The following is a 221,933-nucleotide window of genomic DNA, read 5'->3' on the forward strand; positions in this document are numbered from 1 at the left end:
TGCAGCGGATTGAGGGCGAGGCCCTCCGGTTCCGCGACGGCGGACGGCACGGCGAGCCCTGCGCCGACGCAGCGCCGCCCGGTCGCCCGCAGGAGTTCCGCGCCCGCCTCGACGACGGAGCCCAGCACCTTCGCCGGGTCGGCGTCGACGACCTCGCAGCCGGGCGCGGTGGCGACGATCCGGCCGCCGAGGCCGACCAGGGCCGCGCGGAAGCCGTCGGCGTGGATCTGGGCGGCGAGGGCGACGGGCCCGTCCTCCGCGACCGAGAGACGGTGCGAGGGGCGGCCCTGGGAACCGGCCGCCGCGCCGGGCCGGGCGTCCACCCGGATCAGACCGAGCGCCTCCAGCTCGGCGGCGACCGCCCCGGCCGTGGCCCGGGTCACGCCCAGTTCCGCGGTGAGGACGGCCCGGGTGGGGGCGCGTCCGGTGTGCACGAGCTCCAACGCGGGTCCGAGCGCACCGCGTCCCCGGTCCAGCCGCGTCCTCGAGGTGGTCCCTTCCCCCGCCGCCCGGGGGTCCGCCTTGCCGCTCATGAGGGGGAGTCTCCCATGATCCGCCCGTACGGGGTGCTCAGAGCCCACTGACCCGGAGCGTGATGTTCAGCCGCCCGGCGAGCCCCAACTCGGGCGGCGCGGTACCCGGGTGCACCCTCGGCACCCCGTGGTACGCGAGCCGGGAGGGGCCGCCGAAGACGAACAGGTCGCCGCTGCGCAGCTCGGTGTCCGTGTAGGGGCGGGTGCGGGTCTCGGGGTTGCCGAAGCGGAAGACGCAGGTGTCGCCGAGGCTGAGGGAGACCACGGGGGCGTCGGAGCGCTCGTCCGCGTCGCGGTGCATGCCCATGCGGGCGTCGCCGTCGTAGAAGTTGATCAGCGCGATGTCGTACGGCTCCCGTGCCACCGCCGCCGCTCCGAGCGCGTCGGTCACCGCGCGGCGGGCGAGGTCATCGAGCCAGGCCGGGAAGGGCTTGACCGGGGCGCCGTCGCCGTCGACGGCGGTGGGGGCGTAGCCGTACGGGTACCAGTGCCGGCCGAGGCAGACCTGCCGGGCGGTCATGGTGCCGCCGCCGGGGGTGCGCACCGTGCGGAGTCCGGCCGGGGGGCGGGCCCACGCGCGGCAGGCGGCCAGCAGCTCGCGCTGTCGCTCCGGGGCCAGCCAGTCCGGCACGTGGACGGCGCCGGGCGCGGTCTCGGCCCGGGTCCTGGGGAACAGCTCGGCGTCCATCCCCCCATCCTGCCTCCGCACCCCGCCTCCCCGGGCGCGACCGGCGCTGAGCTGCGGCTCGGCTAGCCTGGACCCACGATGAACGACCGCAGCACGAACGACCGCAGCGACCGCGACGCCCGCCTGGACGACCGCCTGACGACGCCCTGGGGCGAGCACACGCTGTCCCGCTTCCCCGAGGACCCGCGTGACCGGCTCCGTGCCTGGGACGCCTCCGACGAGTACCTGCTGGGGCACCTCGCGGAGCGGGAGGTCCCCCTGGACGGCACGGTCGTGGTCGTCGGCGACCGCTGGGGAGCGCTGGTAACGGCGCTGGCGGCGCACCGGCCGGTGCAGATCACCGACTCCCACCTCACGCGCGAGGCGACGCGGCTCAATCTGGAGCGCAGCGGTGCCGAACCGGGCTCCGTGCGCCTGCTCACCACGCAGGACCCGCCGCCGGACCGCGTCGACGTGCTCCTGGTGCGGGTGCCGAAGAGCCTGGCGCTGCTGGAGGACCAGCTGCTGCGGCTGGCGCCGTCGCTGCACGGGGGCACGGTCGTGGTCGGCACCGGGATGGTGAAGGAGATCCACACCTCGACGCTGCGGCTGTTCGAGCGGATCGTCGGCCCGACCCGGACCTCGCTGGCCGTGAAGAAGGCCCGGCTGATCTTCGCGGAGCCCGATCCCGCGCTGAAGCGGCCCGCCAACCCCTGGCCGCTCGGCTACCGGCTCCCCGACGACGTCGGACCGCTCCTCTCCGGCCGGCCGGTCGTCAACCACGCCGGGGTCTTCTGCGCCGACCGCCTCGACATCGGCACCCGCTTCTTCCTCCGGCACCTGCCGGGCCCCGGGAGCTTCAGGCGGGTGGTGGACCTGGGCTGCGGCAACGGTGTGGTCGGTACGGCGGTGGCGCTGGCCGATCCCGAAGCGGAGCTGCTGTTCACCGATGAGTCGTTCCAGGCCGTCGCCTCGGCCCGGGCGACGTACCGGGCGAACGAGGTGGCGGGCCGGGCGGAGTTCCGGGTCGGCGACGGGCTGGCCGGGGTGCCGGACGACAGTGTCGACCTGGTGCTCAACAACCCGCCGTTCCACTCCCACCAGGCGACGACCGACGCCACGGCGTGGCGGATGTTCACCGGAGCGCGGCGGGTGCTGCGCCCCGGCGGCGAACTGTGGGTGGTCGGCAACCGGCACCTGGGCTACCACGTGAAGCTGCGGCGCCTGTTCGGCAACAGCCGGCTGGTGGCGGGCGACCGGAAGTTCGTGGTGCTGAAGGCGGTCAAGGAGTAGCGGGAGCAGGGGGGACGGGCGCGGTCCGGGTGACCACCTCGATGAGCGTCGCCACCGTCCGGACCATGGCCTCCCGGCCCGCGGTGAGGTAGCCGCGCGAGTCGACCGCGTCGGGACGGGCGGCGAGGTGTTCCCTGATCGCGCCGGTCATGGCGATGTTGAGCGCGGTGCCGACGTTGACCTTGGCGATGCCGCCGGTGACGGCCGCGGCGAGTTCGGCGTCCGGGACGCCGGAGGAGCCGTGCAGGACGAGGGGCACGTCCAGGGCGCCGCTCAGTTCCCTCAGCAGGTCGTGGTCGAGGGCCGCGGTGCGGGTGATCATGGCGTGGGAGCTGCCGACGGCGACGGCCAGGGCGTCCACCCCGGAGTCAGCGACGAAGGCGCGCGCCTCGGCGGGGTCGGTGCGGGCACCGGGGGCGTGCGCGTCGAGCGGCGGCGCACCGTCCTTGCCGCCGACCTCCCCCAACTCGGCCTCGATCCAGAGACCTTGGGAGTGGGCCCAGTCGGCGGCGGCCCGGGTCGCCGCGAGGTTCTCGGCGTACGGCAGCCGGGCGGCGTCGTACATCACGGAGCTGAACCCGGCGTCCGCCGCCTGCCGCAGCAGGCCGTCGCTCTGCACGTGGTCGAGGTGCAGGGCGACGGGCACGGCGGCGGCCTCGGCGGCGGCGAGCGCCGCGCGGGCCAGGGGCAGCAGGCGGCCGTAGCGGTACTTCACGGCGTTCTCGCTGACCTGGAGGAGGACGGGCCCGCGCACGGACTCGGCGCCCGCGACGACGGCCTCGACGTGCTCCAGGGTGATGACGTTGAAGGCGGCGACGGCGGAGCGCTCGGCCGCGGCACGGCCGATCAGGTCGCCGGTGGTGGCGAGGGGCACGGTCTGTTCCTTACCGGGCGTCGGGGGGTGGGTGTCAGGGGGCGAGGACGACCGAGCGGGTCAGGTGGCGCGGGCGGTCCGGGTCGAGGCCGCGGGCGGCGGCGACGGCCACGGCGAGCCGCTGGGCGCGCACCAGTTCGGCCAGCGGGTCCAGCTCACCGGGCACCCACAGCGCGCCGGTGTCGCGGACCTGGTCGGCCAGGCCCGCGGGCGCCTCGCCGAACATCCAGGTCGCCGTGCCCGCGGTGCTGATGCTGATGGGGCCGTGCCGGTACTCCATCGCCGGGTAGGCCTCCGTCCAGGACAGGGATGCCTCGCGCATCTTCAGGCCCGCCTCGTTGGCCAGTCCGACGGTCCAGCCCCGGCCGAGGAAGGTGAACTGGGTGCACGCGGCGAGCCCTTCGGGCAGCTCGGCGGCGAGCGCGGCGCGGGCGTCGGCGACGACGGCGTCGGTGTGCAGGCCCAGGTGGGCGCGGAGCAGGGTGAGCGCGGTGGTCGCGAACCGCGTCTGGACGACGGACCGTTCGTCGGCGAAGTCGAGGACGACCACGTCGTCGGCGGCGGTCATGACGGGCGTCGCGGGGTCGGCGGTGAGGGCGACGGTGCGCGTGCGGTCCTTCAACTCGGTGAGCAGCGCCAGCACTTCGGTGGTGGTACCGGAGCGGGTGAGGGCCACGACCCGGTCGTACGCCCGTCCCCGCGGGAACTCGGAGGCGGCGAACGCGTCGGTCTCGCCCAGGCCCGCGTCCTCGCGCAGCGCCGCCGCCGACTGCGCCATGAAGTACGAGGTGCCGCATCCGACGATCGCCACCCGCTCCCCCGCCGCCGGCAGCGCCGCCGTGTGGCGTGCCGCCTCCTCGGCGGCGCGCGTCCAGCACTCGGGCTGGCTGCCGAGTTCGTCCTCGACATACGTCATGTCGCACACTCCCCGAAAAACTCGTTGATTGTTCCTGCAAGGTATAGCGATCTTTCGAGCACGATCAAGCAATCTGCCGAAGAGTGCGGTGCGCTAGGGTCGGCGGGATCGAGGGACGGAGGCGCGGATGTCGCGGGACGCCCGCTGGAAGGCGCTGCTGGAACTGCTCGTCGAGCGCGGCCGGCTGGACGTCGAGGAGGCGGCGACCGAGCTGGAGGTCTCGGCCGCGACGATCCGCCGCGACTTCGACCGGCTCGCCGAACAGCAGATGCTGGTGCGCACGCGTGGGGGCGCGGTCGTGCACGGGGTGTCGTACGAACTGCCGCTGCGCTACAAGACGGCCCGCCGCGCCTCGGAGAAGCAGCGCGTCGCGCAGGCGGTCGCCGCCCTGGTGGCGCCCGGCGAGGCGGTGGGGCTGACCGGGGGCACGACGACCACGGAAGTGGCGCGCGCCCTGGCCGTGCGCGCCGACCTGGCCTCCGGTGCGCCCGCGCTGACCGTGGTCACCAACGCGCTCAACATCGCCAACGAGCTGGCCGTCCGGCCGCAGTTCAAGATCGTGGTGACCGGCGGTGTGGCCCGGGCGCAGTCGTACGAGCTGATCGGGCCGCTCGCGGACGGGGTCCTGGGGCAGGTGACCCTCGACGTGGCGGTGCTGGGCGTCGTCGCCTTCGACGTCGCGCACGGCGCCGCGGCCCACGACGAGGCGGAGGCCGCGATCAACCGGCTGCTGTGCGAGCGCGCCGAGCGGGTGGTCGTGGCCGCCGACTCCAGCAAGCTGGGCCGGCGGGCGTTCGCCCGGATCTGCCCGACCGAGTCGGTGGACACGCTGGTGACGGACGGTGCGGCCGACCCGGAGCTGGTGCGCGGGTTCGAGGAGGCCGGGGTCCGGGTCGTCACGGCCTGAGGGGTCCCGGCGGGGTGCCGGTCAGTGCCCGTGGCCGTCGGAGTGCTCCGGCGGGGCGGTCGGGGCGGTCTCCGTCGCGTCCGGCGCCGACCCGGCGCGCACGGTGAACGCCGCGGTGTGGACCTCGTCCCCGTGCCGGAAGTCCAGGAACAGGCGGTAGGTGCCGTCGCTGGGCGCGGTGGCCGTGAAGGAGATCTCCGGGCCGGGCTCGGTGGTGCCGTCGCCGGGTGCGCCGTTCGGGTGGACGTGGAGGTAGGCGAGGTCGCCGGAGCGCAGGGCGACCAGGTGGCCGTAGGCACCGAGGTAGGGCTGGAGGTCGCTCACGGGTTCGCCGTCGCGGGACACCTTCAGCGTCAGCTCGCTCGCCGTGCCGGGGCGCAGGGAACCGGCGAGTTCGACCTCGTAACCGTCGGCCCGGGCGGTGCGGTCAGGGGCCGGCAGCCGCGCCGGTTCGTAGCGGCCGGAGGCGGCCAGGTCGGCGCCGAGGGTGAGGTTCTGCGCGTCCTTGCCCGCCGGGGTGAAGTCGGCGAAGACGCGGTAGCCGCCCGCCGCGGGCAGGTCGACGGGCGTGCTCCAGGTGCCGTCGGCGGCACGGGTGGGGTGCAGGTGGCGGTAGGTGACCAGGTCGCGTGAGGCCACGACGAGGTGGAGTTCCTTGTCGTGCTCCCGCCTGTACGCGGTGACCGCCTCGCCGCTCGCGTCCCGGACGGTGAAGCGCAGTTCGGTGCGCTGACCGGCGGTGACGCGCGGGGTGGCGAGGTCGAGGGTGTAGCCGCCCTCGGAGATCGCGAGGCCGCCGGCCGGGGCGCCCTCGCTCTCGTGTGCCCCGTGGCCGCCGCCCTCCTCCGGCCGCGAGGTCTCCTCGCCCGGGCCGCGCCGCTCGTCGTGCTCGTCGTGGGGCGCGGGTGCGCTGTCCGCGACGATCGGGTCCATTCCGGTGCCGACGCCGTAGGCGGTGCCGAAGGTCGCGGCCAGGGCGGCGGCGAAGGCGGTGATCCTCAGTCCGGTGTGCATGACGGTCGTCTCCTCGGCTTGCGGGCCTCCAGGTCGTCCCGGAGACCTCTCCATGCACGTCACCATACCCCCAGGGGGTACATAGTCAAGGCGTGACGACGCTTGCTTTACGTACCCCCCAGGGGTATACATGGAACCCGTCCGGCGGGTACCCCCGCCCCGTATCCACCTGCACGACCTCCGGAGGAAGCCATGTCGTCGAACGTCACCACGCCCGCCGTCACCCCCGTCAGCACCACCTACGCCGTCGCCGGCATGAGCTGCGGTCACTGCGTCGCGACGCTCACCCGGGTGATCGGCGAGCTGGACGGTGTCACCGGGGTCGATGTCCAGCTCGACACCGGCCGGGTCACCGTCACCGCCACCACCGGGCCGGACGACGCCGCGCTCGCCGAGGTGGTCGACGAGGCCGGCTACGAGCTGACCGGCCGCGTCTGACCGCCCCGCCCTCCCCCGCCGCACCGCCGGGACCCGCGACGCCGGGTCCCGGCCGACGACCCCGCATCAGGAGCAGCCATGACCACCAGTACGACCAGCGCACCAGCCGAGGTGGAACTCGCCATCGGCGGCATGACCTGTGCCTCGTGCGCCGCCCGGATCGAGAAGAAGCTCAACCGGATGGACGGGGTCACCGCGACCGTCAACTACGCGACGGAGAAGGCGAAGGTCAGCTACGCCGGTGACGTGTCCGTCCCGGAGCTGATCGCCACGGTCGAGGCGACCGGGTACACGGCCCGCGAACCCGAACCGGTGCGCACCGGCGCCGAGTCCGGGCCGGCGGGCGCCGAGACCGCCGACGAGCTGCGCCCCCTGCGGGAGCGGCTGGTGACGGCGGTGGTGCTGGCGGTCCCGGTCATCGCGATGGCGATGGTGCCGGCGCTGCAGTTCGCCAACTGGCAGTGGTTGTCGCTGACCCTGGCGGCGCCCGTGGTGACGTACGCGGCCTGGCCCTTCCACAAGGCCGCGTTCACCAACGCCCGGCACGGCGCGGCCACCATGGACACCCTGATCTCGGTGGGCACGTCGGCGGCGTTCCTGTGGTCGCTGTGGGCGCTGTTCCTCGGCACCGCGGGCACGCCCGGCATGACCCATCCCTTCGAGCTGACCATCGCCCGCGGCGACGGCTCCGGGAACATCTACCTGGAGGCGGCGGCCGGGGTGACCGCCTTCATCCTCGCCGGGCGCTACTTCGAGGCCCGCTCCAAGCGCAAGGCCGGCGCCGCGCTCAAGGCCCTGCTGGAACTGGGCGCCAAGGACGTCGCGGTCCTGCGGGGCGGCCGTGAGGAGCGGATCCCGGTCGGGGACCTCAAGCCCGGCGACCGTTTCGTGGTCCGCCCGGGCGAGAAGATCGCGACCGACGGCACGGTCGTCGAGGGCACCTCGGCCCTCGACGCGTCGATGCTCACCGGTGAGTCGGTGCCGGTCGAGGTCGGCGTGGGCGACGGGGTCACCGGAGCGACCGTGAACGCGGGCGGCCGGCTGGTGGTCGAGGCGACGCGGGTCGGCGCGGACACCCAACTGGCGCGGATGGCCAGGCTGGTCGAGGACGCCCAGAACGGCAAGGCCGCCGCCCAGCGGCTCGCCGACCGCATCTCCGGTGTCTTCGTCCCCGTCGTGATCGCCCTCGCGCTGGCCACCCTCGGCTTCTGGATCGGCAACGGCTCCGGACCGACCGCCGCGTTCACCGCCGCCGTCGCCGTCCTGATCATCGCCTGCCCCTGCGCCCTGGGGCTGGCCACCCCGACCGCGCTGATGGTCGGCACCGGGCGGGGCGCCCAGCTCGGCATCCTCATCAAGGGTCCCGAGGTCCTGGAGTCCACCCGCAAGGTCGACACCATCGTCCTGGACAAGACCGGCACCGTCACCACCGGCCGCATGACCCTGCTCGCCGTGCACACGGCGGAGGGGACCGAGGAGGCCGAAGTCCTGCGGTTGGCCGGGGCCCTGGAAGACGCCTCGGAGCACCCGATCGCCCGGGCGGTGGCCGCGGGTGCCGTCGAACGGGTCGGCGCCCTGCCCGCTCCCGAGGACTTCGCCAACGTGCCCGGGCTCGGCGTCCAGGGCGTCGTCGAGGGCCACGCCCTTCTGGTGGGCCGCGAGCAGTTGCTCGCCGAGTGGGCCATGGAGCTGCCCGCCGGGCTGGCCCGGAGCAAGGCCGAGGCGGAGCGGGCCGGCCGTACCGCGATCGCCGTGGCCTGGGACGGCGAGGCCAGGGCGGTCCTGGAGGTGGCCGACGCGGTCAAGGACACCAGCGCCGAGGCCGTCACCCGGCTCCGGGCGCTGGGCCTGACGCCGGTCCTCCTCACCGGCGACAACCGTGCCGTCGCCGAGGCGGTGGCCGCGGAGGTCGGCATCGCTCCCGAGCAGGTGATCGCCGAGGTCATGCCCGAGGACAAGGTCGCCGTCGTCAAGCGCCTCCAGAGCGAGGGGCGTTCGGTGGCCATGGTCGGTGACGGGGTCAACGACGCCGCCGCGCTGGCCCAGGCCGACCTGGGGCTCGCCATGGGCACCGGCACCGACGCCGCCATCGAGGCGGGCGACCTCACCCTCGTGCGCGGGGACCTGCGCGCCGCCGCCGACGCCATCCGGCTGGCCCGCAGGACGCTCGGCACCATCAAGTCCAACCTGTTCTGGGCCTTCGCCTACAACGTCGCCGCCCTGCCGCTCGCCGCCGCCGGACTCCTCAACCCGATGATCGCCGGGGCGGCCATGGCCTTCTCCTCCGTCTTCGTCGTCGGCAACAGCCTGCGCCTGCGGGGTTTCAAGGCCGCGGACTGACCCACCCGCCGCGCACCGGGCCGTCGGCCGGCTCCGCGAGGGCCGGCCGACGGCCCGCCGGTGCGTGGCCCCGGCCGGGCCGGCCCGCACCGCCCGGACCGGGCTCCGCTCCCTCCCGGCGTCCCCCGGACGGGCCCCGCCCACGCGCCGCCGGGCCCGCGGGCAACCAGCATGGTCCGGGTCCCCTCTCCCCGTGGAGCAGGAGCCCATGACCCACCCGACCCACGCCGACGGCGTCACCCGTGACCCGCTCGGGCCGCCTCCCGGTCCTCGGTCCGCGCCCCGGCGTGCCCTCGCGGCCGTGCTCGGAGAGCTGCGCGCCGTGGACGGCGCGCTGTACGCGGCGGTGGCCGCCACCTCCACGCCCGCGCTCGACCGGGCGCTGCGGCGGCTGTCCTACGCCGCGGACCATTCGAAGATCTCGCTGGGGATCGCCGCCGCGCTCGCGCTGGGCGGTGCGCGGGCGCGGCGGGCGGCCCTCGTCGGCGTGGGGGCGGTCGCCGTGGCGTCGGCCGCGACGAACCTGCTGGGCAAGCGGCTGGTGCACCGGGCGCGTCCGGACCGGGAGGCGGCGCGGGTGACGGTGGACCGGTATGTGCCCATGCCCGCGTCGGCGTCGTTCCCGTCGGGGCACACGGCCGCGGCGGTGGCCTTCGCCACGGCCGTCGGCGTCGTCCTGCCCGAGGCCGCCGTGCCGCTGGGCGCGCTGGCGAGCGCCGTCGGCTACTCCCGGGTCCACACCGGCGTGCATTATCCCGGTGATGTCGCCGCGGGCGCCGTCCTGGGCATCGCCAGTGCGGCGGCCGCGCTGGCGGCGGCGTCGGCTCGGGTGCCCGGCCGGGCTCGTCAGCCGAGCACCTTCACGGCCTGGTAGTACGTCCAGGCGGTGCTGTTGCAGGCGGTCTTGGTGGCGCCGCCGTAACCGGCGCAGACGCGCTTGAGGTCCTCGTAGAAGGCGCTGTCGATGCGGGACTTGTTGGCGCTGAAGGTGCCCGCCGCCTTGTAGTTGCGGTAGCCGAAGTCGTGCCGTGCGCAGGAGGTGCTGAAGGGGAAGCCGAACGGGTTGTCCGGCGAGGTGGAGCAGTAGTCGGTGGTCCAGTCGAAACCGTAGGCCGACCAGGCGGACGTGTTGGCCCGTGCCGCGGTCCAGGCGTTGTAGCTGGACGCGCTGGTCTGCGTCCAGCTCGCGAGTACCTGCGCCTTGTCGGCGGGAGCGGCGTCGGCGGCCGCGGCGGTGGTGACGACGGTGGTCACGGCCAGGGTCGCGGCGGCGAGTCCGGTGGCGAGTCTGCGGTGCATGCCCACACCTCCATGAGGAAGCGGCCCGGATCTCGGGCCGCAGGTTCATGTCAAGATGATGCGCAGGTGCACCCCCTGTTCACACCTCTTTCGATCCAACTCGCTGTGAACATCACGCCTTTGCGGCGTGTCGCGCCCGCCCTCCGGGGGCCCAGCCGGGGTGGTCGCCGTGCATCGCGCCGTAGAAGGGGTCCCCGGCGGTGATCTCGCCCGCCCGCACCGGACGTCCGGTGAACGCCGCCTTGTACAGGGCGGCGGCGAACTCCAGCGTGGTCCGGGCCTGCGGGCCGCTGCCGGGCGGGCGGACACCGGCGTCCCAGGCGTCCAGTACGGCGCCCAGCTGCGCCGTGTGCGAACTGGGCACGTCGGCGGCAGGGGTGCGCCAGGCGGCGGCGCGCGCGGGCGCGACGTGCCGGGCCGGGGTGTAGGTCCAGTCGTCGTTGCGATGCCCGTACAGGTGCGTCAACTCGACGGTAGCGTCGGCGCAGTCGACGCGTATCCGGCTCGTCTCGTCCGGGGAGAGCACGCTGTTGACGACGGTGGCGAGGGCGCCGCTCTCGAAGCGCACCAGGGCCGTGGAGACGTCCTCGCTCTCGGTGTCGTGCACCAGGCGCGAGGCCATGGCCCGTATCTCCGCCCAGGGGCCGAGCAGATGCAGCAGCAGGTCGTACTGGTGGATGCCGTGGCCCATGGTCGGGCCGCCGCCCTCGGTGGACCAGCGTCCGCGCCACGGCACCGCATAGTAGGCGGCGTCGCGGTGCCAGGTCGTCTGGCAGTGCGCGACCAGCGGGGCGCCCAGTTCGCCGCTCGCGATCAGTTGACGGGCGTGCGCGGCGCCGGAGCCGTACCGGTGCTGGAAGATCACGGACGCGTATGCCCCCGACGCCTCCTCGGCCGCCGCGATGTCGTCGTACTCGGCCAGGGAGAGGCACAGCGGCTTCTCGCACAGCACCCAGGCCCCCGCCCCGAGCGCGGCCACCGTCTGCTCCCGGTGCAGCGACGGCGGCGTACCGACCAGGACCAGATCGGGCCGTACGGCGTCCAGCATCGCGCCCGTCGACGAGTACCCGGCGACGTCGCCGGGCGCCTGCGCGCGGAAGGCGTCGAGCCGCGCGGGGTCCACGTCGACGGCGGCGACCAGTTCGGCGCGGTCGGCGTGGGCGGCGAGGGCGGGCAGGTGACTGCCGGTGACGATGGCACCGGTGCCGACCACGGCGACCCGGCGGCGGGCGGGACGTGGAGCCATGCGGTCCTCCTCGGACGGCGACGCGCGCGGCATGCGCACACCGGACAGAAAGCGCTTTCAGACTGGGCCGACCCTAAGCGGGGAGCGATGGTCCGGACAACCCCCACCGTTTGCGGGCCGGGCGTGCGGCTGGTCGACTGTCGCGGGGGGACCGGGACCGGCGGTATCGCGCCGGCCCACCCGTCAGTCCTCTCCGGAAGGAGTCCAGGCGTGAGTTCCCCGAAGCCGAAGTCCTCGTCGACCGCGGAGCACCGGTCGGACGGCAGCCAGCCCTGGCTGCACCAGAAGGGCCGGATCATTCAGGAGTTCGGCACCGTCAAGCAGTTCCCCGTGGCCCTGACCATGGAGACCCGGCTCTACTCCTGCCAGCGGCTCAACAAGGTCCTGGCGGACACCCGGATCCTGCACGATCTGTACAAGAAGTACCACTGGCTGATGCGCGGGGCGACGTTCTACCAACTGCACCTGCTGCTGGACAAGCACGCGGGTGAGCAGCTGGAACTGATCGACACCGTCGCCGAACGCGTCCAGACGCTCGGCGGCGTCGCGGTCGGCGACCCCCGGCACGTCGCCGAGATCACCACCGTGCCGCGCCCGCCGGACGGCGTGGAGGAGGTGCCGTCGATGCTCTCGCGGCTCCTGGAGGCGCACGAGCTGATCCTGACCGAGTGCCACGACGCGGCGGCCCGCACCCAGGAGTACGGGGACGACGGCACCAACGACCTGCTGGTCTCCGAGGTCGTGCGCACCAACGAACTCCAGGCGTGGTTCGTGGCGGAGCACCTCGTGGACACGCCGCTGGTCCACGCCTGACCCCGCCGGACATGGCACACACGTCACAGGACGCCGACGGCAGCCCGCCGGTGCGCGGGCGGTGGTCCGCGTTCCGGCAGTCGCCGTTCTGGCCCGCCACCGTGCTGGTGCTGATCCTCGCGGCCGCGGCGGGCCTCTTCGCGGGCTCGTACACCTACTCGATGGCGAACCCGACGCCGCGGCTGATCCCCACGGCCGTGGTCGGCTCCTACGACAAGGCGGGCGGCCGGGCCTTCCTGTACGGCCTGGAGAAGGCGCTGGACACCTCGGTGCGGGTGCATCCCTACAAGACGCGCGCCGCGGCCCGCCAGGCGATCGAACAGCAGGAGGTCTTCGCGGTCTTCGAGCTGCGCCACGACGGGCGGGACGCCGTCCTCGACGTGTCCGGGGCGTCCGGCGCGTCGGTCGCCGAGCTGCTGGAGCAGACGGCACCGGCCGTCGGGAAGAAGGCGGGCGTCCAGGTCACCGTCCGGGACGTCAATCCCCTTCAGCAGGGTGACCCGCGCGGGCTGGCGATCTTCTACATCTCCCTGGCCGCCGTGATCATCGGCTTCGTCGGGGCGATCCAGCTGAGCGTGCACGCGCGGGCGCTCACCCCGGTCGAACGCATCCTGTTCACCGCGGCCTACGCGCTGCTCGGCGGGTTCGTCATCGCGGCGGCGGTGGACTGGCTGCTGGGGGCGGTGGACCTGCCGTTCGCCGAGTCGTGGCTGATCCTGGCGCTCACGATGTTCGTGTCCGGCATGGTCTTCACCATGTTCAACACCCTGTTCGGCCGCTGGGCGATGCTGCCGACCTGGGGCCTGATGGTGATCATCGGCAATCCCTCCTCGGGCGGCGCGGTGTCCTGGCCGCTGCTGCCGTCGCCGCTGGGGGTGATCGGCCGGTGGCTGCCGCCCGGTGCCTCGGTCAACGCCCAGCACACCGCGGTGTACTTCCAGGGCCACCAGCACGCGTTCCCGTTCCTGGTGCTGGCCGGGTGGGCGCTGCTGTCCTGCGCGGTCTTCTGGATCTGGCGGCACCGGCATCCCGGGGGCCGGGAGAAGGAGCCGCCGGACGCCGAGCCGGAGGCCGCCGCGTCCTGACCGTCCGCCGGTGCCCAGGGGGAGGTCGGGGCACCGCAGGCCCTCTCGCGTGCGCGCTCGGGGCCGCTCAGCGGGGAGAGGAACGCGCCGCCGGTGCCGCGCGGCCCGGTCCGGCGCCGCGCGCTCACGGGGCGAACCGGCCCGATCCGATCCGGGGCTTCGCCCTTCCCGTCCTCGACGTGGACACCGGTGACCGGCGACCGGCGACCGCGGTCGGCTGATTCGACGCGCCCGCCGAGCAGACCCGGGCCGCGGTGGCGGCGCGGGAGGCGGACGTGACCGTGTCCGGCCGCTCCGGGATGCCGGGCGTGACCGCCGCCTCGCCGAACGCCTTGCCGCCGAGGGCCCCTTCGCTCCTGTCGTCGACCCCGCCGGGGCTGCGATCATGTGGCGGGAGTCGCAGACGCGGCTCGGGGTGCGGCCCGGCCGTACCGCCCGCCCGCCGCCGCGGCCGAAGGACCGCATCGCCCGACCTCCTCCCCCGTCCGGACCCACGACCCTGGAGTTGCACCATGGCCCTCGACGTCGCCGCGATCCGCGCGCACGTGCCCGCCCTGAAGTCCGGTACCGCGCGGTTCGACGCGCCGGGCGGTACGCAGACACCGCAGCCGGTGATCGACGCGATCGCGGCGGCGCTGACCGCCCCGCTCGCCAACCGGGGGCGCACCACGGAGGGTGAGCGCAACGCGGACCGGATCGTCGACGGGGCCCGGTCCGCCCTCGCCGACCTGCTCGGCACCACCCCGGGGACGGTCGTCTTCGGGCGCAGCGCCACCCAGCTCGCCTACGACCTGTCCCGCACCCTGGCCAAGGGCTGGGGACCGGGCGACGAGGTGGTGGTCACCCGGCTCGACCACGACTCGAACATCCGGCCGTGGACGCAGGCGGCCGAGGCGGCGGGGGCACGCGTGCGGTGGGCGGACTTCGACCCGGCCACGGGCGAGCTGCGCCCCGAGCACCTCGCGGCGGTGCTGGGCCCGCGCACCAGGCTGGTCGCGGTCACCGCCGCGTCGAACCTGATCGGGACGATGCCGGACCTCCCGGCGCTGGCGTCCCTCGTCCACGCGAGCGGGGCGCACTTCCACGTCGACGCGGTGCACTACGCCTCGCACGCCGTGGTGGACCTGGCGGCGACCGGCGCGGACACGCTGGTGTGCTCGCCGTACAAGTTCCTCGGCCCGCACCTGGGCGTGCTGACCGGCCGGGCCGAGCTGCTGGAGTCGCTGCGCCCGGACAAGCTGCTGCCGTCCGCCGACACCGTGCCCGAACGGTTCGAACTGGGCACGCTGCCCTACGAGTTGCTGGCCGGTGCGAGCGCGGCGGTGGACTTCCTGGCGGGGCTCGACCCGGAGGCCGGGGGCTCCCGCCGGGACCGGCTGGCCGCCTCCTTCGCGGCGCTGGAGGCGCACGAGGACGCGCTGCGCGAGCGGATCGAACGAGGGCTCGCCGACCTCGGCGGGATCACCGTGTACTCGCGGGCCGCACGGCGCACTCCGACGCTGCTGTTCACCGTGGCGGGCCTGCGCCCGGCCGACGTCTACCGGCAGCTCGCCGAGCGCGCGGTCGACGCGCCGGCCGGTTCCTTCTACGCCGTGGAGACCGCGCACCGCCTGGGCCTCGGCGACGAGGGCGGCGTGCGCGTCGGTCTCGCGCCCTACAGCAGCGCGGAGGACGTGGACCGGCTGCTGACGGCGCTCGGCGCCCTGGAGCGCTGAGGCACACCCCGCGGAACGCCCCGCGGAGCGAAGCGGCACTCCCCCGCGTGCCGCTTCGCCGTGTGGTCCACCCGCCGCGCCGGGGTCAGCCCAGGGGCACGGTGACCTCTCCCGCGCCCTCCGCGCTCGCGCCGCCCGCGACCCGGACGGTGAAGGGGCGGTCGGTGCCGCTCGCGGTGACCCGCAGGGCGTCCCCGTCGCGCCGCACGCGGAACGTCGCGGCCGGTGTGCCCAGCAGGTCGGGCACGGTGACCTCGGCCGCGTAGCCGGCGTCGGCGGACGGGTGGACCAGCAGGGTCGGCGCGTCCAGCCAGTCGCCGTCGGGCCGCCGGTCGTCCGAGGCCAGCGGCAGGACGGCACCCTCACGGACGTACAGGGGCAGGCTGTCGTAGCCGTGCCGTTCGGTGCGCCAGGCCGGGCCGGTGACGCGCTCGCCGCTCAGGAGGTGGGTCCAGGTGCCCTCGGGGAGGTAGACCTCGACCTCGCCGTCCTCGGTGAAGACCGGGGCGACCAGGACGTCGGAGCCGAGCATGTACTGGCGGTCCAGCGGACGGCACGCCGGGTCGTGCGGGAATTCCAGGACCATCGGCCGCATCATCGGCACGCCGGTGCGGTGGGCCTCGGCGGCGACGCCGTACAGGTAGGGCATCAGGCGGTGCTTGAGGAGGGTGAAGCTCCGGGCGACGTCGACGGCCTCCTCACCGAACTCCCACGGCACCCGGTACGACGAGGAGCCGTGCAGCCGGCTGTGCGAGGAGAGCAGGCCGAAGGCGAGCCAGCGCTTGAAGACCGCCGGGTCGGGGGTGCCCTCGAAGCCGCCGATGTCGTGGCTCCAGAAGCCGAAGCCGCTCAGGGACAGGGACAGGCCGCCCCGGAGCGACTCGGCCATCGCCTCGAAGGACGACCAGCAGTCGCCGCCCCAGTGCACGGGGTACTGCTGGCCGCCCGCGGTCGCCGAGCGGGCGAAGAGGACGGCCTCGCCCTGGCCGCGCTCCTTCTCCAGGAGTTCGAAGACGGTGCGGTTGAACAGGTGCGTGTAGTAGTTGTGCATGCGCTCCGGGTCGGAGCCGTCGTGCCAGACCACGTCGGTGGGGATGCGCTCGCCGAAGTCGGTCTTGAAGCAGTCCACGCCCTGGTCGAGCAGCGGCTTGAGCTTGCCGGCGTACCAGTCGCGGGCGGCGGGGCTGGTGAAGTCGACCAGGCCCATGCCGGCCTGCCACAGGTCCCACTGCCAGATGTCGCCGTCCGGCCTGCGCACCAGGTGCCCGAGGGCGGCGGCCTCGTCGAACAGCGGGGACTTCTGGGCGATGTAGGGGTTGATCCAGACGCTGACCCGCAACCCCTTGTCCTTGAGCCGGGCGAGCATGCCGTCCGGGTCCGGGAAGACGTCCGGGTCCCATGCGAAGTCGCACCACTGGTACTCGCGCATCCAGAAGCAGTCGAAGTGGAAGACGGAGAGCGGGATGCCGCGCTCGGCCATGCCGTCCACGAAGGACGTCACGGTCCGCTCGTCGTACGACGTGGTGAAGGACGTGGTGAGCCACAGGCCGAAGGACCAGGCCGGCGGCAGGGCGGGGCGGCCGGTGAGGGCGGTGTAGCGGGAGAGGACGTCCTTGGGGGTGGGTCCGGCGACGACGTAGTACTCCAGCGTCTGGTCCTCGACGCTGAACTGGACCTGGCCGACGGACTCGGAGCCGACCTCGAAGGAGACCGCGCCGGGGTGGTTGACGAAGACGCCGTAGCCGCGGGAGGAGAGGTAGAACGGGATGTTCTTGTAGGCCTGTTCGCTGCTGGTGCCGCCGTCGGCCTGCCAGATGTCGATGACCTGGCCGTTCTTGACGAACGGGGTGAAGCGCTCGCCGAGGCCGTAGATCTGCTCGCCGACGCCGAGGGCGAGGCGGCTGAGCATGTGGTGGGCGCCGTCGCCGGTGGTGGCGAAGGCGGTGCTCTTGGCGTCGGCGCGGGTCAGCTCGCGCCCGTCCGCGTCGTGGAAGGCGAGACCCCAGGGGCCCTCGCGGTCCAGGCGCAGGGTGAGCGGGCCGCTGGTCAGCTCGGTGACGGTGCCGTCCCGGCGTACCTCGCCGGCGCCGTCCGCCGTACCGGTGAGGGTGAAGTCGGGGCCCGGGCGGCGCTTGCCGGCGTGGTGGGTGACGCGGACGCCGATGACGCCCTCGGCGGGAGAGAAGCACTCGACCGTGAGGAGCGGCGCGTTGAGCGTGTCCCCCCTCCGCGTCACCTTCTTCACGGCGGCATGGGCGGTGAAGCGCTTCGATTCGTGGCGTACATCGCGTACCTCGGTGGCGTACGAGAGATGCACGCCCTCACGGATGAGCCAGAAGCCGTCGGTGAACTTCATGATCTTCCTTGGGTGCGGCGGGAGCTGTCGGGTGGGAGCACGGGGGCCGTCTCACAGCGTTTTGATCGTACACAAAACAAATCCCGGCGCCGAGGCGTTCACCTCGGTTCAAGCGCGCTGAGCTGGCATTATTACGCATCAGAACGACCTCTTCACCCGGCGGAGCGGAGAGAGCGGGGCCACTTTGCTCTAGCGCGGAAGCAGGTCGGTGACGTATTAGTCATCACATCAAACAAAACACGTCCGGCGAGGAAGCCGGACGGTACGACAGCAAGGGCCGCACCATGTCGAAGCGCTTCACCTCGCTCGCCTTGACAGCACACCCCCCGGCTGCCACGCGCCGCGGGCGAGGACGCTCACGCCGCGTCCTCGCCCCGTTCACGGCCGTGTCCGTGCTGGTCGCCGGAGCGGCGCTGGCCGGCTGCGGACAGCAGCGCGACGCCGACACGTACACCGTGATGAACTCCTCGACCGACGAGTCGTACCACCGCTGGGACGCGGAGGCGATGGCCCGCTGCGGCAAGGAGCTGGGCGTCACCATCGAGCAGCAGAGCGTCCCGGCGGCGCAGGTGATGACGAAGGCGCTGCGCATGGCCTCGTCCAAGTCGCTGCCCGACATCGTGCAGTTCGACGCGTCCGAGATGCCGACCTTCGCCGACGCGGGCGGCCTGGTCGACCTGAGGAGCATCGGGCTGAGCACCGACGGCATCCCCGACGGCATCGTCGACTTCGGCTCGTACAAGGGCACGTACTACGGCGCGGCCCGCTCCGTGAACACCCTCGCCCTCTTCTACAACAAGGACGTCCTCGACAAGGCGGGCGTGAAGGTGCCCACCACCTGGGCCGAGCTGCGCGAGACGGCGAAGAAGCTCACGCGGGGCAAGCAATACGGCCTGGCGCTCAGCGCGGGCGGCGCGGAGGACGGCGTCTTCCAGTTCACGCCGTTCATGTGGTCCAACGGCGGTGACGAGACCGACCTGGACGGCCCGAAGGTCGTCGAGGCGCTGGACTACTGGAAGAGCCTGCTGAAGGACCGTTCGCTCTCGAAGTCGACGGTCAACTGGACCCAGGCGGACGTCAACGACCAGTTCATGGCCGGGAACGCGGCGATGATGATCAACGGTCCGTGGCAGGTGGAGACCCTCAACAGCGACAAGTCGCTGCACTGGGGCATCGCGCCGATCCCGGTACCCGAGGCCGGGGACGACTCGGTGGGTCCGCTCGGCGGTGCCGTCCTCACCGTGCCCAACACCGGTGACGAGGCCCGGGAGAAGACGGCCGGGAAGATCGTCGCGTGTCTGGCGAGCGAGAAGGAGCAGCTGACCTACGCGCTCAACAGCTGGATGGTCCCGGCCAACGCCGAGGCCGCCGCCCGCTGGCGCGAGAAGGTTCCCGAGCTGGACTCCCTCGCCGACCAGGTGGCCGTCGCCCGGTCCCGCACGGCGAAGCTCGGCGCCGGCTGGTCGAGTGTGTCGCTCGCGCTGCAGAGCGCCTTCCAGTCGGCCCTGACCGGCCAGTCCAGCGAGACCGCCCTGAAGCGCGCCCAGCAGCGGGCCACGAGCGGGAACTGAGGTACGCCCCCATGACCACGCCCATGCCCACGTCCACCGCCGCCGCGCGGACTCCCGCCGAGGCGTCCGGGACCGCCGCCGCGCCGGACCCCGGCCGGATCGCGCGCCGCCGCAGGCTCACCCAGTGGGGGTTCGTAGCCCCCGCCGTCGTCTTCATGCTGCTGTTCTTCGGCTACCCGCTCGTGCGCAACGTCGTGATGAGCTTCCAGGACTACACGCCGAAGACCTTCTTCACCGGTGAGGCGCCCTTCAACGGCACCGACAACTGGTCCAACGTGTTCCAGGACGCCCTGTTCGGCAAGGCGCTGTGGCACACGCTCGTCTTCACCGCGGGCTCGCTGCTCGGCCAGTTCTCCATCGGCCTGGCGCTCGCGGTCTTCTTCAGCCGCCGCTTCCCGCTGAACGGGGTGCTGCGCTCGCTGATCCTGCTGCCCTGGCTGGTGCCCATGGTGGTGTCCGGCATCGTCTGGCGCCGCATCCTCGACCAGGACACCGGCGTGCTCAACTCCTTCCTGGACACCCTCGGGATCGGCGGCCACACCCCCTGGCTGACCAGCCCCGAGATGGCCCTGCTGTCGGTCATCCTGGTCAACATCTGGATCGGCATCCCGTTCAACATGGTCATCCTGTACGGCGGTCTCCAGGAGATCCCGAAGGAGCTGCACGAGGCGGCCGCGCTGGACGGCGCCTCGGCCTGGCGGACCTTCCGCTCGGTGACCCTGCCGATGCTCAAGCCCGTCGTCACGGTCGTGCTCGTGCTGGGCTTCATGTCGACGGTGAAGATCCTCGACCTGATCCTCGCCCTGACCGACGGCGGCCCGGCCGACGCCACCCAGACGCTCGGCACCCTGACCTACCAGAACTCGTTCGTCCAGCTGGACTTCGGCGCGGGCGCCGTGGTCGGCAACGTACTCATCCTGATCTCCGCCGTGTTCGCGGTGTTCTACCTGCGGGCCAACCGCACCGAGGGGAAGTGACGTCCATGGCCTCCCACACGCCCACCGCATCCCGGCGCCGCTGGGGCTCCACCGTCGCCGGCGTGGTCATCCTGTGCGTGATGCTGTTCCCGCTGTACTGGATGCTCAACACCGCGCTCCAGCCCGACTCGGGGCTGCTCCAGGTCGACCCGGTACCGGGCAGCCTGGACCTGTCCGGCTTCTCCAAGGCGATCAGCGACCAGGGCGGGCACCTGCTGACCTCGCTGGCGGTCTCGCTCGGCGCGGTCGCCATCTGCCTGGCCGTCTCGGCGCCCGCCGCCTACGGCCTCGCGCGGTTCGGGCTGCGCGGCTCGCGCACCATCGTGTTCGGCACACTGATCACCCAGATGGTGCCGGGCATCGTCATCGCCAACGCGCTCTACAACTCCTACGTCGACCTCGGGCTGGTCAACTCCTACTTCGGCCTGATGCTGGCGGACGCCTCGCTGGGCATCCCGTTCTCCATCGTGCTGATGCGCTCCTTCATGGTGTCCATCCCGGGCGAGGTGATCGAGGCCGCGCAGATCGACGGGGCGGGCCCGGTGCGGACGTTCATGCGGGTGGTGCTGCCGATGAGCCGCAACTCGCTGATCACCTCGGGCCTGTTCGCGTTCCTGTTCTCGTGGAGCGACTTCATGTTCGCGCTCACCCTGAACACGACCGACGACGTCAAGCCCATCACCCTGGGCATCTACCAGTACATCGGCGCGCACGTCGGCGACTGGGGTTCGGTGATGGCGGCCTCCGTGCTGTCGGCGGTGCCGGCGGCGGTCCTCCTCGTCCTCGCCCAGAAGTACATCGCCGCCGGCATCACCGGCGGCTCCGTCAAGTGACCCTCGCACCACCCCGAACGCACGGAGATGAGCAGCACAGCATGAGTGAGTACCCCGGCTTCCCGCCCGGCTTCGTCCTCGGCGCCGCGACCGCCTCGTACCAGATCGAGGGCGCGGCGACGGAGGACGGCCGCGGTCCGTCGATCTGGGACACCTACAGCCACACCCCCGGCCTGGTGGTGAACGGCGACACCGGGGACGTGGCCTGCGACCACTACCACCGCTACCCCGAGGACGTGGCCCTGCTGCGCGACCTGGGTGTGGACTCCTACCGCTTCTCGATCGCCTGGCCGCGCATCGTGCCGGACGGCTCGGGCGCGGTGAACCCCAAGGGCCTCGACTTCTACTCCCGCCTGGTGGACGAGCTGCTGGCGGCGGGCATCGAACCGGCCGCCACCCTCTACCACTGGGACCTGCCGCAGGCGCTGGAGGACCGGGGCGGCTGGCGGGTGCGCCGGACGGCGGAGCGGTTCGCCGAGTACACGGCGGTGGTCGCGGAGCACCTCGGCGACCGGGTGCCGCGCTGGATCACCCTCAACGAGCCGTGGTGCAGCTCCTTCCTCGGCTACTCCATCGGCCGGCACGCGCCCGGCGCCAAGGAGGGCCGGGGCGCGCTGGCCGCCGCCCACCACCTGCTGGTCGGGCACGGGCTGGCCGTGCAGGCGCTGCGCGCGGCCGGGGTGCGCGAGGTCGGCATCACGCTCAACCTGGACCGCAACCTGCCCGCCACCGACTCCCCGGCCGACCTGGCGGCGGTGGTCCGCGCGGACACCCAGCACAACCTGGTGTGGACCGAGCCGATCCTCGCGGGCCGCTACCCGGCCACCGAGGAGGAGACCTGGGGCGAGCTGATCACCGGGGCGGACTTCCGGCGCGACGGCGACCTGGAGCTGATCTCCCAGCCCCTGGACTTCCTCGGCGTCAACTACTACCGGCCGATCGTGGTCGCCGACGCCCCCTACCGCGAGAGCGACCCGGCGCGGCGGGTGGCGACGGACAACCGCTACGAGGAGGTTCGCCACCCCGGGGTGCGGCACACGGCGATGGACTGGCCGGTCGTCCCGGACAGCTTCACCGACCTGCTCGTCGCCCTGAAACAGCAGTACGGCGACGCGCTCCCGCCGGTCCACATCACGGAGAACGGCTCGGCGGAGGACGACGTGCCCGCCGCCGACGGCACGGTGCACGACACCGACCGGGTCGCCTATCTGCGCGACCACCTCACCGCGCTGCGGGCGGCGATGGACGCGGGCGTGGACGTGCGCGGGTACTACGTGTGGTCGCTGCTGGACAACTTCGAGTGGGCGTACGGCTACGACAAGCGCTTCGGCATCGTGCGGGTCGACTACGACACCCAGGAACGCACGCCGAAGGACAGCTACCGCTGGTACCGGGAGATGATCGCCGCGAACCGCGGGTGACCGGGGCGGGCCGACGCGGAGGGGCCGCCCTCCGCGTCAGCCCGCCTCTCTCTCCGCGTACGCCGCCGGGTCGGCCAGCACCTCGCGGACGATGACTCCGGCCGCGCCCCGGGCCGCGTCGCCGAGCGAGGACGCGGCCCGCAGCCGTTTGCCGTCCTCGCTCCACAGCCCGGACACCACGCGCAGGGCGAGTTCGCGCTCGACGGCGGGGGCGAGCCAGTCCATCAGCTCGCGGTAGACACCGCCGAGCATCACCGCCTCGGGGTCGAAGAGGTTCACCGCGCCCGAGACCACCACGCCCAGTTGCCGCCCGGCGCGTTCGATCGCCGACAGCGCGGACGGGTCGCCGCGCCGGGCCCGGCGTCCGAGTTCGGCGGCGCCCTGCGCACCACCCGTGTCCGCGTCGATGCCCGCGGCGCTGAGCAGCGCGGCCTGTCCGGCGTACTGCTCCAGGCAGCCGTGGGCGCCGCACCGGCACAGCGGGCCCTCCGGGTCGACGACCATGTGCCCGATCTCCCCGGCGAAGCCGTGCGCGCCGCGCAGCAGCTCACCGCCCAGCACGAGGGCGCCGCCGATGCCGATCTCGCCGGTCAGGTACAGGAAGCTGCGTACGCCCTCGGTGCCGGCGCCGAACCACAGCTCGGCGAGGGCGGCGGCGTTGGCCTCGTTGTCGGAGCTGACCGGCAGGGGGCGGTGGGCGGGGCGCAGGGCGAGGAGGGCCTGCGCGAACAGCCCCTCGACGGCGACCCGCCGCCAGCCCAGGTTGGGTGCCTGGCGCACGGTGCCGCCGGTCACCAGGCCCGGCAGCGCGACATGGGCGCCGACCGGTACGAGGTCCTGTTCCGCCGCCGAGCCGATGGCGCGGGCCGCCAGCCGGGCCGCGCGCGCCAGGACCTCGGAGGGCCGGACGCCGCGGTTGTCGGCGTGCTCCACGAGCCGCACCCGGTCGGTGCCGGCGAGGTCGACGACGCAGACCGCGATGTAGTCGATGTTGATCTCGACCCCGAGGCCCGCCGGGCCCGAGCGGGACACCTTCAGGACGGTGCCGGGCCGTCCCGCCTGCCCGCTGCTGGTCTTGCCCCATTCGGCGACGACGCCGTACTCCAGCAACTGCTCGACCAGGGAAGACACCGCCGCCCGGGTCAGTCCGACATGCGTGGCGACCCCGGCCCTGGTCGCCTCCCCCGCGTCGTGCACGGCCCTCAGGACCAGGCTGAGATTGTGCCGTCTGACCGTGGCCTTGTCGGCCTTCGGCTCCAAGGGGGTGAGGTTGTTCATCATGGTGCCGTCGAGCGTATGCGACACCCGGGGCCGTCGGCCCCGGGTGCTCCCGCGCTAGGCCGGCAGGTTCCACTTCTGGGTGCCGAGGCCGTTGCAGTCGTAGATCTGCACCTTGGTGCCGTTGGCGGTGCCGCCGGAGGAGATGTCCAGGCAGCGGCCGGACTGGGGGTTGAACAGCGAGCCGTCGCTCCGGTGGCGCCACTGCTGGCCGCCTACGCCCGGGGCGCAGTCCCACACCTGGACCTTGGTGAAGTTGGCCGTGCCGTTGCCGTCGATGTCCAGGCACTTGCCGAAGGCGCGCACCGTGCCGTCCGGCGCCACCGACCAGCGCTGTCCGGTGGCGGTGGAGCAGTCCCACAGCTGGGCGGCGTTGCCGTTGCGGCTGGTGTTGGTGTCGACGTCGAGGCACTTGCCCGCGACCCACGGCGTGGTGACCTGGCCGACCGGTCCGCCGAGGCCGCCGGTGCCGAAGCGGATCTGGCACTGGTTGCCGGTGCCGAGCCAGGTGGCGGTCAGGTAGAGGAAGGAGGTGCCGTCGGCGCGCGGCACGATCGGTGAGCTGTAGCCGGGGCAGGAGGGCTCGCCGGGGTTGTAGCCGCCGGTGGGGGCGGTCAGCACCGGGGCCTCGACCTCGGTCCACTCCCCCGCGCCGAGGCGGGTGTTGGCGAAGACCACGCTGCCGGACTCCGACAGGACGGTCTTGTTGCCGGTGGGTCCGCTCACCACGCGCTGGCCGGACATCAGCAGGGTGCCGTCGGGGCCGCCGCCCGGTACCCAGGCGAGGTAGGGGGTGTGCAGCAGCTCCCTGCCGTCGGCGGTGCGCACCAGGGTGCCGGGGTTGTCGGCGGGCGCCCAGTTCAGGCCATTGGGACTGGTCTTGGTGTACACCTCACAGGCGTGGTCGGCGTCGGTGGCGTCCCGGCACATCTCGTACGCCATCATGAACCGCCCGTCGGGCAGCGGGACGACGATCGACATGCCGGGGCGGGCGAGGTTGTCGGCGGGGAAGGCGACGTCCTGGGTGAGCGTGCCGCTCCAGGTACGGCCGCCGTCGGTGGAGGTGTAGTGGCCGATGACCTGGTTGTTGGTGGGGCTGTTCGCGGGCCGCTCGTCGGAGATGAAGCAGGCCAGGGTGTTGTCGGGGGCCAGCAGGAACCAGGGTTCCCAGATGCCGTGCCCGATGGTGTTCGGCAGGCCGCTGGTGCGGGTGCAGTCGGAGAGGTACTGCCAGCTCCGGCCGTGGTCGGTGCTCTTGAACACCTCGACGCGCTGCGTGGTGTAGTCACCGGCCTGCCAGGCGGTGCCGGCGGCGAGGAGGTCCCCCTGGTTCAGGCCGTTGGCGGTGCGCGGCACCTCGTACAGGACGGGTGCCTCGATGTCCCAGCCCGCCGTGTGCGAGGTGATGGTGGAGATCGGGGCGGTGCTCCAGGTGCGGCCGCCGTCGGTGCTGCGGTGGACGGGCAGGGTGTTGGTGGCGCCCTGCTCGCGCTGGGCGTAGGTGGCCAGCATGGTCTGGCCGGCCGAGCCGTCGTGGTCGAGGCGGACGGCGCGGGGGTAGCTGTTGTCGCCCTGCGGGTGGGCCGCGAGGTCGGGTGACGCCAGCACCTGCCCCGCGGGCGCCGCCGACGCGGGCTGCGCCCACAGCGACAGCAGGGCCGTGAGCAGGGCGAGGACGCCGAGCAGGGCCGGTGATCTTCTGCGGGTGGGTGAGAGGTTGCGCACGGATCGACTCCTTGGTGGTGGGGATGTCGGGTGGTGCGGGATCGGTGGGCGGGCGGGTGGTCGGGGCGGACGGCCGAGGCCGGCGCCAGTGGCGAGGCCGGTGGCCGGGGCCAGCCGGCGGCCGGTCCGGTCGGTGGGCCCGGCCGGCGGCCGGCCCCGTCGGTCGGGCCGGACGTCAGCCGGGCCCCGTCGGTGGGGCCTGGGTCAGGCGGCCGGGACTCGTCGGCGGGACCGGACGACAGCCAGGCCCCGTCGGTCGGGCCGGACGTCAGCCGGGCCCCGTCGGTGGGGCCTGGGTCAGGCGGCCGGGACTCGTCGGCCGGACCGGACGACAGCCAGGCCCCGTCGGTGGGGCCGGACGGCGGCAGGGACCGGTCCGTGGGCCCGGGGTCAGGCGGTCGGGAGGGCCTGGGGGTCGTCGCCGATGTACGGGGCGGTCCGGGTGTCCACGTCCAGCGCGGTCCGGGCGGTGACGGTGCCGTCCACGACCAGCGCCAGGTGCAGCCGGCCGCTGGTCCAGCCCTCGGGCAGCGTGGCGGGCACGGTGACGGCGGCGCCGAGGACGTGCGGCTTGGCCTCCGCGCGGCAGCCGGGGACGGCGTCGCCGGGCGCGTCGGGTGTCCTGGCGTACACCGGCGTCCAGGTGGTGTGCAGGGTGCCCGCGACCGGGTCGGCGCCGTGGTGGGAGACGTGCACGTCGACCGTGAAGTCGGGGCCGGTGGTGAGCAGGTCGCGGCCCGGCGCCACCGGCGTCACGTCCAGGACGAGGGTCGTCGGCGCGTTGGCGTGGGCCGGGTCGACACCCGCCAGGTCCTTCGTGCCGCGTCCGAAGTCCAGCAGCCCGGCGCTCTCGTGCTCGATGTCGTACAGCTCCGTGTACACGTACCCGGCGAGCCGGTCGTGGCGGCGCAGCTCCTGGGTCTGCCAGCGCAGGTGCCAGGCGCGGTCCAGCCCGGTGAAGCCGCCGCCGTACTCGCTGTTGAGGTTGGGCAGGCCGCGCAGCGGCTGACCGGGGACGGCGAGCTTCTTGTGGACGACGAAGTCGGGGCCGAGCTTGACGGGGAAGTCGTCGCGTTCGCCGGAGAGCAGGTCGGCGACGGTGGTGGCCCAGGAGGCGGCGCTCTCGTCGTAGTAGTGCCAGTCGAGCAGGTCGGTCTTGACGTGGGTCCAGCCGGAGTTGTCGACGACCGGGCGGGTGGGGTCGAGGGCCTTGAGGCGGTCGTAGGCGTCGGCGGTGGCGCGCTGCTTGGCCGGGTCGCCGGGGATGTCCCAGTCCAGGCCCCATTCCTCGTTGTACAGGCCCCAGATGACGATGGCGGGGCTGTTGCCGTCGCGTTCGACCATCGGCTCGATCTGCTCGGTGAAGGCGGTGACGGAGGCGGGCGAGAAGCGGCCGGGTGAGGCGGGTTCGGCCCACAGGAGCATGCCGAGGGTGTCGGCGTGGTGGGCGAAGCGGGGGTCCTCCAGCTTGAGGTGCTTGCGGACGAGGTTGTAGCCGGCCTCGGCCGCGAGTTCGAGGTCGCGGCGCAGCGCGGTGTCGTCGGGGGCGGTGATGCCGGTGTCGGGCCAGTAGCCCTGGTCGAGCACGCCGCGCACGAACAGCCGCCGCCCGTTGAGGTACAGGGCTTCGCCGTCGACGGCGATGGTGCGCAGTCCGGTGTAGGCGGCAACCCGGTCGGTGCCGTCGGCGGAGGTCAGTTCGGCGTCGACGTGGTAGAGGTGCGGGTCCTCGGGCGACCACAGTCTCGGTGCGGCGAGCGGGAGTTCGGTGCGGAGCCGTCCGCCCGGGTCCACGGTCGCCGTGACGGCGGTGTCCTCGTCGCGTATCCGCAGCCGGAGTTCGGCGCGGTCCGCCGCGGGCCCGTGCACGACGGCTTCGACGGTGATGCCGGTCAGGTCGTCGTTCGGGCGCAGCCGGAGCGCGGCGAGGTGGGTGGCCGGGCGGGCCTCCAGCCAGACGCTCTGCCAGATGCCGGAGGAGGGGGTGAAGCAGACGCCGTCGTAGTCGTCGCGGGGCATGCTGCGCTGCTTGCCGTGGGCGATGTCCCGCTTGTCCGCCGGGGCGTGGACCCGCACCGTGAGCAGGTGCTCTCCGTCGCCGAGCGCGTCGGTGACGTCGGCGGCGAAGGGGGTGTAGCCGCCCTCGTGGTGGGCGACCTCGGTGCCGTTCACCCAGACCGTTGCGGCGTGGTGCACGGCCCCGAAGTGCAGCACGACGCGCTGTCCGGCCCAGTCGGCGGGCACGGTGAACGTGCGCCGGTACCAGGCGGTCTGGAGCCAGTGCTCGGCGATGCCCGAGGCGGGTGTCTCCCAGGCGAAGGGCACGGTGATGGCGCGGTCGTACCCGTCGGCCGTGTCGGCGGAGTAACGCTCGGCGGCATCGGCGCGGAAGTCCCAGGTGCCGTTGAGGCTGAGCCAGGAGTGGGACCGGTCGAAGTGCGGGCGGGGGTATTCGGGGCGGGGGGTGGTCATGGGCGTGTGTGCTCCGATTCGGTGCGGCTGTGGGGCGGTCGGCGGTGTACGGGGGGGTCAGCCCTTGACGCTGCCCGCGAGGATCCCGTTGATGAAGTGGCGTTGCAGCAGGACGAACAGGGCGAGCACGGGCAGCATCGCGATGCTTCCGGCGGCGAGCAGTTCGCCCCAGACGGTGGCGAAGTCGGCGCCGACCCGGTTGCCGGTGACGTTCTGCGCGAGGGTGGACAGGACGACCTGGAGCGTCTGGTGGCCCTCGTCGTTGACGGCGACGACCGGCCAGACGAAGTCGTTGTAGATGTTCATGGCGGTCAGCACGCCGAGCGCGGCGATGCCCGGCCGGATGACCGGCACCACGATCCGGGCGAAGATGCCGAACTCGCTCGCCCCGTCCACGCGGCCGGCGTCGAGGAGTTCGTCGGGCACGGCGGCGATGGTCTGCCGCATCCAGAAGATGCTGAAGGCGTCGATGCTGCCGGGCAGGATCAGCGCCTGGTACGTGTTGACCCAGCCCAGTTCGCTCATCTCCAGGAGCAGCGGGATGACCAGGACGAGGGTCGGCAGCATCAGGGTGAGCATCAGCACACCGAACAGCAGGTTCTTGCCGGGGAAGCGGTACTTGGCGAAGGCGTAGCCGGCCAGCGGGCAGAAGAACATGGTCATCGCGCCCTTGACCGCCACAACGAGCACGGTGTTGACGAAGCCGGTGCCGATCGGCACGTCGTCGAACATGGCCCGGTAGTTGTCGAGCGTGGCCGAGCCGAGCGAGAAGGACAGGGGGTCGCGGACGATGTCGGCCGGCGGCTTCAGCGAGGAGCTGACGGCCCACCAGATGGGGTAGACGAACACGAGGGCGAGGAGGCCGAGCACGAGGTACTGGAGCGGCCCCGGCCGGGGCTGGGACAGGCTCCTGCTCGCCTTCTTGGTCTGGCTGGTCATGGTCACTCGTCTCGGGAGCGGAGCAGGCGCACGGACAGCAGGGACAGCGCGAACACCAGCAGCACGAGCAGGAAGGAGTTCGCGGCGCCGGTCCCGAGGTCGGACGCCAGGATGTGGTTGTAGAGATAGAGCCCGCCGGTGGTGGTCGAGCCGTACGGGCCGCCCTGGGTGACGACGAACGGCTCGGCGAACATCTGGAACACCGCGAGGGTCTGCACCACGACGAGGAAGGCGATGCTGCGCCGCACCAGGGGCAGGGTCAGCGACCAGAACTGCCGCTTGCGGGAGGCGCCGTCGAGGGCGGCGGCCTCATACACGTCGGCGGGCACGGCCTGGAGCCCGGCGAGCAGGATGATGATCGCGAACCCGGTGGTCTTCCACAGGAAGAGCAGCGCGAGCGTCGGTTTGGCCCAGGCGGTCGACTGGAGCCAGTCCACGTCGGGCAGGCCGACGAGGTCGAACAGGTGGTTGACCAGCCCGTAGTCGGTGTCGAAGGCGACGATCCACACCTGGGCCATCGCCACCAGCGGGGTGACGAAGGGGGCGATGAAGGCGACCCGGAACATGCCGCGCAGCCGCAGCCGCGCGTTGGCCAGCAGCACCGCCGCGGCCAGGCCGCCGACGATCTGGAGGGGCACGATCAGCAGCCACATCACCGCGCTGTTGCCCAGTGAGGACCAGAATTCCTCGCTGGTGAGCAGGTAGGTGTAGTTCTCCAGGCCGATGAAGTGCGCCTCGCCGGCGCCCTTCCAGTCGGTGAAGCTCAACTGGAGCGCGAAGACGAGGGGGTAGACGCCGAAGGCCGCGAAGACCAGGTAGAACGGCGCGACGAAGAGGTAGGGCGCGAGGAAGGGCTTGCGACGGGAGCGGCGGGCGGGGCGCGGCGCGTCCGGCGCCGCCTGCTCCTTGCGCGACGGGGTGAGGGTGCCGGGTGTCATGCGCGGTCCACCAGGTTGCGCTGGATCTTCTTGGTGGAGTCGTCGATGACGTCGTCGGGTGCCATCTTCCCCTCGATGAGCCGCTGGAGGTTGTTGCCGAGGTAGTCGACGGACTTGGCCCACCAGGCCGGGATCGGCGCGGCCGGCGGGATGGTGTCGGCGGCGCCCACGGCGACCTTCCACAGGTCCTGTCCGCCGAGCGCGGCCACCGGTTCGAACAGCGGCTTGTCGGGGCGGCGGGCCAGTCCGTAGCTCGGCACGGAGGTGGTCAGACCGTCCGGGTAGACCTCGCTGGGGCCGTAGACGGCGCTGTAGCCGGGCTCCTTGAAGCACAGGAACTCGTACAGCAGCCAGGCCAGTTCGGGGTTCTTCGCCTTCGCCGGGATGATGAAGCTGCTGCCGCCCATGGCGCCGCTGCGCGCCCCGCCCGGGGTCCAGGCCGGCAGGGGTGCGGCCCGCCACTTGCCCCGGCCCTTCTTCAGCAGCTGCTGGGGTGCGAAGGACCACCACACCGCCCACGGGACCAGGGCCTGCTGCCCGCTCTCCAGGGCGGCGAGGTCGGCCTGCTTGAGGTATTCGGCGTGGGTGACCAGGTCGTCGTCGACGGCGTCCCGGACCCAGTTGAGGATGGTGCGGTACTCCTTGGAGTCCAGCCGCACCCGACCTTCGGCGTCGGCGAGGCTGGTGCCCTGCTGCCCCGCGAGCATCTCCAGCCAGAGCTGGCCGAGGAAGGGGTCCTTCTCCATGTGGAGGGGGCGGGCCTTCGGGTTCTTCTCCCGCAGCGACCGGGCCGCCGCCAGCAGGTCGTCGTAGGTCTTCAGCCCGGCCGGGTCGACTCCGGCGTCCTCCAGCAGGTCCTCGCGGTACCAGAGCAGCCCGGGGTCGAGGTCCCAGGGCACGCCGTAGATCCGGCCGTCGACGGTGTTGACCGAGAGCTTGTACGCCGAGGTCTTGTCGCGGTAGGGCGCGATCAGGTCGGTCAGGTCGTACAGGTGCTCCGCCTGGCCGCCGATCTTGGCGTCGTCCCAGAAGCTGCCGTCCGGCAGGTCGGTGCCGCTGATCAGGGTGTTGGCGAGCTTGGCGTCGATGTCGACGGCCTGGTGGTTGACCTTGATGCCCGGATAGGCCTTGCGGAAGGCGTCGATCGCCGCGTCGAAGACCTTGAACAGGTCGCCCGAGCGGTTCCAGATGGTGATCTCGCCCTTGGCCGACGCGCTCGGCGTCCCGGTGAGCTTGCGCGGCTCGGACCCGGAGGACCCGGGGGCGCACGCCGCGAGGGGACCGGCGGCCGCGGCGAGCGCGCCGACGCCGAGCGCGCCGCGCAGAACGCTGCGCCGGGGGACGAATGATCTGGACATGAGCACGGCTCCTCGATCGGAATGCGGGCTGGGGTGCGTGGGAGGGACGGGGTGGCTGGGCAGGAGTGGACGTGGACGCGCGCAGGCGTCGTCGGCGGCACGGCGGCACGGACGTGGCCCGTACCGCCGCCGCGCTTTGCAACGATGCAGAGATGATGCTGCGCCTTTTGCAACGATGCAATAGCTGAGTAACATCAACATGCGTCAGCGCTGGTCCGCACCGGCGCGGACGCGAGATGCTGCCGACCGATGCCCCGCGGGGGCCGTGAGGGGGAACTGGATGGCCGGCTCCACACTCCGCGACGTCGCCCGACGCGCCGGAGTCTCGATCCGCACCGTGTCCAACGTGGTCAACGGTTCGGTGCCCGTCTCCGACGAGTTGCGGGTCCGGGTGCAGGCGGCGCTCGACGAACTCGACTACCGGCCGAACCTGGTGGCCCGCAATCTCCGCCGGGGCCGCAGCGGCATGATCGCCCTGGTCGTCCCCGAGCTGGACGTGCCGTACTTCGCCGAGCTGGCCCGCGAGGTGATCACCGCGGCCCGCACCCACGGGTACGTGGTGATGCTCGACCAGACCGACGGCGACGGCGACCGCGAGCGGGAGCTGCTGGGCCGCGAGTCCCGCGCCACGATGTTCGACGGCCTGCTGCTGAGCCCGCTGTCCATCTCCGCGGACGAGCTGCGCCGGCGTACCAACAGGGTGCCCGTCGTGCTGCTCGGCGAGCACATCTTCAACGGCAGCTTCCACCACGTGGCGATCGACAACATCGTCGCGGCCCGGGAGGCGACGGAGCATCTGCTCGGCCTCGGCCGCCGGCGCATCGCGGCCATCGGCGACCAGCCCTACAGCACCGGTGAGACCGCGCAGTTGCGGACCACGGGGTACCGCCAGGCACTGGAACGGGCCGGTCTCACCGTCGACGAGGAGCTGCTCGTCCCCACCCCGCGGTTCCACCGCCACCTCGGCGCTGAGGCCATGGAGCGCCTGCTCGCGCTGCCCGAGCCGCCCGACGCGGTCTTCTGCTACAACGACCTGCTGGCCATCGGCGCCATGCACACCCTGGCCCGGGCCGGCGTTCGGGTACCCGACGACATCGCTGTCGTGGGGGTCGACGGCATCCAGGAGGGCCGGTACAGCTCGCCGTCGCTGACCACCGTCGCCCCGGACAAGGCCGCGATCGCGCGCACGGCGGTGAGCACCCTGCTGGGCGTGATCGACGGTTCGGCGCCCGCGCCGACGGAGGCCAAGGCTCCGCACCGACTGCTGGTGCGGCAGAGCACGGTGGGGGCACCGGTCGGCTGACGGCCGCCCGACACCCCCTGCGCCCCGGCCCGTCCGACGCCCGGACGCCCCCGGGGCCCTTGCCGCGTACCCGCCCGGCACCTAGCCTGACTTTGTGCCGCAAATAAACAAAGCCCGATCGCACAACGCCGTGCCGGGCACCCGCGACGACCTCACCCGCCTCCGCATCGCCCTGACCGCCTTCTTCGCCCTCGACGGCTTCGTCTTCGCCGGCTGGGTGGTCCGGATCCCCGCCATCAAGGAGCAGACCGGCGCCTCCGCCAGCGCACTGGGACTCGCCCTGCTCGGTGTCTCGGCGGGCGCCGTCGTCACCATGACCCTCACCGGACGGCTCGTCCGCCGCTACGGCAGCCACCCCGTCACCGTCGCCTGCGCGGTCCTGCTCTGCCTCAGCATCGCCCTGCCCCCGCTCACCCACTCGGCGCTCGCCCTCGGCGCCGTCCTGCTGGTCTTCGGCAGCGCGTACGGCGGGATCAACGTCGCCTTCAACAGCGCCGCGGTCGATCTGGTGGCGGTCCTGGGGCGCCCGATCATGCCCAGCTTCCACGCGGCGTTCAGCCTCGGCGGCATGGTCGGCGCGGGGCTCGGCGGGCTGGTCGCCGGGTCGCTGTCGCCGACGCGGCACCTGCTCGCACTCACCGTGACCGGCCTGCTGGTCACCCTGTTCGCGGGCCGTGCCCTGCTGCGCTGCGAGCCCGCCGCGCCGCCGCAGCGCACGCCCGAGCAGGACGGCACCCCGCGCCGCCGGGACCGCCGTACCCGCCGCCTGGTCGTCACCTTCGGGCTGATCGCCCTGTGCACGGCGTACGGCGAGGGCGCGATGGCCGACTGGGGCGCCCTGCACCTGGAGCAGGACCTCGACGCCTCCCCGGGTCTGGCGGCGGCGGGTTACTCGTGTTTCGCGCTCGCCATGACCGTCGGCCGGCTGACCGGGACGGCGCTGCTGGAACGCCTGGGCCGCACGGCCACGGTGGTGGCCGGCGGCAGCACCGCGGTGGCCGGGATGCTGCTCGGCTCGCTGGCTCCCTCCGTGTGGGCGGCGCTGTTCGGCTTCGCGATCACCGGCCTGGGGCTCGCCAACATCTTCCCGGTCGCCATCGAGCGGGCCGGCGCGCTCGGCGGTCCCAGCGGGGTCGCGACCGCGTCCACCCTGGGCTACGGCGGCATGCTGCTCGGTCCGCCCGCGATCGGTTTCATGGCCGACTGGCTGTCCCTGTCCGCCGCCCTCACCAGCGTGGCCGCCCTCGCGGCGGTGGCGGTGCTGATCGCGGTCGCGACGCGACGCGCGGCGGTCACCGGCTGAGCCGGGCCGCGGCCCCTCGGGAATGTGCCGGGCAGGACTGCCCTGGAGTCCGCTCCATGCGGCACACTCCCTGCCATGAAGACCGCCGCGTACGTCGAGATCCTGGACCGTGAAGGCGCGTTGCTGGCCGAGGCCGCCGAGGCGGCGGGCAGTGACGCCGAGGTGCCGACCTGCCCCGGCTGGCGGGTGCGGGACCTGCTGCGGCACACCGGGACGGTGCACCGCTGGGCGACGGCGTTCGTCGCCGAGGGGCTCGCCGCTCCCCGGCCCGCCGACGACCCGCCCGGCCTCGACGGCGCCCCGCTCCTGACCTGGTTCCGAGAGGGGCACGGGCGGCTCGTCGACACCCTCGCGGACGCCGCGCCCGACGTGCGGTGCTGGCACTTCCTGCCCGCGCCGTCACCGCTGGCCTTCTGGGCCCGGCGACAGGCCCACGAGACGACCGTGCACCGGCTCGACGCCGAGTCGGCCCGGGGCGGTGAACCCACCGGCGTCGGCGCGGAGTTCGCGGTGGACGGCATCGACGAGCTGCTGTGCGGCTTCCACGCCCGCCCGAAGAGCGCCGTGCGCACCGAGGAGCCGCGCACGCTGCGGGTCCGGGCCACGGACGCGCCGGACGCCGTGTGGACCGTACGGCTGTCCGCGCAGCCGCCGGTGACCGTGCGGGAGGACGACGGGGACGCCGACTGCGAGCTGTCGGGCCCCGCCGCCCGGCTCTACCCGGCGCTGTGGAACCGTCGGCCGTTCCCCGAGGTGACCGGCGACGACTCGCTCGCCGCGCTGTGGCGCGAGCGGTCGGGCATCACCTGGAAGTGAGCCGGGCAGCCGTCCGGCCGCCGGTGCGGCATCGGGAGCGCCTCGCCGTGCCGGGCGCCCCCCTTCGGTGTGAGCGCCACCCGGTCGCCCCGCCGACCCTCGGGGCACATGGCGCGCTCGACGAGGCCGTCCCTCTCCTAGCCGTGACGTGCGGCGCACGGTCGAGTTCGCCGCCGTCCGCGCACCGTGGCAGAGCCCGTCGCGGCGGGTAGCGCGCTATTCAATCCCCGTTCCCCCCTGGGATACTTGGCGACATGGACACCTACGGGGGACGGCGTACGCAGGCCGAGCGCGACGCCGTCACGGTCGAGATCGGTTACGCGTTGTGCAGCGCGGCGTTCGCGGCGGCCGTGCTGTTCGGGGCGGTGGCGGGGCCCGCGTATCTCTTCGGCCTGACGGGCGGGGTGCGCGCCGCGCTCGTCGGGGCGGGTGCGGTGTCGGCCGTGGTGGTGTTCTCCGTGCGGGTGGTGAGCGTGCTGGTCCGGTTCGAGTCCGGTGGTCAGCCGAGCCAGCCCGGCCGCACCAGGCCCGACTCGTAGGCCAGGACGACCAGTTGCGCCCGGTCGCGGGCGCCCAGTTTCACCATGGTGCGGCTGACGTGGGTCTTGGCGGTCAGCGGGCTGACGACCAGCCGGCGGGCGATCTCCTCGTTGGACAGTCCGATGCCGACCAGCGCCATCACCTCGCGCTCCCGCTCGGTCAGCCGGGCCATCTCGCCGGCCGCCGCGGGCTCCTTGGAACGCGCCGCGAACTCGGCGATCAGCCGGCGCGTCACCCCCGGCGACAGCAGCGCGTCGCCGTCCACCACCGCCCGCACGGCGCGCAGGAGTTCCTCGGGTTCGGTGTCCTTGACCAGGAAGCCGGAGGCCCCGGAGCGGATCGCCTCGAAGACGTACTCGTCGAGTTCGAAGGTGGTGAGCATGACCACCTTCACGTCGTGCAGCCCTGGGTCGCCGGTGATCCGGCGGGTGGCGGCGAGGCCGTCGAGCCGCGGCATGCGGATGTCCATGAGGACGACGTCGGGACGCAGTTCGCGGATCGAGCGCACCGCCTCCTCACCGTCGGCGGCCTCGGCGACCACCTCGATGTCCGACTGCGCGTCCAGCAGTGCCCGGAAACCGGCCCGGACCAGTGACTGGTCGTCGGCGAGCAGCACACGGATCACCGGTCGTCCTCCTTCGACTGCGTCGTGCGGGTCACGTGGCCGCCTTCTTCACGTCGATCGGCAGGGATGCCAGCACCCGGAAGCCGCCGTCCGGACGCGGGCCCGCCTCGATGGTGCCACCCAGCGCCGCCGCGCGCTCCCGCATCCCGGCCAGCCCGTTGCCGCTGCCGCCCGCGTCGGCGCCCGTCGCGGGGCCGTCGTCGTCGACGCGCAGCAGCAGCGTGCCCCCGTCCCGGCCGAGGCGGACGCGCGCGTGCCGGGAGCCCGAGTGCCGTACGACGTTGGTGAGCGCCTCCTGCACGATGCGGAACGCGGCCAGGTCGGTACCGGGCGACAGGCGCGGCGGCTTCCCCTCCACCTCGACGGTGAGGCCCGCGCTCGCCGCCTGCTCCACGAGTTCGGGGAGCCGGTCGAGGCCGGGGGCCGGAGCGCGCGGCGCGTCCCCGGGCGTGCGCAGGGTGTCGAGTACCTGCCGTACCTCGCCGAGCGCCTCCTTGCTCTGCTCCTTGATGGTGCCGAGCGCGGCGCGGGCCTGCTCCGGGTCGGTGTCCAGGAGGGCCAGTCCGACGCCGGCCTGCACGTTGATGACGGAGATGCTGTGCGCGAGGACGTCGTGCAGTTCGCGGGCGATCCGCAGCCGCTCCTCGTCCGCGCGCCGCCGCGCCGCCTGGGCCCGCTCGGCCCGCTCCCGCGCCCACTGCTCGCGGCGGGCCCTGGCCAGCTCCGACAGGGCGGCGATGGCCACCACCCAGGTGGCGATGACGAGTTCCTGCCCCCAGGACGCGGCCGAGTCCCCGGGCGGCGGCAGCCACCGGTAGAGCCAGTGCGCCACGAGGGCGTGTCCGGCCCACAGGGTCCCCATCGCCGCCCACGCGGCCCTGCGGTGCCCGGCGACGACGGCACTGAAGCAGGCCACCGCGACGGCCACGAACACGGGGCCGTACGGGTATCCGGCGCCCAGGTAGACCAGGGTGGTGACCGCCGTGCCGAACACGACCGGCACCGGGTGGCGCTGCCGCCACAGCAGGGCGGCCCCCGTCACGAACAAGAGCGTGCGGGCGAAGGGGTCCAGGGCCGCCCGCTGTCCCTCCTGGGCGTGGGCGGCGAAGTTCGAGCCGAGCAGCACGAACGCGGTGACGAGCACGGTGGAGCGCCAGGGCCACCGAGGGCGCCGCTCCTCGTCGCCCCGCAGGGTCCACCACGGGGGGCCGTGCCGCCACCACTGCGGCGCCCGGCCCTCGCGCTCGCGCTGTCCGTCCATGTCCGCCACGCTAGACGCCGGGCACGCCGGGTGGCGTCACCCGCGCGTGGTGATCACACGTACTCCCGGCGAAGTACGCCCGCCGGCGGTCAGGCGCCGGTCTCCTCCCCCGCGGACGGCGCGGACGGCTCGGTCTGCGCGGACGGCGCGGACGGCGCGGGCCGCCGGTCCATCGCTCCCAGCGCCCGCTGCGCCAGCGGGTGGCTGCGGACCAGCTCGCCCAGCGAGGTCGAGCCCTGCGTGATGTCCTTGAACGCCTTCCAGGCCGGGCGGAAGCCGGTCAGGGCCGCGTGGAACAGGCCCGGCCGGCGCTCGAACACCGTCAGCATCCGCTTGCCGACGCTCATCTCGACGCCCAGACCGGCCTTGATGGCGAACGCGTAGTTCAGTGCCTGCTTGCGCGCGTCCACCGCGTCGTGCGCCTCGGAGACGCGCACCGCCCACTCCCCCGCGAGCCGGCCCGAGCGCAGCGCGAAGGAGATGCCCTCGCGGGTCCACGGCTCCAGGAGCCCGGCCGCGTCCCCGCAGACCAGGACCCGGCCGCGCGACAGCGGCGAGTCGTCCGCGCGGCAGCGCGTCAGATGGCCGGAGGAGATGCTGGGTTCGAATCCGGCCAGCCCGAGCCGGGCGACGAAGTCCTCCAGGTACCGCTTGGTCGCCGCGCCCTCGCCGCGCGCCGAGATGACCCCGACCGTCAGCGTGTCGCCCTTGGGGAAGACCCAGCCGTAGCTGCCGGGGATCGGGCCCCAGTCGATGAGCACCCGGCCCTTCCAGTCCTCGGCGACCGTCTCGGGCACCGGGATCTCCGCCTCCAGGCCGAGGTCGACCTGGTCGAGCTTCACCCCGACGTGCGCGCCTATCCGGCTGGCGCTGCCGTCCGCGCCGACGACGGCCCGGGCCAGGACCGTCTCGCCGCCCTGGAGGACGACGGCGACCGTGCGCCGGTCCGGCACCGCCGACCCGTGCTGCTCCACCCGGGTCACGGTCGCCCCGGTGCGCAGCTCGGCGCCCGCCTTCTGGGCGTACTCGACGAGCTGCAAGTCGAACTCGGGCCGGTTGATCAGCCCGAACAGCATCTGCCGGGAGCGCCGGGTCCGGGTGAAACGCCCGTTGTTCGAGAAGGTCACCGCGTGCACACGGTCCCGGAAGGGCAGCTCGAAGCCGGGTGGGAGGGAGTCGCGCGAGGGACCGATGATGCCGCCGCCACATGTCTTGTAGCGGGGCAGCTCCGCCTTCTCCAGCACCAGGACGCGCCGCCCCGCCACCGCCGCCGCGTAGGCGGCCGAGGCCCCCGCGGGTCCCGCGCCCACCACGACGACGTCCCAGACCTGACGCGCGTCGTCCGCCGAAGAGTTCTCGCTGCTCACGATGGTCTACTGCTCCGATCAAACCGCATGCCGCACCTGACCCCCGCATCCTACGGCGGGCATCGCCGCAGGCCACTGTGGGAGGATCGGCCCGTCATTCCAAGTACTCCTTGGTACAACGTCGCACCCACAAGGAGCGTGCCCATGTCGTCGAATCCGGTCGCCGAGACCGTCGCTTCGCTGATGCCCCGCGCGAAGGAGGAACTCGCCGCGCTGGTGGCCTTCGCGTCGGTGGCCGACTTCGACCAGTTCCCGCGCAGCGAGAGTGAGGGTGCCGCCAACTGGATAGCCGCGGCCCTGCGCGCCGAGGGCTTCCAGGACGTGGCGCTGCTGGACACGCCGGACGGCACCCAGTCGGTGTACGGGTACCTGCCGGGGCCCGAGGGCGCGAAGACGGTGCTGCTCTACGCCCACTACGACGTGCAGCCGCCGCTGGACGAGGCCGGCTGGGCCACTCCGCCGTTCGAGCTGACCGAGCGCGACGGCCGCTGGTACGGGCGGGGCGCCGCGGACTGCAAGGGCGGCGTGCTCATGCACCTGCTGGCGCTGCGCGCACTGAAGGCGAACGGGGGCGTGCCGGTGCACGTCAAGGTGATCGCCGAGGGGTCCGAGGAGCAGGGCACGGGCGGTCTGGAGCGGTACGCCGAGGCGCACCCGGAGCTGCTGGCCGCGGACGCCGTCGTCATCGGGGACGCGGGCAACTTCCGGGTCGGGCTGCCGACGGTCACCTCCACGCTGCGCGGCATGACGATGCTGCGCGTGCAGGTCGACACGCTCGAAGGCAACCTGCACTCCGGCCAGTTCGGCGGTGCGGCGCCCGACGCGCTGGGCGCCCTGATCCGCGTACTGGACTCGCTGCGGGCCGAGGACGGCTCGACGACCGTCGACGGTCTGGCGGCGGACAGCACGTGGGAGGGCCTGGCCTACGACGAGGAGCAGTTCCGCCGGGACGCGCGGGTGCTGGACGGCGTGCAGCTGATCGGTTCCGGCTCGGTCGCCGACCGGATCTGGGCGCGGCCGGCCATCACCGTGCTCGGCATCGACTGCCCGCCGGTCGTGGGCGCCACCCCGTCGGTGCAGGCGAGTGCGCGGGCGCTGCTGAGCCTACGGGTGCCGCCGGGCGTGGACGCCGCGGAGGCCACCAAGCTGCTCCGGGCCCACCTGGAGACGCGTACGCCGTGGGGCGCGCGGGTCGCCGTCGAGCAGATCGGCCAGGGCCAGCCGTTCCGCGCCGACACCACGAGCCCTGCGTACCGGGCCATGGCGGACGCGATGGCGGTGGCGTACCCGGGTGAGGAGATGCAGTACGCCGGTCAGGGCGGCTCCATCCCGCTGTGCAACACCCTGGCCGGCCTCTACCCGGAGGCGGAGATCCTGCTGATCGGCCTGAGCGAGCCGGAGGCCCAGATCCACGCCGTGAACGAGAGCGTGTCCCCCGAGGAGCTGGAGCGGCTGTCGGTGGCGGAGGCGCACTTCCTGCGCAACTACGCGGCGAGCTGAGCCGGGTCGCGTTCCGGGTTCTGCCGTCGGCAGAGGGGCCTCGCCACCGGGCGGGGCCCTGCCTACGGTCGTCCCATGGACGTCGTCGAACTGCTCCCGTGCCTGAGTCTGCTGCGTTTCCCGGTCGGTCAGGCGTACCTCTGGCGCGACGGGGACGAGGTGACACTGATCGACGCCGGACCGGCCGGGTCCGGTGCGCGCATCGCGGAGACCGCGCGGGCCGTGGGCCGGGTACGGCGTGTCGTGCTCACCCACTTCCACGAGGACCACGCGGGCGGGGCGCAGGAGGTCGCCGCGCTCACCGGGGCCGAGGTGGTGGCGCACGCCCTGGAGGCGCCCGTCGTGCGGGGCGAGGTGCCCGGTCCGCCGCCCGTGTTCGAGGACTGGGAGCGTCCGCTGCACGAGGACGCCGTGCGCCGGCTGCCGCGAGGTGACTTCGCCCGCCCGGCGCGGGTGGCCGAGGTGGTGGACGGTGACGTCCTGGACTTCGGTGGCGGGGCCCGGGTGGTGCACGCGCCGGGCCACACGGACGGGAGCATCGCGCTGCACCTCCCGGCCCACGGCGTGCTGTTCACGGGGGACGCGGTCGCCGCCTCGCCGGTCGACGGCGGTGTGCTGCTCGGCGTGTTCAACCTCGACCGGGACCGGGCCGTCGACTCCTTCGGGCGGCTGGCGGCCCTCGACACGGAGGTGGCCTGCTTCGGTCACGGGGATCCGGTGACGGCGCGGGCCGGGGACGTGCTGAGGGCTTCGGCGCGGACGTACGGGGCGGCGGTCTGACGTCAGCCGACCGGCGTGCCCGCCTCCAGGTAGTGGGCGGCGCCGCGCTCCCGGGCCCGCAGTGCCCAGCGCAGCCGCTCGTAGCGGACCGGGGGCAGCAGGGCGGCGGCCTCGTCCTCGGTGGCGAAGCGCCAGTCGCGCAGTTCGGGCCCCGGCAGCAGTACGCGGCCGGCGTCCGCCGTGTCGAGCCGGCCACCGTCGAAGAGCAGCCGCAGACCGCCGTAGGCGGGGGGTGCCGGCGGTTCCCAGTCGACGACCAGCAGGGACGGTACGTCGTCGAGGCTGAGCCCGGTCTCCTCGGTGACCTCGCGCATGCCGGCGCGGGCCGGTGCCTCGCCGGGTTCGACGACGCCGCCGGGGAACTCCCAGCCGGGTTTGTAGGTGGGGTCGACGAGCAGGACCCGGTCCCGCTCGTCGAAGAGCAGGACGCCGGCCGCGACGGTCTCGCCGGTGGGTTCCGGTGTCTGCACGATCTCGCAGGCCGGCACGGCGCCCGTGCCGACGGCCTCGGCGACCCGGACGGCGGCCTCGTACGGGGTGAGGGCGCCGGTGTCGACGGGGTGGGCGTCGGCGGTGAGCCAGGAGGCGAGGGCGGCGCGGTAGGGCTCGATGTGGTCGGAGGACCACTGCCGTAGCCGTGTCTCGCCGTCCGGCAGGTCGTCCGGTGCCTCGCGGCTGGCTATTCGCTCCCGCAGGATCGTTTCGGCCGGGGCCAGCAGGACGTGCCGGACCTCGATCCGGCGGGCGGCGAGCCCGCCGAAGATCTCGTCGCGGTGCTCCTGGCGCAGCAGGGTCATCGGGACCACGAGCGTTCCGCCGAGGTCGGCGAGGAGCGCGGCCGCCGTGTCGATCACCAGCCGGCGCCAGATCGGCAGGTCCTGGAAGTCGCCCACCTCGGCCAGGCGCTTGGGCGGCAGCAGGTGCGCGAGCGCTCCGCCGATGACCTCGGGGTCGAAGAGCGTGCTGTTCGGGATCAGTTCGATCAGTTCCCGTGCGGTGGTGGTCTTCCCCGCACCGAACGCGCCGTTGATCCAGACGACGGTCACAGGTCCCCCTCTTCTGTTGGCCCCCTGTGGCTTGCCCGCTTCACCCTGCCACGGAAACCAGTCCAGTTGAGGCCGGGGAAAAGGGCATATGACAGCGGCGCCGACGCCCTCTCCGGGCATCGGCGCCGCGTGGCGCGTGCCGGGCGCGCCGGCGCGGCCGAGGGTGTCAGCCCGGCTGTCCCAGGGCGTCGTCGTCGAGGGTCAGGCTCTCGGTGGCGACGGTGTCCTGGAGGGTGCTGACGGTGTCGTCCACCCCGATGCCGAGCGGGAGATCCCTCGGGGCGGCGTGGGACGGGGTGACGGCCGCGACGACGAAGCCGGTGGCGAGGGACGCGAGGGCGAGCATGCTGCGCCTCTTCATGCCCCGTTCAACTACGCCGCCGCGCGGGGGTCACGGGTGGAGCCGGGGAAGCCTCACCGGAACACGACGGCGTCCCGGCTCCCCGGGGGCTGGGGGGTGCCTCTGGATCGCGCCGGAGTCGCGGGGCCCGGCACGCACTCCCCCACTTCCTGAAGGGCGTGGGACAGGACCCATCCGGCGCTCCCGTCGGTTGCCGTTCTCGGGGGCCCCACCGGCCCCCGTTCGGATCAGCCCCAAGGCACTGTCGCCCGATCCGGGCGACACCCCTTAAACGTGCGCGGCGGTCGGCGTCGCCGTCCTCGACAGGGCCGCGGCGGCCGCGCCGACCAGCCCGGCGTCCGTCCCCATCTGCGCGGGGACGACCACCAGCCGCTGGACGAAGGAGAGCGTCGCGTAGTCGGTGAGGGCCTTGCGCAGGGGGGCGAACAGGACCTCTCCCGCCTTGCCCACTCCCCCGCCGACCACGGCGATGTCGATCTCGACGAGGGTCGCGGTGGCGGCGATACCGGCCGCCAGCGCCTGGGCGGCCCGTTCGAAGGAGGCGACGGCGACGGGGTCGCCGAGGCGGGCGGCGGCGGCGACCGCGGCGGCGGAGGTGTCGCCGTCCGGTCCGGGCAGCCAGCCGGCGTCGAGGGCGCGGCGGGCGATGTGGGGGCCGCTCGCTATCCGCTCCACGCAGCCGCGCGCGCCGCACGGGCAGGGGTCGCCGTCCAGGTCGACGCTGATGTGGCCGATGTGGCCGGCGTTCCCGGTCGGTCCGGGGTGCAGCCGGCCGCCCAGCACCAGACCGCCGCCGACACCGGTCGAGACCACCATGCACAGCGCGTTGTCGTGGCCGCGGGCGGCGCCCTGCCAGTGTTCGGCGGCCGTGATGGCCACGCCGTCCCCGATGAGTTCCACGGGCAGACCGCCGACGGCGTCGCGGACCCGCCGGACCAGCGGGTAGTCGCGCCAGCCGGGCACGTTCACCGGGCTGACCGTGCCGGCCGAGGCGTCCACCGGGCCCGCGCTGCCGATGCCGACGGCCGTGGCCCGACCCCACAGCGGCGACGCGGTCAGCTCCGCGAGGACGGCCTCGACGGCGCCCATCACGGTGTCACCGTCCTCCCGGGCGGGTGTCGCACGCTGCGCGCGCGCCTGGATGCGGCCGTGGCCGTCCACCAGCGCGCCGGCGATCTTGGTACCGCCGATGTCCAGCGCTGCCACGAGGTCGGTGTGCATCAGAGTCGGATCTCCCCGTCGGACCGAAAGCGAAAAAATGTCGTACCCAAGAGCGCGCAGCGACCGGTCCCGCAGTGGGGGCGAGGACCGGCAGAGTGCGATGGACAGTGTCTCCCGCATCTGACAACGTTGTCCAGGCTCTATGCTCGACGCCACATCCTCATACAAGCCCATGACCGACACATCCCCCCGGACAGCAGGAGCCGACGCAATCCCGTGGACGACAGGACAGGACACCGCATCGTGCCCGACACGACCCGCCGCGCAGACCGCCTCCCCGGGAACCGTTACGGCAACCGCCCGACCATGAAGGACGTCGCCGCCCGGGCCGGGGTCGGCCTGAAGACCGTCTCGCGGGTGGTCAACGGGGAGCCGGGCGTCACTCCGGAGACCGAGCGCCGCGTCCAGGAGGCCATCGACGCGCTGGGCTTCCGCCGCAACGACAGCGCGCGGGTGCTCCGCAAGGGCCGCACCGCGAGCATCGGCCTGGTCCTGGAGGATCTTGCCGACCCGTTCTACGGGCCGCTCAGCCGTGCCGTGGAGGAAGTGGCCCGCGCGCACGGCGCCCTGCTGATCAACGGGTCCAGCGCGGAGGACCCGGACCGCGAGCAGGAGCTGGTCCTGGCGCTGTGCGCGCGGCGCGTGGACGGGCTCGTGGTGATCCCCGCCGGGGACGACCACCGGTATCTGGAGCCCGAGCTGAGGGCGGGCGTCGCCACGGTGTTCGTGGACCGTCCGGCGGGCCGGATCGACGCGGACGTGGTGGTCTCGGACAACTTCGGCGGTGCCCGCGACGGCGTCGCCCACCTCATCGCGCACGGGCACCGCAGGATCGGTTTCATCGGCGACATGCCCCGCATCCACACGGCCGCCGAGCGGCTGCGCGGCTACCGGGCCGCCATGGAGGACGCCGGCATACCGGTCGAGGACGCGTGGATGTCCCTGGGCGTCACCGACCCCGTGCGGGTGCGCCGGGCGGCCGAGGAGATGCTCGCCGACCCGCGTCCGGTCACCGCGATCTTCACCGGCAACAACCGGGTGACGGTCACCGTGATCCGGGTTCTGGCCGAGTACACCCGGGGCGTCGCGCTGGTCGGTTTCGACGACATCGAGCTGGCCGACCTGCTCCAGCCCGGCGTCACCGTGGTCGCGCAGGACGCGGCGGCCCTCGGCCGCACCGCCGCCGAGCGGCTCTTCCGGCAGCTGGACGGCACCCTGCTCGCCCCCGATCGCATCGAACTGCCCACCAAGCTGGTCACCCGGGGTTCGGGCGAGCTGCCGCCGTCGGACTGATTCGCCGCGCCGGACCACCGCACGGGCCGGCGCCGCTCCGGCGTCCGAGCCTCCCCGGCCACCGCGCGGGCGGCTCGGACCGGCCGTCCCGCCCCGTCCGCCTTACCGCCGGGAGGAAACACACCGTGTCGCAACCACCGACCGAAGGCGATCGGTCCGCGCCACCGCTCGGCCGGGACCGCACGCTGGACGCGCTCGGGCTGGCCGGGGTGCCGCGCGAGGAGCCGCTGCTGTACCCGGGCGCGTGGCCCCGGGAGTCCGGGCTGCTGGACGGGGACCGGCTGCTGCCGCTGGACCGGGCGGTGTACGGGGAGGGGGACGGCCGGGTCCCGGTGCTGGCGATCGGGTCCAACGCGAGCCCCGGCCAGCTGCGGCACAAGATGGCCGAGTTCGGGATCGCCTCGCCGGTCCCGATGGTCAGGTCGCGCGTCACCGGGCTGGACATCGGCGTCTCCGCGCACGTGAGCCGCATGGGTTACGTGTCCGCCTCGCCGGTGGGCGCCCCCGGTGTCGTACGGGAGCTGTTCGTGCTGTGGCTCGACGCCGAGCAGCTCGCGGTGATCGACGCCAGCGAGGGCGTGCCGATGGCGGGCGGCAACTTCGACCGCGTCTGGCTGCCCGCGCCCGACGTGCGTGTCGAGCCGGGGGACGGCTCGGTGCTGCGCGGCGCGTACGCGTACGTCAACCGCCACGGCGTCCTGCACGACGGCACCGGGGCGCCGCGGCGCCACCCCGGGGCGCAGCGGCCCCTGATCACCGAACTGCTGCACGGGTCGGCGCGGCTGCGTGCGCTGTTCGGGCTGACGCCCGAGGAGTTCTGCGCGCGGGCGCGGGCGGACCGGCGGCTGTGCGACCGGGGGACGCGGCTGTTCGCCGAGGAGAAGCGGGTGACGGCGTCCGGCCTGGAGCGGTACGTGGGCTCCGCCCCGGACGATCCCTTCGCGGGGAGCCGGACGCCGTCGGTCGGGCCTAGTGCGCCGATGCCGTGAGGTCGCCGCGTCGCGGGCCGGAGAAGCCCTCCAGATCGGCGCGGGTCAGGCCGGACAGGCGGGCGACCTCGCCGATGTCGAGGGCACCGCAGTCCAGGCCGCGCAGCAGGTAGCCGCTGAGCGCCTTGGCGGTGGCGGGCTCGTCCATGACGTCGCCGCCGGCGTGGTTGGCGTAGCGGGCCAGGCGGGCGGCGGCCTGCTCGAAGCCCTCGCGGTAGAAGGCGAAGACGGCCGCGTACCGGGTGGGGATGTGGCCGGGGTGCATGTCCCAGCCCTGGTAGTAGGCGCGGGCCAGGGCGCGGCGGGTGAGGCCGTAGTGCAGCCGCCAGGCGTCGTGCACCTGCGCGGTGGGGCCGACGGGCAGGACGTTGGTCGAGCCGTCCGAGACGCGTACGCCGGTGCCGGCGGCGGCGACCTGCATGACCGCCTTGGCGTGGTCGGCGGCCGGGTGGTCGCTGGCCTGGTGGGCGGCGGAGACGCCGAGGCAGGCGCTGTAGTCGAAGGTGCCGTAGTGCAGGCCGGTGGCGCGGCCCTCGGCGGCCTGGATCATGCGGGCGACGGTGGCGGTGCCGTCGGCGGCGAGGATGGACTGGCTGGTCTCGATCTGGATCTCGAAGCCGATCCGGCCGGGCGTGAGGCCGCGCGCCTTCTCGAAGGCCTCCAGGAGCCGCACCATGGCGGTGACCTGCTCGGGGTAGGTCACCTTGGGCAGGGTGAGGACCAGCCCGTCGGGCAGGCCGCCGGCCTCCATCAGGCCGCTGAGGAAGACGTCGAGGGTGCGGATGCCCCGGGCGCGCACCGGGGCCTCCATGCACTTCATGCGGATGCCCATGTAGGGGGCGGCCGTGCCCCGCTCGTACGCCTCGGCGATCAGGCGGGCGGCGCGGGCGGCCGCCTCGTCCTCCTCGGCGTCCGCGCGGTTGCCGTAGCCGTCCTCGAAGTCGACGCGCAGGTCTTCGATGGGCTCCCGCTCCAGTTTGGCGCGCACGCGGGTGTACACGGGCTCGGCGAGGTCGTCGGAGAGACCCAGCACGGCGGCGAAGGCGGCGGCGTCCGGGGCGTGCTCGTCGAGCGCGGCGAGGGCCTTGTCGCCCCAGGAGCGGACGGTGTCGGCGGCGAAGGCGTCACCGGGGACGTAGACGGTGTGGACGGGCTGGCGGGTGCCCGGGTCTCCGGGGTAGCGGCGCTCCAGCTCCGCGTCGACCGGTGCAAGGGAGGCACTGATCTCCTCGCCGACGGCGCCCGCGAGGCTCGTTGCCACCTTCTCCTGCTGACCCATCCGACACCCTCCTGATGTTCATTTTTCCGCTGAACGGAATCATTTATCCGTAGAGTGAAGTTATCTGTCGGTCTCTCGCCGGTCAACACCCATCCTGTGCGCACGCCGAGGCCCCCGCGACGTCCGTGGACGTCACCGGGGGCCTCGGTGTGCGGTGCGACGGGGAGGTTCAGCCCTTGCGGGTCTTGACTTCCTCGGTGAGCTGCGGGACGACGTCGAAGAGGTCGCCGACGACGCCGTAGTCGACCAGCTCGAAGATCGGGGCCTCGGCGTCCTTGTTGATCGCCACGATCGTCTTCGAGGTCTGCATGCCGGCCCGGTGCTGAATCGCGCCCGAGATGCCGGAGGCGATGTACAGCTGCGGGGAGACGGACTTGCCGGTCTGGCCGACCTGGTTGGTGTGCGGGTACCAGCCCGCGTCCACCGCGGCGCGCGAGGCACCGACGGCCGCGCCGAGCGAGTCGGCGAGCGCCTCGATGATCGCGAAGTTCTCCGCGCCGTTGACGCCGCGGCCACCGGAGACCACGATCGCGGCCTCGGTCAGCTCCGGGCGGCCGCTCGACTCGCGCGGCGTGCGCGAGGTGACCTTCGTGCCGGTCGCGGCGTCCGAGAAGGTGACCGACAGGGCCTCGACGGCACCGGCGGCCGGGGCGGCCTCCACGGCGGCCGAGTTCGGCTTGACCGTGATGACCGGGGTGCCCTTGGAGACGCGGGACTTGGTGGTGAAGGCGGCGGCGAACACCGACTGGGTGGCCACCGGGCCCTCGTCGCCGGCCTCCAGGTCGACGGCGTCGGTGATGACGCCCGAGCCCAGGCGCAGCGCCAGACGGGCGGCGATCTCCTTGCCCTCTGCGGAGGACGGGACCAGCACGGCGGCCGGGGAGACGGCGGCGACGGCGGCCTGGAGGGCGTCGACCTTCGGTACGACCAGGTAGTCGGCGTACTCGGCGGCCTCACTGGTGAGGACCTTCACCGCGCCGTGCTCGGCGAGGGCGGCGGCGGTGTCACCGGCACCGTTGCCCAGCGCGACGGCGACGGGCTCGCCGACGCGGCGGGCCAGCGTCAGCAGCTCCAGGGTCGGCTTGCGGACGGCACCGTCCACGTGATCGACGTAGACGAGAACTTCAGCCATGGGACTTCTTCTCTCCTGCTTGCGAAAGATGAGGGGCGGTCAGCGGGGCCGGGCTCAGATGAACTTCTGGCCCGCGAGGAACTCGGCGAGCTGCTTGCCGCCCTCGCCCTCGTCCTTGACGATCGTGCCCGCGGTGCGCGCCGGGCGCTCGGCGGCCGACTCGACGACCGTGTAGGCGTTCTCCAGACCGACCTCGTCCTCGTCGATCTCGAGGTCGGAGAGGTCCCAGGACTCCACCGGCTTCTTCTTGGCCGCCATGATGCCCTTGAAGGACGGGTAACGCGCCTCGCCGGACTGGTCGGTGACCGACACGACCGCCGGCAGCGACGCCTCCAGCTGCTCCGTGGCCGAGTCGCCGTCACGGCGGCCCTTCACGACCCCGCCCTCGACCGAGACCTCGGACAGCAGCGTCACCTGCGGCACGCCCAGGCGCTCCGCGAGCAGCGCGGGAACGACGCCCATGGTTCCGTCGGTGGAGGCCATGCCGGAGACGACCAGGTCGTAGCCGGCCTTCTCGACCGCCTTGGCCAGCACCAGGGAGGTGCCGATGGCGTCGGTGCCGTGCAGGTCGTCGTCCTCGACGTGGATCGCCTTGTCCGCGCCCATGGACAGCGCCTTGCGCAGCGCGTCCTTGGCGTCCTCGGGGCCCACCGTCAGGACGGTGACCTCGACGTCGTCGTCCGAGTTCTCAGAGATCTGCAGCGCCTGCTCGACCGCGTACTCGTCCAGCTCGGAGAGCAGACCGTCCACGTCGTCCCGGTCGACGGTCAGGTCATCGGCGAAGTGCCGGTCGCCAGTGGCGTCGGGCACGTACTTCACAGTGACAACGATCCTCAAGCTCACGCCGGCTCTCCTACTGCGTCGACATTTCAGTGCTGCCTCTTGCAGGCAGCATAGGCGCCCCAAGCGGCGGATCCCGGTCGGGGCGACCTGCGCTCCGCCCGGAATATTACTCGTCAGTACATCCAGTTCTTTCCCGCTAAGCAAGCGCTTTGAACTGTGACCTTCGCAACGCAGCGTAACCGGAACCCGACGCCTCCGCAGAAGCCGTCGCGCCGACCGGTCAGTCGCGCAGACCCCGGTAACGCCCCTGGTGGTACAGGAGCGGCTCGCCGGCTCCGGCGGGGTCGCCGAGGAGGACTTCCGCCAGCACGATCCGATGGTCCCCCGCGGGCACCCGGCCCACCACACGGCACACGAGCCAGGCGAGCACGCCGTCGAGCACGGGCACCTCCTGCGGACCCTCCCGCCAGCGGGTGGGTGCCGCGAAGCGGTCGGCGCCGCTGCGGGCGAAGGTGGCCGCCAGCTCCTCCTGGTGCTCGCCGAGCACGTGGACGCCGACGTACTCCGCCTCGGACACCGCCGGCCAGCTCGAGGAACCGGTGCCGATGCCGAAGGAGAGCAGCGGCGGGCGGGCGGAGACGGAGGTGAGGGACGTGGCCGTGAAACCGACCGGACCGTGCGGCCCCCGCGCGGTGACCACCGCGACGCCCGCCGCGTGCCGCCGGAAGACGGACCGCAGCAGGTCGTCGGCGGCGGGCCGGGCCGCGGCGAGGTCGGGTGTGGCCGGCATACGGGATGGTCCTTCCGCGGTGCGCCGCGGCCCCGGAAACGGCGAGCGGGGCACGGGGGCAGGCTGACGACGGGTGGCACACACAGTCAATTACGCCCGGGGTTGCGGAGGCTGTGGAGAAGACCTCACCGGGCGCGTGGCGCTTGTCACACCGCCTCGCCCAGCGCGGCGATCACGTCCGCCCGGCGCGGCTGCCCGACGGCACGCCGGACGACGCGGCCGCCGGCGTCCAGGACCAGCACGGTGGGGGTCTTGAGCACGTCGAGCGCGCGGACGAGGTCCAGGTGGCCCTCGGCGTCGATCTCGACGTGGGCGACGCCGGGCACCAGGTCCGCCACCTCGCCCAGGACCCGCCGGGTGGCGCGGCAGGGCGCGCAGAAGGCGCTGGAGAACTGTACGAGCGTCGCGCGGGCGCCGAGTTCCGCCCCGAGGTCGGCCGCGTCCAGCCGTGGGGCGGCGGCAGCCGCCCGCCCGTCGTCGTCCTGGCCGCGCACCGGCGTGCCCCCGTTCCGCCGCCACCGCGGCACTCATGGGCGCGCGGACCCGCACGCCACCGGTTCGGTACTCCGACGGTGCAGCGCTCGCGGAGCGCCGGAGATTCCCGCTCACCGTCGCGTTTCGGCCACGGGAGGCCGGTCAAGTGATGAGGATCTCGCCGCACACGGGCACCAAGGCTGGTACACCGGCCGTTCTTCGGGCACGATCTGCGACAAGCCCGTAAACCTACGGGTGCGTAACTTTCGACTGGGAGCCCCCTTCCCAGGCTGACAAGGAAGGGTTCGACCCGCCCATGGCAGAACTCGTCTACCGCCCGGTGATCGGTCTCGCCCGCACCCTGTTCAAGGCGTGGGACCTCAAGATCGACTGCCAGGGATCGGAGAACATCCCGCGCTCGGGCGGCGCCGTGCTGGTGAGCAACCACATCAGCTACCTGGACTTCATCTTCGACGGCCTGGCCGCGCTGCCGCAGAAGCGGCTGGTGCGCTTCATGGCGAAGGAGTCGGTCTTCCGGCACCGGATCTCCGGTCCGCTGATGCGCGGGATGAAGCACATCCCGGTCGACCGCAAGCAGGGCGAGGCGGCCTACGCGCACGCCCTGGACTCGCTGAAGTCGGGGGAGATCGTCGGGGTCTTCCCCGAGGCGACGATCTCCGAGTCGTTCACCCTGAAGAGCTTCAAGTCGGGAGCCGCGCGGCTCGCGCAGGAGGCGGGCGTCCCCCTGGTCCCGGTGGCCCTGTGGGGCACCCAGCGCCTGTGGACCAAGGGACACCCGCGCAACTTCAAGCGCAGCCACACCCCCATCACCATCCGGGTCGGCGAGGCGATGGAGGCCTCCCGCGAGCAGTACGCGGGTGCCATCACCCGGCGGTTGCGCGAGCGGGTGCAGGAGCTGCTGGAGGCCGCGCAGCGCGCTTACCCGGTGCGTCCCAAGGGGGCCGACGACACCTGGTGGATGCCGGCCCACCTGGGCGGTACCGCCCCGACGCCCGAGCAGCTGCGCACGGCCCAGGCGCACTGAGCCGGGCGTCTCAGAGCGCCACCGGGAGGGTCCGCCACAGGTGCGGGCGGTCGGTGGCCGCCTTGAGGACGTCCAGCACCGCCGGGTGCGGCGCCGCGTACAGCTCCGAGTAGTCCGCCTCGCCCGCCGCGTGGTCCGGCGTGAAGGCCAGCCGCTCCCTGCCCAGGGAGAACTGCGCGTTCACGCCGGGCTTGTTCCCGCGCGGGTCCTGCCGGTGCCAGGCGCCGTCCAGGCGTACGGCGATCAGCCCGTGCACCACGTCGAACCGCTGGTAGCACAGCGCCGTGGGGATGTCCTCGGCCCGCAGCAGCGCGGCCAGCGCGTGGGCCTTGGCGTAGCAGATGCCGGTGCGCCGCTCCAGGACGTCGGAGGCCCGCCAGGTGACGCGCGGGTCCCCGGAGTCCTGTGAGTGCGGGATGGTGTCGCGCACGAACTCGAAGGCCAGCCGCGCATAGGCATACGAGTCCTCCGCCTCCTTCGCCAATCGGCCGGCCACCTCCCGGACGCGCGGGTGCTCGTGGTCGATGGCCTCGTCGGCAGCCAGATAGGCGGACAGGTCAGGGGTTTGCTGGATCAGCTCCATGCCCGCAGAGCATAGGAACGCGATCACCCGTCAGTCAATGACTTTTCAGGTGACCGCATACCTATGCATACTGGGGGCCCGCGTCAGCGTGCCGTCTCTTCCTTGAGGGCGGCCACGAACGCGTCGACGTCGTCCTCCGTGGTGTCGAAGGCGCACATCCAGCGCACGTCGCCGGCGGCCTCGTCCCAGAAGTAGAAGCGGAACCGCTTCTGCAAACGCTCGCTCACGTCGTGCGGCAGCCGGGCGAAGACCGCGTTGGCCTGCACCGGGTAGAGGATCTCGACCCCGTGCACGGCGCGCACTCCTTCGGCCAGGCGCTGGGCCATCTCGTTGGAGTGCCGGGCGTTGCGCAGCCACAGGTCCTTGGCCAGCAGCGCCTCCAGTTGCACGGACACGAAGCGCATCTTGGAGGCCAGTTGCATGGACAGCTTGCGCAGGTGCTTCATGTGGCGCACCGCGTCCTGGTTCAGCACCACGACCGCCTCGCCGAACAGGGCGCCGTTCTTGGTGCCGCCGAGCGAGAGGAGGTCGACGCCGACCGCGTTGGTGAACGTCCGCATGGGGACGTCCAGGGAGGCGGCGGCGTTGGCTATCCGGGAGCCGTCCAGGTGCACCTTCATACCGCGCGCGTGGGCGTGCTCGCAGATGGCGCGGATCTCGTCGGGCGTGTAGAGGGTGCCCAGCTCGGTGCTCTGGGTGATCGACACGACCTGCGGCATCGCCCGGTGCTCGTCGTCCCAGCCGTACGCCTGCCGGTCGATCAGCTCGGGCGTGAGCTTGCCGTCCGGGGTGGGGACGGTGAGCAGCTTGAGGCCGCCCATGCGCTCGGGGGCGCCGCCCTCGTCGACGTTGATGTGCGCGCTCTCGGCGCAGATCACCGCGCCCCAGCGGTCGGTGACCGCCTGGAGCGCGACGACGTTGGCGCCGGTGCCGTTGAAGACCGGGAACGCCTCGGCACCGGAGCCGAAGTGGCTGCGGATCACGCGCTGGAGGTTGTCGGTGTAGTCGTCCTCGCCGTACGCGACCTGGTGTCCGCCGTTGGCCAGTGCCAGGGCCGCGAGCACCTCCGGGTGGGCCCCGGCGTAGTTGTCACTGGCGAAACCGCGGACCTCGGGGTCGTGATGGCGACGCGCGTCGGTCTTCGGGGGGTTCACGGCTTCTCGGTCAGCCACAGACGGTTTCCGTTCACTTCCGCGGCGGGCTTGTCCCAGACACCGGCGACCGCCTCGGCGAGGTCACGCACGTCCGTGAAGCCCGCGAACTTCGCGTTGGGGCGCTCGGCGCGCATCGCGTCGTGCACCAACGCCTTGACCACCAGGATCGCAGCCGCCGACGTCGGCCCCTGCTCGCCCCCCGCCTTGCGGAAGTAGTCCGCCATGGCCAGCGTCCACGCCTCGGCGGCGGCCTTGGCGGCCGAGTACGCGGCGTTGCCCGCGGTCGGCTGCGACGCGCCCGCGGCGCTGATCAGGACGTAGCGGCCCCGGTCGCTGCGCTGGAGGGCCTCGTGGAAGGCGAGGGAGGTGTGCTGCACGGTGCGGACGAGCAGCTTCTCCAGGAGGTCCCAGTCGCCGAGTTCGGTCTTGGTGAAGGTCTTGCTGCCGCGCCAGCCGCCCACGAGGTGGACGACGCCGTCGACGCGGCCGAACTCCTCCTCGATGCGGTCGGCCCAGGCCCGGGTGGAGTCCAGGTCCAGCAGGTCGACGGTCTCGCCGGTGACGGTGGCGCCGCCGTGCGCGTAGCGTGCCGCGTCCACCGCCTCGGCCAGCCGCTCCGGGTCGTTGTCCGCGCCGACGACGGTCGCACCCGCCTCGGCGAGCCGCAGCAGCGCGGCCCGTCCGGCGGGTCCGCCCGCCCCGGCCACCGCGATCACCGCGCCGTCGAGCGCCCCGTTCCCCATGGTCCTCGCCTCCCGAGCCTGCTGAGCCTGTGTCTGCCGTGCCTGTTCGTGCGTACCGCCGCCGTCGCTCACGCGGCGGCCCGCTCGGCGCCGTCCGCGGCTCCGGTGATGCCCCGGGTGGCGGCGATCACCTTCTTGAGCTTCTTGGACAGGGCCTCGTAGAACATGCTCAGCGGAAACTCGTCCGGAAGCACGTCGTCGACGAGTTTGCGCGGCGGCAGGGACAGGTCCAGGGCGTCGGGGCCCTTGGCCCACTTCGAGCCCGGGTGCGGGGCGAGGTAGGTGGAGACCAGCTCGTAGCCGGCGAACCAGTGGACGATCTTCGGGCGGTCGATGCCGTCGCGGTAGAGCTTCTCGATCTCGGCGCACAGCTCGTTGGTGACCTGCGGGGCGCGCTGCCAGTCGATGAAGAGCTTGTTGTCGGTCCAGCGGACGACGTCGTGCTTGTGCAGGTAGGCGAAGAGGAGCTGGCCGCCGAGGCCGTCGTAGTTGCGCACGCGCTCGCCGGTGACCGGGAAGCGGAACATGCGGTCGAAGAGCACCGCGTACTGCACGTCGCGGGCCTGCGGAACGCCGTCCGCCTCCAGCTTCACGGCCTCCTTGAAGGCGGTGAGGTCGCAGCGCAGCTCCTCCAGGCCGTACATCCAGAACGGCTGGCGCTGCTTGATCATGAACGGGTCGAACGGCAGGTCGCCGTGGCTGTGGGTGCGGTCGTGGACCATGTCCCACAGGACGAACGCCTCTTCGCAGCGCTTCTGGTCGTGGACCATCGCGGCGACGTCCTCGGGCAGCTCCAGGCTCAGCAGGTCGACGGCGGCCTCGGTGACGCGGCGGAAGCGGGCGGCCTCGCGGTCGCAGAAGATGCCGCCCCAGGAGAAGCGCTCGGGGGCCTCGCGCACGGCGATGGTCTCCGGGAAGAGGACGGCCGAGTTGGTGTCGTAGCCGGCCGTGAAGTCCTCGAAGGTGATGCCGCAGAACAGCGGGTTGTCGTAGCGGGTGCGCTCCAGTTCGGCCAGCCAGTCGGGCCAGACCATGCGCAGCACGACCGCTTCGAGGTTGCGGTCCGGGTTGCCGTTCTGCGTGTACATCGGGAAGACGACCAGGTGCTGGAGGCCGTCCGCGCGATTCGCGGCGGGCTGGAAGGCCAGCAGGGAGTCGAGGAAGTCGGGCACCTCGAAGCCGCCGTCGGCCCAGCGGCCGAGGTCGGCCACCAGGGCGTCGTGGTAGGCGCGGTCGTGCGGCAGCAGCGGCGACAGCTCGCGCACGGCCTCGGTGACGCGGCGCACGGCGTCCTCGGCGGCGGCCCGCGCGGGGGCGCCCTCGGCGTCGAAGTCGATCGACCCGTCCTTCGACTGCCATGGCCGGATCTGCTCCACGGCATCCTTGAGCACGGGCCAGGCCGGGTGCTCCACCACCCTGCTCGCCGGAGGAACGTTCTCCTCCACACCCACCTGCACAAGAATTTCCGTCATGTCCCATCCTCCACGGGAGAAGCTTGCGTCAAGACACCGTAGACATACGACGTTTCTCCAATCAAGGGGAGGCCCCGTAAATTATCCTGCCCTACCCCCGCCCTCGCCGCATTTTTTCCTGTCGAGCGCCGGATTCGTATACCCGGCGCGGCACAGGGGAAACGGTGGGGGAAACGGTCCGGCATGGCCGTTAGGCTGCCGCCCTGCCCCACGCCGACGTCGACGGAAGCGAGTCGAGCCTTGAACTTCCTCACCATCGGTCACCGCGGAGCGATGGGTGTCGAACCCGAGAACACCCTGCGCTCCTTCGTCGCCGCCGAGCAGGCCGGCCTCGACGTCGTCGAACTGGACCTGCACCTGAGCAAGGACGGTGCGCTCGTCGTCATGCACGACGCCGACGTGGACCGCACCACCGACGGCACCGGTGCGATCGCCGACAAGACCCTCGAGGAGCTGCGCGCCCTGGACGCCGGCCGCGGGGAGCGGATCCCGGTCTTCGAGGAGGTGCTGGACGCCGTCTCGGTGCCGTTGCAGGCCGAGATCAAGGACGCGGCGGCCGCCCGGAGCCTCGCCGAGGTGATGCTCCGCCGGGACCTGGTGGACCGGGTGGAGGTGATCTCGTTCCACGACGAGGCCATCGTCGAGATCGCCCGGCTGGTGCCGGGGGTGCGGACCGCCCTGGTCGCCCAGTACTACGGCCCCGAGGTCGTGGACCGCGCGGTGGAGGCGGGCGCCCGGACCCTGTGCCTGGACATCAACAGGATCACGCTGGAGATCGTGCGAAAGGCCCGCAAGGCGGGGCTGCGGGTGTTCTGCTGGACCGTGAACACGCAGGACCATCTGCGGCTGGTGCGCGCCCTGGGCCTCGACGGCGCGACGACCGACTACCCGGAGATCAAACGCACCGGCCGCTTCACCGCCTGAGCGGTAGGGGCTGCCGGAGGCGCGTCACACCAGCGGCTTGACCAGCAGCTCGAACTGGAGGTCGTCGCGCTGCGGGATGCCGAAGCGCTCGTCGCCGTACGGGAAGGGGGTCATCTCTCCCGTACGGCGGTAGCCGCGCCGCTCGTACCAGGCGATGAGGTCCTCGCGCACGGAGATCACCGTCATGTGCATCTCGGTGACGCCCCACGTCGCGCGGGCCCGCCGTTCCGCCTCCGCGATGATCGTCTTGCCCAGTCCCTCGCCCTGGAGGGCCGGGCTGACGGCGAACATCCCGAAGTAGGCGTGCGTCCCCCGGTGCTCCAGCTGGCAGCAGGCCACGATCCGGCCGTCCCGCTCCACCGTCAGCAGGCGGCTGTCCGGCGCCTTAACGACCCCCCTCACGCCCTCCGGGTCGGTGCGCTGTCCCTGGAGGATGTCCGCCTCGGTGGTCCACCCGGCCCGGCTCGCGTCGCCCCGGTACGCGGACTCTATGAGCGCCACGAGCGCGTCGACGTCGGCGTCGGTGGCGTCGCGGTAGGTCAGCGGGCTGGCGGCGGTGTCCATGGGGCGTCTCCGGTTCGGTCTCGGGCACGGCGCGGGCACCGATGAGCGTAACGCCGTCGGTGGTCCCCTAGGGTCGGGAGGCATGGTGCACGTACTCAGCAGCCGGACCCTGCTCCGCCCCACCGACCCCGACCGCTCGCGCGCCTTCTACGGCGAGCAGCTCGGCCTCGCCGTCCACCGGGAGTTCGGCACCGGTCCGGAGCGGGGCACCGTCTACTTCCTCGGCGGTGGATTCCTGGAGGTCTCGGGACGCTCCGAGACCCCCCTCACCCCGGGGCTCGTCCTGTGGCTCCAGGTCGAGGACGCGGCGGCGGCCCACGAGGAACTGCGCGCCAAGGGGGTCGAGATCGTACGGCCGCCGGTCAAGGAGCCGTGGGGGCTGGTGGAGATGTGGATCGCGGACCCCGACGGCACCCGGATCGTGCTGGTGGAGGTGCCCGCGGAGCATCCGCTGCGCTACCGGCCCGGGATCTGAGCCGCCGGGGAGACACCGCTGCCGGGGCGCGTACGCGCCGGATGGCCGCGCCCCCGGACCGGGCTTAGCGTGCTGGAGGGGGACGGACGGTCTGCGGCCCCGGCGGAAGGACGCCAGCGCGATGAAGCTCCACGAACCGGTGACCGGCGGGCCCTGCTGGGCGGAGCTGGGGACCACCGATCTGGCAGCGGCCAAGCGGTTCTACACCAAGCTGTTCGGCTGGTATCCGGAGCCGGACCCGCGGCAGCAGGCGGGCGGCTACACGATCGCCCGACTCGACGACGCGGCGGTCGCCGCCCTGACGCCGCTGTACCAGCAGGGGCAGCCGGTCGCGTGGAACGTGTCGTTCGCCGTGCGCGACGCGGACACGGCCGTACGGCAGGTGACGGCGGCCGGCGGGGCGGTGCTCCAGGAGCCCACCGACGTCTTCGACGCGGGCCGGTTCGCGGTGGCCGCCGATCCGACCGGGGCGGTGTTCCAGGTGTGGCAGGCGCGCTCGTTCCCCGGTGCCGGGCTGTTCAACGCGCCGGGCTCGCTGGGCTGGGTGGAACTGCTGACCCGGGAGCCCGACCGGGCCGCCGACTTCTACACGACGGTGTTCGGCTGGAGCGTCGGCGCCTCGGACCGCTATCCGCAGTGGGGGATCGACGGGGCGGACTTCGGCGGCATGGTGGCCATGGACGACAAGTTCCCGCACGAGGTACCGGCGCACTGGCTGCCGTACTTCGCGGTGGCGGACGTGGACACCGCCGCGGTCGACACGACCGACGGCGGCGGCACCGTGCTCATGGAGCCGACCTCCGTGCCCGACGGACCGCGCATCGCGGTGCTGCGGGACCCGCAGGGCGCGATGTTCGGCGTGTACCGGGCGGGCGACGAACGCTGATCGGCCCGACGCGCGGGCGACGAGCGCTGATCCGCCCGGCGCTCGGGAGGCCCCCGCGGGCAGGCACAGGAGCCGGGGCGGCGCTCAGGCCCGCAGCGTGCACGGGGCGGCGCCTCTCGTAAGTGACCCAGCGGTCCGCGAGGAGTGCCGCCGGCTCGCTCGGCCGGGATGCGTCCCCTCCGGATCGGACCGGCAAGGGCCCGCGACCTTCGCCGATCGCCAGACGGCGCCAAGCGCAGCCCCACCCGCGCGCCGAGGAGCGCCGCCGGCTCGTCCTGCCGAGGGCCGTCCACGACCGGACAGGACCGGCAAGGCCCGCGACCTTCGCCGACCACCGGAGGGCGACAACCACTGCCCCGCCCACGCACGGCCGACCACCCCACGGGGGCCCACGGGGCGCTCAGGCCCGCAAGGCGTCCAGACGGCCCTCCAACTGCCCCAGCAGCCCGCCGAGGAGCGCCGCCAGCTCGTCCTGCCGGGGCGCGTCCACGCCGGACAGGACGGCCGACTCGTAGGCGAGCTGTTCGGGAAGGATGCCGTCGACGAGGTCGCGTCCGGCGTCCGTGAGGCGGACGTGGGCGACCCGGCGGTCGCGGGTGTCGCCGCGCCGCTCGACGAGGCCGCGCTCGGTGAGCTGCTTGAGGCGCTTGGTGACGGCGGCGCCGGAGGAGAAGGTCTCCCGGGCCAGCTCCCCGGGGGTCAGCTCGTGCCCGGTGCGGCGCAGCGCGCCCAGCAGGTCGAACTCGGCGCGGCTGAGGCCCGCCCGGCGCAGCGGGGCGTCCTCGGCCTGCTGGAGGAGGGCGGCGCAGCGGTTGATGCGCCCGATGATCTCCATCGGCCCGGTGTCGAGGTTCGGGTGCACGGCGCGCCACTGACGTACGACCGCGGCCACGGTGTCGCCGCCGGACCCCGTCCCGCCGTCACCGGCTCCTCCGCCGTGCGCTCCCCCGTCGGTTGCGGTCATGGCCGTACGTCCTCCGTTCTGGTGCCCGCGTCCCGGTCCGGACGCACTGCCTGGCGTCGCACCGCCTCGGCGAGCGTACGGTGTCCGGACCGCTCGGCGAGCACGACCCTCTCCTGGGGCAGCGCGCGCCCCCACCATTCACCGGCCGCCCCGTCGGCGGTGGCCCGCAGGTCGGTCAGCGCGGCGGCCAGGCCCCGGCGGGCGGCCTCCAGGGCGCCGGGGGCGGGGGCCGGTTCGGCGAGCAGGCGCGCGGCGCGCTCCCGGGCGCGGTCGGCCGCGGTCACCGCCTGTTCGACGCGGTTCCCGGCGCGCCGGTTGGTGACCACGACGGCGGCGAGGAAGCCGACCAGGGCCCCGACGAGGGTGTCCACGGCCCGCTCGGTCATGAGGTCCCCGGGAGCCTGGTAGCCGGCGAACTCGGTGACGAGCAGGGCCATCGGGGTGACGCAGACGCTGCCGAGCCAGTAGTTGCGGGTGATGAGGGCCTCGGCGCCGAAGTTGAGGGCGAGGCAGCACAGGACGAGCAGCGCCTGCCCGAGGTGCGCGAGCGGGGCTATGGCGGCGAACAGCAGCACCCCCGCGAGGTTGCCGACGACGCGCTGCACGGCCCGGGTCCAGGTCAGGGTCAGGTTCACCTGGTAGAGCGCGGCGGCGGTGACCAGGGCCCAGTAAGGGCGGCCGATGCCGAGGGCGAGGGAGGCGTACCCGGCCAGCGCGCAGCCGAGGGCGGTGCGTGCGGCGATCGGGGTCAGCGGGCCGAGCCGCTGCCACAGGGGCGCGGGGCGGGTGGCGAGTTCGGCGTCCACGCCGAGGAGTTCGTTCCGGTCCTCCGGGGCGTCGCCGGTGCGGGGGATGCGGCCGCCGCCGCGCAGGGCGTGGGCCCAGGCGCGCAGCAGCTCCGGGTCGGTGTCGGCGGGGGCGGCCAGCGCGACCTCGGCACGGACGACGAGGCGTTCCAGGGCGTGCCGGGTGGTGGCGCGGGCGCCCGTGGTCGGCAGGGCCAGCAGGGTCTGCCAGGCGGCCTGGACGGCGGCGTATCCGGCGGCGCGGGCGGGGGTGTGGTCCTCGCCGGTGCCGTGGGAGGCGGCGTACGCGGCGGCGGCGTTCAGGGCCTGGGCGGTGGCCCGGCGTTCCGGGCCGTGCGGGCGGACCGGGGCGGGTGCCATGCCGACGAGCCAGGCCCAGACGCCGGCTGCGGCGGCCAGCGCCAGGTGGCCGGGGACCTGGCCGAGGGTCTGCGGAATGAACAGGGCGGCGGAGCTGATGAAGGTCAGGACCACGTTGCCCGGCGGGCCGACGCGGGTGGCGTCGCACAGGGTCTTCTGCACGGCGGCCAGCAGCGCGCCGACGGTGACGAGGACGACGGCGTTCCGGGTGAGCGAGGCGGTGAGCAGGGCGACGGCGAGGCCGCCGATCATGCCGAGCACCACCCACGCCAGGGTGCGGGCGCGGGCGGCGTAGGGGCGGTTGTGGGCATAGAGCGCGCACAGGGACCCGGCCATCGTGTACATCGCCAGGTCGAGCCGGCCGAGCACCAGCAGGAGCAGGTTGGGAGGGGCGACGGCGGCGACCGAACTGAGGGCGGGTTTGAACCAGATCTCGGAGGGCCGGCGCAGGCGCAGCACGCCTGCCAGGGACAGACGTCGCACCGGTGAGGTGCCGGAGGTGGGGGTCGCACTGCTCATACGGGGGAGATTAACAAGTGTTTTACCAGTAAATCAAATCGAAGTGCGAGTGTGCTCCTCGTCACCGACCAGCGCCGATCCACCGCTCCAAGCGCGCACGCTCCCCCGGATGCCCCCGCGTACACCCTTGCGCTCGCGTGCGCGCCGCATGGTCCGGGCAGTCCTTGACAGACCGTGGACCGCCGAACGGGGAGGTGCGTGTGCACGGACCGGCGTCGCCCGGATGGCTGCTGGTCGCGCTGTGCGCGGCGACCGGCGCCTACTGCCTGCTGCGGATGCGCAGCAGCGTCGAGGAGCAGCGCCGCGCCGCGGGCGGCGAGGCGCTCATGGGGTTCGGCATGGCCGCCATGGCCGTGCCCGCCGCGGTGTTCACCCCACCGGCGTGGATCTGGCCCGCCTACGCGGTGGTGTTCGGGGCCGCCGGGCTGCGGGCGTTGTGGGCGGCCCGGACCGGGCGCCATCACCTGCACCACCTCGTGGGAGCCGCGGCCATGGTCTACATGGCGCTGGCGATGGCCGGCTCCCCCGCCCACGCGCACGGGCACGGCGCGTCCGGCACACCGGTGCTGACCGGGGCGCTCCTGCTCTACTTCACGGGCTACGTGCTGCTGACCGGCGTACGTCTGATACCCGTCGTGGCGGTGGCCGGCGGCAGCGCGGCGGCCGGGTGGGGCGACCGGCCGGAGCTGGCGCGGGCCTGCCGGCTCTCCATGGCGATCGGAATGCTGGCCATGCTGCTCCCCCTGTGACACCCGCGGCCGCCGCCCGGGCCGGGCCTGCCCAGGTCCCCCGCCGTGCGCGATCGTTGCCTGCGTCACTTTGCGCCTCGGGCCGTACTGCCGACGAGGTGGCGCTCATAGGCTGCCCCCATGATTCTCCCCGCGGCACTGCTGCTGCTCGGCGCGCTGACCGCCGTGCTCGCCCCCAGGCTGCTCGCCCGGGCCGACTGGCCGGACCGCGAACCGGTGGTCGCCCTGTGGGTCTGGCAGTGCGTGGTGGCGGCGGTGATCGTGTGCTGCGCGCTGTCGATGACGTTGAGCGCGGCGGCGGCCTGGCACGCGGTGGGCGGTCCCGTCTTCGCGACCGCTCCCGGACCGGTGGTCGAGGCCTACGCCCTGGGCACCTCCGGCCTCTGGGCGGACACCACCGCGGTCACGCTGGCCTGCGCTGGGCTGTGGAGCGCCGTGATGCTGACCCGGGAGGTCGTACGGGCCCGCTCCCGGCGCCGGCTGCGCCGGGCGGAGCTGCGGCTGCGCGCTCCGCTGCTGCCCGGCGAGGAGCCCGGCCCGGGGCGGCTCGTCGTCCTGGAGGGCGAGAGGCCGGACGCCTGGTGGCTGCCCGGCACTCCCCCTCAACTGGTGGTCACCACCGCCGCGCTGCGCCGCCTGAAGGGCCGTCAGCTGGACGCGGTGCTCGCCCATGAAAAGGGGCACGCGCAGGCGCGGCACGACTGGCTGCTGCACTGCTCCGCCGCGCTGGCCGACGGATTTCCGCAGGTTCCGGTCTTCGCCGCGTTCCGCGACGAGATGCACCGCCTGGTCGAACTCGCCGCCGACGACGTGGCCTCCCGCCGCTTCGGCCGGCTGACGACCGCCCTGGCGCTGGTCGAACTCAACGAGGACCGCGGGGTCTTCGGCCCGTGCCCGACCGCCCGGGCCGACGTCCCGAAGCGGGTCCATCGCCTGCTCACCCCGCCGAACCGACTGACGGCGGCCCGGAAACTGCGCCTGACGGCCGCGGGCGCACTGGTTCCGGCCGTCCCGGTCCTGCTGGCATTCGCACCGGGACTGCGGGCGTTGGGCTAGGGGGTGTCGTTCGGATCAGGCCGGCTCCCGGCGACGGCGCCTTGCCACCGACCCGAGCGGGGTCCGGTGCGTGCAGCTGCAAGGCGGAGGAGGGCGCCAGGGCGGAGCCCTGGCAACCGACGACAACGCCGCAGATGTGCGTGCCGGACCCCGCGACCCCGGCGAGATCCGAACGACACCCCCTAGGGGCTACCCCGCCGCGACAGTGGCCCCACAGGCGTCGGTTCGGCGAGGATCGCAGCATGCAGACGCCGCCGGTCGACTCCCCGCCCGCCCCGCCACAGCCACGCACCGCCCTCCGCGTCACCTGGGTACTGGCCGTGTGCTCCGTCCTCCTGCTCACCCTGGTGGCCGTCGAATGGCGCCCGTTGGTGCGGTTCGACGAGGACATCGGCGGCACGACCCACCGCTGGGCCGTCGAAGAGGGCGGCATCACCCACGCCATGCGCATCCTCACCGACTGGGTGTGGGACACCTGGACGATGCGCCTGCTGTGCGCGGTGGTGGTGCTGTGGCTGTGGTGGCGCCGGGCGGACCGGTGGACGGCCGTGTGGCTGGGGGCGACCTGTCTGCTGGGCAGCCTGCTGCAACAGGTCCTGAAGGCGGCGGTGGACCGCCCCCGCCCGGTCTGGCCTGATCCCGTGGACTCCGCGCACTACGCGGCCTTCCCCTCGGGGCACGCGATGACCGCGACGTTCGTGTGCGGCCTGCTGGTGTGGCTGCTCCACCACTACGGCGTCGGCCGCGACCTGCGCCGTACCGGCCTCGCCGTCGCCGTGGTCTCCGTCGTGGGGGTCGGCGTGACCCGGGTGTGGCTCGGCGTGCACTGGACCACGGACGTCCTCGGCGGCTGGCTCCTGGGCGCCCTGGTGGTGGCGCTCGCGGTACAGGTGCACCGGCGCCGGCATCCATGAGCACCCCCGGGATCGGCTGCGCACGGCACTCCACGGTGCCGGACCGGAGCTCGCCGCACCGGAGTCGGCGCGGGCCGCCGAGACGCTCCAGCGAGCGGGAGCGCTGGCCAACGGCGCGGTGCACTGCCGCTGCGGGTGCCGGACCCGCACGACGCGCTGCACGAGCGGCACGTGCCGCCGAGCGCGTGGCGCCCGTACGCCGACGCCGCCGAGGTGCTGAGCGCGAGGCTGCGGGACGCACTTCGTCGACCACTTGCCGGTGACGGAACGCCCGTAGCCCGAGGCAACCATCGGGTGGTCCCGTCCGTCTCGGACGATCCCCCGTGTCGCCCGAGACAGACGGTAGCCGGAACGGTCCCGGAGGACCGACCGCCTGCGCCGAGTATAGTTGGCTGCCAGCCAGTCAACGCAGGAGTACAGCATGTCCCCGCGCAGCGCCTCGGTCAATGAAGAATTGCGGCGGCGCTCGAAGGAGCGTCTCCTGCAGGCCGCCGTGGAGCTGGTGGGCGAGCGCGGGTACGAGGCGACCACGCTGGGCGACATCGCGGACCGTGCGGGCTCCGCGCGCGGGCTGGTGTCGTACTACTTCCCCGGCAAGCGCCAGTTGGTGCAGTCCGCCGTGCACCGGCTGATGCACCGCACCCTGGAGGAGGCCCTGGAGCGCGAGCCGCGCACCGGCGAGGGCCGCGAGCGGCTGGCGCGGGCCATCGACGCGATCCTGGGGCTCGCCCGGGACCGGCCGGTGCTCATGCGCCAGCACATGGCGGGCCTGCTCCAGGCGGAGGTGGGCTTCGTGCCGTGCCCGGAGCAGCGGCGGTTGGCTGAGCTGCTGAGGGACACGGTGGCCCGGCACGGCTCGCGGGACGTCGACCGCGACTACCCGATGCTGCGCGCGCAGCTGATGGGCGCCGTCTTCGCGGCTCTGGTGCCCGGGGTGCCGATGCCGGTGCCGGAGCTGCGCGCCGAGTTGTTCGAGCGCTACCGGCTGGACTGGAAGCTGGGGGTCCCGCCGGACGCCGAGGCGCCCGGCGGGACGACGTGCGACCCGGACCTGTCACGGTTCTTCGCGACCGGCGTGCTCGACCGGCCGGACCGGGTGGAGCCGCAGGACCGGACGGACCGGACGGACCGGACCGCTCAGTCGAAGTAGTCCGGCTGCGTCTGCGTGTTGAGCTCCGACAGGTGGACCCGCTTGGCCGGGTCGGTGCGCCGGTCGCTGAGCTTGAGCACGTCGAAGCCCTTGGCGATGTCGTTCGAGTAGATGTAGCCGTTGTAGTAGTACGCCGACCAGGAACCGCCGGTGGTCATCGTGTCGGTGGTCAGCGGACCCCGCTCGAAGTAGGCGATCTCCTTGGGCCGCGAGGAGTCGGTGAACTCCCAGACGGAGACGCCGCCCTGGTACCAGGCCTGGACCATGATGTCCTTGCCCTTGACCGGGATCAGCGAGCCGTTGTGGGCCACGCAGTTCTCGGTGTCCGCCTGGTGGCGCGGGATCTTGAAGTAGCTGCGGAAGACCAGCTTGCGGTGCTCGCCCCGGCCGACGATGTCGTAGATGCCGTCGGCGCCGCGGTTCGGGCCGATCTCCGCATTGCAGGTGGCGGCGCCGCCGCCGCCCAGCTCGTCGGTGAACACGACCTTGTCCGCCTTCTGGTTGAAGGTCGCCGAGTGCCAGAACGCGAAGTTCACGTTGTCCTGGACGCGGTCGATGACCTTCGGGCGCTCGGGGTCCTTGATGGAGAACAGGATGCCGTCGCCCATGCAGGCGCCCGCGGCGAGGTCCTCGGAGGGCAGGACGGTGATGTCGTGGCAGCCGGTGGTCTTGGAGACGCCCGGGTTGGTGGGCCCGCCCGGGTTGCCGCCGCCGTCGGGGCCCTCACCGGGGAACAGCACGGGGAAGCCCACGAGGGCGGCCCGCTCGGGTGCCTCGCGCGGCACCTTGATCACGGAGATCCCGTCGTGCGGCGGCTGGCAGTCGGGGTAGGCGGCGTTCGGCGAGTAGGAGGAGACGTAGATGTAGACGTTCTTCCGCTCCGGCACCAGCGTGTGGGTGTGCGAGCCGCAGGCGGTCTCGACGGCGGCGACGTACTTCGGGTTCCGCTTGTCGCTGATGTCGAAGACCTTCATGCCCTCCCAGGAGGACTTCTCGGTCGCGGGCTGCGTGGTGCTGTTGCAACTGCTGTCGCTGCGCGAGGAGTCGGTCGACAGGAACAGCAGATCCCCGGAGACGGAGATGTCGTTCTGCGAGCCCGGACACAGCACCTGGGCGACGGTTTTCGGCTTCTTCGGGTTCTTGATGTCGAAGATGCGGAAGCCGTCGTAGTTCCCGGCGAACGCGTACCGGCCCTGGAAGGCCAGGTCCGAGTTGGTGCCGGGCAGCGCGTCCTTGGGGATGTTGGTCAGGTGCTCGATGTTGTCCGAGTGGACGATCTCGTCCTGGCCGGGTATCTCACCGCTCTCGATGGCGTCGCGCACCTCGGCGCGCGCGCTCTTGGACACCTCCTTCGACGTGGCCGGACCGTCCCCGGGGTCGGGGGTGGCCACGGCAGGGCCGGCGGTGAGCAGCGCGGACAGGAGTCCGGCGGCGGCAGCCGCGACTCCGAGGCGTCTGCGCCGCGTTCGCGGGTCGCTCAACAGGGTCACTGTTTCCTCCCAACGTCCGTTCCCGGCGGAACGGTTCACGCACCACGCAGTATCGTCGTCGCCATGCTCATACCAACAGGGGGCAACAAACTCGCAATGAAGTTTTTTGATCAGTGACGAGCGGAAGCGTGCTAGGACGGTCATCGCACCCACAAGGTGCTCCGCATCCCTCCCTCGGAGGGGCTCCCCAGCCACAGGAGGTCGTTGTGTCCTTTCGCCCCGCGATGTCCAGCGCGTCACTCGTCACGGCCTCGCTGACCGCACTGGCCGTGCTCGGACTGGGGGCCTGCGACTCGGGTTCGGACAGCGGTTCGGCGGCCGCCGCCGGGCCCTCGGTGATCGCGCCGGGCAAGCCGGGCGAGGGCAACCGGACCCTGTCCGCAGAGGACGCCGGGAAGCAGCGCGCCGACGACGACACCCCCAACTCGGCGGACGTCTCCTACGCGCGGATGATGATTAAGCACCACGCCCAGGCGCTGAAGATGACCGAACTGGCGCCGGACCGGGCCGAGTCCGGCCAGGTCAAGAAGCTGGCGGAACGGATCTCGGCCGCGCAGGGGCCGGAGATCAAGGCGATGGAGGGCTGGCTCGGGACCCACGGCGAGAAGGTGGAGGGCGGCGGGCACGAGCACGCCGCGATGCCGGGCATGGCGACCGAGGCACAGCTGAAGAAGCTGCGCGCGGCCGAGGGCAAGGCCTTCGACCAGCTCTTCCTGACCCTGATGATCACCCACCACGAGGGCGCGATCAGCATGGCCACGGATGTGAAGTCCGAGGGCAACAACGTGCTGATCGAGGAGATGGCCGACGACGTGGTCGCCCAGCAGACGAGCGAGATCTCCCGCATGCGCGCGATGCTGTGACGGCGCGGCGGACCGGCGGCGGGACGGTCCCGCGGGCGGGTCTCAGCGGCGCGCGCGACGCGGCGTCAGGAACCCCTCGTCGCGGGCCTGGCCGATCAGCCTGAGCGACCTGCGTCTGCTGTGCCCGGTCGCGCGCATCACCGCGAGGACCGGGTCGCCACCCTCCTCCCGGGCCGTCCGGTACTCCTGGGCGACGAGCCTGCGTCCCTCCCGGCCTCGCGGCCACGCGGGCCGGGCCCGCCGCGACGCGGTCGGCGCGCGCCGGGCGGGGGCCGGGACACAGGCCTCGTACAGGGAGTCCTCCAGCCACTCCGCGAGCACGGCCAGGTCGTCGAGGGACAGCGGCGGCCGGGCCCGTACATCCTCGACCCGCACGTCCCCACCGCACAGCACGGCGAGCGCGTCCACCCGGGCGCCGTCGGCGAAGGCCAGCCGGACGTCGAACCACGACGTCGTGGTGGAGCCCTCGCTCACCACCCAGGCGTGCCGCACGGTCATCTCACCGTCGTCCGGACAGCGGTCGGAAAGCTGAAGAGAACGATCAACGAAGGATGCTTCGAGCACATACGCAACGTAACCGAATGATCACATTCCATACGAACGGAACACGCTTCGTTCACCGAGGGCGGCACCCTGTCAGCGGAGCGCACCCCGTCGAGGCACGGTGAACCCTGGGGGTCAGTCGCTCCCCACGACGGCGGCCTGGCGGGCGGCCGCGGCCAGCAGGGCGTCGAGCAGCCCGGGGAAGAGGGCGTCCAGGTCGTCCCTGCGCAGGCCGTTCATCTTGGCCGTGCCCCGGTAGGTCTGCCGGACCACCCCGCTCTCGCGCAGCACCCGGAAGTGGTGCGTGGTGGTGGACTTGGTGACCGGCAGGTCGAAGTGCGAGCAGGAGAAGAGCGCGCCGCTGTCGGCGGCGAGGTCGCGCACGATCCGCAGCCGCACCGGGTCGGAGAGCGCGTGCAGCACGCCCTCCAGCCGGATCTCGCCACGCGTCGGATGCGGCAGCTCGCGGGGGCCGGCGGTGGCGGCGGGGGTCACGGCGACTCCAGTTGGTCCAGGGGTCCCACCGGTCAGGAGGGGCTTCGGGGTTTCCCATTGTACGAAGGACGCCGTAGTTTGACACTCGACGTACTACGAGAGTTACCGTACTAGCCGTCCCGACCCGCCGCGTCCCAGGAGCAGCCCGCCATGAGTGCCCTTTTCGAGCCCCTCCGGCTCCGTGACACCACGATCCCCAACCGGATCTGGATGTCGCCGATGTGCCAGTACTCCGCCGCGCCGGAAGGCCCGTCGACGGGCGTGCCCGGCGACTGGCACTTCGCGCACTACGGCGCCCGCGCGGTGGGCGGCACCGGCCTGATCGTCGTGGAGGCCACCGGCGTGTCGCCCGAGGGGCGCATCTCCCCGCAGGATCTCGGGCTGTGGAACGACACGCAGGTCGAGGCGTTCCGCCGGATCACGGGATTCCTGCGTTCCCAGGGCACGGTTCCCGGGGTCCAGCTGGCTCACGCCGGGCGCAAAGGCTCCACCGCGCAGCCATGGAAGGGCGGTGGACCGGTGGGAGCCGACGCCCACGGCTGGCAGCCGCTGGCCCCCAGCGCGCTCGCGTTCGACGAGGGGCACCCGGTGCCGACCGAGCTGACGGTCCCGCAGATCCAGGAGGTCGTCGGCCGGTTCGCGGACGCCGCGCGCCGGGCACTGGCCGCCGGTTTCGAGGTCGCCGAGATCCACGGCGCCCACGGCTACCTGATCCACGAGTTCCTCTCGCCGCACTCCAACCACCGCACCGACGCCTACGGCGGGTCGTACGAGAACCGCACTCGGTTCGCCCTGGAGGTCGTCGACGCGGTACGGGAGGTCTGGCCCGACGGCAAGCCGCTGTTCTTCCGCGTCTCGGCGACCGACTGGCTGGAGGAGGGCGGCTGGACGCCGGACGACACCGTCCGCTTCGCCCGGGACCTCCAGGCCCGCGGCATCGACCTGCTCGACGTGTCCACCGGCGGCAACGTCCCGCGCGTCCGGATCCTGACCGGGCCCGGCTACCAGGTGCCGTTCGCCGCACGCGTGAAGGCCGCGACCACGCTGCCGGTCGCCGCCGTCGGCCTGATCACCGACGTCGCACAGGCCGAGAAGATCCTGGCCAACGGCGAGGCCGACGCGGTACTGCTGGGGCGCGAGCTGCTGCGCAATCCGTCCTGGGCCCAGCACGCGGCGCGGGAACTCGGCGTGGACGCCCGGATGCCGGACCAGTACGGCTGGGCCACGTGAGGCGGGGTTGTGCGCGAGGCGTTGACTAGAAAGCGCTTGCCCTCTACGGTCCGTTCATCAGCATGACCGTCACGAACGTGTGGGGCCCGACATTCCCCACCAGCGTGCCCCCACGTTCACGAAGTCGGTCATGGTGGAGCACAGCGTTCACGTACATGTTCCGTTCCACCCCCACTCCCTATGGAAGGGATCAGAACATGACCGCCTCGAAACCCCTTCGCGCACCGGGGCGCGCGGTGACCGGCGGGCTCGCCGCCCTCGGGCTCTCGGTTGGCATGCTCATGACCTCCGGAGCCTCTTCGGCGCACGCCGCCACCTGGCCGACCCCCAACGGCAGTGAAGGCGTCTCCGCCACCATCTCGGTGTCCGGCACCAAGGACTACGGGATGAAGCGCCTGTACGGCACCGGCGACCTGGGCTCCGGCGGCCAGGACGAGGACCAGGGTCCGATCCTGGAACTCGCCCCCGGCGCCGTCCTCAAGAACGTGATCATCGGTGCCCCGGCCGCGGACGGCGTCCACTGCAAGGGCAGTTGCACACTCCAGAACGTCTGGTGGGAGGACGTCGGCGAGGACGCGGCGACCTTCCGGGGCTCCTCGTCGTCGAACGTCTACACCGTCTCGGGCGGCGGCGCCAAGGAGGCCAGTGACAAGGTGTTCCAGTTCAACGGCGCCGGCACCCTGAACGTCTCCGGCTTCGCCGTCAAGAACTTCGGCACCTTCGTCCGCTCGTGCGGCAACTGCTCGACGCAGTACAAGCGGACGATCAACCTCAGCGGCATCGAGGTGACCTGGAAGGGCAGCAGGATCGCCGGCATCAACACCAACTACGGCGACAGCGCGACCCTGCGCAACATCACGATCGTCGGGGACAGCAGCAGGAAGATCGTCCCGTGCCAGAAGTACATCGGCAACGACGACGGCGACGAGCCGGACTCGAACGGCTCGGGCGCCGACGGCACGTACTGCAAGTACTCCTCGTCCGACATCACCTACAAGTGACGCGTCAGGTCCGGGTGCCGTGCGCCCGGACCTGTCCGGACTGCTCCCGCTGGTAGCGCGCGTAGGCGTCCCGCAGGTCCGTGCCCGGCCAGTCGGGCGGGAGCAGCTCCGCGGGCAGCACCGGGTCGGCGAGCAGGTGCCGCACGACGGCCGCGAAGGCCGTGAGACGGTCGGCCGGACGTCGGGCCCGGTCGACCTGGGCGAGCAGCGCCCGTGCCGTGTCCGCCCAGTCGCCTAGCGGCCACAGGCGCGCGGCCAGGTCGCGGGCCGGGGCCTCGGGGCGTGAGACGAGCCGCTCGGCCACCCCGTCGAGGCCTGCGGGCAGCGGGCGGTCGAGGTTGGCGGGGCGCAGCCAGACGCCCTCGCGGAGCTCGGCCAGGCGCAGGGCGGTCAGCCCGGTGCGCAGTTCGGCACGGGCGGCGGGACCGCGCCCCGTCGCGGTGATCACGAGGGTCTCCCAGTCGCCGTCCCACGCGCGCGTGTGCGGGCGCAGTGCCTCGTCCTGGCGCCGTTGACGCTCCAGCAGCCGCTCACTGAGCCGGTAGCCGGTGTCCGTGCGGCGCAGGTCCCCGGCGGCGGCCATCCGGCTCAGCGCCGCGCGGGCGGTGGAGGCGCCGACGTCGAACCTCTCCACGAGCCGTACCAGGTCCCGCGCCGGCAGTTCCGGGGGGTGCGCGCCGAGCAGCAGGCTCAGGACCACCGACCGCGCGGACAGCGGACGCAGGGTGAGGCCACCGGCGGCCCCGGAACCGCTCATCCGCGCGGGCACGTGTCGTTCGTCCACATGAGCACGTACTGTACGTGCGCCCACGATGTTGCACTATTGCTGCGGTCGCAGGGGGAGTGCAACACTCGATGCATGACGACACTCGCGCAGGAACCGCCGTACGAGTCCTACGAGCCGTCCGAGGAGCCCTGGGGCGGTCCGGAGGGCCACGCGACGCACGAGGTCACCAACCAGCCCCCTCCCCTGGCCCCCTACGACGCGTCCGACGACACGGCCCTGCTGGAGGGGGTGCGGCGGGAGGGCGCCGGGTGGGCCGAGGACGGTCTGCGGCGGCTGGGCCGCCGGGCGGGCAGCGCCGAGGCGCAGGACTGGGGCGACCTCGCGAACCGGCACGAGCCCGTGCTGCGCACGCACGACCGGTACGGCAACCGGGTCGACGAGGTCGAGTACCACCCGAGCTGGCACCACCTGATGCGGGTCGCGGTCGGCGAGGGCCTGGCCGGGGCCCCGTGGGCCGACGAACGGCCGGGCGCGCACGTCGCGCGGACCGCCGGCGGACTGGTCTGGGGCCATACGGAGGCGGGGCACGGGTGTCCGACCTCGATGACGTACGCGGCCGTCCCGGCCCTGCGCGCCCAGGCGGAGCTGGCGGAGGTCTACGAGCCGCTGCTGACCTCCCGGGAGTACGAACCGGGGCTGCGGACACCCACGGACAAGCGCGGTCTGCTGGCCGGCATGGGGATGACCGAGAAGCAGGGCGGCTCGGACGTCCGTACGAACACCACGACGGCCCGTCCGACCGCCGAGCCCGGGGTCTACACGCTGCGCGGGCACAAGTGGTTCACGTCGGCGCCGATGTGCGACGTGTTCCTGGTGCTGGCCCAGGCGGCCGGGGGCCTGTCCTGCTTCCTGGTGCCGCGTGTGCTGCCCGACGGCACCCGCAACACCTTCCGCGTCCAGCGCCTGAAGGACAAGCTCGGCAACCGGTCCAACGCCTCCTCGGAGCCCGAGTTCGACGGGACGGTGGCCTGGCTGGTCGGGCCCGAGGGGCAGGGCGTCAAGACGATCATCGAGATGGTCAACTGCACCCGGCTGGACTGCGTGATGGCCTCGGCGACGCTGATGCGCAAGACCCTCGTCGAGGCCGGTCACCACGTGCGGCACCGCAGCGCGTTCGGCGCCCGGCTGGTGGACCAGCCGTTGATGCGCAACGTCCTGGCCGACCTCGCGCTGGAGTCCGAGGCCGCGACGACGCTCACCCTGCGGCTGGCCGGCGCGGCCGACCGTGCCGTGCGCGGGGACGAGGGGGAGGCGGCGTTCCGGCGGATCGCCACCGCCGTCGGCAAGTACTGGGTGACCAAGCGGGGTCCGGCGTTCACCGCGGAGGCCCTGGAGTGCCTGGGCGGCAACGGCTACGTGGAGGAGTCGGGCATGCCGCGCCACTACCGCGAGGCGCCGCTGCTGTCGATCTGGGAGGGCTCGGGCAACGTCAACGCCCTCGATGTGCTGCGGGCGCTGGGCCGCTCCCCCGCCTGCGCACACGCGCTCTTCGAGGAACTGGCCCTGGCACGTGGGGCCGACGCCCGGCTGGACGCGGCGGTGGCCCGGCTCCGGGCGGGGCTCGGCGAGGCGTCCGAGACCGGTGCCCGCCGCCTGGTGGAGCTGATGGCCCTCACCCTCCAGGGCTCCCTCCTGGTCCGGCACGCCCCGCCGGCCGTCGCCGACGCCTTCTGCGCGAGCAGGCTCGGCGGCGACTGGGGGCACTCCTTCGGCACGCTGCCGGACACGGCCGGCCTCGACGGGATCCTGGACCGGGCCCTGCCGGGCGAGAGCTGAACGGCCGCCGCCCAGACACCTCCGAGCGGACCCGACACCACCACCTGACCTGGGGCGACACCCTTTCCAGGGGTGACTGTCAGTGGCTGGGTGCAGACTGGCCCGTGTCCGAGACGAAGGCGTCGACGAGGACGCCGCGGAGGTGATCGGCATGACCGAGGTACTGCTCGCCGTGGGCACCCGCAAGGGCCTGTTCATCGGGCGCCGGCGGGGTGGCACCTGGGAGTTCGACGAGAATCCCTACTTCAACGCACAGGCGGTCTACTCGGTCGCCCTCGACACCCGCGGCGACACCCCGCGGCTGCTGGCCGGCGGGGACAGCGCGCACTGGGGGCCGTCGGTGTTCCACTCCGACGACCTGGGCCGCACCTGGACCGAACCGGCCGCGCCCGCCGTCAAGTTCCCCAAGGACACCGGCGCCTCCCTGGAGCGGGTGTGGCAGCTGCACCCGGCGGCCGCCGAGCCGGACGTGGTGTACGCGGGCACGGAACCGGCGGCGCTGTACCGCTCGGAGGACCGCGGTGAGAGCTTCGAGCTCGTCCGCCCGCTGTGGGAGCACCCCACGCGGTCCAAGTGGGTGCCGGGCGGTGGCGGTGAGGGGCTGCACACCGTCCTCACCGACCGGCGCGACCCCGGGTCGGTGACGGTCGCCGTGTCGACCGCGGGCGTCTTCCGCACCGCCGACGGCGGCGCGAGCTGGGCGCCGTCGAACTCGGGCGTCTCCGCCGTCTTCCTGCCGGACCCCGACCCGGAGTTCGGCCAGTGCGTGCACAAGGTCGCGCGGGACGCGGCCACCCCGGACCGCCTGTACCTCCAGAACCACTGGGGGGTGTACCGCAGCGACGACGCGGGCGGCCACTGGACGGACATCGGCGAAGGCCTGCCCTCCACGTTCGGTTTCGCGGTCGCCGCCCACCCGCACCGCGGCGACACGGCGTACGTCTTCCCGATCAACGCCGACGCCGACCGGGTGCCCGCGGACCACCGGTGCCGGGTCTTCCGCACCTCGGACGCCGGCAAGAGCTGGGAGCCGCTCTCGGCGGGCCTGCCCCAGGAGGACCACTACGGCACAGTGCTGCGCGACGCGCTGTCCACCGACGACGCGGACCGGGCCGGCGTGTACTTCGGCAACCGCAACGGCGAGGTGTTCGCGTCGGCCGACGACGGCGACAGCTGGCGGCAGTTGGCCTCCCACCTGCCCGACGTGCTGTGCGTGCGGGCCGCGGTCGTCGGATGAACCGGACCGGGGGGACCGGCCTTGGCCACCGGTTGATCGGCGTCACCCGTACGGCAGTAGGGTGACGCCCGTGGCACCACGACCCTTGAACGAAATCGTCGAAGCGGGCTGGGCGAAGGCCCTGGAACCCGTCGCCGGGCGGATCACCGCGATGGGTGAGTTCCTGCGCGCGGAGATCGCCGCCGGACGCACCTACCTCCCGGCGGGGGCGAACGTCCTGCGGGCCTTCCAACAGCCCTTCGACGACGTACGGGTCCTGATCGTCGGACAGGATCCCTATCCCACGCCGGGGCACGCCGTCGGACTGTCGTTCTCCGTCGCGCCCGAGGTACGCCCGCTGCCCGGCAGCCTCGTCAACATCTTCCGCGAGCTGAGCCATGACCTGAATCTCCCGCAGCCCTCCAGCGGGGATCTGACGCCCTGGACGCAGCAGGGCGTGCTCCTGCTCAACAGGGCGCTCACCACGGCCCCGCGCAAGCCCGCGGCCCACCGCGGCAAGGGCTGGGAGGAGGTCACCGAGCAGGCGATCCGGGCGCTGGCGGCGCGCGGCAAGCCGATGGTGTCCATCCTCTGGGGCCGCGACGCCCGCAATGTGCGGCCGCTGCTCGGTGACCTGCCGGCCGTGGAGTCGGCGCATCCGTCGCCGATGTCGGCCGACCGGGGCTTCTTCGGTTCCCGTCCGTTCAGCCGGGCCAACGACCTGCTGATGCGCCTGGGAGGTCAGCCGGTCGACTGGCGCCTGCCGTGAGCACCGGCTTCCTGGCCGTGGACTCCGGCGGCTCGGGGCTGCGCGTCGCCGTCGGCGCCCTCGGAGCCGACGGCAACGGACCCGGCCCGCTCGGCCGGCGTGTCTCGCGGGAGCCCGTCCGCACCGGTGCGCGCGGGATCGACCCCGGGCATCTGATGGGGCAACTGCTGCCCATGGCCAGGGCGTTGGCCGCCGAGACCGGCGTCACCCGGCTCGGCACCGTCGTCCTCGGGGCCGCCGGGCTGGCCACGCTGGGCGACGCACTGCGCGCCGAACTGCCGGGCGCCCTGGCCCGGGAGCTGGGCGTGGGCACGGTCGCCCTGGCCGCCGACGCCGTGACCGCGTACGTGGGCGCGCTCGGTCCGCGGGCCGGGGCGGTGGTGGCCGCCGGTACCGGCCTGATCGCCGTCGGCACCGATCTGTCGCGCTGGCGGCGGGCGGACGGCTGGGGGCATTTGCTGGGCGACTGCGGCAGTGGCGCCTGGATCGGGCGGGCTGGCCTGGAGGCGGCGCTGCGCGCCCACGACGGGCGGGCGGGCGGCTCCGCACCGCTGCTGGCCCGCGCCGAGGAGCGGTTCGGCCCGGCGGCGGGACTGCCCGGGCAGGTGTATCCGCGGTCCGACCGTCCGGCCGTCCTGGCCTCCTTCGCGCCGGAGGTGGCGGCGTGTGCGGCCGCCGACCCGGTCGCGGCGGAGATCCTGCGGGCCGCCGCCCGGCACCTGGCCGAATCGGCCGCCGCGGTCTGCCCAGCCGAGGGTGAGCCCCTCGTCGCGGTCACCGGCGGGCTGCGGCGGCTCGGCGATCCGCTCCTCGCACCGCTGGCAGCGGAGCTGGCGAAGCGGCTGCCGCGGGCGCGGTGGACGACCGCGGAGGGCGATCCGCTGGACGGCGCGGTCCGGATCGCGACCGGCCTGGCGACCCGCTCACTCACCCTTCCGAGTGATGACGGAATGCTGTGGGTGACGACCGTGCCGGGCGGCTGAGAAGTGGTCCACCGGTGAGGTGAATCGTGCCGATGTCGGCCGATCCGTACATCACTCTTCAGACAAAACCGGACGGATACCGCTCACCCGCACCCTCCCCGAACAGGGAAACCCCGGAAACCAGTAACATGCGGCGCCATGAGCTCCCCCACTGGGCCCGCGTCCGGCCTGCCCGTACGAATGCCGCGCCCCCGCCAGCCCGGACGGCACCGCCGTCCCGAACCACTGGTGGCTCCCGAGGGCGCGCCGGCGCTCGTCCTCGCGGTGCCGGGGAGGCCCAGCAGCGCCACCCGAAGCCTCGCCGACGAGGTCATCAGCATCGCCCGTTCCGAGCTGCCCGGGCTCGACGCCCGGATCGGCCACCTCGACGGGGACGACGACGCCGAGTTCCCCTCCCTGACCACCGTGCTCGTCCGGGCCGCCGAGGAGCGCACCGCCCGCTTCGAGCAGGCGCGCGCCGCCGGCCTGGACGTGCAGGAGCCCGAGGGCCCCGTCGCGGTCGTCGTGCCGCTGCTGGCCGGGCCGGACAACGCGCTGCTGCGCCGGATCCGGCAGGCCGTGATGGACAGCAGGATCGCGGCCGAGCTGACCGATGTGCTCGGACCGCACCCGCTGCTGGCCGAGGCCCTGCACGTGCGGCTCTCGGAGGCCGGTCTCGCCCGTGCCGACCGTGCCCGCCTGTTCACCGTGGCGACCGCCGCGGACGGCATCATCCTCGCCTCCGTCGGTGGTGACGAGGCCGTCCAGGCGGCCGGGATCACCGGCATGCTGCTCGCCGCGCGCCTGGCCGTGCCGGTGATCGCGGCGGCGCTGGACGAGGAGGGCTCGATCGCGTCCGTGGCCGAGCAGCTGCGTTCCTCGGGCTCCCAGCAGCTGGCGCTGGCGCCGTACCTGATCGGTCCGGAGATCGAGGCTTCCGTGCTGGAGGAGGCGGCCAAGGAGGCGGGCTGCTCCACCGCCGAGCCGCTCGGTCCGTACCCGGCGATCGGCAAGCTGGCGCTGGCCAAGTACACGACGGCGCTGGGCATCTCGCCGCAGCAGGCGCAGGGGGCGCCGGTTCGGTGAGGGGCGCGTGCGCTTGCGCGTTTCGACCTGTGTGAAGGGGCCCGCTCCGGGTGAGGAGCGGGCCCCTTCGGCGTGGCCGGGTGCGGAGCTGTTGGCCGGCGTGACGGGGGTGCCGCCGCGCCCACCCGTGCCGCCCCGGCGGCACGACTGCCCGCGGCTCTGAGGCACGTCTGCGTTACGCCGGGGCGAAGATCACGCAGGAGGCTGCTGGGACCGCGAGGGAGCCGGTGCGGCGGGGGATGCCGGTGGTCGGGTCCAGGGCGAACCAGGTCACGTCTCCGGAGCGCTCGTTGGCCGCGTACAGGAAGCCGTCCGCCACGGTGATGTCGCGGGGCCAGTGTCCGCCGCAGGGCACGGTGGCGGACAGCCTCAGTCCGTCCGGCTCCACGACGAGCACGGACAGGACGTCCTCCCCGCGGGTGGCGGTCCACACGAAGCGGCCGTCGGGCGAGACGGCGACGCCGGACGGATAGGCGTCCCCCGCCGGGGCCCCCGGCAGCACCGGCACCTCGGTGAGGGGCTTGAGCGCGCCGTCGGCGGCGTCCCAGCGGCAGACGGTGACGGTGGGCGCCAGTTCGTTGAGGACGTAGGCGTGCGAGCCGTCCGGGTGGAAGGCCAGGTGCCGCGGCCCCGACCCGGGGCGCAGGGCGGTCTCCCGGTGCACGGCGGGGGCGCCGTCCGCGAGGGTGCAGACCCGCACGGAGTCGGTGCCGAGGTCCACGCTGACGGCCCACCGCCCGCTGGGATCGGGCCGCACCTGGTGGGCGTGCGGCCCCTGCTGCCGCTGGGCGTGCGGGCCGGAGCCGGTGTGCCGCAGGACGCCGGACGCGGAGCGGGCGAGGGTGCCGTCGGGGCGGAGCGGTACGGCGGTGACGGTGCCGGAGCCGTAGTTGGCGGTCAGCACGTGCCCGGCGTACAGGCTGAGGTGGGTCGGTCCGTCGCCCTCGACGGGTACCGGTCGCCCGGTGGGCTCGGGTCTGTCCCCGCTCACCCGGTAGGCGGCCACCGCGCCCTCGGTCGTCTCGCTGACGGCGTAGAGCGTGTCCCCGTCGGGTGCCAGGGCCAGGTAGGAGGGGTCGGCCAGCCCCGCCGTGCCGCTCACGACCGTGAGGGCGCCGCTGCCGGGGGCGACGGTCGCCGTCAGGATCCCGGGGCCGCCGGCCGCCGTGAACGACCCGATGTATGCCCGCCGCTGCCGCCTGCCGCCGTCCGTCACCGCTGCCCCTCTCGTCCCGCTTCGCCCTGCGTCGCCTGGAGCGCCGACCCTGATCGTCCGCCCCGGAGCGACGGTAGCAGTCGATCACTTGCGGTCTAGACCAAACGGGTGCCGCGGGAGCGGCCGGGCAGCGGGCCGGGTCAGGCGCCGGCCAGGCGTGAACCGGAGGGGTTGCGCAGCGGGGCGGCGAGTTCGGCGAGGGCGTGTTCCAGGTCGTGCAGGTGGGCCAGCGCGGGTTCGGCGGCACGCGGGCCGCCCGCGCGGGCCGGGACGTCGCCCCCGCCGGTGAGTGCCTCGACCGCGGCCTCGACCCGCCAGCACGCGGCGGCCAGCCGGGCGTCGTGCGAGGCTTCGGGGTCGGCGGCGACGGCGACCAGGCCGCGGATCTCCCGGGCGCAGTCGTCGAGCAGGTCGAGGACCCGGCGGGCCCGCCGCCTGCGCCCGGGCATGGGGCTCAGCGGGTGCACCAGCGGGGCGACCGACAGCCGCACCCGGCCCAGCAGCTGCTCGAGTTCCGCCACGCGCGGCGCCGGGTCGGCGCCCTCGGTCCCGGCGAGGCGGGCGGCGGCCTCCGCGGTGCAGGCGTGCACGCAGCGCAGCGCGCGCTGGATCCAGACGTCGGTGACGGCGTGGGTGGTGACGGGCAGGACGAAGAGCACGGCGAGCGCGGCGCCGAGCGCGCCCACGCCGGTCTCGGCGATCCGCAGGGCGAGCAGGCCGGGACTGAGGACGCCCAGGAGGCCGTACAGCAGCTCGGCGAGCAGGGTCACGCAGAGCATCATCCAGGTGTAGGAGACTGCGGCGGTGTAGAAGATGCCGAAGACGCAGGCGGCGGCCAGCACGGCGGTGGGCACCGAGGACCCGGCCACCGGCACGGCGATCAGGAAGCCCAGGCCGATGCCGACGACCGTGCCGAGGACCCGGCGGAAGCCGCGCACCAGCGTCTCGCCGCGCGAAGTGGTGTTGACGAACACCCACCAGGTCGCGCCGACGGCCCAGTACCAGCGGTCGCCGGACACCAGCTGGCCCACGACCAGGGCGAAACCGGCGCCCGCGGTGGCCTGCACGGCCTGCCGGGTGGTGATGCGGGCCAGCCCGGTGCCGGCGGGCGGCGCGGGCACGGCGGGCGCGGGCCGGCCGCGCTCGTAGCACCACAGCCCGAAGCGCACCGCCGCGGCGGCGGCCACCGACAGCAGGACGGCGGCGAACATCTCGGGCAGCCGGTCCGTGGTCGCGTGCAGGAACTGGGCGATGAAGAAGGTCATGAAGGCGAAGACGCCGAGGCTGTGCCCGCGCGGGCCCCAGCGGCGCGCGTACACGCCGGCTCCGACGACGGCGAGGAAGGTGAGGTCGCGGGCCACGGGGAAGTCGTGCAGCGCGGCGGCGGCGGTGAGCACGGGCAGCCCGGTGACCGGCAGCAGCGCGGTGGTGACGGCCTGGCCGCGCACGGTGGCGTCGGTGACGGTGAACAGCGCGAGCAGGGCGGCCAGGCCGCCGATGATCGCGCCGACCAGGGAGGTACCGGCCAGCCCGCACACCACGACGGCCAGCCCGATACCGAGGACGGCCCGGGCGGCGAACCGCAGTCGGGTCCGTCCCGGGTCCGGGCTCACGAACACCTTCTTCAGCACTGATTACCGCCCCCTCGCTCACTCGGGCCCACCGGCCGGGAAGTCCCCGCACGCAAAAGGCGCCGCGGGGTCCGCAGCGCCATCGACACCCCTATAGGAGCACCTCTGCCACCACTGGCTCAACAGGCCGCTACCGAAGTGGGCCATTGGTACAGTGATCAGGACTTGCCTGCGGCCACCGGAGAGCCAATGGCCGACGAGAGGGGGGCCGTACCCGCGATGGCCGTCGACGAACTCGACACCCGCATCCTGCGGCTGCTGCTCCGGCAGCCGGGCACCAGCGTGCGGGAGTACGCCCGCCTCCTCGGGATCGCCCGCGGCACCCTCCAGGCCCGGCTGGACCGCCTGGAGCGCGACGGCGTGATCACCGGTACCGCGCCGTCCCTCTCCCCCGCCGCGCTGGGCCACCCGGTGCTCGCCTTCGTGCACATCGAGGTCACCCAGGGCCATCTGGACGAGGTGGGCGAGGCGCTGGCGGCGGTGCCGGAGATCGTCGAGGCCTTCTCCATCACGGGTGGCGGGGACCTGCTGACCCGCGTCGTGGCCCGCGACAACGCGCACCTGGAGGACGTGGTGCAGAAGCTGATCAGCCTGCCGGGCGTGGTCCGCACCCGCAGCGAGGTGGCCTTGCGCGAGCGGGTGCCGCACCGGCTGCTCCCGCTCGTGGAGTCGATCGGGCGCTCGGCCCGCAGGTGATCCTTGGCATCCTGGACGCCATGAGCACCATGGGCCCGCTCGGCGGCATCTCGGTCATCTTCGATCTCGACGGAACACTCGTGGACAGCGAGCCGAACTATTACGAAGCGGGTCGGCGCACCCTCGCCGCGTACGGCGTCCCGGACTTCACCTGGGCCGACCACGAGGCGTACGTGGGCATCAGCACCCGGGAGACGGTGGCCGATTGGAAGCGGCGGTACGGGCTGCGGGCCACGGTCGAGGAGCTGCTCGCCGTCAAGAACCGCCACTACCTGGACCTCGCCGGCAGCTCCGCCCGCGCCTACCCCGAGATGCGGACGTTCGTCGAGCTGCTGGCGGGCGAGGGCGTACCGATGGCGGTGGCGTCGGGTTCGTCACCCGAGGCCATCGCGGCGATCCTGGGCCGCACCGGCCTGGACGCGCACCTGCGCACGGTCGTCTCGGCCGACGAGGTGGCGCGGGGCAAGCCCGCCCCCGACGTCTTCCTGGAGGCGGCCCGCCGGCTGGGCGCGGAACCGGCCCGCTGTGTGGTCCTGGAGGACGCGGCTCCCGGTGCCGCCGCCGCGTACGCCGCCGGGATGCGCTGCATCGCGATCCCGTACGTCGCGGCGCAGGCCGACGCCCCGGAGTTCGCCACCGCGGGGCTGCTGGTGCGCGGGGGTCAGGAGGAGTTCACCGCGCGGGCGGCGCACGACTGGCTCGTGCGGACGGCGCGCGCCTGGTGAGGTGAGATGAAGCACGCCTCGCGTCGCAGGTTTTGCCCGGCGCGGTGATCAGACCGCCTCGCGTATCCGTACCTCCTGGTGTCCGAGCCTGTTTTCGCCCCAGGAGGCACGATGCGCATCACGCGCACCACGGCAGGGACCGCCTTCGTGGCCGGTGCCCTGGTCCTCACCCTCACCGCGCTCGCCTACCCGACCATGCTCGGGGTGCGGAACGCGGGCAGTGACCCGGCCCGGGTCGTCACCAACACGCGGTACGGGCCGCTCACCGAGCAGGACCGGGACTTCGTGGTGAAGGTGCGTGCCGCGGGGCTGTGGGAGCACCCGCTGGGGCTGATGGCCATGGAGCGGGGGACGACACCGGAGATGCGGGAGGCCGGTGAGCACCTGGTCGTCGGCCACTCCCGGCTGGACGCCACCTGCCGCAGGATCGCGCCGGAGCTGGGCATCACCCTGCCCAACCTGGCCTCGCCGCAGCAGCAGCAGTTCGTGTCGACCGTGGACGGGACCACGGGCAAGCAGTTCGACACCACCGCGGTCAACATCATGCGGATCACCCACGGCCAGATCTTCCCCGCGGTCGCCAGCATCCGCGCCAACACCAAGAACTCCCTGGTGCGGCAGCTCGCCGACCAGGCCAACGACACCGTCCTGGACCACATCACGGTGCTGGAGAAGACCGGGCTGGTCAACTTCGACCAGGTCAACTTCCAGCAGACCGCCCCGCCGAACCTGCCCAAGGTGCAGCTCACACCGCCCGCTCCGCAGCCCGGCGAGCCGGTGCTCTCGCTCACCGCGCCGCCGGGCCTGGAGGTGAACACCTCCGCGCCGACGCCGAGCCCGACGGTCCGCTGACGGGTCGGGGTCCGGCGGGCCCGAGTCCGGTGGGGTCAGCGCTGACGCGGTCGGCCGCCGCGTCCGCCGCCCTTGCCCTTGCCGCCGCCGGCGCCCCGGTGGCCGCCACCGGTGCCGCGCCGGGCGCCTCCGGTCTGCTTCCCGCCGGTCCTGCCGCCCGTGGCGCCGCCCGGCCTGCCGCCCGTCTTCCCCGCCGCCGGTGTGCGACGGGCGGGGGCCGCCGCCTCGGCGCGGCCGTCCTTCGCGCGCGCCGCTTCGGGCTGCCTGCCCCGGGTGCTGTTGACGGTCCGGCCCCGGACGATGCCGATGAAGTCCTCGACGCGGTCCGTGTGCGCGTCCTCGGGCCAGGACAGGGCCACGCTCGACTCGGGGGCGTCCGTGACCGTGCGGTACGTGAGGTCCTTGCGGTGGTGCAGGCGGGCCAGCGACAGGGGCACGAGCAGCACGCCGATCCCGGCGGCCACCAGTTCGACGGCGTCCGCGGTGGTGGCGGGGCGCTCCAGGGCGGGCCTGCCCGGCAGCCGCTCCCAGTCGAGGACGTCGTCCAGGGGGTGCAGCACGATCTCGTCGGCGAGGTCCTCGACGGTCACCTCGTCGGCCGCGGTGACGAGATGGTCCCTGGGGATCAGCACGACCGTGGTCTCGGTGTAGAGGGGGATGGCGCTGAGCGCCGTACGGTCGACGGGCAGCCGTACCAGACCGGCGTCGGCGTCGCGGCCCAGCAGGACGCCGCCCGCTTCCGCGGCGGGCACCTGGGTCAGGGCGAGGGGGACGTCCGGCAGCCGCTCGTTCCAGATGCGCACCCATTTGTCGGGCGTCACCCCCGGGACATACGCGAGCCGGAACGAGGGGGAAGCTTCCGAGCCTGTCACTCGGCCAGGTTACCGGGCGTGGTCGGGAGCCACTCACACGATCGATACCCTTGACCGCATGACGTCGCACCAGAACACCCAGACCATGAAGCCCGCGACCGCGGCGAAGAAGCTGGGTGTGTACCTCGAGGCCACACCCGCCGAGTTCCGGGAGGGCGTCGTCACACGCGCCGAGCTGAACGCGCTCCAGACCGACCCGCCGGAGTGGCTGCGCGACCTGCGGCGCGACGGTCCGCACCCGCGGCCGGTGGTGGCGGCCAAGCTGGGCGTCTCCATCGCGGGCCTGCACCGGGGCGGCGTCACCGAGCCGCTCACCACGGAGCAGATCGACGCGCTGAAGCAGGAGCGCCCCGAGTGGCTGGAGCGGGAGCAGGCGGTCCAGGCCGACGTGCGCAAGGAGGCGGCCCGGGTGAAGAAGCTGCACGCCGAGCGGGCGGAGCGCGCCGAGCGCGACTGAGGCCCGACCGGTGGTCAGCCGGTCATTCCTCGGCCTTCTGCGCGGTCAGGCTCCACGCGTACTGGAGCCAGTCCGACACCACGACCGCGCTCAGGCCCGCGGACAGCAGCCGACCGGCGCGGGGCGCGACGGCGTAGGTGCCGACGAGTCCGCCGGCCACCCAGGCCGAGGTGCAGAACGGGCAGGAGAGCAGGTCACCGACGGCACGGCGCAGTCCGGTGCCGCGCCCGGCGTCCATCACCTCGTTGGCGTTGCCCTCACCCTCCCGGCGGGTGAACGGCGCCCGCAGGAAACTGGTGACCCTGTCCTTGGTCAGCAGGCGTGAGGCCTTGAACGTCGCCGTTCCCAGCAGGGCCACGTCCCAGGCCGGGACGGTGTCCGGGAGCCGGACCCCACGGCGCCGCGCCGTCACCGCGAACGCGGCGGCGGTGGCCGCGAAGGTCGTCGCGAGCGCCGCGTAGCCGCCCAGGGGTGTCTCCTCCCCGTCGGCGTAGCGCTGCTCAACGTCCGTCATGGGTGTCTCCTCGGTCGCGGTGGCCCGTCTTAGGGCGGTTTTCAGTGGGGTGCCGGACCGCCGAAGAGGTCGGCGCAGTCGGCGGGCAGGCAGGCCAGCAGTCGGTCGACGCGTTCGCGGGGCACCGCCTCGGCGAGGGTGGACAGCACGGCGCCGGCGTCCCATTCGGCGGTGCGCGGCCGGGCGCCGGTCTGCTGGGCCACCCGCCGCAGGAACTCCGCGCGGCCGAAGGTCTCGGGTCTCCCGCGTTCCAGGCGCAGCGCGTCGTCCAGGGGTGCGGGAAGCTCGCGGGCCAGGTCGGCGGCCTCCTCCGGCGGGATACGGGACGCGATCACCCACAGGACGGCCGTGGTGACCTGCTCGGCCTCGTCGTCGCCGTGGTATTCACCACGGTCGCGGACCCGGGTGAGGAATTCGTCGAGCCGCACGGCGTCGCCTCCTTGTGCCGGTTCGCGCTCCGGGGCGAGTGCCCTGGGACGGTCCGGGGAAACGGACGTGCGCTCGCGGCGCTCGCGAACCGCTCCCTCACCGCCGTGCGCCCGCGCGGGCGGCGTCGGCGGCAGCGGTCACCAGGGTCAGGGCGTCCGCGTGCTCGGTGAACAGCGCCCGTCCGGCGGCGGTCCGCCGCCGCCGGTCCCGGCCCGGTGCGGTGAGCCGCCGCAGCGCCTCCAGCAGCGCGGTCCCGTCCTCGGCGACCTCGGACACCCCGAGCGCGGCCATCCGCCGTACGCCGTCCGCGCCGTGGCCGGGCAGGGGGCGGTGGCCGACGACCGGCAGCCCGGCCGCGAGCGCCTGTACGGCGGTCTGGCCGGCCGCGTTGTCGATCAGGGCCCGGGCGGCGTGCAGCAGGCCCGGCATGTCCGTCACCCAGCCCAGGGCGAGGACGCCCGGTGTGCCGGACAGTGTGCGGCGCAGCCGCTGGTTGTCGCCGCAGAGCACGACCGGCAGGTAGCCGTGGTCGGCCAGGAGCCGGACGGTGGCGCCCAGGTACGAGCCGACGCCCCAGGCACCGGCGGACAGCACCACGGCGGGCCGCCCGGGGCCGAGCCGGTCGAAGGTCTCCCGCCACCGGGCCGCCCCCGGGACGTCGTCGGCCGAGAACTCCGGCGCCACGACGGGGCCGCACGTCGCCGCGGGCCCGCCGGTGCTCCCCCGCGCCTCGCGCGCCGCCTCCTCGGTGAGACACAGGCAGTGGTCGTTGCCGGGGTGCAGCCACTGCCGGTGCGGCTCGAAGTCGATCACGAGGACGACACTGGGCACGGACAGCAGCCCGCGCTCCCGGAGGTGGCCGGTCAGTTGGGCGCCCAGGTGGAAGACGGGCACGACCACGTCCGCGCCCGTGCGCTCCGCCAGCTCGCGCAGCCTGCTCCCGGCGAGCCGGGCCAGGGGCGTCCCGCTCGGTCGGCGTCCCGCGCCTGGCCGCAGGAAGAGGCGGTACAGGGCGGCGTACGCCCACGGGAAGTGCCGTACGGACCCGCGGTAGAAGCACCTGAGGGCCGTTCCCAGGCCGTACGGCAGGAGGGCGAGGACGTCGACGGCCTCGGCGGTGTCGCCGTTCTCTCGGGCCCGCCGAACCAGTTCGGTGGCGACCGTGTCGTGACCGGCGCCCATGCTCGCGCTGAGCACCAGCACACGTCGGCCGCCCCGCGGACCGCGCGGGGTTCCGGGGCGGCGGGGCGCTGATGAGCTGCGGGGATGCACGGCGGACCAAGTTGCCGGTACCGTCGCTTCCAAACCACCGCACAAGCGGGCGTTTCGGGCGTCTCCTGAGGGATACTCCGTGACCGCCCGTCCGGCCGGATGCCGGAGCCCGACCGTGCGGTCGGCCGCCTCCCGGTGCCCGCCCCGAGCCAAGGTGGTCCCCATGGTCCCTGCGTTCTCCCGTCCCCGGTCCGGTCCCGGACCGCAGGTCGTCGCACCCGACGCGGACCAGGCGAAGCCCCCGCGGCGGCCCGTCGGGGTCCGGGACCCCCGGACCCGCACGGCGCTCGTGACGGGGGCGTCCTCCGGCATCGGCGCGGCCGTGGCCCGCCGGCTGGGTGACGAGGACGGCTGGCGGCTGGTGCTCACCGGACGTGACCCGGTGCGGCTGCGCCAGGTCGCCGACGACACGTCGGCCACCGCGTTCGCCGCGGACCTCACCCTGCCCGGCGCCGGCCGACAGCTCACCGACTTCACGCTGGCCACGGCGGGCCCGGTGGACCTGCTGGTGGCCGGGGCCGGGGTGGGCTGGGCCGGGGAGTTCCTGGACATGCCGCCGCACACCATCGACGAGGTGCTCGACATCAACGTGCTGGCCACCCTGCGGCTGGTGCGGCTGCTGCTGCCGGGGATGGTGGCGGCGGGTTCGGGGCGGGTGGTGCTCATCGGATCGCTGGCGGGCTGTGTCGCGGTGCGCGACGAGGCCGTGTACTCCGCCGCCAAGGCCGCGATCGGCGCCTTCGCGGACTCGCTGCGCTACGAGTTGCGGGGCACGGGCGTGGGGGTCACCCACGTGGTGCCGGGCGTCGTCGACACTCCGTTCTTCGAGCGCCGGGGCGCTCCCTACCGGCGCTCCCGGCCGCGTCCGGTGCCTCCCGAGCGCGTGGCCGACGCGGTGCGGACCGCGGTGCTGCGGGGCCGGGACGAGGTGTACGTGCCCTCGTGGCTGCGTCTGCCGTGCCGGGTGCGGGGCGCGGCTCCGGGGCTGTACCGGCGGCTGGCCGCACGGTTCGGATGACCGGGAGCGCGCCGCGGTGAGTGTCCTCACCGTCGTCCTCGCCCTGTTCGCGGCGCTGTCCAACGCTGCGGCGTCGGTGTTGCAGCGCCGGGCCGCGGCACAGGACGAGGACCGGGCGGGGGCCCGGCACACGGTGGTGCGCTCGCTGCTGCGGCTGGTGCGGGACCGGTACTGGGTCGGCGGGGCGGCGCTGCTCGCGCTGACGACGGTGCTCCAGGCGGCCGCGCTCGCGGTGGGCAGTCTGGCCGTCGTCCAGCCGCTGATGGCCACCGAACTGCTGTTCACGCTGGTCGTCGGCAGCGCGGTCTTCCACCGGCGTCCGGACACGCGGACGTGGCTGGCGTTCGTCGCGCTGGCCGTGGGGCTCGCGCTGTTCCTGGGCTCCGCCGCTCCGTCGGCCGGTCACGACACCGCCACCGGGGGCCGGTGGGTCTGGGCGGGGCTGGCGCTGTTCGTCCTGATGACGGTCCTCGCCTCGGTCGGCAGCCTGGTGCGCGGCGCGCCCCGCGCGGCGCTGTTCGGATCGGCGTCCGCGGTGGGGTTCGGCGGTACGGCGGCGCTGCTCAAGGAACTGACCGGACGGCTCCCCCAGGGGGTGGGCGAGGTGCTGACCCAGTGGCCGCCGTACGCCACCGCGGTGGTGGGCGTGGCCAGTTTCCTGCTGTTGCAGAGCGCCCTGCGGGCGGGGACGCTGGCCGCCTCGCAGCCTGCCCTGACCCTCGGCGACGCGCTGACCAGCGTCGCCCTGGGCTGGGCCCTGTTCGGCGAGGAGATCCTGCTCGGGGTGCGGGTGCTGCCCGAACTGATCGGCGTGGCGCTGATCGGCCTCGGCAGCGTCGGGCTGGCCCGGGCCCCGTCGGTGCACGGCGCCTGGGACACGGCCCCGGCGGCACGGGACGGCCCCGGGCGGGCGGTCAAGCGGTGAGCGGTGAGCGGAACGGGCCAACGGCACGGGATCGGGTCCGCACGCCCCGGAACGGAACCCGGTCCGAACGACTCGGGACGAAACGCGGGGGAACAGACCGGAGGTACCACGGATGCGTCACGGATTTCCCGCCGGACGGGCGGTGTACGCCGTCGCTCCGGCCCTCGCCGCCGTGCTGGCCCACATCGGTCCGGCCGCGACCTGGCTGCCGGAGCTGCGCCGCCGCCGGTTCCCGGGTCTGGCGGGCCGGGGCAGCCCCGGCCACGTCGCGCTCACCTTCGACGACGGCCCCGATCCGGCGTCCACGCCGCGGTTCCTCGACGTACTGGACGGACTCGGGGTACGGGCCACGTTCTTCGTCCTGGGCGAGAACGCCGCGCGCCACCCCGCGCTGACCCGTGAGCTGGTCCGGCGCGGACACGAACTCGCCGTCCACGGATGGACGCACGACCGCCCCTGGTGGCCGTCGCCGGCGCGGGACGCGCGCGAACTGCGGCGTGCCGTCCGGGTGGTGGCCGAGGTGTCCGGAAGCGATCCGCGCTGGTACCGGCCGCCCTACGGCATCCTCACCTCCGGGCGCTGGGCGGCCGCCCGCCGGGCCGGGCTGCGGCCCGTGCTGTGGACCGCGTGGGGCAAGGACTGGCGGCACGACGCCACGCCCGCCTCGGTCCGCGCGACCGTGGCGGCGGACCTGCGCGGGGGTGGCACGATCCTCCTCCACGACACCGACCACGCCTCCGCCCCGGGCAGTTGGCGGGCAGCGCTCGGCGCGCTGCCGGACATCGTGCGCGACTGCCGCGAGGCGGGGCTGGCGGTGGGCCCGCTGGGTGAGCACGGGACCGACGGGGCCCCGGTGACCTCCGCGGCAGCGGTGACGGGAGTGCGTCCGGGGGCTGCCGGGGCTACCGGGACGGCGTCGTTTCGGTCACCGGCGCCGGGATAGCCGTAGCGGCATGAAGGACAGCGACGACCGGCGCGCGCCGGAACCGGACACGTCGTGCCCACCCTGGGCACTGCGCGAGTACGCGGTACTCGCCGACGGTGAGCGGGGGGCCGTCCTGGACCCCCGGGGCCGGATCGTGTGGCTGTGCGCACCTCGGTGGCACGACGCCGCCGTGTTCTCGGCGCTGATCGGCGGAGCCGGGCACTTCACCGTGGAGCCCGCGGACCCCTGGCACGTCTGGGGCGGCTCCTACGAGGAGGGCACGCTGATCCGGACCAGCCGGTGGGTGACCGCCGACTGCGTGATCGAGTGCCGGGAGGCCCTGGCCCTGCCGACCCGCACGGACCGGCTCGTGCTGCTGCGCCGCATGCGCGCGGAGCGGGGCGGGGCCCGGCTGCGCATGGACCTGGACCCGCGGCCCGGCTTCGGGGAGGCCCGGATGCGCGGCCCGCGGCAGGAAGGCGGCGTGTGGGCGGCCGGGACGGAGGGGCTGCGGATGCGGCTCGCGGGGGCACCGGACGCGGTGTGGCGGGACGGGGCGGGGCTGTGCGGTGAGTTCCGGCTGCGCGAGGGCGAGACGCACGACCTCGTGCTGGAACTGTCCGAGGGGCCGGAGTCCGGACCGCTGGACGCCGACGCGCTGTGGCGGGCGACGGAACGGGAGTGGGGGCGGGCCGTCCCGGACTGCTCGCGGCTGGTCGCGCCCCGCGACGCCCGGCACGCGTACGCCGTGCTGCGCGGCCTGACCAGCGTCTCCGGCGGGATGGTCGCCGCCGCGACCACGTCCCTGCCGGAACGGGCCAACAGCGGGCGCAACTACGACTACCGCTACGCCTGGCTGCGCGACCAGTGCTATGCCGGTCTCGCGGTCGCCGCGCACGGGCCGCACCCCTTGGCCGACGACGCCGTGCGCTTCGTCGCCGAGCGCATTCTCGCGGACGGCGACGGGGTACGCCCCGCCTACACGGTCGACGGGCGGCCGGTCGGTGAGGAACGCTCGCTGCGGCTGCCCGGCTACCCCGGTGGCAACGACCACGTCGGCAACGACGCGGGTGCGCAGTTCCAGCTGGACACCTTCGGCGAGGCGCTGCAACTGTTCGCCGCCGCCGCCCTGCACGACCGGCTGACCGACGAGGCGGAACGGGCCGCGGCCGTCGCCGTGGACGTCGTGGAGCGGCAGTGGCTGAAGCCGGAAGCCGGCCTGTGGGAGCTGGAGAACCGGTGGTGGACCCACTCCCGGCTGAGCGTGGTGTGCGGGCTGCGGCGGATGGCGGAGGTGCTGCCCGGGGCCGCGGCGCGCCGGTGCGCCGACCTCGCCGACACGGTGCTGCGGGAGACCCGGCGCCGCTGCCTGCGCCCCGACGGCCGCTGGCGGCGGGCCGAGGACGACGACGGGCCGGAGGCCGCGCTGCTGGTGCCGATGGCCCGCGGCTGCGCGTTCGGGGACGGCGACGGTGACGCCGCCACCCGCGCCTACGTGGAGTCCCGCCTGGCCGAGGACGGGTACCTGTACCGCTTCGAACACTCCGGGGTGCCGCTCGGCGAGGCCGAGGGGGCCTTCCTGCTCTGCGGCTTCACGATGGCGCTCGCCACGCACCGGGTCGGCGACCGGATCGGCGCGTTCCGTTGGTTCGAGCGCACCCGGGCGGCCTGCGGACCGCCCGGGCTGTTCGCCGAGGAGTACGACGTGCGCCAGCGCCAGCTCCGCGGCAACCTCCCGCAGGCGTTCGTGCACGCGATGATGCTGGAGTGCGCGGTCCGCCTGGCCGGTGAGTCGACCCTGCCCTGAGTCTCCGGGCGTCCGGCCGGCCCGTTCGGGGGTCGGGCGTCCCCGGCCCGGCAGCGGGTTCGCCCGCGTCCAGCGGTTTCGTCCGCGTCCCTCAGGCAGCCGCTCCCGTCACCTCCCGCTCCCGGTGGATCGGTGCCGAACCACCCGTCAGGGGCACGCCCGTTCCGCCGCGGCGGGCCGCGACGATCTCCGCCGCGATGGACAGGGCCGTCTCCTCCGGGGTGCGCGCGCCGAGGTCGAGGCCGATCGGTGAGCGCAGCCCGGACAGCTCGTCCTCGGTCAGGCCCGCTTCGCGCAGCCGGCGGTGGCGGTCCTCGTGGGTGCGGCGCGAGCCCATGGCGCCGACGAACGCGACCGGTCTGCGCAGGGCCTCGGTCAGCAGCGGCACGTCGAACTTGGCGTCGTGGGTGAGCACGCACAGCACCGTGCGTTCGTCGGTATCGGTCTGCCGCAGATAGCGGTGCGGCCAGTCGACGACGACCTCGTCGGCCTCCGGGAAGCGGGCCCGGGTGGCGAAGACCGGCCGGGCGTCGCACACGGTGACGCGATACCCGAGGAACTTCCCCGCCCGCACCAGCGCCGCGGCGAAATCGACCGCGCCGAAGACGATCATGCGGGGCGGCGGCACGCTGGACTCGACGAGGAGGGTGAGCCCGCCGGGGCAGTGCGAGCCGTCCTCCGAGAGTCCGACCGTGCCGGTGCGTCCGGCGTCCAGCAGGGCACCGGCCTCGGCGGCCGCGGTGCGGTCCAGACCGGGGTGCCCGCCGAGGCCGCCCTCGTGGGTGCCGTCGGGAAGGACCAGCAGGGCGCGGCCCAGGAGCTCGGAGGGGCCCCGGACTACCCGGGCGAGGGCCACGGTCCCGCCCCGGGCGGCGGTCGAGAGCGCCGCCCGGAACACCTCGCGCGACGGCGCGTCCGCGCCGACCGGCGTGACCAGCACGTCGATCACCCCGCCGCAGGTGAGGCCGACCGCGAAGGCGTCCTCGTCGCTGTAGCCGAACCGCCGGCGCACGCTCTCGCCGCTGTCCAGGGCCTCGGCGCACAGCTCGTACACCGCGCCCTCCACACAGCCGCCGGAGACCGAGCCGATCACCGTGCCGTCGCGGTCGACGGCGAGGGCCGCGCCGGGCCCGCGCGGTGCGCTGCCGCCGACGGAGACGACGCTGGCGACGGCGAACTCCCGCCCTTGCGCGAGCCAGCCGGTCAGCTCGTCGGCGATGTCAAGCATGCGGGCCGCCCCCTGCCGCGGACACCCCCGCCGACAGCACCCGGTCCGGCCGGATCGGCAGGTTGCGGTGGCGTACGCCGGTCGCGTGCCAGACGGCGTTGGCGACGGCCGCAGCGGCGCCCACGACGCCGATCTCGCCGACGCCCTTGATGCCCACCGGGTCGTCCGGGTCGGGGTCGTCCACCCAGTCGGCCTGGATGTCGCCCACGTCGGCGTTGGTGGCCACGTGGTACCCGGCGAGGTCGGGGGCGTAGAGGGCGCCGGTCGTCCGGTCCCGGGCCGCCTCCTCGTGCAGGGCCATGGAGATGCCCCAGACCATGCCGCCGACGAGCTGGTTGCGGGCGGTGAGCGGGTTGACGATCCGGCCGGCCGCGAAGATGCCGAGCATGCGGCGCACCCGCACCTCGCCGGTGGCGGTGTCCACGGCGACCTCGGCGAACTGCGCGCCGAAGGAGTGCCGTTCCTTCTGGGCGAGGGCGCCGAGGACCTCGGTGGTGTCGGACCGTACGGTGATGCCCTCCGGCGGGATCGTCGTGCCGAGGGCCAGCCGCTCCCGCAGTTCGCGGGCCGCCAGCCGGACCGCCCAGGCCCAGGAACGCGTGCCCATCGAGCCGCCCGCGATCGTCGCGGGGCCGAAGTCGCTGTCCCCGATCCGGACCCGGACCCGGTCGGGCGCGACCTCCAGGGCGTCGGCGGCGACGAGGGTGAGCGCCGTACGGGCGCCGGTGCCGATGTCGGCGGCGGCGATCCGCACGGTGAAGCCGCCGTCGGCCTGCGCGGTGACGGCGGCCGTGGAGGGACCGGCGCCCGCGTGGAAGGAGGCGGCGGCCGTGCCCGTGCCGAGGAGCCAGCGCCCGTCCCGGCGCGTCCCGGGGCGCGGGTCGCGCTCGGCCCAGCCGAACCGCCGGGCCCCTTCGCGGAAGCAGGCGTCCAGGTTGCGGCTGCTGAAGGGCAGACCGGAGACCGGGCCGACCTCGGGTTCGTTGCGCAGGCGCAGGGTGATGGGGTCGACGCCGCTGCGCTCGGCGAGTTCGTCGAGGGCCGACTCGATGGCGAAGGACCCCGGTGCCTCGCCCGGCGCGCGCATGAAGGTGGGCGACGGCACGTCGAGCGGCGCGACCTCGTTGGCCGTGTGGTGGGCGTCGGCGTCGTACATCACCCGGGCGACGCCCGCGCTGGGCTCGACGAACTCGTGGACCCTGGAGGTCTGGCTCAGCGAGCGGTGCTCCAGGGCGAGCAGCCGGCCGTCCGCGTCGGCGCCGAGCCGCACGCGCTGGAGGGTGGGGCTGCGGTAGCCGGCCAGCGAGAACATCTGCCGCCTCGTCATGACCACGCGCACCGGCCGCTGCAACTGGGTGGCGGCCATGACGGCGGCGACCTGGTGGGCGCGCAGCCCCTTGCTGCCGAAGCCGCCGCCGATGTGCTCGGAACGCACCCGTACCGCGGAGGCGTCGAGGGAGAACAGGTTCGCCAGTTCGCCCTGGATCCAGGTGGTGCCCTGGTTGGAGTCGACGACCTCCAGCCGGCCGCCGTCCCACAGGGCGGTGGCGGCGTGCGGCTCCATCATGCTGTGGTGCTCTTCGGGGGTGGTGTACTCCTCGTCCACCACGACGGCGGAGGCGGCGAGGCCGGCCTCCAGGTCGCCCTTGGCGGTCTCGCCGGGCATGACCCCGCCGGCCGGGTGGGCGCCCGGGTGATCGGCGGTGAGGGCGGTGTCGTGCGGTTCCTCGTCGTAGGCGACGACGAGGGCCTCGGCGGCCTCCCGGGCCTGCTCGGGCGTCTCGGCGACGACGAGGGCGACCGGCCAGCCCACGTGGTGCACCCGGTCCTGCTGGAAGACCGCGGCGGTGGGGTCCGGCGGGGCGCCCAGCAGGCCGATGTAGTCGGTGTCGACGCGCGGGGCGTTGCCGTGGTGCAGGACGGCCAGGACGCCGGGCATGGCGAGGACGGACTTGGTGTCGATCGTGCGGATGCGGCCGCGGGCGACGGTGGACAGCACCAGCCAGCCGTGCGCGAGGTCGGCGAAGGGGATCTCGCCCGCGTAGCGGGCCGCCCCGGTGACCTTGTCGCGGCCCTCGACTCGGGTGTGCGGGGTGCCGACGACGCCTTTGAGTGCCGTACGGCCGGTCGTGGCGGTGGTCATCGGGCGGTCTCCTCGGCGAGTTCGGTCAGGACGGCCACCACGAGGTTGCGCATGAGGGTCACCTTGTATCCGTTGTCGGGCAGCGGCCTGGCGGCCGCGAGTTCGGCGTCCGCGGCGGCGGCGAAGGTGTCGCCGTCGGCCGGTGCGCCGGTCAGCACGGACTCGGCCGCGTGGGCCCGCCAGGGCCGCGAGGCGACCGCGCCGAAGGCCAGCCGGGCCTCGCGCACGACGCCGTCCTCGACGTCGAGCGCGGCGGCGACCGAGCCGATCGCGAAGGCGTACGAGGCGCGCTCGCGCACCTTGCGGTAGCGGGAGCGGGCGGCGACCGGGGCGGGCGGCAGGGTGACGCCGGTGATCAGCGCGCCGGGCGGCAGGGCGGTCTCCCGGTGCGGGGTGTCCCCGACGGGGAGGTAGAAGTCGGCCAGCGGCAACCGGCCCGGCCCGTCGAGGGTTTCGTAGCCGACGACGGCGTCGAAGGCGGTGAGGGCCACGCCCATGTCGGAGGGGTGGACGGCCACGCAGTGGTCGGAGGCGCCCAGGACGGCGTGGTTGTGGTGCTCGCCCGTGATCGCGGAGCAACCGCTGCCCGGGGCCCGCTTGTTGCAGGGCCTGCTCAGGTCGGTGAAGTAGCCGCAGCGGGTGCGCTGGAGCAGATTGCCGCCGACGGTGGCCATGTTGCGCAGCTGGCCGGAGGCGCCGGCCAGGACCGCCTGCGCCAGGGCCGGGTAGCGGCGGCGCACTTCGGGGTGGGCGGCGAGGTCGCTGTTGGTGACGGTGGCGCCGATGCGCAGGCCGCCGTCCGCGGTCTCCTCGATGCCGTCCAGGGGGAGTTCGCGGACGTCGACGAGCCGGGCGGGGCGCTCGACGCCGCTCTTCATCAGGTCGACGAGATTGGTGCCGCCGCCGAGGAAGCGGGCGTCGGGGTCGGCGGCGAGCAGGGCCACGGCGCCGGAGACGTCGTCGGCGCGTTGGTAGGCGAACTCCCTCATGCGGCCGTCTCCTCGGTGGTCCCGGTCCGGTCGGCACGGTCGTCGTCGTGGGCCGCGGCCTCGTGTGCCTCGGCGGCGCGGGTGACCGCCTGGACGATGGAGACGTAGGCGCCGCAGCGGCACAGGTTGCCGCTCATCCGTTCGCGGATCTCGTCCGGCGTCAGCGGTGGCGGCCCGGCCTCGGGGCGTACGTCCTCGGTGGCGGCGCTGGGCCAGCCGGCCGCGTGCTCCTCGATGACGGCGATCGCCGAGCAGATCTGCCCGGGGGTGCAGTACCCGCACTGGTAGCCGTCGAGGTCGAGGAAGGCCTGCTGGACCGGGTGCAGCCGGTCGCCCTCGGCCATCCCCTCGATGGTGGTGATCTCGCGTCCCTCGGCGGCGACCGCGAGGTTCAGACAGGAGACGGCGCGACGCCCGTCGACCAGGACGGTACAGGCGCCGCACTGCCCCTGGTCGCAGCCCTTCTTGGTACCGGTGAGGTCGAGGCGCTCGCGCAGGGCGTCGAGCAGGGTGGTGCGGTGGTCGACGGTCAGCTGGTGCTTCTCGCCGTTGATGTTCAGGACGACGGCGCTGGACGTCGACGAGGGCGCTGGGGCCATGATCAGCCTTCTTTGGTGTCTGGTGACCGGGAAAACTGGCTGTAGGCAGTGGATTCACGGGTGGACGGGGCCATCGGGCGTCTTCCGCCGGTAGAGTGGGGCGGACAAACGGACAACTGTCCACTCACGGAAAACGTAGCGGACAGCTGTCCGCTTAGCAAGGTCGGGATTCGGCCACCCACCCGGAAGGAGGACGAGTGCCGCAGTCGGACAAGGACAAGCCGGACACTCCGCTGCGCTCGGACGCCCAGCGCAACCGCGAGCGCATCCTGGCCGTGGCCACGGAGGAGCTGACGCACTGCGCGAACGCGCCGTTGAGCACCATCGCCAAGAAGGCGGGGGTCGGGCAGGGCACCTTCTACCGCAATTTCCCGAACCGCGAGGCACTCGTCCTGGAGATCTACCGCTACGGGATGCAGCAGGTGGCCGAGGCCGCGCCCGCGATGCTGGCCACCCGGGAACCCGACCGGGCCCTGCGCGAGTGGATGGACCGCCTCGCCGAGTTCGCCATGACCAAGGCGGGGCTGGCGGACGCGATCCGGCTGGTCACCAGCGCGCCCGGGGCCCCCGAGAAGCCGCGCCCCACCCCGCTGGAGGAGGCGGCCGAACTCCTGCTCCGGGCCAACGTCGAGGCCGGCACGATCCGGTCCGGAGTGACCGGGGACGACTTCTTCCTCGTCCTCGGGGGTCTGTGGCTGATCGACCCCGGCGAGGACTGGCAGCCGAGGGTCACCCGGTTCCTGGACTTCATCATGGACGGCCTGCGGGCCGGAGCGCCGGGCCGGTGACCGCGCCCCGGAAACGGTAGCGGCGCTCGGGGCGGCCGGCCACCCCGTAGCGCAGGGAGACCTCCGCCGTGCCCACGGTGTGGAAGTACTCCAGGTAGCGGCGGGCGCTGACCCGGGAGATGCCGGTCAGCGCCGCGCACTCGCTGGCGGACAGGGTGCCGTCGGCCCCGCGGAGGGTCCGCTCGACGAGTCCGGCGGTCTCCACGCTCATCCCCTTGGGCAGCGCGGGGGCCGGTGCGGCCGGTGGAGCGGCCCCGGCCAGTACCCGGTCGACGTCGGCCTGGCTGCGCACCACCGTGCCCAGCAGCCGGCCGCGCTGAACGGCGTAGCGCTCCAGGCGGACCCGCAGGTCCTCGAACTCGAAGGGTTTGAGGAGGTAGTCGACCACGCCGTGCCGCACGGCGCCGCGTACCGCGTCCGCCTCCCGGGCCGCGCTGATGACCATGACGTCGCAGTCGTGGCCCGCGGCGCGCAACCGGGGGATGACGTCGAGGCCGAAGACGTCCGGCAGATACAGGTCGAGCAGGACCAGGTCGGGACTCAGGTCCGCGACGGCGGCCAGCGCCTGCTCCCCGGTGCCGGCGACGCCGACGACCCGGAACGGCTCGATCCGTTCGACGAACGCGCGGTGGACGCGGGCCACCATGAAGTCGTCGTCGACCACGAGCACGCCGATCGGGGCGGCGGCGCGGGGCGTCTTGGGGTTCGCGGCGCTCGGGGCGGTCGCGTCGGAAATGCCGCTCATAGCCGTCATGGTGCTGCTCCTTCCGCCACCGCGTCGGTGAGGTGGCTGACGGTCATGCGTGCGGTGAACACGGCCCCCTCGGGGGTGTTGGTCACCGAGATCTCACCGCCGTGACGTTCGCAGACCAGCCGGGTCAGCGCCAGGCCGATGCCCCGCTCGCCCTGCCGGGCCGCCTTGGTGGTGAAGCCGTGGGAGAAGACCTCCCGGGCAAGTTCGGGCGCCACGCCGGGGCCGGAGTCGCGGACCACGATCTCGACGCTGGCGGCGTCCTGCCGCAGCTCGACCTCGACCCAGGGCTCGTGGGCGCCGTCCAGGGCCGCGGCGGCGTCCACGGCGTTGTCGACGAGGTTGCCGACCACGGTCGCCACGTCGGCGGCGTCCGCCGGTTCCAGCCGGTCCAGCGCCGTACGGTCCGAGACGCGCAGGGCGACCCTGCGCTCGGCCGCGAGGGAGGACTTCGCCGTGATCAGCGCGGCCACGGCGGTGTCCCGGACCCGGCGGCTGAGGGTGACGTCCAGGGACTGGCGGCGCTGGTTGAGCCCGCGGATGTAGCGCACCACCTCCTCCTGCTCGCCGATCTGGATGAGCCCGGAGATGGTGTGCAGCTGGTTGGCGAACTCGTGGGCCTGGGCGCGCAGCAGCTCGGAGGTGCTGCGGAAGGAGCCGATCTCCCGCTCCAGGCGGGCCAGTTCGGTACGGTCGCGCAGGGTGGTGACCGAGCCGAGCGGGCGGCCGTCCTTGGTGACGGTCATGCGGTTCATGACCAGGACCCTGCCGTGGCGGACGACGACCTCGTCGCGCGGCTCGGCCGTTTCCGAGGTGGCGCCGGCGAGGACGTCGCGCAGCCGGCCGTCGATGCCGAGGCCGTCCAGGCTCTGGCCCACGCAGTCGGCGGGCAGGTCGAGCAGGCGCCGGCCCATCTCGTTGACCAGGGTGAGCCGGTGCTGCGGATCGAGGGCGACGACGCCCTCGGCGATGCCGTACAGCATGGCCTCCCGGTGCTCGGCGAGGCCGGCGATCTCGCGCGGCTCCAGGCCGAGGGTCTGCCGCTTGACGCGCCGGGCCAGCAGCCAGGAGCCGGCCACGCCGAGGCCGCTGGCGATGCCGAGGTAGGCGAGGAGGTAGGAGGAGGCACCGCTGAGGCGCTGCCACACCGTCGGGTCTGCCTCGCCGACCATCACCGTGCCGAGGTGGCGGCCGAGGGTCTGCCGGGTGGCGCCGAGCACCGGGACCTGGGCGACGAGTTCCCGGCTCCCCCGCACGGTCAGCGGCCCCGACCTGCCGCGCGACACACCGGCGCCCGCGCCGCGCGGCAGCCGGGCTCCGATCAGCGTGGGGTCGGTGGAACTGACGACGCGGCCGTCGGCGTCGGCCACCGTGACGGAGGTGACCCCGGACTGGGTCTGCGTGGAGTTGACCAGCGGGGCGAGGGCCTCCTGCGGCACCGGGCGCAGCAGTTGGCTGCGGACCAGCGGCGTGGCGGCCAGTTGCTCGGCCAGTGCGGTGACCCGGCGGCCTTCGACGCGGCTGAAGGTGGCCTTGGACTGGGCGAGCGAGACGGCGGCCACCGCGAGCAGGACGACCACGACGATGGCGAGCTGGAGGACCAGCATCTCGCCCGCGAGGGTCTGACGGCGGAAGGTGGGGGCCACGGCGGACTCGTTCTGGGCTCATGGAGGGGCGGGGGTGCCGGGTCGCCATCATGGCGCCCACCTGCGGCGAGGGAAAGGGATGTGCCTGGTTCGCAATGAACCGGCGATCCGACGGCGATGTCGGTCCGGCGGCCGCGGCGACCGCAATGAACACAACCTCCCTTGGTTCCGCAAGGAAGACAGGCGGCGGCCGCGCGGGCACCATGTGGCCCACGTCACCCTCCCCCACAGGGCTCCCGTACCCCTCCTACCCAACCGACAGGTGGTGTCATACGTGCGCCTGCGCACCCCCCTTGCCCTGCTCGGGGCCGCCGTGCTCGTGCTGGCGGGGCCGCCGTTGCTCTCCTCGGGCGACGACTCGGCCGCCGGCACCCGGATTCCGGGCCTGCGCTTCATGGTTCCCAACACGCCCGGCGGCGGCTACGACATCACCGCCCGCACGGCCGCGAAGAACGCCGAGGACGCCGGGCTCACGCACAACATCGAGGTGTTCAACCTGCCCGGCGCGGGCGGCACCGTGGGCCTGAGCCGGCTGGTGAGCGAGCACGGCAACGGCAAGCTCGCCATGTCCATGGGCCTCGGCGTCGTGGGCGCCGCCCGCTCCAACCACGCGCCCAAGACCCTTGCCGACGCCACGCCGATCGCGCGGCTCACCGAGGAGCAGGACGTCGTCGTGGTCGCCAAGGACTCGCCGTACCAGACGATCGACGAGCTGATCGGCGCCTGGAAGGAGGACCCGGGGAAGATCCCGGTGGGCGGCGGTTCGTCGCCGGGCGGGCCCGACCACCTCGCGCCGATGCTGATGGCGCAGGCCGCCGGTATCCAGCCGAAGGCGGTCAACTACATCCCCTTCGACGGCGGCGGGGAACTGCTCGCCTCCATCCTCGGCAACAAGGTCGGCTTCGGGGTCTCCGGCGTCGGCGAGTACCTGGACCAGATCAAGGCGGGCGAGCTGCGGGTGCTCGCGGTGACCGGCCCCGAGCGGGTGGACGACCTCGAGGACGCGCCCACCCTCAAGGAGTCCGGCTACGACGTGGACTTCACCAACTGGCGCGGCATCGTCGCCCCGCCCGGTCTGTCCGAGGCACAGCGCGACAAGCTGATCCGCCTGTTCGAGGAACTGCACGACTCGCCCGAGTGGAAGAAGTCCATGGACCAGAACGGCTGGGACGACGCGTTCCTGACCGGTGAGGAGTTCGGCGACTTCCTGGAGGCGCAGGACCAGCGTGTGGTGTCGGTGCTGAAGGAGCTGGGACTGTGACGACGCCGACCGGACTCCCCGAGAACCACGAGAAGGCGGCCGCCGGCCGGCCCTCGTGGCTGCGTGAGCACTCCGAACTGGGCGTGTGCGCCCTGCTGCTGGCGCTCGGCGTGCTCGTCCTGACCGACGCGCTCACCATGGACGTCGACATCGCCCAGCGCGGCCCGGTCGGCCCCAAGACCGTGCCGGTCGTGGTCGGCATCGGTCTGCTGGTGATCGCCGCGCTGCTCGCCGTCGACGTGCTGCGCGGCGGCCGGGGCGAGGCCGAGGGCGGCGAGGACATCGACCTGTCCGAACCGGCCGACTGGCGCACGGTGCTGCTGCTGTCCGGGATCTTCCTCGGCGCGGCCGCCCTCATCGAACCGGCCGGCTTCCCCGTCGCCGGTGCGCTGCTCTTCTGGGGCGCCGCCTTCGCGCTCGGCAGCCGCCGCGTGGACCGCGATCCGCTGATCGCCGCGGTGCTGTCCCTGATCACCTATGTCGTCTTCGACAAGCTGCTCGGCGTGCCGCTGCCCGGCGGTCCGCTGATGGGAGTGCTCTGACATGAACGCCCTCAACTCCCTCATGGACGGGTTCGGCACGGCCCTGACCCCGCTCAACCTGCTGTGGGCCGCGCTCGGTGTGCTGCTCGGCACGGCCATCGGCGTGCTGCCCGGCATCGGTCCGGCGATGGCGGTGGCACTGCTGCTGCCGGTCACGTACGGGCTGGACCCGGTCGCGGCGTTCATCATGTTCGCCGGCATCTACTACGGCGCGATGTTCGGCGGTTCGACCACCTCCATCCTGCTCAACACCCCCGGCGAGAGCGCCGCCGTGGTCGCGGCCATGGAGGGCAACCCCATGGCCAAGGCGGGGCGCGGCGCCCAGGCGCTGGCGGCCGCGGCCATCGGTCACTTCGCGGGCGGCATGATCGGCACGGTCCTGCTGGTGGCGCTCGCGCCGACGGTCGCCGACCTGGCGGTGGACATCGGCGCGCCGGACTACTTCGCCATCATGGTGCTGGCGTTCATCGCCGTGACGTCGGTGCTGGGCTCGTCGCGGATCAGGGGCCTGGCCTCACTGCTGATCGGTCTGACGATCGGCCTGGTGGGCCTGGACCAGATGACGGGCCAGCAGCGGCTGACCTTCGGCTCGCTGCAACTCGCCGACGGCGTGGACGTGGTGATCGTGGCGGTCGGTCTGTTCGCGATCGGCGAGGCGCTGTGGGTGGCGGCCCACCTGCGGCGCGGGGCGGCCGAACCGATCCCGGTGGGCCGCCCCTGGCTCGGCCGCGGCGACCTGAGGCGCACCTGGAAGTCCTGGCTGCGCGGCCCGTTCATCGGCTTTCCGTTCGGCGCGATACCGGCGGGCGGCGCGGAGATCCCCACCTTCCTGTCGTACGTCACGGAGAAGCGGCTGTCCAAGCACAAGGACGAGTGGGGCAAGGGCGCCATCGAGGGCGTGGCGGGTCCGGAGTCGGCGGCGTCGGCCTCGGCGGCGGGCACGCTGGTGTCCATGCTGACACTCGGCCTGCCGACCACCGCGGTCGCCGCGGTCATGCTGGCCGCCTTCCAGCAGTACGGCATCCAGCCGGGACCCCTGCTCTTCGAGCGCGAGCCCGAGCTGGTGTGGGGTCTGATCGCCTCCCTGTTCGTCGGCATGGTGCTGCTGCTCGCCCTGAACCTGCCGCTGGCGCCGGTGTGGGCCAAGCTGCTGCGGATCCCGCGGCCGTACCTGTACGCGGGGATCATGTTCTTCGCGGCGGTCGGCGCGTACGCGGTCGGCGGTGAGGTGGTCGACCTGGTGATCCTGCTGGTCATCGGTCTGATCGGGTTCGGCATGCGGCGCTACGGGCTGCCCGTCCTGCCCGCCGTGATCGGCGTCATCCTCGGCCCGAACGCCGAGCAGCAGCTGCGCCGCGCCCTGCAGATCAGCGACGGCAGCGTGACGGGTCTGGTCGACACGCCGTTCTCGGTGACGGTGTACGCGGTGATCGTGCTGCTGCTGGTCTGGCCCCTGGTCAAGCGGCTGGTGGTCCGGGGACGGACCCGCGCGGACGCCTGATCCCCGGACCGGTATGTCACGACTTCATCGGTAACCTCGTCGGCAGCTACGCCCTCCGGGCCCCGCACACACAGAAGGCGAACCGAACCCATGATCTTCATTACGGCGAAGTTCCAGGTGCTCCCCGAGCACGCCGACCAGTGGCCGGAGATCGCCGGCGAGTTCACCCGGGCCACCCGGGCGGAACCCGGCTGCCTCTGGTTCGACTGGTCGCGCAGCGTCGACGACCCCACGGAGTACGTACTGGTCGAGGCGTTCCGCGACGACGAGGCGGGCGCCGCCCACGTCCGGTCCGCGCACTTCCGCGCCGCCCAGGAGAAGCTGCCGCGCCACCTGGCCCGCACTCCCCGCATCGTGAACGCGACGGTCGACCAGGAGGGCTGGTCGGAACTGGGCGAGATGGCGGTGGAGTAGGACGCCGGAGCCCTGCGGACGGCTGCCGTCAGCCGAGGAAGCTCAGCCGGACCCGGCGGTCGGGGTTGTCCCGGTTGGTGTCCACCAGGCACACCGACTGCCAGGTGCCGAGCTCCAGGCGGCCGCCGATCACCGGCAGCGTCGCGTGCGGGGGCACGAACGCGGGCAGGACGTGGTCGCGGCCGTGCCCCGGGCTGCCGTGGCGGTGCTGCCAGCGGTCGTCGGCGGGGAGCAGGGTGTGGAGGGCGGACAGCAGGTCGTCGTCGCTGCCGGCGCCGGTCTCGATGATCGCGATCCCGGCGGTGGCGTGCGGGACGAAGACGTTGAGGAGGCCGTCGCGACCGGACGCCGCCTCGCGCAGGAAGGACTCGCAGTCACCGGTGATGTCGGCGACCCGCTCCGCCGAGCCGGTGGCGAGGTTGAGGACTCGGGTGGTGAAGGCATCTGGCATGCCCCCATCCTGACACCGGGGGAAGACCGGGGCCCGCCACACAGTTGGTAGAAGCGTGAACAACACACGCGAGGTCGAGGTCGTCGTCATCGGTGCCGGTCAGGCCGGGCTCGCCGCCGCCTATCACCTGCGGCGCACGGGGTTCGAGCCCGAGCGCGACTTCGTGGTGCTCGACCACTCCCCCGGGCCCGGCGGCGCCTGGCAGTTCCGCTGGCCGTCCCTGACCTACGGCAAGGTGCACGGCATGCACGCCCTGCCGGGGATGGAGCTGACCGGCGCGGATCCGGCGCGGCCGTCCGCCGAGGTGGTGAGCGGGTACTTCGCTGACTACGAGCGGACCTTCGACCTGCGGGTGCTGCGGCCGGTGGACGTGCGGACGGTGCGCGAGGGGACGGCCGGACGGCTGCTCGTCGAGACGTCGGCCGGGTCCTGGTCGACGCGTGCGCTGATCAACGCGACCGGCACCTGGGACCGGCCCTTCTGGCCGCGCTATCCGGGGCAGGAGACCTTCCGGGGACGGCAGCTGCACACCGCGCAGTACGCCGGGCCGCAGGAGTTCGCCGGGCGGCGCGTGATCGTGGTCGGCGGCGGCGCCTCGGGCACGCAGCACCTGCTGGAGATCGCCCCGTACGCGGCGGCCACCACATGGGTGACCAGGAGGCCCCCCGTCTTCCGCGAGGGTCCCTTCGACGAGGACGCGGGCCGGGCCGCGGTGGCGCTCGTGGAGGAACGGGTGCGGCAGGGGCTGCCGCCGAAGAGTGTGGTGTCGGTGACCGGGCTGCCGCTGAACGAGGCGGTCCGGGCCGGACTGGAGTCGGGTGTGCTCGACCGGCAGCCCATGTTCGACCGGATCACGCCCGAGGGGGTGGAGTGGAGCGACGGGCGGCGGGTGGCCGCGGACGTCATCCTGTGGGCGACCGGGTTCCGGGCCGCCATCGACCATCTGAGGCCGCTGCGGCTGCGGGAGGCGGGCGGCGGCATCCGCGTCGAGGAGACGCGCGCGGTCGCCGATCCGCGGGTCCATCTCGTCGGCTACGGGCCCTCCGCCAGCACCATCGGCGCCAACCGGGCGGGACGCGCGGCCGTGCGGGACATCAGGCGGCTGCTGGCCGAGGAGGAGCCGGTGGCCGCGTGACGCCCCGGCCGGTCACGTGGCGGCCTCGCCCTCGGCCTGCTTCGAGGCGCTCCGCTGGAGGCGGTTGAACTCGGCCACGTTGCGCTGGTGTTCGGCGTAGTCGGCGGTGAAGCGCGTGTCGCCCGGCTTGACCGTGACGAAGTAGAGCCAGTCACCGGGGGTCGGGTTGATGGCGGCGGTCATCGCCTCGTCGCCCGGATTGGCGATGGGGGTGGGCGGCAGTCCCATGCGCTGGTACGAGTTGTAAGGACTGTCGATCTTCGTGTCCTTGTCGGTGGTCTTCAGGGTGGAACGGCCCAGGGCGTAGTTGATGGTGGAGTCCATCTGGAGCGGCATGCCGCGCTCCAGCCGGTTGAAGATCACCCGGGCGACCTTGCCCATGTCCTCCTTGGCGGCGGCCTCCGCCTGCACGATGCTGGCGATGGTGACCGCCTGGTAGACGTTCAGCGCGTTGCGCTGGGCGCCCGCGGCGACCGGCGCGCCGGTGAACTTCTTGTTCGCCGTGTCGACCATGGCCGTCAGCAGCTTCTCCGGGGTCGGGTTCTCGCCCAGCGGGTAGGTCGCGGGGAAGAGATAGCCCTCGGGGTTGCCCTCGGCGTCGTTCGGCAGCTTGAGGTCGGCCTTGGCCAGCGACTTCTTGGTGGTGCCCGCGGGCAGGGCGAGGGCCTTGTCGACGGCCCCGTAGACCTGGGTCGCGCGCCGGCCCTCCGGGATCACCAGGGAGGTGGGACGGGACTCGCCCTCCTCGTCCGTCGTCAGCAGCGGCACCGCCACTGCGGTACCGGCGACGACGGCGCCGGCCGCGATCAGGGCGATACGGCCCCGGCGCGTCAGCCGGATCGTTCTCCTGGGACTTCTGGGGCGCCTGGGACCCCTGAGTCCGGTGGAGCCTCTGAGGCTGCCTCTGGGGCCTCTGGCGCTCCTCGCACTTCTCACGCTTCTCGCGCTCCGTGGCGGAGTGTTCATCTGCATGCGGGCACGGTAACCCCCATAGAGGCACAAACCCGGCATATCGTCATCTTGTCGGCTCCAGTCGGGCGTCCCGGCGGACCAGCGCGGCATACCTCCCGTCCTGCGCCAGGAGTGCCTCGTGCGTGCCCTGTTCGGCCAGGCGGCCGGAGTCGAGGACCACGATCCGGTCGGCGCCCTGGACCGTGGAGAGGCGGTGCGCGATGGTGATCGTGGTGCGGTTGGCGGACAGGGCGTCGATGGCGCCCTGCACCGCGGCCTCGGTACGGGTGTCCAGGGCACTGGTCGCCTCGTCCAGGACGAGGACGGGCGGGTCGCGCAGGATGGTGCGGGCGATGGCCAGGCGCTGCTTCTCGCCGCCGGAGAAGCGGTGGCCGCGCTCGCCGACCACGGTGTCGTAGCCGTCGGGCAGGGCGGCGATGTGGTCGTGGATCTGGGCCGCCCTCGCCGCCGCCTCCAGCTCCGCGTCCGTGGCGTCCGGCTTGGCGAAGCGCAGGTTCTCGGCGACGGAGGCGTGGAAGAGGTACGTCTCCTGCGAGACGACGCCGACCGCGCGGGCGAGGGTGTCGAAGTCGAGGTCGCGCACGTCGACCCCGTCGAGGGTGACCCGGCCGCCCGTCACGTCGTACAGCCTCGGCACCAGGTGGCCGAGCGTGGACTTGCCCGCGCCGGTGGGGCCGACGACGGCGAGACTGCTGCCGGCGGGGACGGTGATGTCGATGCCGTCGAGCACCGGGCCGCCCTTGCCGTCGTAGCCGAACTCGACGTTCTCGAAGCGGACCTCGCCCTTGATGTGGTCGAGGTGGACGGGGTTCTCCCGCTCGGTGATGTCGATCGGCAGGTCGAGGTACTCGAAGATGCGCTGGAAGAGTGCGAGCGAGGTCTGGATCTGCACGCCGGTCGACAGCAGGCTCACGGCCGGGCGGAACAGCCCCTGCTGGAGCGAGACGAAGGCGACGATCGTGCCGAGGGAGACGTCGGGGCCGCCGAGTCGCAGGGCGATGCCCGCGGTCCAGTAGATGACGGCCGGCATGGCGGCCATGACGATCGTGATGACCGCCATCCGCCAGCGGCCCGCCATGTTCGACCGCACTTCCAGGTCGACCAGGCTCTCGGACTCGTCCGCGAAGGCGCGGGTGAGCGAGTCGGAACGGCCCATGGTGCGGCCGAGCAGGATGCCGCTGACGGAGAGCGACTCGGTGACCGTGGCGGCCATCGCGGCCATCTGCTTCTGGCGCCGGGTGGTGATCTTCCGGCGTTCCCTGCCGACGCGGCGGCTGATCCACACGAACACCGGCAGGAGGAGCAGCGAGACGACGGTCAGGCGCCAGTCGAGGACGACCATGGCGACGATCGTGGCGACCACGCTGGTGAGGTTGGACACCAGCGAGGTCGCCGTGGAGGTGACGGTGGCCTGCATGCCGCCGATGTCGTTGGCGATGCGGGACTGGACCTCGCCGGTGCGGGTGCGGGTGAAGAAGGCGAGGGACATCTGCTGGAGCCGTCCGTAGACGGCGGTGCGCAGGTCGTGCATGACGCGCTGGCCCACGGTCGTGGAGATCAGGGTCTGCAGCACGCCGAAGACGCTGGTGAGCACGGCGCCGAAGATCATGCCGAGGGCGAGCAGGCTCAGCAGGCCCGTGCGCCCCTCGGGGATGGCGACGTCGAGGATCTCCTTGAGCAGGAAGGGCGTGGCGACCGACACCAGGGACGCGGCGCCGACCAGCAGGCCGACGACCGCGAGGCGGCCTCGGTAGGGACGGAACAGCTTGAGGATGCGGCGCACCTGCCGGGGCTGTTCCTCGGCGTCGGCGGGTGCGGTCCAGGCGGAGTCGCGATCGGGGTGCATGGGCTCCTTCGGAGGCGGCGAGGGGAGGCCCGCGGAGCCGTCGGGTGGCAGACCTCGGGGGCCTGCCACGGGCCTGCGCGGACCTTACGGATCATAGGTCATTGTTACCTATACTCACAATGAACATCATCCTGATATTGTTCCCCCATGACCGCCCCCGATCCCGACGGCCTGCTCGCCGAGCAGTTGCTGCGGCTCACCCGCCGGGTGCAGCGCATCCAGAAGCGCCATCTCGAGCACCGCGACCTCGGCATCACCCCGGCCCAGTCCCGGCTGCTGCGCACGCTGGCGCACTACGGCTCGCCCCCGCGCATGGCGGACCTCGCCGAGCGCCTGGAGGTCGTGCCCCGGGCGGTGACGACGCTGGTCGACGGGCTGGAAGCGGCCGGGAAGGTGTGCCGCGTCCCGGACCCCGCCAACCGCCGGGTCATCCGGATCGAGCTGACCGACGACGGACGTGCGGCCCTCAGCGAACTGCGCGGTGCCCGCCGGTCCGCCGCCGAGGAGATCCTGGCCCCGCTGACGGGCGAGCAGCGCGCGGTGCTGGGCGGACTGCTGGACACCCTGGTCGACGGGCCGGACGGGGGCGAGTGCCGCCGGACGGCGTGATCCGGGCAGTCCGTGTGGTCCCCGGGTGGTCCCGGCGGGCCGGGTCCCGGAAGGCCCGCGCTCAGGCTTTCAGGTGTGCCCTGTCCCCCATCACCACCACGGGGTGCCGGTCCGGGTCCAACGTGCGCAGCAGGTACTCCATCGCCGGCTTGGGCAGGCTGACGCAGGCCGACGTACCACTGCCGTGGTCCATGTGCAGCCAGATCGACCCGCCCTTCGACGTCCCCTCGGGGCGGGTCGGGTCGTTCGGCGGGGTGCCCTTGACCCGGTTGTAGTCGATGGCGATGACGTAGTCGAAGTCGTGCCAGTACGACTTCGCCCACCATCGCGGTGCCGCGAAGCTCGCGGACCTGCTGTACGGCAGCCCCGTGCCGGGGGCCGGATCCGGGTCCGGGAGCACCCCGCCCGCGTCGCTGAGCGTGAACACGCCGACGGGGCTGCGCTTGTCGTTCTCGTGGTGGTCGGTCGTCCACCCCTTGGTGCCGTTGTGCGCCGCCCAACTGCGGGCGCGGTGCCAGGCGGAGCCCTGCTTCGTGTAGAGCACGACCGTGGCGTCGGCGGAATCCCTGCCGTCTCCGTACACCGCGACGACCTGGCGCGAGTCGCTGGGGATGCGCTTCTGGAGCCGGTCGCCGACGCCGGGGATCCTCGTCGGGTCGGCCGCCGCACTGCTGCGGCCGCCTCCGCCCGGGGATCCGCTCGCCCGGGAGTCCGCGCCGTCCCCGGTCGGGCCGCCGCAGGCGGACAGCGCCGTCATCGTCAGCAAGGAACCAAGGGCCGCCGCCACGACCGCCGTACGCCGTCCACCACCACGTGCCATCCGTCCATCGTCGCATCCTCGGCGGGCATGCCGTCAGGAGGGCGGCGGACGGGGGCGGATGGACCGCTGCCGAGGCGGGCGGACGGCACGCGGCGATCGGCAGCCGGATTCGTATCCCGCCGCGGAAAACCAGTTGATTTTGGGCACGTGGCGACGCGAACCTTTCACGGTTTGCAGCCTCTCGATGCCGGATGGCAACGGCACCTCCTGACACGAGCCACTGGGACGTCATGCAGATCCAAGACCTTCCGTATCCCGACCCGGGTGTGCCGGACGCACGCTCGGGCCCCCGATTCCTGTGGTGGCTGTTCCGCAACCAGCTCGGTGGCCAACTCACGTCACTGGCCTGGGGCCTGCTGCACTTCGCCTCCGTCTCCGCCCTGCCCTTCTGTGTCGGGCTCGCCGTCCAGGCGGTCGTCGACCGCTCCGGCGGCCGGCTCGCCCTCGCGGGCGGCGTCATGGTCCTGTGCTGCGTCGGCAACGCGCTCGGCGACACCTTCCTGCACCGCGCCGCCATCACCAACTGGATCACCGCCGCGGCCCGCGTCCAGCAACTGCTGGCCCGCAAGACAGCGCTGCTGGGCTCGGCACTGACCCGGCGCGTGGCGGCCGGCGAGGTCGTGGCCGTGTCCACCGGGGACGTCGAGAAGATCGGCTGGTTCGTGGAGGCCGTCTCCCGCTTCACCGCGGCGGCCCTGACCATCGTCCTGGTCTGTGTGGCCCTGGTCGTCTACGAACCGGCCCTCGGCGTCGTGGTGATCCTGGGCCTGCCCGTGCCGGCCCTCGCGGTGCTGCCGCTGCTGCCCCGCGCCACCCGGCGGGCCGACGTCCAGCGCGACAAGGCCGGCCGCGCCACCGAACTCGCCTCGGACACCGTCGCCGGACTGCGCGTGCTGCGCGGCATCGGTGGCGAGGAACTCTTCCTCGACCGCTACCGCAGCGCCTCCCAGGAGGTGCGCCACGCGGCCGTGCGCAGCGCCCGCATGTGGTCCCTGATCTCCGCGATCCAGGTGCTGCTGCCGGGGCTGCTGCTGATCGCGGTGGTCTGGCACGGCGTCCACCTGGCCCGCGAGGGCCGCATCGGCGTCGGCGAACTCGTCACCGTCTACAGCTCCGTCATGATCCTCACCTACCCGCTGCGGCACTTCGAGGAGATCGCCATGGCGTACTCCTTCTCCCGGCCCTCGGCCAAGCGGGCCGCACGGGTTCTGGCCCTGGAACGCGCCACGGACACCGGGGGTTCGCGCGCCGCCGAGATCCCCACCGGGGACCTGTACGACCCGACCAGCGGTCTGCTGGCTCCGGCGGGCCGGCTCACCGCCGTGGTGTGCGGTGACCCGGACGCGGCAGGGCGGCTGGCGGAACGGCTCGGCGGGCACCCCCCGGAGCAGGGCGCGTCGGCCCTGCTGGGCGGGGTGCCCCTGGACGAACTGCCCCTGAAGTCCGCGCGCACCGCGGTCCTGGTGCAGGACAAGGACCCGGTGCTGCTGTCCGGAACGCTCCGCGAGCTGCTGGACGTGCCCGCGTCCGGTGCCGTCGCCGCCGAGGACGCGCTCGCCGCCGCCCAGTGCGGTGACGTGCTGACGGCACTCGCGCAGGGCTCGCTCGGCGCCGACGACCCGATGGACGCCCGCATCACCGAGCGGGGCCGGTCGCTGTCCGGCGGCCAGCGCCAGCGGCTGGCACTGGCCCGGTCCCTGATCACGGACCCGGAGGCGCTGGTCCTGGACGAACCGACCTCGGCCGTCGACTCGCACACCGAGGCGCGGATCGCGGAAGGCGTACGGGCACTGCGCGCGGGGCGCACCACGGTGGTGTTCACCTCGTCGCCGCTGCTGCTGGACCGCGCGGACCGGATCGTGTTCCTGCACGACGGCGAGGTCGCCGCGGTCGGCACCCACCGGGAACTGCTGCACACCGAGCCCCGGTACCGGGCGGTGGTGACCCGCGAGACCGACGAGGCCGCGGCGCACCCGGACGCCGTACCGGCCGGCGGGAAGCCGGAGCGGCCCCTGACCGACGACGACCGCGTCGACGACCGTGACGGCGCCCTCGGCGACGACGACGTACTGCACCGACTGGAAGAGATCGAGGAGACGGCATGATCGGCGTCGCGCCACCGTCCTACGACCCGGCGGCCCCCACGACGGCCGGCACCCTGCCCGTCGGCGCCCGTCCGACCATGCGTGCCTACGTCGGGGAACTGCTGCGCCGGCACCGTCGGGCGTTCTGCCTCCTCGTCACCGTCAACACCGTCGCCGTGATCGCCTCGATGGCGGGCCCCTACCTGCTGGGCGGGCTCGTGGAGCGGGTCTCGGACGACACGCGCGAGCTGCGTCTCGGCGTCACGGCGACGTTCTTCGTGCTCGCCCTCGTGGTGCAGGCGGCCTTCGTGCGCGAGGTACGGCTGCGGGGGGCCGTGCTCGGCGAGCGGATGCTGGCCGATCTGCGCGAGGACTTCCTCGTGCGGTCGGTCGGGCTGCCGCCCGGCGTGCTGGAACGGGCCGGCACGGGCGACCTGCTCTCCCGGATCACCACGGACATCGACCGGCTCGCCAACGCCATGCGGGAGGCCGTGCCCCAGCTCGCGATCGGTGCCGTGTGGGTGGTGCTGCTGCTCGGTGGCCTGGTGGTCACGGCGCCGCCCCTGGCGCCCGCGGTGCTGATCGCGGTGCCGCTGCTGGTGATCGGCTGCCGCTGGTATTTCCGCCGGGCGCCCGCCGCCTACCGCTCGGAGGCCGCCGGGTACGCCGCGGTGGCCGCCGCGCTCGCCGAGACGGTGGACGCCGGGCGCACCGTCGAGTCGCACCGGCTCGACGCCCGTCGCATCGAGCTGTCGGAGCGCCGGATCAAGGAGTGGACGGCTTGGGAGCGCTACACCCTCTGGCTGCGGTCGGTGCTCTTCCCCGTCATCAACGTCACCCATGTGACCGTGCTCGCCTCCGTCCTGCTCATCGGTGGTGTCTTCGTCCTCCAGGGCTGGATCGGGGTCGGTCAGCTGACCACGGCCGCCCTGATCGCGCAGATGCTCGTCGACCCGGTCGGTCTCATCCTGCGCTGGTACGACGAGTTGCAGGTGGCCCAGGTCTCCCTGGCCCGGCTGGTGGGCGTCCGGGACATCGAGCCGGACGCCGGTGACGCCACGCTGGCCCCCGACGGACGGCACGTGCACGCCGACCGTGTGCACTTCGGCTATCTGGAGGGGGTGGACGTGCTGCGCAAGGTGTCGCTGGAGGTCGCTCCCGGGACCCGGCTGGCCCTGGTCGGCCCCTCGGGCGCCGGCAAGTCCACCCTGGGCCGGCTGCTCGCGGGCATCTACGGTCCGCGCGAGGGCCGGATCACTCTGGGCGGCGCGGAACTGTCCCGGATGTCCGCGGAACGGGTCCGCGCGCACGTCGCCCTCGTCAACCAGGAGCACCACGTCTTCGTGGGCTCCCTGCGCGACAATCTCCGGCTCGCCAGGACCGGCGCCACCGACGCCGAGCTGTGGGCGGCGCTGGGCGCGGTCGACGCGGACGACTGGTCCCGTGGGCTGGACGAGGGACTGGACACCGAGGTCGGCTCGGGCGGCTTCGCGCTCACCCCGGCGCAGGCCCAGCAGATCGCCCTGGCCCGCCTGGTGCTGGCCGACCCGCACACCCTGGTGCTGGACGAGGCGACGTCCCTGCTCGATCCGCGGGCCGCACGCCATCTCGAACGGTCCCTGGCCAGGGTCCTGGACGGACGCACGGTGATCGCGATCGCCCATCGCCTGCACACGGCCCACGACGCGGACGTCATCGCCGTGGTCGAGAACGGCCGGATCAGTGAGCTGGGCAGCCACGACGAACTCGTCGCGGCGGACGGTGCCTACGCGGCGCTGTGGCGGTCCTGGCACGGGTAGCCACGTCGCGCGCCTTCGGGGCGGACCGGCTTCGGACGAGGTGGCTCCGGACGGGGCGGCCCTGGCCGGCGCAGGCCGGGGCCGGCCGGGTGCGGTCCCGTCCGGAGCCGGCCTGCCCGGGCCGGGACGAGCGCGGGACGGCGCCGCCGGACGGATCGACCCGGTCGGACGGGTCGGCCCGGTCGGACGGGGCATCCCTGGGAGGCGGCCGGGCGGTGGGGCGGGGGCGGACGCGTCGCCGGTGCCGGGGCCGTGGGCGTGGGTCGGCCTGCCCGGCGGAGCCGCGGGGAGGGGCCCGGCGCGTACCCCGGCGGGGTCCGTGCCGTTGCGCGGTCCCGAACGGGAGTGGAAGGCTGGAAGCAGGCACCGGCTCGAGGCAGGCCCGGGAACCGCGCGGTTCCGCGACGGACGAGGCCCGTGCCCCGTGCAGCGGCGGCCCGCCGCGGTCCACGGTGAGAAGGGGCCGGTCCCCACCCCCTGGAGGTGTCCGTGAACAGCGTCGACGGATGGGGAGATGACGTCTACCAGCCCGACGGATCCGAGCAGAGGGAGGACACCGGGCTCCTCGACGGTGAGGACACCCTCGAGGAGGACGGCGTCGCCGATCCCCTCGACCGGGGCTGGTCCCCGCCCGAGCGCCCCTGGGCGGTGGAGCACACCGGCGTGACCGCCGCCGAACGTCGCCGCGGCGAAACGCTGGACCAGCGACTCGCCGAGGAGCGGCCGGACGAGCTCGCGCCCGACGGCGACGGGCTGGGCGACGTGGCCGGCACCGACGGGGAACTGCTGGACAACGAGGTCGGCGCGGACCGCTCCGGCCGGCTCGTGGCACCCGACGAAGGGGCTCACGAGGACGAGGAGCCGGCGCTGGTCGCCATGGACGTGGGCATCGACGGCGCCGCCGCCTCCGCCGAGGAGGCAGCGATGCACGTGGTCGACGAGGACTCCCTGCCCGGCTGACACCACCCGCGGCGGCAGCCCCGTGCCGTCGCTCCCATGAACCGTGCGGTACGAGGAGCAGCCATGCAGCAGGACAAGCACCCCGACTACCGGCCCGTCGTCTTCCGTGACCGCAGTGCCGGATACGCCTTCCTGACCCGGTCCACCGCGACCAGCGACCAGACCATCGCGTGGGACGACGGCCAGACCTACCCGGTGGTGGACGTGGAGATCTCCTCGGAGAGCCACCCCTTCTACACCGGCAAGGCGCGAACGGTGGACTCGGAGGGGCGCGTCGCCCGCTTCGAGCGGCGTTACGGCGCGGGCGAGGGGCAGGACACCGGCGAAACCGGCTAAGCCGGCCGGGCCCGCGACGCTCAGATGAAGTTGAGCGCCGCCGCGCCGCCCACTCCCCCGAGCAGCATGAACATCGGCATCAGTACCTTCAGCTCCACCCAGCTGCCCGCTCGGAACCGCATGGGCTTCGGCGGGCCGAGGGGGTACCACCGCTTGCGGCCCACCGGTATCGGCCAGAGTATCGGGCAGCCCGAAACGGTCAGCGCGTCCCCGATGTCGTGCACCAGCGCGCCGAGCACGATCGGCAGGCCCAGCCACAGGTACTCCTGGCCCGGCGCCGTGAACAGCCAGTCCGCGCCGGCGTCCGGCTTGTCCAGGATGCCGGCGATGATCCACGCGCTGGTCCCCGCCAGCAGCCAGACCAGCACGTCGCTGCTGGAGCCGCGGGTGGCCCGCCACAGCAGCCCCTCGATGGCCAGCACCATGTGCACGAAGAGGATCGCCAGCACCGCCCAGCGGCCGCCGGTGATGGCCAGGACCGACGCGCCGCCGCCTGTCAGGACCGCCCACAGCCAGGTGTGCGTCAGCGTGCGGTGCCCGCCGGAGCGCCGCGGGTCGCCGGGCTTCTTCGTCGCCTTGTAGACGGCGTACGACAGCTTGTCGACGATCTCGCACACCCCCCGTGAGAGCGGTCCGAAGGCCCGGGAGATGGTGGCCGCCTTGTGGTCGAGGTCCGGGGCGAGCGCCGCTCCGGCGCAGATCAGGGCTCCGGCCAGCAGCACGGGCCAGGGCATCGGCTGTCCCGCGGCGGCGGTCGCCGCCCCGACGCCGAGCCACGCCGCGGCGCCCGAGAGTGAGTGTGCTGGTCCCATCATCGCCGTTGCCCGCCCCATTCCTCGTGTGCCGCTGTGCAGTTGTCCGGGTCCGCTGCTGCCGCGTCGGCGACCCAGCGTAGCGTTCGTGATCTTCACACGGACAGCCGATTCCCCCCTCGCGGCCCGGGGCAGGCAAGATGGGGACGTGACCCTCATCGATCAGCTGCCGCGGACCGCCGACCCCGATGCCTTGTACGAAGCCTTCGAGGCGTGGGCCCAGGAGCGCGGTCTCACCCTCTACCCCCACCAGGAGGAGGCGCTGATCGAGGTGGTCTCCGGCGCGAACGTGATCGTGTCGACGCCCACCGGCTCCGGCAAGAGCATGATCGCGGCGGGCGCGCACTTCGCCGCCCTGGCCCGGGACGAGGTCACCTTCTACACGGCACCGATCAAGGCACTGGTGTCGGAGAAGTTCTTCGAGCTGTGCAAGATCTTCGGCACCGAGAACGTGGGCATGCTGACCGGCGACGCCTCCGTGAACTCCGACGCCCCCGTCATCTGCTGCACGGCCGAGGTCCTGGCGTCCATCGCGCTGCGTGACGGCAAGCACGCGGACATCGGCCAGGTCGTCATGGACGAGTTCCACTTCTACGCGGAGCCGGACCGCGGCTGGGCCTGGCAGATTCCCTTGCTGGAGCTGCCGCAGGCCCAGTTCGTCCTGATGTCGGCGACGCTCGGTGACGTCTCCTTCTTCGAGAAGGACCTCGCGCGCCGTACCGGCCGTCCCACCTCGGTGGTCCGCTCGGCCACCCGGCCGGTGCCGCTCTCCTACGAGTTCCGCTACACACCGCTCACCGAGACGCTCACCGATCTTCTGGCCGCCCGGCAGGCCCCCGTGTACATCGTGCACTTCACCCAGGCGCAGGCCGTGGAGCGGGCACAGGCGCTGATGAGCATCAACATGTGCACGCGCGAGGAGAAGGAGCGGATCGCCGACCTCATCGGCAACTTCCGTTTCACCACGAAGTTCGGCCGCAATCTCTCCCGCTACGTGCGGCACGGCATCGGGGTCCACCACGCCGGCATGCTGCCCAAGTACCGGCGGCTGGTGGAGAAGCTCGCGCAAGCCGGCCTGTTGAAGGTGATCTGCGGAACGGACACGCTCGGCGTGGGCGTCAACGTCCCGATCCGTACCGTGCTGTTCACGGCGCTGACCAAGTACGACGGCACCCGGGTCCGCACGCTGAGGGCCCGGGAGTTCCACCAGATCGCGGGGCGGGCCGGTCGGGCCGGGTTCGACACGGAGGGGTTCGTGGTCGCCCAGGCGCCGGAGCACGTCGTCGAGAACGAGAAGGCGCTCGCCAAGGCCGGTGACGACCCGAAGAAGCGGCGGAAGGTCGTCCGGAAGAAGGCCCCCGAGGGGTTCGTCGCCTGGTCGGAGAGCACGTTCGACAAGCTCATCGGCTCGGAGCCGGAGCCGCTGACGTCCCGTTTCCGGGTCACCCACACCATGCTGCTGTCGGTGATCGCCCGCCCCGGCGACGCCTTCTCCGCGATGCGGCACTTGCTGGAGGACAACCACGAGCCGCGCAGGCAGCAGCTCAGGCACATCCGGCGGGCCATCGCCATCTACCGTTCGCTGTTGGACGGCGGCATCGTGGAGAAGCTCGACCAGCCGGACGCGGAGGGGCGCACGGTGCGTCTCACGGTGGACCTCCAGCAGGACTTCGCGCTGAACCAGCCGCTGTCCACGTTCGCCCTGGCCGCCTTCGAACTGCTGGATCCGGAGTCGCCGTCGTACGCGCTGGACATGGTGTCGGTCGTGGAGTCCACGCTGGACGACCCGCGGCAGATCCTCGCCGCCCAGCAGAACAAGGCGCGTGGTGAGGCCGTGGCCGCGATGAAGACGGACGGCGTCGAGTACGAGGAGCGCATGGAGCGCCTCCAGGACATCACGTACCCCAAGCCCTTGGAGGAGCTGCTCTTCCACGCCTACGACACGTACCGCAGGAGCCACCCCTGGGTCGGCGACCACCCGCTGTCCCCGAAGTCGGTCATCCGTGACATGTACGAACGGGCACTGACCTTCACGGAGCTGGTCTCCCACTACGAACTGGCCCGCACCGAGGGCATCGTGCTGCGCTACCTGGCGAGCGCCTACAAGGCCCTCGACCACACCGTGCCGGACGATCTGAAGTCCGAGGACCTCCAGGACCTGATCGAGTGGCTTGGCGAGATGGTGCGCCAGGTCGACTCCAGTCTCCTGGACGAGTGGGAGCAGCTCGCCAACCCGGAGGAGATGACCGCCGAGGAGGCCCAGGAGAAGGCCGATCAGGTGCGGCCGGTCACCGCCAACGCGCGCGCCTTCCGCGTACTGGTCCGCAACGCCATGTTCCGCCGTGTCGAGCTCGCCGCCCTCGACCAGGTCGGTGAGCTGGGCGAGATGGACGCCGACGCGGGCTGGGACGCCGACGCGTGGGGCGAGGCCATGGACAAGTACTGGGACGAGTACGACGACCTCGGCACCGGTCCGGACGCCCGGGGTCCGAAGCTGCTGATCATCGAGGAGGAGCCGCAGAACGGGCTGTGGCGCGTGCGGCAGATCTTCGACGACCCGAACGACGACCACGACTGGGGCATCAGTGCGGAGGTCGACCTCACCGCCTCCGACGCGGAGGGCCGTGCGATCGTCCGTGTCTCCGATGTCGGCCAGCTGTGAGCACAGGAGAACCCCACCCATGACGAACCCGGCCGAAAGCCTCGTCGCCCTGCTCGACCTGGAGCAGATCGAGGTCAACATCTTCCGTGGCCGCAGCCCCGAGGAGTCGCTGCAACGGGTCTTCGGCGGACAGGTGGCCGGCCAGGCGCTGGTCGCCGCGGGCCGGACCACCGACGGCGACCGCCCGGTGCACTCGCTGCACGCGTACTTCCTGCGTCCGGGACGCCCCGGCGTGCCGATCGTGTACCAGGTCGAACGGGACCGGGACGGACGGTCGTTCACCACCCGCCGGGTCACCGCGGTGCAGCAGGGCCGCACGATCTTCACGCTCACCGCCTCCTTTCACAAGCCTGAGCAGGGGAGTTTCGAGCACCAGTTGCCGCCGGCCCGCAAGGTCCCCGATCCGGAGTCCCTGCCGACGGTCGCCGACGAGGTGCGGGAGCACCTGGGTGCGCTGCCGGAGCAGTTGGAGCGAATGGCCCGCCGTCAGCCCTTCGACATCCGCTATGTCGACCGGCTGCGCTGGAGTGCCGAGGAGGTCGAGGGCGCCGAGCCGCGCAGCGCCGTGTGGATGCGCGCGGTCGGACCGCTCGGCGACGATCCGCTCGTGCACACCTGCGCCCTGACCTACGCCAGCGACATGACGCTCCTGGACGCCGTGCGCATCCCGGTGGAGCCGTTGTGGGGTCCCCGGGGGTTCGACATGGCGTCGCTGGACCACGCCATGTGGTTCCACCAGCCGTTCCGGGCCGACGAGTGGTTCCTGTACGACCAGGAGTCGCCGATCGCGACCGGCGGGCGTGGGCTGGCCCGTGGGCGGATCTATGACAGGGAAGGACGCATGCTGGTGTCCGTGGTGCAGGAAGGGCTCTTCCGGGCCCTGTAGGTCAGGAGTCTCTGCGCCAGAGCCTGCCGAACAGGCCGCTCAGCCGTCGAGGTCGTTCCGCCTCGGGCGGCGCGGGGTGCTCCGCCTCGGCCCGCACCGGTTCCGCCGTCCCGTCCCGTACGGAGTGCGGACCGGGCGGGGTCGGCACGGAGTGCGGACCGGCGGGGGCAGGCACGGCGTGCGGGGTCGGGCGAGGGGCCGGGCGATGTCGGCGGGCCGTGTCCACGGCCGCCGCCAGGTCCGAGCGGAGCCAGTCGACCTCGTCCGGGTCGCCGGCCGTGGCGATCTCCTCGGCGAGCTGCGCGGCCGGGGAGCCGGGCGACCCGTGCGTGGCGAGTGCGGGGCGGAACCGGCGCAGATGGGAGCGCTCGTAGGGATCGGTGACGACGTCCGAGATCTCGGCGGCGTCGAGCAGCGACGCAACCGCCGCGGCCCGGGCCCACGGGTCGTCCGCCTGCCGGAGCAGGAATCCCAGGTGCCGCCCCCGCCAGTTGCGGGGACGCAGGTCGAGCCCCTCCCCCAACTGGTCCCGCAGTCCTTCGGGTGTGCGGCCCTTCAGCAGTGCGGTGTTGCGCTCGTCGGCCCTGAACTGCCGCAGCTCCTCCGCCAGATACAGCCAGACGACGGCTCGGTACCGGTTGACGTAGAACTTCACGGGCACCAGCAGCCCCAGCCGGGCGAGACGGGTGAACCGGGCCGTGGTCACGTCCATGAGGGCCGCGCCCTCCGTGGTCCCGACGGCCCGGACAGCGGCTCGGAGCGCCTCGGGGAAACCGACCGCCGCCCGGATTCGGTCGATCTCGTCGCGAGGGACGCGCCGCCCGCCTCCCCCGCCGTCGGGCACCGTGCGGACCCGGCCGAGCTGCACGGCGAGGTCGAACTCGCTTCGCCTGAGACCCAGTTCCCGCGCCGCGCGATGGTATGTGACCGAGGCGCCCCGGGTGGTGCCGGTCCGCTCGCCGGCCGCTGCGATGTTGTGCGTGATGGTGTTGCCGGACATGGTTCGTCTCCCCCGTGGAGTGTGTGGCCGGCGCCGTCCGCGCCCGCCGACACAAAAAACCGTAGCCGCAACCGCGGCATCCGCGGCGAGCCTGTGGATAACTCTGCGACCGACCCGCGGGGACGCCGAAAAGCGCAGGTCAGGGCTCGGTGGGTGTTATTCGTCCCGGCTGCCGAGCGTCGACGTCGAGGTGCTCGCCCACCCGGTTCACCAGCAGCGTCATCTCGTACGCGATCTGCCCGATGTCGGCCTCCGCCCCGCTGAGCACGCACAGGCAACTGCCCGAACCCGCAGCGGTGACGAACAGCACGGCGTCGTCGAACTCGACCATCGTCTGCTGTACCTGACCGGCGCCGAAGTGCCGGCCCGAGCCCTTGGCCAGGCTGTGCAGTCCGGACGAGACGGCGGCGAGGTGCTCGGCGTCCTCGCGTCGCAGGCCCGTACTCGCCCCGGTCACCAACCCGTCGTTGGACAGGACCAACGCGTGCCGTACGTGTTCGACGCGCGCGGTCAGGTCGTCGAGCAACCAGCCCAGTCCCTGGTTCTGCACCATGATCGGATCTCCCCGTGTCTCCCCGTACGCGTTGCCTCCCCCTGGCCGGGGGATCCGTCCGCCAGCCTTCACCACGCCCGTGCTCCGGGCAAGGAGGATGGGGGCATGGCACAGAAGATGACCGATGAGGAATGGCGGGCGTTCGTCTCGGACGGCACCCGCACCGGAAAGCTCTCGACCGTCCGGGCCGACGGCAGCCCGCACGTGGCACCGATCTGGTTCCTGCTGGACGGGGACGACCTGGTGTTCAACACCGGCAAGGACACCGTGAAGGGGCGCAATCTGATCCGTGACGGCCGCATCGCCCTGTGCGTGGACGACGACCGGCCACCGTTCGACTTCGTCGTGCTGCAGGGGCGTGCGCGAATCTCCGAGGACCTCGGCGAACTGCGGCACTGGGCCGCGCGCATCGCCGCCCGTTACATGGGCGAGGAACGGGCCGAGGAGTTCGGGGCGCGCAACGGCGTCCCGGGCGAGCTCCTCGTCCGTGTCACCGTGGACAAGGTCCTGGCCCAGAAGTCGGTGGCGGACTGAGGGCCTCCCCGTCGGGGGTCGCCGGTCCGGTCAGTGGACGGAGTCGAGAAGCCGGGCGGTGTGCACCCGCCCGGCGTACTCGACGAGCCGGATCAGCACCTCCTTCCCCGAGTCGCGGTCCCGGGGCCCCGGGACGCTGGTCCCGAAAGGGGCGCACAACGGGGGTGCATTTCGTAAGGCGTTGCTGTCCGACGCAGAGGGGCACTGGAACGATCGCGTCGCGCTCGAACATGTGTGCTGCGGCATCTTGCGTGCTCTTGGGGAATCATGCGGAGCATGAGCGACGACCACACGCACGTGCAGGAGTTCTTCGGCTCCCGGGCCGCCGACTGGGACCGCCGGTTCCCCGACGACGGCCCGGCCTACGCGGCCGCGGTCGCCGAGCTGGGGCTGCGCGAAGGTGATCGTGTGCTGGACGCGGGGTGCGGCACCGGCCGGGCCCTGCCCCCGTTGCGTACGGCCGTGGGGCCGACGGGGCTGGTCGTCGGGGCCGATCTGACGCCTGCCATGCTCCAGGCCGCCGTACGGGCCGGCAGGGACCGTGACGGGCGCCTGCTGCTGACCGACGTGGCCGCGCTGCCCCTGCGGCCCCGGGCGCTCGACGCGGTGTTCGCTGCGGGTCTCGTCGCGCACCTGCCCGATCCCGCCGGGAATCTGCGGGAGTTGGCACGCGTCGTGCGCCCCGGTGGTGTGCTGGCGCTGTTCCACCCGATCGGCCGGGCGGCGCTCGCGGCCCGGCAGGGGCGGCAGCTCACGCCGGACGATTTGCGCGCCGAGCGCAACCTCCGTCCGCTGCTGGCCGGTTCCGGATGGGACTTGACGGCGTACGTCGACGAGGACGCCCGGTTCCTGGCCCTGGCGGTCCGCGCGGGCTGAGTCAGCCCCGTCCGGCGACCGCCGCCACGAACGCGTCGGGGCGGTCGAGCATGACGTTGTGCCCGGCTCCCGCCACGGTCGTCACCCGCACGCCCGCGGCCTCAAGGGACTCCCGGCCTTCCAGTTCGCCGCTGAGTCCGCCCTGGAGGTACACGCGCTCGACCGTGAGCCCTTCGAGAAGGGTGCGCATCACGGGATCCGATCCCCGGCACAGCCCGACGGCGGAGCGGTGCAGGGCGCGTGGATCCGTCAGCCGCATCGTCGCCGCCCACTGGGGGCCGACGGTCTCCAGTACGCGCGCGTGGCCGCCGTGGACGAAATCGTCCTCCTGGTAGGAGGCGATGATGCTGCTGCCCGCGGTCGGCGGCGGGGCGGCGTCGAGGTTGGCCTCCGTGAGGACCAGCCGGGAGACCAGTTCCGGCCTCCGGTGGGCGAGGACGACGGCGACGGCACCACCCATGCTGTGCGCGACCAGTTCGGCCCCGGCCAGTCCCGCCTCGTCCAGAACGGCGGCCAGCGCGTCGGCGTGGTCGACGAGCGTGTACCCGAAGTGCTCCGGTCGGTCACTGATGCCGTGGCCCGGCAGGTCGACGAAGAGGCTGCGCCGGCCCGCCAGTTCCGCGCGCGCCGCGATGTGGGCGTGGTACACGGAGGAGACCGAGCCGAGCCCGTGCACGTACACGCGCGCGGGCTCCTCGCCGGGCGTCTCCGTCCAGCGAATGCGACTCCCCTTGTCGTCGAACCGTGCCTCGTTCAAACCGTTCCCCCTGTGGAGTGCCGCTTCTCTCTTGCCTTCCAGGACTATACATCGGTGACGATGTATAGCGTCTTCGATGTACACCGACCGCGAAAGCCGCGAGCGCCGTGGGAGATAATGCGGGCATGCTGGAGTTCGCCGTCCTCGGTTTCCTCTACGACGCCCCGCTGCACGGCTACGAGCTGCGCAAGCGCATCACCGCGCTGACGGGGCACGTGCGGCCGGTCGCCGAGAGCACGCTCTACCCCGCGATCAAGCGTCTGGAGAAGGCGGGTCTCCTCGCACGCGCCACAGAGCCCGGTTCCGTGGCCGCGCCGCGTCATGTGCTGACCCTCACCGAGGAGGGGCGAGGGGAGCTGCGCCGGCGGCTCGCCGAGCCCGCTCGGCGCGACGTCACGGACGAGAACCGCTGGTTCACGGTGCTCGCCTTCCTCCGGCACCTGGACGACGCCCCCGCCCAGGCCGCCGTACTGCGCCGCCGGCTCGCCTTCCTGGAGGAACCCGCGAGCTTCTTCTACGACGGTGACCGCCCACTGGGCGCCGAGGAGTTGGACGACCCCTTCCGGCGTGGCGTACTCATCGTCGCGAGGGCCACCTCGCGGGCCGAACTCGGCTGGCTGCGGGAGACGATCGCCTCACTCGGCGGCTGACGAGCCGATGTGGCGGACCGGGCACCCGCGAACGCCGGGAACCGGGCGGGTGCCCAGATCGGCCAGCCGGTAGCCGTTCGGGTAGCCCTTGATCTCCCGGTTCTGACGGGCGTGGTGCGGGGCACGTCTCGGCGGCAGCAGACGGACCACGCGTCCGCGCAGCCTGACGGCGTGGCGTACGGCCGCGCGGGTGGCGGGCCGCGGCGGGGTGTAGCCGAAGGCGCGCAGCAGGGGCTCGTCGAGCAGGGCGAGGGTCCCGGCGCGCAGGAGGGGCGTGAGAGGGCGCGGATACCAGGAGGCCATGAGGTCGAGCGTGGCGTCGGAGACGCGGCGCCCGCCCTCGTCCCAGGCGAAGTGGGCCTCCTCGTAGGCGTCGAGACAGGCTTCGAACTCCTCGTAGGAACCGGGAATGTCCCTGATGCCCATGTGCCGTCCCAGCGTGCGGTAGTGGACGGCGGAGGCGACGGTCTCGTGGCGCGACATCCTGCGCCACCCGTAGGTGTCGATCCAGCGCTTGGGAGTCACGACGAACGTGCACAGGACGTACCGCATGTCGTCGTTGGTGATGTCGTAGCTGCGGTGCATCCGGTTGATGCGCCGGATGGCCGTCCGGCCCTGCTCGCTGTCGAAGCCGTGCTCGACCACGCCGTCGAGCAGCAGCGCCGTGTCGTCGTACCGCTTCTGGGGCCGGTCGGTGAACTCCGCCGTCTCGGCGAGCAGCCGGCCGATGCTCGGCACGGCGTAGGTGCGGTAGAGCGCCAGCTCCAGGGCACGGGCGAAGTCCCAGGGGAACTCGTAGGCCGAGGACAGCCGATAGATCTCCGAGGCGTCCTCGTAGGGATCCATGCGCCGGATCCGTGCCAGTCGTTCGAACCGCCGCACCCTGACCGCCCCCTTCTGCCGCCGAGGCTTCAACTCTACGTTGAGCAGCAGGAGACGCACGCTCGGTCAGGGCGATCGCACGGGAGGGTGGTCCACTTGTTCGGCAGGATCCGCGAGGCTTGGGACAGATCCCGCACCGCTCGGCGCACGGAGCAGAACGAGGAGGGGAACGCGGGAGGCGGGTCCCGCTCGCACAATCTCTTCGAGGCCGCGGCCGCCTACGTCTCGGCGTGTGTGGACGACGATCAGGACCGGATCGACGAGGCGGCGGGCCGCGTGTCGCCGGAGGCCCTGTCGTTCGGGGTCAACGAACTGGCGTGCCGAGCCGTGATCGCCCTCGCGCGGGAACGGGACGAGCCGCCGCGGGAGGTGGCCCGCGCACTCCTCGGGCTGCCCGCGAACTGAGCGCCGCACCCCGGGTGCCGCGTGGTCGATTCGCCCCCGTCCAACCGGAAAGCTGCAGCTCGGGTGCGTCTGGGAGTCGTGACAAGGGCTTCCCGGGCACACTAGGGTGCCCGCCATTGGACGAACCGATGGGGAGGCTGGGATGGCCGGGACGGACGAGGACGCCGTCGCCGCCGCGGACGATGCGCTCTATGTGCTCACGGCGGTGCTGCTGACGCCGGCGAAGTTTCCGAGTGTGCTGGGCGACGACTACCCGGAGGCGTGCGCCGCGCTCGGTCTCCCACCGCTGGCCGACGGCTACGGGCTGGTGCTCGGCCAGGACGGCGACGGCGCCCGGTGGACCGTCGTCGTCGACGACGTCTCGCTGGTCGCGGTCGCCGTGGCGTCCTGGGACTGCGGCATGGAGTACGACCTGTCGCCGGACGAGCGGACGGTCGTCACCGCGCTGCCCGGCTGGCCCCTCGCGGTCGCCGTGGCGGCACCCGGTGTGCCCGTGCCGCACGACCCGGGCCCCGAGTCCACCGACCAGCCCGCGCTGTGCCCACCCGACACCAGCGTCTGGGGTCCGGCGCAGCGCCGTCTGGGGGCCGACGAGATCGCCCTGCAATGGGCCCAGTGGCGGGAGCAGATCGACGACGCGGAGTTCCCGGCATCCGGTGGCGACCCCGCGGGCGAGGCCGTCGCCGCGGACGACCGGAGCGGCGCCGAAACCTTCCGGCACGGGGGTGTCCGGCGGGTCCTCGCGGAAGCCCGCGCCTACATCGACACGCCGCCGCCGCTCGGCCGGGTCCGGTCCTCGTTCGCGCCGGGAGACGCGCGGACGCTGCGTGCGGACGGCCCCGGCTGGTCGCTCGTCGCCAGGACCGACGACATTGCGTTCGTCCTGCTCGACGAGGAGCCCGGTGAGGTTTTGCCGGTGGGGCGGGGACCGTCGCTGCCCGGACTCCTGGAGGGCCTCGACAAGATGGCCGTACGGCCGAGCTGATCCGGGACACGGAAGGCGTCCCACCGCTCGGGGCCGGGGAAGCACAGGTCCCCGACTGTCTTCAACCGCCATGGCCCGCTCTGCGCACATGTGGCTCCAGCCCATGGAGCAGGTCGTGGCGGACCCGCACGATGGGGCAGCCCTCGGCTCCACTCCCCCGTCGCTCGGAGGACCAGATGCGTCTGCCCCGTGGTGTCCCGCTCCTCGCCGCCGTCCTGACCGCCGTCACGCTCACCGGACCGTCGCCCACCGCCGCGGCCGCCGACGCCGGCGCACACTGCGCCCGGAGGGAGCACGTGCGGGTGCCGGGCGCGGCCGTGCAGCGCAGCACCTGCCTGACCGACCTGACGACCACGGGACTGGCGGGCACCCCGTACACCGACCTCGCGGACCAGGCCGGGCTGACGGCGAGTGGGACGAGGACGCCGTCCGGGGTTCCCGGCCTCCAGGTCGACGGGTATTTCCCTGACTCCTCGCGCTTCAACTCCACGCACGGCTGGCGGCACGACGCCCAGTTCGTGATCCGGCTGCCGGACCACTGGAACGGCGGCCTCGTCGTGACGGGCGCACCGGGCACCCGCAAGCAGTACGCCACGGACAAGGCGATCTCCGACCGCGTACTGGCGCAGGGGTACGCGTACGCCGCGACCGACAAGGGCAACAACGGCACGGACTTCTACCGGGACGGCAAGCGGCCCGGAGACGCGGTCGCGGAGTGGAACGCACGGACCACCCAGCTCACCCGGGCCGCCCGGCAGGCCGCCGCCCGGCGCTATGGACAGGCACCGCGGCGCACGTACATCGCCGGTATCTCCAACGGCGGCTATCTCACCCGCTGGCAGTTGGAGAACCACCCCGGGCTCTACGACGGCGGCGTGGACTGGGAGGGGGCGCTGTGGGCCGAGGACGGCCCCGGACTGCTCACCTCCCTTCCGGCGACGGTGGCCCGGACGCTGGGCACGGCCCGGGACGAGGACCTGTACGCGGTGGGGTTCGCGCGCGGTTCGGAGTTTCTGTGGCCGTACCACGAGAAGGCCTACTGGGGCGTGACGCAGAAGATCTACCGAGCCGAGTTCGACCCGGCCTACGACCCCCACTGTCCCGGGCCCGGCGCCGGGTCGTCCCCCGCGGAGATACTGGCGCCGTGCCCGTCCGACGCGGCGTACGACTACGCGGCACGCCCTGCCTCCGTCCACCGCGCGGTGGCACGGGTGGCCCTGACCGGACGCATCGGGAAGCCGTTGATCACCCTGCACGGCGATCTGGACGCGCTGCTTCCCCAGGCCGCCGACTCCGACGTGTACGCACGGATGATCGACGCGAGCGGGCGCGGCCGGCTGCACCGCTATTACACGATCCGGGGCGGAACCCACGTCGACGGGCTGTACGACACGTATCCCGACAGGCTGCGGCCGATCCTCCCCTGCTTCCGGTCCGCGTTCGACGCGCTGACCGGGTGGGTGGAGCGGGGCACCCCGCCACCGGCGGACCGCACGGTCGGTGAGCCCTCGGACGGCGACGTTCTGAACTCCTGCGCCCTGACCGAGCCGGCCACGACACGGCACTAACGCCTCAACGGCCTATCTCCTTGCGGGAGACACGGCGCAGCCTGCGCCGCTGTGACGGATCGAGCGTGAGGTAAGCGGCGGCCGGGACTCCCAGAACTATCAGCAGGGCGGCCCACCAGGGCAGCCAGATCAGCAGAATGAGCCCGACCGCCACACCCCCCGCTGCGACCTTGGCGTTCTTCGACATGATGTCGCCTCCTTCGCGGCCACTGCCGCTCTCTGTCTTGAAAACGGCCCCGCGCTCCCGGCGGTTCCGCGGCGCGACCCTGAGAACTCCCTGAGGACCGACCCTGACAAGCCCTGAGAGCCCGTCGGCGACTGAGTCCGGAGTCCGGGGGCTCCGGAAGAACCTCCCCCTCTGAAGAGTGAGCCATACCACAAAGTAATCGCAGCCTATGGCATCGCCGATCGCATATACTCGGCCGCCGCATCCCAGCTAGTCAAATTTGAGGAATACGTCATCGCTGCGCAGAACGCTCTTCCGACTCCCTCCGAGATCTCCGCACTCGCCGACTGCTGCGCCGTCTTCCTGCCCGGCGATCCGGCCCGCACCAGCACGGTCGCCTTCTGGCGGCCCGACGGCGAAGCACCCGGCGCCGTCCCGACGGGGACCGCGGGAAGCCTGACGGTCGTACTGCCCGACGACGACGGGGTGGAAGCGGTGAGCGTGCCGGCGGTGCTGCTCCCGGTACGGGCCGCCCTGGCGGTGCTCACGCGCGCGCGTGCCCGTGCGGACGGGCATCGGGCGTCGGTGTTCTGGGGAGCGGTCGCGGTCGAGGCCCTGCACCTCGTGGCGCGCGGGCTGCTGCTGCCCGGCCTGTCCGCGGCCGGGCACGACGCCTGGCGCGCGGGTCCGCTGGACGCGCAGGAGACCGAGCGGGTCCGCCATCTCGCCGCCGCCATGCCGCCCGAGGCGTACGCGGTCCCGGTCGACGACGCCACCGGTCCCCTGCGCCTGCCCGAGCCGGAACACCTGGTGCGCTCCTTCCTTGACGCCGTCGCGGACACGCTGCCCCGCTCCCCCGCCGCCGAACTCCTGACAGCCGGCCCCGCCTACGCCTCGCGGGAGCCCCGGCTCTCGCCCGAGCTGCGCGAATGGGCCCTGGACGTCGCCGCGGGGCACGACATGGGCGTACGGCTGTCACTGCGGATCGAGGTGCGGGGCCTGTCGGCCGCCGCCCCTCAGGACGCCCGGCCGACGTTCCGGGCGGTGCCCCAGGTGCACAGCGTCAGTGATCCCGCGCTCGTCGCCGACACCGCTCAGGTGTGGGCCGGCACCGTGGGCGCCGCGTTCGGCACGCGCGCGCGGATGGACGCCCTGCTCGCCCTGCGCCGGGCGGCACGGGCCTGGCCCTCGCTCACGCCTCTGCTGTCGGCGGCCGTACCGGACGCGGTCGAACTCACCGACGAAGAGGTCGCCGAGCTGCTCGGACCCGGCTCCCGTGCGCTCGCCGGCGCCGGAGTCGACGTGCACTGGCCGAGGGAGCTGGCCCGCGGCCTGACCGAGCACGCCGAGGTGGGACCCCCCGACGGCGCTCCGGTGCCGCGGAGCGCTCCGTCCGAGACCGGCGCGTCGTTCCTGTCCGCCGACGCACTGCTCGCCTTCAACTGGACGTTCGCCCTGGGCGGCAAGGGCCTCACGCGCGAGGAGCTCGACCTGCTCGCCGAGGCCAACCGCCCCGTCGTGCGCCTGCGCGACCAGTGGGTGCTCGTCGCCCCCGAGGAGGCCCACCGCGCCCGTGCCCGGCAGGACCGCAAGGTCACGCCGGTCGACGCGCTCTCCGCCGCCCTGACGGGCTCGACGGAGGTCGACGGGCGCCGCGTGGAGGTGCGTCCCACGGGGTGGCTGGTGACCCTGCGGGAGCGCCTCGCCGACCCCGAGGCTCAGGAGGCCGTGGCACAGCCCGCCGCCCTGGCGGCCACGCTGCGCGACTACCAGCGCCGAGGCCTCAACTGGCTGGTCCACATGACGTCGTTGGGCCTCGGCTGCTGTCTCGCCGACGACATGGGGCTCGGGAAGACCATCACACTGATCGCCCTGCATCTGCACCGGCAGACGGACGCGGACGCCGCGGGTCCCACCCTGGTGGTCTGCCCGACCTCCCTGATGGGCAACTGGCAGCGGGAGATCGAGCGGTTCGCGCCCGGCACGCCCGTACGCCGCTTCCACGGCACCCGCCGCGACCTCGACTCCCTCGCGGACGGCGAGTTCGTGCTGACCACCTACGGCACCATGCGCCTGGACACCGACCGGCTCTCCGCCGTGCCGTGGGGCATGGTCGTGGCGGACGAGGCGCAGCACGTGAAGAACCCGTACTCCGAGACCGCGCGGCGACTTCGCTCCATCGGCGCCCGCGCGCGCGTGGCGCTCACCGGCACCCCGGTGGAGAACAACCTCTCGGAACTGTGGGCCGTCCTCGACTGGACCACACCCGGGCTGCTGGGCCGGCTCGGCAGCTTCCGCCGGCACTACGCCCAGGCCGTCGAGAGCGGACAGGACCCGGCGGCGGCGGAGCGACTGGCCCGGCTCGTGCGGCCCTTCCTGCTGCGGCGCCGCAAGTCGGACCCCGGGATCGCCCCGGAACTGCCGCCGAAGACCGAGACGGACCATCCCGTGTCGCTGACGGCGGAACAGACCGGCCTGTACGAGGCGGTGGTGCGCGAGGCGCTCGCGGAGATCGCCGGGGCCGACCACATGGCACGGCGCGGCCTGATCGTGAAGCTGCTGACGAGCCTCAAGCAGATCTGCAACCACCCGGCACAGTTCCTCAAGGAGGACCGGCCGAAGATCACCGGTCGCTCCGGGAAGCTGGAGCTGCTGGACGAACTGCTCGACACGATCCTCGCCGAGCAGGCGAGCGTGCTGGTGTTCACGCAGTACGTGCAGATGGCACGGCTCCTGGAACAGCACCTGGCCGCGCGCGGCGTGTCGTCGATGTTCCTGCACGGCGGCACGTCCGTCACCGCGCGGGAGACGCTGGTGCGGCGGTTCCAGGACGGCGAGGTCCCGGTCTTCCTGCTGTCGCTGAAGGCGGCGGGCACCGGACTGAACCTCACGCGCGCGGAGCACGTCGTCCACTACGACCGCTGGTGGAACCCGGCCGTCGAGGCACAGGCCACCGACCGTGCCTACCGCATCGGTCAGACCCGCCCCGTGCAGGTGCACCGGCTGATCGCGGAGGGGACCGTCGAGGACCGCATCGCCGCCCTGCTGAACCGCAAGAGGGAACTCGCCGACGCCGTTCTGGGCGCGGGCGACGCGGCGCTCACCGAACTGACGGACGCGGAACTGGCCGACCTGGTCGAACTGCGAGGGGGTACGCGATGACTCGGTACGACGACGAGGCGGAACGGACGTTCGTCGCGTTGCCGCCCGCGCAGGGGCGGGGCTTCGCGCAGACCTGGTGGGGCCGCGCCTGGCTGAAGTCGCTGGAGGACGCGGCGATGGACGCGGCGCAGGTGAAGACGGGGCGCAGGCTCGCGCGCGCAGGAGCGGTCGGCGCGGTGTCGGTGCGGCCGGGGCGCATCACGGCGGTCGTCCAGGACCGGGACCGCACGGCGCACCGGGCCGACGTCCTGCTGGAACGGCTCTCCGACGCGCAGTGGGATCGCTTCGTCGACATGGCGATCGAGCGTTCCGGACATGTCGCGGCGCTGCTGGACCGCGACATGCCGCCGCACCTCGTGGAGGACGCCGCGGCGGCCGGTATCGACCTGCTGCCGGGCATGGGCGACCTGGAACCGGAGTGCGACTGCGGTGCCTGGGACCACTGCGGGCACACCGCGGCGCTCTGCTACCAGGTGGCCAGGCTGCTGGACCAGGACCCCTTCGTCCTGCTGCTGATGCGGGGCCGCGCGGAGGACGCCGTACTGGAGGCCCTCCAGACCCACGGCTCGGCACCCGCGGAGGAGGCCGCTTCCCGGCCGGCGGGGGTGGACGCCGCCGAGGCGTACGCGGCGGGGCAGCTGCTGCCTCCGCTGCCCGCGCCGCCCGGCCTCGGGGACGGCCCGGGGGTTCCGCCGTCCCTGGACACGGAGGCGGCCTGCCCACCGGGCGTCGCCCCTTCCGGCCTGTTCTTCCTGGCCTCCCGGACGGCGGCGGAGGCCCACCGCCTGCTCGCCGAGGCCCTGCGCGGCGGGCACGACCGACGGCCCGTGGGCGCGGAGCCGAGCTTGGCGCAGGATGCGGTGCGCCTGGCCGCGGGGGGTCCCGGACCGGATGCGCTGGACCGTCTCGGTGCCGGTTCGGGGCGCACGCGAGAGGCGATGGCCGTGGCCGTACGCGCCTGGCGGCTCGGCGGTGCGGCCGCCCTGTCCGTGCTCGAGGAGGAGTGGGCGGTGGAGGGCGACACGCTCGCCCGCGCGCGTGCGGCACTGGAGTCGGCGTGGGAGGAGGACGAGCGGCCGTCGTTGCGGGCGCGGGCCAACCGGTGGACGGTTGTCGGCGCACCGCACCAGCTCCGTCTGGACCGCGAGGGGCGTTGGTGGCCGTACCGCAGGGAGCACGGCCGATGGGTCCCGGTGGGCGGTGCCTGCCAGGACCCGGCGACAGCCCTGTCGTCGGCGGCCCTCGCGACGGGGGACGAGCCCTGATACCGAGTCCGGCCCGGTCCAGCGCCGCCCGGCCCGGACCTGTGCCGTGTCTTCGCCCTCCGGTCCGGCGCGCGGGGATCCCGCGCTGTTGACGTCCCGTACGGGCTCCGGCCCCGTCCGCGAGGGAGGGGGCCGGAGCACGCACACGGGGGCCGGATCGATCAGCGGGCGCCGAGGAGGTGGTCCATGGCGAGCTGGTCGAGGTGCTCGAAGGCCATGCCGCGCGCGGCGGCCGCGTCCACGTCGAAGGTGTCGTAGGCGCTCTTGTCGGCCAGCAGCGCGGCCAGACCGTCCTCGGCGGTCGGGCGGGCCAGCTCGTCGAGCCGGGCCGCGGTCAGCGCCTCCTGCACCTGCGGGTCGGCGCGGAAGGCCGCGGCCCGGTCCTTGAGCATCAGGTAGTTGCGCATGCAGCCGGCCGCCGACGCCCACACTCCGTCGAAGTCCTCGGTCCGCGGCGGCTTGAAGTCGAAGTGCCGCGGACCCGCGTACCCGGCCCGCTCCAGCAGGTCGACCAGCCAGAAGGCGGCCCGCAGGTCTCCCGCGCCGAACCGCAGGTCCTGGTCGTACTTGATGCCCGACTGGCCGTTGAGGTCGATGTGGAAGAGCTTGCCCGCCCACAGCGCCTGGGCGATTCCGTGGGGGAAGTTCAGACCGGCCATCTGCTCGTGGCCGACCTCCGGGTTCACGCCGTACAGCTCCGGCCGCTCGAGACGCTCGATGAAGGCCAGGGCGTGCCCGACCGTCGGGAGCAGGATGTCACCGCGCGGCTCGTTCGGCTTCGGCTCGATCGCGAACTTCAGGTCGTAGCCCTGCTCGGTGACGTACTCGCCCAGCAGGTCGAAGGCCTCCTTCATCCGGTCCAGGGCGTCCCGCACGTCCTTGGCCGCGCCGGACTCCGCGCCCTCCCGGCCGCCCCAGGCCACGTAGACGCTCGCGCCCAGCTCGACCGCGAGGTCGATGTTGCGGATCGTCTTGCGCAGCGCGTACCGGCGCACGTCCCGGTCGTTGGCCGTGAAGGCGCCGTCCTTGAACACGGGGTGCGTGAACAGGTTCGTCGTCGCCATCGGCACCTTCATGCCGGTCGCGTCCAGGGCCTGCCGGAACCGCTTGATGTGCGACTCTCGCTCGGTGTCGCTCGACCCGAACGGAATCAGGTCGTCGTCGTGGAACGTGACGCCGTACGCGCCGAGCTCCGACAGACGCCGCACGGACTCCGCCGGGTCCAGGGCGGACCGGGTGGCGTCACCGAACGGGTCACGGCCCTGCCAGCCGACCGTCCACAAACCGAACGTGAACCTGTCCTCGGGAGTGGGCTGGTAGTTCATTCCGCGGCTCCTCACTCGCTGCCGATCAATCGCTGCCGACTATTTCGTCATGGCGCTTTACAAATTAGTATGCACACACGGTCCTGGGAAGGGACAAGGTGTCCCCGAAGGAGTGAAGGCCGGGTCCCAGCACCCGCGGAAGAGGGAGAAACCCGATGTCAGCTGCCGAGGGTCCGCTCGTCGTCGGCGTGGACACGTCCACCCAGTCCACCAAGGCACTGGTCGTCGACGCGGCCACCGGCCGGGTCGTCGCGAGTGGCCAGGCGCCCCACACCGTGTCCTCCGGGGCCGGCCGGGAGAGCGATCCCCGCCAGTGGTGGGACGCGCTGGGCGAGGCCCTGACCCAGTGCGGCGATGCCGCCCGCGAGGCCGCCGCGGTCTCCATCGGCGGGCAGCAGCACGGCTTGGTCACGCTGGACGCGCAGGGCGAGCCGGTGCGCCCCGCCCTGCTGTGGAACGACGTGCGCTCGGCCCCGCAGGCCCGCCGCCTGATCGACGAGCTGGGCGGGGCCAAGGCCTGGGCGGAGCGCACGGGAAGCGTCCCCAGCGCCTCCTTCACGGTCACCAAGTGGGCCTGGCTGGCCGAGCGGGAACCGGACGCGGCCCGCGCGGTGAAGGCCGTACGGCTCCCCCACGACTACCTCACCGAGCGCCTCACGGGCGAAGGGACCACCGACCGCGGCGACGCGTCCGGCACCGGCTGGTGGGCGTCCGGCACGGAGGCGTACGACGAGGACATCCTCGCGCGCGTGGGACTCGATCCGGCGTTGCTGCCCCGGGTCGTGCGGCCCGGCGAGGTGGCCGGCACGGTACGCGACGGCCACGGCCTGCCGTTCTCCAAGGGCACCCTGGTCGCCGCCGGCACCGGCGACAACGCGGCCGCCGCGCTGGGCCTCGGACTGCGCCCCGGAGTCCCGGTGATGAGCCTCGGCACGTCGGGCACGGTGTACGCCGTGTCCCAGCGCCGGCCCGCCGACCCGACCGGCACGGTGGCGGGCTTCGCCGACGCGCGCGGCGACTGGCTTCCGCTGGCCTGCACCCTCAACTGCACGCTCGCCGTCGACCGCGTCGCGTCCCTGCTGGGCCTGGACCGGGAAGCCGTCGAGCCGGGCACCGACGCCACGCTCCTGCCCTTCCTGGACGGCGAGCGCACCCCGAACCTCCCGCATTCCTCCGGCCTTCTGTACGGGCTGCGGCACGACACGAGCGCCGGCCAGCTGCTCCAGGCCGCGTACGACGGCGCCGTCCACTCGCTGCTCGGCGCGCTCGACCTCGTCCTGGACGCCGACGCGGACCCGTCCGCGCCACTGCTGCTGATCGGCGGCGGCGCCCGGGGTACGGCCTGGCAGCAGACGGTACGGCGGCTGTCGGGCCGCCCGGTCCAGATCCCGGAGGCCAGGGAGCTGGTCGCGCTCGGCGCCGCGGCGCAGGCGGCCGGCCTGCTGACCGGCGAGGACGCGGCCGCCGTCGCCCGGCGCTGGAACACGGCCGCGGGGCCAGTGCTCGACGCCGTGGAGCGGGACCAGGCGACGCTGGACAGGATCACCGGGGTACTCTCCGACGCGGCACCGCTGCTGGAACGGGACGCGGCCTCCCACTGAGGACGCGCTCGCGCGGGCGGCCACCGGCGCACGGTTGCGGGACACGCCGCAGAGGGGCGGCGCGGCTGACCGGGGCGTGTCGGAGGCACCCGGCCCGGCGGGTCCGGCATCGAGCAGCACACGCGTGCACCGCGACCAGCGGCCGGAGGCCGGATCGAGTGACGACGGAACGAGGACTGACGGAGGCATGACCGCACCGCCGCACGAAGCCCACCCGGCCCGTCCCGGGCGCGCGCTGCCGGACACCCAGCAGGGCATGCGCCGCCGCAATCTCGCGCGGGTGATGCACACCGTCAGCGCCGAGGGCCCCCTGTCCCGGGCCGCGGTCGCCTCGCGGATCGGGCTGACGCGAGCGGCGGTGTCGACCCTCGTGGACGAACTCGTCCGCGCGGGCCTGCTGGAGGAACTGGGCCCCGAGCGCCCCGGCCGCGTGGGCCGGCCCGGGTCCGCGCTCGCCGTCAGCGCGCAGGGCCCGGCCGGCATCGGGGCGGAGGTCGGCGTCGACCATCTCGCGGTCTGCGCGGTCGACCTGCGCGGCCGGGTACGCGCGCGTGCCGTGCGGTACGGCAGCAATCGAGGCCGTTCGCCGGAGCCGGTGCTCGCGCACCTCACCGGGCTGGTGCGGCAGGTCGTGTCGGAGGCCGAGGCCGAGGGACTGTGGCCGGCGGGGCTCGCGGTGGCGGTGCCGGGTCTCGTGGCCCGGGACGGCCGGACCGTGGTACGTGCCCCGAACCTGGACTGGCACGACGCGGATCTCGCCGCGCTGCTGCCCGCGGATCTGCCGCCGACGGTGGACAACGAGGCCAACTTCGGCGCGCTCGCCGAACTCTGGCTCGGTGACGGCACTCCCCGGGACTTCCTGCACGTCTCGGCCGAGATCGGCATCGGTGCGGCCGTCGTGTTCGACGGTCGGCTGCTGCGCGGTACCCGCGGATTCGCCGGTGAGCTGGGGCATGTGCCGGTCCATCCCGACGGGCCCGAGTGCGCCTGCGGCGGGCGCGGGTGCCTGGAGCAGTACGCCGGCGAGAAGGCGGTACTGCGGGCGGCGGGCGTGGAGCCCGGGGAAGACCGGGTCGGGCTGCTCGCCGGACGTGCGGCGGAGGGCGACGAGGACGTACGGCGCGCCCTGCGCGAGGCGGGCACGGCACTCGGTATCGCCCTGACCGGGGCGGTGAACCTGCTGGACCCCGAGGGTGTGGTGCTGGGCGGTGCCCTGGCCGGTCTGGCGCCCTGGCTGCTGCCGTCGCTGCGTGAGGAACTGGCCCGGCGCACGGCCGGCCCCGCCTGCCCGGTCGCGGTCTCGGAGCTGGGTCCGCAGGGACCGCTGCTCGGCGCCGCGCACTCCGTGGTGCGGGCCGTCCTGGACGACCCGGGCGCCCTGGCGGAGCGGGCCTGACGGCTGCCCGACCGTGGGTTCGCCGACGGCCCGCCCGGTCGCTCCCGTTCACTCGATCGAGTGAGCGCGGTGTCCACAAGGCGGTGGCTGTCCACGGAACGGCGCGGCGCTCTACTGCGCAATCCCCGCTCCCCGTACGGTGATTCACGCGGACGCACCTCGCCCCGGGGCGGTCGGACGTCCGCCTCGGCGTTGCGCTCCGCGGTCCATGCCGCACCGTCATGTCGCACGGCCGAGCAGCCACCCCCACCGGGCCCAGGGCCCCTCCGACGAAAGGGCAATCCCATGGAAAGGGAAAGGACAGCACCCGCTCCGACCAGGCGGCGGCTCCTCAAGGGTGCCGCGCTGGCCACCGTCCCGTACACCCTGCTCTCCGGTACCCAGGCCACCGCGCGAGCCCGCGCCGTCGACTACCCCTCCGCGGAGTGGCTGCCGGCGAACACGGCGAACTACAGCCGGTCGAGCCGCCCCACCTCCTATCCCGTCGACTACGTGGTCGTCCACGTCACGCAGGAGACGTACGCCGACACCCTGTCCATCTTCCGCGATCCCGAGCGGCAGGTGTCCGCGCACTACGTCGTCCGGTCCTCCGACGGGCACGTCGCGCAGTGTGTCCGGGAGGCGGACATCGCCTGGCACGCGGGCAACTGGGACTACAACACCCGCAGCATCGGGATCGAACACGAGGGGTGGGTGGACCGTCCCGAGTACTTCACCGACGCCCTCTACGAGCAGTCGGCCCGGCTCACCGCGGCGATCTGCACCGCCTACGGGATTCCCAAGGACCGCGCGCACATCATCGCGCACCACGAGGTGCCCGGCAGCGACCACACGGACCCGGGGCCCTTCTGGGACTGGACCCGCTACATCAGACTGGTCAACTTCTCCTGACCGAATCTCCTGACCCCTCGCCCGGCCGGTGCACCCGGTCCGCTCGGAACGCCACCTTCGAGTGATCCGGCTGGTCGAAGTGGTTGTCCGCGCGTGGCAGCGGAGTGACGATGTCCCCCACCGCAACACCGTCCGGGGAGGCCGAGTTGACTGATTCATGGCTGGCTCTGGAACCGGGAGCCGACCCCGCCGAGCGCGCGCGGACCCTGCGGCGGGCCCACGAGACCTTCACCGAAGGGGGGACGGTGCCGCGGCCCGTGCGCGCCGTGGTGGCGGAGTCGTGGCGGCGGTCGGTCCGGGCGGGTGTGGGCCCGGACGGTACCGCGAGCGTGGAGCTGATGGACGGTGACCTGGGCGCCTATCGGGCGGAACACCCGCTGTCCCGGGTGATGCCGCTGGTCCGGGAGCTGCTGGGGGCGTTCGCTTCCGACGGGGAGCATCTGCTCGCGGTGTGCGACGCGCACGGCAGGCTGCTGTGGGTCGAGGGGGACGCGGCCACCCGGCGCCGGGCGGGCCGGATGAACTTCGTGCCCGGGGCCCGCTGGTCGGAGTCGGCCGTCGGGACGAACGCGCCGGGCACGGCGGTGGCCGTCGGCCGCCCGGTGCAGGTCTTCGCGGCCGAGCACTTCATACGCCGGGTCCAGCCCTGGACCTGCGCCGCCGCTCCGGTGCACGATCCCCGTACCGGTCGGGTGCTCGGCGCCGTGGACATCACGGGCGGGGACGGTCTGGCGCATCCGCACAGTCTGGGCTTCGTACAGGCGGTGGCGCGTGCCGCGGAGTCGCAGCTGGCGCTGCTCACGCCTGAGCGGTCCGGTCCGGAGGCGGCCGAGCTGACCGCGCTGGGCCGTGACGAGGCCCTGCTGAGCGCGGCCGGCCGCAGGGTCCGGCTGAGCCGGCGGCACAGTGAGATCGTCGTGCTGCTGGCCCACCATCCGGAGGGTCTGACGGGCGACGAGTTGCTGTGCGCGCTGTACGAGGACGAGACGGTGCCGCCGGTGACGCTGCGGGCGGAACTGGCCCGCCTGCGCGGCATCCTGGGGCCCGGCCGGCTGGCCTCCCGGCCGTACCGGCTCACGCTGCCCGTCGACTCCGACGCGGGCGTGGTCGAACGCCGGCTGCGGGCCGGGGCGGTGACGGCGGCGGCGACGAGGTACGCGGGTCCGCTGCTGCCCGGCTCCCAGGCCCCGGCGGTCGTACGGCTCAGGCGCCGGCTCGCCGACGGCCTGCGCGCAGCGCTGATCGCCTGCGGTGATCCCGACCTGCTGGCCGACTGGGCCCACGCACCGTGGGGGGAGGACGATCTCGACGTGTGGCGCGCGCTCGCGGCGGTCCGGCCCACGGCGGCGACACGCTCCCGGCTCGCGGCGCTGGAGTCGGAGCTGGCGGCGCCGAACGCGAGATGAGCGGCCGCCGGTCGGCGGCTCCGCAAGAGCACGCGTCGGCGGGCGGCGCGCGCAACGTCCCCGCAACGTCCCGCTTCCTAGCCTCACGCGCAGAGCTGTCCAACGGCGGGCAGCGCTCGATGAGGGAGGCACGGAGGATGACCCGATACGCGGCGCCCGGCACCGAGGGCGCGATCGTCTCCTATCAGTCGCGCTACGACCACTTCATCGGCGGTGAGTACGTGCCGCCGGCACGCGGACAGTACTTCGAGAACCCGTCCCCGGTGAACGGCCTGCCGTTCACCGAGATCGCGCGGGGCACGGCGGACGACGTGGAGCTGGCGCTCGACGCCGCGCACGAGGCCGCTCCGGGCTGGGGCCGTACGTCGGTGACCGAGCGCTCCGACGTCCTGCTGAAGATCGCCGACCGCATGGAGGCGAACCTGGAGCGCCTGGCGGTCGCCGAGAGCTGGGAGAACGGCAAGCCGGTGCGCGAGACGCTGGCGGCCGACATCCCGCTCGCCATCGACCACTTCCGCTACTTCGCGGGCGCGATCCGCGCCCAGGAGGGCTCGCTCGGCGAGGTCGACGACGACACCGTGGCCTACCACTTCCACGAGCCCCTGGGAGTCGTCGCGCAGATCATCCCGTGGAACTTCCCGATCCTGATGGCGGCCTGGAAGCTCGCGCCCGCCCTCGCCGCCGGAAACGCGGTGGTCCTGAAGCCCGCGGAGCAGACCCCGGCCTCGATCCACTACTGGCTGAGCCTGGTGGCGGACCTGCTGCCGCCCGGCGTCCTGAACGTCGTCAACGGCTTCGGCGTGGAGGCGGGCAAACCGCTGGCGTCGAGCCCCCGGGTGGCGAAGGTGGCGTTCACCGGCGAGACCACCACCGGGCGGCTGATCATGCAGTACGCCTCGGAGAACATCAAACCGGTCACGCTGGAGCTGGGCGGCAAGTCGCCGAACATCTTCTTCGACGACGTCTGGGCGCGGGACGACGACTTCCGCGACAAGGCACTCGAGGGCTTCACGATGTTCGCGCTCAACCAGGGCGAGGTCTGCACCTGCCCGTCCCGGGCGCTCGTCCAGCGCGGCAGCTACGCCGAGTTCATGGAGGCCGCCGTCGCCCGCACCGAGCTGATCAAGCCGGGCCATCCGCTGGACACCGACACGATGATCGGCGCGCAGGCCTCCAACGACCAGTTGGAGAAGATCCTCTCCTACCTGGACATCGGCCGCCAGGAGGGCGCCAAGGTACTCACCGGCGGTGAGCGGATCGAGCACGACGGGGAGTTGAAGGGCGGCTACTACGTCCAGCCGACGATCTTCGAGGGTCACAACCGCATGCGGATCTTCCAGGAGGAGATCTTCGGCCCGGTCGTGTCGGTGACGTCCTTCGACGACTTCGACGACGCGATCAAAACCGCCAACGACACCCTGTACGGCCTCGGCGCCGGTGTGTGGACCCGCGACATGAACACCGCCTACCGCGCCGGCCGCGCGATCCAGGCGGGACGCGTGTGGACGAACTGCTACCACGCCTACCCGGCGCACGCCGCCTTCGGCGGCTACAAGCAGTCGGGCATCGGCCGGGAGAACCACAAGATGATGCTGGAGCACTACCAGCAGACCAAGAACATCCTCTGCTCCTACAGCCCTCGGAAGCTCGGGTTCTTCTAGCGCTCGGGTCGACCACCGGGGGCCCAGTCGCCCCCGGTGGCACGGGGAAGTCCGGTGACCGTCTCAGGGGCGTGGGACGTTCCGCAGGTTGGCGCGGGCCAGGTCGAGCATCTTGCCGACGCCCCCGTCGAGCACGGTGCGGCCGGCTGCGAAGGCGAAACCCTTGATCTGGGCGGCCGAGATGTGCGGCGGGATGGACAGCGCGTTGGCGTCGGTCACCAGGTCGACCAGGAACGGTCCGTCGTGAGCGAGCGCCCGCTTGAGTCCTTCGGCGACCTCCCCGGGGTGCTCGATGCGGATCGCCTCGATGCCCGCGCTGCGGGCGATCGCCGCGTAGTCCACCGCCTCGTGGTCGGTCTCGTGCTCGGGCAGCCCCTCGACCAGCATCTCCAACTTGACCATGCCCAGGGAGGAGTTGTTGAAGACGATCGTCTTCACCGGCAGGTCGTGCAGCTTCACGGTGAGCAACTCGCCCATCAGCATGCCCAGTCCACCGTCGCCCGACATCGAGATCACCTGGCGGCCCGGGTAGGCGAACTGCGCGCCGATCGCGTGCGGCAGCGCGTTGGCCATCGTGCCGTGCAGGAACGAGCCGATCACCCGGCGCCGTCCGTTGGGGGTCAGGTAGCGCGCCGCCCACACGTTGGACATGCCGGTGTCCACGGTGAACACCGCGTCGTCGTCGGCGAGTTCGTCCAGGACCGCGGCCGCGTACTCGGGGTGGATCGGGGTGTGCAGTTCGACGTCGTGGGTGTAGGCGGAGACCACCCTCTCCAGGGACTTGGCGTGCTTGTGCAGCATCCGGTCCAGGAAGGTACGGTCCCGTTTCGCCTCGACCAGCGGCAGCACAGCCCGGAGCGTCTCCCGGACATCGCCGTGGACCCCGAGTTCCAGCACGGTGCGACGGCCGAGGCGGCCCGCATCGTGGTCGACCTGCACGGTGTGCGCCTGCGGCAGGAAGTCGTTGTACGGGAAGTCGGTGCCGAGCAGGACGACCAGGTCGGCCTCGTGCATCGCGTCGAAGCAGGCGCCGTAGCCCAGGAGGCCGCTCATGCCCACGTCGTACGGGTTGTCGAACTGGATCCACTCCTTGCCCCGCAGGGTGTGCCCGACGGGGGCGGCGGACTTCTCGGCGAGCGTCATGACCTCGGCGTGCGCGTCCCGCACTCCCGCGCCGCAGAACAGCATCACCTTCCGCGCCGCGTTCAGCCTCTCGGCCAGCGCCCGAACCTGGGTGTCCGGCGCGACGACGCGGCCCCGCTCGGTGACCAGGTCGCTGTTTCCCGTCGGGTGGGCCGCCTCGTCGTGCGCGACGTCGCCCGGTATGACCAGGACGGACACGGCGCTGTTGCCAAGGGCCCGCTGCATGGCGATCCGCAGCACCCGGGGCATCTGCTCGGGAGTGCCGATCATCTCGCAGTAGTCGCTGCACTCGGTGAACAGGCGTTCCGGGTGCGTCTCCTGGAAGAAGCCGGTACCGATCTGGTGGGACGGGATGTGCGAGGCGAGGGCCAGCACGGGCGCTCCGGAGCGGTGCGCGTCGTACAGTCCCTGGATCAGATGCGTGTTTCCGGGGCCACAGCTTCCGGCGCACACCGCGAGCCTGCCGGTCAGCTGTGCCTCTGCCGCCGCGGCGAAGGCGGCGGCCTCCTCGTTCCGTACATGTACCCACTCGATGCCGTCGGTACGGCGCACCGCGTCGACCACCGAGTTCAGGCTGTCCCCCACCACTCCGTAGATCCGCTGCACGCCCGCCTGGCGCAGGACGTCGACCATCTGCTGAGCCACGGTCAGATTCCGCATCGCCGGTTTTCTCCCCCCTCAAGTCTCAAGACAGTTGTCTCATCCACTTATGCTGCCTGCTCAGTCAAGCTGCGCCTTCAGCCACCGCAGGATGTCAGGGGTGACCGGGTCGGTGATGTCGGCGAACTCGTCGTGCCGCTTGAGGAACTTGGCGACGTAGGGGCAGACGGGGACGATCCGCAGTCCGGACGCGCGCACGTCGACGAGTGCCTGCTGGACGAGTTGCGGGGCCAGCCCCTGGCCGGCGAAGGCCTCGTCGACCTCCGTGTGGAAGAAGACGCGCTGCCGGCCCAGGTCACGGTAGGCGGTCAGACCGGCACGTCGGCCGTCGACCAGGATCTCGTACCGGTGATCGGCGTCTGCGCGCTCGACGACGATGGTGGTGGGAGAGGAGGAGGTCTCGCTCATGGTGCGCCTTTCGTACGGGGGTCAGCGGGTCGGTGGGTTCCGGCGCGGTGTGATGACGGCGTTCGGCAGGGCCGGTGCGGGGAGGCGGCGACTGGGAGAGTCCTCGATGACGCCGAAGCGTTGGGAGGACGCTTCCCAGTCCTCGCGGGCCTTCACGATGTCCGCGTGGCTGCGTCCGATGAAGTTCCACCACATGACGATCTCCTCCCCGAAGGGCGGTCCTCCGAGGAGGATGGCCCGCGCCGGGGCGTCGGTCTCGTTCACCATCGTCAGGGTGTCCGCGCCGCGGGGGACGTAGCCGAGTTCGGCAGGCCGCAGCACCGTGTCGGTCAGGCGGATGTCCCCGCTGTCCACGAGAAGGCCGTGTTCGAAATCGGCGTCCACGGCGAGTGAGAGTTCCGCGTGGGGTTCGAGGACGATCTCGGCGCCGAGCAGTGGCGTGAAGACCCGGACCGGGGAGGTCCGCCCGGCGAGCGACCCCAGGAAGACCCGGATCTCCGCCCCGTCGAGCTGTGCGGGTTCGGGCACGTGGTGCTGGAAGTCCCGGGCGGCGTCGCGGTGTTCCTCGGGCAGCGCGACCCACAGCTGGACGCCGTGGATGACCCGGGTGTCCGGCGTGGAGATCTCCGAGTGGGCGATGCCGTACCCGCCGGTCATGAGGTTCACCTCGCCGGGCCGGACCAGGGAGTGGGTGCCCAGGGTGTCGCGATGCTCGACCTCTCCGCTGAACAGCCAGGTCACCGTCTGCAGCCCGGCGTGCGGATGCGGGGGCATGGTCATGCCGCCCGACTCGGCGACCTGGTGCGGGCCGTAGTGGTCGGCGAAGCACCAGGCGCCGATGAGGGTGCGCGCCCGCTGGGGCAGCGTCCGCCGCACCCGCATCGCACGCGGACCGCCGAGGGGGACTTCACGCGCCGACAGGACATCGACCCGGGGGGCCTCGGCCGGCCGGTCGCCTTCGACGAGCGCACCGCAGCGCAGCGCCTCGGCATCGTCTTCCGGGTTGCTCACGGAGAGCGCCTCCTCAACAGTCTGGTCGTCACATCGGCCGCCGCCCGCCCCGTCCGGGAATCCGGGCCGCCTCGTCCGATCGCCGGTCGGTGACCGGCGACTCCTGCGGAAGCGTCACCGGCCGCAGGGCCCCGCGTGGTCGCAGTACGGCTGGAGGCGGCTCTGTCCGCAGCCGCACAGAATGGCCCTGGTCTCGGCACGCACACCGTGCGGCGTGTCCACACTCAGCTCCCCGCGCACGGTCAGCTGCCCGGTGGCACCGCGGGTGATCCTGGTGGGCCGGTCGGGGGCTTCCGGCCCGCCGTCCACGAGTGCGTACTGGAGGGCGCCCGAGGGGCAGCGTCGCACGACCTCCGCCAGGCGCTCGGCCGTGGTCCGGTCCGGCTGGACCCACGGCCGCTTCGCCGGGTCGAACACCTCGGGCAGGCCATCGACGCATGCGGCGGCGTGGAGACAGCGCCCTGCCTCGAAGGTCACCGTGATCGACTCCGTCCGGTACGCCCTTCGCTCGGATTCGCCGCTCATGCCCGCCTCCGTCGCTCCCGTACTCGGCTTCTCAGTCACTGACTTGGCTGCGGGACTGGTACAGCAGGTCCTGGTACTCGGGGTGCCGGCTGATCCAGCCCGCGAAGAAGGGGCAGGTGGCCAGCACCCGGAGATCCGCGGCCCGCGCCTCGTCCAGGGCTGTGCGTACCAGCGCCGACCCGACGCCCCTGCCCTCGTACTCCGCCCCGACCTCGGTGTGCACGAACGCCACGAGTTCCGTCGTACGGATGTATTCCGCGACGCCCGCCACCTTGGACTCTCCGTCCACACGGGCCTCGTAGCGCTTCGCCTCGGGCACGTCGCTCACTTCGACCGTCATCTGTCCTCCTCGTGGGGCCCGGTCCCGCTCCATTCGGCAGGGTCCCGGCAGCCAGGACATCACCCTAACCCGACACGGTTGATGCATCAACATACCTGGTCACGGCCCGCGCGCGGCCGATCAAAGGGGCGCGTCGCGGCCGCAGCCGGTAGATGAGCTGTCAACGATTTCGCTAGACTGCCGCCATGGACGCACAGCCGCGCTGGCTCGACCCGGAGCAGAAGGCCGCCTGGGAGAGCTTCATCCGCATGCAGGAGACACTCATCGGACGACTGTCCCGACGCGTCCACGTCGACTCCGGACTGTCGGCGGCCGACTACACCGTGCTCGTCAGCCTCACCGAAAGAGGCAACGGGCGGATGCGCTTCCTGGATCTGGCCAAGCTCGTGGAGTGGGAGAAGAGCCGGATGTCCCACCAGGTCACGCGGATGGCGAAACGCGGGCTCGTAGCCAGGGAGGAGTGCCCCGACGACGGTCGCGGCGCATTCATCGTCGCCACCCCGGCCGGCTACAAGGCGATCGAGGAGGCCGCGCCCCAGCACGTCGAGCACGTCCGCCGCCTCTTCATCGACGCCCTGACCCCGAACCAGCTCACCACACTCGGCCGCCTCTCCCAGCGCGTCCTGGACCACATGGAGAAGCAGCCGGACTGACCCCCGTCAACCTCCCCCCTGGACCCTAGGCCAGCATGGTTGACCCGTCAACCTTCCAGCCCCACGGCGCGACGCCGATGGGGCTGTCGTCGCGGACGGGGCCCCCACGGCTCGATCTAGTTGACATGTAAACCACACGGTGTCATGGTTCACATGTCAACTAGATCGGCGGGGGTGACGGACGCCCCGCCCGGTCGACACGAACCACGCATCGCCACACCCCGACCCAACGAAAGCGTTGAGCGAGTGAACACGATGGATGTGTCGAAAATCGAGTTCGGTATCGACAGCTTCGGAGACCGGCCCCGAAACGACCAAGGCGTGATCGTCTCGCACGCGCAGGCGATCCGCGCCGCGGTGACCGAAGCGGTCCTCGCCGACCAAGTCGGTATCGACGTTGTCGCGTTGGGCGAGCACCACCGGCCCGAGTACGCGATCTCCAGCCCTGAGACGGTGCTGGCGGGCATCGCGACGGCCACGAAGCGCATCCGGCTCGCGTCGGGCGTGACCGTGCTGTCCTCGGACGACCCGGTGCGCGTGTTCCAGCGGTTCGCCACGGTCGACGCGCTCTCCCACGGCCGCGCCGAGGTGATCCTCGGACGCGGTTCCTTCACCGAGTCGTTCCCCCTGTTCGGGTACGACCTCAAGGACTACGAGGTGCTGTTCGAGGAGAAGATCGACCTTTTCCACCGGCTCCTGGACGAGAAGCCGGTCACCTGGGAGGGCACCACGCGTGCCGCCCTGCACGAGGCGGACGTGTACCCGAAGACGGATTCGGGACGCCTCAACACCTGGGTGGGGGTGGGCGGGACACCGCAGTCCGTGCTCCGCACCGCGCGGTACGGCTTCCGGCTCATGCTCGCCGTCATCGGCGGCGCTCCCGACCGGTTCGCTCCGTACGTGGATCTGTACCGGCGTGCCAGTGACGAGTTCGGCACGACCGCGCAGCCGGTCGGCACGCACTCGCCCGGCTTCGTCGCCGCCACCGACGACGAGGCCAAGGAGCTGTTCTACCCCGGGTACAAGGAGATCCGCGACCGGATCGGGAGGCAGCGCGGCTGGCCGCCGCTCCGGCGGGAGGAGTTCGACGCCGAGGTGTCCCGCGGGTCGCTGTACGTCGGCTCGGTCGAGACGGTCGCGGCCAGGATCGCCCATGCCGTCCGGGTCCTGGACGCGGGCCGGTTCGACATGATCTACTCCGCCGCCGGCACCGTTTCGGCCTCCGCACGTCTGCGTTCGGTCGAGCTTTACGGCACCCGGGTCATCCCCCGGATCCGCGAACTGCTGGCCGAGCGGCCCGCGGCCACGGCGGGAGCGGCGCGATGACCAACCCCGTCACCACCCTCGGGATCCTGGGAGCCGGGAAGGTCGGCACCGTCCTGGCGCGCCTGGCGGTCGCCGCCGGGTATCGGGTCCTGATCTCCGGGTCCGGTGACCCCTCCGGGATCGCGCTCACCGCCAGAATCCTCACCCCCGGAGCGACCGCCGTGTGGCCGGCGCAGGCCGCGGACGCCGCCGAGGTGGTGGTCCTGGCTCTTCCGCTCGGCAAACACCGCGACCTCCCGGTACCGCAGTTGGAGGGAAAGCTGGTCGTCGACGCGATGAACCACTGGTGGGAGGTCGATGGTCCCCGCGAGGCGATCCTTCCGCCCGACACCTCGTCGAGCGAAGTCGTTCAGCGCTTCCTGACGGGCGCGCATGTCGTGAAGGCCCTCAACCACATGGGCTACCACGACCTCGAGGACGGGGCTCGTCCAGCCGGCGACCTCGAACGCAAAGCCATCGCGATCGCCGGTGACTCGTCCAAGGATCTCGCCGTCGTCGCCGCGCTGATCGACACCCTCGGATTCGACCCGCTCACCATCGGCGACCTCTCGGCGGGCATCCGGCTCGAACCCGGAACCCCCGCCTTCGGCGCCAACGTCGACGTCGAACGGCTTCGCGTGCTGACCGCCGCACCCGCTCCGGAAAGACTTCTCGAGCACTCGTAAGAGGGGCCGCCCCCTTCCCGGTTGCATTCTCACCGCGCGAGCAGCGCACGTGTTCATGGAGGACGAATGCGGCCCATCATTCCGGACTATCTGGCCGAGGCACTGAGGGATGTGGAGGCGGACACGTCCGGAGAACCGGCGGGATACATTCCAGAGCTGGCGGCAGCAAACCCCGAGCGTCTCGGCGCGGCCTACGACGCCGCTGGTGACTGGACGACCCAGGCCGGCATTCCATGTCGTCGGCAGCGGAGCGAACGCGCTCCGGGTCCTGCGACTGCAAGGTGGCATCGGCTTCGCCGGAGCCGAGAAAGTTGTTCAGGAGGCCATGGCCATTTCACCTTCGGAGGTCAGGGTGGCTCTGGACCTGACCAGGGTCCATTCGATCGACGACGTGGCACGGCGCGTGCTGTTGGAGGTCGCACGCCGGCTGACGCTGAGTGGTCACGAGGTCTGCCTCGTCGACCCGGAATGCGTCATGCCGGATCCCGATCCCGGCGATGGCGGCCGAGTCACCGTCGCGGACACCATCGATCCGTCGGCCGGAGACGGAACGGAGAAGCCCCCGGCCCGCGTTCAATAACACGAGTTCTCACCCAGCGAGTTCTCACACAGATACAGATATACGGGCCGCCGTTCGTCTCGTCGGCCGGAGGGGAAAGAAATCATGGGTTACATCACCGTCGGCACGGAGAACAGCACGCCGGTCGAGCTCTACTACGAGGACCACGGTTCCGGGCAGCCGGTCGTCCTGATCCACGGCTATCCGCTGAACGGACACAGCTGGGAACGTCAGACACGCGAACTGCTGGCGCAGGGCTATCGGGTCATCACCTACGACCGCCGCGGCTTCGGCCAGTCGTCGAAGGTGAACTCCGGCTACGACTACGACACCTTCGCCGCCGACCTGGACACGGTCCTGGAGACCCTCGACCTGCGGGACGTCGTCCTGGTCGGCTTCTCGATGGGCACCGGGGAACTCGCCCGGTACGTGAGCCGCCACGGTCATGAGCGTGTCGCCAAGCTCGCCTTCCTCGCCTCGCTCGAGCCGTTTCTCGTCGCCCGCGACGACAACCCCGAGGGGGTGCCGCAGGAGGTCTTCGACGGCATCGCCGCGACCGCGAAGGCGGACCGGTACGCCTGGTACAAGCAGTTCTACGCGGACTTCTACAACCTCGACGAGAACCTCGGCACCCGGATCAGCGAGGAGGCCGTGGCCGCCAGTTGGAACGTCGCGATCCGCAGCGCTCCGGTGGCCGCGTACGCCGTTGTCCCGGCGTGGATCGAGGACTTCCGCGCCGATGTCGAGGCGGTCCGCGCGAGCGGGAAGCCCGCGCTGATCCTGCACGGCACGAAGGACAACATCCTGCCGATCGACGCCACGGGGCGCCGCTTCCACAAGGCTCTGCCCGAGGCCGACTACGTCGAGGTCGAGGGAGCGCCGCACGGCCTGCTCTGGACCCACGCCGACGAGGTGAACACCGCGCTGCGCGACTTCCTCTCGAAGTAGCGCTCGGAGCAGCGGTGGAGTGACCGGCCGGGCCGAGGGGCCCATGCCGCGCCGACCCGACAGGGACATGGCGCCGCATGGGCCCCTCGGCCCGGCCGCTGGAGCGCGTCCGGCCGGACGTGGTGAGAACGAAGGGTGCGCGCGGCCCAGGGACGCGGTGCCGTCAGGCTTCGTCTCCGGTGGGCGTGGCTAGGAGCCGTGGGCCTCCCTCGAGACACCGCCCGACGCGTCGGTGACGGCGAAGACCTCGAACCCCTCCCCCGCCGCCTGTATCGCCGGCATGGCCACGCGGATCTCCGTCCAGAGGCCGGCGATGATCAGCTTCTTGCGTCCCGTCGCCTTGACGGCGTCAACGACCCGCTCGTCCTGCCAGGTGTTGATGAAGGTCCTGTTGATCGGCTTCTGCTCCGGGAACACCTCTTGCAGACCACGAAACTCCCCTTCTGGAACTTCGCGCCCGCGGATCTTCGCAGTGCACCGGCCTCTCGATGCCGCCCAGTCGGGCAGACGCGAGACGGTTCGTCTTGTTACAGTGAGGCCATGGCTTCCCTCTTCTTCTTCGTCTGAGTCCGGGCACGGCCGATGCCGCCGTTTCTGCTGCCCGTAGACCCTTCGTATGCCCGGGGAAAGCCCTATGCGCGACCGCGCCCGTACCACCGTGCCCACCCACGCCCCCACTGCCGTGGCCCAGTTGTCCGTCAAGTCCGTCACCAAGTCGTACGGCGCCCGGACCGTCCTCGACCAGGTCTCCTTCACCGTCCGGCCGGGCGAGAAGGTCGCCGTCATCGGTGAGAACGGTTCCGGCAAGTCCACCTTGCTGCGGCTGCTGGCCGCGGCCGAGACCCCGGACGCCGGGGAGATCACCGTCCGCTTCCCCGGCGGCACCGGCCACCTCGCCCAGACGCTGGACCTCGCCGCGGACTCCACCGTCCAGGACGCCGTCGACCTCGCCCTGTCCGAGCTGCGCGGGATGGAGCGCAGGCTCCGTGCGGCGGAGGAGTCCCTCGCCGACGCCTCGGACGAGGAACTCGCCTCGTACGGCGCGCTGCTGACCGCTTACGAGGAACGCGGTGGATACGCGGCGGACGCCCGTGTGGACGCCGCCCTGCACGGACTCGGGCTGGCCCGGATCACGCGGGAGCGCCCGCTGGGCTCCCTGTCCGGCGGCGAGCAGTCCCGCCTCGCGCTCGCCTGTGTCCTGGCCGCCGACCCCGAACTGCTGCTCCTGGACGAACCGACGAACCACCTCGACGGGACGGCCGTGCGCTGGCTGGAGGAGCGCCTGCGCGCACACCGCGGCACCGTCGTCGCGGTCACCCATGACCGCGGCTTCCTGGAGCGCCTCGCCACCACGATCCTCGAGGTCGACCGGGACGAGCGCACCGTGCACCGGTATGGCGACGGCTGGGCCGGCTACCGCGCCGCGAAGGCCGCCGCCCGGCGCGGAGCGGAGCAGCGGTACGCGGACTGGGTCGAGGAGGTGAACCGCATGGAGGAACTGCTGGAGGCCGCGGGCAGACGCCTCGCCACCACCGGCCGCGACCCGAAGCAGGGCTTCGGCAAGCACCGCCGGTCCAGCGAGGCGAAGCTCGGCGGGCAGGTGCGCACCGTGCGGGAGCGCCTGGCCCAGCTGCGGCGCGACCCGGTGGCGGCGCCGCCGGAACCGCTCCGGTTCACGACACCCCTGTTGCCGGCCGACGGCGCCCCGCCCCGGGGCCCGCTCGCCGAGCTGGACCACGTACGGGTTGGGGAACGGCTGCGTCTGGACGGGCTCCTGGCGATCGAGCCCGGAGCGCGCCTCCTCGTCACGGGCGAGAACGGCGCCGGCAAGACGACGCTGCTCCGCGTCCTCGCCGGTGATCTGCGTCCCGATGCGGGCACCGCGCGCCCCTCCGCCCGGACCGGCTACCTGCCCCAGGAACTGCCCGGGCAGACCACGCGGCTGCCGCTGCTGGCCGCGTTCGCCGCCGGGCGGCCCGGGTTGCCGGACGAGTACGCCGAACAGCTCCTGTCCCTGGGCCTGTTCCGCGAGGAGGATCTGCGGGTGCCGGTCGCGGCGCTGTCCAAGGGGCAGCAGCGGCGGTTGCAGATCGCGACCCTGGTGACCCGGCCCGCGGACCTGCTGGTCCTCGACGAACCGACCAACCACATCGCTCTCGACCTGGTCGAGGACCTCCAGGCGGCGCTCGCGGCGTACCCGGGGGCGGTGGTCGCGGTCTCGCACGACCGGGGTTTTCGCGCGGACTTCGAAGCCGAACGGCTGGAACTGCTCGACGGCCGTGTCGACGTGGCGTAGCCGTCCCGCCTCGGGTCAAGGGCCGGCCGGTACGGCGGTGACCGGCCGGGCGGGGCGGCCGAGGCGGACCGGGACCCCGGGTGAGTAGAGGATGCTGACCGGGTCGGCCGTCGGCGCGGGTATGCCGGCACTCGCGACCAGGTCCTCGTCGCAGGAGAGCAGTTGGGCGCGGTGCAGGGGCCAGCGGGGGTGGTGGTTGGGCAGATAGGCCGCCCCGCCGAAGAACATGTTGTGCATGCCCCAGCGGGCGGTGAGGAAGTGCTCCAGGGGCGTGGGCTCCTGGATGCGCTCACCGGTCCGCAGGGTGATGCGGCTGTGGGCGCCGCGCGGTCCCGGCCAGCGGCGTGAACTGGTGTAGGTCACGGTGTCGCCCGCGGAGCGGACGGTCATGCGGGACCACAGGTAGGGCAGCCGGAAGCCGATCCGCCCCATCAGCACCGGTAGCAGCCGCGAGGCGTCCATCGACCGGAAGACCACGCCGCGCCGCCCGTGCGCGTCCACGCTGTACAGCCGCACGTTGGTCTCCGGGAACGAGCCGAAGTAGGGGACCCCGGGCAGCCGGAACCACCCGACCCGGTGCATGCGGAACGCGACGAGCCCGACGTACGTGAGCCCGTCGTGGGTGTCCGGCACGGTGCCCCGCGGCATCAGCCCCGCCACGGCGGCCGGCTCGACGGCCCAGTGGACGAAGGCGAGGTCGAGCCACTCCTGGGTGAGGAGCGGCAGCCGTATCGGTGCGGGGGCGTCCGGGGTGACGGCGCTGGGCTTGTGCACGGCGCAAGAATGGCAGACGGACGGGCCGTGCCGAACGGCCGGCCGCCACCGCGGGAACCGTCCCGTGATTGACCCTCGACCTGGTCGAGGGATCAGAGTTCGGGACGTGGAGAGCGAGATGCGCAGCATCGGGGAGATGGCCCGCGACAGCGGACTGGGCGTGAGCGCCCTGCGGTTCTACGACCGGGCCGGTGTGCTGGTACCCGCCTGGGTCGATCCGGCCAGTGGCTACCGCTGGTACGCCCCCGAGCAGCTCGACGAGGCCAGGCTGCTGGTCCGGCTGCGGCGGGCCGGCCTGCCGTTGGCGGACATCCGGCTGGTACTGGCCGGCTGGTCCGGAGCCGACACGGACCTGGTGCGCAGGCTTCTCCGGGCGCACCTGCGCCGTCTCGAACTGGGGCTGGCCGAGGCCCGCAGCGAGTTCTCCACGCTCCGAGCGCTACTCGATCACCGGGAGAGCCCCATGACCGCCTGGCCGCGTACCCGCACCGTCCGCCTGTCCCTTCCCTCCTCCGCACTGGCGGCCGCGCTCGACGCGGTCCGGTTCGCCGTCGGCAAGGACCCGGAGCTGCCGATGCTCGGCGGCGTCCTGTTCGACGTCGAGGGCGACGTGCTCCACCTCGTGGCCACCGATCGCTACCGGATGGCCGTAGCGCGCACGGACGCCGCCGGACACGGGGGATCGCGCGAACACGTCGTCGTGCCCGCGCCGCTCATCGACGCGATGCGCGCGCTGCTGGCCGACGACGAGCCCGCCCGCTTCGCCATGGAGGGTGACCGGGTGACCCTGGAGGCAGGCGAGCGTCAGGCGTCCGGGCAGTGCCTGGCCCACGACTTCCCCGACTACCGCCGTCTCGTCCAGTTGCCGGCCGGGCGGCGGGCCGTCGTCGACGTGCCCGCGTTCCGGAAGGCGTTGGAGTCCGGTCCCGTCCGGCCGGCCGAGGAGCGCGAGCCCGGCCGGTCCGCGCGTGACGTGAGCGTGCTGGCGACGGTCGGTGACGGCACGCCGATCGTCTGCGGGGAGGGCGACGAGGGCGCGGACGGGAGCGGGGACAGGGTCGGCGTCGACCGCGGGTTCCTGCTGGACGCGCTCGCCGCCGCGGGCCGGGACCGGCTCGTGCTGGAGTTCGGCGCCGCCCCCACGGCACCGCTGGCGATCCGCCGGCCGGACGACGAGAGCACGTTCTCGCTGCTGATGCCGGTCCGCCTGGACGACTGACGGGGGCCGAGGGCTCCGCGATCCTTCCCCGGCCCGTCCTCCGCGCTCGGTCCGCTGCGCCCACGGCGTGGTCAGGGGGCCTCGCCCCACTCCGAGGCCGCGCCCGTGTCGGCGCGTTCTCGGCACCGCCGGTGAGCTGCTGACCGCGCCGCGCGCCACGGCCGCGCAACGGGCGCGCGGCCCTTTCGGCTGCCTGCTCCCGGCCGGGCGCTTCGCCACGGCAGGGCCCGCGCCGCCGTCTCCGCGGCGGCGGCCGACCGCGCCCTGTACGCCACCGCGCGGGGCGCGAGTCACCCCGGCCCCGCGTCTCGGTGACCTCGCCGTTCCGGCGCTCACCAGGGGACGGACCGCTCCGCCGACCGCACCCTCGGAATCGGCCCGCCGAGCCCGGGCGGCTCACCGTAGTATCGGATGATCTCGTGGGGGAAGGCGGGCCGACATGGGCAGGCAGCGTCCGGGGACGCCGACGCTGGAGGAGGTGGCCGCCCTCGCAGGCGTGGGCCGGGGCACCGTCTCGAGGGTGATCAACAACGCGACCGGCGTGCGGGACTCGACGCGCCGCGCCGTGCAGCGGGCCATCGCCGAGCTGGGGTACGTGCCGAATCTGGCGGCCCGTTCGCTGGCGGGGCACCGTGCCGACGCCGTCGCGCTGGTGATGACGGAGCCGGACTGGCGGCTGTTCGGTGAGCCGTTCTTCACCGAGATCGTCCACGCCGTCGGCGACGCCCTCACCGACACCTCGTTGCAGCTGCTGCTCACCCTGGTCCGCACGGACACCGAGCGGCGGCGTTTCGTGGAGTACGCGCGCGGTGGCCGGGTCGACGGGGTGCTGCTGATGTCCGTGCACGCCGAGGACCCGCTGCCGGACATGCTCGCCAAGGCGGGACTGCCCACCGTGATGCTGGGGCGGCGTTCCGGCGAGGAGAGCGTCACCTACGTCGACGCCGACAACGCGGGCGGTGCGCGCGGCGCGGTCACGCATCTGCTGGACGCCGGGCGCCGCACGATCGGGGCGATCAGCGGACCGCTCGACATGTACGTCGCCCAGTGCCGCCTGCGCGGGTACCGGGAGGCCCTGGAGTCGGCGGGCGTGTCGGCCGGGGCGTCGCTGGTCGTCGAGGGGGTCGACTTCACCGAGGAGAGCGGACAGCGGGCGATGACCGAGCTGCTCGCCCGGCACCCGGACCTGGACGCGGTCTTCGCCGCCTCGGACACGCTGGCCGCCGGGGCGCTCAACGCGCTGCGCGCCGCGGGCCGGCGGGTGCCGCGGGATGTCGCCGTGATCGGCTTCGACGACTTCCACCCGGCCCGTCCCACGGACCCGCCGCTGACGACGGTCCGACAGCCGCTGGAGGAGATCGGCCGCACGATGGTGCGGCTGCTGCGGGAGGAGATGGAGGACCCCGCCGCCGCCTGGCGGCACGTCATCCTCCGCACGGAACTGGTGCTCCGGGATTCCGCCTGAGCGAAGTGGCCGCCGGGAGCGCTCCCGGCGGGACCCGTTTCACCTGCGGCGTCGAAATTCGTTCGACAACTCTGGCGCGCACAGTCTTGTCAGGAACATGAACCGCTTCTACAGTCCCCATCAACCGGTAAGTGGGAGCGCTCCCATCAGTGGGGAGTTGGGAGCGCTCCCGCACCGGCCCCTCTTTCCTTCACCCCCTCCCGGAGAGGCCCCCATGCGAACGCTACGGCCCCAAGCCCGCCCCCCTCGCGGCGTCTTAGGCGCCCTGGGCGCGGCCTTGGCGATCTTCACCCTCGTCGCGTCACTCATGACCGGCGCGGCGCCGGCCCAGGCGGACACCACCCTCTGCGAACCGTTCGGGACGACGACGATCCAGGGACGGTACGTCGTCCAGAACAACCGCTGGGGTTCCAGCGCCACCCAGTGCGTCACCGCCACCGGCACCGGCTTCCGGGTCACGCAGGCCGACGGCTCGGTGCCGACCAACGGGGCACCGAAGTCGTACCCGTCGGTCTTCAACGGCTGTCACTACACGAACTGTTCGCCGGGCACCAACCTCCCGGCCCGGCTCGACACCGTCTCCCGGGCGCCGTCCAGCATCTCGTACGGCTTCGTCGACGGCGCGGTCTACAACGCCTCGTACGACATCTGGCTGGACCCGACGGCCCGGACCGACGGGGTCAACCGGACCGAGATCATGATCTGGTTCAACAGGGTGGGCCCGATCCAGCCCATCGGCTCACCGGTGGGCACGGCCAGCGTCGGCGGACGGACCTGGGAGGTCTGGAGCGGCGGCAACGGCTCCAACGACGTGCTGTCGTTCGTGGCACCGTCGGCGCTCACCGGCTGGAGCTTCGACGTCATGGACTTCGTCCGGGCGACCGTCGCACGCGGACTCGCCGAGAACGACTGGTATCTGACGAGCGTTCAGGCCGGGTTCGAGCCCTGGCAGAACGGCGCCGGACTGGCCGTGAACTCGTTCTCCTCCACCGTCGAGACCGGCGGCACCCCCGGCGGCCCGGACCCGGGTGGCACGGCGGCGTGCGCGGTGTCGTACGGCACGAACGCCTGGCAGGACGGCTTCACCGCGGACGTCACGGTCACCAACACCGGTACGGCTCCCGTCGACGGCTGGCGGCTCGCTTTCACCCTGCCCTCCGGCCAGCGGATCACCAACGCCTGGAACGCGTCCGTGACGCCGTCCACGGGCGCCGTCACGGCGACCGGCGCGAGCCACAACGCCCGCATCGCACCCGGCGGCAGCCTGTCGTTCGGCTTCCAGGGCACCTACGGCGGCGCGTTCGCCGAGCCGGCCGCCTTCCGCCTCAACGACACCGCCTGCGCCACGACGTAACGGCCCCCACCGCCTCCCCCGCCCGTCCGGTCGAAGCGCCCACCCCGGACGGGCGGGGGTTCCATCTCGATCTTGTCATGAACGGATCACCTACAGCGCACGGGCCACAGCTCACAGCTCACCTACGGACCGGAACCAGGAGACCCCTATGGTTCGACGCACCAGATTCCTCACCCTGGCGGCGGTACTGGCCACTCTGCTCGGCTCGCTCGGCGTGACCCTCCTGTTCGGGCAGGGGCGGGCCGAGGCGCACGGCGTGGCGATGATGCCGGGCTCCCGCACCTACCTGTGCCAGCTGGACGCCAAGACCGGCACCGGTGCCCTCGACCCGACCAACCCGGCGTGCCAGGCCGCGCTCGACCAGAGCGGTGCGACGGCCCTGTACAACTGGTTCGCCGTGCTCGACTCCAACGCGGGTGGCCGCGGCGCCGGTTACGTGCCGGACGGCACTTTGTGCAGCGCCGGTGACCGTTCCCCGTACGACTTCTCCGCCTACAACGCCGCCCGCTCGGACTGGCCCCGCACGCACCTGACGTCGGGTGCGACGATCCCGGTGCGGTACAGCAACTGGGCGGCCCACCCGGGTGACTTCCGGGTGTACCTGACCAAGCCGGGCTGGTCGCCCACGTCCGAGCTGGGCTGGGACGACCTGGAGCTGATCCAGACGGTGACCAACCCGCCCCAGCAGGGCTCGGCGGGCACCGACGGGGGCCACTACTCCTGGGATCTCGCGCTGCCCTCGGGCCGCTCGGGTGACGCGCTGATCTTCATGCAGTGGGTGCGTTCGGACAGCCAGGAGAACTTCTTCTCCTGCTCGGACGTCGTCTTCGACGGCGGCAACGGAGAGGTCACCGGCATCCGCGGTTCGGGCAGCACACCGACACCGACCCCGACGGGCCCGACCACTCCGCCGCCCACGCACTCCGGTTCCTGCATGGCCGTGTACTCCGTGGAGAACTCCTGGAGCGGTGGCTTCCAGGGTTCGGTCGAGGTGATGAACCACGGCACCGCGCCGCTCAACGGCTGGGCCGTGCAGTGGAAGCCGGGCAGCGGGACCACGCTCGGCGGGGTGTGGAACGGATCGCTGTCCAAGGGCTCGGACGGTACGGTCACGGTCCGGAACGTGGACCACAACCGCGTCGTACCACCGGACGGGAGCGTGACCTTCGGCTTCACCGCCACCTCGACGGGCCATGACTTCCCGGTCGACTCGATCGGCTGCGTGACGTCCTGACGCACGCCCGACACGCGTCGGGACACGGTCGGCGGGACCCGGCAGGCTCCCGCCGACCTCACATGCCGGTGACGAATCGCTCAACCTCTGGTTGCGAGGCGGTGATCGCGCGACGATAGGGCCATGACTCCGGCCCAGCGCGCCTTCGAGCGGCTGCAAGCCTGGCCCGACCTCTCGGCGGGCCGGGCCAGTTGCGGAACCGGACGGGCACTGTGCTCCGTCCGCGACGAGATCGTCCACTTCCACTCGGACCGGGACGTGGACCTCCACCTCACCCACCGGGCCATCCAGCGCTTCCGGTACGACCTCGGCGGCTCCACCGCCATCCACCTGGTGCCCGGCTCCCGTTGGGTGACCGTGCACCTGGACTGCGACGCGGACGTCGACCTGCTGCTGAGCCTGGTGAGCATCGCGCTCAAGGCCCATCAGTCGCAGCCCCCGGCCGACCGCGCTCCGGGCCCGGCGGGGCCGACGGCTCTCGCGGCGCCCCGGGGGTGCAACTACCGCCGGGTCACGGTGCTTCCGCGCGCCGGGGCCGGGGAGCCCTGAGCCCGGCCGCCGCGAGGGCCGCGCCGAGCACGCAGAGGACGCCCGTGACAACCACGGCCGTGTGGACGCCGTTCATGAACGCCTGCCCGCTGCCCTCCACCACGGCGGCCCGCAGCCCGGCCGGCATGTCGCCGGAGACGGGCGCCACGCCCATCGCCACCGCGTCCTCGGCCTCCTGGAGGCCGCCCGCCACGGCCGGGGGCACGCCCGCGCCGGTCAGCTCACCGGTGAGGGTGCTGCCCACCTCGGCGCTGATCAGGGAGACCAGCACGGACGTGCCGAGCGCGCCGCCGATCTGGAGGGTCGTCGCCTGGAGACCTCCCGCCACACCGCCGTCCCGGACGGGGGCGTTGCCCACGATGGCGTCGGAGGAGGCGGACATCACCATGCCGACGCCGAGACCGAGCGCGATGAACGGCGGCCACATCGTGGCGTAGGAGGAGTCGGTCTGCCAGGTGAGCATGCCGAAGCAGGAGGCCGCCTGGAGCAGCATGCCGAGCGGCATGGTCAGCCGGGGCCCGAAGCGCTGGGTCAGGGCCGCGCCCAGGGGCGAGGCGACCAGCGAGGCGAGGCTGAGCGGGAGCGTCCGCACACCCGCCTCGACCGGCGTGAAGCCGCGCACGTTCTGCAAGTACAGCATGACGAAGAAGATCACGCCGAGCATGACGAAGAAGTTCAGCGCGGTGATGACCGCGCCGATGGTCAGCGCGCGGCTGCGGAACAGGCGCATCGGCAGCAGCGGGTGCTCCACGCGGGTCTCGTACCGGCCGAACACCAGCAGCAGCACCAGGCCGGCGGCGACGGCACCCAGGGTGCCGGCGGAGGTCCAGCCCCAGGACTCGCCCTTGACGACGCCGAAGACGACGGCCAGGAGGCCGAGGGCGAGCAGGACCAGGCCGGGTATGTCGAAGCGCTCGCGGCCCCCGGCGTTGCGGCTCTCCGGGAGGACGAGGGCGCCGAAGAGGATGGCGAGGACCCCGATGGGGGCGTTGACGTAGAAGACCGACTCCCAGTCGACGTGCTCCACGAGGAGCCCGCCGACGATGGGCCCGAGGGCCGTGGCGACGGCGGAGACCATGGCCCAGATGCCGACGGCCATGCCGAACTTCTTGGGCGGGAAGACGGCGCGGAGCAGTCCGAGGGTGTTGGGCACCAGCAGTCCGCCGAAGGCGCCTTGGAGGGCGCGGAAGGCGACGACTCCCTCGATCGAACCGGACAGGCCGATGGCGACGGAGGCGAGGGTGAAGCCGGCGACGCCCACCAGGTAGTAGGTGCGGCGGCCGAAGCGGTCGCCGAGCTTGCCGCCGAGGATGAGGGTGGCGGCGAGGGCGAGCAGGTAGGCGTTGGTCACCCACTGGAGCTGGGCGGTGGACGCGTGCAGGTCGCTGCCGATCTCGGGGTTGGCGATGGCGACGACGGACCCGTCGAGCTGGACCATGAACAGGCCGAACGCGACGGCGAGCAGGGTCAGCCACGGGTTGGACCGCAGGCGGCCGGCCGCCCGTGGGACGGGGGCGTTCTCGGCCGCGGGCAGGGCGGAGTGATCCACGGACGTGGAGGGCATGGCGAAGTCTTCGCTTCCGGATTCAGGGGTGGTGCGGGAAGGGAACGGCGCGCCGAGAGGGCGGGCACGTGGGTCAGCGGACGCCGGGGTGGAGGTGCCGCGTCAACGCTTCGAGGGCTCCCAGGGCGGAGCCGAGCGCGCCCCGCTGGCCCTCGGTGAGGGAGGTCAGGGCGTGGCGGATGAACGCGGTCTCCAGTTCCCGCACCTCGGACACCCGCGCACGGGCCGTGGCCGTGAGGTGGAGGTGGGCGACCCGCTTGTCGGCGCTGTCCCGCCGGCGCTCCAGGTCGCCCTGCTCGGTGAGCTGGGAGACCAGGGCGCTGACGTTGTTCGGCTTCATCAGCAGGGCCTCGGCGGCCTCGCGCACCGTGGCGCCCTCGTGCTGCGCGACGTACCGCAGCAGGGCGAGCTGCCCCTCGGGGGGCTTGGGGTGCGGGTACCGGGCGGTGACCTGTCGGTCCAGCGCCCTGTGCAGCGCGGGGAGGCACGCCGCGAGCCCGGAGGCCACGTGGTCGGTGTCCCGGCGAAGGGGGCTGGAGTCGGTCACCCGCGAACAATAGATATGACCAGATAGGTATGTCAAAAGAGATACCCGGGATGGCGACCCGCGGGGGCCCGTCCCCCGGACCCGCGCAACGCGCTCGCAACCTTCGCCGTGGTGGCATGCGTGGCATGGGCGACACATACGAGGAGACCCCGCGCGTCGAGCTGACCCCCGAGGCGTCCGTACTGCTGCGGCGACTCCGCGAGGCGCACGGCCCGCTGATGTTCCACCAGTCCGGCGGCTGCTGCGACGGCAGCGCCCCCATGTGCTACCCGGCCGGCGAGTTCCGTACCGGCGCGTCGGACGTGCTGCTCGGCGAACTGGCCGTCGACGGCGTGGCGGAGCCGGTGGAGTTCTGGATGTCGCGGAGCCAGTACGAGGCATGGAGCCACACCCGCCTGATCGTGGACGTCGTCCCGGGGCGTGGCAGCGGCTTCTCGCTGGAGGCACCCGAGGGGGTGCGCTTCCTCATCCGCTCCCGGCTCGTGGACGCCTAGGCAGGCCCCTCCCGCCTCGGCCGTCAGCTGACCAGGGGCAGGAAGACCGTGTCGACGATCTCCTCGACGACGTCGTCGGGGACCGGCGCGAGGGTCACCAGGATTTCCTGGCGCAGCAGGTCGAAGGGGAGCGATCGGACGCGCTCGGTGAGCCGTTCCGGCCGGGCCTCGCCGCGGGCGACGGCCCGGTCGTAGACCTCGGCGAGCGCGTCCGCGGACTTCCCGCGCGCCGCGTCGAGCAGGTCGCCGGGGTTGGTGCCGGTCTCCTGGTAGTACCCGGCCAGGTGCGCGTACATCAGGATGACCAGCCGGGCGTTGGCGGTGCCGATCTCCCGCATGAGAGCGAGGACGTCCCCCCGCAGACTGCCCGTGTCGGGGGTGTCGACGCGCGCCTCCTCCAGGGCGTGGGTGACGGCCGCCCGGGCCAGCTCGTCGCGGTGCGACCAGCGGCGGTACAGCACCGGCGGGCTGGTGCCCGCGCGCTTGACGACGGCATCCATGGTGAACCTGGCGTAGCCGCGCTCGGCCAGTTCCTCCCAGGCCGCGTCCAGGAGCGCCTTCTCCAGTGCCGCTCCGCGGCGCCGCTGAGCCATCCACGCCTCCTCGGCCGATAGGGAAAGAGTTGCCTTTCTTATCCTAGCGGTCCTACTCTGGCAAGCGTAAGAAAGGTTGCTCTATCTTAAGGAGGTGGGGGCTTGTGACCACCCCCCACGGGACCGCGCCCGCGGCAGCGGATGCCGATCGCATCGATCCCGCCGTGTGGCGCATCGGGGCCACCCTCGTCGTGGGCGCGCTCGCCGTCGTCTTCGACACCACCGTCGTCAGCGTCGCGCTGGGTGACCTGGCGAAGGCGTTCGACGCCCCGCTGGCCACCGTCCAGTGGGTGAGCACCGGCTACCTGCTGGCGGTGTTCGTGACCATCCCGCTCGCCGTGTGGGCCCAGTCGCGCTTCGGCGGCCGGCGGCTGTGGATCGCGGCGCTGGGCGGATTCCTGCTCGGCTCGGTCCTGAGCGCGCTGGCGTGGAACGCCGTGAGCCTGATCGCCTTCCGCGTCGTGCAGGGCCTGGCGGGCGGCGTCATGATGCCGCTCATGGCCACGCTGCTCATGCAGGCGGCCAAGGGCCGCCACCCGGGCAAGGTCATGGCGATCATCACGGTGCCCACCGCGCTCGGCCCGATCCTGGGCCCGGTGCTGGGCGGCCTCATCCTACATCTGGCCGACTGGCGCTGGATGTTCTTCGTCAACATCCCCCTCTGCGTCGCCGGCGGGTGGCTGGCCCTGCGGAACCTCCCCGACGACCGGCCGGAGCCCGGCGGCCCCCCGGTCCGCCTGGACGTCGTCGGCCTGCTCCTGCTCTGCCCGGGCGTCACCGCCCTGGTCTACGGCCTGTCCCGGGTCGAGGGCAGCGCGGGCTTCACCGGCGCCGAGGTCCTGGTGCCGCTGCTCAGCGGTCTCGCCCTCGTCGGCGGCTTCGCCGTCCGGTCACTGACCCGCCCCGGCGGTGCCCTGGTCGATCTGCGGCTGTTCCGCCACCGCGCGGTGGCCTCGTCCGGCACCCTGCTCTTCCTGGGCGGTATCGCCCTGTACGGGCCGATGATGCTGCTGCCCCTGTACTTCCAGCAGGTGCGCGGCGAGGACGCCCTCGGCGCCGGGCTCCTGCTCATCCCCCAGGGGGCCGGGGCGCTCCTCGCGCGCGGCCTGGCGGGCCGGTACCTGGACCGCGTCGGTCCCCGCCCGGTCGCCGTGACCGCCTTCGCCTTCGTCGCCGTGGCCACGGTGCCGTTCGCCTTCGTCACCGCCGACACCGGCAAACTCCTGCTCATGGCGGCGCTGTTCGTGCGCGGCGTCGCGCTCGGTGCCGCCATGATCGCGCCGATGGGCGCCGCCTATGTCGGGCTGCGGCACCAGGAGATCCCCGACGCCGGTGTCATCACCCGCATCGCCCAGCAGGTCGGCGGCTCGGTGGGGATCGCCGTACTCGCCGTCGTGTTGCAGCACGCCTCCCTCGGCGCCCGCGGACCGAGCGCCCTGGCCGACGCGTTCGACCGGGCCTTCTGGTGGTCGGTGGTCCTCACCGCCCTCGCCGTCCCGCTCTGTCTGCTGCTGCCCGGCCGGCCGGGCCCCCGGCCCTCCCCCGAGGAGGCGCGGACCGGCACGGCGGTCGACGCCTGACCGGCGCCGCGGTCCGCCTCGGTGGCAGCCTAGTCAACTCTCTTACGGTCTGAGGCTGCTCACTCCTAGGGTCTGAGGCTGCTCACGATGTCCGCCGTCGCGGTCAGTCCGCTGTTGATGGTCGGGGCGATGCTCGTGCTCGCCAGGTAGAAGCCGAGCAGCAGGCACACCAGGGCGTGCGAGACCTTCAGTCCGCCGTTGCGCAGGAAGAGCACCGCCAGGATGGACAGCAAGAGCACCACAGAGATGGAAACGGCCATCGTCAACCTCCTCCGCCACGTCCACTTCGCGGCGTTCGGCCGTAAGTGTGGCGTAGCGGAGGGTTCGTCCGGGCGGCTGACCTGTCCTCCGAACGAGTGGAGTTGTGGCGCCGGCCTACGCGTCCCGGTGGGCGTCGAGGAAGGCCTCGAGGCCCGCGAGGTCGTCGGTGTTGAGATGGTCGACCCCGGCGGCGAGCAGTTCGGCCCAGACGGCGTCCCGCGCGGGCCCCGCCACGTCGGGCGTGGCCCAGAAGCGCACCCGCTGCCCGCGGGCGTGGGCCGCGCCCACGATGTCCCGCAGTCTGCGCCGCTCGGCCGCCGGGAAGGCGCCCACGCCCTGCCAGGTGAAGTTGAGCGTCCAGTTGTCGCTGATCAGCGGGACGAACGAGGCCGGTGCGGTGGTGCCGAGGTCGGTGAGGCGCCCGTCGTAGAAGGCCCGGCGGGTGCGCTGGGCCGCCATGGGCGCGCGGGCGGCCCGGTCGCCGGAGACCACCGCGGTGACCGCGCCCGGGAACACCCGTCCGTGGGCGTAGGAGGTGAACAGGTGCGGGTAGCGGCGCAGTCGGCGGTCGAGTTCGAGGTATGTCGCCTCGCCCTCGGTCTTGATGTCGATCAGGAGTTGCAGGGCGCCGCGGTCCCGCCGGTAGACCCGGCCGTGGTGCGCGCGGACGCGGGCGGCGAGCGGGTCGAGGTAGAGCGACTCCAGGGTGCGGGACGGGTCCAGGTCCTCGGGGTCGTGGGCGACCAGGAGCCGGCCGTCGACCAGGTAGATGTCGGCCTCGACGCTGCCGAAGCGGTGGTCGAGGGCGTCCAGGAGGGGCCGGGGGTGCTCGTAGTCGTTGTGGGCGTGCGCGCGCCACAGCGGGCGCGGTCCGTGCCTGCCTTCGGACGCCAGCGCGGTGCCGGCGGGCAGGGCGACCGCGCCCGCGAGGGCGGCGCCGAGGGTGGTGAGGGCTCTGCGTCGGGTGGTGAGGGCCATGCTCTGCCTCCCTGGAGGTGCCGTGCGGGACCCCAGTGAGTATGGGGTCCCGTGGCCCTCAGGGAGCAGAGCCGTGCGGGGAGTTGGCCGGACCGCCGCCGGTCGTTCACTTCACCGGCGCGGTCCCGGACCGGACGCACCCGCCTGCGCGGGCGGGTGGGTCAGGGTGCCCGCAGGTCGACCAGTTCGGCCAGCGCCGCGCGGTGGGTGCCCGCCGCGCCGTAGGCGATCGAGTCGGCCTTGGCCCGCTTGAGGTAGAGGTGGACCGGGTGTTCCCACGTCATGCCGATGCCGCCGTGCAGTTGCAGTGCCTCCTCGGCGGCGTGGACCGCGACCTGGGCCGCGTACGCCTGGGCCACGGCGACGGCCACCTCGCTGTCCGTACCGGTCGCCAGGGCGTCGGCCGCGTTGCGGGCGGCGGCGCGCAGGCCGGCCACCTCCAGCCACAGTCGGGCGAGCCGGTGCTTGAGCGCCTGGAAGCCGCCGACCTGGCGGTTGAACTGCTTGCGTTCCTTGAGGTAGCGGACCGTCTCGGTCAGCAGCCAGTCGGCGAGGCCCAGTTGTTCGGAGGCGAGCAGTCCGGCACCGGTCCGCAGGGCCCGGCGCACGGCGGGCTCCGCGTCACCGAGGCGACGCGCCGGGGCGCCGTCGAGGGTCACGCGCGCCAGCGGCCGGGTGGAATCGAGCGAGACCTGTGGGGTCACCGTCGTGTCGGCGGCACGGACCGCGTACAGGCCCCCGTTGTCGCCGGGCACCAGCAGCACGTCGGCGACGGAGGCGTCCGCGATGCCGGTCAGCTCACCGTGCAGCGCCCCGTTCTCCAGCCGCACGCCCGGGACGGCGCCGCCCGCCGCGACGTGCAGCCCGACGGCCAGTACCGCGACGGTCGTGGCGGACGCCAGCTCGCCGAGCAGGTCGTCGGCCCCGCAGGCCAGCAGCGCCTCGGTGGCGACGACGGCGCTCGTCAGATAGGGCACCGGTGCGACCGCGCGGCCCAACTCCTCCAGGACGACGGCCGCTTCCCGGTGCGTGGCGCCCTGGCCGCCCCGTTCCTCCGGGATCAGCAGGCCCGCGAGGCCCATCGAGCCGGCGAGGGACTTCCACAGCGGCACGTCGTGCGGGGCGGCCGTCTCGGTGCGGGTGATGACGCCCGCCGGGTCGCAGTGGTCGGTGAGCAGGTCCCGGACGGCGGCGCGCAGCGCCTCTTCCTCCTCCGAGTGGAGCAGGGCGGGTTCCGGCTGTGCGCTCATCGGGCGAGGTCCTTCCATGCGACGTCCTTGTCGGTGCGCGGCTCGGCGGGCAGGCCCAGGACGCGCTCGGCGACGATGTTCAGCAGGACCTCGCTGGTCCCGCCCTCAATGCTGTTGCCCTTGGACCGCAGGTAGCGGTATCCGGCGTCGCGGCCGGTGAAGTCGACCAGTTCGGGGCGGCGCATGGTCCAGTCGTCGTAGAGCAGGCCCTCCTCGCCGAGGAGTTCGACCTCCAGGCCGCTGATCTCCTGGTTGAGCCGGGCGAAGTTCAGCTTCATGCCGGCGCCCTCGGGGCCGGGCTGGCCGGCCGCCAGTTGCTGGCGCAGGCGGACACCGGTGAGGCGGGCGACCTCGGCCTCGACCCACAGGCCGAGAAGCCGCTGGTGCAGGTCGTGGGTGCGCAGTTCGGGACGCTCCCGCCAGGTCGCGGCGATCTTGCCGATCATGCCGCCCTCGCGGGGGATCGGCGTGCCGCCGATGGCGACGCGTTCGTTGTTCAGCGTGGTCTGCGCGACCCGCCAGCCGTCGCCGATCTCGCCGAGGCGGCGGGAGTCGGGAATGCGGACGTCGGTGAGGAACACCTCGTTGAACTCGGCCTCGCCGGTGATCTGGCGCAGCGGCCGCACCTCGACACCGGGGTCGGTCATGTCGCACACGAAGTAGGTGATGCCCCGGTGCTTGGGCACGTCCGGGTCGGTGCGGGCGATGAGGATGGCCCAGCGGGCGAGGTGGGCGCTGGAGGTCCACACCTTCTGGCCGTTCACGACCCAGTCCTCGCCGTCCCGGACGGCGCGCGTGCCGAGGGCGGCCAGGTCGGACCCGGCGCCCGGCTCGCTGAAGAGCTGGCACCAGACCTCCTCGCCGGTCCACAGCGGGCGCAGCAGCCGGCGCTTCTGCTCGTCGGTGCCGTACTGGAGGATGGTCGGGGCGGCCATGCCGAGGCCGATGCCGATGCGCCGGGGGTCGTTGTCGGGGGCGCCCGCGGCCGCCAACTCGGCGTCCACGACGGCCTGGAGGGCGCGCGGGGCGCCGAGGCCGCCGAGCCCCTGCGGGTAGTGCACCCAGGCGAGTCCGGCGTCGAAGCGGGCCCGGAGGAAGTCCAGGCGGTCCGTGCCGGCCGGTGGGTGCGCGGCGAGCAACTCGCGGGTACGGTGGCGCAGTTCCGCTGCGTCGGTCATGCGGCGGCTCCCTTGTCCAGGTTCTCCGGTACGACGGCCAGGCGGCCGGTCGTCCTGCCGTCGGCGACGCGCTGCACGGCGTCGGCGGCGTCGGCGAGCGGCACCCGCTCGCTCACCAGCGGCTTGATCGCGCCCCGCGCGGCCAGGCCGGTGAGCTGTTCGTGGCAGTGCCGGACCAGCTCGGGGTTCTTGGTGTTGTACAGGCCCCAGTGCAGGCCGAGGATCGCGTAGTTCTTCACCAGCGCGTGGTTCAGCGCGGGGCTGGGGATCGTGCCGCTCGCGAAGCCGACGACGACGATCCGGCCCTCGAAGGCGACGACCTTGGCGGACTGGGCGTACGCCTGCCCGCCGACGGGGTCGTAGATCACGTCGGCGCCCCGGCCGCCGGTGGCCTCCTTCACGGCGGCGACGACGTCCTCGGTGTGCCGGTCGACGACCGCGTCGCAGCCCAGCTCGCGGGCGACGGCCGCCTTCTCCGGCCCGCCGACGACGCCGATGACGGTGGCACCGGCCGCCTTGCCGAGCTGTACGGCGGCGCTCCCGACCCCGCCCGCGGCGGCGTGGACCAGCAGGGTCTCGCCTGCTTCCAGCCGGGCCCGGCGGTGCAGGCCGAACCAGCCGGTCTGGTACCCGATGTGCAGGGCGGCGGCCTCGGCGTCGTCGAGGGCGTCCGGCGCGGGCAGCAGGGCCCGCGCGTCCGCGAGGGCGTACTCGGCGAAGCCGCCGTGCGGCAGTGCCGGGTTGGCGATGACGCGGCGCCCGTCCTCGGTCTCGCCGCAGATCTCCACGCCCGGCGTGAACGGCAGCGGCGGCCGGACCTGGTACTGGCCCCGGCACAGCAGGGCGTCCGGGAAGTTGATGTTCGCGGCGCGGACCCGCAGCAGGACCTGGCCCTCGCCCGGCGTCGGCGGCGGCACGTCCGCGAGGCGCATCACCTCGCCCGGCTCGCCGTTCTCGTGCACCTGCCATGCCTGCATGCGGGGCCTCCACCGACTGCGTCGTCCGACCGGGTCCCTCGCATACTAAGCGGTCGCTTGCCGATCAGGGAACAGGTTGCGGCGTCACGTCCGCGCGGGCCGCGCCCGTACGTGCATCCGCTCGCCCTGCGCCCCGAAGAGGCTGAGGAACTCGGCCGGCCCCTCCCCCGTCGACCCGAACCAGTGCGGCACCCGGGTGTCGAACTCGGCGGCCTCCCCCGCCGCCAGCACCACGTCGTGCTCGCCCAGCACGAGCCGCAGCCGGCCGGAGAGGACGTAGAGCCACTCGTACCCCTCGTGGCTGCGCGGGTCCGGCTCCTCGCTGCGCCTGGGCTCCAGCACCTTGAACGCCTGGAGGCCGCCCGCCTGGCGGGTCAGCGGCCAGTAGGTGCGGCCGTGCCGCACGATGGGCTTGGCGCGCACCCGGGGGTCGCCGACCTGCGGGGCGCCGACCAGCTCGTCCAGCGGCACCCGGTGGGCCTGGGCGATCGGGAGCAGCAGTTCGAGGCTCGGCTTGCGCAGGCCCGACTCCAGCCGCGACAGGGTGCTCACCGAGATGCCGGTCGACTCGGACAGCGCCGCCAGGGTCACCTCACGCTCCTTGCGCACCTGGCGGAGCCGCGGCCCGACACCGGCGAGGACATCGTCTGCGGTCGTCATGGGTTTATTGCAGTTCCGGCAAACTTGTTTGTCAATACCGCGCCGTCCGAGCGACCTTCTACGTGGAGGTGGTCACCATGACCCAGAACAAGGACGTCACCCGGAACAGGGACCTGACCGGCACGTACGACGTGGTGGTGGTCGGCGGCGGCGCGGCCGGGCTGTCCGCCGCGCTGGTCCTGGGCCGCTCGCGGCTGCGCACGCTGGTGGTCGACGCCGGGGAGCCGCGCAACGCGCCCTCGGACCACATGCAGGGCTATCTGACCCGGGACGGCATGTCCCCCGCCGAGTTCCTGGCGCTCGGCCGGGAGGAGATCGCGCGCTACGGAGTGGAGCTGGTCCGCGACCGCGCCGTGGACGTGTCCCGGGACGAGGACTTCGCGGTGCGGCTGGCCGGCGGGGAGACCGTGCGCGCCCGGCGGCTGATCGTCACCACCGGGCTCAGGGACGAGCTGCCGGACGTGCCCGGGGTCGCCGAGCGGTACGGCCGGGACGTGCTGCACTGCCCGTTCTGCCACGGCTGGGAGGTGCGGGACGAACGCTTCGGCGTCCTGGCCACCAGCCCGCTCAGCGTGCACCAGGCGCTGATGGTGTCGGGCTGGTCGGACGACGTGACGCTCTTCCTGCACACGGTCGCCGAGCCGGAGCTGTCCGACGACGACCTGCGGCGGCTCGCCGCGGCCGGGGTCAAGGTGGTGCCCGGCAAGGTCGCCGCCCTGCGGGTCGAGGACGACCGGCTCACCGGGGTACGGCTGGCGGACGGCACGGCGCACGACCGCACGGTGGTGTTCGTCGCCCCGAAGGCGGTCCCGCAGACCGGCCTGATGGAGCGGCTGGGGGCGGAGATGCAGGAGACGCCGTTCGGCGCCTACCCCGTGGTGGACCCGACCGGCCGCACCAGCGTGCCGGGCGTGTGGACCGCCGGCAACGCGATGGGCTTCGCCGAGCAGGTTGTTCACGCGGCGAGCGGCGGCTACCGCGCGGCGGCGGCGGTCGTCGGCGACCTGATCATGTCGGACCTGGACGCGGCCGTCGCCGGGTGAGGACACCCCGGAGCACCCGGACCGGGCGCGCGCCGGTACGCGGCGCCCGCGGGAACGCGCGGGCGCGGCGGGGTGTGCGCCGGCCCGCTCCGGTGCACCATGACTGCATGCTGCTTGCCCGGTTGGCCCAGGTGTCCCGGGAGGTCGCCGCCACGTCGGCGCGGTCCCGGAAGACCGTCCTGCTCGCGGAGCTGTTCCGCGAGGCGGAGGCGGCGGACGTGCCGGTCGTCATCCCGTACCTGGCGGGACGGCTCCCGCAGGGCCGGATCGGCGTCGGCTGGAAGGTGCTGAGCCGCCCGGTCCCGCCGGCCGACGCGCCGAGCCTGACGGTGCGGGACGTGGACGCCCGGCTCACCCGGCTCGGCGCGGTCTCCGGCGCCGGGTCGCAGGCCGAGCGGGCCCGGCTGGTCGGCGAGCTGATGGGCGCGGCCACCGAGGACGAGCAGCGCTTCTTGACCGGGCTGCTCACCGGTGAGGTCCGCCAGGGCGCCCTGGACGCGGCCGCCGTCGAGGGCCTGGCCGCGGCGACGGACGCTCCCCCGGCGGACGTACGGCGCGCGGTGATGCTCGCGGGGTCGCTCCAGACGGTGGCCGAGGCCCTGCTGGCCGACGGGCCCGGCGCCCTGGACCGGTTCCGGCTCACCGTCGGACGGCCCGTGCTGCCGATGCTGGCGCACAGCGCGTCCTCGGTCGCCGAGGCGGTCGGCAAGCTGGGCGCCGCGGCCGTGGAGGAGAAGCTGGACGGCATCCGCGTCCAGGTGCACCGGGACGGCGGCACCGTACGGCTCTACACCCGCACCCTGGACGACATCACCGACCGGCTCCCCGAGATCACCGAGGCGGCCCTGGCGCTGCCCGGCGAGCGGTTCGTCCTGGACGGCGAGGCCATCTCCCTCGACGCGAGCGGGCGCCCCCGCTCCTTCCAGGAGACCGCGGGGCGGGTGGGTTCCCGTACCGACGTGGCCACGGCGGCGCGGGCGGTCCCCGTCTCGGTGGTGTTCTTCGACGCGCTGTCCGTGGACGGCCGCGACCTGCTCGACCTGCCGCTGACCGAACGGCACGCGGAGCTGGCCCGGCTGGTCCCCGAACCGCTGCGGGTACGGCGCACGCTGGTGCACGGACCCGAGGAGACCGAGGCCGCGGAGGAGTTCCTCGCCGAGACCCTGGAGCGCGGGCACGAGGGCGTCGTGGTCAAGGGGCTCGACGCCGCCTACAGCGCGGGACGGCGCGGCGCGTCCTGGCTGAAGGTCAAGCCCGTCCACACGCTCGACCTGGTGGTGCTGGCCGCCGAGTGGGGCCACGGCCGCCGCACCGGCAGGCTCTCCAACCTGCACCTGGGCGCCCGCACCGCCGACGGCTCCTTCGCGATGCTCGGCAAGACCTTCAAGGGCATGACCGACGCGCTGCTGGCCTGGCAGACCGAGCGCCTGAAGGAACTGGCCGTCGAGGAGCACGGCTGGGGAGTGACCGTACGCCCCGAACTCGTCGTCGAGATCGCCTACGACGGCCTCCAGCGCTCTACCCGTTACCCGGCCGGCGTCACCCTGCGCTTCGCCCGCGTGGTCCGCTACCGCGAGGACAAGCGCCCCGAGGACGCGGACACCGTGGACACCCTGCTCGCCGCCCACCCCGGGGTGGCCCCGTGAGGCGCAGCGCCGGGCTGCTGCTGCACCGGCGCGGACCGGGCGGGGAGCTTCAGGTGCTCCTCGGCCACATGGGCGGCCCGTTCTACACCCGCCGGGACGCCGGGGCGTGGACCGTCCCCAAGGGTGAGTACGACCCGGCGGAACCCGCGTGGGAGGCGGCCCGGCGCGAGTTCCAGGAGGAGCTGGGGCTGCCCCCGCCCGGGGGCGAGGCGGTCCCGCTCGGCGAGGTGCGGCAGGCGGGCGGGAAGGTCGTCACGGTCTGGGCCGTGGCGGCCGACCTCGATCCGGCCGCGGTCGTCCCCGGCACCTTCCGCATGGAGTGGCCGCCCAGGTCGGGGCGGACCGAGGAGTTCCCCGAGCTGGACCGGGTGGCGTGGTTCACGCTGGACCGGGCCCGCGAGGTGATCGTGAAGGCGCAGTCCGCGTTTCTCGACCGGCTGGCTGAGCACTCGCACTGACAAGACGCCAAGAGGAACGACGCGACCCATCCGCGTTGCGGTGCCCCGCGCCGCGCGCCAAGGTCGAAGCACGCATGCACCCAGGGAGGTCGGCCATGCCCATCGCGACGGTGAACCCGGCGAACGGCGAGACGCTCAGGACGTACGAGGCCATGGGCGAGGAGGAGATCGAGCGCCGGATCGAACTCGCGGAGGCCACCTTCCGCACCTACCGGACCACGGGGTTCTACGAGCGGGCCGGGCTGATGCGCCGGGCCGCCGACCTCCTGGAGGCGGACCAGAAGGAGATCGGCAAGGTCATCACCACCGAGATGGGCAAGCCGGTCAAGCAGGCCCGCGCGGAGGCGGCCAAGTGCGCCAAGACGATGCGCTGGTACGCCGACCACGCCGCCGAGCTGCTGGCCGACGAGGAGCCCGCCGAGGCCGACGTGAAGGACTCCGGCGCCTCCCGGGCCCTGGTCCGCTACCGGCCGCTCGGCCCGGTGCTCGCGGTGATGCCGTGGAACTTCCCGCTCTGGCAGGTGATCAGGTTCGCGGCGCCCGCGCTGATGGCGGGCAACGTCGGGCTGCTCAAGCACGCCTCGAACGTGCCGCAGACCGCCCTGTACCTGGAGGACCTGTTCCACCGGGCGGGCTTCCCCGAGGGCTGCTTCCAGACCCTGCTCATCGGTTCCGCCCAGGTCGACGACATCCTGCGCGACGAGCGGGTGCGGGCCGCCACCCTCACCGGCAGCGAGCCCGCGGGCCGCGCGGTGGCCTCCACCGCCGGGGAGATGATCAAGAAGACGGTGCTCGAGCTGGGCGGCAGCGACCCGTTCGTCGTCATGCCGTCCGCCGACGTCGAGCGGGCCGCCGAGGTGGCGGTGACCGCGCGCACCCAGAACGCCGGGCAGTCGTGCATCGCCGCCAAGCGGTTCATCGTGCACACGGACGTGTACGACGCCTTCGCCGAGCGCTTCACCGAGGGCATGAAGGCGCTGAAGGTCGGCGACCCCATGGAGGAGGAGACCGAGGTCGGCCCCCTCTCCAGCGAGCAGGGCCGCGACGACCTGGTGGAGCTGGTCGACGACGCGGTGCGCGGCGGCGCCACGGTGCTGTGCGGCGGCGAACGCCCGGACGGTCCCGGCTGGTACTACCCGCCGACCGTCCTCGCGGACGTCACCCGCGAGATGCGCATCCACCGCGAGGAGGCGTTCGGACCGGTCGCCACGCTCTACCGGGCGGCCGACCTGGACGAGGCGGTGCTGATCGCCAACGACACGGACTTCGGACTCAGTTCGAACGTGTGGACGCGCGACGACGCGGACGTGGACCGTTTCGTCCGGGATCTGGAGGCGGGCGGTGTGTACGTCAACGGGATGACGGCGTCCCACCCGGCGTTCCCGTTCGGCGGGGTCAAGCGGTCGGGCTACGGGCGTGAGCTGTCCGGGCATGGAATCCGCGAGTTCTGCAACATCACCACCGTATGGCACGGAGCGTGAGCCTTCCGCGACTACGATCCCCTTTGTGAACCGCGAAGTGACCCTGCCCCTGATCGTCGACGACCGCGGCACGCTCCAGGTCGCCGCGTCCGACGTGAGCAAGCTGCTGCGCACGGTCGGCGGACGGTGGCTGCGGCTGGTGGAGACCGGCGAGGAGAGCCTGGACGAGGACACCGTCGCGGCCCTCACCATCGAGCTGGCCAAGCTGGCCGACCGGATCGACGTGGCGTGCATCGCCCACAGCAGCGGCCGCTCCTCCTGACGACGCCGCTCCCCGCCGCCGACACCGCCCCCGCCGTCCCCGAGACGGAGTAACCCGGCGCGAGATCACCGCCCCGGTGAGTGATCGTGGACGGGCACCCCTGAAAAGGTGCACCACTTTCCGGCCGGGGGGCGCAGGCCTTCCGCGAGGCGAAAGCAGGCACGGTTCATGGCGACATTGTGCAGACCCTCGGTGTCCGTCCCGGAGCACGTGATCACGATGGAGGAGACGCTGGAGCTGGCGCGCGAGCGCCACGCCGACCATCCTCAACTGCCGCTCGCGCTCCGGCTGATAGAGAACACCGGGGTCCGCACCCGGCACATCGTGCAGCCCATCGAGGAGACGCTGAGGCACCCCGGCTTCGAGGACCGCAACAAGGTCTACGAGCGGGAGGCCAAGTCCCGTGTCCCGGCCGTCGTCCAGCGGGCCCTGGACGACGCGGAGCTGCTCACCACCGACATCGACGTGATCATCTACGTCTCGTGCACGGGCTTCATGATGCCCTCCCTCACGGCGTGGCTGATCAACGAGATGGGCTTCGACAGCACCACGCGCCAGATACCGATCGCCCAGCTGGGCTGTGCGGCCGGCGGCGCGGCGGTCAACCGGGCCCACGACTTCTGCACCGCCTACCCCGAGGCCAACGCGCTCGTCGTGGCCTGCGAGTTCTGCTCGCTGTGCTACCAGCCCACCGACCTCGGCGTGGGGTCCCTGCTCTCCAACGGCCTGTTCGGCGACGGCATCGCCGCCGCGGTGGTCCGCGGACGGGGCGGCACCGGAGTGCGCCTGGAGCGCAACGGCTCGTACCTGATCCCCAAGACCGAGGAGTGGATCATGTACGACGTGAAGGCGACCGGTTTCCACTTCCTGCTGGACAAGCGGGTGCCGGCCACCATGGAACCGCTCGCGCCGGCGCTCAAGGACCTGGCGCGCGAGCACGGTTGGGACGCCGCCGACCTGGACTTCTACATCGTGCACGCGGGCGGCCCCCGGATCCTCGACGACCTCAGCACCTTCCTCCAGGTGGACCCGCACGCGTTCCGCTTCAGCCGGGCGACGCTCACCGAGTACGGCAACATCGCCAGCGCCGTCGTCCTGGACGCGTTGCGCCGGCTCTTCGACGAGGGCGGCGTCGCCGACGGGGCACGCGGGCTGCTGGCCGGTTTCGGCCCCGGGATCACCGCCGAGATGTCCCTGGGCTGCTGGCAGACCGCGGACGTGCGGCGGGGCGTACGGCAGGACGTGACGCGGACCGCGGCACGGGGTGTGTCGCGGAGTGTGAGGCAGCCATGAGTGAAGAGACGATGTCCCCGACCGTGCCGCCCGTCCGGGAGTGGCCGGCCGTCGACCTGCCGGGCAGCGACTTCGACCCGGTGCTGACCGAGCTGATGCGCGAGGGTCCCGTCACCCGGATCTCGCTGCCCAACGGCGAGGGCTGGGCCTGGCTGGTGACCCGCCACGACGACGTCCGCCTGGTCACCAACGACCCCCGGTTCGGCCGCGAGGCCGTGATGGACCGGCAGGTCACCCGGCTGGCCCCGCACTTCATCCCAGCCCGCGGCGCGGTCGGCTTCCTGGACCCGCCCGACCACACCCGGCTGCGCCGCTCGGTGGCCGCGGCCTTCACGGCGCGGGGCGTGGAGCGGGTGCGCGAGCGGTCCCGCGGCATGCTGGACGAACTGGTCGACGCCATGCTGAAGGCCGGGCCGCCCGCCGACCTCACCGAGGCGGTGCTCAGTCCCTTCCCCATCGCGGTGATCTGCGAGCTGATGGGGGTGCCGGCCACCGACCGGCACGCCCTGCACACCTGGACCCAGCTGATCCTGTCCTCCTCGCACGGCGCCGAGGTCAGCGAGCGGGCCAAGAACGAGATGAACGCCTACTTCTCGGATCTCATCGGTCTCCGGTCGGACAGCACCGGCGAGGACGTCACCTCGCTGCTGGGTGCCGCCGTGGGGCGGGACGAGATCACGCTCACGGAGGCCGTCGGGCTCGCGGTGCTGCTCCAGATCGGTGGCGAGGCGGTCACCAACAACAGCGGGCAGATGTTCCACCTGCTGCTGACCCGCCCGGAGCTGGCCGAACGCCTGCGCTCCGAACCGGCGCTCCGTCCCCGGGCCATCGACGAACTGCTGCGCTGGATTCCCCACCGCAACGCCGTGGGGCTGTCCCGGATCGCCCTGGAGGACGTGGAGATCAAGGGCGTGCGAATCCGCGCGGGCGACGCGGTCTACGTGTCGTACCTGGCGGCCAACCGCGACCCGGAGGTCTTCCCCGACCCGGACACGATCGACTTCGACCGCTCCCCCAACCCGCACGTGTCCTTCGGCTTCGGCCCGCACTACTGTCCCGGGGGCATGCTGGCCCGGCTGGAGTCGGAGCTGCTCGTCGACGCGGTCCTGGACCGGGTGCCCGGGCTGAAGCTCGCGGTGGCGCCCGAGGACGTGCCCTTCAAGAAGGGTGCGCTGATCCGCGGGCCCGAGGCCCTTCCGGTGACCTGGTGAGCGGCCTGGTGGCGGCGGCCGAGGGCCTGCTGGTGCCGCCCGGTCAGGGCAGGGTGGTGCAGGCACCGGCCCAGCACGTGACCTTCAAGGTGACCGGTTCGCACTCGCGCATGGCGTCCACCTTCGAGGTGATCGTGCCGCCCGGGTTCGACGTCGGCGCCCATGTGCACACCCGCAGCGAGGAGTTGTTCTACGTGCTGGAGGGCGAGCTGGACGTGCTCGCCTTCGAACCGAGGGTCCGCACGCCGGACAGCTGGCGGAAGTGGGAGTCGCGTTCGGGCAACCGGGTGGTGCGCGCCACCCCCGGCACGGTCATCGTCGTACCTCCCGGCTGCCCGCACGCCTTCGCCAACCCGACGGGCGAGCCGGCCAAGATGTTCTTCCAGGCCAGCCCGCCCCCGGACCACGAGCGCTATTTCGAGGAACTCCTGGAGATCCTGGGCGACGGGGGTCCCCCGGACCACGAGGCCATCGAGGCGCTACGGGCGAAGTACGACATCGAGCAACTCACACCTTTGAAACACGGGTGAGTACGCCAACCCCAGGGGCGCGAGGAACTGCGCGACCAGCCACGACGAACCGGCACCCGACATCACACAGAACCCCCAACGGCGCTCAACGAATCGGCATCCCCGCCAACGTCCGCGCAATAACCAGCCGCTGGATCTCACTGGTGCCCTCGAAGATCGTGTAGATCGCGGAGTCGCGGTGCATCCGCTCCACCGGGTACTCCCGCGTGTAGCCGTTGCCGCCCAGGATCTGGACCGCCTGGGCGGTCACCTTCTTCGCGGTCTCGCTCGCGAACAGCTTGGACATCGAGCCCTCGGCCGCCGTGAACGGCTTGCCGTTGATCGCCATCCACGAGGCCCGCCACACCAGCAGCCGGGACGCGTCGATGGACGTCCGCATGTCGGCGAGCTGGAAGGCGACGCCCTGGTTGTCGATGATGGGGCGCCCGAACTGCTCCCGGGTCTGCGCGTACTCCAGCGCCACCTCGTACGCGGCACGGGCCGTGCCCACCGCCATCGCGCCGACCGCGGGGCGGGACGCCTCGAAGGTGGCCATCGCCGCGTTCTTCACGCGCTCGCCGCCCTTCTTGGCCTTCTCCCGGGCCCGGGCGAGGCGGGCGTCCAGCTTCTCCTTGCCGCCGAGCAGGCAGGAGCCGGGGACGCGCACGTTGTCGAGGACGACCTCGGCGGTGTGCGAGGCGCGGATGCCGTGCTTCTTGAACTTCTGGCCCTGGGACAGCCCCGGCGTGTTCGGCGGGACGATGAAGGAGGCGTGGCCCTTGGAGCCCAGGTCCGGGTCGACGACCGCGACGACGACGTGGACGTTGGCGATGCCGCCGTTGGTCGCCCAGGTCTTGGTGCCGTTGAGCACCCACTCGTCCTTGGCCTCGTCGTACACGGCGCGGGTGCGCATGGAGGCGACGTCGGAGCCGGCGTCGGGCTCGGAGGAGCAGAAGGCGGCGACCTTGACGTCGTTGGCGTCGCCGTACATCTGGGGGATCCAGGTGCCGATCTGCTCCTCGGTGCCGTTGGCGAGGACGCCGACGGCGGCGAGGCCGGTGCCGACGATCGACAGCGCGATGCCCGCGTCGCCCCAGAACAGCTCCTCCATCGCCATGGGGATGCCGAGCCCGGTGGAGTCGAAGTACTGCTGGGCGTAGAAGTCCAGGGAGTAGATGCCGACCTTGGCGGCCTCCTGGATGACCGGCCAGGGAGTCTCCTCGCGCTCGTCCCATTCGGCGGCCGCGGGGCGGATGACGTCGGCCGCGAAGCCGTGCAGCCAGTCCCGGACCTCCTTCTGTTCGTCGCTCAGCTCCATGGTGAACTCGGCCATGTCCCCTCCAGTGACGCCCGTGCATGTTACTTGCGGTAACACCGAGTGTGTTACCCACGGGTAGGAAAAGTCAACTCCCGGGGCACCCTCGCCCTCCCGTTCGATGGCCCGCGTCCCCTGAGTGTTAGTTTGCGCAGGCGTCACCGAAACAGCACGGGTGGGGAGAGCACATGAACACCACGCAGCGGACCGACCAGCAGACCTCCGCCGACCGCAGACGGCGCGAGCTGCTCGAGGCCGCCGACCGGGTGGTGCTGCGCGACGGTCCGCACGCCTCGATGAACGCCATCGCCGCCGAGGCGGGCATCACCAAGCCGATTCTGTACCGCCACTTCGGCGACAAGGGCGGACTCTACGCCGCCCTCGCCGTCCGGCACACGGATGCCCTCCTCGCCTCGCTGCGGGCCGCCCTGGACGCCCCGGCGGAGCGGCGGCAGCGCGTCGAGGCCACCCTGGACACCTATCTGGCGGCCATCGAGGCACGCCCGCAGGTGTACCGGTTCCTGATGCACCCGGCGGAGAGCGCCGGCGCCCCGGGCGACCAGTCCGAGGGCTTCGACGTCGGCAAGCACTCGGCGCCGCTGCTGCGCCGCATGGGCGAGGAGCTGGCCCAGGTCATCGAGGAACGGCTCGACGTCGGGCCGGGCACCCAGCAGCTGGCCCGGGTCTGGGGGCACGGGATCGTCGGCATGATGCACGCCGCCGGGGACTGGTGGCTGGGCGAACGCCCCTGCCCCCGGGAGGAATTGGTCCGCACCCTGGCCGACCTGCTGTGGGGGCGCCTCGCCGAGGCCGGCGACAAGGCGGGCGGCCCGGGGTTCTGAGCCCCTGGTTCTGAGCCCCGGGTTCCGGCCCCCGGCCGCCGCGCGCCCCGGTTCTCGCCGGTGCGGGCGCTCAGCGGTGCCAGGACGCCCGCGCCACCTGGCGCATCAGCTTCCGGTGGCGCCGGCCGGTCAGGCGATCGGCGTAGACCCGCCCCTCCAGATGGTCGCACTCGTGCTGGAGGCACCGGGCGAAGAACCCCGTGCCGCGTACGGTGACGGGCTCCCCGGTCATCGTGAAGCCGGTCACCACCGCCTCGTCGTGCCGCTCGGTCCCCGCCTCCAGACCCGGCAGCGACAGACAGCCCTCCGGACCCCGCACCACCACCCCGCCGGTCTCCACCAGCCGGGGGTTCACCACGTGCCCGAGGTGCCGCTCGTCCTCGTCGTCCGGGCAGTCGTACACGAAGACGCGCAGCGCCTCGCCGATCTGGTTCGCGGCCAGGCCCACGCCGTGGGCGGCGTACATGGTGGCGAACAAGTCCTCCACGAGCGCCGCGAGTTCCGGACCGAAGTCCGTCACCTCCGCGCAGGGGGCGTGCAGGACGGGGTCGCCGAGGAGACCGAGGGAACGGACGCGCCCGTGGGCGCCCGGGATGGAGCCGTGTCGCATGGCGGTCAGAGTAAGGTCCCAGTGTCCCCCGGCGGCGCGCGCCCACCGCCGGAACCCGGTGGCCGGTGCCGCGATTCGGGAGTGCGAATGGATCTCGATAGGCTGAGGTCCACACCACGTGGCCGTCAGGCTTCACAGGCTTCAGGCGCGGCGCGTACGGCAAGGAGGATCGAGAACTGATGGCAGGCAACTCGGACCCGCTCACGCCGCGGGCCAAGATCGCCGTGACCGCGGGCAAGGCGGTCGCGGCGGCATCGCGCGCCGCGGGGCGCGGCAGCGGTTCGGTGATCGGCGGCCGGGTGGCGCTGAAACTCGACCCCGACCTCCTCCACCGGCTCGCCGGGCACCTGGACGTGACCCTGGTCTCGGCGACCAACGGCAAGACCACCACCACCCGGCTCATCGCCGAGGCGCTCAAGGCGGCCGGGCCGGTCGTCTCCAACGCGCTCGGCGCCAACATGCCGGCCGGCATCACCTCGGCGCTCGCGGGCGGCGCGGACTCCCGGTACGGGGTGATCGAGGTCGACGAGAAGTACCTCGTCGGCGTCGCCCAGGCCACCGAGCCGAAGTGCATCGCGCTGCTCAACCTCTCCCGCGACCAGCTCGACCGCGCCGCCGAGACCCGGATGCTCGCCGAGGCCTGGCGCGAGGGCCTGGCCGGCTCGAAGGCCGTGGTCGTCGCCAACGCCGACGACCCGCTCGTGGTGTGGGCCGCCTCCTCCTCCCCCAACGTGATCTGGGTCGCCGCGGGTCAGATGTGGAAGGACGACGCCTGGTCCTGCCCGTCCTGCGGCGGTGTGATGCAGCGCCCCGGCGACGACTGGTTCTGCGGCGAGTGCGGCTTCCGGCGCCCGACGCCGAGCTGGGCCCTGTCCGGCGACCACGTCCTCGACCCGCACGGCTCCGCCTGGCCCATCCACCTCCAGCTGCCGGGCCGCGCCAACAAGGCCAACGCCGCCTCCTCGGCCGCCGTCGCCGCCGTCTTCGGGGTGCCGCCGCAGGTCGCCCTGGAGCGCATGTACCAGGTGCAGGCGGTCGCCGGGCGCTACGACGTCGTCCAGTTCCAGGGGCGCGACCTGCGCCTGCTGCTCGCCAAGAACCCGGCGGGCTGGCTGGAGACCTTCTCCCTGATCGACCCGCCGCCGGCCCCGGTGATCCTCTCGGTGAACGCACGCGGCGCCGACGGCACCGACACCTCCTGGCTGTGGGACGTGGACTACACCCGGCTGTCCGGACACCCGATCTGCGTGGTCGGCGACCGGAAGCTGGACCTCGCGGTGCGCCTGGAGGTCGCGAACCAGCAGTTCCAGGTGTGCGAGGACCTCGACCAGGCGGTGCAGCTGTGCCCGCCGGGTCGCATCGAGGTCATCGCGAACTACACCGCCTTCCAGGACCTGCGCCGCCGCGTCGGCAACTGACCGCGAGACTTCAGGGGATTTTCGTGAGCGACAACCAACTGCGGATCGTCTGGATCTACCCGGACCTCCTCAGCACCTACGGCGACCAGGGCAACGCCCTGGTCGTGGAGCGCCGGGCCCGCCAGCGCGGCCTCGACGTGGCCCGGCTCGACGTGCGCAGCGACCAGCCGATCCCGACCTCCGGCGACATCTACCTGATCGGCGGCGGCGAGGACCGGCCGCAGCGGCTCGCGGCCGAGCGGCTGCGCCGCGACGGCGGCCTGTACCGGGCGGTGGAGAACGGCGCGATCGTCTTCTCGGTCTGCGCCGGCTACCAGATCCTGGGCCACGAGTTCATCAACGACCTCGGCCAGCGCGAGGCGGGCCTCGGCCTGCTCGACGTGGTCTCCACCCGCGGCGAGGGCGCGCGGTGCGTCGGCGACGTGCTCGGCGACATCGACCCGCGCCTCGGCCTGCCCCCGCTGACCGGTTTCGAGAACCACCAGGGCGTCACCCACGTCGGGCCCCACGCCCGTCCGCTCGCCCAGGTCCGCTTCGGCAACGGCAACGGCACGGGGGACGGCACCGAGGGCGCGTACAACGACACGGTCTTCGGCACGTACATGCACGGTCCGGTGCTGGCGCGCAACCCGCAGATCGCGGACCTGCTGCTCAAGCTGGCCCTCGACGTGAACGCGCTGCCGCCGACCGACGACCGCTGGTACGAGGCGCTCCGCAACGAGCGCATCGCGGCCGCGCAGCAGCCCGCGTGACCCGGGCGGACGGGCCCGTCTGATGCCCCGTCCGCACAGGTGAGCGAGCTCGTCCAGCAGGCGGACGCACGGTTCGGTCCCGCCCCCCGATGCCGCTAGGGTGGCGGGGATCGAGCCGGACAGCGCGGTCCGGACCCGTGCCACGTTGAGAAGGTATTTCGGGCTATGCGCATTGGTGTCCTCACCTCCGGCGGCGACTGCCCCGGCCTGAACGCCGTCATCCGGTCCGTCGTGCACCGAGCCGTCGTCGACCACGGCGACGAGGTCATCGGTTTCCGGGACGGCTGGAAGGGCCTCCTGGAGTGCGACTACCTCAAGCTCGACCTGGACGCGGTCGGCGGCATCCTGGCGCGCGGCGGCACCATCCTTGGCTCCTCCCGGGTCCGTCCCGAGCACCTGCGGGACGGCGTCGAGCGGGCCCGGGGACACGTCGAGGAACTCGGCCTCGACGCGATCATCCCGATCGGCGGCGAGGGCACGCTGAAGGCGGCCCGGCTGCTGTCCGACAACGGTCTGCCGATCGTGGGCGTGCCGAAGACCATCGACAACGACATAGCGGTCACCGACGTCACCTTCGGCTTCGACACCGCGGTGACCGTCGCCACCGAGGCCCTGGACCGGCTGAAGACCACCGCCGAGTCGCACCAGCGGGTGCTGATCGTCGAGGTCATGGGCCGGCACACCGGCTGGATCGCGCTGCACTCGGGCATGGCGGCCGGCGCGCACGCCGTCGTCGTCCCGGAGCGGCCCTTCGACATCGACGAGCTGGCCGCGAAGGTCGGCGCGCGCTTCTCCGCGGGCAAGCGGTTCGCGATCGTGGTGGCCGCGGAGGGTGCCAAGCCGAAGGCCGGGACCATGGACTTCGACGAGGGCGGCAAGGACGTCTACGGCCACGAACGCTTCGCGGGGATCGCCCGGCAGCTCTCGATCGAGCTGGAGGAACGGCTCGGCAAGGAGGCCCGGCCGGTGATACTCGGTCACGTCCAGCGCGGGGGGACGCCGACGGCGTACGACCGGGTGCTGGCGACGCGGTTCGGGTGGCACGCGGTGGAGGCGGTGCATCGTGGGGAGTTCGGGATGATGACCGCTCTGCGGGGGACGAACATCGAGATGGTGTCGCTCGCCGAGGCGGTGGAGTCGTTGAAGACGGTGCCGGATGCGCGGTACGCGGAGGCGGAGTGTGTTCTCTGAGGTTGCTTCAGTACTCCGTCCGCGGGTGAATCGTGGTTGCTCGCGCAGTTCCCCGCGCCCCTGACAGGGCGCCGTACCGCCCCCGGTGACAGAAGTCGCCGGGGGCGGTTCTACGCTTGCTTCGGACAAGCGGCGTGCAAATGCGCTCAACCCCCACGAAACAGGAGCGGGCGGATGGATCACAGCGGGCACGGCATGACGATGGATCTGCCGCCGTTCACGCTGGGGCGGGGCCTCGCCTGGTCGGCGGACCCCTTCTTCCTGATCGCCTGCCTCCTGGGGCTGGCGCTGTACGGGTGGGGCGTCGTCCGTCTGGTGCGGCGCGGTGACAAGTGGCCCGTCGGCCGGACCGTGGCCTTCGTGGCCGGTGTGCTGAGCGTCGCCCTGATGATGTGCACCAAGCTGAACGACTACGGCATGGTCATGTTCAGCGTGCACATGGTCCAGCACATGGTGATCAGCATGGTGTCGCCGATCCTGCTGCTGCTCGGCGCCCCGATCACGCTGGCCCTGCGCGCGCTGCCCCCGGCGGGCCGCGGCCGCAAGGGGCCCCGCGAGCTGCTGCTGATGCTGCTGCACAGCCGCTACATGCGGATCATCACGCATCCGGCGTTCACCATCCCGCTGTTCATCGCGAGCCTCTACGCGCTGTACTTCACCCCGCTCTTCGACACCCTGATGGGCTCCCAGGCCGGGCACATCGCGATGATGGTGCACTTCCTCGCCGTCGGTGTGGTGTTCTTCTGGCCGATCATGGGTGTGGACCCGGGCCCGCACCGGCCGGGCTACCTGATGCGGATGCTGGAGCTGTTCGCGGGCATGCCGTTCCACGCGTTCTTCGGCATCGCGCTGATGATGGCCTCCTCCCCCATGGTCTCGACGTTCGAGAACCCGCCCGCCTCGCTCGGCATCGACGCGCTCTCCGACCAGAACGCGGCCGGTGGCATCGCCTGGGCCTTCAGCGAGGTCCCCTCCGTGCTGGTGCTGCTCGCGCTGCTCTTCCAGTGGTACGCCTCGGAGGAGCGCCAGGCCCGGCGCAGCGACCGGGCCGCCGACCGCGACGGCGACAAGGAGCTGGCGGCGTACAACGCCTACCTGGCCTCGCTGAACACACGCGGCGGCTGAACGCAAACGGGCCGCTTCTCGTCGTCCGCACCCCTCCGGAGCCGGAACCGGGGCACCATAGGGGGGAGCGAACCACGAGGAGGGTGTTGCGATGCCCGGTTCCACGGACAGTTCGACGAAGACGATGGGGGCGCTCACCATCGGCGGCCTCGTCGCGGTGACGGCCTACACGGTGGCACTCGGCAGCAACGGCTGGCTGTGGTTCGGCTGGGTCGTGCTGGGTCTCATCACCCTGGGACTGGTGGCCACGCGGAGCGCCTGAGCCGGCCCGCCGAGTGCACGCCCGGCTGGTACTTCGGCAGCCGGACCGTGATCTTCATGCCCGCGCCGACGGCCGTCTCGATCACGAGGCCGTGGTCGTCTCCGTAGACCTGGCGGAGGCGGTCGTCGACGTTGGACAGCCCGATGCCGCCCGACGGGCTCACCTCGCGCGCGAGGATGCGGCGCAGCAGCTCCGGGTCCATGCCGGCGCCGTCGTCCTCGATGACGACCAGCGCCTCGGCGCCCGCGTCCTGGGCGGTGATCTGGATGCGGCACCGGTCGGCCTTGCCCTCCAGGCCGTGCTTGACGGCGTTCTCGACGAGCGGCTGGAGGCACAGGAAGGGCAGGGCGACCGGCAGCACCTCCGGGGCGACCTGGAGGGTGACGGCGAGGCGGTCGCCGAAGCGGGCCCGCACCAGCGCCAGGTAGTGGTCGATGGCGTGCAGCTCGTCGGCGAGGGTGGTGAAGTCGCCGTGCCGGCGGAACGAGTAGCGGGTGAAGTCGGCGAACTCCAGGAGCAGCTCGCGGGCGCGCTCGGGGTCGGTGCGCACGAAGGACGCGATCACCGCCAGCGAGTTGAAGATGAAGTGCGGGGAGATCTGGGCGCGCAGCGCCTTGACCTCGGCCTCGATGAGCCGGGTGCGGGACTGGTCGAGGTCGGCCAGCTCCAGCTGGACGGAGACCCAGCGGGCCACCTCCCCGGCGGCCCGGACCAGGACGGCGGACTCGCGGGGGGCGCAGGCGACCAGGGCGCCGTGCACCCGGTCGTCCACGGTCAGCGGGGCGACGACGGCCCAGCGCACCGTGCAGTCCGGGGTGTCGCAGGTGAGCCGGAAGGCCTCCCCGCGGCCGGTCTCCAGCGGTCCGGCGAGGCGTTCCATGATCTCGGCGCGGTGGTGGGTGCCCACGCCGTCCCAGACCAGGACCTCCTTGAGGTCGGTCAGGCACAGGGCGTCCGTGCCCAGCAGGGAGCGCAGCTTGCGGGCCGACTTCCCGGCGGTCTCCTCGGTCAGGCCCGCGCGCAGCGGAGGCGCGGCCAGGGAGGCGGTGTGCAGGGTCTGGAAGGTGGCGTGTTCGACTGGGGTGCCCAGGCCGCCGAGGTGCCGCGGCCGGGCCGTGCGCCGCCCCAGCCAGAAACCGGCGGCCAGCAGCGGGAGCAGGGCGACGGCCAGGCCCGCCAGGAAACCGCCCGCGGAGCCGCTCACCGCGTCGTCTCCTCGCGCGGGCCGCCCGCCGCCTCCAGGCCGTCCGCGCGCGGTGGGCCCGTGCGCGGTGGGTCCGTACGCAGTGGGTCCGTACGCGGTACGTCTGTGCGCGGTACGTCTGTGCGCGGTACGTCTGTGCGCGGTACGTCTGTGCGCGGTACGTCTGTGCGCAGCGCGTCCGCGGGCAGTTCCTCCGTGCCCAGCTCCTCCGGCAGGTGGAAGCGGGCCAGGATCGCCGCCGTCCCGGCCGGCACCCGGCCCGGGGTGGCCAGGGAGACCAGCACCATGGTCAGGAAGCCCAGCGGCACCGACCACAGGGCGGGCCAGGCCAGCAGCGCGTGCAGCGACCCGCCGCCGCCCGGGAAGCCGCCCATGGTGGCCGCGACGGCGAGCAGGGCCGAGCCGCCGCCCACCAGCATCCCGGCGGCCGCGCCGGGCGGGGTCAGCCGCCGCCACCAGATGCCGAGCACGAGCAGCGGGCAGAAGGAGGAGGCGGAGACGGCGAAGGCGAGTCCGACGGCGTCGGCCACCGGCAGCCCGCCGACCAGCGCGCTCGCCGCCAGCGGCACGGCCATGGCGAGCAGGGTGCCGAGCCGGAAGTGCGGCACGGCGCGGGACGGCAGCACGTCCTGGGTGAGGACGCCGGCCACGGCCATGGTGAGCCCCGACGCGGTGGACAGGAACGCGGCGAAGGCACCGCCCGCGACCAGCGCGCCCAGCAGGTCGCCGCCCACTCCCCCGATCACCCGGTCGGGCAGCAGCAGGACCGCGGCGTCGGCGTCGCCGGTGAGGGTCAGCTCGGGGGCGTAGAGGCGGCCGAGGGCGCCGTAAAGGGGCGGCAGCAGGTAGAAGGCGCCGATCAGGCCGAGCACGGCGACGGTGGTGCGGCGGGCGGCGACGCCGTGCGGGCTGGTGTAGAAGCGGACCACGACGTGCGGCAGGCCCATGGTGCCCAGGAAGGTGGCGAGGATCAGGCCGTAGGTGGCGTACAGCGGGCGTTCCGTGCGGCTCTCGGCCCGGGACGGGGACAGGGCGTCGTCGGCGCCGTGCCCGGCGGCCGGTACGGGGGTGTCCGCGGCGAAGGTGAGGCGGGCGCCGGCCTCGATGCGGTGGCTGCCGGCGGGCAGGGCGACGCGGTCGCCGTCGTGGGCGCGGCCGTCCACGGTGCCGTCGACGGAGACGGTCAACGGCTCCTCCAGCTTGAGGGTGAGGCCGGCGTCGACCCGGACGGAGCGCTGCTCGCGGAAGGTGGCGGGTTCGTCGAAGGGGCGGCCGGGGGCGCCGTCGGCCTGCCAGGCCAGCACCAGGAAGAAGGCGGGGACGAGCAGGGCGGTGAGTTTGAGCCAGAACTGGAAGGCCTGGACGAAGGTGATGCTGCGCATGCCGCCGGCCGCGACGATGGCCGCGACCACGACGGCGACGATCACCCCGCCCAGCCGGTCGGGCGCCCCGCTGAGCACGTTCAGCGTCAGCCCGGCGCCCTGGAGCTGGGGCAGCAGGTACAGCCAGCCGACCCCGACCACGAAGGCCCCGGCGAGCCGCCGCACCCCCTGCGAGGCGAGCCGGGCCTCGGCGAAGTCGGGCAGCGTGTAGGCGCCCGAGCGGCGCAGCGGGGCGGCGACGAACAGGAGCAGGACGAGGTAGCCGGCGGTGTAGCCGACCGGGTACCAGAGCATGTCGGGGCCCTGGACGAGGACCAGTCCCGCGATGCCGAGGAAGGACGCGGCGGAGAGGTACTCGCCGCTGATGGCGGCCGCGTTGAGGCGGGGGCCGACGGTGCGGGAGGCGACGTAGAAGTCGGAGGTGGTGCGGGAGATGCGCAGGCCGAATGCGCCGACGAGGACGGTGGCCACGACGACGAGGGCGACGGCGGATATGGCGTAGCTGGAGTTCATGGCGCCTTCACGGCCTCGTCCGGCATGGTCACCGGTCCTCGACGAGCCGCACGAAGTCGCGTTCGTTGCGCTCGGCGCGGCGCACGTACCAGCGGGCGAGGAGGACCAGCGGGGCGTACAGGCCGAAGCCGAGGACGGCCCACTCCAGACGGCGGGCGTCGGGCATCGCGGCGAACAGCAGCGGGAGCGGTCCGACGAGGAGGCCGAGGACGGCGAGGGCGGTGAGACCGGCGCGCAGCTGGCTGCGCATCAGGGAGCGGACGTAGGTGTGGCCGAGGGTGGTCTGCTCGTCGATCTCGGTGCGCGGGCGGTAGTGCCCGGAGGTCCGGCCGGTGCGCCTGGGCGGGCCGGTGACGGTGACGCGGCGCTCGGTGGGGTCCTGGGGCACGGCTCACGGCCTCCGCATGAGCAGGTCCCGCAGTTCACGGGCGTGGCGCCGGCTGACCTGGAGCTCCTCGGCGCCGACCAGGACGCTGACGGTGCCGGCGTCGAGGCGGAGTTCGCCGATGTGGCGCAGGGCGACCAGGTGGCGGCGGTGGATGCGGACGAAGCCGCGGGCGCGCCAGCGCTCCTCCAGGGTGGACAGCGGGATGCGGACGAGGTGGCTGCCCCGCTCGGTGTGCAGGCGGGCGTAGTCGCCCTGGGCCTCGACGTGGGTGATGTCGTCGACGGGGACGAAGCGGGCGACGCCGCCGAGTTCCACGGTGATGTGGTCGGGGTCGGGTTCGTGCACGGGGATGCGCGGCGCGGGCACGGCGGCGGGGCCGCGCTGTTCGGCGGCCCGGCGCACCGCTTCCGCCAGCCGTTCCCTGCGCACCGGTTTGAGCACGTAGTCGACGGCCTCCAGGTCGAAGGCCTGGACGGCGAAGTCCTCGTGCGCGGTGACGAACACGACCAGCGGCGGCCGGGCGAAGCCGGTGAGCAGCCGGGCGAGGTCCAGCCCGTCGAGGCCGGGCATCTGGATGTCGAGGAAGACGACGTCGATGGCGTCCGGTCCGTCGGGGCCCGACTCCAGGGCCCGGTTGATGCGGCGCAGCGCCTCGGTCGCGTCGCCCGCTCCCTCCGCCGTGCCGATGCGGGGGTCGGCGTTCAGCAGGTACACGAGTTCCTCGAGCGTGGGGCGTTCGTCGTCGACAGCCAGGGCGCGCAGCATGAAGGTGGAGTGTAGGGGCGATCCGCGCGCCTGCCCACGCCTGCGACGTGCCGGTATCCGCTGGATACAGTGCCCGCATGAACAGCAGGCCCGCTTCGTTCGACGAACTCGACCGGAAGATCGTCACCGCCCTGATGGAGAACGCCCGGACCTCCTTCGCCGAGATCGGCGCGGAGATCGGACTGTCCTCGACGGCGGTCAAGCGCCGGGTGGACCGGCTGCGCGAGACCGACGTGATCACCGGTTTCACGGCGACGGTGCGGCCCTCCGCGCTGGGGTGGCGCACGGAGGCGTACGTGGAGGTGTACTGCGAGGGTGCGGCGCCGCCCCGGCGGCTGGCGGAGGTGGTGCGGGGCTATCCGGAGATCACCGCGGCGATGACGGTGACCGGCGGCGCGGACGCGCTGCTGCATGTGCGGGCGCGGGACGTGGAGCACTTCGAGGAGGTGCTGGAGCGGATTCGTGCGGAGCCGTTCATCCGGAAGACGATCAGTGTGATGGTGCTGTCCCACCTGATCCCGGACAGTCCCGAGGCGGGAGCCGCCCTGCTCGCCCCGGACGGCGCAGCGGACGTGCGCTGACCGGGCGGAGAACGCAGCGATCCTGCGGGAACACGCAGCTTTCGTCGCTTGTCGGGCTCGGGCGACCTTTTCTACCGTGGTGTCAACACCCCGTCACACACCGTGAAAAGCGGAGGTACCCCTCTGTGACCGAGCCCCGTGTGCCGCGCCGGCGGCGCTTCCTGGTCTGCGAACCCAGACACTTCGCCGTGCAGTACGCGATCAACCCGTGGATGAGCACCGGCCGACCGGTCGACGTCATCCGCGCCCTCGACCAGTGGCAGGCGCTGGTCGACACCTACCGTGCCCACGGCCACACCGTGGACACCGTGACGCCGGTCCCCGGCCTGCCCGACATGGTCTTCGCCGCGAACTGCGCGGTCGTGGTCGAGGGCCGGGTGTTCGGCTCCCTCTTCCACGCGCCCGAGCGGCGGCCCGAGTCCGTGCCCTTCGAGGCGTGGTTCAAGACGGAGGGCTTCGAGGTCCACCATCCCGAGTCGGTCTGCGAGGGCGAGGGCGACCTGGTCCCGGCCGGCCGCTGGATCCTGGCCGGCACGGGGTTCCGCACCACCCCTGCGGCCCATCGCGAGGTGCAGGAGTTCTTCGGCGTGCCGGTGATCTCGCTGACCCTGGTGGACCCGTACTTCTACCACCTGGACACGGCGCTGTTCGTGCTCGACGACGGGACCGGCCCGGACGGCGGCAACGGCGGCAACATCGCGTATTACCCCGGCGCCTTCTCGCCGGGCAGCCGCGAGGTGCTGGAGCGGCTCTACCCGGACGCGGTGATCGCCACCCGCGAGGACGCGCTGGCGTTCGGGCTGAACTCGGTGTCCGACGGGCGGCACGTGTTCATCGCTCCGGAGGCCAGGGGGCTGGCCGAGCGACTCGCTGGCCTCGGCTACGTGCCGGTCCCCGTCGACCTGTCCGAGTTCCACAAGGCCGGTGGCGGCATCAAGTGCTGCACCCAGGAGATCCGGGAGACCCGCTCATGACCGCACCCGCCCGCACCGCCCGCGGCTCCGAGGAACTGATCCGCGCGGAGGAGCCCGTCCTCGCGCACAACTACCACCCGCTGCCCGTCGTGGTGGCCCGCGCCGAGGGCGCCTGGGTCGAGGACGTCGAGGGCCGCCGCTACCTGGACATGCTGGCCGGGTACTCGGCGCTCAACTTCGGCCACCGCCACCCGGCGCTGGTCGAGGCCGCCCACCGGCAGCTGGACCGGCTCACGCTCACCTCGCGCGCCTTCCACAACGACCGGCTCGCGGGTTTCGCCGAGCGGCTGGCCGCCCTGACCGGCACGGACATGGTGCTGCCCATGAACACCGGCGCGGAGGCGGTGGAGAGCGGCATCAAGGTGGCCCGCAAGTGGGCCTACGACGTCAAGGGCGTCCCGGCCGACCGGGCGACGATCGTGGTGGCGGCGGACAACTTCCACGGCCGTACGACGACGATCGTGAGCTTCTCCACCGACGAGACGGCCCGCTCCGGCTTCGGCCCCTTCACCCCGGGCTTCCGGATCGTTCCGTACAACGACCTGGCCGCGCTGGAGGCGGCGGTGGACGAGACGACGGCGGCCGTACTGATCGAGCCGATCCAGGGCGAGGCGGGGGTGCTGATCCCGGACGACGGCTATCTGGCCGGGGTGCGGGAGCTGACCCGGCGCAAGGGCTGCCTGTTCGTCGCGGACGAGATCCAGTCGGGTCTGGGCCGCACGGGCCACACCCTGGCCGTCGACCACGAGTCGGTGGTGCCGGACGTGGTGCTGCTCGGCAAGGCGCTGGGCGGCGGCATCGTCCCGGTGTCGGCGGTGGTCGGCAGCCGTGAGGTGCTGGGGGTGCTGCACCCGGGCGAGCACGGTTCGACGTTCGGCGGCAATCCGCTGGCCGCCGCGGTGGGCACGGCGGTGGTGGAGCTGCTGGAGACCGGCGCGTTCCAGCGCCGGGCGGCCGAGCTGGGCGCGGTGCTGCGCGAGGGTCTGGCCGCCCTGGTCGGCAGGGGCGTCGTCGGCTTCCGGGCGCGGGGGCTGTGGGCGGGCGTGGACGTGGACCCGGCGCTGGGCGGCGGACGCGAGATCAGTGAGCGGCTGATGCGCGAGGGCATCCTCGTCAAGGACACCCACGGCTCCACGATCCGGCTGGCTCCGCCGCTGACGGTCACGGCCGAGGAGCTGACGGGCGCCCTCGGGACGCTGGAGAAGGTCCTGACCTCCTGAGCCGCCGGGCAGGGTTCACCGAGCGGCTCGGCCCCGGTCGAGCCGCTCGACGTGCGTGACGTTGTCCCGGTCCTCGGCGTCCTCGCTCGGCCCGCCCGCGAACCAGGCGTCGAGGATCTCCCGCAGCAGCGGCCCGGACGTCAGCCGCAGGCTCAGGGCGAGCACGTTGGCGTCGTTCCAGCGGCGGGCCCCGTCGGCGGTGTACGCGTCGGCGCACAGGGCCGCGCGGACGCCCGGCACCTTGTTGGCGGCGATGGACGCGCCGGTGCCGGTCCAGCAGCACACCACGGCCTGGTCGGCCCGCCCCTCGGCGACCTCGCGCGCCGCCTGCTCGGAGCAGGCCGCCCACCGCGGGTCCGCGCCGGGGCTCAGCGCGCCGTGCGCGCGCACCTCGTGGCCGCGGGCGCGCAGTTCCTCGACGAGGAGCCGGGCCACGGGTTCGTCCATGTCGGAGGAGACGGAGATACGCATGTGCGAAGCGTACTCACCGGCCGCTCACCTCATCGGCGCAATCACATGACCGAGGTCACGACCATACCCAGCATGATCGAGGGAACGGGTACGAGCTGGAAGACGTACGACCGAGCAGGACTCCGCACGGAGTGTCTGCGTGTGGAAAGGGAGGCCGCCACGTCCCCCACCGAGAACGGCCCGGAGACCGACGCCGCGGCGGTCCGCCGCCACCCCGCCCTGTTCCGGGCGATCAAGCGCCGGAAGAACCCCCGACTGCGCCGGTCGGACATCACCGTGACGGACGAGGCCGCGGTCAAGAGAGCCGTGAAAGCCGCCTCTCTCGGCAATGCCATGGAGTGGTTCGACTTCGGCATCTACGCCTACCTCGCGGGCACCATCGGCCGGGTGTTCTTCCCGTCCGGGAGTGACACCGCGCAGTTGCTGTCCTCGTTCGCCACGTTCGCCGTGGCGTTCCTGGTGCGGCCCATCGGCGGCATGGTCTTCGGCCCGATGGGCGACAAGATCGGCCGCAAGAAGGTGCTCGCGCTCACGATGATCCTCATGGCGATCGGCACGGCCGCCATCGGGCTCATCCCCAGTTACGACGCGATCGGCTTCTGGTCGCCGCTGCTGCTGATCGTGTTCCGCCTGCTCCAGGGCTTCTCCACCGGAGGCGAGTACGGCGGCGCGTCCACCTTCATCGCCGAGTACGCGCCCGACAAGCGGCGCGGGTTCTTCGGCAGCTTCCTGGAGCTGGGGACGCTGGCCGGGTACACCGGTGCGGCCGGCCTCGTCACCGCGCTGACGGCGTGGCTGGGCAGCGACACGATGGACGCCTGGGGCTGGCGCATCCCGTTCCTCGTGGCGGCGCCGCTCGGCATCGTCGGTATCTATCTGCGGCTGAAGCTGGACGACACGCCCGCCTTCCTGCAACTCCAGGACTCCAACGTCCACATCTCGGAGGCGGCGAACGCGGTGGAGACCACCGCGCGGGGCGACCTCGCAAAGATCTTCCGCACCCACTGGCGGGCGCTGATCCTGTGCATCGCGCTCGTCGGCGCGTACAACGTCACGGACTACATGCTGCTGTCGTACATGCCGACCTACCTGTCGGACGAGCTGGACTACAGCGAGAGCCACGGTCTGATGATCCTGGTGGCGACGATGGTGCTGTTGATGCTGATCATCAACCAGGTCGGCCGGCTGTCCGACCGCTTCGGCCGCAAGCCCCTCCTGATGACCGGCATGATCGGCTTCTTCGTCCTGTCCGCCCCGGCGTTCCTGCTGGTGCAGGACGGCAGTCTGCTCGCGGTCTCGGCCGGCATGCTGATGCTCGGCCTGTCGCTGGTCTGCCTCCTGGGCACGATGTCGGCGGCGCTCCCGGCGATGTTCCCGACCAACGTCCGCTACGGGTCCCTGTCGGTCGGCTACAACCTGTCGACGTCCCTCTTCGGCGGTACCACACCGCTGGTGATCACCGCGCTGATCAGCGTGACCGGCTCCGACATGATGCCCGCCTACTACGCGATGGCGGCGGCCCTGATCGGTGTGGTGGCCGTCGCCTGCATGAAGGAGACGGCCCAGCAGCCGCTCGCGGGCTCCCCGCCGGCGGTGGGGACCGAGGAGGAGGCCGCGGAGCTGGTCGAGGCGCAGGCGCCGACGCCGAAGTTCTGACGCCACCTCGTCACACGCGCCGACGGGCGGTGGGGATCACCGTGATCCCCACCGCCCGTCGGCGTGTCAGGCGTTTCTCACCCTCGTGTCACAGGCGCTGCCACAGGGCGGGGACGTGGGGCGGTTCCCAGCCGGGGTAGGCGGTGTGGCCCTGGACGCACCGGTAGCGCACGCCGTCGTAGCTCACCACGTCACCGGCCGCGTAGGTGGCTCCCAGCTGCCAGGTGGTCTCGCCGTCGCCGGACACGGTGAGGGTGTACGTGGTGGTGTGCGTGGCGGTGCCCGTGCCCGTGAGGGTCAAGGTGTAGGTGCCGGGGGCCGTGCCCGCGGCGACCTGGACCGTGGCGGTCGAGGACTGGCCGGAGGTGACCGAGGCCGGGCTGAAGCCGACGCTCACTCCGGTCGGCTCGCCGGACGCCGACAGCCGCACGGTCTGGGCGTCACCGCTGGTCGTCGCGGTGTTCACGGTGACCTGCGCGGAGCTGCCCGGCTGCACGGTGCCCGAGGACGGGGTCGCGGTGAGCGAGAAGTCGTCCCGCGGGTTCGGCGCGTCGCCGACGGCGGTCTTCCAGATCGTGTACGCGATGCCGTCGGCGCTGCGGTTCAGCGCGGTGGCGTTGATGTTGGAGGTGGTGTCGCAGGCGGAGTGGTAGCACGGGTCGTAGGAGCGGCCCGCGGTGCCGCCCCACTTGGCGGCCTCCGCCGTCGACTTGGTCGCGGAGGCGCCGGTGGCGTAGCCCGAGGTGGGGATGCCGACCTGCTGGAACGAGGAGTCGTCGGAGCGGCCCTGGCCCTCGACGTTCTCCTGCGGGGCGAGTCCGAGGGAGGTCCAGTACTCCCGCATCGGGGCGGCGGCCGAGGAGGTCAGGTTGTTGATGAAGTAGCCGCCGTTGACGGAGGCGACCATGTCGAAGTTGTAGTACGCCTTGATCCTGGCGCGGTCGGCCGAGGAGAGGGTGCGGGCGTAGAAGTCGGAGCCGTTCAGGCCCTGTTCCTCGTCGGTCCACCAGGCGAAGCGGACGCGGTTCTTCATGGTCGGGTTCTGCTCGGCCAGGGTGAGCGCCGTCTGGAGGAGCGCGGCGGAACCGGAGCCGTTGTCGTTGATGCCGGGCCCTGCCGAGACCCCGTCGAGGTGGGCGCCGTACAGGTAGACGCTGTTGGCGTCGCCCTTCGGCCACTCGGCGACCAGGTTGTTGCCCGCGCCGGCGGAGCAGCCGGAGGCGCAGGTCTGCTCGGTGACGGTGTACCCGGCCGCCTGGAGCCTGCCCTTGACGTACGCGAGGGAGGCGTCGTAACCGGCGCCGGTGGAGCGGCGGTTGCCGCCGTTCTGCGCGGCGATGGAGCCGAACTGCGCGAGGTGGGCCTGCACCTGGGCGACGTCGACGTCGGGCGGCGTGCCCGGGTTGGTGCCGCCGCCGACGGTGAGGGTGTACTGGGCGGTGTGGCTCTTGCCGCCCGCCGTGCCCTTGACGGTGATCGAGTAGGTGCCCGCGGCGGTGCCGGCCGTGGTGGAGATCCGCATGGCCGAGCTGGAGCCGGAGGTCACGGTCGCGGGGCTGAAGGTGACGCTCACGCCGGGCGGGGTGCCGGTGGCCGTCAGCGACACCTGCTGGGCGCTGCCGGTGACGGTGGTGGTGTCGACCGTGGCGTTGACCGCGGAGCCGGCCTCGACGTCGCCGCTCGCCGGGTTCAGGGCCAGCGAGAAGTCGGTCTGCTGCCCGGTGCAGGTCGGGTCGCCGCTCTGGGCCGGGATGTCGATCGCGTTCCAGGCCGCCTTGGTCGCGTCGAACAGGCCGCAGGACGCGTCCAGGTTCCTGGCCGCGGTGAGGGTGGCGGTGCGGTACCGCTTGTAGGTCATGCCGCTGGTCTTGAGCAGCATCCCGCCGTAGAAGATCTTCCCGGCGTTCTGGATGCCGATGCCGGTCACCTGGCTGCCGTCGCAGGTGGGGCTGGAGGGCTTGCCGCCGCCGGGGCTGGAGCCCTCGGCGAGGAGGTAGAACCAGTGGTTCATGGGCCCGGCGGCCGCGTGCTCCTCGGTGTTCGGTATGGCGGCGGAGTAGCAGTTGGGGTCGTTGTTGACCAGCCGGGGGTTGTACATGTTGCGGATGGGGCCGCGGCCCTGGAGGTCGATCTCCTCGCCGACGGTGTAGTCGGGGGTGTCGTGGGGAGCCGGCTGGTTCGCGTACGCCTCGGTCAGGGCGCCCATGATGTCGCCGGTGGCCTCGCCCAGGCCGCTCTCGTGGTTGGCGCCGCCGGGGGTGTAGCTGTCGAGGCCGTGGCCGAACTCGTGGCCCACCACGTCCATGCCGGCGATCCACTTGCCGGCGCTGTTGTGGCCGATGGTGACGCGTGAGCCGTCCCAGTAGGCGTTGAGCTGGTTGAGACCGACGAGGACCGGCCAGCTGCCGCCGTTGCCGTTGTGGCCGTTGCGGCCGAGCCAGTCGCGGAGCATGTCCGACTCCTTCTGCGCCGCGTACATGACGTCGACGCAGCCGGTCTCCTTGCTGGAGGCGTTGCCGGTGCCCCAGTCGTCGTCCGGTCCGGTGAACAGGCCGCCGTTGTAGTCCGAGCACTGCAGGCCGGGCCGGGTGGTGTCGCGCAGGGCGTACTGGCTGCCGGAGCGGGAGGTGTCGATGGTCAGCGGGTCGGGGCCGTTCCACTCGCTGTGGCCGGTGCCGGCCTTCACGTCGTCATAGCTGTCGACGACCTTGCCGGTGCGGGCGTCGACGAAGACGTGCAGCCTGCTCGGCACGCGCTTTTCGGTGGTGCCGACGAGCACGGTCTCCCAGGCGAGGGTCTGGACGTCGTCCTCGACCCGCACCACCAGGCGCCTGGAGTCCACCTTGTCGACCTTCGCGAGCCGCTCGCGGCTGGTCCGCACCGCCTGCTCGGCCGTGACCGCGGCCTCGGTGGGTACCGCGATCGCGGCCTCGGTGGCGGACTGGACGGCGCGGACCCTGCCCTTGCCGTCGGCGAGGACGACGGCGTCGCCGCCGACCACCGGCAGACCGTGGTAGGTGCGCTCGTAGGCGACGGAGAACAGGTCCTGGTCCCAGGGGGTGACCTGGTGGCGGTCGTACCGCTCGTCGGGACCGCCGGCGACGAGGGCGTCCAGACCGCTGCGGACGGCCTGGTCGGCCGCGGTGACGGCCCTCTCTACGGGGGTGGGTTCCGCCGCGGAGGGCGCGGACCGCTCCGAGGCCGAGGCGAGGGAGGTCGGTACCACCGCCCCCGCGAGTGTCATGGCCAGGACTGTCCCGGCCACCGCGGTCTGTCTGAGCATCGTGGCTCCTTGTGAGAGTGGGGGGCTCCTTGCGGGCCGGCCCGGCCAGGACATGCCGGACGCGCGGCCTGGGGTGCGGAGGCGCGTCCCGCGGGTGTCGGTTGCATGTCATGTCGCGGGCTGGCGGAACCCTCACACCCCGCCGCACCGGATTCAACGGCTCCGCGGGCGCGGTACGGTCCTGTCAAAATCCGGCAAGTGCGGGTGCGCCCCGGGAGCGGGCGCGCCCGGTGGAACCGGAGCCCCGCCTCTCACTCCCCCGCGTCCAGCAGCCGCTCCCGGTACGCCCTGACCTCCGGCAGGTCGGCCCACCGGCCGGTGAGCCGGGTGTGCAGGCCGCGCAGTTCGGCGGTGACCATCGACTCGCGCGAACGCACCGCCTCCGCCAGGACCTCGGAGGCGAGGGCGACGGCCGCGCCGGGATCGCCGGCACACGCCCAGCTGTCCGCCAGACGCAGGGTGAGCAGCAGCCGTGCGCCCCGCATCTCGGGCGGCACCTGCGCGCGCGAGCGGGCGGTGGCGTCCACCGCGCGCCGGGCCGCCGCCCGGTCCCCGGTCGCCACGGCGAGGTCGCGCAGGGCGCCGCCGATCGCCGAGTCGACCCGCATCGCGCCCTCGGCCCCGGCCATCCAGGGCGCCTCCAGGTGGTCCCGCGGGCCGAGGCGGGCGAACCCCCGCCGGGCCAGGGAGATGTGACGCCGGCACTCCGCCGCGTCGCCCGCCAGGGCGTGGCCGCGCGCCTGGTACAGGCCGGACAGGGTGGCCATCCACCGGCGTCTCGCGTCCACCGCGCCGATGCCCCGGGCGTACCCGAGCATCAACGAGGGGTCCCCGTCGAGCCGTACCAGGGTGCACATGTCGCTGAGCAGGGTCGCGCGGGCCGAGGCGTCCCGGACGGCGTCCGCCCAGCGCAGTCCGTGGCCGAACCAGGCCATCGCCACGCCGATCTGCCCGCGCTCCATCCGCAGCCGCCCGGCGACCTGGGCGTACTGCGCGGCGAGCCGCAACTGCCCGTACGGCAGCCGCCCGGCGGAGTTGACCTCGCCGGCCCAGCGGGCCAGGGCCCGCAGCAGGCCCTCGACGGCCGTCACCCGACCCTCGCGCCGGAACGCCTCGCGGATCAGACAGGCCAGGACGGCGGTGAGGCCGTGCAGCACCTCCGCCTCGGCGACCGCCGCCGTACCGCCCGCGCCCCACGCCGGGCCCGGACCGCCCGCCGGGCCCGGCCCGTCGAGCAGCGCCGCCACTTCAACGGGGTCGGGCACCGCGCATCCCGTGGTGCCGTGCAGCGGGCACGCCAGCCCCTCGGCGGGCAGCCGCGCGGGCCACATCCGGGCGTCCGGCGCGTCCTGCCCCGCGGGGGCGTCCGCACCGGGCAGCGGGGCGAACAGGGCCGGGTCGGCCGGGGACCGGTCCGGGCGCCCCGGCGCCTCGCGCGGCGCGGCGACGATCGCGGCCAGCTCCCCGCCCGTCTCCAGCATCGCGTCGAGCCTGCGCACCAGCCCCACGGGCGGCTCGCGCAGGCCCGCTTCGAGCTTGCTCACGGCGGAGTGGTGGTAGCCCACCCGCAGGCCGAGCTGCACCTGGGTGAGCCCGGCCGCCCGGCGCAGGGAGCGCAACTGCCGCCCGAACTCCGCCCACGGGGCCCCGGCCGCCCCAGCCGGTCCGGCCGCCCCCGCCGATCCACCGGTCATCCGCCCTCCCCCGGTCGCGCCCCCGCCGCGGGCCGTGCGCCACCCGGGCTCCGCGCCTTCCGCCACCGGACAGCACAGAGGAGGGTGCCGTGTCACGTCAATCAAGTTGACCGAAGAGCGGCCGAACCGGTCCCGTCCGGTTTCGGCGCGGTCGGGCTACGATCGATCACCGGTCGCGGACGGCCGGCCGAGAGCCCGGAGAACTGGGAGAGACACCGTGTTCTACTACGTGCTCAAGTACGTACTGCTGGGCCCGCTGCTGAGGGTCGCCTTCCGCCCCCGGATCGAGGGCCTGGACCAGGTGCCGGATGCGGGGGCGGCCATCATCGCGGGCAACCACCTCTCCTTCTCGGACCACTTCCTCATGCCCGCGGTGCTCAAGCGCCGCATCACCTTCCTCGCCAAGGCCGAGTACTTCACCGGTCCCGGTCTCAAGGGCAGGCTGACCGCGTTCTTCTTCCGCAGCGCGGGGCAGATCCCCGTGGACCGCTCCGGCAAGGAGGCCGGGCAGGCCGCGATCCGCGAGGGGCTCGGCGTGCTGGCCAAGGGCGAGTTGCTCGGCATCTATCCGGAGGGCACCCGCTCGCACGACGGCCGGCTCTACAAGGGCAAGGTCGGCGTCGCGGTCATGGCGCTCAGGGCCGGGGTGCCGGTCGTGCCCTGCGCGATGATCGGCACCTTCGAGGCGCAGCCGCCCGGCCGGAAGATCCCGAAGCTGCACCCGGTGGTCATCCGCTTCGGCGAGCCCCTCGACTTCTCCCGCTACGCGGGCATGGAGGGCGAGAAGGCCGTGCTGCGCGCCGTCACCGACGAGATCATCTACGCGATCCTCGCCTTGTCCGGCCAGGAGTACGTGGACCGGTACGCGGCCGACGTGAAGGCCGAGGAGGCCCGGAAGGCGGCCCAGGGCCGGAAGTTCCCCCGCCTGCCGCACCGCTAGCCGGGGCCCTCGGGTTCCGTCGTCTGCCGTCGGCAGAAGAGCGAGACCGGCCCGCGACGGGGCGCCTACCGTCGCCGTATGACACATGCAGTGGTGATCGGGGCGACGGGACAGATCGGACGGGCGGCGGTCGACGCGCTGGCCCGGGACGGCTGGGAGGTGACGGCCGTCTCGCGGGGCGGCGACCGGGACGCGCGGTGGCCGCGGGACGTACGGGTGACGCGGGCCGACCGGGAGGACGAGGCGGCGCTGTCGGCGGCGGTGGGCGAGGGCTGCGACGTCCTGGTGGACATGGTGTCCTTCGGGGAGCGGGACGCGCGGCAGTTGGTGTCGCTGGCCGGGCGGGTAGGCTCGGCGGTGGTGATCTCCAGCGTCTCGGTCTACGAGGACGACAAGGGCCGCAACTTCGACACGCAGGCCGAGCCCGACGGCTTCCCCGCGTACCCGGTGCCGATCCCGGAGACGCAGCGCACCGTCCGCCCGGGCGACGGCACGTACAGCACCGGCAAGGCGGCGCTGGAGCGGGAACTCCTCGCGGCGGGCGACCGGTTGCCGGTGACGCTGCTGCGGGCGGGCGCGATCCACGGCCCGTACTGCCGGACGCCGCGCGAGCTGTACTTCGTCAAGCGCAACCTCGACGGCAGGCGCCGGCGCGTGCTCGCGTACGGCGGTACCAGCCGCTTCCACCCGGCGGGGGTGCGCAACATCGCGGAGCTGATCCGGCTGGCCGCCGCGCGGCCGGGCACCCGCGTCCTGAACGCGGTGGACCCCGACGCCCCGACGGTGGCTCAGATCGCGGTGGCGATCGACGCGGTGATGGGCGTCGAGACGGAGGACGTGCTGCTCGACGGCCCGCCGGTGGACGGCGTGGGCGACACCCCGTGGAGCGTGCCCGCGCCGGTGGTGTGCGACATGAGCGCGGCACAGGAGCAGTTGGGCTATCGCCCGGTGGCCCGGTACGCCGACACCCTGCCGGAGACGGTGGCCTTCATCGAGGAGCGGCTGGCGGGCCGGGACTGGCGGGAGGCGTACCCGAAGATGCTCCGGGCGTACGGCGACCTCTTCGACTACGCGGCGGAGGACGCCTGGGCCGACGGACGGTAGCAACACGGCGGGAGGGGGCGACCGGTCGGGCCGGTCGCCCCCTCCCGCCGTGTCCGTCCGCCGGGTTACGGCTTGGGCGTGGCGTGCGGCGCGCAGGTCACGTCGCGGGCGTCCACCGTGCCGGTGAGCAGGTAGGTGTCGACCCGGTCGTTCACGCACGGGTTGACCAGCCCGGTGACGCCGTGCGAACCGGCGTCCCGCTCGGTGATGAGCCGGGAGCCCTCGAACCGCTGGTGCAGCTCGACGGCGCCCTCGTACGGGGTGGCCGCGTCGCGCTCGGACTGGACGATCAGCACCGGCGGGAGTCCCTTGCCGGTCTTGACGTTCAGCGGGGTCTGCTGCTTGGCCGGCCAGGTGGCGCAGGGCAGGTTCATCCAGGCGTTGGCCCAGGTCATGAACGGGTGGTCGCGGTGCAGCCGGGTGTTGTCCCGGTCCCAGGTGTTCCAGTCGGTGGGCCACTTGGCGTCGGCGCACTCGACGGCCGTGTAGACGGCGTTGCCGTTCTCCGCGGAGGCGTTGCCCGCGGTGTCGGACAGGTCGGGCGCGGCGGCGTCGACGAGGGCCTGGGTGTCACCGGCGACGTACTTGCCGAAGACCTCGGCGGTCGGCGCCCAGGCGGAGTCGTAGTACGGGGCGCTCTGGAAGAAGGAGATCAGCTCGGCCGGTCCGACGACGCCGCCCAGCGGCTCCTTCGCGGCGGTGGCGCGCAGCTTCAGCCACTGCTCCTGGACCTCGGCGCGGGTGTCGCCGAGATGGTAGGCGGCGTCGTTCGCGGCCACCCAGTCCTGCCAGTCCTTCCAGCGGCCCTCGAAGGCGACGTCCTGGTCCAGGTTGGCCTGGTACCAGATCTTGTCGCGGGACGGGTTGACGACGCTGTCGACGACCATGCGGCGCACGTGGCCGGGGAAGAGGGTGCCGTAGACCGCGCCGAGGTAGGTGCCGTAGGAGACACCGAGGTAGTTGAGCTTCTTCTCGCCGAGCGCGGCGCGGATGACGTCGAGGTCACGCGCGGTGTTCGGCGTGGTCATGTGCGGGAGCATCTCGCCGCTGCGTTCGAGGCAGCCCTCGGCGTACTCGCGGGCGAGCTTGCGCTGGGCGAGCTTGTCCGCCTCCGAGCCGGGCACGGGGTCGGCCTTGGGCGCCTTGACGAACTCCTGCGGGTCGACGCAGGAGATGGGCGCGGAGTGGCCGACACCGCGCGGGTCGAAGCCGACGAAGTCGTAGGCCCTGGCCGTCTTGGCCCACACCGCGCTCTTGTTCGTGACGCGGGCCGGGAAGCGCAGGCCGGAGCCGCCGGGGCCGCCGGGGTTGTAGAGGAGCGCACCCTGGCGCTCGCTTGGGGAGCCCGTGTTGCCGATCCGGTCGACGGCGAGCTTGATCTGCTTGCCGTACGGCTTGGCGTAGTCCAGCGGCACCGTGACGTAGCCGCACTGGATGGGCTTCGGCAGGTTCCAGTCGGCTGCGCAGTCCTGCCAGTCGATGCCCGCCCGGGAGGCGCGGGCGGCGGCGACGGCGGCACCGCGCGCCTCCTTGTCCCAGCCCTGCGCGTGCCCGTGCCCGTGGCCGTCGGCCGGGGCGGCGCTCGCGGCGGGCGCCGAGACGGCGCCGGCTATCAGCGTGGCGGTGACCAGCGCTCCGGCCGTGCCGAACGCGGTTGTCCTCCGCCGCATGCTGCTCGTGCTCAAGTGGCCCTCCCCGTACGTGTTCGCGACAAGTACGGGGATCCTCGCGGCTGTGGGATTCCCGAGAACAGAGCCAGTGCCACTTCTTTGCCAATCCGATAAACGGAGAAAGGCGTTCGATCGGCGGACCCGTCGGCCGAATCGCCCCGACTCGCCGACGAAACCTCAGTCCAGCGAGGCCAGCGCCCCGTCCAGCAGGCGCCGCAGCCGCAGCGCGTCCGGTGCCACGGCGGTCACCAGCGCGGCCGGCCCGGCGAGCGGCAGCACGGCCGCCCCCTCCTCGAACACGCGGGCCGTCGGCGGTTCGGTGGCGAACCCGGGCCGTACGACGACCAGCTGGCCGACCGCACGGTGCCCAGCCAGCCCGGCGGGCCCGTCCCAGCCGCCCGGCGCCCCGGGCCCGCACGCCAGTTCCTGGTCGAGCACGCACCGCCCGTCGATCCGTACCGTCAGACGGCTGGTGAGCCGCCCGGGTTCCTCCCCGGCCCGCCCGAGCACCTGCTCCTCGCGCAGCAGCAGCCGCGCCCCGGCGGCGAGGTCGACGGAGGTGGTGACGTTCAGGTCGCTGCCCCCGGCGGAGATCAACTGCTCCGGCAGCCAGCTCAGTTCGGCATCGTCGTCGACGGTGAGGCGGACCTCGTAGCGGGCCCCGGCCTTGTCCTGCCCCGGCAGCGCGAGGGTGGCGGCGGCCGAGCCGACCGTCAGGCGGGCGCCGCCCGCAGCGTGGGCCGCCACCGTGAAGTGGTCGCCACCGAGGGGCCCGCTCATCGCGCCGACCAGCATCACCCGGGCCTCGGCACCGCTCCCCCGGGTGCGCCGCACGGCGAGCGGTCCCTCGCCCTCCAGCACCGGCAGGACCGTCCCGCCGCGCCCGTCGCCGCGGGCGAGCACGCGGGCGCTCGCCCGGACGCCGCCCGCGGTGGTGGTCACGCGGTCCACGCGGCGACCCGCTCCCGCACCCAGTCGGCGACCTCCCGGACCCCGCCCTCGCTCCGGAGCGACTGGAGGACGACGGGCAGTTCGCCGCGCGCCGCCTTGGCGTCGGCGGCCATGCGCGCGAGGTCGGAGCCGACGTACGGCGCGAGGTCGGTCTTGTTGACGATCAGCAGGTCGGCGGTGGCGACGCCGGGCCCGCCCTTGCGCGGGATGTCGTCGCCGCCCGCCACGTCGATCACGAACACCTGCGCGTCGACGAGCCCGCGGGAGAAGGTGGCGGTGAGGTTGTCCCCGCCGGACTCCACCAGGACCAGGTCGAGCGGCCCGACCTCGTCCTCCAGGTCCTCGACCGCCTCCAGGTTGGCGGAGATGTCGTCCCTGATCGCGGTGTGCGGGCAGGCGCCGGTCTCCACGGCACTGATCCGCTCGGGCGGCAGCACCGCCTCCCGGAGCAGGAACTCGGCGTCCTCCCGGGTGTAGATGTCGTTGGTCACCACGGCGAGGGACAACTCCTCCCGCAGCGCCCGGCACAGCGCGGCGACGGTGGCCGTCTTCCCGGACCCGACGGGCCCGCCGAGCCCGATCCGCAGCGCACGGCGGGTCCCGTCGGGCCGCCGGGCGTCGGCGGAGACGGCGGCGGGAGATGCGAGGTGATGGTCAAGATGCATACAACGGCTCCTGTCAAAGCTGGCGGTGGGAAAATCAGCCCGTCCGGCGTTTGAGGACGAGGCCGTCCAGGCCGAACGGGGGTCGAAGGGGCGGAGCCCCTGGGTTCGGGTCGGGAAGGGGCGGCGGGGGCGAACTGAACCCGCCTACGAGGCGAACAACCGCACAGCCCAAGCGGCATGCGCCTCCGCCCCGATCTCCAACAGCGGCGCCGACCGAGCGGGCAGCACCTCGACCCCGTCGGTGATCACGCGCTCCCCCACCTCCACCGCGTCCGCGGCCACCCGGTCCACCTCGCCCGCGAGCCGCGCCAGCACCCCCGTCGCGTCGAACGGATCGAGACCGAGCAGCCGCACGACCGCCGTCGCGGGCCCGCTCACCCCCTCGTAGAGGGAGCAGTAGGCCGCGTCGAGCGCCCCGAGGCCGGCCGCACGCGCGGCCAGTCCCAGCACGACGGGCTGATGGGCCCCCTTGGGGAACAGCGAGGCCAGGGCGTCGAGTTCGGGGCTCGGCCAGGTCGTCCGGGCGGCCCGCATCAGCTGCCGCCCCAGTCTGCGCGCCGCCACCCGCAGGGCGGGCGACGGGGTGCGGGCGTCGGCGGCCCGGTCCAGCTCCCCCGGGTCGGCACCGAGGGCGGCGGCCGCCGCGACGCACGCCGCGACGACCCCGCTGGTGTGCAACCGCCCCCGGCAGAACGCCTCCAGGCTCGCGGCATCCGTGATACGTCCCGCCCGGACGGCGGCCTCCGCCCCGCCGGAGTGGGCGTGCCCTCCGGCGGGAAAGCGGCCGTCCGCGAGGACGAGCAGAGCGGCGCGGCTCATCCCGGCGCTCAGAAGAGGAAGTACCGCTGGGCCAGCGGCAGTTCGGCGACGGGGGCGGGTTCGACGAGTTCTCCGTCGATGGTCACCGCGAAGGAGTCCGCGGCCACCTCCACCCGGGGCAGCGCGTCGTTCTGCCGCATGTCGGCCTTGGTACGGCCGCGCGTGGACCGGATGGGCACGAACGCGCGCCCGAGCCCGAGCCGTTGCGGCAACCCGTCCGCGACGGCCTGCTCGGAGACGAAGTTGACCGAGTTGCCGGCCGGGGCGGTCCCCAGGGCCCCGAACATCGGGCGCGGCAGGACGGGCTGCGGCGTCGGGATGGAGGCGTTCGCGTCGCCCATCTGCGCGTACGCGATCTGGCCGCCCTTGATGACGAGTTGCGGCTTCACGCCGAAGAAGCGGGGGTCCCAGAGCACCAGGTCGGCGAGCTTGCCGGTCTCCACGGACCCGACCTCGTGCTCGATGCCCTGGGCGACGGCGGGGTTGATGGTGTATTTGGCGACATAGCGACGGGCGCGCAGGTTGTCGGCGCGGGTGTCGCCGGGCAGGAGGCCGCGCCTGCGCTTCATCACGTGCGCGGTCTGCCAGGTCCGCAGGATCACCTCGCCGATGCGGCCCATGGCCTGGGCGTCCGAGGACATGATCGAGATCGCGCCCATGTCGTGCAGGATGTCCTCGGCCGCGATGGTGCTGGGCCGGATCCGGGACTCGGCGAAGGCCAGGTCCTCGGGGACGGCCGGGTTGAGGTGGTGGCAGACCATCAGCATGTCGAGGTGCTCCTCGACGGTGTTGACGGTGTGCGGCCGGGTCGGGTTGGTGGACGCGGGCAGCATGTTGGGCAGCGACACCGCGGTGATCATGTCGGGCGCGTGCCCGCCGCCGGCGCCCTCCACGTGGAAGGCGTGCAGGGTGCGGCCCGCGACCGCGTCGAAGGTGTCGCCGACGAAGCCGGCCTCGTTGAGGGTGTCGGAGTGGACGGCCAGCTGGACGCCGGACTCCTCGCACACGTCCAGGCAGGCGGAGATGACGGCGGGGGTCGCGCCCCAGTCCTCGTGGATCTTGAAGCCGAGGACGCCGGCGCGCAGCTGGTCGCGCATGGACTCCTTCGACATGGTGCTGCCCTTGCCGAGGAAGCCGATGTTGACCGGGCTGGACTCCAGGGCGGCGAACATCCGCGCGAGGTGCCAGGCGCCGGGCGTGACGGTGGTCGCCTTGCTGCCCTCGGCCGGTCCTGTGCCGCCGCCGATGAGGGTGGTGATGCCGGACGCCAGGGCCTCGTGGACGGCGTCGGGCGCGATGAAGTGCACGTGGGTGTCGATGCCGCCCGCGGTGACGATCTTGCCGTTGCCCGCGACGACCTCGGTCTCGGGGCCGATGACCAGGTCGGGGTGGACGCCGTCCATGGTGTCCGGGTTGCCGGACTTGCCGATGCCGGTGATCCGTCCGTCGCGGATGCCGATGTCGGCCTTGACCACGCCCCAGTGGTCGATGATCAGGGCGCCGGTGATCACGGTGTCGGGGGCGCCTTCGGCGCGGGTGGTGCGCGCCTGCCCCATGGACTCGCGCAGCACCTTCCCGCCGCCGAAGACGGCTTCGTCGCCGGAGCGGCCGGGGCCGCCGGAGAGGTCGTCCTCGATCTCGACGAGGAGGTCGGTGTCGGCGAGGCGGACGCGGTCGCCGGTGGTCGGGCCGAACAGGTCGGCGTAGGCGGTGCGGGACAGTTCAGGCATCGAGGGCACCTCCGGTCGCGCCGCGCAGTCCGACGACGACACGGGCGCCCGCGAGGGGGACCAGCCGGACGTCGACGGGGATGCCGGGCTCGAACCGGACGGCGGTGCCGGCGGCGATGTCCAGCCGCCTGCCGTGCGCCGCGGCGCGGTCGAACTCGAGGCCGGGGTTGGCCTCGGCGAAGTGGTAGTGGGAACCGACCTGGACGGGCCGGTCGGCGGTGTTGAGCACGGTCAGGCGGGTGACCTCGCGTCCTTCGTTGAAGGCGACCGGCTCGTCGGCGAAGAAGATCTCTCCGGGGATCACGACTGCCGCCCCCGTCAGACGATCGGCTCGTGGACGGTGACCAGCTTGGTGCCGTCGGGGAAGGTGGCTTCGACCTGCACGTCGTGGATCATTTCGGGGATGCCCTCCATGACCTCGTCCCGCTGGATCAGCTTGCGGCCGGAGGCCATGAGTTCGCCCACGCTGCGCCCGTCCCGGGCGCCTTCGAGGATGTGCGCGGTGATCAGCGCGACGACCTCGGGGTGGTTGAGCTTGACGCCTCGCGCGCGGCGCTTCTCCGCCACGTCCGCGGCCACATGGATGAGCAGTCTCTCCTGCTCGTGCGGGGTCAGTTGCATTTACCACCTCACAGGGGCATCACGCCAGGACCGGACGGTCCGGCTGCCGCGGCCACCGCGACGGCTCTAGATGTAACACACATGAAGCAGCCGGAAATGCACCCGCCGTTCATGAGAAACCGCAGGTGGATCGGGGTGCAGACTAGGGCTAGAGTGTTACGGCCACGTCACCCGGTTTTGACCGATTGATTACCGATGCCGCCGGTGGCCTCCCGCATGCCCGCGCCCGGACGCGTGGCCGCCCTAGGAGGGGTTCGGCCCCCGGTGCTCCGCGGCGATGCCGAAGCGGTGGTGCTCGCCGGGTGTCGCGGTGGCCGGATCGTGGACCGCGGCGACCGAGGTGATCACCTGGCCGCCCGGGGACCGCTGGGCCTCTTCCAGCCGCTCCAGGTCGGAGGCGGAGACGAGGGCGACGAGAGGCTTGCCGTGCCGCGTCACGACGACGCGCTCGCCGCCGTACACCACCCGGTTGATCAGGTCGGCGAGTTCAGCCCTGGCTTGCGTCACCGGAATCTCGTAGGCCATGACTCCAGCTTACGGTTTCGCCCGAATCCACTCCCAGAAAGCGTACGTCCTGTACATTTTTTACGGAGACAGCGCCGCCGGCTCTGCCACGAGGAGGGGTTCGTCATGACCCGACCGTCCGCCCGCCACGTCCTGCCCGAGTTCACCGAACGCACGAGTTCCGGGACCCGGACGTCGGACCCGTACTCCAGGCTGCTCCAGGAGCGGATCGTCTTCCTCGGGACACCGGTGGACGAGACCTCCGCGAACGACGTGATGGCGCAGTTCATGTACCTGGAGCACCAGGCGCCGGACCGGGACATCGAGCTCTACGTCAACTCGCCCGGCGGCTCCTTCACCGCCATGACGGCGATCTACGACACGATGCGCTACGTCGCCTGCGACGTGGCGACGACCTGCCTCGGGCAGGCCGGTTCGTCCGCCGCGGTGCTGCTGGCGGCGGGCACCCCCGGCAAGCGCTCCGTCCTGCCGGGCGCCCGAATGGTGCTCCACCAGCCGGCGCTCACCGAACCGGTGCAGGGGCAGGCGAGCGACCTGGCCGTCCACGCCGACGAGTTGGTCCGCGTCCGCGCCCGCCTGGAGGAGATCCTCGTACGGCACACGGGCCGCAGTCCCGAGCAGGTGAGCGCGGACCTCGAGCGGGAAACGGTCCTCGACGCCCGACAGGCGCTGGAGTACGGCCTGGTGGACCGGATCGTCCCCGGCCGCAGGACCCCGCCCGCCTCGCCCGGCGCGAGGTGATCCGCCGGTGCTGCCACCCGAGTTGCCCCCGCTGCCGGCCCTGACCCGCGCCGAGGCCGAGGTCGTCGACGGCTATCTGGACGTCGTCGATCTGCTCGGGCGCATCAACCCCGGGCGGGACGGCGACACCTACGGCGCCCTGCGCGCCGCCCAGGCACTGGTCGGCAAGGCGGTGGCGCTGCGTGACGCGCTGGCGCTGATGCACCGGCGCGGCGAGACGGAGGTGCACGCCGCCACCCTGGCCCGGGCGCTGCGGGTGCTGGACGGAGAGCGCCGGACGGCGCGGGTCGGCCTCCCGCCGCCTTCCGGGAAGTGAGAAAGCCCGGTCGGCTGCGGCCCGGCGCCGGGTCGATGCGGCAGCGGGCCGAAACGGACCAAACGGCGTACCCCCTTTCGGCGTAGGGACACCGCCGATTGATGACCGGCCGGACTTGCGGCGCCCCGCGCCCGGCCGGTGCGACGCGCCACTCCGCCGCTGGTCCCGGGGCCGTCACCGGGCCCGGCGGCACGTCGAACACGGAGTGGCGACCCGAACGGGTGAGTGGGGTGTAACAACACAAAGGGCACGTTCCGTTGGGATTTTCTCCTCGCGGGGGACAAGATCCGTGACTGACGACAAGCCCCCGCCGCAGCGGCGGGGCGGTCCGGGCGGACGCCGAGTCCTGCCGCCGTCCGGACGACCGGTCGCGAGGGAAGTGGATCGGCAGGAGTGGAGGACCCGAGCACGACGGGTCGCCGGCACGGCCGCCTTTGCGAGAGGTGCCGGGCCGAGCGGTCCTTGGGGTGAAGCCGCACTCGTGCGGCCGGGCAACTTCGCCAGCCCGAATCCGACAGGTCATCCTTCACAGGCGGCTGACGAAGGGTTGCGCATGTCCGCGCTCAATCGTGTCCCGTCGCTGATGGCTCGTGCCGGTACGGCCTCGGCCCTCACCCTCGCCGCCGTGGGCGGCTCCGTCGTGGTCCCCGGTGCCGCCTCCGAGGCGGCCGCGGCGAGCCATGCGACCAAGGCCCTCAGGATCGCCGCTTCCAAACAGGGTTCCCCGTACCGCTGGGGCGCCATCGGCCCCCACCGGTTCGACTGCTCCGGCCTGACGCTGTACTCGTTCAAGAAGGCCGGCAAGAAGCTGCCACGCACCGCGGCGCAGCAGTACAACAAGACCCGCCACATCTCCGCCAAGCACCGCAAGGTCGGCGACCTCGTGTTCTTCCACTCCGGCCGGAGCGTCTACCACGTGGGTATCTACGCCGGGAAGGGCAGGCTCTGGCACGCTCCGAAGACCGGGGACGTGGTGCGGTTGCAGAAGATCTGGACGTCAGGCGTCTGGTACGGCCGGGTCAAGTAGCCCGCCCGCGGGAGTGACGGCGTTCTGCCCGGCCGTCACTCCCGCGGGTGCCGCCGGCCCGCTCGGGGGTGTCCAGGGCAGTTCGATGGAGACGGTCTTGCCCCCCTCGCGCGTGGGCCGGACCCGCAGCCTGCCGCCGCACTCGGCGGTCAGCCAGCGGATGATCACCATGCCCCGCCCGTTGTCCTGCTGGACGGCGGCGGGCAGCCGCTTGGGGAAGCGCGGATGGCTGTCGGTGACGCCGAGCCGCAACCGCTCGTCGTCGTCGAGGACGAGGTCCACCGTGAAGGTCGGCGACTGCCCGAACGTGTGCTGGACCGCGTTGGTCGCCAGTTCGGAGACGATGAGCCGCACGGTCTCGGACAACTCGGCGTCGCCCGGCAGCCCCCATTCCGCCAGGGTGCCGACCACATAGGTCCGCGCGGCGGCCACCGAGGCGGGATCGCTCGGCAGAGTGACGGATGCTTCCAGATGGTCTGCCATGGCGACGTCGTCCCTTTCTCACGGGACCGCAGGCCCGACACGGAGTGGATGGTTCGAGTACGGTCCCGGACTGGTGCTTCGCCGCCAGACTGCCATCACCTGACCCGTGAAGGGCGGCGATCCACCAAGATATGCATATATCTGTCGCTCGAAGCGGTGAACTCTGCGACGGCAGAGCGTATTTGGGCGGCGCATAAGGAGTAGGGGGAGTTGTCCCATGCAGCACGGTCCCGTGGTGCGCCGCCGGAAGCTGGGCGCGGAACTGCGCGCCCTGCGCATGGCGGCGGGCATCACCAGCGGCGAGGCCGCCCGGCTCGCGGGCTGGCACCAGTCGAAGGTCAGCCGGATCGAGACGGGGACGAGCGGGGTGAAACCGGCCGACGTGCGGTTACTGCTCGACGTCTACGGCGTGGACGACGAGCAGCTGCGGGGGCTGCTGGTGATGCTGGCGCGCTCCGAGGACGCGGGGGGACGCCACCACTGGTGGCACGCGTACCGCGGGGTGCTGCCACCGACCTACCGCGACTTCATCAGCCTGGAGTCGCAGGCCGGCGCGATGCGCACCCTGGAGACCACGGTGGTGCCCGGCCTGCTCCAGACGCCGGAGTACGCCCGCGCGGTGACGCGGGCCGCGGTGGACGGCATGCCGGCGGAACGGCTGGAGACGCTGGTGGAGGTCCGGCTGGCCCGGCAGGACGTGCTGCGCCGCGAGCCGCCCCTGGAGCTGACCGCGGTCCTGGACGAGGCGGTGCTGCGCCGGGAGGTGGGCGGGCCCGGGGTGATGGCCCGTCAACTGGAGCGACTGGTCGAGGCCGCTCGGCTCCCCCATGTCCGGCTCCAGGTCCTGCCGTTTGCCGCCGGGGCGCATATCGGCGTCACCGGCCCTTTCGTAATCTTCTCCTTTTCGAGCACTTCTGATCTGGACGTGGTTGTTCTCGACCACTTGACGAGTAGCCTGCACCTCGAACGGAAAGAAGACCTAGAGGCCTATACCGAGGCCTTCAACGCCCTTCTGATCCATGCCCTTTCGCCCGAGGACTCGTTGGACTTCATCGCCGCGACCGCGGCAGGCGCGTAAGGAGGCACCATGTCAGGCTTCATGTCCGAACGTTCCGAACGTCCTCGGAACATCCCTGTCAGCACCGATCTGACCGGTGTGCGGTGGCTGCGCAGCAGCTACAGCACCGGAGCGAACAACTGCGTGGAGACGGCCCGTCCGTCGGCCGGCCGCTGGGCCGGGCTGCTCGCCGTGCGCGACTCCAAGGACCCGGCCGGACCCGCCCTGCTCTTCTCCCCCGGGAGCTGGACGGCGTTCACCACCCGCGTCCACCGGGACTGACCCGGGCGGTCTCCGGACGGCACACGGCCGTGTCCCGCCGACTCATGGCCGCGTGTCGCCGATCACCCGTACAGCGCGTTCGATCTGATCCCCGGAGAGGTCCCCCCGAGCGGTCAGCCTGAGCCGTGAGATGCCGTCGGGCACCGAAGGAGGGCGGAAGCAGCCCACGGCCAGGCCGGCCGCCCGGCAGTCGGCCGCCCACCGCACCGCCCCCTCCGGGGAGGGCGCGCGCACCGAGACGACCGCGGCGTCCGGACGGACCGCGTCCAGACCCGCGGCGGTCAGGCGCGCGTGCAGCTCGGCGGCGACGGAACGGGCCCGCGCGGCCCGCTCCGGCTCGCGGCCCAGCAGCCTGAGCGCCGCCAGGGCCGCCCCCGCCGCCGCGGGGGCCAGTCCGGTGTCGAAGATGAACGTACGGGCCGCGTTGACCAGGTGGTCGATCACCCGGGCGGGGCCCAGCACGGCGCCGCCCTGCGCGCCCAGCGACTTGGACAGCGTGACGGTCACGACGACGTCGTCGCGGCCCGCGAGACCCGCGCCGTGCGGGGCGCCCCGGCCCCCGTCACCGAGGACGCCGAGGCCGTGGGCGTCGTCGACGACCAGTCCGGCCCCGTGCGCCCGGCACGCGTCGGCGAGTGCGGCCAGCGGCGCGGCGTCGCCGTCCACCGAGAAGACCGTGTCGGACACCGCGACGGCGGGTCCGTCGTGCGTCGCCAGTGCCTTGCGCACGGCGTCCGGGTCGGCGTGCCCCACGACCTGGGTGGTGCCGCGGGCGAGCCGGCACCCGTCGATCAGCGAGGCGTGGTTGCCCGCGTCGGAGACGACGAGGCTGCCGTGCGGGGCCAGCGCGGTGACCGCGGCGAGGTTGGCCGCGTAGCCGGAGGAGAAGACGAGCGCGGCCTCGAACCCGCAGAAATCGGCCAGTTCGCGTTCAAGTTCGGCGTGCAGCGCGGTCGTGCCGGTCACCAGCCGCGAGCCGGTCGCGCCGCCGCCCCAGGTCCGCGCGGCCGCGGCCGCCCCCTCGACGACCTCCGGGTGCCGGGCCAGTCCCAGGTAGTCGTTGCTCGCCAGGTCCAGCAGCGGCGACACCGCCGGGCGGGGACGCAGCACCCGGACGAGTCCGGCCTCGCGGCGCGCCCGGTCCTGCTCGTCGATCCAGCCGAACGCCATGGGGCGGCCCTCCGGTGTTTTGTAGGCAATGAACAGACATTAGCGGTCCGGCCACCCCCGCGAGGTGTGGCGATACCCACACGTCGATCTGTCAGTGTTGTGCGAAGTCTCCTTGGCCGCGGGCGGCCCCTTAGGACAGGATCGGCTCTCATGGATCTGCTGAACACGCTGGTGGACAAGGGGCTTCGGCGCGAGTCGCCGACCCGCGAGGAGGCGCTCGCCGTCCTCGCCACTTCCGACGACGACGTGCTCGACGTGGTGGCCGCGGCCGGAAAGGTGCGCCGCCACTGGTTCGGCCGACGGGTGAAACTCAACTACCTCGTCAACCTCAAATCGGGCCTGTGTCCCGAGGACTGCTCCTACTGCTCGCAGCGGCTGGGCTCCAAGGCGGAGATCCTCAAGTACACCTGGCTCAAACCCGACCAGGCCTCGGCGGCCGCCGCGGCGGGCGTGTCCGGGGGTGCCAAGCGGGTGTGCCTGGTGGCCAGCGGACGCGGTCCGACCGACCGGGACGTGGACCGGGTCTCGGACACCATCAAGGCCATCAAGGAGCAGAACGAGTCGGTCGAGGTGTGCGCCTGCCTGGGGCTGCTCTCGGACGGCCAGGCGGAGCGGCTGCGGGAGGCCGGTGCCGACGCCTACAACCACAACCTCAACACCTCCGAGTCGACGTACGGCGACATCACGACCACGCACACGTACGCCGACCGGGTGGACACGGTGAACAAGGCGCACGCCGCCGGGCTGTCCGCCTGCTCGGGTCTCATCGCGGGCATGGGAGAGAGCGACGAGGACCTGGTCGACGTGGTCTTCTCGCTGCGCGAGCTGGACCCGGACTCGGTGCCGGTCAACTTCCTGATCCCGATGGAGGGCACGCCGCTCGCCAAGGAGTGGCACCTCACCCCGCAGCGGTGCCTGCGCATCCTGGCGATGACGCGGTTCGTCTGCCCGGACGTCGAGGTGCGCATCGCCGGCGGACGCGAGGTGCACCTGCGCACGATGCAGCCGCTCGCCCTGCACCTGGCCAACTCGATCTTCCTCGGCGACTACCTCACCAGCGAGGGCCAGGCGGGCCACGCCGACCTGGAGATGATCGCGGACGCCGGCTTCGAGGTGGAGGGCGCCGGGGAGGTCACCCTGCCGGAGCACCGCGCGACCGCCCGGAGCGGCGGCTGCGGCTCGCACGAGGACGGCGGCGGCTGCGGTGCGCACGAGGACGGCGGCGGCGCCCGGGGCTGCGGCTCGCACGCGGGCGGCGGGGTGTGCGCCCCGGCGCCCACCGCCGCCCCGGCGCCCGCCGCCGCGCCGGCCTCGCCGCGCCCCGCCGAGGAGCCCCGTACGGACCTGGTGGCGGTACGCCGTCGCGGCGCCGGGACGGATCTCGCGCCCAATGCCTGAGTCCGCGTCGAACGTCGCCGAGCTGCTCGCGCTGGACCGGCGGCACGTATGGCACCCGTACGGGCCCATGCCCGGCCGGCAGGACCCGCTGGTCGTGGAGTCGGCGAGCGGGGTCCGGCTGCGGCCGGCCGACGGCTCCGGGGAACTGGTCGACGGGATGTCGTCCTGGTGGTCGGCGATCCACGGCTACAACCACCCGGTGCTGAACGAGGCCGCGCGCGAGCAGCTGGAGCGGATGAGCCACGTGATGTTCGGCGGGCTCACGCACGAGCCCGCCGTGCGGCTGGCGAAGCTCCTTGTCGACATGTCGCCCGAGGGCCTGGAGCACGTGTTCCTCGCCGACTCCGGGTCGGTGTCGGTCGAGGTCGCCGTGAAGATGTGCCTCCAGTACTGGCGTTCCCTCGGCCGCCCCGGCAAGCGCCGCCTGCTCACCTGGCGCGGCGGCTACCACGGCGACACCTGGCAGCCCATGTCGGTGTGCGACCCGGAGGGCGGGATGCACGAGCTGTGGTCGGGCGCCCTGCCGCGCCAGGTCTTCGCGGACGCGCCGCCGCAGGAGTACGAGGAGACGTACGCCGACCATCTGCGGGCGCTGATCGAGCGGCACGCCGACGAACTGGCCGCGGTGATCGTGGAGCCGGTGGTACAGGGAGCGGGCGGGATGCGCTTCCACTCCCCTACGTACCTGCGCGTGCTGCGCGAGGCGTGCGACGCGCACGGCGTGCTGCTGGTGTTCGACGAGATCGCCACCGGGTTCGGGCGCACGGGCGCGTTGTTCGCGGCGGAGCACGCGGCCGTGACACCGGACGTGATGTGTGTGGGCAAGGCGCTGACCGGCGGTTATCTGACGATGGCGGCCACGCTGTGCACCTCGCGGGTGGCCGACGGCATCTCGCGGGGCGAGGTGCCGGTGCTGGCCCACGGGCCGACGTTCATGGGCAATCCACTGGCGGCGGCCGTGGCGTGCGCGTCGATCGGACTGCTGCTCGGCCAGGACTGGCTCGCGGAGGTGAAACGCATCGAGACGGGCCTGCGCGAGGGGCTCGCGCCCGCCGCCGGGCTGCCGGGTGTGCGCGACGTACGGGTGCTCGGCGCGATCGGGGTGGTCCAGCTCGACCACGCCGTCGACATGCGGGCGGCGACGGAGGCCGCCGTGCGCGAGGGCGTGTGGCTGCGTCCGTTCCGCGACCTGGTCTACACCATGCCGCCGTACGTCACGGGCGACGCGGACGTGGCTCGCATCGCGCGCGCGGTGTGCGCGGCGGCGAAGGAGGGATGACATGCCGGTACTGGTGATCACGGGCACGGGCACGGAGGTCGGCAAGACGGTCGTGACCGCCGCCGTCGCCGCGACGGCCCTGGCGGGCGGCCGGTCGGTGGCCGTACTGAAGGCCGCGCAGACGGGCGTGGGTCCGGACGAGGCCGGGGACGCCGCGGAGGTGGCGCGGCTCGCGGGTGAGGTGACGGCCACCGAAGTGGCGCGGTTCCCCGAGCCGTTGGCGCCGGGCACGGCCGCGCGCCGGGCCGGGCGGGCCCCGGTGCACCCCGGCGAGATCGCCGAGGCGGCGGCCAAGCTGGCCACCGAGCACGATCTGGTGCTGGTCGAGGGCGCGGGCGGACTGCTCGTACGCTTCGACGCGGCCGGCGGCACGCTGGCGGACGTCGCCGGTCTCCTGGGCGCGCCGGTGCTGGTGGTGACGTCGGCGGGGCTGGGCACGCTGAACACCACGGAGCTGACGGCGCGCGAGCTGCGGTCCCGGGGCCTGGAGCTGTCGGGGCTGGTGATCGGCAGCTGGCCCGGGACCCCGGACCTCGCCGCCCGCTGCAACCTCGCGGACCTTCCGGACGTGTCCGGCGCCCCCCTCCTCGGCGCCGTGCCCGCCGGAGCGGGGGCCCTCGCCCCGGCCGCCTTCCGCTCGACGGCGCCCCACTGGCTGGCGCCCTCGCTGGACGGCACCTGGGACGCGACCGCGTTCTGCACCCGCGAGGCACCCTGACCGGGGCGCGTTTCGCGTCTCGCACCGGTCCCGGACGCGGTGGCCCCGACCCGGCGCCCGGGGCGCGGACGCGTTCGCCCGTGACCGTGGCCGTGTCGGGCCCCCGGGCCCTGGTCCTTGGGCCCGACGGGGGACTCGCCGAGGGAGTCGGTCGTGCGGTGGGTGCGGGGTGGCCGTGCGGGGGACAATCGCGGTAAGGCGCCGCCTCGTGAGGGAGGTCCCATGCCGCAGCGATCCGCCCGTGCCCGCGGGGTACCCCGCGACACCGTGCACCATCCGCTGTTCGCCCGCTGCTACGCCCGGTTCAGTGTGGGCGCCGAGACCCGGATGGGCATGGCCCGCGTACGCCGACGGCTGCTCGCCGGACTGTCCGGACGGGTGATCGAGGTCGGCGCGGGCAACGGGCTGAACTTCTCGCACTATCCGGGCACCGTCTCCGAGGTCGTCGCCATCGAACCGGAGCGCGTACTGCGGAAGTTGGCGGTGGAGGCGGCGCTGCGCGCCCAGGTGCCGGTGGACGTGGCGCCGGGCGCGGCGGAGGCCCTGCCGGTCAAGAGCGAGGGCTTCGACGCGGCCGTGGTCTCGCTGGTGCTGTGCAGCGTCCGGGACGTGCCACGGGCGCTCGCGGAGCTGCGGCGGGTGCTGCGCCCCGGCGGACAGGTGCGGTTCTTCGAGCACGGGCGGGGCGGCGGGCGGATGATGACCTTCACCCAGCACGCGCTGGACCGGACGCTGTGGCCTCCCCTGTCCGGCGGCTGCCACCTCTCCCGCGAACCGGTGGCCGCGCTGCGGGAGGCCGGGTTCACGCTCGGGCCGTACCGGCGGGTGATGATGCCGGAGAACGGGCCGGCCCTGCCGAGTTCGTACTGCGTCCTGGGCACCGCCTGGCGACCGTCCTGAACCGCGGCGCGGGGTGCCGTGGACGGGCGTTCGCACCTCTCGGCCCGACAGCGGCGGGTCCGGGCGGTGTCTTCCTGTCCCGGGCCGGCGGGTGATTGACTCACCGTGCCCGGAAGTCCCCCGTGCGTAGGAGAGTTCATGTCGCGTCCCTTCCGCTTCGGCGTCAACCTGATGAGCGCCGCCCCGGCCGACGAGTGGGACGCCAAGTGCCGGCGGGCCGAGGAACTCGGCTACGACGTGATCCTGGTACCGGACCACCTCGGCATGCCGGCGCCGTTCCCGGCCCTGGTCGCCGCGGCCCGGGCCACCGAACGGCCCCGGCTGGGCACGTTCGTGCTCAACGCGGGCTTCTGGAACCCCGCGCTGCTGGCCCGGGAGGTGGCGACCACCGACGCCCTGACCGGCGGGCGCCTGGAACTCGGGCTCGGCACCGGCTACGTCCGCGCGGAGCACGACACCGCCGGGCTGGCCTTCGGCTCACCGGGCGAGCGGGTGGACCACCTGCGGCGCACCGTCGAGGAGCTGGAGCGGCTGCTCGGTGACGAGGAGTACCTGCCCCGGCCCGTGCAGCGGCCCGGGGTTCCGCTGCTGATCGGTGCGAACGGCGACCGGATGCTGGAGCTGACCGCCCGGCACGCCGACATCGCCGCGTTCACCGGCGGGCGCACCGTGCAGGGAAGCACGACGGGACGGCTGGCGCCGATCACCGCCGAGGAGCTCGACGAGCGCGTCGCCCGGTACCGGAAGCTGGCGGCCGGCCGCACGGAACCGGCGGAGCTGAACCTGCTCATCCAGCTGGTGGCCGTCACGGAGGACCGTGAGTCCGCCATCCGGCCCTACCTGGAGCGCATTCCCCACCTCACCCCGGACCAGGTGCTGGAGCTGCCCATCCTCCTGGCCGGGACCCTGGAGCAGATCACGGCGCAGGTGCGGGCGCAGCGCGAGCGGTACGGCTTCACCTATCTGACGGTGCTGGAGCCGTTCATGGAGGCCTTCGCGCCGGTCCTGCGGGCCCTGCGCGAGGACTGACCCCCCACCCGGTGCCGCGCCGTCCGCATGCCGGAATCACCGCACGGGGGCCCGGCGCGCGTGGTGGGATCGCGGCATGACTGATCTGCGCATACGGGCCGCGCGGCCCGAGGACCTGGACGCCGTGCTGGCCTTCTGGAAGACGGCCGCCGAGGGGACCAGCATCAGCGACGACCGGGAGGGCGTGGAGCGCCTGGTGGCGCGCGACCCGGAGGCACTGCTCCTGGCCGAGCGCGACGGGGAGCTGGTGGGCACGGTGATCGCGGGCTTCGACGGCTGGCGCTGTCACCTGTACCGGCTGGCGGTGCACCCGGACCACCGGCGCCGGGGCATCGGCACGGCCCTGCTCGCCGCGGCCGACGAGCGGTTCGTCCGGCTCGGCGGGCGCCGCGGGGACGCGATGGTGCTGGTGCGCAACGAGCGGGCCCAGCATGCCTGGCGGGCCGCCGGGTACGAGCCGCAGGAGCAGTGGCGGCGCTGGGTGAAGCACCTCACCGACCGAGGTGGGGCACCGCACCGGCCGAGCGGCCGCGGAGTGAAAGGTTGAAGGCTTGAACAGCGGGCGAACCTCCGAGTCCTGGCCGATCATGGTTCCGAGGTGACCCGATGACCGAAGTGCTCCTGCTGCTGGTGGCGATCCTGCTCTCGCTCGCGTGCGGCGCGTTCGTCGCGGCCGAGTTCTCGCTGACCACCGTCGAACGGGGCGAGCTGGAACGGGCCGCGGCGCGCGGTGAGCGGGGCGCGGCGAGCGCCCTCAAGGGCGTGCGGAACCTGACCTTCCAGCTCTCCGGCGCGCAGCTCGGCATCACGGTCACCAACCTGGTGGTCGGCATGCTCGCCGAGCCGTCGGTCGCGGCGCTGATCACGGGGCCGCTGGCGGACCTGGGCGTGTCGCGTTCGGCGGCGTCCTCACTGGCGCTGGTGCTGGGCACGGCCCTGTCGACGGTGTTCCTGATGATCGTCGGCGAGCTGGTGCCGAAGAACTGGGCGATCTCCTCGCCGCTGACCGTGGCCAAGCGGGTGGGCGGCCCGCAACGCTGGTTCAGCGCCGTGTTCCGGCCCTTCATCACGCACCTGAACAACACCGCCAACCGCGTCGTGCGCCGCTTCGGAGTGGAGCCCGCCGAGGAGCTGGCGTCCGCGCGCGGCCCGCAGGAGCTGGCGGCGCTCGCCCGGCACTCCGCCAAGGAGGGCGCGCTGGAGCCCGACACCGCCGAGCTGTTCGTGCGCACCCTGAACCTGGCCGACCTGACGGCGCAGCAGGTGATGACCCCGCGCGTCCAGGTGGTGGCCCTCGACGCCCGGGCGACGTGCGAGGACGTGGCGAACGCGACGCGGGCGACCGGGCTGTCCCGGTTCCCGGTCTACCGGGACAGCCTCGACGCCGTGGTCGGGACGGCGCACGTCAAGGACGTCCTCGCGGTGCCCGCCGAGCGGCGGCCCGGGATGCCGGTCGCCGACCTGATGCGCGAGCCGCTGCTCGTCCCCGAGTCACTGACCGTGGACCGGCTCCTGGACCGGCTCTCCGGGCGGCGCACGATGGCCGTGGTGATCGACGAGTACGGGGGTACGGCGGGCGTGGCCACGCTGGAGGACATCGTCGAGGAGGTCGTCGGCCAGGTGCGGGACGAGCACGACCCGCACGAGACGCCCGACCTGGACCCGGCCGGCACGGACGAGGCGGGGCACGCGCTGTACTGGGCCGACGGTTCGGCGCGCGTGGACCGGCTCGAGCGGCTGGGGCTGCGGGTGCCCGAGGGCCCGTACGAGACGGTCGCGGGGCTGGTCGCGGCCGGTCTCGGGCGCATCCCCGCCGTCGGCGACAGCCTCGATGTCGCCGGCTGGCGGCTGGACGTCGTGGACGCCACGGGGCGCCGGGCCGCCCGGGTGCTGATGCACGCTCCACTGAACGACGCGGGCGGCAGGGCCGGCGGGCCGGCCGCCGGTTCCGGCGCCGACGCGGACGCCGACGAAGGGGAGGCCGGACGGTGACCGCCGTACAGCTGCTGATCGGTCTGGCGACCCTGGTCGTCAACGCGTTCTTCGTGGGCGCCGAGTTCGCGCTGATCTCCGTGCGCCGCAGCCAGGTGGAGCCGTACGCCGAGGAGGGCGACGCCCGGGCGAAGCGGGTGCTGTGGGGCCTCGAGCACGTGTCGGCGCTGCTGGCGGCGGCACAGCTGGGCATCACGCTGTGCACGCTGGTCCTCGGTGTGGTGGCGGAACCGGCGATCGCCCATCTGCTGGAGCCGGTGTTCCACGCGGTGGGCGTGCCGTCGGGCGCCGGGCACGCGGTGTCGTTCGTGATCGCCCTGGCGCTGGCGACGTATCTGCACATGCTGCTCGGCGAGATGGTGCCGAAGAACATCGCGCTGGCCGAGCCGGTGCGCAGCGCGCTGCTCCTCGGGCCGCCGCTGGTGGCGCTGTCCCGGGCACTGCGTCCGGTGATCTTCACGATCAACGCCCTGGCCAACGGGCTGCTCAAGCTGCTCAGGGTCGAGGCCAAGGACGAGGTGGCGGCGACGTTCACGGACGCGGAGCTGGCGGAGATCGTCAAGGACGCCGGTGAGGCCGGGCTGATCGACGACCGGGCCAGGGAGCGGCTGCACGACGCCCTGGAGCTGGGCCGCCGGCCGGTGCGGGACGTGGTGCTGCCGCTGGAACGCGTCGTCCACGCGCGCGTGGGCATCACCCCGGAGCAGTTGGAGCGCCTCTCGGCGCAGTCGGGGTTCTCCCGCTTCCCCGTGGTGGACGACGGGCGGCGGATCGTCGGGTACCTGCACGTGAAGGACGCCCTGGACGCCTCACCGCGGGATCTGCCGTTCCGCCTGCGGGACATGCGCCCCATCGCCCGGGTGCGCGAGCGGACCCCGCTGGACGACGTACTCACCGCCATGCGGCGCAGCCGTACGCACCTGGCGGCGGTCCTCGGGTCCGACGGGCGGCTGGCGGGGCTGGTGACCATGGAGGACGTCCTGCGGGAGCTGTTCGGGCAACGGGCGTGAGCCCGCCGCGCCGCGCGCCCGCGGGCCGGTGCCGTGGAGGGCGACCGACCGGCGGGTATGTGCAGGGGATACCATTTCCGTCGCCATGCAGACGAACCCCGCGTACACCAGTCTCGTCGCCGTCGGCGACTCCTTCACCGAGGGCATGTCGGACCTGCTGCCCGACGGCTCCTACCGGGGCTGGGCCGACCTCCTCGCCGCACGGATGGCGGCCCGCTCCCCCGGCTTCCGGTACGCCAACCTCGCGGTGCGCGGCAAGCTCATCGGGCAGATCGTCGACGAGCAGGTGGACGTGGCCGCGGCCATGGGGGCCGATGTCATCACGCTGGTCGGCGGGCTCAACGACACCCTGCGGCCCAAGTGCGACATGGCGCGGGTGCGGGATCTGCTGACGCAGGCCGTGGAGCGGCTCGCCCCGAACTGCGAGCAGTTGGTGCTGATGCGCAGCCCCGGCCGCCAGGGTCCCGTGCTGGATCGGTTCCGGCCGCGCATGGAGGCGCTGTTCGCGATCATCGACGACCTGGCCGGGCGGCACGGCGCCGTGGTCGTGGACCTGTACGGCGCCCAGTCGCTGGCCGACCCGCGGCTGTGGGACGTGGACCGGCTGCACCTGACCGCCGAGGGGCACCGCCGGGTCGCCGAGGCCGTGTGGCAGTCGCTCGGCCACGAGCCGGAGGACCCCGAGTGGCATGCGCCCGTCCCGCCGACGCCGCCGCCCGGCTGGGTCGCGCGCCGCACCACGGACCTCCGGTTCGCCCGGCAGCACCTGCTGCCCTGGATCGGCCGCAGGCTGACCGGCCGGTCCTCCGGCGACGGGCGGCCCCCGAAGCGTCCGGAGCTGCTGCCCTGCGAGGACCTGACGCCCTGATCGTCCAGGTCGGGCGCCGCTCGTAGGTTCCGACGACAAACCCCGCGGCACCGGCCTGCACGATTCGCCAGTAGAATCCGTACACGTGACTTCCGCTCCCGCCAAGCCCCGCATCCCGAACATCCTCGCCGGACGCTACGCCTCCGCCGAGCTCGCCACCCTCTGGTCGCCCGAGCAGAAGGTGAGGCTGGAGCGGCAGCTCTGGCTCGCCGTGCTGCGGGCCCAGAAGGACCTGGGCATCGAGGTGCCCGACGCCGCGCTCGCCGACTACGAGCGCGTGCTCGACCAGGTCGACCTGGCCTCGATCGCCGAGCGCGAGAAGGTCACCCGGCACGACGTGAAGGCGCGGATCGAGGAGTTCAACGACCTCGCCGGGCACGAGCACGTGCACAAGGGCATGACCTCCCGGGACCTCACGGAGAACGTCGAGCAGTTGCAGATCCGGCTCTCGCTGGAGCTGGTCCGGGACCGCTCGGTGGCCGTCCTGGCCCGCCTCGGCAAGCTGGCCGGCGAGTACGCCGAGCTGGTGATGGCCGGTCGCTCGCACAACGTGGCCGCGCAGGCCACGACGCTGGGCAAGCGGTTCGCCACCGCCGCCGACGAGCTGCTGGTCGCCCACGGCCGGGTGGAGGAGCTGCTCGGCCGCTATCCGCTGCGCGGCATCAAGGGCCCGGTCGGCACCGCCCAGGACATGCTGGACCTGCTCGGCGGCGACGCGGGCAAGCTCGCCGAGCTGGAGCAGCGGATCGCCGGGCACCTCGGCTTCTCGCAGGCCCTCACCTCGGTCGGCCAGGTCTACCCGCGCTCCCTGGACTACGAGGTCGTCACCGCGCTGGTGCAGCTGGCCGCGGCGCCCTCCTCGCTGGCCAAGACCATCCGGCTGATGGCCGGACACGAGCTGGTCACCGAGGGCTTCAAGCCGGGCCAGGTCGGCTCGTCCGCGATGCCGCACAAGATGAACACCCGCTCCTGCGAGCGCGTCAACGGCCTGATGGTGATCCTGCGCGGCTACGCGTCGATGACCGGTGAGCTGGCGGGCGACCAGTGGAACGAGGGCGACGTGTCCTGCTCGGTGGTGCGCCGCGTGGCCCTCCCCGACGCGTTCTTCGCCCTCGACGGGCTGCTGGAGACCTTCCTGACCGTGCTCGACGAGTTCGGCGCGTTCCCGGCCGTCGTGGCCCGGGAGCTGGACCGCTACCTGCCGTTCCTGGCCACCACCAAGGTTCTGATGGGCGCGGTGCGGGCCGGTGTCGGCCGCGAGGTCGCGCACGAGGCCATCAAGGAGAACGCGGTGGCCTCCGCGCTGGCCATGCGCGAGCAGGGTGCCGAGCGCAACGAGCTGCTGGACAAGCTGGCCGCCGACGACCGCATCCCGCTGGACCGTGCCGCGCTGGACGCCCTGATGGCCGACAAGCTCTCCTTCACCGGCGCCGCGGCCGACCAGGTCGGCGTCGTCGTCGGCCGGATCGAGGAGATCGTCAAGCGGCACCCCGAGGCCGCGGGCTACACCCCCGGAGCGATCCTCTGACCCGCTTCACCCGGGCCGAGCTGGAGGCCGCCCGCGACCGTCTCGTACCGGACGTCGTCGCGGACGGCCTGCGGGTGCTCTTCTGCGGCATCAACCCCGGTCTGATGACGGCGGTGACGGGACACCACTTCGCCCGTCCCGGCAACCGCTTCTGGCCTGTCCTGCATCTGTCCGGGTTCACCCCGCGGCAGCTGAAGCCGTCGGAGCAGGACGAGTTGCCCTCCTACGGGCTCGGCATCACGAACGTCGTGGCGCGGGCCAGCGCGCGGGCGGACGAGCTGACCGCCGAGGAGTACCGGGAGGGCGGCCGGCTGCTGGCCGCGAAGGTGGCCCGGCTGCGTCCCCGCTGGCTGGCCGTGGTCGGCGTGACCGCGTACCGGATCGCGTTCGACGAGCGGAGCGCGCAAGTGGGGCCGCAGGAGCGGACGTTCGGCGACACCCGGGTGTGGGTGCTGCCGAACCCGAGCGGGCTGAACGCGCACTGGACGGCGCAGACGATGGCGGAAGAGTTCGCCCGGCTGCGGGTCGCGGCACAGTCACGGCCGGGGGTGTAGGCGGGGCGGTCACGGCGGTGCCTCCTGCGTGACCACCGCCAGCAGCCGCACCTCGTCCGCCTCGTCGCGGTCGGCGACGGCCACCGCGACCCAGCGGCCGGTGCCCTCGGCCTCCCAGAGGTACGCCACCCGCGCGCGGGCGCTCAGTCCGGCCCACGGCTCGGGTATCTCCTCGCGCTCGGTCCGCAGCAGGACCGTCTGGAGGTTGTAGGGGGCCGTCCGGCCCCAGCGCGGGGCGAGCCGCTCGTAGAGAGCGTCCCTGCCCTTCTCGTACTGCTCGACCGTCGCCGCCCGCTCCCCCGGGTCCCGGCCGCCCGGGCCGTGGCTGCTCTCCAGCACCGCCGTGAAGTACCCGGGAGCCGCGGTGCCCTCGTCCGACGGGCCGTGCTCCGCCGGGAAGGGGCGGAAGCACAGCTCGTCGACGAGGGCGAGGTGCCGCGCGATGTTCATGTCTCCAGTAAACCCGCCGCCACTGACAATTGGCGGGGCGTCAGCCGGCCCTCGGCCCGGGCGGGATCAGGCGTCGCGGCGGCGCAGCCGCCAGAACCCGGCGAGGAGCGCGGCCGCCGCCCACAGCGCGGTCACCGCGAGCCCCGTCCAGGGCCCCAGGGTTCCCTCGTGCGTCCGGTACAGGACGATCTGCCCGGCCTTGTCCGGCAGGAAGTCGGCGACGGTGCCCGCCGCGTCCCCGATCACGAAGGAGACGATCAGGATGAACGGGATCAAGGTGGACAGGGTGGCCACGCCACTGCGGAACAGCGTGGTCAGTCCGGCCGCGAACAGGGCCATGAGCATGAGGTAGATCCCGCAGCCCACGACGCCCCGCACCTGCTCCCCGACGGTGAGCGCGTGCGCCTCCGCGCCGAGACCCGCGCGCGCGGCGAGCAGGGCGGCGAGTGCGGTGACCAGCCCCACCGCGAGAGCCGGTACGGCGACGACCGCCAGCTTCGCCGCGAACCACCGCCCCCGCTGCGGAACCGCGGCCAGGGTGAGCCGGATTCCGTTGCCCTGGTACTCGCTGGAGACGACGACGGCTCCGAAGGCGACGGCCGCGATCTGGCCCGGCATGACCCCGGACAGGGCCGTGAACAGCGGGTCGAAGTCCGGGTCGGAGGTGTCGGACACCCCGGCCAGCGCGGAGAACGCCGTGGTGGCGGCGAACAGCGCCAGCAGTGTGCCGCACAGCGAGCGCAGGGTGAGCACCTTGAGGGCTTCCGCGCGCAGGACGGGTGTGAGGTTCATGGTCAGGCCTCCTGGGGCTGTGCGGTGAACTCGGTCTCGGTGGCGGTCAGGTCGAGGTAGGCCTGTTCCAGCGTGCCTTCGTCCGCGGCCAGTTCGAGGACGGGCACGCCCGCGCCGGACACGATCCGTCCGATGTCCTCCACGCGCGCGTCGTGCACGGTCCAGCGGCCGTCGTCGTGTTCCACGGCGTCGTGGCCGTGCCGGGCGAGAGCGGCCTTCAGCGCGGTCGCGTCCGACGTCCGGACGCGCACCCGTGGCCGCACGCGCGCGTCGATGAACTCCCGCATCGGCGTGTCGGCGAGCAGGCGGCCCCGGCCGAGGACGACCAGGTGGTCGGCGAAGGACGCGGTCTCGTTCATCAGGTGACTGGAGACCAGGACCGTGCGCCCCTCGGCCGCCATCCGGCGCAGCAGTTCGCGGATCCAGATGATGCCCTCGGGGTCCA

Annotated in this window: 214 protein-coding genes, 4 pseudogenes and 1 riboswitch (2 of these 219 running past the window's edge); of the genes and pseudogenes, 119 read left to right on the forward strand and 99 right to left on the reverse strand. The window is 73.0% G+C overall.

The window, feature by feature from the left end; translation table 11 throughout:
• A protein-coding gene (locus ACIRGB_RS19585) for an ROK family protein (RefSeq protein ID WP_403866256.1) crosses the window boundary here: on the reverse strand, window positions 1-533 show its start. The gene continues 706 nt to the left of window position 1, outside the view; the window shows 533 of its 1,239 coding nt (coding positions 1-533); it begins with the start codon at window positions 531-533; its stop codon lies off the left edge, out of view.
• A gap of 37 nt (window positions 534-570) precedes the next feature.
• A complete protein-coding gene (locus ACIRGB_RS19590) occupies window positions 571-1,221 on the reverse strand; it encodes an alpha-ketoglutarate-dependent dioxygenase AlkB family protein (protein ID WP_403866259.1) in 651 nt (216 codons plus the stop codon).
• Between the two features lie 78 nt (window positions 1,222-1,299).
• On the opposite strand from ACIRGB_RS19590, the gene ACIRGB_RS19595 reads away from it, so the two are divergent.
• Window positions 1,300-2,493: a methyltransferase gene (locus tag ACIRGB_RS19595; RefSeq protein ID WP_403866262.1), complete on the forward strand. Its 1,194-nt coding sequence runs from the start codon at window positions 1,300-1,302 to the stop codon at window positions 2,491-2,493.
• Here the strand turns inward: ACIRGB_RS19595 and ACIRGB_RS19600 are convergent.
• Together ACIRGB_RS19600 and ACIRGB_RS19605 are read right to left on the reverse strand one after the other, a co-directional pair.
• Window positions 2,483-3,367 carry a ketose-bisphosphate aldolase gene (locus ACIRGB_RS19600; RefSeq protein WP_403866265.1) on the reverse strand — a complete coding sequence of 295 codons (885 nt, stop codon included), beginning with the start codon at window positions 3,365-3,367 and terminating at the stop codon, window positions 2,483-2,485. The two genes, ACIRGB_RS19595 and ACIRGB_RS19600, sit on opposite strands and share 11 nt — an antisense overlap.
• Before the next feature lie 34 nt (window positions 3,368-3,401).
• A complete protein-coding gene (locus ACIRGB_RS19605) occupies window positions 3,402-4,283 on the reverse strand; it encodes an SIS domain-containing protein (RefSeq protein WP_403866268.1) in 882 nt (293 codons plus the stop codon).
• A gap of 127 nt (window positions 4,284-4,410) precedes the next feature.
• On the opposite strand from ACIRGB_RS19605, the gene ACIRGB_RS19610 reads away from it, so the two are divergent.
• Window positions 4,411-5,190, forward strand: a complete 780-nt coding sequence (locus ACIRGB_RS19610; RefSeq protein WP_403866271.1) for a DeoR/GlpR family DNA-binding transcription regulator — start codon at window positions 4,411-4,413, stop codon at window positions 5,188-5,190.
• 21 nt (window positions 5,191-5,211) lie between these two features.
• On the opposite strand, the gene ACIRGB_RS19615 is transcribed toward ACIRGB_RS19610, so the two are convergent.
• Entirely contained in the window at window positions 5,212-6,204 is a 993-nt protein-coding gene (locus tag ACIRGB_RS19615) for a hypothetical protein (RefSeq protein WP_403866274.1), read from the reverse strand.
• A 192-nt stretch (window positions 6,205-6,396) separates the two neighbouring features.
• Between ACIRGB_RS19615 and ACIRGB_RS19620 the strand changes: the two genes are divergently transcribed.
• From ACIRGB_RS19620 to ACIRGB_RS19630, 3 genes are all read left to right on the forward strand, one after another.
• A complete protein-coding gene (locus ACIRGB_RS19620; RefSeq protein WP_403866276.1) occupies window positions 6,397-6,642 on the forward strand; it encodes a heavy-metal-associated domain-containing protein in 246 nt (81 codons plus the stop codon).
• Between the two features lie 78 nt (window positions 6,643-6,720).
• A complete protein-coding gene (locus ACIRGB_RS19625) occupies window positions 6,721-8,982 on the forward strand; it encodes a heavy metal translocating P-type ATPase (protein ID WP_403866278.1) in 2,262 nt (753 codons plus the stop codon).
• Window positions 8,983-9,190: 208 nt separating this feature from the next.
• Complete coding sequence (locus tag ACIRGB_RS19630; protein ID WP_403866280.1) at window positions 9,191-9,856, forward strand: phosphatase PAP2 family protein; 666 nt, start codon at window positions 9,191-9,193, stop codon at window positions 9,854-9,856.
• Here the strand turns inward: ACIRGB_RS19630 and ACIRGB_RS19635 are convergent.
• Together ACIRGB_RS19635 and ACIRGB_RS19640 are read right to left on the reverse strand one after the other, a co-directional pair.
• Window positions 9,829-10,281, reverse strand: coding sequence for a phospholipase (locus ACIRGB_RS19635; RefSeq protein WP_403866283.1), 453 nt, complete (start codon window positions 10,279-10,281; stop codon window positions 9,829-9,831). The genes ACIRGB_RS19630 and ACIRGB_RS19635 overlap by 28 nt on opposite strands.
• Window positions 10,282-10,393: 112 nt before the next feature.
• Window positions 10,394-11,527: a Gfo/Idh/MocA family protein gene (locus tag ACIRGB_RS19640; RefSeq protein ID WP_403866286.1), complete on the reverse strand. Its 1,134-nt coding sequence runs from the start codon at window positions 11,525-11,527 to the stop codon at window positions 10,394-10,396.
• Window positions 11,528-11,737: 210 nt separating this feature from the next.
• On the opposite strand from ACIRGB_RS19640, the gene ACIRGB_RS19645 reads away from it, so the two are divergent.
• The 3 genes from ACIRGB_RS19645 (at window position 11,738) to ACIRGB_RS19655 (ending at window position 15,140) form a co-directional block, all read left to right on the forward strand.
• Entirely contained in the window at window positions 11,738-12,340 is a 603-nt protein-coding gene (locus tag ACIRGB_RS19645; protein ID WP_403866289.1) for a Dps family protein, read from the forward strand.
• 11 nt (window positions 12,341-12,351) lie between these two features.
• On the forward strand, window positions 12,352-13,425 hold the full coding sequence (locus ACIRGB_RS19650; RefSeq protein ID WP_403866292.1) for an ABC transporter permease: 1,074 nt from the start codon (window positions 12,352-12,354) through the stop codon (window positions 13,423-13,425).
• A gap of 512 nt (window positions 13,426-13,937) precedes the next feature.
• Complete coding sequence (locus tag ACIRGB_RS19655; protein ID WP_403866295.1) at window positions 13,938-15,140, forward strand: cysteine desulfurase-like protein; 1,203 nt, start codon at window positions 13,938-13,940, stop codon at window positions 15,138-15,140.
• Between the two features lie 85 nt (window positions 15,141-15,225).
• On the opposite strand, the gene yicI is transcribed toward ACIRGB_RS19655, so the two are convergent.
• Window positions 15,226-17,496, reverse strand: a complete 2,271-nt coding sequence (yicI, locus tag ACIRGB_RS19660; RefSeq protein ID WP_403866298.1) for an alpha-xylosidase — start codon at window positions 17,494-17,496, stop codon at window positions 15,226-15,228.
• A 284-nt stretch (window positions 17,497-17,780) separates the two neighbouring features.
• Here yicI and ACIRGB_RS19665 point away from each other — a divergent pair, with 284 nt between their 5' ends.
• From ACIRGB_RS19665 to ACIRGB_RS19680, 4 genes are read left to right on the forward strand one after another with little or no spacing between them, the layout of a single operon-like run.
• A complete protein-coding gene (locus ACIRGB_RS19665; RefSeq protein WP_403866301.1) occupies window positions 17,781-19,067 on the forward strand; it encodes an ABC transporter substrate-binding protein in 1,287 nt (428 codons plus the stop codon).
• A gap of 23 nt (window positions 19,068-19,090) precedes the next feature.
• The gene (locus ACIRGB_RS19670; RefSeq protein WP_403867159.1) at window positions 19,091-20,044 is read left to right on the forward strand and encodes a carbohydrate ABC transporter permease; all 954 of its coding nucleotides are present in this window, start codon (window positions 19,091-19,093) and stop codon (window positions 20,042-20,044) included.
• Between the two features lie 5 nt (window positions 20,045-20,049).
• The gene (locus ACIRGB_RS19675; protein ID WP_403866304.1) at window positions 20,050-20,877 is read left to right on the forward strand and encodes a carbohydrate ABC transporter permease; all 828 of its coding nucleotides are present in this window, start codon (window positions 20,050-20,052) and stop codon (window positions 20,875-20,877) included.
• A 41-nt stretch (window positions 20,878-20,918) separates the two neighbouring features.
• Window positions 20,919-22,298, forward strand: coding sequence for a GH1 family beta-glucosidase (locus ACIRGB_RS19680; RefSeq protein WP_403866307.1), 1,380 nt, complete (start codon window positions 20,919-20,921; stop codon window positions 22,296-22,298).
• 36 nt (window positions 22,299-22,334) lie between these two features.
• Here the strand turns inward: ACIRGB_RS19680 and ACIRGB_RS19685 are convergent, their stop codons facing one another.
• The 6 genes from ACIRGB_RS19685 to ACIRGB_RS19710 all read right to left on the reverse strand — a co-directional run bounded on the left by ACIRGB_RS19685 (window position 22,335) and on the right by ACIRGB_RS19710 (window position 31,008).
• A complete protein-coding gene (locus tag ACIRGB_RS19685; protein ID WP_403866310.1) occupies window positions 22,335-23,579 on the reverse strand; it encodes an ROK family protein in 1,245 nt (414 codons plus the stop codon).
• 54 nt (window positions 23,580-23,633) lie between these two features.
• On the reverse strand, window positions 23,634-25,301 hold the full coding sequence (locus ACIRGB_RS19690) for a ricin-type beta-trefoil lectin domain protein (RefSeq protein ID WP_403866313.1): 1,668 nt from the start codon (window positions 25,299-25,301) through the stop codon (window positions 23,634-23,636).
• Between the two features lie 390 nt (window positions 25,302-25,691).
• Window positions 25,692-27,773, reverse strand: a complete 2,082-nt coding sequence (locus tag ACIRGB_RS19695) for a glycoside hydrolase family 2 protein (protein WP_403866316.1) — start codon at window positions 27,771-27,773, stop codon at window positions 25,692-25,694.
• Window positions 27,774-27,830: 57 nt separating this feature from the next.
• Entirely contained in the window at window positions 27,831-28,712 is an 882-nt protein-coding gene (locus ACIRGB_RS19700) for a carbohydrate ABC transporter permease (protein ID WP_403866318.1), read from the reverse strand.
• Window positions 28,713-28,714: 2 nt separating this feature from the next.
• Window positions 28,715-29,650 (reverse strand): carbohydrate ABC transporter permease, encoded by a 936-nt coding sequence (locus tag ACIRGB_RS19705; protein ID WP_403866321.1) that lies wholly within the window; start codon window positions 29,648-29,650, stop codon window positions 28,715-28,717.
• Entirely contained in the window at window positions 29,647-31,008 is a 1,362-nt protein-coding gene (locus ACIRGB_RS19710) for an ABC transporter substrate-binding protein (RefSeq protein WP_403866324.1), read from the reverse strand. The genes ACIRGB_RS19705 and ACIRGB_RS19710 overlap by 4 nt, the downstream gene beginning before the upstream one ends.
• A gap of 280 nt (window positions 31,009-31,288) precedes the next feature.
• Here ACIRGB_RS19710 and ACIRGB_RS19715 point away from each other — a divergent pair, with 280 nt between their 5' ends.
• The 3 genes from ACIRGB_RS19715 to ACIRGB_RS19725 all read left to right on the forward strand — a co-directional run bounded on the left by ACIRGB_RS19715 (window position 31,289) and on the right by ACIRGB_RS19725 (window position 34,430).
• Window positions 31,289-32,311: a LacI family DNA-binding transcriptional regulator gene (locus ACIRGB_RS19715; protein ID WP_403866327.1), complete on the forward strand. Its 1,023-nt coding sequence runs from the start codon at window positions 31,289-31,291 to the stop codon at window positions 32,309-32,311.
• Between the two features lie 130 nt (window positions 32,312-32,441).
• A complete protein-coding gene (locus ACIRGB_RS19720) occupies window positions 32,442-33,614 on the forward strand; it encodes an MFS transporter (protein ID WP_403866330.1) in 1,173 nt (390 codons plus the stop codon).
• A gap of 75 nt (window positions 33,615-33,689) precedes the next feature.
• Window positions 33,690-34,430 (forward strand): maleylpyruvate isomerase family mycothiol-dependent enzyme, encoded by a 741-nt coding sequence (locus ACIRGB_RS19725; protein ID WP_403866333.1) that lies wholly within the window; start codon window positions 33,690-33,692, stop codon window positions 34,428-34,430.
• A 29-nt stretch (window positions 34,431-34,459) separates the two neighbouring features.
• Here ACIRGB_RS19725 and ACIRGB_RS19730 read toward each other — a convergent pair.
• Window positions 34,460-34,567 (reverse strand): annotated as a pseudogene (locus ACIRGB_RS19730) (MarR family transcriptional regulator); the annotation flags it as partial.
• A gap of 117 nt (window positions 34,568-34,684) precedes the next feature.
• Here ACIRGB_RS19730 and ACIRGB_RS19735 point away from each other — a divergent pair.
• Window positions 34,685-34,969 (forward strand): DUF6332 family protein, encoded by a 285-nt coding sequence (locus ACIRGB_RS19735; protein WP_403866336.1) that lies wholly within the window; start codon window positions 34,685-34,687, stop codon window positions 34,967-34,969.
• Here ACIRGB_RS19735 and ACIRGB_RS19740 read toward each other — a convergent pair.
• The 3 genes from ACIRGB_RS19740 to ACIRGB_RS19750 form a co-directional block, all read right to left on the reverse strand.
• On the reverse strand, window positions 34,930-35,595 hold the full coding sequence (locus tag ACIRGB_RS19740) for a response regulator (protein WP_403866339.1): 666 nt from the start codon (window positions 35,593-35,595) through the stop codon (window positions 34,930-34,932). The two genes, ACIRGB_RS19735 and ACIRGB_RS19740, sit on opposite strands and share 40 nt — an antisense overlap.
• 31 nt (window positions 35,596-35,626) lie before the next feature.
• Window positions 35,627-36,856, reverse strand: a complete 1,230-nt coding sequence (locus ACIRGB_RS19745) for a sensor histidine kinase (RefSeq protein ID WP_403866342.1) — start codon at window positions 36,854-36,856, stop codon at window positions 35,627-35,629.
• An 89-nt stretch (window positions 36,857-36,945) separates the two neighbouring features.
• Entirely contained in the window at window positions 36,946-38,223 is a 1,278-nt protein-coding gene (locus tag ACIRGB_RS19750) for a geranylgeranyl reductase family protein (RefSeq protein ID WP_403866344.1), read from the reverse strand.
• Window positions 38,224-38,367: 144 nt separating this feature from the next.
• Here ACIRGB_RS19750 and ACIRGB_RS19755 point away from each other — a divergent pair, with 144 nt between their 5' ends.
• Window positions 38,368-39,723: a dipeptidase gene (locus tag ACIRGB_RS19755; protein ID WP_403866347.1), complete on the forward strand. Its 1,356-nt coding sequence runs from the start codon at window positions 38,368-38,370 to the stop codon at window positions 39,721-39,723.
• Window positions 39,724-39,798: 75 nt separating this feature from the next.
• Window positions 39,799-40,503, forward strand: a complete 705-nt coding sequence (locus tag ACIRGB_RS19760; RefSeq protein WP_403866349.1) for an MBL fold metallo-hydrolase — start codon at window positions 39,799-39,801, stop codon at window positions 40,501-40,503.
• 2 nt (window positions 40,504-40,505) lie between these two features.
• Here the strand turns inward: ACIRGB_RS19760 and ACIRGB_RS19765 are convergent, their stop codons facing one another.
• The 3 genes from ACIRGB_RS19765 to ACIRGB_RS19775 all read right to left on the reverse strand — a co-directional run bounded on the left by ACIRGB_RS19765 (window position 40,506) and on the right by ACIRGB_RS19775 (window position 43,131).
• Window positions 40,506-41,549, reverse strand: coding sequence for an NUDIX domain-containing protein (locus tag ACIRGB_RS19765; protein WP_403866352.1), 1,044 nt, complete (start codon window positions 41,547-41,549; stop codon window positions 40,506-40,508).
• 166 nt (window positions 41,550-41,715) lie between these two features.
• A complete protein-coding gene (locus ACIRGB_RS19770) occupies window positions 41,716-41,910 on the reverse strand; it encodes a hypothetical protein (protein ID WP_403866355.1) in 195 nt (64 codons plus the stop codon).
• A gap of 267 nt (window positions 41,911-42,177) precedes the next feature.
• Window positions 42,178-43,131 carry an ROK family protein gene (locus ACIRGB_RS19775; RefSeq protein ID WP_403866357.1) on the reverse strand — a complete coding sequence of 318 codons (954 nt, stop codon included), beginning with the start codon at window positions 43,129-43,131 and terminating at the stop codon, window positions 42,178-42,180.
• Between the two features lie 216 nt (window positions 43,132-43,347).
• Here ACIRGB_RS19775 and ACIRGB_RS19780 point away from each other — a divergent pair, with 216 nt between their 5' ends.
• Complete coding sequence (locus ACIRGB_RS19780; RefSeq protein ID WP_403866360.1) at window positions 43,348-44,424, forward strand: LacI family DNA-binding transcriptional regulator; 1,077 nt, start codon at window positions 43,348-43,350, stop codon at window positions 44,422-44,424.
• A 125-nt stretch (window positions 44,425-44,549) separates the two neighbouring features.
• On the forward strand, window positions 44,550-45,413 hold the full coding sequence (locus ACIRGB_RS19785) for a hypothetical protein (RefSeq protein WP_403866363.1): 864 nt from the start codon (window positions 44,550-44,552) through the stop codon (window positions 45,411-45,413).
• On the opposite strand, the gene ACIRGB_RS19790 is transcribed toward ACIRGB_RS19785, so the two are convergent.
• The 5 genes from ACIRGB_RS19790 to ACIRGB_RS19810 form a co-directional block, all read right to left on the reverse strand.
• Window positions 45,394-46,692: a DUF6986 family protein gene (locus ACIRGB_RS19790; RefSeq protein WP_403866366.1), complete on the reverse strand. Its 1,299-nt coding sequence runs from the start codon at window positions 46,690-46,692 to the stop codon at window positions 45,394-45,396. The genes ACIRGB_RS19785 and ACIRGB_RS19790 overlap by 20 nt on opposite strands.
• Window positions 46,693-46,861: 169 nt before the next feature.
• The gene (locus ACIRGB_RS19795; protein WP_403866369.1) at window positions 46,862-47,824 is read right to left on the reverse strand and encodes an electron transfer flavoprotein subunit alpha/FixB family protein; all 963 of its coding nucleotides are present in this window, start codon (window positions 47,822-47,824) and stop codon (window positions 46,862-46,864) included.
• A 54-nt stretch (window positions 47,825-47,878) separates the two neighbouring features.
• Window positions 47,879-48,667: an electron transfer flavoprotein subunit beta/FixA family protein gene (locus ACIRGB_RS19800; RefSeq protein WP_356371767.1), complete on the reverse strand. Its 789-nt coding sequence runs from the start codon at window positions 48,665-48,667 to the stop codon at window positions 47,879-47,881.
• A 220-nt stretch (window positions 48,668-48,887) separates the two neighbouring features.
• The gene (locus ACIRGB_RS19805) at window positions 48,888-49,397 is read right to left on the reverse strand and encodes a flavin reductase family protein (protein WP_403866373.1); all 510 of its coding nucleotides are present in this window, start codon (window positions 49,395-49,397) and stop codon (window positions 48,888-48,890) included.
• A 146-nt stretch (window positions 49,398-49,543) separates the two neighbouring features.
• On the reverse strand, window positions 49,544-49,924 hold the full coding sequence (locus ACIRGB_RS19810) for a TlpA family protein disulfide reductase (protein WP_403866376.1): 381 nt from the start codon (window positions 49,922-49,924) through the stop codon (window positions 49,544-49,546).
• A gap of 263 nt (window positions 49,925-50,187) precedes the next feature.
• Between ACIRGB_RS19810 and ACIRGB_RS19815 the strand changes: the two genes are divergently transcribed.
• Complete coding sequence (locus ACIRGB_RS19815; RefSeq protein WP_052837115.1) at window positions 50,188-50,916, forward strand: 1-acyl-sn-glycerol-3-phosphate acyltransferase; 729 nt, start codon at window positions 50,188-50,190, stop codon at window positions 50,914-50,916.
• 10 nt (window positions 50,917-50,926) lie between these two features.
• Here ACIRGB_RS19815 and ACIRGB_RS19820 read toward each other — a convergent pair whose 3' ends face one another.
• From ACIRGB_RS19820 to ACIRGB_RS19835, 4 genes are all read right to left on the reverse strand, one after another.
• Complete coding sequence (locus ACIRGB_RS19820) at window positions 50,927-51,499, reverse strand: transglutaminase domain-containing protein (RefSeq protein ID WP_403866379.1); 573 nt, start codon at window positions 51,497-51,499, stop codon at window positions 50,927-50,929.
• Between the two features lie 83 nt (window positions 51,500-51,582).
• Complete coding sequence (locus ACIRGB_RS19825) at window positions 51,583-52,653, reverse strand: threonine aldolase family protein (RefSeq protein ID WP_403866382.1); 1,071 nt, start codon at window positions 52,651-52,653, stop codon at window positions 51,583-51,585.
• Complete coding sequence (locus ACIRGB_RS19830; protein ID WP_403866385.1) at window positions 52,650-53,396, reverse strand: SDR family NAD(P)-dependent oxidoreductase; 747 nt, start codon at window positions 53,394-53,396, stop codon at window positions 52,650-52,652. The genes ACIRGB_RS19825 and ACIRGB_RS19830 overlap by 4 nt, the downstream gene beginning before the upstream one ends.
• 68 nt (window positions 53,397-53,464) lie before the next feature.
• The gene (locus tag ACIRGB_RS19835; RefSeq protein WP_403866388.1) at window positions 53,465-54,868 is read right to left on the reverse strand and encodes a DUF6421 family protein; all 1,404 of its coding nucleotides are present in this window, start codon (window positions 54,866-54,868) and stop codon (window positions 53,465-53,467) included.
• 240 nt (window positions 54,869-55,108) lie between these two features.
• On the opposite strand from ACIRGB_RS19835, the gene ACIRGB_RS19840 reads away from it, so the two are divergent.
• Entirely contained in the window at window positions 55,109-55,792 is a 684-nt protein-coding gene (locus ACIRGB_RS19840) for a glycerophosphodiester phosphodiesterase (RefSeq protein ID WP_403866391.1), read from the forward strand.
• A gap of 24 nt (window positions 55,793-55,816) precedes the next feature.
• Here the strand turns inward: ACIRGB_RS19840 and ACIRGB_RS19845 are convergent, their stop codons facing one another.
• Window positions 55,817-56,356: a GNAT family N-acetyltransferase gene (locus tag ACIRGB_RS19845; protein ID WP_403866394.1), complete on the reverse strand. Its 540-nt coding sequence runs from the start codon at window positions 56,354-56,356 to the stop codon at window positions 55,817-55,819.
• An 82-nt stretch (window positions 56,357-56,438) separates the two neighbouring features.
• Here ACIRGB_RS19845 and ACIRGB_RS19850 point away from each other — a divergent pair, with 82 nt between their 5' ends.
• Complete coding sequence (locus ACIRGB_RS19850; RefSeq protein WP_403866397.1) at window positions 56,439-56,831, forward strand: VOC family protein; 393 nt, start codon at window positions 56,439-56,441, stop codon at window positions 56,829-56,831.
• Window positions 56,832-56,952: 121 nt separating this feature from the next.
• Window positions 56,953-57,717: a VOC family protein gene (locus tag ACIRGB_RS19855; RefSeq protein WP_403866400.1), complete on the forward strand. Its 765-nt coding sequence runs from the start codon at window positions 56,953-56,955 to the stop codon at window positions 57,715-57,717.
• A 400-nt stretch (window positions 57,718-58,117) separates the two neighbouring features.
• On the opposite strand, the gene ACIRGB_RS19860 is transcribed toward ACIRGB_RS19855, so the two are convergent.
• Complete coding sequence (locus ACIRGB_RS19860; protein ID WP_403866403.1) at window positions 58,118-58,681, reverse strand: MarR family winged helix-turn-helix transcriptional regulator; 564 nt, start codon at window positions 58,679-58,681, stop codon at window positions 58,118-58,120.
• The gene (locus ACIRGB_RS19865) at window positions 58,678-60,366 is read right to left on the reverse strand and encodes an FUSC family protein (protein WP_403866406.1); all 1,689 of its coding nucleotides are present in this window, start codon (window positions 60,364-60,366) and stop codon (window positions 58,678-58,680) included. Before ACIRGB_RS19865 ends, ACIRGB_RS19860 begins: the two co-directional genes overlap by 4 nt.
• 200 nt (window positions 60,367-60,566) lie before the next feature.
• Between ACIRGB_RS19865 and ACIRGB_RS19870 the strand changes: the two genes are divergently transcribed.
• The 4 genes from ACIRGB_RS19870 (at window position 60,567) to ACIRGB_RS19885 (ending at window position 64,235) form a co-directional block, all read left to right on the forward strand.
• Entirely contained in the window at window positions 60,567-61,115 is a 549-nt protein-coding gene (locus tag ACIRGB_RS19870; RefSeq protein WP_403866409.1) for a DUF5134 domain-containing protein, read from the forward strand.
• Window positions 61,116-61,235: 120 nt separating this feature from the next.
• Window positions 61,236-62,171 (forward strand): M56 family metallopeptidase, encoded by a 936-nt coding sequence (locus tag ACIRGB_RS19875; RefSeq protein ID WP_403866412.1) that lies wholly within the window; start codon window positions 61,236-61,238, stop codon window positions 62,169-62,171.
• 242 nt (window positions 62,172-62,413) lie between these two features.
• Window positions 62,414-63,085, forward strand: coding sequence for a phosphatase PAP2 family protein (locus ACIRGB_RS19880; protein ID WP_403866415.1), 672 nt, complete (start codon window positions 62,414-62,416; stop codon window positions 63,083-63,085).
• A 421-nt stretch (window positions 63,086-63,506) separates the two neighbouring features.
• Complete coding sequence (locus ACIRGB_RS19885) at window positions 63,507-64,235, forward strand: TetR/AcrR family transcriptional regulator (RefSeq protein WP_403866417.1); 729 nt, start codon at window positions 63,507-63,509, stop codon at window positions 64,233-64,235.
• Here ACIRGB_RS19885 and ACIRGB_RS19890 read toward each other — a convergent pair.
• Window positions 64,223-65,725, reverse strand: coding sequence for an LVIVD repeat-containing protein (locus tag ACIRGB_RS19890; protein ID WP_403866420.1), 1,503 nt, complete (start codon window positions 65,723-65,725; stop codon window positions 64,223-64,225). The genes ACIRGB_RS19885 and ACIRGB_RS19890 overlap by 13 nt on opposite strands.
• 206 nt (window positions 65,726-65,931) lie before the next feature.
• Between ACIRGB_RS19890 and ACIRGB_RS19895 the strand changes: the two genes are divergently transcribed.
• Window positions 65,932-66,588, forward strand: a complete 657-nt coding sequence (locus ACIRGB_RS19895; protein WP_403866422.1) for a DUF305 domain-containing protein — start codon at window positions 65,932-65,934, stop codon at window positions 66,586-66,588.
• 42 nt (window positions 66,589-66,630) lie between these two features.
• On the opposite strand, the gene ACIRGB_RS19900 is transcribed toward ACIRGB_RS19895, so the two are convergent.
• Window positions 66,631-67,086, reverse strand: a complete 456-nt coding sequence (locus tag ACIRGB_RS19900; RefSeq protein WP_403866425.1) for a DUF6214 family protein — start codon at window positions 67,084-67,086, stop codon at window positions 66,631-66,633.
• A gap of 180 nt (window positions 67,087-67,266) precedes the next feature.
• A complete protein-coding gene (locus ACIRGB_RS19905) occupies window positions 67,267-67,626 on the reverse strand; it encodes an ArsR/SmtB family transcription factor (RefSeq protein WP_403866428.1) in 360 nt (119 codons plus the stop codon).
• A 150-nt stretch (window positions 67,627-67,776) separates the two neighbouring features.
• On the opposite strand from ACIRGB_RS19905, the gene ACIRGB_RS19910 reads away from it, so the two are divergent.
• The gene (locus ACIRGB_RS19910) at window positions 67,777-68,856 is read left to right on the forward strand and encodes an NADH:flavin oxidoreductase/NADH oxidase (protein ID WP_403866431.1); all 1,080 of its coding nucleotides are present in this window, start codon (window positions 67,777-67,779) and stop codon (window positions 68,854-68,856) included.
• A 197-nt stretch (window positions 68,857-69,053) separates the two neighbouring features.
• A complete protein-coding gene (locus ACIRGB_RS19915; protein WP_403866434.1) occupies window positions 69,054-69,857 on the forward strand; it encodes a pectate lyase in 804 nt (267 codons plus the stop codon).
• Window positions 69,858-69,861: 4 nt separating this feature from the next.
• Here ACIRGB_RS19915 and ACIRGB_RS19920 read toward each other — a convergent pair whose 3' ends face one another.
• The gene (locus tag ACIRGB_RS19920; protein WP_403867161.1) at window positions 69,862-70,614 is read right to left on the reverse strand and encodes a PaaX family transcriptional regulator C-terminal domain-containing protein; all 753 of its coding nucleotides are present in this window, start codon (window positions 70,612-70,614) and stop codon (window positions 69,862-69,864) included.
• A gap of 102 nt (window positions 70,615-70,716) precedes the next feature.
• On the opposite strand from ACIRGB_RS19920, the gene ACIRGB_RS19925 reads away from it, so the two are divergent.
• From ACIRGB_RS19925 to ACIRGB_RS19945, 5 genes are all read left to right on the forward strand, one after another.
• Window positions 70,717-72,420, forward strand: a complete 1,704-nt coding sequence (locus tag ACIRGB_RS19925; protein ID WP_403866436.1) for a DNA alkylation response protein — start codon at window positions 70,717-70,719, stop codon at window positions 72,418-72,420.
• Window positions 72,421-72,502: 82 nt separating this feature from the next.
• Window positions 72,503-73,657 carry a WD40/YVTN/BNR-like repeat-containing protein gene (locus ACIRGB_RS19930; RefSeq protein ID WP_403866439.1) on the forward strand — a complete coding sequence of 385 codons (1,155 nt, stop codon included), beginning with the start codon at window positions 72,503-72,505 and terminating at the stop codon, window positions 73,655-73,657.
• A gap of 70 nt (window positions 73,658-73,727) precedes the next feature.
• Window positions 73,728-74,405, forward strand: a complete 678-nt coding sequence (locus ACIRGB_RS19935; protein ID WP_403866442.1) for a uracil-DNA glycosylase — start codon at window positions 73,728-73,730, stop codon at window positions 74,403-74,405.
• A complete protein-coding gene (locus ACIRGB_RS19940; protein ID WP_403866445.1) occupies window positions 74,402-75,388 on the forward strand; it encodes an N-acetylglucosamine kinase in 987 nt (328 codons plus the stop codon). The genes ACIRGB_RS19935 and ACIRGB_RS19940 overlap by 4 nt, the downstream gene beginning before the upstream one ends.
• Before the next feature lie 138 nt (window positions 75,389-75,526).
• Window positions 75,527-76,453 (forward strand): sirohydrochlorin chelatase, encoded by a 927-nt coding sequence (locus ACIRGB_RS19945; RefSeq protein ID WP_403866447.1) that lies wholly within the window; start codon window positions 75,527-75,529, stop codon window positions 76,451-76,453.
• Window positions 76,454-76,628: 175 nt separating this feature from the next.
• Here ACIRGB_RS19945 and ACIRGB_RS19950 read toward each other — a convergent pair whose 3' ends face one another.
• Window positions 76,629-77,669, reverse strand: a complete 1,041-nt coding sequence (locus ACIRGB_RS19950) for a lactonase family protein (protein WP_403866450.1) — start codon at window positions 77,667-77,669, stop codon at window positions 76,629-76,631.
• 140 nt (window positions 77,670-77,809) lie between these two features.
• A complete protein-coding gene (locus ACIRGB_RS19955) occupies window positions 77,810-79,300 on the reverse strand; it encodes an FUSC family protein (protein WP_403866453.1) in 1,491 nt (496 codons plus the stop codon).
• Between the two features lie 219 nt (window positions 79,301-79,519).
• On the opposite strand from ACIRGB_RS19955, the gene ACIRGB_RS19960 reads away from it, so the two are divergent.
• The 3 genes from ACIRGB_RS19960 to ACIRGB_RS19970 all read left to right on the forward strand — a co-directional run bounded on the left by ACIRGB_RS19960 (window position 79,520) and on the right by ACIRGB_RS19970 (window position 81,573).
• Entirely contained in the window at window positions 79,520-79,996 is a 477-nt protein-coding gene (locus ACIRGB_RS19960; RefSeq protein WP_403867164.1) for an Lrp/AsnC family transcriptional regulator, read from the forward strand.
• A gap of 29 nt (window positions 79,997-80,025) precedes the next feature.
• Window positions 80,026-80,721 (forward strand): HAD family hydrolase, encoded by a 696-nt coding sequence (locus ACIRGB_RS19965; protein ID WP_403867167.1) that lies wholly within the window; start codon window positions 80,026-80,028, stop codon window positions 80,719-80,721.
• 111 nt (window positions 80,722-80,832) lie between these two features.
• On the forward strand, window positions 80,833-81,573 hold the full coding sequence (locus ACIRGB_RS19970; protein ID WP_403866456.1) for a DUF4142 domain-containing protein: 741 nt from the start codon (window positions 80,833-80,835) through the stop codon (window positions 81,571-81,573).
• Between the two features lie 35 nt (window positions 81,574-81,608).
• Here ACIRGB_RS19970 and ACIRGB_RS19975 read toward each other — a convergent pair whose 3' ends face one another.
• The gene (locus ACIRGB_RS19975; protein WP_403866459.1) at window positions 81,609-82,445 is read right to left on the reverse strand and encodes a LysR substrate-binding domain-containing protein; all 837 of its coding nucleotides are present in this window, start codon (window positions 82,443-82,445) and stop codon (window positions 81,609-81,611) included.
• A gap of 58 nt (window positions 82,446-82,503) precedes the next feature.
• On the opposite strand from ACIRGB_RS19975, the gene ACIRGB_RS19980 reads away from it, so the two are divergent.
• Complete coding sequence (locus ACIRGB_RS19980; RefSeq protein ID WP_403866461.1) at window positions 82,504-82,902, forward strand: DUF5997 family protein; 399 nt, start codon at window positions 82,504-82,506, stop codon at window positions 82,900-82,902.
• Window positions 82,903-82,924: 22 nt separating this feature from the next.
• Here ACIRGB_RS19980 and ACIRGB_RS19985 read toward each other — a convergent pair whose 3' ends face one another.
• The 3 genes from ACIRGB_RS19985 to ACIRGB_RS19995 all read right to left on the reverse strand — a co-directional run bounded on the left by ACIRGB_RS19985 (window position 82,925) and on the right by ACIRGB_RS19995 (window position 85,027).
• The gene (locus ACIRGB_RS19985; protein WP_403866464.1) at window positions 82,925-83,416 is read right to left on the reverse strand and encodes a DUF1360 domain-containing protein; all 492 of its coding nucleotides are present in this window, start codon (window positions 83,414-83,416) and stop codon (window positions 82,925-82,927) included.
• Window positions 83,417-83,457: 41 nt separating this feature from the next.
• On the reverse strand, window positions 83,458-83,844 hold the full coding sequence (locus tag ACIRGB_RS19990) for a DUF2267 domain-containing protein (protein WP_403866466.1): 387 nt from the start codon (window positions 83,842-83,844) through the stop codon (window positions 83,458-83,460).
• 97 nt (window positions 83,845-83,941) lie between these two features.
• Entirely contained in the window at window positions 83,942-85,027 is a 1,086-nt protein-coding gene (locus ACIRGB_RS19995) for a galactosyldiacylglycerol synthase (protein WP_403867170.1), read from the reverse strand.
• A gap of 253 nt (window positions 85,028-85,280) precedes the next feature.
• On the opposite strand from ACIRGB_RS19995, the gene ACIRGB_RS20000 reads away from it, so the two are divergent.
• The 4 genes from ACIRGB_RS20000 (at window position 85,281) to ACIRGB_RS20015 (ending at window position 89,792) form a co-directional block, all read left to right on the forward strand.
• Window positions 85,281-86,135: an SDR family NAD(P)-dependent oxidoreductase gene (locus ACIRGB_RS20000; protein ID WP_403866469.1), complete on the forward strand. Its 855-nt coding sequence runs from the start codon at window positions 85,281-85,283 to the stop codon at window positions 86,133-86,135.
• Window positions 86,136-86,151: 16 nt separating this feature from the next.
• Window positions 86,152-87,060 (forward strand): DMT family transporter, encoded by a 909-nt coding sequence (locus ACIRGB_RS20005; protein ID WP_403866472.1) that lies wholly within the window; start codon window positions 86,152-86,154, stop codon window positions 87,058-87,060.
• Between the two features lie 112 nt (window positions 87,061-87,172).
• The gene (locus tag ACIRGB_RS20010; protein ID WP_403866475.1) at window positions 87,173-88,003 is read left to right on the forward strand and encodes a polysaccharide deacetylase family protein; all 831 of its coding nucleotides are present in this window, start codon (window positions 87,173-87,175) and stop codon (window positions 88,001-88,003) included.
• Between the two features lie 10 nt (window positions 88,004-88,013).
• A complete protein-coding gene (locus ACIRGB_RS20015) occupies window positions 88,014-89,792 on the forward strand; it encodes a glycoside hydrolase family 15 protein (protein ID WP_403866478.1) in 1,779 nt (592 codons plus the stop codon).
• 91 nt (window positions 89,793-89,883) lie between these two features.
• On the opposite strand, the gene ACIRGB_RS20020 is transcribed toward ACIRGB_RS20015, so the two are convergent.
• Genes ACIRGB_RS20020 through ACIRGB_RS20035 form a run of 4 tightly spaced genes read right to left on the reverse strand, consistent with a single transcriptional unit; the run spans window position 89,884 to window position 94,751 of the window.
• Window positions 89,884-91,020: an XdhC family protein gene (locus tag ACIRGB_RS20020; RefSeq protein ID WP_403866481.1), complete on the reverse strand. Its 1,137-nt coding sequence runs from the start codon at window positions 91,018-91,020 to the stop codon at window positions 89,884-89,886.
• Window positions 91,013-93,163, reverse strand: coding sequence for a xanthine dehydrogenase family protein molybdopterin-binding subunit (locus tag ACIRGB_RS20025; RefSeq protein ID WP_403866484.1), 2,151 nt, complete (start codon window positions 93,161-93,163; stop codon window positions 91,013-91,015). Before ACIRGB_RS20025 ends, ACIRGB_RS20020 begins: the two co-directional genes overlap by 8 nt.
• The gene (locus ACIRGB_RS20030) at window positions 93,160-94,152 is read right to left on the reverse strand and encodes an FAD binding domain-containing protein (RefSeq protein ID WP_403866486.1); all 993 of its coding nucleotides are present in this window, start codon (window positions 94,150-94,152) and stop codon (window positions 93,160-93,162) included. Before ACIRGB_RS20030 ends, ACIRGB_RS20025 begins: the two co-directional genes overlap by 4 nt.
• Window positions 94,149-94,751, reverse strand: coding sequence for a 2Fe-2S iron-sulfur cluster-binding protein (locus ACIRGB_RS20035; RefSeq protein ID WP_403866489.1), 603 nt, complete (start codon window positions 94,749-94,751; stop codon window positions 94,149-94,151). The genes ACIRGB_RS20030 and ACIRGB_RS20035 overlap by 4 nt, the downstream gene beginning before the upstream one ends.
• Before the next feature lie 197 nt (window positions 94,752-94,948).
• On the opposite strand from ACIRGB_RS20035, the gene ACIRGB_RS20040 reads away from it, so the two are divergent.
• Window positions 94,949-95,539, forward strand: a complete 591-nt coding sequence (locus ACIRGB_RS20040; RefSeq protein WP_403866492.1) for a TetR/AcrR family transcriptional regulator — start codon at window positions 94,949-94,951, stop codon at window positions 95,537-95,539.
• Here ACIRGB_RS20040 and ACIRGB_RS20045 read toward each other — a convergent pair.
• A complete protein-coding gene (locus ACIRGB_RS20045) occupies window positions 95,502-96,293 on the reverse strand; it encodes a response regulator (protein WP_403866495.1) in 792 nt (263 codons plus the stop codon). The two genes, ACIRGB_RS20040 and ACIRGB_RS20045, sit on opposite strands and share 38 nt — an antisense overlap.
• On the reverse strand, window positions 96,290-97,936 hold the full coding sequence (locus ACIRGB_RS20050) for an ATP-binding protein (RefSeq protein ID WP_403866498.1): 1,647 nt from the start codon (window positions 97,934-97,936) through the stop codon (window positions 96,290-96,292). The genes ACIRGB_RS20045 and ACIRGB_RS20050 overlap by 4 nt, the downstream gene beginning before the upstream one ends.
• Before the next feature lie 274 nt (window positions 97,937-98,210).
• Between ACIRGB_RS20050 and ACIRGB_RS20055 the strand changes: the two genes are divergently transcribed.
• The 4 genes from ACIRGB_RS20055 to ACIRGB_RS20070 all read left to right on the forward strand — a co-directional run bounded on the left by ACIRGB_RS20055 (window position 98,211) and on the right by ACIRGB_RS20070 (window position 101,654).
• A complete protein-coding gene (locus tag ACIRGB_RS20055) occupies window positions 98,211-99,197 on the forward strand; it encodes a Bug family tripartite tricarboxylate transporter substrate binding protein (protein ID WP_403866501.1) in 987 nt (328 codons plus the stop codon).
• Window positions 99,194-99,739 (forward strand): tripartite tricarboxylate transporter TctB family protein, encoded by a 546-nt coding sequence (locus ACIRGB_RS20060; RefSeq protein WP_403866504.1) that lies wholly within the window; start codon window positions 99,194-99,196, stop codon window positions 99,737-99,739. Before ACIRGB_RS20055 ends, ACIRGB_RS20060 begins: the two co-directional genes overlap by 4 nt.
• A 1-nt stretch (window position 99,740) precedes the next feature.
• Complete coding sequence (locus ACIRGB_RS20065) at window positions 99,741-101,240, forward strand: tripartite tricarboxylate transporter permease (RefSeq protein WP_403866506.1); 1,500 nt, start codon at window positions 99,741-99,743, stop codon at window positions 101,238-101,240.
• 90 nt (window positions 101,241-101,330) lie between these two features.
• A complete protein-coding gene (locus tag ACIRGB_RS20070; protein ID WP_403866509.1) occupies window positions 101,331-101,654 on the forward strand; it encodes a putative quinol monooxygenase in 324 nt (107 codons plus the stop codon).
• 28 nt (window positions 101,655-101,682) lie between these two features.
• Here ACIRGB_RS20070 and ACIRGB_RS20075 read toward each other — a convergent pair whose 3' ends face one another.
• Window positions 101,683-102,105: a secondary thiamine-phosphate synthase enzyme YjbQ gene (locus tag ACIRGB_RS20075; protein WP_165287326.1), complete on the reverse strand. Its 423-nt coding sequence runs from the start codon at window positions 102,103-102,105 to the stop codon at window positions 101,683-101,685.
• Window positions 102,106-102,160: 55 nt separating this feature from the next.
• On the opposite strand from ACIRGB_RS20075, the gene ACIRGB_RS20080 reads away from it, so the two are divergent.
• Window positions 102,161-103,240 carry an NAD(P)-binding domain-containing protein gene (locus tag ACIRGB_RS20080; protein WP_403866513.1) on the forward strand — a complete coding sequence of 360 codons (1,080 nt, stop codon included), beginning with the start codon at window positions 102,161-102,163 and terminating at the stop codon, window positions 103,238-103,240.
• Window positions 103,241-103,252: 12 nt separating this feature from the next.
• Here the strand turns inward: ACIRGB_RS20080 and mltG are convergent, their stop codons facing one another.
• The gene (mltG, locus tag ACIRGB_RS20085) at window positions 103,253-104,014 is read right to left on the reverse strand and encodes an endolytic transglycosylase MltG (RefSeq protein ID WP_403866516.1); all 762 of its coding nucleotides are present in this window, start codon (window positions 104,012-104,014) and stop codon (window positions 103,253-103,255) included.
• A 241-nt stretch (window positions 104,015-104,255) separates the two neighbouring features.
• Complete coding sequence (locus tag ACIRGB_RS20090) at window positions 104,256-106,058, reverse strand: ABC transporter ATP-binding protein (protein WP_403866519.1); 1,803 nt, start codon at window positions 106,056-106,058, stop codon at window positions 104,256-104,258.
• Between the two features lie 147 nt (window positions 106,059-106,205).
• Between ACIRGB_RS20090 and ACIRGB_RS20095 the strand changes: the two genes are divergently transcribed.
• Complete coding sequence (locus ACIRGB_RS20095; protein WP_403866522.1) at window positions 106,206-106,667, forward strand: MarR family winged helix-turn-helix transcriptional regulator; 462 nt, start codon at window positions 106,206-106,208, stop codon at window positions 106,665-106,667.
• Window positions 106,668-106,728: 61 nt separating this feature from the next.
• Here the strand turns inward: ACIRGB_RS20095 and ACIRGB_RS20100 are convergent, their stop codons facing one another.
• Complete coding sequence (locus ACIRGB_RS20100) at window positions 106,729-107,487, reverse strand: hypothetical protein (protein ID WP_403866525.1); 759 nt, start codon at window positions 107,485-107,487, stop codon at window positions 106,729-106,731.
• A gap of 230 nt (window positions 107,488-107,717) precedes the next feature.
• On the opposite strand from ACIRGB_RS20100, the gene ACIRGB_RS20105 reads away from it, so the two are divergent.
• The 4 genes from ACIRGB_RS20105 (at window position 107,718) to ACIRGB_RS20120 (ending at window position 112,666) form a co-directional block, all read left to right on the forward strand.
• Entirely contained in the window at window positions 107,718-109,592 is a 1,875-nt protein-coding gene (locus tag ACIRGB_RS20105; RefSeq protein ID WP_403866528.1) for an ABC transporter ATP-binding protein, read from the forward strand.
• Window positions 109,589-111,370 (forward strand): ABC transporter ATP-binding protein, encoded by a 1,782-nt coding sequence (locus ACIRGB_RS20110; RefSeq protein WP_403866531.1) that lies wholly within the window; start codon window positions 109,589-109,591, stop codon window positions 111,368-111,370. Before ACIRGB_RS20105 ends, ACIRGB_RS20110 begins: the two co-directional genes overlap by 4 nt.
• A gap of 489 nt (window positions 111,371-111,859) precedes the next feature.
• Window positions 111,860-112,330, forward strand: coding sequence for a DUF5709 domain-containing protein (locus tag ACIRGB_RS20115; protein ID WP_403866534.1), 471 nt, complete (start codon window positions 111,860-111,862; stop codon window positions 112,328-112,330).
• A gap of 63 nt (window positions 112,331-112,393) precedes the next feature.
• The gene (locus ACIRGB_RS20120; RefSeq protein WP_403866537.1) at window positions 112,394-112,666 is read left to right on the forward strand and encodes a type B 50S ribosomal protein L31; all 273 of its coding nucleotides are present in this window, start codon (window positions 112,394-112,396) and stop codon (window positions 112,664-112,666) included.
• Window positions 112,667-112,686: 20 nt separating this feature from the next.
• Here the strand turns inward: ACIRGB_RS20120 and ACIRGB_RS20125 are convergent, their stop codons facing one another.
• On the reverse strand, window positions 112,687-113,481 hold the full coding sequence (locus ACIRGB_RS20125) for a metal-dependent hydrolase (RefSeq protein ID WP_403866540.1): 795 nt from the start codon (window positions 113,479-113,481) through the stop codon (window positions 112,687-112,689).
• A 145-nt stretch (window positions 113,482-113,626) separates the two neighbouring features.
• On the opposite strand from ACIRGB_RS20125, the gene ACIRGB_RS20130 reads away from it, so the two are divergent.
• Together ACIRGB_RS20130 and ACIRGB_RS20135 are read left to right on the forward strand one after the other, a co-directional pair.
• Window positions 113,627-116,140 (forward strand): DEAD/DEAH box helicase, encoded by a 2,514-nt coding sequence (locus ACIRGB_RS20130; RefSeq protein WP_403866542.1) that lies wholly within the window; start codon window positions 113,627-113,629, stop codon window positions 116,138-116,140.
• A 19-nt stretch (window positions 116,141-116,159) separates the two neighbouring features.
• Window positions 116,160-117,026 (forward strand): acyl-CoA thioesterase, encoded by an 867-nt coding sequence (locus ACIRGB_RS20135; RefSeq protein ID WP_403866544.1) that lies wholly within the window; start codon window positions 116,160-116,162, stop codon window positions 117,024-117,026.
• A gap of 1 nt (window position 117,027) precedes the next feature.
• Here the strand turns inward: ACIRGB_RS20135 and ACIRGB_RS20140 are convergent, their stop codons facing one another.
• Together ACIRGB_RS20140 and ACIRGB_RS20145 are read right to left on the reverse strand one after the other, a co-directional pair.
• On the reverse strand, window positions 117,028-118,026 hold the full coding sequence (locus ACIRGB_RS20140) for a DUF6397 family protein (RefSeq protein ID WP_403866547.1): 999 nt from the start codon (window positions 118,024-118,026) through the stop codon (window positions 117,028-117,030).
• A gap of 139 nt (window positions 118,027-118,165) precedes the next feature.
• On the reverse strand, window positions 118,166-118,579 hold the full coding sequence (locus ACIRGB_RS20145; RefSeq protein ID WP_403866550.1) for a roadblock/LC7 domain-containing protein: 414 nt from the start codon (window positions 118,577-118,579) through the stop codon (window positions 118,166-118,168).
• Window positions 118,580-118,684: 105 nt separating this feature from the next.
• On the opposite strand from ACIRGB_RS20145, the gene ACIRGB_RS20150 reads away from it, so the two are divergent.
• The gene (locus ACIRGB_RS20150; protein WP_403866553.1) at window positions 118,685-119,113 is read left to right on the forward strand and encodes a PPOX class F420-dependent oxidoreductase; all 429 of its coding nucleotides are present in this window, start codon (window positions 118,685-118,687) and stop codon (window positions 119,111-119,113) included.
• A 30-nt stretch (window positions 119,114-119,143) separates the two neighbouring features.
• On the opposite strand, the pseudogene ACIRGB_RS20155 reads toward ACIRGB_RS20150, so the two are convergent.
• A pseudogene (locus tag ACIRGB_RS20155) lies at window positions 119,144-119,239 on the reverse strand (ATP-binding protein); the annotation flags it as partial.
• Between the two features lie 150 nt (window positions 119,240-119,389).
• On the opposite strand from ACIRGB_RS20155, the gene ACIRGB_RS20160 reads away from it, so the two are divergent.
• Window positions 119,390-119,989 (forward strand): class I SAM-dependent methyltransferase, encoded by a 600-nt coding sequence (locus ACIRGB_RS20160; RefSeq protein ID WP_403866556.1) that lies wholly within the window; start codon window positions 119,390-119,392, stop codon window positions 119,987-119,989.
• Between the two features lies 1 nt (window position 119,990).
• On the opposite strand, the gene ACIRGB_RS20165 is transcribed toward ACIRGB_RS20160, so the two are convergent.
• Entirely contained in the window at window positions 119,991-120,746 is a 756-nt protein-coding gene (locus ACIRGB_RS20165) for an alpha/beta fold hydrolase (RefSeq protein ID WP_403866560.1), read from the reverse strand.
• A 125-nt stretch (window positions 120,747-120,871) separates the two neighbouring features.
• Between ACIRGB_RS20165 and ACIRGB_RS20170 the strand changes: the two genes are divergently transcribed.
• Complete coding sequence (locus ACIRGB_RS20170; protein WP_403866563.1) at window positions 120,872-121,396, forward strand: PadR family transcriptional regulator; 525 nt, start codon at window positions 120,872-120,874, stop codon at window positions 121,394-121,396.
• Here ACIRGB_RS20170 and ACIRGB_RS20175 read toward each other — a convergent pair.
• Window positions 121,382-122,242 (reverse strand): oxygenase MpaB family protein, encoded by an 861-nt coding sequence (locus tag ACIRGB_RS20175; protein ID WP_403866566.1) that lies wholly within the window; start codon window positions 122,240-122,242, stop codon window positions 121,382-121,384. The genes ACIRGB_RS20170 and ACIRGB_RS20175 overlap by 15 nt on opposite strands.
• A gap of 132 nt (window positions 122,243-122,374) precedes the next feature.
• On the opposite strand from ACIRGB_RS20175, the gene ACIRGB_RS20180 reads away from it, so the two are divergent.
• The 3 genes from ACIRGB_RS20180 to ACIRGB_RS20190 all read left to right on the forward strand — a co-directional run bounded on the left by ACIRGB_RS20180 (window position 122,375) and on the right by ACIRGB_RS20190 (window position 125,236).
• Window positions 122,375-122,683, forward strand: coding sequence for a hypothetical protein (locus ACIRGB_RS20180; RefSeq protein WP_403866569.1), 309 nt, complete (start codon window positions 122,375-122,377; stop codon window positions 122,681-122,683).
• 142 nt (window positions 122,684-122,825) lie between these two features.
• Complete coding sequence (locus ACIRGB_RS20185; protein WP_403866572.1) at window positions 122,826-123,668, forward strand: hypothetical protein; 843 nt, start codon at window positions 122,826-122,828, stop codon at window positions 123,666-123,668.
• Between the two features lie 176 nt (window positions 123,669-123,844).
• Window positions 123,845-125,236 (forward strand): tannase/feruloyl esterase family alpha/beta hydrolase, encoded by a 1,392-nt coding sequence (locus ACIRGB_RS20190; protein ID WP_403866575.1) that lies wholly within the window; start codon window positions 123,845-123,847, stop codon window positions 125,234-125,236.
• Window positions 125,237-125,240: 4 nt separating this feature from the next.
• Here the strand turns inward: ACIRGB_RS20190 and ACIRGB_RS20195 are convergent, their stop codons facing one another.
• Window positions 125,241-125,423: a hypothetical protein gene (locus ACIRGB_RS20195; RefSeq protein ID WP_059297537.1), complete on the reverse strand. Its 183-nt coding sequence runs from the start codon at window positions 125,421-125,423 to the stop codon at window positions 125,241-125,243.
• A gap of 273 nt (window positions 125,424-125,696) precedes the next feature.
• On the opposite strand from ACIRGB_RS20195, the gene ACIRGB_RS20200 reads away from it, so the two are divergent.
• Both ACIRGB_RS20200 and ACIRGB_RS20205 read left to right on the forward strand, forming a co-directional pair.
• On the forward strand, window positions 125,697-128,564 hold the full coding sequence (locus ACIRGB_RS20200) for a DEAD/DEAH box helicase (RefSeq protein ID WP_403867172.1): 2,868 nt from the start codon (window positions 125,697-125,699) through the stop codon (window positions 128,562-128,564).
• Window positions 128,561-129,829, forward strand: a complete 1,269-nt coding sequence (locus tag ACIRGB_RS20205) for an SWF or SNF family helicase (RefSeq protein WP_403866578.1) — start codon at window positions 128,561-128,563, stop codon at window positions 129,827-129,829. The genes ACIRGB_RS20200 and ACIRGB_RS20205 overlap by 4 nt, the downstream gene beginning before the upstream one ends.
• A 161-nt stretch (window positions 129,830-129,990) precedes the next feature.
• On the opposite strand, the gene xylA is transcribed toward ACIRGB_RS20205, so the two are convergent.
• The gene (gene xylA, locus ACIRGB_RS20210; RefSeq protein WP_403866581.1) at window positions 129,991-131,154 is read right to left on the reverse strand and encodes a xylose isomerase; all 1,164 of its coding nucleotides are present in this window, start codon (window positions 131,152-131,154) and stop codon (window positions 129,991-129,993) included.
• A 155-nt stretch (window positions 131,155-131,309) separates the two neighbouring features.
• Here xylA and xylB point away from each other — a divergent pair, with 155 nt between their 5' ends.
• The 5 genes from xylB (at window position 131,310) to ACIRGB_RS20235 (ending at window position 138,109) form a co-directional block, all read left to right on the forward strand.
• A complete protein-coding gene (gene xylB, locus ACIRGB_RS20215; protein WP_403866584.1) occupies window positions 131,310-132,755 on the forward strand; it encodes a xylulokinase in 1,446 nt (481 codons plus the stop codon).
• A gap of 187 nt (window positions 132,756-132,942) precedes the next feature.
• A complete protein-coding gene (locus tag ACIRGB_RS20220) occupies window positions 132,943-134,151 on the forward strand; it encodes an ROK family protein (protein WP_403866587.1) in 1,209 nt (402 codons plus the stop codon).
• A 285-nt stretch (window positions 134,152-134,436) separates the two neighbouring features.
• Window positions 134,437-135,042, forward strand: coding sequence for an N-acetylmuramoyl-L-alanine amidase (locus ACIRGB_RS20225; RefSeq protein WP_403866589.1), 606 nt, complete (start codon window positions 134,437-134,439; stop codon window positions 135,040-135,042).
• Between the two features lie 110 nt (window positions 135,043-135,152).
• Complete coding sequence (locus ACIRGB_RS20230) at window positions 135,153-136,448, forward strand: GAF domain-containing protein (protein WP_403866592.1); 1,296 nt, start codon at window positions 135,153-135,155, stop codon at window positions 136,446-136,448.
• A gap of 137 nt (window positions 136,449-136,585) precedes the next feature.
• On the forward strand, window positions 136,586-138,109 hold the full coding sequence (locus ACIRGB_RS20235; protein WP_403866595.1) for an aldehyde dehydrogenase family protein: 1,524 nt from the start codon (window positions 136,586-136,588) through the stop codon (window positions 138,107-138,109).
• Between the two features lie 63 nt (window positions 138,110-138,172).
• Here the strand turns inward: ACIRGB_RS20235 and ACIRGB_RS20240 are convergent, their stop codons facing one another.
• The 5 genes from ACIRGB_RS20240 to ACIRGB_RS20260 form a co-directional block, all read right to left on the reverse strand.
• Window positions 138,173-139,912 carry a pyruvate dehydrogenase gene (locus ACIRGB_RS20240; protein WP_403866598.1) on the reverse strand — a complete coding sequence of 580 codons (1,740 nt, stop codon included), beginning with the start codon at window positions 139,910-139,912 and terminating at the stop codon, window positions 138,173-138,175.
• 60 nt (window positions 139,913-139,972) lie between these two features.
• A complete protein-coding gene (locus ACIRGB_RS20245) occupies window positions 139,973-140,320 on the reverse strand; it encodes a GNAT family N-acetyltransferase (protein WP_403866601.1) in 348 nt (115 codons plus the stop codon).
• Between the two features lie 21 nt (window positions 140,321-140,341).
• Window positions 140,342-141,331, reverse strand: a complete 990-nt coding sequence (locus ACIRGB_RS20250; protein WP_403866604.1) for a pirin family protein — start codon at window positions 141,329-141,331, stop codon at window positions 140,342-140,344.
• A 114-nt stretch (window positions 141,332-141,445) separates the two neighbouring features.
• A complete protein-coding gene (locus ACIRGB_RS20255) occupies window positions 141,446-141,856 on the reverse strand; it encodes a (4Fe-4S)-binding protein (protein ID WP_403866607.1) in 411 nt (136 codons plus the stop codon).
• Window positions 141,857-141,887: 31 nt separating this feature from the next.
• Window positions 141,888-142,196: a GNAT family N-acetyltransferase gene (locus ACIRGB_RS20260; RefSeq protein ID WP_403866609.1), complete on the reverse strand. Its 309-nt coding sequence runs from the start codon at window positions 142,194-142,196 to the stop codon at window positions 141,888-141,890.
• Window positions 142,197-142,381: 185 nt separating this feature from the next.
• Here ACIRGB_RS20260 and ACIRGB_RS20265 point away from each other — a divergent pair, with 185 nt between their 5' ends.
• The 5 genes from ACIRGB_RS20265 (at window position 142,382) to ACIRGB_RS20285 (ending at window position 146,347) form a co-directional block, all read left to right on the forward strand.
• Entirely contained in the window at window positions 142,382-142,849 is a 468-nt protein-coding gene (locus ACIRGB_RS20265; RefSeq protein WP_403866612.1) for a MarR family winged helix-turn-helix transcriptional regulator, read from the forward strand.
• A 255-nt stretch (window positions 142,850-143,104) separates the two neighbouring features.
• Window positions 143,105-144,175, forward strand: a complete 1,071-nt coding sequence (locus tag ACIRGB_RS20270; RefSeq protein WP_403867175.1) for an LLM class flavin-dependent oxidoreductase — start codon at window positions 143,105-143,107, stop codon at window positions 144,173-144,175.
• Window positions 144,172-144,840, forward strand: a complete 669-nt coding sequence (locus tag ACIRGB_RS20275) for an NADPH-dependent F420 reductase (RefSeq protein WP_403866615.1) — start codon at window positions 144,172-144,174, stop codon at window positions 144,838-144,840. Before ACIRGB_RS20270 ends, ACIRGB_RS20275 begins: the two co-directional genes overlap by 4 nt.
• 205 nt (window positions 144,841-145,045) lie before the next feature.
• Window positions 145,046-145,420 (forward strand): STAS domain-containing protein, encoded by a 375-nt coding sequence (locus ACIRGB_RS20280; protein WP_403866618.1) that lies wholly within the window; start codon window positions 145,046-145,048, stop codon window positions 145,418-145,420.
• A gap of 84 nt (window positions 145,421-145,504) precedes the next feature.
• Window positions 145,505-146,347, forward strand: a complete 843-nt coding sequence (locus tag ACIRGB_RS20285; RefSeq protein ID WP_403866621.1) for an alpha/beta fold hydrolase — start codon at window positions 145,505-145,507, stop codon at window positions 146,345-146,347.
• Between the two features lie 198 nt (window positions 146,348-146,545).
• Here ACIRGB_RS20285 and ACIRGB_RS20290 read toward each other — a convergent pair.
• Window positions 146,546-146,779: pseudogene (locus ACIRGB_RS20290) on the reverse strand (isochorismatase family protein); the annotation flags it as partial.
• Window positions 146,780-146,981: 202 nt separating this feature from the next.
• On the opposite strand from ACIRGB_RS20290, the gene abc-f reads away from it, so the two are divergent.
• Entirely contained in the window at window positions 146,982-148,643 is a 1,662-nt protein-coding gene (gene abc-f / locus ACIRGB_RS20295) for a ribosomal protection-like ABC-F family protein (protein WP_403866624.1), read from the forward strand.
• A 15-nt stretch (window positions 148,644-148,658) separates the two neighbouring features.
• Here abc-f and ACIRGB_RS20300 read toward each other — a convergent pair whose 3' ends face one another.
• Window positions 148,659-149,417 carry a YqjF family protein gene (locus ACIRGB_RS20300; protein ID WP_403866627.1) on the reverse strand — a complete coding sequence of 253 codons (759 nt, stop codon included), beginning with the start codon at window positions 149,415-149,417 and terminating at the stop codon, window positions 148,659-148,661.
• A gap of 118 nt (window positions 149,418-149,535) precedes the next feature.
• On the opposite strand from ACIRGB_RS20300, the gene ACIRGB_RS20305 reads away from it, so the two are divergent.
• The 5 genes from ACIRGB_RS20305 (at window position 149,536) to ACIRGB_RS20325 (ending at window position 155,238) form a co-directional block, all read left to right on the forward strand.
• Window positions 149,536-150,636, forward strand: coding sequence for a MerR family transcriptional regulator (locus ACIRGB_RS20305; RefSeq protein ID WP_403866630.1), 1,101 nt, complete (start codon window positions 149,536-149,538; stop codon window positions 150,634-150,636).
• A gap of 439 nt (window positions 150,637-151,075) precedes the next feature.
• The gene (locus ACIRGB_RS20310) at window positions 151,076-152,101 is read left to right on the forward strand and encodes a LacI family DNA-binding transcriptional regulator (RefSeq protein ID WP_403866633.1); all 1,026 of its coding nucleotides are present in this window, start codon (window positions 151,076-151,078) and stop codon (window positions 152,099-152,101) included.
• A 214-nt stretch (window positions 152,102-152,315) separates the two neighbouring features.
• Window positions 152,316-153,455, forward strand: a complete 1,140-nt coding sequence (locus tag ACIRGB_RS20315) for a cellulose binding domain-containing protein (protein ID WP_403866636.1) — start codon at window positions 152,316-152,318, stop codon at window positions 153,453-153,455.
• Between the two features lie 148 nt (window positions 153,456-153,603).
• Window positions 153,604-154,689, forward strand: coding sequence for a lytic polysaccharide monooxygenase (locus tag ACIRGB_RS20320; RefSeq protein WP_403866638.1), 1,086 nt, complete (start codon window positions 153,604-153,606; stop codon window positions 154,687-154,689).
• Window positions 154,690-154,812: 123 nt separating this feature from the next.
• Window positions 154,813-155,238 carry a luciferase family protein gene (locus ACIRGB_RS20325; protein ID WP_403866641.1) on the forward strand — a complete coding sequence of 142 codons (426 nt, stop codon included), beginning with the start codon at window positions 154,813-154,815 and terminating at the stop codon, window positions 155,236-155,238.
• Here ACIRGB_RS20325 and ACIRGB_RS20330 read toward each other — a convergent pair.
• Both ACIRGB_RS20330 and ACIRGB_RS20335 read right to left on the reverse strand, forming a co-directional pair.
• Window positions 155,201-156,802 carry an MFS transporter gene (locus ACIRGB_RS20330; RefSeq protein ID WP_403866644.1) on the reverse strand — a complete coding sequence of 534 codons (1,602 nt, stop codon included), beginning with the start codon at window positions 156,800-156,802 and terminating at the stop codon, window positions 155,201-155,203. The two genes, ACIRGB_RS20325 and ACIRGB_RS20330, sit on opposite strands and share 38 nt — an antisense overlap.
• Before the next feature lie 73 nt (window positions 156,803-156,875).
• On the reverse strand, window positions 156,876-157,349 hold the full coding sequence (locus tag ACIRGB_RS20335) for a MarR family winged helix-turn-helix transcriptional regulator (protein ID WP_403866647.1): 474 nt from the start codon (window positions 157,347-157,349) through the stop codon (window positions 156,876-156,878).
• Window positions 157,350-157,474: 125 nt separating this feature from the next.
• Here ACIRGB_RS20335 and ACIRGB_RS20340 point away from each other — a divergent pair, with 125 nt between their 5' ends.
• Window positions 157,475-157,843 carry a DUF779 domain-containing protein gene (locus ACIRGB_RS20340; RefSeq protein ID WP_403866650.1) on the forward strand — a complete coding sequence of 123 codons (369 nt, stop codon included), beginning with the start codon at window positions 157,475-157,477 and terminating at the stop codon, window positions 157,841-157,843.
• A 23-nt stretch (window positions 157,844-157,866) separates the two neighbouring features.
• On the opposite strand, the gene ACIRGB_RS20345 is transcribed toward ACIRGB_RS20340, so the two are convergent.
• Window positions 157,867-158,436 carry a TetR/AcrR family transcriptional regulator gene (locus ACIRGB_RS20345; RefSeq protein ID WP_403866653.1) on the reverse strand — a complete coding sequence of 190 codons (570 nt, stop codon included), beginning with the start codon at window positions 158,434-158,436 and terminating at the stop codon, window positions 157,867-157,869.
• A gap of 104 nt (window positions 158,437-158,540) precedes the next feature.
• Between ACIRGB_RS20345 and ACIRGB_RS20350 the strand changes: the two genes are divergently transcribed.
• The gene (locus tag ACIRGB_RS20350; protein ID WP_403866656.1) at window positions 158,541-160,016 is read left to right on the forward strand and encodes an MDR family MFS transporter; all 1,476 of its coding nucleotides are present in this window, start codon (window positions 158,541-158,543) and stop codon (window positions 160,014-160,016) included.
• A 65-nt stretch (window positions 160,017-160,081) separates the two neighbouring features.
• On the opposite strand, the gene ACIRGB_RS20355 is transcribed toward ACIRGB_RS20350, so the two are convergent.
• The 6 genes from ACIRGB_RS20355 to ACIRGB_RS20380 all read right to left on the reverse strand — a co-directional run bounded on the left by ACIRGB_RS20355 (window position 160,082) and on the right by ACIRGB_RS20380 (window position 165,320).
• The gene (locus ACIRGB_RS20355) at window positions 160,082-160,276 is read right to left on the reverse strand and encodes a hypothetical protein (protein WP_030181846.1); all 195 of its coding nucleotides are present in this window, start codon (window positions 160,274-160,276) and stop codon (window positions 160,082-160,084) included.
• A gap of 115 nt (window positions 160,277-160,391) precedes the next feature.
• Window positions 160,392-161,255 carry a phosphatidylinositol-specific phospholipase C/glycerophosphodiester phosphodiesterase family protein gene (locus ACIRGB_RS20360; RefSeq protein ID WP_403866659.1) on the reverse strand — a complete coding sequence of 288 codons (864 nt, stop codon included), beginning with the start codon at window positions 161,253-161,255 and terminating at the stop codon, window positions 160,392-160,394.
• A gap of 161 nt (window positions 161,256-161,416) precedes the next feature.
• Entirely contained in the window at window positions 161,417-162,505 is a 1,089-nt protein-coding gene (locus ACIRGB_RS20365) for an acyl-CoA dehydrogenase family protein (protein ID WP_403866662.1), read from the reverse strand.
• Window positions 162,502-163,683 carry an acyl-CoA dehydrogenase gene (locus tag ACIRGB_RS20370; RefSeq protein WP_403866665.1) on the reverse strand — a complete coding sequence of 394 codons (1,182 nt, stop codon included), beginning with the start codon at window positions 163,681-163,683 and terminating at the stop codon, window positions 162,502-162,504. Before ACIRGB_RS20370 ends, ACIRGB_RS20365 begins: the two co-directional genes overlap by 4 nt.
• A complete protein-coding gene (locus ACIRGB_RS20375; RefSeq protein WP_403866668.1) occupies window positions 163,680-164,660 on the reverse strand; it encodes an NADPH:quinone oxidoreductase family protein in 981 nt (326 codons plus the stop codon). Before ACIRGB_RS20375 ends, ACIRGB_RS20370 begins: the two co-directional genes overlap by 4 nt.
• 84 nt (window positions 164,661-164,744) lie before the next feature.
• Window positions 164,745-165,320 (reverse strand): helix-turn-helix domain-containing protein, encoded by a 576-nt coding sequence (locus ACIRGB_RS20380; RefSeq protein WP_403866671.1) that lies wholly within the window; start codon window positions 165,318-165,320, stop codon window positions 164,745-164,747.
• Window positions 165,321-165,397: 77 nt separating this feature from the next.
• Here ACIRGB_RS20380 and ACIRGB_RS20385 point away from each other — a divergent pair, with 77 nt between their 5' ends.
• The 8 genes from ACIRGB_RS20385 to ACIRGB_RS20420 all read left to right on the forward strand — a co-directional run bounded on the left by ACIRGB_RS20385 (window position 165,398) and on the right by ACIRGB_RS20420 (window position 173,244).
• Complete coding sequence (locus ACIRGB_RS20385; protein ID WP_403866673.1) at window positions 165,398-166,363, forward strand: NAD(P)/FAD-dependent oxidoreductase; 966 nt, start codon at window positions 165,398-165,400, stop codon at window positions 166,361-166,363.
• 107 nt (window positions 166,364-166,470) lie between these two features.
• A complete protein-coding gene (locus ACIRGB_RS20390) occupies window positions 166,471-168,009 on the forward strand; it encodes an ATP-dependent DNA ligase (RefSeq protein ID WP_403866676.1) in 1,539 nt (512 codons plus the stop codon).
• A complete protein-coding gene (locus ACIRGB_RS20395; RefSeq protein ID WP_403866679.1) occupies window positions 168,006-168,467 on the forward strand; it encodes an NUDIX domain-containing protein in 462 nt (153 codons plus the stop codon). The genes ACIRGB_RS20390 and ACIRGB_RS20395 overlap by 4 nt, the downstream gene beginning before the upstream one ends.
• A 95-nt stretch (window positions 168,468-168,562) precedes the next feature.
• Window positions 168,563-169,948 carry an NADP-dependent succinic semialdehyde dehydrogenase gene (locus ACIRGB_RS20400; protein ID WP_403866681.1) on the forward strand — a complete coding sequence of 462 codons (1,386 nt, stop codon included), beginning with the start codon at window positions 168,563-168,565 and terminating at the stop codon, window positions 169,946-169,948.
• A gap of 25 nt (window positions 169,949-169,973) precedes the next feature.
• Entirely contained in the window at window positions 169,974-170,210 is a 237-nt protein-coding gene (locus ACIRGB_RS20405; protein ID WP_007388168.1) for a DUF6213 family protein, read from the forward strand.
• A gap of 108 nt (window positions 170,211-170,318) precedes the next feature.
• Window positions 170,319-171,503 (forward strand): 1,3,6,8-tetrahydroxynaphthalene synthase, encoded by a 1,185-nt coding sequence (locus tag ACIRGB_RS20410; protein ID WP_403866685.1) that lies wholly within the window; start codon window positions 170,319-170,321, stop codon window positions 171,501-171,503.
• Window positions 171,500-172,714, forward strand: coding sequence for a cytochrome P450 (locus ACIRGB_RS20415; RefSeq protein WP_403866688.1), 1,215 nt, complete (start codon window positions 171,500-171,502; stop codon window positions 172,712-172,714). The genes ACIRGB_RS20410 and ACIRGB_RS20415 overlap by 4 nt, the downstream gene beginning before the upstream one ends.
• Window positions 172,711-173,244, forward strand: a complete 534-nt coding sequence (locus tag ACIRGB_RS20420) for a cupin domain-containing protein (RefSeq protein WP_403866691.1) — start codon at window positions 172,711-172,713, stop codon at window positions 173,242-173,244. The genes ACIRGB_RS20415 and ACIRGB_RS20420 overlap by 4 nt, the downstream gene beginning before the upstream one ends.
• Before the next feature lie 85 nt (window positions 173,245-173,329).
• Here ACIRGB_RS20420 and ACIRGB_RS20425 read toward each other — a convergent pair whose 3' ends face one another.
• The gene (locus tag ACIRGB_RS20425) at window positions 173,330-174,556 is read right to left on the reverse strand and encodes an acyl-CoA dehydrogenase family protein (RefSeq protein WP_403866694.1); all 1,227 of its coding nucleotides are present in this window, start codon (window positions 174,554-174,556) and stop codon (window positions 173,330-173,332) included.
• 170 nt (window positions 174,557-174,726) lie between these two features.
• On the opposite strand from ACIRGB_RS20425, the gene ACIRGB_RS20430 reads away from it, so the two are divergent.
• On the forward strand, window positions 174,727-175,380 hold the full coding sequence (locus tag ACIRGB_RS20430; protein WP_403866697.1) for a TetR family transcriptional regulator: 654 nt from the start codon (window positions 174,727-174,729) through the stop codon (window positions 175,378-175,380).
• 70 nt (window positions 175,381-175,450) lie between these two features.
• Here the strand turns inward: ACIRGB_RS20430 and def are convergent, their stop codons facing one another.
• On the reverse strand, window positions 175,451-175,990 hold the full coding sequence (def, locus tag ACIRGB_RS20435; protein ID WP_403866700.1) for a peptide deformylase: 540 nt from the start codon (window positions 175,988-175,990) through the stop codon (window positions 175,451-175,453).
• Window positions 175,991-176,169: 179 nt separating this feature from the next.
• Between def and ACIRGB_RS20440 the strand changes: the two genes are divergently transcribed.
• From ACIRGB_RS20440 to ACIRGB_RS20460, 5 genes are all read left to right on the forward strand, one after another.
• On the forward strand, window positions 176,170-177,408 hold the full coding sequence (locus tag ACIRGB_RS20440) for a MurT ligase domain-containing protein (protein WP_403866703.1): 1,239 nt from the start codon (window positions 176,170-176,172) through the stop codon (window positions 177,406-177,408).
• Between the two features lie 23 nt (window positions 177,409-177,431).
• Window positions 177,432-178,160 carry a type 1 glutamine amidotransferase gene (locus tag ACIRGB_RS20445; protein WP_403866706.1) on the forward strand — a complete coding sequence of 243 codons (729 nt, stop codon included), beginning with the start codon at window positions 177,432-177,434 and terminating at the stop codon, window positions 178,158-178,160.
• A gap of 165 nt (window positions 178,161-178,325) precedes the next feature.
• Window positions 178,326-179,351, forward strand: a complete 1,026-nt coding sequence (locus ACIRGB_RS20450; protein WP_403866709.1) for a 6-phosphofructokinase — start codon at window positions 178,326-178,328, stop codon at window positions 179,349-179,351.
• 174 nt (window positions 179,352-179,525) lie between these two features.
• A complete protein-coding gene (locus ACIRGB_RS20455) occupies window positions 179,526-180,476 on the forward strand; it encodes a cytochrome c oxidase assembly protein (protein ID WP_403866713.1) in 951 nt (316 codons plus the stop codon).
• A 91-nt stretch (window positions 180,477-180,567) separates the two neighbouring features.
• Window positions 180,568-180,738 carry a hypothetical protein gene (locus ACIRGB_RS20460; RefSeq protein ID WP_016325678.1) on the forward strand — a complete coding sequence of 57 codons (171 nt, stop codon included), beginning with the start codon at window positions 180,568-180,570 and terminating at the stop codon, window positions 180,736-180,738.
• Here the strand turns inward: ACIRGB_RS20460 and ACIRGB_RS20465 are convergent.
• From ACIRGB_RS20465 to ACIRGB_RS20480, 4 genes are read right to left on the reverse strand one after another with little or no spacing between them, the layout of a single operon-like run.
• The gene (locus ACIRGB_RS20465; protein ID WP_403866717.1) at window positions 180,704-181,942 is read right to left on the reverse strand and encodes a sensor histidine kinase; all 1,239 of its coding nucleotides are present in this window, start codon (window positions 181,940-181,942) and stop codon (window positions 180,704-180,706) included. The two genes, ACIRGB_RS20460 and ACIRGB_RS20465, sit on opposite strands and share 35 nt — an antisense overlap.
• A complete protein-coding gene (locus ACIRGB_RS20470; protein WP_403866720.1) occupies window positions 181,939-183,837 on the reverse strand; it encodes a cation acetate symporter in 1,899 nt (632 codons plus the stop codon). Before ACIRGB_RS20470 ends, ACIRGB_RS20465 begins: the two co-directional genes overlap by 4 nt.
• Window positions 183,838-183,865: 28 nt before the next feature.
• Window positions 183,866-184,225: a hypothetical protein gene (locus ACIRGB_RS20475; RefSeq protein WP_403866722.1), complete on the reverse strand. Its 360-nt coding sequence runs from the start codon at window positions 184,223-184,225 to the stop codon at window positions 183,866-183,868.
• A gap of 3 nt (window positions 184,226-184,228) precedes the next feature.
• Window positions 184,229-184,990 carry a LytR/AlgR family response regulator transcription factor gene (locus ACIRGB_RS20480; protein ID WP_403866725.1) on the reverse strand — a complete coding sequence of 254 codons (762 nt, stop codon included), beginning with the start codon at window positions 184,988-184,990 and terminating at the stop codon, window positions 184,229-184,231.
• Window positions 184,991-185,067: 77 nt separating this feature from the next.
• Here ACIRGB_RS20480 and ACIRGB_RS20485 point away from each other — a divergent pair, with 77 nt between their 5' ends.
• From ACIRGB_RS20485 to rocD, 3 genes are all read left to right on the forward strand, one after another.
• Window positions 185,068-185,571 carry an Lrp/AsnC family transcriptional regulator gene (locus tag ACIRGB_RS20485; RefSeq protein ID WP_061446010.1) on the forward strand — a complete coding sequence of 168 codons (504 nt, stop codon included), beginning with the start codon at window positions 185,068-185,070 and terminating at the stop codon, window positions 185,569-185,571.
• 125 nt (window positions 185,572-185,696) lie between these two features.
• Window positions 185,697-186,545: a dimethylargininase gene (gene ddaH / locus ACIRGB_RS20490; RefSeq protein WP_403866729.1), complete on the forward strand. Its 849-nt coding sequence runs from the start codon at window positions 185,697-185,699 to the stop codon at window positions 186,543-186,545.
• Window positions 186,542-187,765, forward strand: coding sequence for an ornithine--oxo-acid transaminase (gene rocD, locus ACIRGB_RS20495; protein ID WP_403866732.1), 1,224 nt, complete (start codon window positions 186,542-186,544; stop codon window positions 187,763-187,765). The genes ddaH and rocD overlap by 4 nt, the downstream gene beginning before the upstream one ends.
• 15 nt (window positions 187,766-187,780) lie before the next feature.
• Here the strand turns inward: rocD and ACIRGB_RS20500 are convergent, their stop codons facing one another.
• Complete coding sequence (locus ACIRGB_RS20500; RefSeq protein ID WP_403866735.1) at window positions 187,781-188,236, reverse strand: RpiB/LacA/LacB family sugar-phosphate isomerase; 456 nt, start codon at window positions 188,234-188,236, stop codon at window positions 187,781-187,783.
• A gap of 141 nt (window positions 188,237-188,377) precedes the next feature.
• Here ACIRGB_RS20500 and proP point away from each other — a divergent pair, with 141 nt between their 5' ends.
• Window positions 188,378-189,892, forward strand: a complete 1,515-nt coding sequence (gene proP, locus ACIRGB_RS20505) for a glycine betaine/L-proline transporter ProP (protein ID WP_403867178.1) — start codon at window positions 188,378-188,380, stop codon at window positions 189,890-189,892.
• A gap of 88 nt (window positions 189,893-189,980) precedes the next feature.
• Here the strand turns inward: proP and ACIRGB_RS20510 are convergent, their stop codons facing one another.
• Both ACIRGB_RS20510 and ACIRGB_RS20515 read right to left on the reverse strand, forming a co-directional pair.
• Window positions 189,981-193,175, reverse strand: a complete 3,195-nt coding sequence (locus ACIRGB_RS20510; RefSeq protein ID WP_403866738.1) for a M28 family peptidase — start codon at window positions 193,173-193,175, stop codon at window positions 189,981-189,983.
• A 251-nt stretch (window positions 193,176-193,426) separates the two neighbouring features.
• A complete protein-coding gene (locus ACIRGB_RS20515; protein ID WP_403866741.1) occupies window positions 193,427-194,869 on the reverse strand; it encodes a helix-turn-helix domain-containing protein in 1,443 nt (480 codons plus the stop codon).
• 217 nt (window positions 194,870-195,086) lie between these two features.
• Here ACIRGB_RS20515 and ACIRGB_RS20520 point away from each other — a divergent pair, with 217 nt between their 5' ends.
• Together ACIRGB_RS20520 and ACIRGB_RS20525 are read left to right on the forward strand one after the other, a co-directional pair.
• Window positions 195,087-195,809, forward strand: coding sequence for a lysophospholipid acyltransferase family protein (locus ACIRGB_RS20520; protein WP_403866744.1), 723 nt, complete (start codon window positions 195,087-195,089; stop codon window positions 195,807-195,809).
• 78 nt (window positions 195,810-195,887) lie between these two features.
• Window positions 195,888-196,913: an NAD-dependent epimerase/dehydratase family protein gene (locus ACIRGB_RS20525; RefSeq protein ID WP_403866747.1), complete on the forward strand. Its 1,026-nt coding sequence runs from the start codon at window positions 195,888-195,890 to the stop codon at window positions 196,911-196,913.
• Between the two features lie 65 nt (window positions 196,914-196,978).
• Here ACIRGB_RS20525 and ACIRGB_RS20530 read toward each other — a convergent pair whose 3' ends face one another.
• From ACIRGB_RS20530 to ACIRGB_RS20565, 8 genes are all read right to left on the reverse strand, one after another.
• The gene (locus ACIRGB_RS20530; RefSeq protein WP_403866750.1) at window positions 196,979-198,598 is read right to left on the reverse strand and encodes an alpha/beta hydrolase; all 1,620 of its coding nucleotides are present in this window, start codon (window positions 198,596-198,598) and stop codon (window positions 196,979-196,981) included.
• A gap of 162 nt (window positions 198,599-198,760) precedes the next feature.
• Entirely contained in the window at window positions 198,761-199,525 is a 765-nt protein-coding gene (locus tag ACIRGB_RS20535) for an urease accessory protein UreD (protein WP_403867181.1), read from the reverse strand.
• Window positions 199,522-200,199 (reverse strand): urease accessory protein UreG, encoded by a 678-nt coding sequence (gene ureG / locus ACIRGB_RS20540; RefSeq protein WP_403866753.1) that lies wholly within the window; start codon window positions 200,197-200,199, stop codon window positions 199,522-199,524. Before ureG ends, ACIRGB_RS20535 begins: the two co-directional genes overlap by 4 nt.
• Before the next feature lie 144 nt (window positions 200,200-200,343).
• The gene (locus ACIRGB_RS20545; RefSeq protein ID WP_403866756.1) at window positions 200,344-201,018 is read right to left on the reverse strand and encodes an urease accessory protein UreF; all 675 of its coding nucleotides are present in this window, start codon (window positions 201,016-201,018) and stop codon (window positions 200,344-200,346) included.
• A gap of 8 nt (window positions 201,019-201,026) precedes the next feature.
• The gene (locus ACIRGB_RS20550) at window positions 201,027-202,748 is read right to left on the reverse strand and encodes an urease subunit alpha (RefSeq protein WP_403866759.1); all 1,722 of its coding nucleotides are present in this window, start codon (window positions 202,746-202,748) and stop codon (window positions 201,027-201,029) included.
• The gene (locus ACIRGB_RS20555; protein ID WP_403866762.1) at window positions 202,741-203,052 is read right to left on the reverse strand and encodes an urease subunit beta; all 312 of its coding nucleotides are present in this window, start codon (window positions 203,050-203,052) and stop codon (window positions 202,741-202,743) included. The genes ACIRGB_RS20550 and ACIRGB_RS20555 overlap by 8 nt, the downstream gene beginning before the upstream one ends.
• Before the next feature lie 14 nt (window positions 203,053-203,066).
• A complete protein-coding gene (locus ACIRGB_RS20560) occupies window positions 203,067-203,369 on the reverse strand; it encodes an urease subunit gamma (protein WP_403866765.1) in 303 nt (100 codons plus the stop codon).
• Between the two features lie 243 nt (window positions 203,370-203,612).
• Complete coding sequence (locus ACIRGB_RS20565; protein WP_403866768.1) at window positions 203,613-203,894, reverse strand: type II toxin-antitoxin system Phd/YefM family antitoxin; 282 nt, start codon at window positions 203,892-203,894, stop codon at window positions 203,613-203,615.
• Window positions 203,895-203,999: 105 nt separating this feature from the next.
• Here ACIRGB_RS20565 and ACIRGB_RS20570 point away from each other — a divergent pair, with 105 nt between their 5' ends.
• The 3 genes from ACIRGB_RS20570 to ACIRGB_RS20580 all read left to right on the forward strand — a co-directional run bounded on the left by ACIRGB_RS20570 (window position 204,000) and on the right by ACIRGB_RS20580 (window position 205,978).
• On the forward strand, window positions 204,000-204,635 hold the full coding sequence (locus tag ACIRGB_RS20570) for an ATP-dependent Clp protease proteolytic subunit (RefSeq protein ID WP_403866771.1): 636 nt from the start codon (window positions 204,000-204,002) through the stop codon (window positions 204,633-204,635).
• Between the two features lie 7 nt (window positions 204,636-204,642).
• Window positions 204,643-204,951, forward strand: a complete 309-nt coding sequence (locus tag ACIRGB_RS20575) for a hypothetical protein (protein ID WP_403866774.1) — start codon at window positions 204,643-204,645, stop codon at window positions 204,949-204,951.
• A 327-nt stretch (window positions 204,952-205,278) separates the two neighbouring features.
• Window positions 205,279-205,501: riboswitch (cyclic di-AMP (ydaO/yuaA leader) on the forward strand.
• A 3-nt stretch (window positions 205,502-205,504) separates the two neighbouring features.
• Complete coding sequence (locus tag ACIRGB_RS20580; protein WP_403866777.1) at window positions 205,505-205,978, forward strand: C40 family peptidase; 474 nt, start codon at window positions 205,505-205,507, stop codon at window positions 205,976-205,978.
• Here ACIRGB_RS20580 and ACIRGB_RS20585 read toward each other — a convergent pair.
• On the reverse strand, window positions 205,949-206,461 hold the full coding sequence (locus ACIRGB_RS20585; RefSeq protein ID WP_403866780.1) for an ATP-binding protein: 513 nt from the start codon (window positions 206,459-206,461) through the stop codon (window positions 205,949-205,951). The two genes, ACIRGB_RS20580 and ACIRGB_RS20585, sit on opposite strands and share 30 nt — an antisense overlap.
• Window positions 206,462-206,678: 217 nt before the next feature.
• On the opposite strand from ACIRGB_RS20585, the gene ACIRGB_RS20590 reads away from it, so the two are divergent.
• Both ACIRGB_RS20590 and ACIRGB_RS20595 read left to right on the forward strand, forming a co-directional pair.
• A complete protein-coding gene (locus ACIRGB_RS20590) occupies window positions 206,679-207,539 on the forward strand; it encodes a helix-turn-helix domain-containing protein (RefSeq protein WP_403866783.1) in 861 nt (286 codons plus the stop codon).
• 9 nt (window positions 207,540-207,548) lie between these two features.
• Window positions 207,549-207,800, forward strand: a complete 252-nt coding sequence (locus ACIRGB_RS20595; protein WP_403866786.1) for a DUF397 domain-containing protein — start codon at window positions 207,549-207,551, stop codon at window positions 207,798-207,800.
• Window positions 207,801-207,842: 42 nt separating this feature from the next.
• Here ACIRGB_RS20595 and ACIRGB_RS20600 read toward each other — a convergent pair whose 3' ends face one another.
• Window positions 207,843-208,970, reverse strand: a complete 1,128-nt coding sequence (locus ACIRGB_RS20600; protein ID WP_403866789.1) for an 8-amino-7-oxononanoate synthase — start codon at window positions 208,968-208,970, stop codon at window positions 207,843-207,845.
• Window positions 208,971-209,120: 150 nt separating this feature from the next.
• Between ACIRGB_RS20600 and bioB the strand changes: the two genes are divergently transcribed.
• The 11 genes and pseudogenes from bioB (at window position 209,121) to mug (ending at window position 220,246) form a co-directional block, all read left to right on the forward strand.
• Window positions 209,121-210,368: a biotin synthase BioB gene (bioB, locus tag ACIRGB_RS20605; protein ID WP_403866792.1), complete on the forward strand. Its 1,248-nt coding sequence runs from the start codon at window positions 209,121-209,123 to the stop codon at window positions 210,366-210,368.
• Entirely contained in the window at window positions 210,361-211,647 is a 1,287-nt protein-coding gene (locus ACIRGB_RS20610) for an adenosylmethionine--8-amino-7-oxononanoate transaminase (protein ID WP_403866794.1), read from the forward strand. The genes bioB and ACIRGB_RS20610 overlap by 8 nt, the downstream gene beginning before the upstream one ends.
• Window position 211,648: 1 nt before the next feature.
• Window positions 211,649-212,365, forward strand: coding sequence for a dethiobiotin synthase (gene bioD, locus ACIRGB_RS20615; RefSeq protein WP_403866797.1), 717 nt, complete (start codon window positions 211,649-211,651; stop codon window positions 212,363-212,365).
• A gap of 222 nt (window positions 212,366-212,587) precedes the next feature.
• On the forward strand, window positions 212,588-213,265 hold the full coding sequence (locus ACIRGB_RS20620; RefSeq protein ID WP_403866799.1) for a class I SAM-dependent methyltransferase: 678 nt from the start codon (window positions 212,588-212,590) through the stop codon (window positions 213,263-213,265).
• Window positions 213,266-213,403: 138 nt separating this feature from the next.
• Window positions 213,404-214,294 (forward strand): LLM class F420-dependent oxidoreductase, encoded by an 891-nt coding sequence (locus ACIRGB_RS20625; RefSeq protein WP_403866802.1) that lies wholly within the window; start codon window positions 213,404-213,406, stop codon window positions 214,292-214,294.
• Window positions 214,295-214,352: 58 nt separating this feature from the next.
• Window positions 214,353-214,841: pseudogene (locus tag ACIRGB_RS20630) on the forward strand (GNAT family N-acetyltransferase); the annotation flags it as partial.
• A gap of 59 nt (window positions 214,842-214,900) precedes the next feature.
• Window positions 214,901-216,286: a hemolysin family protein gene (locus tag ACIRGB_RS20635; RefSeq protein WP_403866805.1), complete on the forward strand. Its 1,386-nt coding sequence runs from the start codon at window positions 214,901-214,903 to the stop codon at window positions 216,284-216,286.
• Window positions 216,283-217,296 (forward strand): hemolysin family protein, encoded by a 1,014-nt coding sequence (locus ACIRGB_RS20640; RefSeq protein ID WP_403866808.1) that lies wholly within the window; start codon window positions 216,283-216,285, stop codon window positions 217,294-217,296. The genes ACIRGB_RS20635 and ACIRGB_RS20640 overlap by 4 nt, the downstream gene beginning before the upstream one ends.
• A gap of 85 nt (window positions 217,297-217,381) precedes the next feature.
• The gene (locus ACIRGB_RS20645; RefSeq protein ID WP_403866811.1) at window positions 217,382-218,164 is read left to right on the forward strand and encodes an SGNH/GDSL hydrolase family protein; all 783 of its coding nucleotides are present in this window, start codon (window positions 217,382-217,384) and stop codon (window positions 218,162-218,164) included.
• A gap of 85 nt (window positions 218,165-218,249) precedes the next feature.
• Window positions 218,250-219,692 (forward strand): adenylosuccinate lyase, encoded by a 1,443-nt coding sequence (gene purB, locus ACIRGB_RS20650; protein ID WP_403866814.1) that lies wholly within the window; start codon window positions 218,250-218,252, stop codon window positions 219,690-219,692.
• The gene (gene mug / locus ACIRGB_RS20655) at window positions 219,689-220,246 is read left to right on the forward strand and encodes a G/U mismatch-specific DNA glycosylase (protein ID WP_403867184.1); all 558 of its coding nucleotides are present in this window, start codon (window positions 219,689-219,691) and stop codon (window positions 220,244-220,246) included. Before purB ends, mug begins: the two co-directional genes overlap by 4 nt.
• A 9-nt stretch (window positions 220,247-220,255) precedes the next feature.
• On the opposite strand, the gene ACIRGB_RS20660 is transcribed toward mug, so the two are convergent.
• The 3 genes from ACIRGB_RS20660 to ACIRGB_RS20670 form a co-directional block, all read right to left on the reverse strand.
• The gene (locus ACIRGB_RS20660; RefSeq protein ID WP_403866817.1) at window positions 220,256-220,696 is read right to left on the reverse strand and encodes a hypothetical protein; all 441 of its coding nucleotides are present in this window, start codon (window positions 220,694-220,696) and stop codon (window positions 220,256-220,258) included.
• 66 nt (window positions 220,697-220,762) lie between these two features.
• Entirely contained in the window at window positions 220,763-221,488 is a 726-nt protein-coding gene (locus ACIRGB_RS20665) for an ABC transporter permease (protein WP_403866819.1), read from the reverse strand.
• Window positions 221,489-221,490: 2 nt separating this feature from the next.
• On the reverse strand, window positions 221,491-221,933 hold the final stretch of the coding sequence (locus tag ACIRGB_RS20670; RefSeq protein WP_403866822.1) for an ABC transporter ATP-binding protein. 478 nt of this gene lie beyond the right edge of the window; the window shows 443 of its 921 coding nt (coding positions 479-921); its start codon lies beyond the right edge, outside the window; it ends in the stop codon at window positions 221,491-221,493.

The organism is Streptomyces sp. NPDC102490 (genome assembly GCF_044765285.1).
Classification (GTDB): domain Bacteria; phylum Actinomycetota; class Actinomycetes; order Streptomycetales; family Streptomycetaceae; genus Streptomyces.

Bases quoted from the DNA above. Each gene is read 5' to 3' on its own strand.
- rocD (WP_403866732.1), top strand. From the start codon at position 186,542: ATGACCGCACCCGCCCGCACCGCCCGCGGCTCCGAGGAACTGATCCGC.
- ACIRGB_RS20220 (WP_403866587.1), top strand. From the start codon at position 132,943: ATGACCGCACCGCCGCACGAAGCCCACCCGGCCCGTCCCGGGCGCGCG.
- ACIRGB_RS20485 (WP_061446010.1), top strand. From the start codon at position 185,068: ATGAACAGCAGGCCCGCTTCGTTCGACGAACTCGACCGGAAGATCGTC.
- ACIRGB_RS19655 (WP_403866295.1), top strand. From the start codon at position 13,938: ATGGCCCTCGACGTCGCCGCGATCCGCGCGCACGTGCCCGCCCTGAAG.
- ACIRGB_RS19625 (WP_403866278.1), top strand. From the start codon at position 6,721: ATGACCACCAGTACGACCAGCGCACCAGCCGAGGTGGAACTCGCCATC.
- ACIRGB_RS20185 (WP_403866572.1), top strand. From the start codon at position 122,826: ATGGCCGGGACGGACGAGGACGCCGTCGCCGCCGCGGACGATGCGCTC.
- ACIRGB_RS20510 (WP_403866738.1), bottom strand. From the start codon at position 193,175: ATGCTCAGACAGACCGCGGTGGCCGGGACAGTCCTGGCCATGACACTC.
- ACIRGB_RS20325 (WP_403866641.1), top strand. From the start codon at position 154,813: ATGACTCCGGCCCAGCGCGCCTTCGAGCGGCTGCAAGCCTGGCCCGAC.
- ACIRGB_RS19965 (WP_403867167.1), top strand. From the start codon at position 80,026: ATGGGCCCGCTCGGCGGCATCTCGGTCATCTTCGATCTCGACGGAACA.
- ACIRGB_RS20570 (WP_403866771.1), top strand. From the start codon at position 204,000: ATGACCCGACCGTCCGCCCGCCACGTCCTGCCCGAGTTCACCGAACGC.
- ACIRGB_RS20010 (WP_403866475.1), top strand. From the start codon at position 87,173: ATGCGTCACGGATTTCCCGCCGGACGGGCGGTGTACGCCGTCGCTCCG.
- ACIRGB_RS19670 (WP_403867159.1), top strand. From the start codon at position 19,091: ATGCCCACGTCCACCGCCGCCGCGCGGACTCCCGCCGAGGCGTCCGGG.
- ACIRGB_RS20205 (WP_403866578.1), top strand. From the start codon at position 128,561: ATGACTCGGTACGACGACGAGGCGGAACGGACGTTCGTCGCGTTGCCG.
- ACIRGB_RS19595 (WP_403866262.1), top strand. From the start codon at position 1,300: ATGAACGACCGCAGCACGAACGACCGCAGCGACCGCGACGCCCGCCTG.
- ACIRGB_RS19995 (WP_403867170.1), bottom strand. From the start codon at position 85,027: ATGGGCGCCGGTCACGACACGGTCGCCACCGAACTGGTTCGGCGGGCC.
- ACIRGB_RS20545 (WP_403866756.1), bottom strand. From the start codon at position 201,018: ATGAGCCGCGCCGCTCTGCTCGTCCTCGCGGACGGCCGCTTTCCCGCC.
- ACIRGB_RS19790 (WP_403866366.1), bottom strand. From the start codon at position 46,692: ATGGGTCAGCAGGAGAAGGTGGCAACGAGCCTCGCGGGCGCCGTCGGC.
- ACIRGB_RS20470 (WP_403866720.1), bottom strand. From the start codon at position 183,837: ATGAACTCCAGCTACGCCATATCCGCCGTCGCCCTCGTCGTCGTGGCC.
- ACIRGB_RS20360 (WP_403866659.1), bottom strand. From the start codon at position 161,255: ATGGCCCTCACCACCCGACGCAGAGCCCTCACCACCCTCGGCGCCGCC.
- ACIRGB_RS20580 (WP_403866777.1), top strand. From the start codon at position 205,505: ATGTCCGCGCTCAATCGTGTCCCGTCGCTGATGGCTCGTGCCGGTACG.
- ACIRGB_RS20375 (WP_403866668.1), bottom strand. From the start codon at position 164,660: ATGCAGGCATGGCAGGTGCACGAGAACGGCGAGCCGGGCGAGGTGATG.
- ACIRGB_RS19610 (WP_403866271.1), top strand. From the start codon at position 4,411: ATGTCGCGGGACGCCCGCTGGAAGGCGCTGCTGGAACTGCTCGTCGAG.
- ACIRGB_RS20125 (WP_403866540.1), bottom strand. From the start codon at position 113,481: ATGATGGGACCAGCACACTCACTCTCGGGCGCCGCGGCGTGGCTCGGC.
- ACIRGB_RS20025 (WP_403866484.1), bottom strand. From the start codon at position 93,163: ATGACCACCGCCACGACCGGCCGTACGGCACTCAAAGGCGTCGTCGGC.
- ACIRGB_RS20035 (WP_403866489.1), bottom strand. From the start codon at position 94,751: ATGGCCCCAGCGCCCTCGTCGACGTCCAGCGCCGTCGTCCTGAACATC.
- bioB (WP_403866792.1), top strand. From the start codon at position 209,121: ATGGATCTGCTGAACACGCTGGTGGACAAGGGGCTTCGGCGCGAGTCG.
- ACIRGB_RS20635 (WP_403866805.1), top strand. From the start codon at position 214,901: ATGACCGAAGTGCTCCTGCTGCTGGTGGCGATCCTGCTCTCGCTCGCG.
- ACIRGB_RS20620 (WP_403866799.1), top strand. From the start codon at position 212,588: ATGCCGCAGCGATCCGCCCGTGCCCGCGGGGTACCCCGCGACACCGTG.
- ACIRGB_RS19915 (WP_403866434.1), top strand. From the start codon at position 69,054: ATGACCGCCTCGAAACCCCTTCGCGCACCGGGGCGCGCGGTGACCGGC.
- ACIRGB_RS20345 (WP_403866653.1), bottom strand. From the start codon at position 158,436: ATGGCTCAGCGGCGCCGCGGAGCGGCACTGGAGAAGGCGCTCCTGGAC.
- ACIRGB_RS20430 (WP_403866697.1), top strand. From the start codon at position 174,727: ATGAACACCACGCAGCGGACCGACCAGCAGACCTCCGCCGACCGCAGA.
- ACIRGB_RS19640 (WP_403866286.1), bottom strand. From the start codon at position 11,527: ATGGCTCCACGTCCCGCCCGCCGCCGGGTCGCCGTGGTCGGCACCGGT.
- ACIRGB_RS20195 (WP_059297537.1), bottom strand. From the start codon at position 125,423: ATGTCGAAGAACGCCAAGGTCGCAGCGGGGGGTGTGGCGGTCGGGCTC.
- ACIRGB_RS20255 (WP_403866607.1), bottom strand. From the start codon at position 141,856: ATGAGCGGCGAATCCGAGCGAAGGGCGTACCGGACGGAGTCGATCACG.
- ACIRGB_RS20160 (WP_403866556.1), top strand. From the start codon at position 119,390: ATGAGCGACGACCACACGCACGTGCAGGAGTTCTTCGGCTCCCGGGCC.
- ACIRGB_RS19590 (WP_403866259.1), bottom strand. From the start codon at position 1,221: ATGGACGCCGAGCTGTTCCCCAGGACCCGGGCCGAGACCGCGCCCGGC.
- ACIRGB_RS19695 (WP_403866316.1), bottom strand. From the start codon at position 27,773: ATGACCACCCCCCGCCCCGAATACCCCCGCCCGCACTTCGACCGGTCC.
- ACIRGB_RS20355 (WP_030181846.1), bottom strand. From the start codon at position 160,276: ATGGCCGTTTCCATCTCTGTGGTGCTCTTGCTGTCCATCCTGGCGGTG.
- ACIRGB_RS19665 (WP_403866301.1), top strand. From the start codon at position 17,781: ATGTCGAAGCGCTTCACCTCGCTCGCCTTGACAGCACACCCCCCGGCT.
- ACIRGB_RS20550 (WP_403866759.1), bottom strand. From the start codon at position 202,748: ATGCCTGAACTGTCCCGCACCGCCTACGCCGACCTGTTCGGCCCGACC.
- ACIRGB_RS20265 (WP_403866612.1), top strand. From the start codon at position 142,382: ATGGACGCACAGCCGCGCTGGCTCGACCCGGAGCAGAAGGCCGCCTGG.
- ACIRGB_RS19805 (WP_403866373.1), bottom strand. From the start codon at position 49,397: ATGCCGGCCACACCCGACCTCGCCGCGGCCCGGCCCGCCGCCGACGAC.
- ACIRGB_RS20070 (WP_403866509.1), top strand. From the start codon at position 101,331: ATGATCTTCATTACGGCGAAGTTCCAGGTGCTCCCCGAGCACGCCGAC.
- ACIRGB_RS20340 (WP_403866650.1), top strand. From the start codon at position 157,475: ATGGGCGACACATACGAGGAGACCCCGCGCGTCGAGCTGACCCCCGAG.
- ACIRGB_RS20135 (WP_403866544.1), top strand. From the start codon at position 116,160: ATGACGAACCCGGCCGAAAGCCTCGTCGCCCTGCTCGACCTGGAGCAG.
- ACIRGB_RS20425 (WP_403866694.1), bottom strand. From the start codon at position 174,556: ATGGCCGAGTTCACCATGGAGCTGAGCGACGAACAGAAGGAGGTCCGG.
- ACIRGB_RS20090 (WP_403866519.1), bottom strand. From the start codon at position 106,058: ATGCACCCCGATCGCGACTCCGCCTGGACCGCACCCGCCGACGCCGAG.
- ACIRGB_RS19615 (WP_403866274.1), bottom strand. From the start codon at position 6,204: ATGCACACCGGACTGAGGATCACCGCCTTCGCCGCCGCCCTGGCCGCG.
- ACIRGB_RS19650 (WP_403866292.1), top strand. From the start codon at position 12,352: ATGGCACACACGTCACAGGACGCCGACGGCAGCCCGCCGGTGCGCGGG.
- ACIRGB_RS20235 (WP_403866595.1), top strand. From the start codon at position 136,586: ATGACCCGATACGCGGCGCCCGGCACCGAGGGCGCGATCGTCTCCTAT.
- ACIRGB_RS20075 (WP_165287326.1), bottom strand. From the start codon at position 102,105: ATGCCAGATGCCTTCACCACCCGAGTCCTCAACCTCGCCACCGGCTCG.
- ACIRGB_RS20105 (WP_403866528.1), top strand. From the start codon at position 107,718: ATGCAGATCCAAGACCTTCCGTATCCCGACCCGGGTGTGCCGGACGCA.
- ACIRGB_RS20565 (WP_403866768.1), bottom strand. From the start codon at position 203,894: ATGGCCTACGAGATTCCGGTGACGCAAGCCAGGGCTGAACTCGCCGAC.
- ACIRGB_RS20585 (WP_403866780.1), bottom strand. From the start codon at position 206,461: ATGGCAGACCATCTGGAAGCATCCGTCACTCTGCCGAGCGATCCCGCC.
- ACIRGB_RS19970 (WP_403866456.1), top strand. From the start codon at position 80,833: ATGCGCATCACGCGCACCACGGCAGGGACCGCCTTCGTGGCCGGTGCC.
- ACIRGB_RS20390 (WP_403866676.1), top strand. From the start codon at position 166,471: ATGCTGCTTGCCCGGTTGGCCCAGGTGTCCCGGGAGGTCGCCGCCACG.
- yicI (WP_403866298.1), bottom strand. From the start codon at position 17,496: ATGAAGTTCACCGACGGCTTCTGGCTCATCCGTGAGGGCGTGCATCTC.
- ACIRGB_RS19910 (WP_403866431.1), top strand. From the start codon at position 67,777: ATGAGTGCCCTTTTCGAGCCCCTCCGGCTCCGTGACACCACGATCCCC.
- ACIRGB_RS19675 (WP_403866304.1), top strand. From the start codon at position 20,050: ATGGCCTCCCACACGCCCACCGCATCCCGGCGCCGCTGGGGCTCCACC.
- ACIRGB_RS20330 (WP_403866644.1), bottom strand. From the start codon at position 156,802: ATGCCCTCCACGTCCGTGGATCACTCCGCCCTGCCCGCGGCCGAGAAC.
- ACIRGB_RS19880 (WP_403866415.1), top strand. From the start codon at position 62,414: ATGCAGACGCCGCCGGTCGACTCCCCGCCCGCCCCGCCACAGCCACGC.
- ACIRGB_RS20150 (WP_403866553.1), top strand. From the start codon at position 118,685: ATGGCACAGAAGATGACCGATGAGGAATGGCGGGCGTTCGTCTCGGAC.
- ACIRGB_RS20560 (WP_403866765.1), bottom strand. From the start codon at position 203,369: ATGCAACTGACCCCGCACGAGCAGGAGAGACTGCTCATCCATGTGGCC.
- ACIRGB_RS19685 (WP_403866310.1), bottom strand. From the start codon at position 23,579: ATGATGAACAACCTCACCCCCTTGGAGCCGAAGGCCGACAAGGCCACG.
- ACIRGB_RS20400 (WP_403866681.1), top strand. From the start codon at position 168,563: ATGCCCATCGCGACGGTGAACCCGGCGAACGGCGAGACGCTCAGGACG.
- xylA (WP_403866581.1), bottom strand. From the start codon at position 131,154: ATGAACTACCAGCCCACTCCCGAGGACAGGTTCACGTTCGGTTTGTGG.
- ACIRGB_RS19925 (WP_403866436.1), top strand. From the start codon at position 70,717: ATGACGACACTCGCGCAGGAACCGCCGTACGAGTCCTACGAGCCGTCC.
- ACIRGB_RS20665 (WP_403866819.1), bottom strand. From the start codon at position 221,488: ATGAACCTCACACCCGTCCTGCGCGCGGAAGCCCTCAAGGTGCTCACC.
- ACIRGB_RS19630 (WP_403866280.1), top strand. From the start codon at position 9,191: ATGACCCACCCGACCCACGCCGACGGCGTCACCCGTGACCCGCTCGGG.
- ACIRGB_RS20440 (WP_403866703.1), top strand. From the start codon at position 176,170: ATGGCAGGCAACTCGGACCCGCTCACGCCGCGGGCCAAGATCGCCGTG.
- ACIRGB_RS20260 (WP_403866609.1), bottom strand. From the start codon at position 142,196: ATGACGGTCGAAGTGAGCGACGTGCCCGAGGCGAAGCGCTACGAGGCC.
- ACIRGB_RS19860 (WP_403866403.1), bottom strand. From the start codon at position 58,681: ATGACCGCAACCGACGGGGGAGCGCACGGCGGAGGAGCCGGTGACGGC.
- ACIRGB_RS19710 (WP_403866324.1), bottom strand. From the start codon at position 31,008: ATGTCCAGATCATTCGTCCCCCGGCGCAGCGTTCTGCGCGGCGCGCTC.
- ACIRGB_RS20175 (WP_403866566.1), bottom strand. From the start codon at position 122,242: ATGGATCCCTACGAGGACGCCTCGGAGATCTATCGGCTGTCCTCGGCC.
- ACIRGB_RS20305 (WP_403866630.1), top strand. From the start codon at position 149,536: ATGCGCAGCATCGGGGAGATGGCCCGCGACAGCGGACTGGGCGTGAGC.
- ACIRGB_RS20095 (WP_403866522.1), top strand. From the start codon at position 106,206: ATGACCGCCCCCGATCCCGACGGCCTGCTCGCCGAGCAGTTGCTGCGG.
- def (WP_403866700.1), bottom strand. From the start codon at position 175,990: ATGCGACACGGCTCCATCCCGGGCGCCCACGGGCGCGTCCGTTCCCTC.
- ACIRGB_RS20450 (WP_403866709.1), top strand. From the start codon at position 178,326: ATGCGCATTGGTGTCCTCACCTCCGGCGGCGACTGCCCCGGCCTGAAC.
- ACIRGB_RS20030 (WP_403866486.1), bottom strand. From the start codon at position 94,152: ATGAGGGAGTTCGCCTACCAACGCGCCGACGACGTCTCCGGCGCCGTG.
- ACIRGB_RS19715 (WP_403866327.1), top strand. From the start codon at position 31,289: ATGGCCGGCTCCACACTCCGCGACGTCGCCCGACGCGCCGGAGTCTCG.
- ACIRGB_RS20245 (WP_403866601.1), bottom strand. From the start codon at position 140,320: ATGAGCGAGACCTCCTCCTCTCCCACCACCATCGTCGTCGAGCGCGCA.
- ACIRGB_RS19705 (WP_403866321.1), bottom strand. From the start codon at position 29,650: ATGACACCCGGCACCCTCACCCCGTCGCGCAAGGAGCAGGCGGCGCCG.
- ACIRGB_RS19875 (WP_403866412.1), top strand. From the start codon at position 61,236: ATGATTCTCCCCGCGGCACTGCTGCTGCTCGGCGCGCTGACCGCCGTG.
- ACIRGB_RS20240 (WP_403866598.1), bottom strand. From the start codon at position 139,912: ATGCGGAATCTGACCGTGGCTCAGCAGATGGTCGACGTCCTGCGCCAG.
- ACIRGB_RS19960 (WP_403867164.1), top strand. From the start codon at position 79,520: ATGGCCGTCGACGAACTCGACACCCGCATCCTGCGGCTGCTGCTCCGG.
- ACIRGB_RS19945 (WP_403866447.1), top strand. From the start codon at position 75,527: ATGAGCTCCCCCACTGGGCCCGCGTCCGGCCTGCCCGTACGAATGCCG.
- ACIRGB_RS19795 (WP_403866369.1), bottom strand. From the start codon at position 47,824: ATGGCTGAAGTTCTCGTCTACGTCGATCACGTGGACGGTGCCGTCCGC.
- ACIRGB_RS19770 (WP_403866355.1), bottom strand. From the start codon at position 41,910: ATGAAGAGGCGCAGCATGCTCGCCCTCGCGTCCCTCGCCACCGGCTTC.
- ACIRGB_RS19920 (WP_403867161.1), bottom strand. From the start codon at position 70,614: ATGAGCGGTTCCGGGGCCGCCGGTGGCCTCACCCTGCGTCCGCTGTCC.
- ACIRGB_RS19755 (WP_403866347.1), top strand. From the start codon at position 38,368: ATGTCGTCGAATCCGGTCGCCGAGACCGTCGCTTCGCTGATGCCCCGC.
- ACIRGB_RS20315 (WP_403866636.1), top strand. From the start codon at position 152,316: ATGCGAACGCTACGGCCCCAAGCCCGCCCCCCTCGCGGCGTCTTAGGC.
- ACIRGB_RS20270 (WP_403867175.1), top strand. From the start codon at position 143,105: ATGGATGTGTCGAAAATCGAGTTCGGTATCGACAGCTTCGGAGACCGG.
- ACIRGB_RS20600 (WP_403866789.1), bottom strand. From the start codon at position 208,970: ATGGCGTTCGGCTGGATCGACGAGCAGGACCGGGCGCGCCGCGAGGCC.
- ureG (WP_403866753.1), bottom strand. From the start codon at position 200,199: ATGCATCTTGACCATCACCTCGCATCTCCCGCCGCCGTCTCCGCCGAC.
- ACIRGB_RS20190 (WP_403866575.1), top strand. From the start codon at position 123,845: ATGCGTCTGCCCCGTGGTGTCCCGCTCCTCGCCGCCGTCCTGACCGCC.
- ACIRGB_RS20015 (WP_403866478.1), top strand. From the start codon at position 88,014: ATGAAGGACAGCGACGACCGGCGCGCGCCGGAACCGGACACGTCGTGC.
- ACIRGB_RS19745 (WP_403866342.1), bottom strand. From the start codon at position 36,856: ATGGACGGACAGCGCGAGCGCGAGGGCCGGGCGCCGCAGTGGTGGCGG.
- ACIRGB_RS19830 (WP_403866385.1), bottom strand. From the start codon at position 53,396: ATGGGGAACGGGGCGCTCGACGGCGCGGTGATCGCGGTGGCCGGGGCG.
- ACIRGB_RS20020 (WP_403866481.1), bottom strand. From the start codon at position 91,020: ATGCTTGACATCGCCGACGAGCTGACCGGCTGGCTCGCGCAAGGGCGG.
- ACIRGB_RS20660 (WP_403866817.1), bottom strand. From the start codon at position 220,696: ATGAACATCGCGCGGCACCTCGCCCTCGTCGACGAGCTGTGCTTCCGC.
- ACIRGB_RS19865 (WP_403866406.1), bottom strand. From the start codon at position 60,366: ATGAGCAGTGCGACCCCCACCTCCGGCACCTCACCGGTGCGACGTCTG.
- ACIRGB_RS20045 (WP_403866495.1), bottom strand. From the start codon at position 96,293: ATGACGGCTATGAGCGGCATTTCCGACGCGACCGCCCCGAGCGCCGCG.
- ACIRGB_RS20310 (WP_403866633.1), top strand. From the start codon at position 151,076: ATGGGCAGGCAGCGTCCGGGGACGCCGACGCTGGAGGAGGTGGCCGCC.
- ACIRGB_RS19820 (WP_403866379.1), bottom strand. From the start codon at position 51,499: ATGGAGCTGATCCAGCAAACCCCTGACCTGTCCGCCTATCTGGCTGCC.
- ACIRGB_RS20500 (WP_403866735.1), bottom strand. From the start codon at position 188,236: ATGCGTATCTCCGTCTCCTCCGACATGGACGAACCCGTGGCCCGGCTC.
- ACIRGB_RS20380 (WP_403866671.1), bottom strand. From the start codon at position 165,320: ATGACGACCGCAGACGATGTCCTCGCCGGTGTCGGGCCGCGGCTCCGC.
- ACIRGB_RS19635 (WP_403866283.1), bottom strand. From the start codon at position 10,281: ATGCACCGCAGACTCGCCACCGGACTCGCCGCCGCGACCCTGGCCGTG.
- ACIRGB_RS19980 (WP_403866461.1), top strand. From the start codon at position 82,504: ATGACGTCGCACCAGAACACCCAGACCATGAAGCCCGCGACCGCGGCG.
- ACIRGB_RS19735 (WP_403866336.1), top strand. From the start codon at position 34,685: ATGGACACCTACGGGGGACGGCGTACGCAGGCCGAGCGCGACGCCGTC.
- ACIRGB_RS20455 (WP_403866713.1), top strand. From the start codon at position 179,526: ATGGATCACAGCGGGCACGGCATGACGATGGATCTGCCGCCGTTCACG.
- ACIRGB_RS20170 (WP_403866563.1), top strand. From the start codon at position 120,872: ATGCTGGAGTTCGCCGTCCTCGGTTTCCTCTACGACGCCCCGCTGCAC.
- ACIRGB_RS19700 (WP_403866318.1), bottom strand. From the start codon at position 28,712: ATGACCAGCCAGACCAAGAAGGCGAGCAGGAGCCTGTCCCAGCCCCGG.
- ACIRGB_RS20480 (WP_403866725.1), bottom strand. From the start codon at position 184,990: ATGCTGCGCGCCCTGGCTGTCGACGACGAACGCCCCACGCTCGAGGAA.
- ACIRGB_RS20385 (WP_403866673.1), top strand. From the start codon at position 165,398: ATGACCCAGAACAAGGACGTCACCCGGAACAGGGACCTGACCGGCACG.
- ACIRGB_RS20595 (WP_403866786.1), top strand. From the start codon at position 207,549: ATGTCAGGCTTCATGTCCGAACGTTCCGAACGTCCTCGGAACATCCCT.
- ACIRGB_RS20625 (WP_403866802.1), top strand. From the start codon at position 213,404: ATGTCGCGTCCCTTCCGCTTCGGCGTCAACCTGATGAGCGCCGCCCCG.
- ACIRGB_RS20100 (WP_403866525.1), bottom strand. From the start codon at position 107,487: ATGGCACGTGGTGGTGGACGGCGTACGGCGGTCGTGGCGGCGGCCCTT.
- ACIRGB_RS20065 (WP_403866506.1), top strand. From the start codon at position 99,741: ATGAACGCCCTCAACTCCCTCATGGACGGGTTCGGCACGGCCCTGACC.
- ACIRGB_RS19815 (WP_052837115.1), top strand. From the start codon at position 50,188: ATGGCAGAACTCGTCTACCGCCCGGTGATCGGTCTCGCCCGCACCCTG.
- ACIRGB_RS20415 (WP_403866688.1), top strand. From the start codon at position 171,500: ATGAGTGAAGAGACGATGTCCCCGACCGTGCCGCCCGTCCGGGAGTGG.
- ACIRGB_RS19985 (WP_403866464.1), bottom strand. From the start codon at position 83,416: ATGACGGACGTTGAGCAGCGCTACGCCGACGGGGAGGAGACACCCCTG.
- ACIRGB_RS19845 (WP_403866394.1), bottom strand. From the start codon at position 56,356: ATGGACACCGCCGCCAGCCCGCTGACCTACCGCGACGCCACCGACGCC.
- ACIRGB_RS19855 (WP_403866400.1), top strand. From the start codon at position 56,953: ATGAAGCTCCACGAACCGGTGACCGGCGGGCCCTGCTGGGCGGAGCTG.
- ACIRGB_RS20120 (WP_403866537.1), top strand. From the start codon at position 112,394: ATGCAGCAGGACAAGCACCCCGACTACCGGCCCGTCGTCTTCCGTGAC.
- ACIRGB_RS19760 (WP_403866349.1), top strand. From the start codon at position 39,799: ATGGACGTCGTCGAACTGCTCCCGTGCCTGAGTCTGCTGCGTTTCCCG.
- ACIRGB_RS20275 (WP_403866615.1), top strand. From the start codon at position 144,172: ATGACCAACCCCGTCACCACCCTCGGGATCCTGGGAGCCGGGAAGGTC.
- ACIRGB_RS19725 (WP_403866333.1), top strand. From the start codon at position 33,690: ATGAAGACCGCCGCGTACGTCGAGATCCTGGACCGTGAAGGCGCGTTG.
- ACIRGB_RS19850 (WP_403866397.1), top strand. From the start codon at position 56,439: ATGGTGCACGTACTCAGCAGCCGGACCCTGCTCCGCCCCACCGACCCC.
- ACIRGB_RS20320 (WP_403866638.1), top strand. From the start codon at position 153,604: ATGGTTCGACGCACCAGATTCCTCACCCTGGCGGCGGTACTGGCCACT.
- ACIRGB_RS20590 (WP_403866783.1), top strand. From the start codon at position 206,679: ATGCAGCACGGTCCCGTGGTGCGCCGCCGGAAGCTGGGCGCGGAACTG.
- ACIRGB_RS20365 (WP_403866662.1), bottom strand. From the start codon at position 162,505: ATGAGCGCACAGCCGGAACCCGCCCTGCTCCACTCGGAGGAGGAAGAG.
- ACIRGB_RS20610 (WP_403866794.1), top strand. From the start codon at position 210,361: ATGCCTGAGTCCGCGTCGAACGTCGCCGAGCTGCTCGCGCTGGACCGG.
- ACIRGB_RS20515 (WP_403866741.1), bottom strand. From the start codon at position 194,869: ATGACCGGTGGATCGGCGGGGGCGGCCGGACCGGCTGGGGCGGCCGGG.
- ACIRGB_RS19775 (WP_403866357.1), bottom strand. From the start codon at position 43,131: ATGCACACCGACCTCGTGGCAGCGCTGGACATCGGCGGTACCAAGATC.
- ACIRGB_RS20140 (WP_403866547.1), bottom strand. From the start codon at position 118,026: ATGTCCGGCAACACCATCACGCACAACATCGCAGCGGCCGGCGAGCGG.
- ACIRGB_RS20645 (WP_403866811.1), top strand. From the start codon at position 217,382: ATGCAGACGAACCCCGCGTACACCAGTCTCGTCGCCGTCGGCGACTCC.
- ACIRGB_RS20370 (WP_403866665.1), bottom strand. From the start codon at position 163,683: ATGACCGACGCAGCGGAACTGCGCCACCGTACCCGCGAGTTGCTCGCC.
- ACIRGB_RS20000 (WP_403866469.1), top strand. From the start codon at position 85,281: ATGGTCCCTGCGTTCTCCCGTCCCCGGTCCGGTCCCGGACCGCAGGTC.
- ACIRGB_RS19885 (WP_403866417.1), top strand. From the start codon at position 63,507: ATGTCCCCGCGCAGCGCCTCGGTCAATGAAGAATTGCGGCGGCGCTCG.
- ACIRGB_RS20110 (WP_403866531.1), top strand. From the start codon at position 109,589: ATGATCGGCGTCGCGCCACCGTCCTACGACCCGGCGGCCCCCACGACG.
- ACIRGB_RS20230 (WP_403866592.1), top strand. From the start codon at position 135,153: ATGTCCCCCACCGCAACACCGTCCGGGGAGGCCGAGTTGACTGATTCA.
- ACIRGB_RS19680 (WP_403866307.1), top strand. From the start codon at position 20,919: ATGAGTGAGTACCCCGGCTTCCCGCCCGGCTTCGTCCTCGGCGCCGCG.
- ACIRGB_RS20285 (WP_403866621.1), top strand. From the start codon at position 145,505: ATGGGTTACATCACCGTCGGCACGGAGAACAGCACGCCGGTCGAGCTC.
- ACIRGB_RS19900 (WP_403866425.1), bottom strand. From the start codon at position 67,086: ATGACCGTGCGGCACGCCTGGGTGGTGAGCGAGGGCTCCACCACGACG.
- ACIRGB_RS19605 (WP_403866268.1), bottom strand. From the start codon at position 4,283: ATGACGTATGTCGAGGACGAACTCGGCAGCCAGCCCGAGTGCTGGACG.
- abc-f (WP_403866624.1), top strand. From the start codon at position 146,982: ATGCGCGACCGCGCCCGTACCACCGTGCCCACCCACGCCCCCACTGCC.
- ACIRGB_RS20460 (WP_016325678.1), top strand. From the start codon at position 180,568: ATGCCCGGTTCCACGGACAGTTCGACGAAGACGATGGGGGCGCTCACC.
- ACIRGB_RS20145 (WP_403866550.1), bottom strand. From the start codon at position 118,579: ATGGTGCAGAACCAGGGACTGGGCTGGTTGCTCGACGACCTGACCGCG.
- bioD (WP_403866797.1), top strand. From the start codon at position 211,649: ATGCCGGTACTGGTGATCACGGGCACGGGCACGGAGGTCGGCAAGACG.
- ACIRGB_RS20225 (WP_403866589.1), top strand. From the start codon at position 134,437: ATGGAAAGGGAAAGGACAGCACCCGCTCCGACCAGGCGGCGGCTCCTC.
- ACIRGB_RS19835 (WP_403866388.1), bottom strand. From the start codon at position 54,868: ATGACGGAAATTCTTGTGCAGGTGGGTGTGGAGGAGAACGTTCCTCCG.
- ACIRGB_RS19620 (WP_403866276.1), top strand. From the start codon at position 6,397: ATGTCGTCGAACGTCACCACGCCCGCCGTCACCCCCGTCAGCACCACC.
- ACIRGB_RS20525 (WP_403866747.1), top strand. From the start codon at position 195,888: ATGACACATGCAGTGGTGATCGGGGCGACGGGACAGATCGGACGGGCG.
- xylB (WP_403866584.1), top strand. From the start codon at position 131,310: ATGTCAGCTGCCGAGGGTCCGCTCGTCGTCGGCGTGGACACGTCCACC.